Source organism: Desulfopila sp. IMCC35008 (genome assembly GCF_010646885.2).
In the GTDB taxonomy this organism is placed as follows: Bacteria; Desulfobacterota; Desulfobulbia; order Desulfobulbales; family Desulfocapsaceae; genus Desulfopila.
This window is the reverse complement of record NZ_CP050700.1, coordinates 6128089-6316145: the sequence shown is the minus strand read 5'-3', so window position 1 is coordinate 6316145 and position 188057 is coordinate 6128089. Positions and strand designations below refer to the sequence as shown.

General features: G+C 46.5%; 152 protein-coding genes, 1 tRNA gene and 4 pseudogenes. 82 read left to right on the top strand and 75 right to left on the bottom strand.

Going from position 1 to position 188057, the window contains the following annotated elements:
* Positions 1 to 577 precede the first annotated feature (577 nt).
* Positions 578 to 1312, bottom strand: a complete 735-nt coding sequence (locus GA520_RS26975; RefSeq protein ID WP_163336979.1) for a ComF family protein — start codon at positions 1310 to 1312, stop codon at positions 578 to 580.
* Between the two features lie 276 nt (positions 1313 to 1588).
* Between GA520_RS26975 and bamA the strand changes: the two genes are divergently transcribed.
* The 3 genes from bamA (at position 1589) to GA520_RS26960 (ending at position 9175) form a co-directional block, all read left to right on the top strand.
* Positions 1589 to 4270: an outer membrane protein assembly factor BamA gene (gene bamA, locus GA520_RS26970; protein ID WP_163336978.1), complete on the top strand. Its 2682-nt coding sequence runs from the start codon at positions 1589 to 1591 to the stop codon at positions 4268 to 4270.
* Positions 4271 to 4394: 124 nt separating this feature from the next.
* The gene (gene mfd / locus GA520_RS26965; protein WP_163336977.1) at positions 4395 to 7946 is read left to right on the top strand and encodes a transcription-repair coupling factor; all 3552 of its coding nucleotides are present in this window, start codon (positions 4395 to 4397) and stop codon (positions 7944 to 7946) included.
* A gap of 110 nt (positions 7947 to 8056) precedes the next feature.
* The gene (locus GA520_RS26960) at positions 8057 to 9175 is read left to right on the top strand and encodes a glycerophosphodiester phosphodiesterase family protein (RefSeq protein WP_163336976.1); all 1119 of its coding nucleotides are present in this window, start codon (positions 8057 to 8059) and stop codon (positions 9173 to 9175) included.
* A 14-nt stretch (positions 9176 to 9189) separates the two neighbouring features.
* On the opposite strand, the gene GA520_RS26955 is transcribed toward GA520_RS26960, so the two are convergent.
* Together GA520_RS26955 and GA520_RS26950 are read right to left on the bottom strand one after the other, a co-directional pair.
* Positions 9190 to 13401, bottom strand: a complete 4212-nt coding sequence (locus GA520_RS26955; protein WP_163336975.1) for an acyl-CoA dehydratase activase — start codon at positions 13399 to 13401, stop codon at positions 9190 to 9192.
* Between the two features lie 62 nt (positions 13402 to 13463).
* A complete protein-coding gene (locus GA520_RS26950) occupies positions 13464 to 13937 on the bottom strand; it encodes a hypothetical protein (RefSeq protein ID WP_163336974.1) in 474 nt (157 codons plus the stop codon).
* 242 nt (positions 13938 to 14179) lie between these two features.
* Between GA520_RS26950 and GA520_RS26945 the strand changes: the two genes are divergently transcribed.
* Positions 14180 to 15082 carry a DMT family transporter gene (locus GA520_RS26945; protein ID WP_163336973.1) on the top strand — a complete coding sequence of 301 codons (903 nt, stop codon included), beginning with the start codon at positions 14180 to 14182 and terminating at the stop codon, positions 15080 to 15082.
* Between the two features lie 26 nt (positions 15083 to 15108).
* On the opposite strand, the gene GA520_RS26940 is transcribed toward GA520_RS26945, so the two are convergent.
* The 5 genes from GA520_RS26940 to GA520_RS26920 form a co-directional block, all read right to left on the bottom strand.
* A complete protein-coding gene (locus GA520_RS26940) occupies positions 15109 to 15486 on the bottom strand; it encodes a hypothetical protein (RefSeq protein WP_304511278.1) in 378 nt (125 codons plus the stop codon).
* Between the two features lie 24 nt (positions 15487 to 15510).
* Positions 15511 to 16476 (bottom strand): Crp/Fnr family transcriptional regulator, encoded by a 966-nt coding sequence (locus GA520_RS26935; RefSeq protein ID WP_163336971.1) that lies wholly within the window; start codon positions 16474 to 16476, stop codon positions 15511 to 15513.
* Positions 16477 to 16570: 94 nt separating this feature from the next.
* Entirely contained in the window at positions 16571 to 17842 is a 1272-nt protein-coding gene (locus GA520_RS26930) for an MFS transporter (RefSeq protein WP_163337280.1), read from the bottom strand.
* Positions 17843 to 17988: 146 nt separating this feature from the next.
* Positions 17989 to 18363, bottom strand: coding sequence for a hypothetical protein (locus tag GA520_RS26925; protein ID WP_163336970.1), 375 nt, complete (start codon positions 18361 to 18363; stop codon positions 17989 to 17991).
* A 7-nt stretch (positions 18364 to 18370) separates the two neighbouring features.
* On the bottom strand, positions 18371 to 18718 hold the full coding sequence (locus GA520_RS26920; protein ID WP_163336969.1) for a hypothetical protein: 348 nt from the start codon (positions 18716 to 18718) through the stop codon (positions 18371 to 18373).
* Positions 18719 to 19070: 352 nt separating this feature from the next.
* On the opposite strand from GA520_RS26920, the gene GA520_RS26915 reads away from it, so the two are divergent.
* Entirely contained in the window at positions 19071 to 20102 is a 1032-nt protein-coding gene (locus GA520_RS26915) for a PilZ domain-containing protein (RefSeq protein ID WP_163336968.1), read from the top strand.
* A gap of 1 nt (position 20103) precedes the next feature.
* Here the strand turns inward: GA520_RS26915 and GA520_RS26910 are convergent, their stop codons facing one another.
* Positions 20104 to 20871 (bottom strand): NRDE family protein, encoded by a 768-nt coding sequence (locus GA520_RS26910; RefSeq protein ID WP_163336967.1) that lies wholly within the window; start codon positions 20869 to 20871, stop codon positions 20104 to 20106.
* 14 nt (positions 20872 to 20885) lie between these two features.
* Complete coding sequence (locus GA520_RS26905; RefSeq protein ID WP_163336966.1) at positions 20886 to 21104, bottom strand: hypothetical protein; 219 nt, start codon at positions 21102 to 21104, stop codon at positions 20886 to 20888.
* A 224-nt stretch (positions 21105 to 21328) separates the two neighbouring features.
* On the opposite strand from GA520_RS26905, the gene GA520_RS26900 reads away from it, so the two are divergent.
* A complete protein-coding gene (locus GA520_RS26900) occupies positions 21329 to 21841 on the top strand; it encodes a CoA pyrophosphatase (protein WP_163336965.1) in 513 nt (170 codons plus the stop codon).
* Here the strand turns inward: GA520_RS26900 and GA520_RS26895 are convergent.
* From GA520_RS26895 to GA520_RS26855, 9 genes are all read right to left on the bottom strand, one after another.
* The gene (locus tag GA520_RS26895) at positions 21838 to 22557 is read right to left on the bottom strand and encodes a FadR/GntR family transcriptional regulator (RefSeq protein WP_163336964.1); all 720 of its coding nucleotides are present in this window, start codon (positions 22555 to 22557) and stop codon (positions 21838 to 21840) included. The two genes, GA520_RS26900 and GA520_RS26895, sit on opposite strands and share 4 nt — an antisense overlap.
* A gap of 249 nt (positions 22558 to 22806) precedes the next feature.
* On the bottom strand, positions 22807 to 24099 hold the full coding sequence (locus tag GA520_RS26890) for an MFS transporter (RefSeq protein WP_240910090.1): 1293 nt from the start codon (positions 24097 to 24099) through the stop codon (positions 22807 to 22809).
* A gap of 190 nt (positions 24100 to 24289) precedes the next feature.
* Positions 24290 to 24739 (bottom strand): GNAT family N-acetyltransferase, encoded by a 450-nt coding sequence (locus GA520_RS26885; protein ID WP_163336963.1) that lies wholly within the window; start codon positions 24737 to 24739, stop codon positions 24290 to 24292.
* Between the two features lie 11 nt (positions 24740 to 24750).
* On the bottom strand, positions 24751 to 25527 hold the full coding sequence (locus tag GA520_RS26880; protein ID WP_163336962.1) for a methyltransferase domain-containing protein: 777 nt from the start codon (positions 25525 to 25527) through the stop codon (positions 24751 to 24753).
* A gap of 62 nt (positions 25528 to 25589) precedes the next feature.
* The gene (locus GA520_RS26875) at positions 25590 to 26561 is read right to left on the bottom strand and encodes a YheT family hydrolase (RefSeq protein ID WP_163336961.1); all 972 of its coding nucleotides are present in this window, start codon (positions 26559 to 26561) and stop codon (positions 25590 to 25592) included.
* 33 nt (positions 26562 to 26594) lie between these two features.
* Positions 26595 to 27476, bottom strand: a complete 882-nt coding sequence (locus GA520_RS26870; protein WP_163336960.1) for a DMT family transporter — start codon at positions 27474 to 27476, stop codon at positions 26595 to 26597.
* 36 nt (positions 27477 to 27512) lie between these two features.
* Positions 27513 to 28709, bottom strand: coding sequence for a M20 family metallopeptidase (locus tag GA520_RS26865; RefSeq protein WP_163336959.1), 1197 nt, complete (start codon positions 28707 to 28709; stop codon positions 27513 to 27515).
* 26 nt (positions 28710 to 28735) lie between these two features.
* The gene (locus GA520_RS26860; RefSeq protein WP_163336958.1) at positions 28736 to 29926 is read right to left on the bottom strand and encodes a VWA domain-containing protein; all 1191 of its coding nucleotides are present in this window, start codon (positions 29924 to 29926) and stop codon (positions 28736 to 28738) included.
* Positions 29927 to 29935: 9 nt separating this feature from the next.
* Entirely contained in the window at positions 29936 to 30781 is an 846-nt protein-coding gene (locus tag GA520_RS26855; protein WP_205749218.1) for a MoxR family ATPase, read from the bottom strand.
* Positions 30782 to 31059: 278 nt separating this feature from the next.
* On the opposite strand from GA520_RS26855, the gene GA520_RS26850 reads away from it, so the two are divergent.
* The 4 genes from GA520_RS26850 to GA520_RS26835 all read left to right on the top strand — a co-directional run bounded on the left by GA520_RS26850 (position 31060) and on the right by GA520_RS26835 (position 33235).
* The gene (locus GA520_RS26850) at positions 31060 to 31398 is read left to right on the top strand and encodes a PilZ domain-containing protein (protein WP_163336956.1); all 339 of its coding nucleotides are present in this window, start codon (positions 31060 to 31062) and stop codon (positions 31396 to 31398) included.
* 24 nt (positions 31399 to 31422) lie between these two features.
* Complete coding sequence (locus tag GA520_RS26845; RefSeq protein ID WP_163336955.1) at positions 31423 to 32628, top strand: EAL and HDOD domain-containing protein; 1206 nt, start codon at positions 31423 to 31425, stop codon at positions 32626 to 32628.
* Between the two features lie 115 nt (positions 32629 to 32743).
* The gene (locus GA520_RS26840; protein WP_163336954.1) at positions 32744 to 32914 is read left to right on the top strand and encodes a hypothetical protein; all 171 of its coding nucleotides are present in this window, start codon (positions 32744 to 32746) and stop codon (positions 32912 to 32914) included.
* 244 nt (positions 32915 to 33158) lie between these two features.
* Positions 33159 to 33235 (top strand) — tRNA-Pro (locus tag GA520_RS26835).
* A gap of 281 nt (positions 33236 to 33516) precedes the next feature.
* On the opposite strand, the gene GA520_RS26830 is transcribed toward GA520_RS26835, so the two are convergent.
* Together GA520_RS26830 and GA520_RS26825 are read right to left on the bottom strand one after the other, a co-directional pair.
* Positions 33517 to 34056, bottom strand: a complete 540-nt coding sequence (locus GA520_RS26830) for a hypothetical protein (protein ID WP_163336953.1) — start codon at positions 34054 to 34056, stop codon at positions 33517 to 33519.
* 40 nt (positions 34057 to 34096) lie between these two features.
* Positions 34097 to 34801: a tRNA (adenine(22)-N(1))-methyltransferase TrmK gene (locus tag GA520_RS26825; protein WP_163336952.1), complete on the bottom strand. Its 705-nt coding sequence runs from the start codon at positions 34799 to 34801 to the stop codon at positions 34097 to 34099.
* 668 nt (positions 34802 to 35469) lie between these two features.
* On the opposite strand from GA520_RS26825, the gene GA520_RS26820 reads away from it, so the two are divergent.
* From GA520_RS26820 to GA520_RS26800, 5 genes are all read left to right on the top strand, one after another.
* Positions 35470 to 37716, top strand: coding sequence for a hypothetical protein (locus GA520_RS26820; protein ID WP_163336951.1), 2247 nt, complete (start codon positions 35470 to 35472; stop codon positions 37714 to 37716).
* Positions 37717 to 37765: 49 nt separating this feature from the next.
* Entirely contained in the window at positions 37766 to 38257 is a 492-nt protein-coding gene (locus GA520_RS26815) for an MORN repeat-containing protein (RefSeq protein WP_163336950.1), read from the top strand.
* Positions 38258 to 38290: 33 nt separating this feature from the next.
* On the top strand, positions 38291 to 38863 hold the full coding sequence (locus tag GA520_RS26810; RefSeq protein WP_163336949.1) for an MORN repeat-containing protein: 573 nt from the start codon (positions 38291 to 38293) through the stop codon (positions 38861 to 38863).
* 40 nt (positions 38864 to 38903) lie between these two features.
* A complete protein-coding gene (locus GA520_RS26805) occupies positions 38904 to 39788 on the top strand; it encodes a transporter substrate-binding domain-containing protein (protein ID WP_163336948.1) in 885 nt (294 codons plus the stop codon).
* A gap of 113 nt (positions 39789 to 39901) precedes the next feature.
* Positions 39902 to 40369 (top strand): MORN repeat-containing protein, encoded by a 468-nt coding sequence (locus GA520_RS26800; protein ID WP_163336947.1) that lies wholly within the window; start codon positions 39902 to 39904, stop codon positions 40367 to 40369.
* A gap of 460 nt (positions 40370 to 40829) precedes the next feature.
* Here GA520_RS26800 and GA520_RS26795 read toward each other — a convergent pair whose 3' ends face one another.
* The 6 genes from GA520_RS26795 to GA520_RS26770 form a co-directional block, all read right to left on the bottom strand.
* Positions 40830 to 41945 carry an IS110 family transposase gene (locus tag GA520_RS26795; protein ID WP_163341231.1) on the bottom strand — a complete coding sequence of 372 codons (1116 nt, stop codon included), beginning with the start codon at positions 41943 to 41945 and terminating at the stop codon, positions 40830 to 40832.
* 426 nt (positions 41946 to 42371) lie between these two features.
* Entirely contained in the window at positions 42372 to 43082 is a 711-nt protein-coding gene (locus GA520_RS26790) for a 4Fe-4S binding protein (protein ID WP_205749432.1), read from the bottom strand.
* A gap of 253 nt (positions 43083 to 43335) precedes the next feature.
* Complete coding sequence (locus tag GA520_RS26785) at positions 43336 to 44193, bottom strand: SDR family oxidoreductase (RefSeq protein ID WP_163341161.1); 858 nt, start codon at positions 44191 to 44193, stop codon at positions 43336 to 43338.
* A gap of 306 nt (positions 44194 to 44499) precedes the next feature.
* Complete coding sequence (locus GA520_RS26780; protein ID WP_240910284.1) at positions 44500 to 45057, bottom strand: cyclopropane-fatty-acyl-phospholipid synthase family protein; 558 nt, start codon at positions 45055 to 45057, stop codon at positions 44500 to 44502.
* Positions 45058 to 45404: 347 nt separating this feature from the next.
* Positions 45405 to 46520: an IS110 family transposase gene (locus GA520_RS26775; protein ID WP_163341231.1), complete on the bottom strand. Its 1116-nt coding sequence runs from the start codon at positions 46518 to 46520 to the stop codon at positions 45405 to 45407.
* Between the two features lie 87 nt (positions 46521 to 46607).
* Positions 46608 to 46874, bottom strand: coding sequence for a hypothetical protein (locus GA520_RS26770; protein WP_163340973.1), 267 nt, complete (start codon positions 46872 to 46874; stop codon positions 46608 to 46610).
* A gap of 215 nt (positions 46875 to 47089) precedes the next feature.
* Between GA520_RS26770 and GA520_RS26765 the strand changes: the two genes are divergently transcribed.
* Positions 47090 to 48637, top strand: a complete 1548-nt coding sequence (locus GA520_RS26765; RefSeq protein WP_163340971.1) for a sigma-54-dependent Fis family transcriptional regulator — start codon at positions 47090 to 47092, stop codon at positions 48635 to 48637.
* Between the two features lie 269 nt (positions 48638 to 48906).
* Here GA520_RS26765 and GA520_RS26760 read toward each other — a convergent pair whose 3' ends face one another.
* Positions 48907 to 52086, bottom strand: a complete 3180-nt coding sequence (locus GA520_RS26760; protein WP_163340969.1) for a PAS domain S-box protein — start codon at positions 52084 to 52086, stop codon at positions 48907 to 48909.
* A 649-nt stretch (positions 52087 to 52735) separates the two neighbouring features.
* Between GA520_RS26760 and GA520_RS26755 the strand changes: the two genes are divergently transcribed.
* Positions 52736 to 55111 (top strand): ATP-binding protein, encoded by a 2376-nt coding sequence (locus tag GA520_RS26755; RefSeq protein ID WP_163340967.1) that lies wholly within the window; start codon positions 52736 to 52738, stop codon positions 55109 to 55111.
* A 384-nt stretch (positions 55112 to 55495) separates the two neighbouring features.
* Here the strand turns inward: GA520_RS26755 and GA520_RS26750 are convergent, their stop codons facing one another.
* Entirely contained in the window at positions 55496 to 55822 is a 327-nt protein-coding gene (locus GA520_RS26750) for a hypothetical protein (protein ID WP_304511277.1), read from the bottom strand.
* Here GA520_RS26750 and GA520_RS26745 point away from each other — a divergent pair.
* The 9 genes from GA520_RS26745 to GA520_RS26705 all read left to right on the top strand — a co-directional run bounded on the left by GA520_RS26745 (position 55812) and on the right by GA520_RS26705 (position 65993).
* On the top strand, positions 55812 to 56216 hold the full coding sequence (locus tag GA520_RS26745; RefSeq protein ID WP_240910277.1) for a site-specific integrase: 405 nt from the start codon (positions 55812 to 55814) through the stop codon (positions 56214 to 56216). The genes GA520_RS26750 and GA520_RS26745 overlap by 11 nt on opposite strands.
* Before the next feature lie 453 nt (positions 56217 to 56669).
* On the top strand, positions 56670 to 57437 hold the full coding sequence (locus GA520_RS26740) for a LytTR family DNA-binding domain-containing protein (RefSeq protein ID WP_163340965.1): 768 nt from the start codon (positions 56670 to 56672) through the stop codon (positions 57435 to 57437).
* Between the two features lie 11 nt (positions 57438 to 57448).
* On the top strand, positions 57449 to 59161 hold the full coding sequence (locus tag GA520_RS26735; protein WP_205749420.1) for a LytS/YhcK type 5TM receptor domain-containing protein: 1713 nt from the start codon (positions 57449 to 57451) through the stop codon (positions 59159 to 59161).
* A gap of 244 nt (positions 59162 to 59405) precedes the next feature.
* Positions 59406 to 60830, top strand: a complete 1425-nt coding sequence (locus GA520_RS26730) for a carbon starvation protein A (protein ID WP_163340963.1) — start codon at positions 59406 to 59408, stop codon at positions 60828 to 60830.
* Positions 60831 to 62673: 1843 nt separating this feature from the next.
* On the top strand, positions 62674 to 62820 hold the full coding sequence (locus tag GA520_RS26725; protein WP_163340961.1) for a DUF3096 domain-containing protein: 147 nt from the start codon (positions 62674 to 62676) through the stop codon (positions 62818 to 62820).
* A 101-nt stretch (positions 62821 to 62921) separates the two neighbouring features.
* Entirely contained in the window at positions 62922 to 63134 is a 213-nt protein-coding gene (locus GA520_RS26720; protein WP_163340959.1) for a hypothetical protein, read from the top strand.
* A gap of 222 nt (positions 63135 to 63356) precedes the next feature.
* A complete protein-coding gene (locus GA520_RS26715; protein WP_163340957.1) occupies positions 63357 to 63644 on the top strand; it encodes a hypothetical protein in 288 nt (95 codons plus the stop codon).
* Between the two features lie 292 nt (positions 63645 to 63936).
* Positions 63937 to 64647 (top strand): hypothetical protein, encoded by a 711-nt coding sequence (locus GA520_RS26710; RefSeq protein ID WP_163340955.1) that lies wholly within the window; start codon positions 63937 to 63939, stop codon positions 64645 to 64647.
* 32 nt (positions 64648 to 64679) lie between these two features.
* A complete protein-coding gene (locus tag GA520_RS26705; RefSeq protein ID WP_163340953.1) occupies positions 64680 to 65993 on the top strand; it encodes a hypothetical protein in 1314 nt (437 codons plus the stop codon).
* A 666-nt stretch (positions 65994 to 66659) separates the two neighbouring features.
* Here the strand turns inward: GA520_RS26705 and GA520_RS26700 are convergent.
* The 5 genes and pseudogenes from GA520_RS26700 to GA520_RS26685 all read right to left on the bottom strand — a co-directional run bounded on the left by GA520_RS26700 (position 66660) and on the right by GA520_RS26685 (position 74500).
* On the bottom strand, positions 66660 to 67775 hold the full coding sequence (locus GA520_RS26700; protein ID WP_163341231.1) for an IS110 family transposase: 1116 nt from the start codon (positions 67773 to 67775) through the stop codon (positions 66660 to 66662).
* Between the two features lie 3019 nt (positions 67776 to 70794).
* A pseudogene (locus GA520_RS27395) lies at positions 70795 to 71031 on the bottom strand (XRE family transcriptional regulator).
* Positions 71032 to 71119: 88 nt separating this feature from the next.
* Positions 71120 to 71475 (bottom strand): annotated as a pseudogene (locus GA520_RS26695) (type II toxin-antitoxin system RelE/ParE family toxin).
* 28 nt (positions 71476 to 71503) lie between these two features.
* Entirely contained in the window at positions 71504 to 71755 is a 252-nt protein-coding gene (tnpA, locus tag GA520_RS26690) for an IS200/IS605 family transposase (RefSeq protein WP_163341019.1), read from the bottom strand.
* A 189-nt stretch (positions 71756 to 71944) separates the two neighbouring features.
* Complete coding sequence (locus GA520_RS26685) at positions 71945 to 74500, bottom strand: PAS domain-containing sensor histidine kinase (RefSeq protein WP_163341017.1); 2556 nt, start codon at positions 74498 to 74500, stop codon at positions 71945 to 71947.
* 61 nt (positions 74501 to 74561) lie between these two features.
* On the opposite strand from GA520_RS26685, the gene GA520_RS26680 reads away from it, so the two are divergent.
* On the top strand, positions 74562 to 74720 hold the full coding sequence (locus GA520_RS26680; protein WP_163341016.1) for a hypothetical protein: 159 nt from the start codon (positions 74562 to 74564) through the stop codon (positions 74718 to 74720).
* Between the two features lie 324 nt (positions 74721 to 75044).
* Here GA520_RS26680 and GA520_RS27390 read toward each other — a convergent pair whose 3' ends face one another.
* From GA520_RS27390 to GA520_RS26660, 5 genes and pseudogenes are all read right to left on the bottom strand, one after another.
* Positions 75045 to 75188, bottom strand: a complete 144-nt coding sequence (locus GA520_RS27390) for a hypothetical protein (protein WP_370362820.1) — start codon at positions 75186 to 75188, stop codon at positions 75045 to 75047.
* A gap of 114 nt (positions 75189 to 75302) precedes the next feature.
* Positions 75303 to 75419, bottom strand: a pseudogene (locus tag GA520_RS27385) (IS6 family transposase); the annotation flags it as partial.
* Positions 75420 to 75550: 131 nt separating this feature from the next.
* Positions 75551 to 76189 (bottom strand): hypothetical protein, encoded by a 639-nt coding sequence (locus GA520_RS26670; RefSeq protein ID WP_163341014.1) that lies wholly within the window; start codon positions 76187 to 76189, stop codon positions 75551 to 75553.
* 97 nt (positions 76190 to 76286) lie between these two features.
* Positions 76287 to 76658 (bottom strand): hypothetical protein, encoded by a 372-nt coding sequence (locus GA520_RS26665; RefSeq protein WP_163341012.1) that lies wholly within the window; start codon positions 76656 to 76658, stop codon positions 76287 to 76289.
* Positions 76659 to 76910: 252 nt separating this feature from the next.
* Positions 76911 to 78902, bottom strand: coding sequence for a methyl-accepting chemotaxis protein (locus GA520_RS26660; RefSeq protein WP_163341011.1), 1992 nt, complete (start codon positions 78900 to 78902; stop codon positions 76911 to 76913).
* 737 nt (positions 78903 to 79639) lie between these two features.
* Between GA520_RS26660 and GA520_RS26655 the strand changes: the two genes are divergently transcribed.
* The 3 genes and pseudogenes from GA520_RS26655 (at position 79640) to GA520_RS26640 (ending at position 81182) form a co-directional block, all read left to right on the top strand.
* Positions 79640 to 80287, top strand: coding sequence for an IS3 family transposase (locus GA520_RS26655; protein WP_240910280.1), 648 nt, complete (start codon positions 79640 to 79642; stop codon positions 80285 to 80287).
* 54 nt (positions 80288 to 80341) lie between these two features.
* A pseudogene (locus tag GA520_RS26650) lies at positions 80342 to 80665 on the top strand (transposase); the annotation flags it as partial.
* A 232-nt stretch (positions 80666 to 80897) separates the two neighbouring features.
* On the top strand, positions 80898 to 81182 hold the full coding sequence (locus tag GA520_RS26640; protein WP_163341008.1) for a hypothetical protein: 285 nt from the start codon (positions 80898 to 80900) through the stop codon (positions 81180 to 81182).
* A 27-nt stretch (positions 81183 to 81209) separates the two neighbouring features.
* Here GA520_RS26640 and GA520_RS26635 read toward each other — a convergent pair whose 3' ends face one another.
* Positions 81210 to 82691, bottom strand: coding sequence for an IS5 family transposase (locus tag GA520_RS26635; RefSeq protein WP_370362733.1), 1482 nt, complete (start codon positions 82689 to 82691; stop codon positions 81210 to 81212).
* A gap of 1156 nt (positions 82692 to 83847) precedes the next feature.
* Here GA520_RS26635 and amt point away from each other — a divergent pair.
* The 17 genes from amt (at position 83848) to GA520_RS26565 (ending at position 100943) form a co-directional block, all read left to right on the top strand.
* On the top strand, positions 83848 to 86142 hold the full coding sequence (gene amt, locus GA520_RS26630; RefSeq protein ID WP_163336448.1) for an ammonium transporter: 2295 nt from the start codon (positions 83848 to 83850) through the stop codon (positions 86140 to 86142).
* A gap of 47 nt (positions 86143 to 86189) precedes the next feature.
* A complete protein-coding gene (locus tag GA520_RS26625) occupies positions 86190 to 87434 on the top strand; it encodes an EAL domain-containing protein (RefSeq protein ID WP_163336447.1) in 1245 nt (414 codons plus the stop codon).
* 118 nt (positions 87435 to 87552) lie between these two features.
* The gene (locus tag GA520_RS26620; protein ID WP_163336445.1) at positions 87553 to 88878 is read left to right on the top strand and encodes a sensor domain-containing diguanylate cyclase; all 1326 of its coding nucleotides are present in this window, start codon (positions 87553 to 87555) and stop codon (positions 88876 to 88878) included.
* A gap of 199 nt (positions 88879 to 89077) precedes the next feature.
* A complete protein-coding gene (locus GA520_RS26615) occupies positions 89078 to 90184 on the top strand; it encodes an ABC transporter substrate-binding protein (protein WP_163336443.1) in 1107 nt (368 codons plus the stop codon).
* A gap of 31 nt (positions 90185 to 90215) precedes the next feature.
* The gene (locus GA520_RS26610) at positions 90216 to 92138 is read left to right on the top strand and encodes an ATP-binding protein (protein WP_163336441.1); all 1923 of its coding nucleotides are present in this window, start codon (positions 90216 to 90218) and stop codon (positions 92136 to 92138) included.
* On the top strand, positions 92098 to 92496 hold the full coding sequence (locus tag GA520_RS26605; RefSeq protein WP_163336439.1) for a response regulator: 399 nt from the start codon (positions 92098 to 92100) through the stop codon (positions 92494 to 92496). Before GA520_RS26610 ends, GA520_RS26605 begins: the two co-directional genes overlap by 41 nt.
* Positions 92497 to 92565: 69 nt before the next feature.
* A complete protein-coding gene (locus tag GA520_RS26600) occupies positions 92566 to 92925 on the top strand; it encodes a hypothetical protein (RefSeq protein ID WP_163336437.1) in 360 nt (119 codons plus the stop codon).
* A complete protein-coding gene (locus tag GA520_RS27380; RefSeq protein ID WP_163336541.1) occupies positions 92897 to 93100 on the top strand; it encodes an IS3 family transposase in 204 nt (67 codons plus the stop codon). The genes GA520_RS26600 and GA520_RS27380 overlap by 29 nt, the downstream gene beginning before the upstream one ends.
* A gap of 13 nt (positions 93101 to 93113) precedes the next feature.
* Entirely contained in the window at positions 93114 to 93362 is a 249-nt protein-coding gene (locus GA520_RS27375; protein ID WP_370362732.1) for a hypothetical protein, read from the top strand.
* Positions 93275 to 93511, top strand: a complete 237-nt coding sequence (locus tag GA520_RS27370) for an integrase core domain-containing protein (RefSeq protein WP_163336435.1) — start codon at positions 93275 to 93277, stop codon at positions 93509 to 93511. Before GA520_RS27375 ends, GA520_RS27370 begins: the two co-directional genes overlap by 88 nt.
* 321 nt (positions 93512 to 93832) lie before the next feature.
* Positions 93833 to 94042 (top strand): transposase, encoded by a 210-nt coding sequence (locus tag GA520_RS26595; RefSeq protein ID WP_163336434.1) that lies wholly within the window; start codon positions 93833 to 93835, stop codon positions 94040 to 94042.
* A 234-nt stretch (positions 94043 to 94276) separates the two neighbouring features.
* Entirely contained in the window at positions 94277 to 95284 is a 1008-nt protein-coding gene (locus GA520_RS26590; protein ID WP_163336433.1) for a DUF3089 domain-containing protein, read from the top strand.
* Between the two features lie 869 nt (positions 95285 to 96153).
* Positions 96154 to 97215, top strand: a complete 1062-nt coding sequence (locus GA520_RS26585; RefSeq protein WP_163336432.1) for an extracellular solute-binding protein — start codon at positions 96154 to 96156, stop codon at positions 97213 to 97215.
* A 90-nt stretch (positions 97216 to 97305) separates the two neighbouring features.
* Positions 97306 to 98385, top strand: a complete 1080-nt coding sequence (locus GA520_RS26580; RefSeq protein ID WP_163336431.1) for an ABC transporter ATP-binding protein — start codon at positions 97306 to 97308, stop codon at positions 98383 to 98385.
* 1 nt (position 98386) lies between these two features.
* Positions 98387 to 99244 (top strand): ABC transporter permease, encoded by an 858-nt coding sequence (locus tag GA520_RS26575; RefSeq protein ID WP_163336429.1) that lies wholly within the window; start codon positions 98387 to 98389, stop codon positions 99242 to 99244.
* Positions 99241 to 100101, top strand: a complete 861-nt coding sequence (locus GA520_RS26570; RefSeq protein WP_163336428.1) for an ABC transporter permease — start codon at positions 99241 to 99243, stop codon at positions 100099 to 100101. Before GA520_RS26575 ends, GA520_RS26570 begins: the two co-directional genes overlap by 4 nt.
* Positions 100098 to 100943 (top strand): glycerophosphodiester phosphodiesterase family protein, encoded by an 846-nt coding sequence (locus tag GA520_RS26565; protein ID WP_255494309.1) that lies wholly within the window; start codon positions 100098 to 100100, stop codon positions 100941 to 100943. The genes GA520_RS26570 and GA520_RS26565 overlap by 4 nt, the downstream gene beginning before the upstream one ends.
* Positions 100944 to 101312: 369 nt before the next feature.
* Here GA520_RS26565 and GA520_RS26560 read toward each other — a convergent pair whose 3' ends face one another.
* The gene (locus GA520_RS26560; protein ID WP_163336425.1) at positions 101313 to 101618 is read right to left on the bottom strand and encodes a hypothetical protein; all 306 of its coding nucleotides are present in this window, start codon (positions 101616 to 101618) and stop codon (positions 101313 to 101315) included.
* 1195 nt (positions 101619 to 102813) lie between these two features.
* On the opposite strand from GA520_RS26560, the gene GA520_RS26555 reads away from it, so the two are divergent.
* On the top strand, positions 102814 to 110163 hold the full coding sequence (locus GA520_RS26555; RefSeq protein ID WP_163336423.1) for a type I polyketide synthase: 7350 nt from the start codon (positions 102814 to 102816) through the stop codon (positions 110161 to 110163).
* On the opposite strand, the gene GA520_RS26550 is transcribed toward GA520_RS26555, so the two are convergent.
* On the bottom strand, positions 110160 to 110381 hold the full coding sequence (locus GA520_RS26550) for a hypothetical protein (protein ID WP_163336422.1): 222 nt from the start codon (positions 110379 to 110381) through the stop codon (positions 110160 to 110162). The genes GA520_RS26555 and GA520_RS26550 overlap by 4 nt on opposite strands.
* A 302-nt stretch (positions 110382 to 110683) precedes the next feature.
* On the opposite strand from GA520_RS26550, the gene proV reads away from it, so the two are divergent.
* The 4 genes from proV to GA520_RS26530 all read left to right on the top strand — a co-directional run bounded on the left by proV (position 110684) and on the right by GA520_RS26530 (position 114657).
* Positions 110684 to 111919, top strand: a complete 1236-nt coding sequence (gene proV, locus GA520_RS26545) for a glycine betaine/L-proline ABC transporter ATP-binding protein ProV (RefSeq protein WP_163336420.1) — start codon at positions 110684 to 110686, stop codon at positions 111917 to 111919.
* Between the two features lie 17 nt (positions 111920 to 111936).
* Entirely contained in the window at positions 111937 to 112770 is an 834-nt protein-coding gene (locus tag GA520_RS26540; RefSeq protein WP_205749198.1) for a proline/glycine betaine ABC transporter permease, read from the top strand.
* Between the two features lie 12 nt (positions 112771 to 112782).
* Complete coding sequence (proX, locus tag GA520_RS26535; RefSeq protein WP_163336417.1) at positions 112783 to 113811, top strand: glycine betaine/L-proline ABC transporter substrate-binding protein ProX; 1029 nt, start codon at positions 112783 to 112785, stop codon at positions 113809 to 113811.
* Positions 113812 to 114183: 372 nt separating this feature from the next.
* Positions 114184 to 114657 (top strand): MarR family winged helix-turn-helix transcriptional regulator, encoded by a 474-nt coding sequence (locus GA520_RS26530; RefSeq protein WP_163336416.1) that lies wholly within the window; start codon positions 114184 to 114186, stop codon positions 114655 to 114657.
* Positions 114658 to 114905: 248 nt separating this feature from the next.
* Here GA520_RS26530 and GA520_RS26525 read toward each other — a convergent pair whose 3' ends face one another.
* Complete coding sequence (locus tag GA520_RS26525) at positions 114906 to 115568, bottom strand: peptidoglycan DD-metalloendopeptidase family protein (protein WP_163336414.1); 663 nt, start codon at positions 115566 to 115568, stop codon at positions 114906 to 114908.
* A 12-nt stretch (positions 115569 to 115580) separates the two neighbouring features.
* Positions 115581 to 118040: a radical SAM protein gene (locus GA520_RS26520; RefSeq protein ID WP_163336413.1), complete on the bottom strand. Its 2460-nt coding sequence runs from the start codon at positions 118038 to 118040 to the stop codon at positions 115581 to 115583.
* 132 nt (positions 118041 to 118172) lie between these two features.
* On the opposite strand from GA520_RS26520, the gene GA520_RS26515 reads away from it, so the two are divergent.
* The 8 genes from GA520_RS26515 (at position 118173) to ablB (ending at position 126853) form a co-directional block, all read left to right on the top strand.
* Positions 118173 to 118961 (top strand): IclR family transcriptional regulator, encoded by a 789-nt coding sequence (locus GA520_RS26515; RefSeq protein WP_163336412.1) that lies wholly within the window; start codon positions 118173 to 118175, stop codon positions 118959 to 118961.
* A gap of 178 nt (positions 118962 to 119139) precedes the next feature.
* Positions 119140 to 120006, top strand: a complete 867-nt coding sequence (locus GA520_RS26510; RefSeq protein WP_163336411.1) for an ABC transporter permease — start codon at positions 119140 to 119142, stop codon at positions 120004 to 120006.
* Between the two features lie 3 nt (positions 120007 to 120009).
* Positions 120010 to 120804, top strand: coding sequence for an ABC transporter permease (locus tag GA520_RS26505; RefSeq protein WP_205749197.1), 795 nt, complete (start codon positions 120010 to 120012; stop codon positions 120802 to 120804).
* Between the two features lie 32 nt (positions 120805 to 120836).
* Positions 120837 to 122000 carry an extracellular solute-binding protein gene (locus GA520_RS26500; RefSeq protein ID WP_163336410.1) on the top strand — a complete coding sequence of 388 codons (1164 nt, stop codon included), beginning with the start codon at positions 120837 to 120839 and terminating at the stop codon, positions 121998 to 122000.
* Between the two features lie 87 nt (positions 122001 to 122087).
* Positions 122088 to 123188, top strand: a complete 1101-nt coding sequence (locus GA520_RS26495) for an ABC transporter ATP-binding protein (protein ID WP_163336409.1) — start codon at positions 122088 to 122090, stop codon at positions 123186 to 123188.
* A gap of 129 nt (positions 123189 to 123317) precedes the next feature.
* Positions 123318 to 124355: a proline racemase family protein gene (locus tag GA520_RS26490; protein WP_163336408.1), complete on the top strand. Its 1038-nt coding sequence runs from the start codon at positions 123318 to 123320 to the stop codon at positions 124353 to 124355.
* Entirely contained in the window at positions 124352 to 125974 is a 1623-nt protein-coding gene (locus tag GA520_RS26485) for an amidohydrolase (RefSeq protein WP_163336406.1), read from the top strand. Before GA520_RS26490 ends, GA520_RS26485 begins: the two co-directional genes overlap by 4 nt.
* A gap of 48 nt (positions 125975 to 126022) precedes the next feature.
* Positions 126023 to 126853, top strand: coding sequence for a putative beta-lysine N-acetyltransferase (gene ablB, locus GA520_RS26480; protein ID WP_163336405.1), 831 nt, complete (start codon positions 126023 to 126025; stop codon positions 126851 to 126853).
* Between the two features lie 7 nt (positions 126854 to 126860).
* Here ablB and GA520_RS26475 read toward each other — a convergent pair whose 3' ends face one another.
* The 3 genes from GA520_RS26475 to GA520_RS26465 all read right to left on the bottom strand — a co-directional run bounded on the left by GA520_RS26475 (position 126861) and on the right by GA520_RS26465 (position 129587).
* A complete protein-coding gene (locus GA520_RS26475; protein ID WP_163336404.1) occupies positions 126861 to 128057 on the bottom strand; it encodes a hypothetical protein in 1197 nt (398 codons plus the stop codon).
* Positions 128058 to 128065: 8 nt separating this feature from the next.
* Positions 128066 to 129130, bottom strand: coding sequence for a GNAT family N-acetyltransferase (locus GA520_RS26470; RefSeq protein ID WP_163336403.1), 1065 nt, complete (start codon positions 129128 to 129130; stop codon positions 128066 to 128068).
* A gap of 97 nt (positions 129131 to 129227) precedes the next feature.
* Positions 129228 to 129587: a hypothetical protein gene (locus GA520_RS26465; RefSeq protein ID WP_163336402.1), complete on the bottom strand. Its 360-nt coding sequence runs from the start codon at positions 129585 to 129587 to the stop codon at positions 129228 to 129230.
* A gap of 277 nt (positions 129588 to 129864) precedes the next feature.
* Here GA520_RS26465 and GA520_RS26460 point away from each other — a divergent pair, with 277 nt between their 5' ends.
* Both GA520_RS26460 and GA520_RS26455 read left to right on the top strand, forming a co-directional pair.
* Positions 129865 to 130380 (top strand): GNAT family N-acetyltransferase, encoded by a 516-nt coding sequence (locus tag GA520_RS26460; protein ID WP_163336401.1) that lies wholly within the window; start codon positions 129865 to 129867, stop codon positions 130378 to 130380.
* Positions 130377 to 130835, top strand: coding sequence for a GNAT family N-acetyltransferase (locus GA520_RS26455; protein WP_163336400.1), 459 nt, complete (start codon positions 130377 to 130379; stop codon positions 130833 to 130835). The genes GA520_RS26460 and GA520_RS26455 overlap by 4 nt, the downstream gene beginning before the upstream one ends.
* Here GA520_RS26455 and GA520_RS26450 read toward each other — a convergent pair.
* The 3 genes from GA520_RS26450 to GA520_RS26440 all read right to left on the bottom strand — a co-directional run bounded on the left by GA520_RS26450 (position 130825) and on the right by GA520_RS26440 (position 136130).
* Positions 130825 to 133152, bottom strand: coding sequence for an ATP-binding protein (locus tag GA520_RS26450; RefSeq protein WP_163336399.1), 2328 nt, complete (start codon positions 133150 to 133152; stop codon positions 130825 to 130827). The genes GA520_RS26455 and GA520_RS26450 overlap by 11 nt on opposite strands.
* A 12-nt stretch (positions 133153 to 133164) precedes the next feature.
* Entirely contained in the window at positions 133165 to 135063 is a 1899-nt protein-coding gene (locus GA520_RS26445) for an ABC transporter substrate-binding protein (protein ID WP_163336398.1), read from the bottom strand.
* A 449-nt stretch (positions 135064 to 135512) separates the two neighbouring features.
* On the bottom strand, positions 135513 to 136130 hold the full coding sequence (locus GA520_RS26440) for a nitrite reductase (RefSeq protein WP_163336397.1): 618 nt from the start codon (positions 136128 to 136130) through the stop codon (positions 135513 to 135515).
* A 517-nt stretch (positions 136131 to 136647) separates the two neighbouring features.
* Between GA520_RS26440 and GA520_RS26435 the strand changes: the two genes are divergently transcribed.
* Genes GA520_RS26435 through GA520_RS26425 form a run of 3 tightly spaced genes read left to right on the top strand, consistent with a single transcriptional unit; the run spans position 136648 to position 139520 of the window.
* The gene (locus GA520_RS26435) at positions 136648 to 138231 is read left to right on the top strand and encodes a phospholipase D family protein (RefSeq protein ID WP_163336396.1); all 1584 of its coding nucleotides are present in this window, start codon (positions 136648 to 136650) and stop codon (positions 138229 to 138231) included.
* Between the two features lie 27 nt (positions 138232 to 138258).
* Positions 138259 to 139167, top strand: a complete 909-nt coding sequence (locus GA520_RS26430; protein ID WP_163336395.1) for an endonuclease/exonuclease/phosphatase family protein — start codon at positions 138259 to 138261, stop codon at positions 139165 to 139167.
* On the top strand, positions 139164 to 139520 hold the full coding sequence (locus tag GA520_RS26425; protein ID WP_163336394.1) for a DUF5329 domain-containing protein: 357 nt from the start codon (positions 139164 to 139166) through the stop codon (positions 139518 to 139520). Before GA520_RS26430 ends, GA520_RS26425 begins: the two co-directional genes overlap by 4 nt.
* Before the next feature lie 45 nt (positions 139521 to 139565).
* Here the strand turns inward: GA520_RS26425 and lipA are convergent, their stop codons facing one another.
* Genes lipA through GA520_RS26390 form a run of 7 tightly spaced genes read right to left on the bottom strand, consistent with a single transcriptional unit; the run spans position 139566 to position 146122 of the window.
* Positions 139566 to 140471 carry a lipoyl synthase gene (lipA, locus tag GA520_RS26420; protein WP_163336393.1) on the bottom strand — a complete coding sequence of 302 codons (906 nt, stop codon included), beginning with the start codon at positions 140469 to 140471 and terminating at the stop codon, positions 139566 to 139568.
* Complete coding sequence (lipB, locus tag GA520_RS26415) at positions 140471 to 141157, bottom strand: lipoyl(octanoyl) transferase LipB (protein WP_163336392.1); 687 nt, start codon at positions 141155 to 141157, stop codon at positions 140471 to 140473. Before lipB ends, lipA begins: the two co-directional genes overlap by 1 nt.
* Positions 141158 to 141159: 2 nt before the next feature.
* Positions 141160 to 142617 (bottom strand): aminomethyl-transferring glycine dehydrogenase subunit GcvPB, encoded by a 1458-nt coding sequence (gcvPB, locus tag GA520_RS26410; protein ID WP_163336391.1) that lies wholly within the window; start codon positions 142615 to 142617, stop codon positions 141160 to 141162.
* The gene (gene gcvPA, locus GA520_RS26405) at positions 142614 to 143948 is read right to left on the bottom strand and encodes an aminomethyl-transferring glycine dehydrogenase subunit GcvPA (protein ID WP_163336390.1); all 1335 of its coding nucleotides are present in this window, start codon (positions 143946 to 143948) and stop codon (positions 142614 to 142616) included. Before gcvPA ends, gcvPB begins: the two co-directional genes overlap by 4 nt.
* Positions 143949 to 143952: 4 nt before the next feature.
* Entirely contained in the window at positions 143953 to 144348 is a 396-nt protein-coding gene (gene gcvH / locus GA520_RS26400; RefSeq protein WP_163336389.1) for a glycine cleavage system protein GcvH, read from the bottom strand.
* A gap of 26 nt (positions 144349 to 144374) precedes the next feature.
* Positions 144375 to 145631: an aminomethyltransferase family protein gene (locus tag GA520_RS26395; protein ID WP_240910051.1), complete on the bottom strand. Its 1257-nt coding sequence runs from the start codon at positions 145629 to 145631 to the stop codon at positions 144375 to 144377.
* A gap of 44 nt (positions 145632 to 145675) precedes the next feature.
* Positions 145676 to 146122: an Lrp/AsnC family transcriptional regulator gene (locus tag GA520_RS26390; protein ID WP_163336387.1), complete on the bottom strand. Its 447-nt coding sequence runs from the start codon at positions 146120 to 146122 to the stop codon at positions 145676 to 145678.
* A gap of 389 nt (positions 146123 to 146511) precedes the next feature.
* Here GA520_RS26390 and GA520_RS26385 point away from each other — a divergent pair, with 389 nt between their 5' ends.
* Positions 146512 to 147702: an iron-containing alcohol dehydrogenase gene (locus GA520_RS26385; protein WP_163336386.1), complete on the top strand. Its 1191-nt coding sequence runs from the start codon at positions 146512 to 146514 to the stop codon at positions 147700 to 147702.
* Between the two features lie 127 nt (positions 147703 to 147829).
* On the opposite strand, the gene GA520_RS26380 is transcribed toward GA520_RS26385, so the two are convergent.
* From GA520_RS26380 to GA520_RS26365, 4 genes are all read right to left on the bottom strand, one after another.
* Entirely contained in the window at positions 147830 to 148450 is a 621-nt protein-coding gene (locus GA520_RS26380; protein WP_163336385.1) for a CDP-alcohol phosphatidyltransferase family protein, read from the bottom strand.
* 18 nt (positions 148451 to 148468) lie between these two features.
* Entirely contained in the window at positions 148469 to 150166 is a 1698-nt protein-coding gene (locus tag GA520_RS26375) for a TrkA family potassium uptake protein (RefSeq protein WP_163336384.1), read from the bottom strand.
* Positions 150167 to 150259: 93 nt separating this feature from the next.
* On the bottom strand, positions 150260 to 151186 hold the full coding sequence (locus tag GA520_RS26370) for a glycosyltransferase family 9 protein (protein WP_163336383.1): 927 nt from the start codon (positions 151184 to 151186) through the stop codon (positions 150260 to 150262).
* Positions 151187 to 151195: 9 nt separating this feature from the next.
* Positions 151196 to 151594 (bottom strand): DUF6165 family protein, encoded by a 399-nt coding sequence (locus GA520_RS26365; RefSeq protein WP_163336382.1) that lies wholly within the window; start codon positions 151592 to 151594, stop codon positions 151196 to 151198.
* A gap of 178 nt (positions 151595 to 151772) precedes the next feature.
* On the opposite strand from GA520_RS26365, the gene GA520_RS26360 reads away from it, so the two are divergent.
* The 4 genes from GA520_RS26360 (at position 151773) to GA520_RS26345 (ending at position 155058) form a co-directional block, all read left to right on the top strand.
* Entirely contained in the window at positions 151773 to 152804 is a 1032-nt protein-coding gene (locus GA520_RS26360) for a hypothetical protein (RefSeq protein WP_163336381.1), read from the top strand.
* A 290-nt stretch (positions 152805 to 153094) separates the two neighbouring features.
* Positions 153095 to 153673 (top strand): rhodanese-like domain-containing protein, encoded by a 579-nt coding sequence (locus GA520_RS26355; protein ID WP_163336380.1) that lies wholly within the window; start codon positions 153095 to 153097, stop codon positions 153671 to 153673.
* A gap of 3 nt (positions 153674 to 153676) precedes the next feature.
* A complete protein-coding gene (locus tag GA520_RS26350; RefSeq protein ID WP_163336379.1) occupies positions 153677 to 154429 on the top strand; it encodes a rhodanese-like domain-containing protein in 753 nt (250 codons plus the stop codon).
* A 152-nt stretch (positions 154430 to 154581) separates the two neighbouring features.
* A complete protein-coding gene (locus GA520_RS26345; RefSeq protein WP_163336378.1) occupies positions 154582 to 155058 on the top strand; it encodes a GtrA family protein in 477 nt (158 codons plus the stop codon).
* Between the two features lie 15 nt (positions 155059 to 155073).
* On the opposite strand, the gene GA520_RS26340 is transcribed toward GA520_RS26345, so the two are convergent.
* The 3 genes from GA520_RS26340 to GA520_RS26330 are packed head-to-tail and all read right to left on the bottom strand — an operon-like array spanning position 155074 to position 157703.
* Complete coding sequence (locus tag GA520_RS26340; protein WP_163336377.1) at positions 155074 to 155580, bottom strand: DUF2721 domain-containing protein; 507 nt, start codon at positions 155578 to 155580, stop codon at positions 155074 to 155076.
* A 21-nt stretch (positions 155581 to 155601) separates the two neighbouring features.
* The gene (locus tag GA520_RS26335) at positions 155602 to 156264 is read right to left on the bottom strand and encodes a response regulator (RefSeq protein ID WP_163336376.1); all 663 of its coding nucleotides are present in this window, start codon (positions 156262 to 156264) and stop codon (positions 155602 to 155604) included.
* Complete coding sequence (locus GA520_RS26330) at positions 156261 to 157703, bottom strand: ATP-binding protein (RefSeq protein WP_163336375.1); 1443 nt, start codon at positions 157701 to 157703, stop codon at positions 156261 to 156263. The genes GA520_RS26335 and GA520_RS26330 overlap by 4 nt, the downstream gene beginning before the upstream one ends.
* A 179-nt stretch (positions 157704 to 157882) precedes the next feature.
* On the opposite strand from GA520_RS26330, the gene GA520_RS26325 reads away from it, so the two are divergent.
* From GA520_RS26325 to GA520_RS26280, 10 genes are all read left to right on the top strand, one after another.
* On the top strand, positions 157883 to 159721 hold the full coding sequence (locus GA520_RS26325) for a bifunctional serine/threonine-protein kinase/universal stress protein (protein ID WP_163336374.1): 1839 nt from the start codon (positions 157883 to 157885) through the stop codon (positions 159719 to 159721).
* A gap of 151 nt (positions 159722 to 159872) precedes the next feature.
* Entirely contained in the window at positions 159873 to 161456 is a 1584-nt protein-coding gene (locus GA520_RS26320) for a PAS domain S-box protein (protein ID WP_163336373.1), read from the top strand.
* Between the two features lie 112 nt (positions 161457 to 161568).
* Positions 161569 to 162330: an ABC transporter ATP-binding protein gene (locus GA520_RS26315; RefSeq protein WP_163336372.1), complete on the top strand. Its 762-nt coding sequence runs from the start codon at positions 161569 to 161571 to the stop codon at positions 162328 to 162330.
* Positions 162331 to 162336: 6 nt separating this feature from the next.
* The gene (locus tag GA520_RS26310) at positions 162337 to 164259 is read left to right on the top strand and encodes an AMP-binding protein (RefSeq protein ID WP_163336371.1); all 1923 of its coding nucleotides are present in this window, start codon (positions 162337 to 162339) and stop codon (positions 164257 to 164259) included.
* Entirely contained in the window at positions 164259 to 165152 is an 894-nt protein-coding gene (locus GA520_RS26305) for a branched-chain amino acid ABC transporter permease (protein ID WP_163336370.1), read from the top strand. The genes GA520_RS26310 and GA520_RS26305 overlap by 1 nt, the downstream gene beginning before the upstream one ends.
* A 2-nt stretch (positions 165153 to 165154) precedes the next feature.
* Positions 165155 to 166249 (top strand): branched-chain amino acid ABC transporter permease, encoded by a 1095-nt coding sequence (locus GA520_RS26300; RefSeq protein WP_163336369.1) that lies wholly within the window; start codon positions 165155 to 165157, stop codon positions 166247 to 166249.
* A 207-nt stretch (positions 166250 to 166456) separates the two neighbouring features.
* The gene (locus GA520_RS26295; RefSeq protein WP_163336368.1) at positions 166457 to 167686 is read left to right on the top strand and encodes an ABC transporter substrate-binding protein; all 1230 of its coding nucleotides are present in this window, start codon (positions 166457 to 166459) and stop codon (positions 167684 to 167686) included.
* Between the two features lie 66 nt (positions 167687 to 167752).
* A complete protein-coding gene (locus GA520_RS26290; RefSeq protein WP_163336367.1) occupies positions 167753 to 168571 on the top strand; it encodes an ABC transporter ATP-binding protein in 819 nt (272 codons plus the stop codon).
* Between the two features lie 28 nt (positions 168572 to 168599).
* Positions 168600 to 168998, top strand: coding sequence for a universal stress protein (locus GA520_RS26285; RefSeq protein WP_163336366.1), 399 nt, complete (start codon positions 168600 to 168602; stop codon positions 168996 to 168998).
* A 119-nt stretch (positions 168999 to 169117) separates the two neighbouring features.
* Positions 169118 to 170632 (top strand): AMP-binding protein, encoded by a 1515-nt coding sequence (locus GA520_RS26280; protein ID WP_163336365.1) that lies wholly within the window; start codon positions 169118 to 169120, stop codon positions 170630 to 170632.
* Positions 170633 to 170919: 287 nt separating this feature from the next.
* On the opposite strand, the gene GA520_RS26275 is transcribed toward GA520_RS26280, so the two are convergent.
* Both GA520_RS26275 and GA520_RS26270 read right to left on the bottom strand, forming a co-directional pair.
* Entirely contained in the window at positions 170920 to 171711 is a 792-nt protein-coding gene (locus GA520_RS26275) for a protein-glutamate O-methyltransferase CheR (protein ID WP_163336364.1), read from the bottom strand.
* A 51-nt stretch (positions 171712 to 171762) separates the two neighbouring features.
* The gene (locus GA520_RS26270) at positions 171763 to 172185 is read right to left on the bottom strand and encodes a universal stress protein (RefSeq protein ID WP_163336363.1); all 423 of its coding nucleotides are present in this window, start codon (positions 172183 to 172185) and stop codon (positions 171763 to 171765) included.
* A gap of 680 nt (positions 172186 to 172865) precedes the next feature.
* On the opposite strand from GA520_RS26270, the gene GA520_RS26265 reads away from it, so the two are divergent.
* Complete coding sequence (locus GA520_RS26265; protein WP_163336362.1) at positions 172866 to 173804, top strand: Trm112 family protein; 939 nt, start codon at positions 172866 to 172868, stop codon at positions 173802 to 173804.
* Positions 173805 to 173825: 21 nt separating this feature from the next.
* On the top strand, positions 173826 to 175877 hold the full coding sequence (locus tag GA520_RS26260) for a molybdopterin-dependent oxidoreductase (protein ID WP_163336361.1): 2052 nt from the start codon (positions 173826 to 173828) through the stop codon (positions 175875 to 175877).
* Positions 175878 to 176019: 142 nt separating this feature from the next.
* Here GA520_RS26260 and GA520_RS26255 read toward each other — a convergent pair whose 3' ends face one another.
* The 9 genes from GA520_RS26255 to GA520_RS26215 all read right to left on the bottom strand — a co-directional run bounded on the left by GA520_RS26255 (position 176020) and on the right by GA520_RS26215 (position 187928).
* On the bottom strand, positions 176020 to 176700 hold the full coding sequence (locus tag GA520_RS26255; protein WP_163336360.1) for a DUF2064 domain-containing protein: 681 nt from the start codon (positions 176698 to 176700) through the stop codon (positions 176020 to 176022).
* A 17-nt stretch (positions 176701 to 176717) separates the two neighbouring features.
* Positions 176718 to 178829, bottom strand: a complete 2112-nt coding sequence (gene arsS, locus GA520_RS26250; protein WP_163336359.1) for an arsenosugar biosynthesis radical SAM (seleno)protein ArsS — start codon at positions 178827 to 178829, stop codon at positions 176718 to 176720.
* The gene (locus GA520_RS26245) at positions 178826 to 179518 is read right to left on the bottom strand and encodes a TIGR04283 family arsenosugar biosynthesis glycosyltransferase (protein WP_163336358.1); all 693 of its coding nucleotides are present in this window, start codon (positions 179516 to 179518) and stop codon (positions 178826 to 178828) included. The genes arsS and GA520_RS26245 overlap by 4 nt, the downstream gene beginning before the upstream one ends.
* Positions 179519 to 179729: 211 nt before the next feature.
* Positions 179730 to 181604 (bottom strand): chorismate-binding protein, encoded by a 1875-nt coding sequence (locus GA520_RS26240; protein ID WP_163336357.1) that lies wholly within the window; start codon positions 181602 to 181604, stop codon positions 179730 to 179732.
* 401 nt (positions 181605 to 182005) lie between these two features.
* Positions 182006 to 183172: an isovaleryl-CoA dehydrogenase gene (locus GA520_RS26235; RefSeq protein ID WP_163336356.1), complete on the bottom strand. Its 1167-nt coding sequence runs from the start codon at positions 183170 to 183172 to the stop codon at positions 182006 to 182008.
* A 40-nt stretch (positions 183173 to 183212) separates the two neighbouring features.
* On the bottom strand, positions 183213 to 185162 hold the full coding sequence (locus GA520_RS26230; protein ID WP_163336355.1) for an acetoacetate--CoA ligase: 1950 nt from the start codon (positions 185160 to 185162) through the stop codon (positions 183213 to 183215).
* Positions 185163 to 185241: 79 nt separating this feature from the next.
* The gene (locus GA520_RS26225; protein ID WP_163336354.1) at positions 185242 to 185832 is read right to left on the bottom strand and encodes a Zn-ribbon domain-containing OB-fold protein; all 591 of its coding nucleotides are present in this window, start codon (positions 185830 to 185832) and stop codon (positions 185242 to 185244) included.
* 20 nt (positions 185833 to 185852) lie between these two features.
* Positions 185853 to 187280 (bottom strand): thiolase domain-containing protein, encoded by a 1428-nt coding sequence (locus GA520_RS26220; protein ID WP_163336353.1) that lies wholly within the window; start codon positions 187278 to 187280, stop codon positions 185853 to 185855.
* 150 nt (positions 187281 to 187430) lie between these two features.
* Positions 187431 to 187928: a helix-turn-helix domain-containing protein gene (locus tag GA520_RS26215; RefSeq protein ID WP_163336352.1), complete on the bottom strand. Its 498-nt coding sequence runs from the start codon at positions 187926 to 187928 to the stop codon at positions 187431 to 187433.
* Between the last annotated feature and the right edge of the window lie 129 nt (positions 187929 to 188057).

The following is a 188057-nucleotide window of genomic DNA, read 5'->3' as shown; positions in this document are numbered from 1 at the left end:
AAACGGTCCTGCTTTCATCAGAATGAGCTGATTGCGGTTCATTTAAGACAGAATTACATCATCCGGACACAATTCCATCGTTGATGTTTCCCATTCTTAACGGGAACAACATCTCTATTGAATAAGTAATAATAACAAAAGTGAGATTAGGAACGCAGCCCCCCGGCTTGTCGTTCACGTGTTCTTGATTACTCCGTCAGCATGCATCCCGTCAACGACCGTGAGCCCAAATTTTCTTATTAAGGCAGAAGGTTACTTCACGAGTCCGCAAAGCCCCACTACACCTGCATCCGATGAACATGACGAGTCGCAGGCCAATAAAAACGTGGGTTCTGCTATAGCACAATTAATGGTCGTCAAATAAGGGCGTTAATAAAAATGTTTGGACTTTTTCCACAATTTAATTATTTTATTGAACACGACCAAACGATCTTATATTCAATTTTTCTAAATTTTACTCAATATATCTGCACATCATTACGAAGAACACCGTATTTCAAGCGCTTGCACGGCATTCGGTAAATTTAAATTTTTTATAATTTTTTCTTAAAATACTTATTGACATCCACCTATACTTTCACCTTTTAACCCGTACACCTGCCATGGTCACCACCTCCACCGAACAAACACCGGCCTTCAACAGTACAGTACTACATGCATTGGCCGTCGCACCTGTAGTAAGGACATCATCAACCAGGCAAATACACCGCCCCACAAGGAGTTCCGACCGCTCGACGGAAAATGCACCACGCAGATTCCTCCTCCTCTCTCCCCCATCCAGACCGGCCTGTGGTGCCGTCTCCCTGACACGTTGTAGCAGAAACGTGTTGAGGCGCTCATTTCTATTTCCAAATAGAAGACGGGCCAGGAGCACAGCCTGGTTGTACCCCCGGGATCGTAAACGGCCGATATAAAGCGGAACCGGTATTATCCAGTCAAATCTGGCAGGGTCAGCCCATTCTGACCGATTAACAATCGTTGCAAGTGACGGAAGTACACTGGTATCGGATTGATATTTTAAGCGGTGAAGAAGCCCACGTACCGGCTCTGCATAGTCGCATACAGATGTAGCTCCGTGATACGACGGGGGCCGTGTAAGACATGTACCGCAGAGATGGTTGGAATCCACATGTCCGACATAAGCGATACCACACCTCCTGCAACCATCTTTCCCCCTGTACTTCACCTGGTCAAGGCAGGTGTCACAAATGCCATGTAATCCATCTCTTGTATTTACCGTAACTCCGCATACTCTGCAGATATCCGGCAGCACTAAATCTACGAGTGCCCGCCACGGAACGATTCGCTTCATCACTTCTGTCCTCATCTTTACTGGCACACATCAAAATTACCTTTTCTCAAGAAGGGTTAACTCATATCTTTTTCACCTGTTACCCATTTGCGGTCTTTGCATTTTCAACTAAACATGGCATAATGGTCTGGGTTTTCCCGGCGGCCTGTAATCGCCGGTCATGAGTTCAATTTTCAATGCGAAATCAATCCATTAACACTAATTCACCGGGCTTGCAAGGATCATCCGGCAACCCGGCTTCGATCGTGCCACATCAATAACACAAAGGATTTCCTCATGATTTTTCACAGAAAAGTTCAGTCCCTGTTCCATCAACACAGGTTCTCTGCACCGCTCGTCTGCGCCCTCTTTCTGCTCCTCATGACGGGGCCGGTCACAGCAACAGCTGCAGAACAGAACACCGCTTTTCTTCCCCTGAAAATCAACAGCTTTAAAGATAATGAACGCATTACCTCCATGGCGGACGTGGCACTGCTCGATGCACTTTCACAGCACGACCTGTTGCCTGTGGCACGGAATCAGGCTGAAACGATTGCTGACTACACCGGAAGCTGGCCTCCCCCACCCAAGCTGCTCCAGGATGTTGCCAGGCTCACCGGTTTTGAAAACGTTGCAGCGGGCAGCCTCACTATGATTGGCTCACAACTTAGTGTAGACATGAAGGTTTTCGACCTGCTGGCACCTTCAAGTCCACAATATTTTTTCCGCAAAGCGGAATCCATTGAAGATCTTCCCACTGCCATAGAAGGTATACTCCTCGATATCCTGGCCTATACCGGCCGGGAGTTCCGTATCGCCTCCATCTCGCCCAAGGGGAACAAACGTATCGACTCCGGTGCCATCTTGAGAAAAATCTCCAGCAAGGCTGGAGGCTCATACAACCAGGCAACCCTTCGTGAAGACTTAAAAGCCATTTACTCAATGGGTTACTTTAATGATGTCCAGATCGACGTGACTGACGGACCCCAGGGAAAGGACATCATATTTACTGTAGTAGAAAAACCAGTCATTGCCTCCGTCACCTTCACCGGCGCCGATGAAGTAGGCGAAGAAGACGTAAGAGGTGCGGCGAATATCCGTGAACACTTCACTCTTAACCCGGCCAAGATAGATGCTGGCAAAGAGGCGATCCTTGAACTCTACAAGTCAAAGGGGTTTTACAATACCCAGGTTACAACAGATATCTCCTATCCTACTGACGAGGGTGCCGTCATTGAATATACTATTGATGAAGGTTCCAAGGTCTACATTAAAGAGATCAGTTTTGAGGGCAACACCACCTTTGACGACGATGAGCTTCGTGATGAAATCGAGTCCGGTGAAAAAGGTTTCTTCTCCTGGCTGACCGCCACTGGCTTACTGGAAATGGATAAAATCCGCCAGGATGCAGGCCGCATTGTGACCTTTTACCAGAACAATGGTTTTCTTGAGACCAAGATCGGTGAACCTCAGATACGACAGGAAGAGGATTGGCTGTATATCACCTTTTCTATTGAAGAGGGCCCCCGCTTCAAAGTTGGAACTGTCAAAATTGAAGGCGATGTCATAGCTGACCAGACAACCCTGCTCAACCTTCTCTCCATTCGCAAACAGGAATATCTTAACCGATCCGTATTGCGCGAAGACATGATGTCGATCACAGACTATTATGCGGAACAGGGATATGCCTTTGCCAACGTCCGACCCCTGATGGAGAAATCCAGCTCCGGTGGCCGGATCGATATCTCCTTTGACATTGACCAGGGCGAATTGGTCTACGTGAACCGCATCACTATCAAAGGAAACAACCGAACCCGGGACAACGTCATAAGAAGAGAGCTCAGGATTGCTGAAGGCGGCGTATTCAATTCAAAAGCATTGCGCGACTCCTCCAAGGCACTGCAACGGTTGCAGTATTTTGAAGAGGTTAATGTCACCCCGGAACCAACCATGGACCCATCGCGCATGAACATTGCCATCGATGTCAAGGAGAGATCCACCGGAACCTTCTCTGTCGGTGCCGGCTATTCCTCTGTTGACGATTTGATCATCATGGGTTCCATTTCTGAAAACAACTTCCTGGGCCGCGGTGACAAACTCTCTCTCAGTGCCAATCTTGGCGGTTCCAGCTCCCGCTATAATCTCGCCTACACCAACCCGCATGTCAATGACTCAGATCTCAGCTGGGGGCTTGACCTGTTCGATACCGAACGGGAATACGACGATTACACCAAGGACTCCATGGGTGGCGGTCTTCGCGTCGGTTACCCTCTCTGGGAGAAATGGAAAATTTACGGTAACTACAGTTACACCGATACTGACCTGACAGATGTAGACGACGATGCGTCTTACATCATCAGGAATTCTGTCGATCTTAATGTCACAAGTGCTATCAAGGCCACACTAGTACGCGACACTCGTGATAAACTTTTTGGCGCAACTGAAGGCTCCCGCCACCAGTTCTCCGTCAAATACGGCGGCGGACCTCTGGGTGGTGACGCTGAATTCACCAAGTATGAGGCATCAACCAGCTGGTATTTTCCACTGGTATGGAAAACGACTTTCCATTTCAAGGGTGCCCTCGGACAAGTTGATGAAAACGAGACCGATAAATTACCGGTATATGAACGTTTCTATCTAGGAGGCATGAGAACCATTCGCGGTTTCGAGTATGGTGATGTCAGCCCCATTGATGATGAAACCGGTGAAAGAATCGGTGGCGAAAAGATGTGGTACACCAATTTCGAGATAATCTTCCCGATCGCTGAAGGACAAGGTATACAGGGACTCGTTTTCTTTGATGCAGGCCAATCAATCATCGGCGACTGGAGCTTTGACGACTATGAGAAGGCCACCGGCCTTGGTATCCGCTGGTTTTCGCCCATGGGTCCGATCAGCATCGTCTGGGGGTACAACCTCGATCCACGTGATGATGAAGAATCATCTGTCTTCGATTTCAGCATTGGTGGTACATTCTAACGCCCCATTCTGGATTCATCGCTCTTGTAAAAGGAAGTCGTTTTGGGAAACCAAACTCGCCTGATACAACAAACATAACGCATGTATATTGCCGGTGTCACATTGTGTCGCCGGCACTTTTTTTATGATGGTCAAAGAATACCTGAAAACGCTAGAAGAGAGTAATGTACTCAGGGTGTCGGGACTGCGAGGATCAGCCCCCGCCTGGCTGAGCGGTCAGCTTTCAGCCTCACGCAGTTGCTGCTGCATCCTGCCTGATGAGCACCTCGTTCCCATCTTTGAGCAGGACCTGCGCCTTTTTACCGGGGAACAGGTTGTTGTTTACCCTGGTTACGAGATACCAGCCTACACTCCACTCTCTCCTGACCAGCAAACGACCGCAGCCCGACTCTCAACCCTCTATCATCTTCACGAACACCCCGGCAAGAAAACAGTCGTTACCTCTATCGAAGCACTGATGCGCAGGGTCATCCCAGCCAACATCCTTTCAAGTGCAGCAGAATTGATATTGGCAGGAGACAGCTGTGACCGCGACCTGCTCATCACCACTCTTACCAAACTCGGGTACGAGCAGGTATCCCTGGTCCAGTCGGTGGGCGATTACGCTGTTCGCGGTGGTATCCTGGATATTTACCCGCCTCCCTTTATCACCGAAAAAGACACCGTTCACGATGGTCCACTCCGGCTCGACTTCTTTGGGGATGTGGTCGAATCATTAAGGGTTTTCAACCCGATAACCCAGCGTTCAACAGACGAACTTACCGAAGCGGTACTTCTTCCTGTTCATGATGTTGTAATTGACCGCCACCTCGACCGACAGGCATCCATAGCCCGCCGCTTTAAAAAGCAGGGAATCTCTGACAATTGGTCCGAAGATGAAACGGCGAGAATGGTAGATCGCATCGCAACAGGCCGGAGATTTGCGGGGATGGAATTTTTCCTGCCCCTCTTTTATGGCGATAATAGTACACCCACGTCATCGGTCTTCGACTATCTCCCGGAAGATATGCTCTTTATCCTGATTGAACCAGAAGGGATCAATCAAAGCATGGACCTGGTTTTTGAAAGAACAGAGAACAATTACCGCGAGGCCTCCGGACTCAATCAACCAGCCCTGCCGCCCGATACCATCTTCCTCGACCAAGAGTGGCTGCTTAACTCCTTAAACCAACGCAAACAACTCCTTATCAGCGATTTTAATAGCGAGGGGAACGAGCACACTACCATCCGCACCACAAGCCACCAACTCCTGCGTCAGGAGATATCGCTGAAACGTAACAAAACCGGACTCATCATGCCGCTTAGCGAGAAGATCAGGCAATGGCAGGATGACGACGAGAAAGTTGTACTCTGCTGCCGATCAGAGCGCCACACCCGTAACCTCTCTGAACTTTTGAACCAACATCACCACGAGGTTGTGTTTACTGAACCACCCCTTGACCTTAGCAACATACTGGCGTTTGAATCAGCTGATAGGCTATGGATCTGCAACCACCCTTTATCAGAAGGGTTTTCACTTACAGACCAAAAATTTCACCTCCTCTCCGATAGTGAGTTGTTTGGTGAAATGCGCCTTGGCAGCCGAAAAAAGAATAAGCGTACGCAAGGGGAGCCAATCCGCTTCGCAGAATTACAGGAAGGTGACATTGTCGTTCACAGCGATCATGGACTTGGTATATACTGTGGCCTGAAAACCATTGACATCCAGAATGTCACCAATGACTTCATGCTCATTGAGTACCGGGACGGTGATCGACTCTACCTGCCTGTTGACCGCTTGAATCTTATCTCGAAATATGAAGGCCTCTCAGATCGACAACCGAAAATTGACAAGCTAGGTGGCCAAAATTGGAAAATAACCAAGGCCAAAGTCAAGGAAGAGGTATGGAAAGTCGCCCACGAACTGCTCGACATTTACGCCAGGAGGGAAATGCAGAAAGGTCGCAGGTTCTCCACCCCCGGGCGCCTCTTCTCTGAACTTGAGGAGTCTTTCCCGTTTGACGAGACCTCCGGCCAGAACCAGGCAATCAATGATGTCATCTCTGATCTCACCTCAGATCAGCCTATGGACCGATTGGTCTGCGGCGATGTTGGTTATGGCAAAACCGAGGTAGCCATTCGGGCAACCTTCAAGGTGGTTGAAGACAACATGCAGGTTGCCGTTCTTGTTCCCACCACTGTACTCGCTGAGCAGCACACAAAGACCTTTCGGGAGAGGCTTGCCGGTTTTCCGGTTACCATTGAATGTATCAACCGTTTCCGCACCACCAGCCAGCAAAGAACAATCCTTAAAGATGCAAAGGCCGGGAAAATCGATATCCTTATCGGTACCCATCGTTTGCTGTCGAAGGACGTGCAATTCAAGGATCTTGGCTTATTGATTGTGGACGAGGAACACCGCTTCGGGGTTTCCCATAAGGAAAAAATCAAAAAGATGAGGGCCGAGGTTGACATCCTCACTCTCACGGCCACGCCGATTCCCCGCACCCTGCAAATGTCTCTTCTGGGCATCCGGGATCTTTCTGTAATTTCAAGTCCACCTGAACACAGGCGCCCAGTCAAGACATTTGTCGCCCGTTATGACAACCTGGTCATCAAGGAAGCCGTGACCAGGGAACTACGCCGCAAGGGTCAGGTCTTTATTATTCACAACCGGGTCAAGTCGATTCATTCCGTTGCTACAGACATCCAGAAACTCGTCCCGGATGCTCGAATAGCCATAGCCCACGGCCAGATGGCCGGCAAAGAGCTTGAGGATATCATGGTCCGGTTCGTCAACCGCGAAGTCGACGTACTGGTCTGCACCACTATTGTTGAATCGGGTCTTGACATACCTACCGCCAACACCATTATCATTAACCGCGCAGACCTTCTGGGTCTGGCCGAAATTTATCAACTACGAGGTCGTGTCGGGCGTTCTTCCACTCAGTCGTTTGCCTACCTCCTGGTTCCCTCAATAGACAGCCTGAGCAAGGATTCACGAGACAGGCTCCGCGCACTTATGGACTGCAACGAACTTGGCGGTGGGTTCAAGCTGGCAATGAATGACCTGCAAATAAGAGGCGGTGGCAACCTGCTCGGCGTATCCCAATCTGGCCATATCGCGGCAATCGGATATGACCTCTATCTCGATTTACTCCAGAAAACGGTGGCCGACCTCAAGGCACGCGCTCGAAACGGTGAAGATCTCACCATGGAGGAAGATCTTGATCCCGAAATCAACCTGCAGGTTTCAGCTTATATACCCGAAAAATATATGCTCGATATCAGCCAGCGTTATGTAACCTACCGTCGCATAGCAGCTCTTACCAACTCCACAGAAGAAGCACATAACGATTTACGACTGGAACTCGAAGACAGATACGGACCGCTGCCGGAGGAAACAGAAAATCTGTTCCGGGTCGTAGCCCTCAAGCAGAAGCTGAAGGCACTGCGCATTCAGAAACTTGAGAAAGGCCGGGACACCCTTGTCTTCTCTTTTCTTGATGACACACCTGTCACCCCTGAAAAACTGCTGATCTATCTACAAAGCGGACCAAACAGGAAACGGAAGGCTCCGTCAAAACTCACCCCGGACGGGCGGCTGGTGGTCTCCACCGCCATGCCCACCGTGGAAATGACCTTTACTTGCGTGGAGGACTCTCTTTACCAGTTGGAAAACATGACCACCGAATAACCCGGCCCTCTCACGGTTGTCGCGACAGAGCCCGGGAAATTAAACCTCACTCGCTGCATAACGATCTGATTATCGTAACCACCTCATATCACAACATAACAGAGTTTCTGATGAATCACTATAGACAAAGCCCCCACTACGGCATCATCCTCGCCAGCCTGCTGTTATCCATGGCCCTGCTGCTCATGTTGCCGATTTCAACCTTTGCGACAGATGATGGTAACGATGTTGATCTGAAAAAAACCATCATAGCTGCCAGGGGTGGTGCCAGAGGTGCCCTCGCCAACTCGCTTCCCGCACTAGTTCTTGCTGCCGGAACCGAGGTTGAATATATCTCATTTGACATAGTAGCCACCAGGGACCACCAGCTGATCGTTCACCACACCCTTGACCTTGGACCAAGCACGGATGTGGCAGAGAAATTTCCGGAACATGCCCGCGATGACGGTCGATTCCTAAGCACAGACTTCACCCTGGATGAAATCCGGCTCCTCAGGAAAAAAGATACTAGTGACTTTTCTGCACCAACCAACATTTCGGCCGGTATCGCCACATTTGCGGAATATCTCGCTCTGGCCAAATATCTTGAAAAACATTTTTCGAAGCAAATCGGTCTTGCTCCAAACCTTATTCACCCGGGATATCACCGGAATGAAGGCATCGACATAAGCAGTCTCTGCCTTAATTTACTGAATAAGTTCGGATATAATAAGGTCAACACCGGCCTGTTGCTGCAAAGCATGGATGCCGACGAGCTCCAGCGAATAAGTAAGGAATTGCTGCCTCGTTTAAATTTTACGATACCACTTATTCAGCAAATCGGCAGTCAATCAGCCACCACAGAGACTGACAAAGAGCCTCTTCAGGACTACGACCAGGCCTGGATGTTCACCCGACTCGGGGCACGCATGATCAGCTCCTACGGATCCGGTATCATAATGGATTCATCCCTGCTTCACGACCCGACCGGTGCGCCACTAAACACTGAGTTCCTTGATGATATCCGAGCACTTGCCATCCCGGTTTACGGATATGTCCATGATATAACAGAACCCCTGCCCACCTTTGCAGAAGACCTGGCAGCACTCTATGATTTTTACCTGACTACGTTGAACCTTGATGGTGTCAGCACGAGTGCTTACAAGGAGTTCTCCCTCCATCAAAAGCAAAAGGAAGAGGCAAACCGCAGGCACAAGCTGCCGATTTTTCCGCTCAAGCCACTACCGTAATACAAGGGTGACAACTACCAGGTGTTTGATAACAGCCTGCTCTTGTCACCAGCTGTCAGCTCCTTTCTCCTCGGATACTTAAGGTAAGGCAGGATAGCGCTGTTTTTGTCTCCTCCAGTCCCGTCATAGGTGATAGACACCACCGGAACCCCGGTGGTTTTCTCGATTCGCTCACCCATCGCTTCAGTTATGAGCGATGGACAGCAGAGCGCAGGTGATGCCTGGACAAACAACGACACATCCGGATGATGTTTTTTGATGTAATGAATTTTCAGGATATTATCCATCGACTCCCCGGTATTTTCCGGGACTATACCGTAGTGAGCGAGAATTTCCGTCGGATCATCATCATATTCATACTCAGGTTCGCCCAACAGCCCCGCAAACATCTTCAAATACCCTTTCTCGAGTTGTGACATGGTTGCCAGCAATGCCTTGTTGGCCAGATAATCGTAGTATTTACCCTCATTAAACCACTTCCTGAAGTATGAAGGTGCTATCATCTTGGCATATTCACTGTAAGGAGTAGTAATAACCTCTCCACCACTTTCCTCTATATAGCGGACAAGATCCTGGTTCATCACCCGGTTATCCCGAACGTACATATCTCCAAATATTGCGACTTTGGGCCGCGGAACATACTCGGTATCGATCCACTCCAGCCTGGAGAGGATTTCTCGCAGCACCTTCTCACGATCACGCTTTCCGGCAAACGCGTCCGTCAGCATCCTGACACTTTTATCAAGCACCCTGTCGGTTTCCCCCCCATTTAATTCATACGGCCTGATCTTGCAGGCCACCCGGCGTAACATTCCGCCAAGCATAAAAGCGAAATAGGCATTGGTTGCTGCCCGAATTGATATCTCGGAAAAAGAGAGTTGACCAACATAAATTCCTGCATCTTTATAGCCACTTGAAGCGAGGATCTGCTTGATGTGATGTGGATACAATCTGATATTGCAAGCCAGGGACGATTTATTCAACCAGAGAACACACTCACCCGGATCCATATCATTCGAAGCCATCCAGCTTATATAATCCTGGGCAATGGCATTAAGCGGAATACACTCACCACTGTTATGCTTGAGACTTTCCCTGATGGTACCCTCCGTCTCTTTAAGCAGGTGAGCGTTGTAGCCTTCCCTGCGAAGTGCGCCAGCAAGCAGAGAACAGGTTATCCGATCGTAATTCGGAAAGGCAACATGAGGCCTGTTCATATTTTTGGCAATATCGGGATTGACCGGCGCATAGTCCACGGGCAAAAACGCCCTTTTCTTCTCATAGTGGTTACGAAACGATCGAATGGCCGCCTCGATCCTGGTCTCGTAACCGACACTTGAATCATGCTCATCGAGTTGCAGGACAAGATACGGTTTATGATGACGGTCCATGACCGCCTTGAAATATTCAAGGGCAAAAGCATCAGGGGAACACTTAAAGGAAGTAAGAAATACCGGATAAAGCCCTTGCCGCTTGGCTACAACTTCGGCCACCTCCAGGATCTTTACAGCGTGTTGCCAATGCAATTCATCAAGTAACGGTTGCACAGGAGCAATCTCCCCCTCCTCATAGCGAACCATATCCTGGTAATAACCGTCCACCCCCTGCCTGTTGAAGATATCCGGTATCGTTCCGTTCATTGCAGTGGACAGCACAGTATACGGCCTTCCTAAATACACCACGCTGATGTCTTTTGATTGTGTAGTCCGCTCCTCCATCACCTGCTGAAGTAATTCCCGGCTTTGTTTCCTAAAAAAGACGGCCTTATCGAATGCCTGGGAGACATCGAGAAAACTCCATTTATTCATGCCGATCTTGTTGAGCATCCTATACAACTGCATTTTAGTATGAAAGGAAGTGTATAGATAACGGATCACCGGACGCAACAATTGCTGCTCCGCCCCACCGCTCAAACCAGATGCAAGGGCCGGCAGGAATTGGGTATAATAACAGTACTGCCGTCGTACATTTTTGGCCTTCTCTTCAAGATAAGTAGGAAGGAAAACATAATCCGCCTTGCCCAGCAAATGAGTGACATGGCCGTGTAGGGCAGTGACCGGCGCACAAAATTCTGCCGCCGTCAGGTTCTTGCCATTTTTCATGGCATCACCATAGCTTTCACTGGTGTACGTTTGCAAACCAAGGGTATTGAAAAAATGCCGCCACATAGGCAGGTCTTCCATCAAATGCACCGCAGCCGGAATGCCAATCACAGGACCACTACCGGACGACTCAAGCGTAAAACGTTCTACTTTTTTCCGTTCTCTGAAAAGGTCAAAAGCCCCAGTCGTTACCTTAACGTAACTCTTGGTATCGTAATCTCGACCGCACAAAAAACCATAGGCGACTTTGTTGCCACCAACTTCCGCTACACTGATTTTGCAATGATTGGTACAGATATCACAAACTTCTCCTGTCAGGGGAATTTGCTCTTTGTACAATTGAAAACCAACAAAGGAGCTCTCCCCCTGCTCCTCTTTGACAATGAGGGCCGTCCCAAGGGCACCTGTGAGATGGCAGAACCTGGAAACCAGGATGGGACAATTAAGCCGCTGCTCAAATGCGGCCACAAGTGATCTGTTTTTGGCTGTCGCGCCCTGAAACAGTACCGTGGAGCCAATATGCTTTTCGGTCGCTACCTTCAACAGGTAATTTTCCCGTACCGCATGAAGGGCTGCAGCAAGTACTTCATCAACACTATAACCCTCACTGCGATAGTGGTTCATGTCCCGTTCCATAAAAACAGTACATCTGTCACTCACCATGGGAGCGCATACTCCCGCCGTCCTCTCGGCATAATCGGTAATTGAGCAACCAAGTTTTGTCGCCTGTTCCTCTATAAATGAGCCGGTGCCCGCGGCACAAACAGTATTCATGGTTGAAGAAGAAACCCTGCCATCAGAGAGTGTGGTGAATTTCGCATCCTGCCCGCCTATCTCTATAATAGTATCAACCTCAGGATTGAGCTGACAGGCCGCCCGGGCATGAGCAGTAATTTCATCGATCACCCCGTCTGCCCCGACTATCTTGCCAATAAATTTTCGCCCGGAACCAGTAGTACCGCACCTGACAACATGAAACTGTATATCTTCACGTTCCTGGATAGCATCTATCTGTTTGAAAATTGCCTGGACTGCCTTGAGCGGACTCCCGGCTGTCCTGGTGTAAAAACCGACTAGGACTTCAGAATCACGATCAATGAGCACGGCTTTAGTCGAAGTGGAACCGATATCTACACCCAGCCATACATCCAGGACGTCCCCCCTTTCGAGCGGTCTGTAGATATCAACTTCTACCGGGTTGGCACTGTTGTCTTGATACTGTTCATGGCATGTAAAATCAGGATACTCTGAATGGCGCAGGGTGAGCGGCGGATAATAGTAAGCGTTGGCACCTTTCTTTCTTACGGTCAGTATTTTTGAGATAGTCCCCCTTGAAGTCTCATCCTCTAGCCCTCCCCCTTCATCAAGGTCCATCAGACAAGCACCCAAAGCGCCATATACATGACCGAGCTCAGGAACCTCTATATCAAGTCCGGTGAGTGAGCTGATATGACCAACTACGCTCCTATTCTTTGCTACTCCGCCACAGAAAAGGAGCCTCCCTTTCACCTTCAGATCACCAGAGAAAAGGGTATCAACGATATTTCTGGCCAGACCGTAGCACAGCCCACCGCTTATTTCCTCGAGACTATACCCTTCCTGTTGAGCATGTATCAGATCCGTCTTGGCGAAAACGGCACATCTTGAGGCAATTTTTGGGAAATCAGAACCAGCTCTTGCAGCAACCCGGCTTAACTCCTCAATTCCACCAAGTTTCAGTCGCGCTGCCTGTTGGTCGAGAAAACTACCGGTTCCAGCGGCACAAGAGGTATTAGTTCTGCTGCCAAGGTATTGCCCGTCATCGGCAAAACGAGACAAACTGAATTTTTCCCCACCTACCACCAGCAGCGCTCTAGCATCTGCATGCAGATATCGTGCGGCCGTTATATAGCTTAACTCTGAATTGTATTTCTTTTGGTAATCAATCCGAGAAGGTGTTGAGTCGGTGGCTACAACCCTGTCAATTGCCTCAAGGTCAAGCCCCTGCATAAGAGTTGCGATACTCTTTTCGATTTCGCCATTATGAAACAGGTATTCACTCTGGAGTATACTCCTGTTTTCATCGACCACACACAGCCCCGCCGAAACAGAACCAACATCAATCCCCAACAGTCTATACGACATGATATAGTTTCCTCCACCCATTCATCCCCGTCGTACATGTTGAAAAAATCACCATGCAGGGGTCAGAGTTTATCGCGTATTTCTCTCCAGAACTGCTCCACACCACTCTTCCAACCTTTCAGGTAAGCCACAAAATACTCGCTTCCCCCTTCAGGAGAGATCGCCATCATCCTGTTTCGGCTTTGTCTTTCGGAAAAATAATGACCAAGCTGCTCATCGCTTGTGGCACTTTGGTAATCATCCCAGTCCAGGGCATATACCAGATCATCGTAGTGGGCACTTTGGGCCCAGGTAACGCCATCATGCTTACCAACCTCATAAAAATTACCCTCCGACTGCATCTTCTCATTACGCAGCCTCTCAACAATCTGGCTGAGATCCAGGTCCTCCCGAATCCGTTTCTGGAAGTCTTCCTTTTTCTGGATTGCCTCCGCCACAGCATCCTGAAACATCTTCGAGAGATTAAATGATTCCCGCCACTTCTCCATCTTTTCATGGAGCATGTCCGGTATACTTACAGTCACTTTTTTCGCCATGTTTTCCCCCTGATATGTATCTCTTACACATATCATTCTCATCGACACGTGTCAAGCTCATCAATACGTACTATCCATTCTGACACGTCCTTCTGTGTCTGAACGCACCAGTATTTCAGCAATACTGTAAACAGGTTACAGTTCTTGCCACACCATAACTATCGTGCTACAAGGAGCAGGCCAGCCTCATCCGTAAAAAGCGTACTGCCCTTTCCACCTTTCGGAGCAAAAGCCATACCGCGATGTCATTTCTAAAAAAAACTTCAGTCCCCATAGCAGCTCTCCTTCTGGCAATGCTGCTCTGGTCGAGCTCCTTTGTAGCTCTCAAAATCGCCTTTACCGGCTATGATCCCATGGTGGTTATATTCGGCAGAATGGTCGTGGCCAGCCTCTGTTTTCTTTGCGCGGGAAAGAGACTCGTCCGTTCAGTAATGTACCAAAAGGGGGACTACAAACTCATTCTGTTCATGGCTTTTTGTGAGCCCTGCCTCTATTTTGTCTTTGAGGCGAAGGCTATTGAGAATACGACAGCCTCCCAGGCAGGTATTATCACCGCCATCCTGCCTATCCTCGTCCTCATCTCGGCGAGTATTATTCTAAAAGAATCGATTAACCGAAAAACCTGGACAGGAGGAATCGTGGCCATGATCGGTGTCTGTTGGCTGACACTGGAATCCACACCATCTTCTCATGCGCCAAATCCCATTCTGGGCAACTTCTATGAATTTCTGGCCATGGTCTGCGCCGCGGGATACACTATTTCGCTCAAGCGCCTCACATCCAGGTATTCACCGTTCTTTCTCACAGCAACCCAGGCACTTATCGGAACACTGTTCTATCTTCCTCTCCTGCTTCTGCCATCCACAGACCTGCCGACCAGCTACCCAATCATACCCGGGTTGGCGATCATCTACCTGGGAGCAGTAATAACCCTCTGTGCTTACGGACTCTATAATTTCGGGGTACAACACATACCCGCTTCCAGAGCGGCCATGTTTGTGAACCTGATACCGGTTTTCAGTGTCCTGCTTGGATGGATTATATTGGGAGAACAGCTTTCGCAGCCACAGCTTATGGCAGCGGCATTGATTCTGGGAGCGGTCTACCTCAGCCAGATGAAGGACAGACCTAAAAAACCTCTTTAAATGAAAGAAAAAGCAGAAAGAATCTCTTACTCTTTTATAGGCGGTACAACTTCAAAAATCTCTTCGGCTCGTTCATCGGACAATCCCCTGAAAGAAAATACCGGATCCTTGATCTCCTCATGCCTGCCTTCCCTCGCCAATTTTTCCGCATCATCCATAATATCCCGTAATTCATTTACGGACTGCTTGGCCTTGTAGTTATCATCCCGTCGGAGCCTGGGGCGTTCAACCTTATCGGGATCAGCACCATCTTTTAGTTTGGCAACATACTCGATGACATTGATTTGATTCCGGGTCACCTTTTCCTTCCAGAAACCAAAGGCCGGAGAAACCAGGCATAAACAGAGAAGACCGGCAATGACATATTTGATGATGTTCTTCATATTGGACATTCCTGAGTTCATGTAATTCTCATTGTCTGTAATGGGTCAGGAGGCAATGATCGCCTGCAACACATTCTCGGGCAACACCCGATCAAGCTTCACATGCACACTGTAGTCTCCGTGCAGGTGAAAACCGAGCCGCACGATCCTGCCGACGAGGTAAACAGGAGGATTCAAGCCGTCGATCTCAAGTTCAAGGAGTCTTCCGAGTAGGGCTTGTGCCGTTGCCCGCTTGGAAAGACGGATATCAAAACTCATCCCATTACGGGAAAAATCCTGGAGGAACCCCTTAAACCCCTTGTTCGTTCGCTCTTTCTGATTGTTGATGATATGGGCTATCACACGTCCCTCGGCAGGATGACGGGAATACATCCTTTTGTCAAACCCCTGTTTTTTCAAGAGTGTTGACGTGCGTCCCTTTTTCAGGCAATAATCAATCAACTTCTCCTTTAACCCCGGACACTCTTTATCCCATCCCTCCATTGACAAATCAACAAGATAGCGCAACTTGACATCTGTCTGGCAACCTGCAGCAAAAGTCGCGAAGGTGATATCAAGCAGGGCGTCTTCACCCAGAATATCACCAACACTCAACTGACCAATGAAATGCCTCTCCTCACCTTTCTTATGATACAGGGTAATCCTGCCGCTATCGATGAAGAAGAGTCTCTTATTTGGTTTTCCCTGGGCAAAAAGTAACTTCCCCTCCGTGACGACTGCAGGTCTGGTTGCATAAAAAAGGCAATTCTGCTCTTCCTGGCTGAGGGAGCTATACAGGTCGTTCCATATCTCGATATGGCCCTGATCCATCTGTGCCCCTTTTTCATTATCGATAATTTCAGCGGAGGCAACTATCTCGGAGAGAGCCATTGGATGACGCTGGAGCAGATGTTCACGCATCTTTTCGGCTTTCAAAAATTCGCCTGAGACGGCCAGGCTTTTAATCTCCCGTGCCATCTCTTCCGCTGTGGGCTCCTTTTTCGGTACCGCACCACCAGTTGATTCAACCATTGCTTCCTCCCAGTACATCAATCAGTCCAGAGTACAACTATATCTCTCAACGATGTAATTTCACTTGTAGTATTACACATTCATAGAGCGGCTGTCAAAACCTATCAGATGCATCACTGCCATCCAAAGGCTCTTTCACCAGGCTCAACAGGAGCCCACCGATGACAAATAGAACCAGTATACTGAGAACCCCCCAGCGGGTATCGCCTGTCAGGTGCCCGGTAATACCCATCAATAAAGGCCCGACTATAGCAGCAAATTTGCCGAAAACATTATAGAAACCGAAATACTCAGCACTTGCCTCCGGCGGGATGAGACGCCCGAAATAACTTCGGCTGAGCGCCTGTAGCCCCCCCATGGATGAAGCAATAAGAAAAGCAACCAGCCAGAAAAGGAGTTGCTTTTGAAACGGATCGGTTATCCATGCCAACAGGAAAGCCAGCAATGTTGCACAGCAGAACAACCCGATACCGGTAAGCAACATGGTACGTGTAGAAAAAACAGAAGCCAGCTTTCCATAGAGAAGAGCAAAAGGAAAAGCGACAAGCTGGATAAATAGCAAAACCACAATAAGCATTTTCACCCCAAAGCCTAAATCGTGCCCGTATGCAGTAGACATGGAAATGATGGTACCGACACCATCGATATAAAAGAAATAGGCGCCAAGGAAAAGAAGAATCGTCTTCTTTTGAGCGATCTGCCGCATGGTGTCAAAAAGTGATGAAAAAGCATCACGGACAGGAGCAGACGATGGACTCATGCCACTGGTCTGGCGAACATGGAGAATCATTGGCAGCGAAAACATCAACCACCAGGCGGCAACAAGCAGGAAACCTGTCTTAACGGCTGAAACGGGCAGACCATCGGCCATACCGGCCGACAGGATAAGACTGATTACGGCCACAAAGGGGATGACAGACCCCACGTAACCCCAGCCGTAGCCCTGAGTTGAGATATGGTCGAAACGGGACGGTGAAGTCACATCGACCAGCATCGAATCATAAAATATATTGGAACCCGCCCAGCCTATTCTGGCAGGTATAAAAAGGGCCAGGCAGAGTACCCACTGGCCCTTTCCGATCATGCTAAGGGATAGTGTAAAGACCAGCCCGACAATAAGGAAGAAGACAAAAAGCATCTTTTTCCTGCCATAATCAGCAAAGGCCCCAAGCAGAGGGGCAAACAGCGCCAGAACAAGAGAGGCACAGGAGTTGGCATACCCCCAGTAGGCGGTGGAGGTGGCACGGTCGAGACCGGCCGCACTGTATTCCTTGAAAAATATCGGCACGATGGCGGTGACCATCACCAGAACAAAGGCAGAGTTTCCAACATCATACAGCACCCAGGCCTTCTCAGCCCGGCTCATCCCCATAGTGTACCCCTCCTTATCTCTGCAGACCTGATTATCCGTGCATTCTCTTAAGGCCACTTTGAAAAAATTACAGATTTCACGAAGTACCCTTAAGTTATCACAGGATATCTACGAGACTGACTGCTTCTCCCTCCAGGCTGCTACTTCCCTGCTTTTACCAGCCGGGGAGTCCAGAAAAGACGATTTTCATTCTCGTATTCAAGTAGAAACTGTTCACCGGACCACTCTTTCACCTGATCCATATAGCCGTGTCGCATTACCTTAAATGTTATGGTCGCATCTTCTGAGAAGGCATCTGGATCCATAAGGGTCAATCCCTGATAAGGCGTTACTCCGAGATAGACCCAGGGTGGGTCCTGCTCCATATCTTCTAAAGCTACCCGATACACGATATGTGACCCTTCCGGTTCTGTATGTATCTTCAGGTTCATGGCCTCCTTGGAGGCACAAGAGGTCACCAGCATGGCCATCATCAGAAGACAAGCTACTTTTGCAACTGTACGATATATTTTCATGGCAATCTTATTCCTTATCCAATTCGCTATGTACACTTACTGCATTTTTCCTCGCATCCTCTTCTGAGGAATGCCTCTTATTTACCCAGAAGGTTGTAATGGCCGAGTGGTAACCGTTTTTATGCAGCTGCACGGTCACCTGCTCAGATTCCTCTCCCCGCCATACAACCTGAGCCGGAGTTTTCCCCAGATTGGTGTTGTCTCTCAAGTTGACAATCTCGGCGCCAGTCGGACTGGAGTCGATATTAACAGCACCGTATTTGGTCGCTGAACAACCGGAGACCAGAAGGGCAATACCGGCAGCAAGGATGAGCAGGGAGCGCCGTCCCCCGGCCGCTCTATGGGATAGATTCATGGATAGCCTCTTATCAATATTTTACTCCATCATTTTTTCATAACAATACTCAGCACATTCAAATAATATATCAAAACAGAGTGAGGGATTTTAGCAAGAGTTTTCTTATCACTCTCTCTTTCACTCGAACCAATACGTGGAAAAGTAGAATACCAGAACCTCTCATCAAAAAAAACGCCATAACATATAAAAAGAGTGAAATGAGGTTGTACAATCGCAGAAAAAACTTATAGACTACCTCAATTGAATAGTCATTTTTAGCCAGCAACAATAATCTTTCTTTATCCCTGAAGTGTAAAGATGGACAGAGGGAAGGTTTTTTTACAGGACAAAATCTACTTCTTAGTCGTTTATGATAAACAACGTATTACTAGCTGACTCAAACAGGATCACCGTTGAAACTGTCCACGGACTGCTGACAGGGCAGACCAGCCTTCTTAAAATCCACAAGGCCTATGACCAGCATCAGGCCATGCAGCTGCTTAAATCCAAAGCAATCAAGCTGGTCATCACCTCCATACATGGACCGAAATTCGAGGGCTTCGATTTTATTACCCGACTCTGTTCCGACTTTCCGGAGGTGCGCACAATCGTACTGGTAAGCGAGACCGGCACCACTCTTCGCTCAAAGTTCAGGTATTTTTCTTCCACCACCGTCTTCTTTGATCAATACCGGGATATGAGCATGCTCTGCCAGCGGGTGCTCTCTGAATTGCATATCGATTACGGCGGCAGAATATACGATATCAACCTGCCTTCCTTTCTGCAGATGCTCGCATTTGACCAACGGAGCTGTACCTTGTTCATAAGTGCCAAAAACGGAGTTGGTATACTTCGAATGCAGGAAGGCGAGCTGGTCGCGGCCCGAACAAATAATCTTATCGCCACGGATGCCGCCCTTACCATATTACGCTGGCCTAATGTGACGGTGGAAATAGATTATGGTACCGCCCAGGTGGAACCCCAGATTACCTCATCGCTGATGAGCCTCATCATGGACAGCAGCCGGATCGACGACGAGGAAAACCATAACCGCACACTTAACAAGCGCAACCACAACCGACATAACCTGAAAGTCACCCTGGATTACGAAATCAGCAACAGCAACAGGCAGTGTTTCCTGCATGACATAAGCCTGGGAGGGGCGTATATAGAAACCGACCACCAGATCGAAGAGGGGCAGCAGATTACGATAACCCTCACCTCACCCACCCTCAAGAGCCGATGCACAATTGACGCACTGGTTGTCCGAAAAAGCACCAGAGGAATCGGTGTTCAGTTCCTGCTCGCCAATATTGGGCAGCGAAAACTAATCCAGAGCCTTATCAATTCCAGCATTATACGAAGAGAGGAATCGCAAACACCCTTTACCGACTACCACTGATTCAGCTCAGCATCATCTGTATGTCTTCTCTTTCCCCTGCCTGTATTCCCTCACCATGTTCCCAGGTCTGCTCAACAAATTGAACGGACTGGTCATAGCCAACCAGAATCACAGCGGATGACCGGGTGCCATAAGTCGGACTGTGAATACGTATCGGAGCCAGGGTTTTCTCCCACGCCAGACCAACTCCCGTATCTGGCAGCAACTCCTCGGGAGGCTGGAAATCATCACCAAGCAGTCGAAGAATACTCTCGGGATCGGCACCTTCCCGAAGGGCCTTCAGCAGCAACTCCTTGCCCCGAACAAGTTTAGGCCAGGGGGTATCCAGAAACCGATTGGAGAGTCCATATACACCCGGAATCAACTCTTTATCGTCTTGTCCGGCATTCGAAGAGTACCAGCAACTCTGGAGATCAATCAGCAACAGGTTAAACCCGTTATAGATATGACGGTTCGGCATTGATTCAGCGAGAAACTCTTTGGCACTTCGTCCGGAACGAAGATAATCAAGTACAATATCACCACGGGAAGGTGCATCAAATTTATTACGTGCCGGATCACGATAGTTGGTTATCCCCGCAATCCTGCCAGCCCCTGAAACTGCCAGCCAGGTCCCACCCGCCTGCAAATCGAGCCCGCAAAGGATCTTCTCCCCGGGAAAGTGAAAACCCAAAGGAGCCGTCGGTCTGTTGAGAAATTCATCCCGGTTGGCGGCAAGTATCAGCCGATAATCAGGATGAGATTTATAAGCAAAAAGAATCAGGCACATTTATATCACATCGCTCAATCTTCCTGCGGCCAGACTGCATCCGCTTCCTCATCTACAAGGTAGCAAAAGGACGGCCACTCAAACTCTTTATGGGAAATGGGACATTTCAGCCTAACACTTTTCTCCCCAACCCCAACAACTTCCCAGTCACCTCTTCGCATCTTGCCTTCAATACGAATTTTCTGTCCGACCTTGAACGGATACGGCTTGAATACCGCCACATCATATCCCATCTTGACCTCCCAATTTATATATCTGGATTTAAATTAAAAATTTATCCGACTGAGATTGACACCCCGTCATGCATGATTGTATCTATGCTTTATCATCATCACTCAATCTTACCCACCGTTCAGCAAAGGTCAATCAGGGCTCATTTCGGTTTCTTGCCTTTTTCCGTGCAACTGTTACTGTATATAAAGAGTAATTATATTTTTATAACGGAGCAAAGCACCCCATGACCTCAACTCCTTCCGCAGCAGTCGCCATAATAAGAACTCACGAACCCATGGACAGTTTCCTGCTGCTCCGACGCAACCAGAATCCAAATGATCCGTGGTCCGGTCACTTTTCCTTTCCCGGCGGACGAAAGGATGAAACAGACAAAGACCTTTTCGAGACGTGCCTGCGGGAGACCTATGAAGAAACCGGTATTGCGCTGCAGGCAGAATCCCTACAGGCCGACATGCCTTTATCCATTGCCGGCAGCCGTTTTAACTCGCCTATCCTGGTCAAGCCGTATCTCTTTCAGCTGGAAACCCAACCGCCCCTGAAACTTGACCACGGTGAAATACAGAGCTCCTGCTGGCTTGAGACGAGCCATTTCCTCAATACCGCTCTTCACGTCGAGGCGGAAGTACTACCCAATATGCACTTTCCCGCCTTCCCCTTATCAGACTATTATTTGTGGGGATTCACCTACAAATTATTGATCAACCTGCTTGAGCTGCAAATCGCCTGGAAGAATTAACCGCTTCCCTGTTCCGCTTTCTCCTTGAGAAAAACCCGGAGAAAGGTAATGTGCTGCTCCATATATCGCCGGGCGCTTTGAGCCTCCCTGCACTTAATAGCATCCAGAATCTTGAAATGCTGTCGGTCGATGATGGTCAGATTTTTGTTTTTCTCATACAACATTGGCTGCAATTTATTGATCGAGTGAAACATATAGTCGTAAAACCTGCGGGTCAGATCGACATGAACAGAATTATGAGTAGCGTAAGCTATACCCATATGAAATGTCATATCTGCTTCCCTTGCCTTCTGACTGCCAGGTTTCGCACGACTCATCGCTTCATAGGCGAGCTCAAGAAAGGCAATATCATGTTCATTAGCCCGCTCTGCAGCGAGCCCTACCCCCTGACATTCCAGGCCGATACGGACCTCCATGAGTTCATCGAGTGAAGACATGGTCAGGTTCATCACATGCACCGAGCCGTAATCAGGATTTCGTGCCGCTGGAAGCTTGACAAAAACGCCCTGGCCGGGTCGGTTTTCCACATATCCCAGCTCAAGCAGTCGACTTATTGCCTTCCGGACAGACGACCGGCTCACCTGCATCACCTCCGCCAGGACACGCTCGGATTGCAGTTTCTCACCAAGCTTAACCTCACCGAGGTAAATGGAATCCCGGAGTTGGTCAAAGACCAGGTCTGATATTCGCTGCTTTTTTATCGGTGCCAACACCATGAATCATCTACCTTGTATTTCCTATAGAGTCGTGGCCGGCCCCACATCAGAGTGCGAACCGGCAAAGCAGAGAAAGCATACCCCAAATACGTATAAAAACAAATCCTGATGCGCTGTTGCCCCTCTGTTCCGGCTGCTCAAGGAAAACAAATGTCGCCAAGAGATAGCATGAAGGGTTCTCTGGCTATAGAGCCATATTGTACAGCCGAGCGGAGCCTGACCGTTGCCAGGGTAATCAGAGACAGGAGATCATACGGTGATATTTTGACACCTTGTCTCACGCACACATAAAGAACCGATAAGACCGATAACTGCGAACCCGAGCATCAGCAGAAAACCATTGTGATAATCAGCACTGCTGTACACCCGTGCCCCGTTAACCAATGTACCGTCCCAGGTAAGATCTGCTATCCAGCCAAAAAGAGGCTGCATGATCGCCGTGCCGATAAAACAGCCGGTATTCACCACACTGACTCCCATACCTGAAAGATCCGGATCTACCACCTCCTTGGCACAGGCAAAAGTAAGAACAAAGCCGGAACCGCCAAAACCCATGAGCGCAAGCAAGAGGCCACCGCCGGCACCGGGCGACCAACCCACAAAGGTTATTACAAGCCAGACACAGACATAGATTGTGATCGCAGGAATCATCACCGCTTTCCTCCGACCGATACGATCGGAAAACCATCCGAAAAACAGAGACCCAAAGGCAAAGGAAAGTAACATGATAGTCATGTACCGGGCGGCAGCTGAAAGGCTGAGGCCATAAACATCACGGAGCCACGGCACCCCCCACAGCCCCATAAAGGCATAGAGGCCACCGATAGCACCAAACTGGACCCAAAATCCGGGCCACACCCGCCTGAGCGCTACCACATTGTAGAGATTCTGTAACCAGTTGACCTGAGCAGCATCCTGCTCTCTCTTTGGCAGAGGTCTGTTTGGGGATTCAAAGCCTAGATCTTCTGGCCTGTTACGCACAATGAAAAACCCTGCCACTGCAACCAGCAGGGAAAGACAACCGATGCCCAAAAAGATGGTACGCCAGTCCGCAAACGACAACATCCACGACAAGGGCCCTGCTGCAGTCACTGAACCAAGATTACCGAAGAGCAGGGTTATACCGCTCATCAACCCGAAGACCCGGGCGTGAAACCAGACCGCATTATTTTTCATGATGGCGACAAACACCACAGAAACACCAAGCCCAACTAGAAAACGACCCAGGCAGGCCATCTCAAATGACGAAGCCAGGCCAAACAGAATGGAACCTATGCCGGCAGTTATGTTACCACCGATCACCGATGTTCTGGTCCCCAGGGTGTCGGCCAACACACCTGAGGGCAACTGCATTGCCGCATAGACAAAAAAATAGATGGCAGATAGGGTGCCGAGACGAGTACCGGAGGTGCTGAAGTCCGCCATCAGGTATTCAGACACAACGCCCGGAGCCATCCGGTGAAAATAGACCAGGATATAGGTCAGAATTAAAACACAAAAAATCGTAAATCGTACTGACTGAAACCTCGCTCCCGTCTCCACCACATCACACCTCAAAAAAAAATTCCTGAAAAATCACACAAGGGCTCTTTCTACATTCGGCCATGGATTGGTGCAAGGATTTACTTATGGTAATTTTGATGGAGTAATCAGGAAGGGGCACAACTTTTTATGGAAAGAGACTAACTCGTTCTCACCCGAAAAACATACGATTCATGCTGTCACAACAGGTTCAGGGAACCTGTTTTATAAAAATCTTCTGACTCTTGCTCTCCTCGTATCCGAGTGAGCGGTAAAAACCATGAGCCTCCTTCCTGCGGGTATTGGCTCGCACCCGTATTTTTCCCACGCGCTCACCAAGCCAGCTTTCTGCATGGGTGACAAGAACCCTCCCCACCCCGGCACCCCTGAATTCCTCGGTTACCACCAGGCTCACAATCTCCCCATATGTACCGGCAGCAAGGCGAAGATCTAGCAAGGCGCAGACACAGCCAATGACATGGTCTTCTTTTACTGCAACGAAAACCTCACCGCCCCTCTGCCGTATCTCCCGTACTGTCGTCGAAAGTTCTCGTTCCTTCCGTTCATAGCCTAATTCTGTCATCAGGCTTCTCAGCTCAACAAGGTCCTGTTCCCGGCAGGCACCAATGCATATCGTCCCTGGCCCATCTTGTAACTTCACGATCTGTCACCTCATTTCCCTGCCAATATATTTATCCGCCGAAACGTCTCAAAACACCTGCCATCCACCCCTTTAGTCTCTTCAATCATCCTGTTTATGACAACCTCTCTGAAAGCGCCCTTCTCCCTTTCTCCTAAATAGAATAGAAACGGTACAAGACTTGGCTGGTCGAGCCAGCGAATCATTGCCTGCTCGTCGGGAAAGTAGCGATCGGCGTTTTCGCCCCAGACACGAACGTCCGTTAATGAAACGGACCGGGCCAGATCCTGGTAATCATCAACAGCCGGCATGTACCAGGGCCAGTCAAACCCGGTGAAAAAGGATTCGAAAGCAGGCATTTTCATGGCTTCGCGCACTACCTTAAAAAAACTCGAACAGTTACCGTCTCCGGCAAAGTTAAAACGAAGACGACCATGATCGTGAAGCGCACGACGACAGCTTCTGAGCAGGTGAATATGGTCCTTCACCCAATGCAGGGTGGCATTGGAATAAACGATATCAAACCGATCCTCAAAATCAAGTTGATTGATATCAAGGTGTTGAAAAAACAGATTTCCAGCGGCCTTCGGGAGTGCTGCGTCAATCATCCCCAGCGAGGCATCGATACCCAATACCTCACCGTCAGGAACAAGTTCCGCTATATGCTTTGTCAGGGTCCCGTCGCCGCAACCGAGATCAAGGACATATTCATCACCTCTGAGATCCAGCTCGGCGATAAGCGCTTGTCCCCATTCTTTCTGATGATCAGAGGCCTTCTCGTATTTTTTGCCGTCAAATTCGTGTGTCATATCTTCCTTGTCATTATGTATACAATCATAGGCGATAAACAGGACCGGATTTACCAACAGGTTTACTCTGACAGGAATCGGCCAGCCCTCTCCTCAGACCAGTAAGTATGACTGCCATCCTCGCCTATAAAACCAACATGCCCACCGTGGGCCGGGATCTCAAGAAATAGATGGGGATTATACTGTGCCTCAAGTTGGGGATAGCAGGAGGCTGGCAGAAACGGATCATCAGCCGCTTGTACCACTAAAGTCCGCACCCGGATAGCCCGCAGGAATTGTTTAGATGAACATCTGGAATAATAATCAGCCGCGTCCCTGAAACCATGTATCGGTGCAGTATAAGCGTCATCAAACGGCGCAAAGGATATCATGTTTGCAAGAGAAGTGGTATCAATGCTTCCTGGGTATTGCCTGGCCTTTACCCTTATTTTTTCTTTCAACCCTTTCATAAAATAGTACATATAGATCCTGTTCAGCGGTCGGGCTAGCTTGTGCGCAGAAGAGGCCAGATCACAGGGAACAGAGAAAACCACAGCCTTCCTGACCTGCCGGGGCACCTTGTCCGGCTGCTCGCCAAGGTATTTAAGAGTCTGATTCCCCCCCATACTGAACCCAACAAGAGCAGCCGTGGTGTAATCACCCTTATCGAGGACGTGACACAGCACCGTATGCAGGTCGTCGGTTACGCCGGAATGGTAGAAACGAAGCAACCGATTCGGCTCACCGGAACATCCCCGAAAATTGAGGCACACGGCATCCCAACCAAGGCGGGTCAGATGCGCGGCCATACCGAGCGGGTATTTTTTGCGGGAGTTACCTTCCAGTCCGTGACTAATGATGACCACTTTATCCGATCGCATATCCGGGCAATAATGGTGATCAATATCGACAAAATCCCCATCGGGCGTCTCGAGACGTTCCCGGACAGGATCGAGCCGGGGTACGGAACGGAACAGGGTTGGATAGATTGTCTGGACATGACCATTGGTGAAAGGGAACGGTGGTCGATATCGGGGTTCGGGAAGCATTACCATTTTTTGACCTGCACTGAGGCTAATAAGGATGTCTTATTTTTTCCTGGCCACCAGGACAGTGGTCATAATAATACCTGTAAAAATGAGGGCGGCCCCCTTGAAGTGGTAGGGATAAAGTTGCTCACCCAGGAAAATTACTGCCAATACCGTACTGAAAACAGGCATTAAGTGGATAAATGGGCCAGCCTTATTGGCCCCCACGGCCCTCACCGCTCTGTTCCAGAAAATAAAGGCCAATACCGAGGCAAAAATTGCCACATACAAAATAGTCATTAAAGCGGGAATTGTAGGAGAAAAGGTAGTCCCGCGAGACAGTTCAATAAGGTAAAAAGGGGTTATACAACAAAGACCGACAAGAACAATACCTGACTGAAATGCAAAAGGATGCAACTCTCTCGGGTAGTTTCTCAGGTTGGCTGAATAGAGCGCCCACAGTACCGCAGCCAGCAGCACCAAAAGATCTCCGGGATTAAAACGAACGGACAGCAAAGCCGCCACATCTCCCTGGGCAATAATAAGAACTACACCGGACAGGGAAACGACAACACCAAGACACTGCCTGGGGCTCATCACTTCCCGGTGCAGCACCCAGGAAAACACCGCGATCAGAACGGGAATACAGGAATTAACCAATACCGCGTTAATTGCCGTAGTCGACTGGACAGCGAGATAGATCAGTGTATTGAAGCCACCCACTCCAAGAACCCCCTGGATGAAGATAAACCGTAAATGGGTCCGGGCCAGCTGCCGCTGTCCCCAGAGATGGCGAACAGCAAAGAGGGACAGAATCAGGAAGGCAACAACCCAGCGCCAGAATGAAAGCGCCAAAGGTGGGATATCTGCATGCATTCCCCGGCTGATTACAAAATTCCCGGACCAGAACAGGGTGGTAAGTATGAGTAGAATATAAGACATTATCTTTAAGTCGAGGTCAACATGCTGCCGGATGACTCAGGCGGTCTGGCGGGATGCATACCCCAGAACAATCTCACAAAAAAGTCGCATGGCAAGAGGGATTGCATCGTCGTTAAAATCAAACCGCGGATGATGAAGTGGCGACACCGGCTCGCCTTTCGGTTGCAGCCCCAACCAGAAGAAGGCAGCAGGCACCTTTTCGGCATAAAAGGCAAAATCCTCAGCACCAAGAGACGGCGGGTACGACCGGTCCACATTCTGTTCGCCCAAAAGCCGTACAGCCGTCTCCTGCACATAGGCCGTTTCCACCGGATCGTTTACTAACAGAGGGTAGCCCCCGAAATATTCGATGGTGGCTGTTCCGCCATGGGCCTCGGCCGTTTTTACCACAAGTTCTGCCAGCCGCTGCTCCAACAACTCCCGGGATCGATTATTCAAGGCCCTCAGGGTTCCCTCGAGCACCACCTTTTCCGGGATCACATTTGGGGCGGTACTGCCAGAAAATTTAGGAATGGAAATCAAACAGTTATCCAGTGGATTGACATTTCTGGAAACAATTGACTGGGCCGCCACTACGATTTGGCTGCCGATAACAACCGGATCAATGCCACGATGCGGAGAAGCCGCATGACAACCTCGACCATTAACGGTGATGGTAAAATATTTCGATGCGGCCATCGAAGGTCCGCTGTTGATGCCGATCATTCCCAGATCGCGCGTCGTGTTCCCATGCAGTCCATAGATAGCTTCAACCCTGGGATTTTCCAGTACGCCAGCCTCAACCATGTGACGGCCACCGCCATGGTTCTCTTCAGCAGGTTGGAACAGAAACTTCACGGGACCCGCAAGATCCTCATGCATCTCGGCCAGGACTAAAGCCGTCCCAAGCAGGCAGGCAGTATGCCCGTCGTGGCCGCAGGCATGCATCAACCCATCCTTTTCCGAGGCATAGTCAAGATCATTTTCCTCCTGCATGCGCAGACAGTCCATATCGGCCCGTAAGGCAATGCACGGACCGCTTTTTTCCCTGCCGAGAGTTGCCACAACCCCGGTCCGGGCCACCTCCGTCTCCACCTCCAGCCCTCGGATCATTCTTAACCTACCGGCAATAAGCGACGCCGTGGTGTGTTCCTCAAAGGCAGGCTCCGGGTTCTTATGAATCCGCTGACGGACGTCTCGTATTTCAGGGGTTATTTTCTCAATCAACCAGGAGAGCTTTTCCATGTTTTTCATTGCCTTATTGTCCTCTTCAGCACGTCTTACCTCTGCATCAGGTGATGTACACCTTTCTCAAGTCCCTCAAGGGACAGCTCATACATGGGAAAAATGTCCTTGATCACCTTAATTGTCCTGGTATAGGGCCAGTTCCTCGCGGGTATTGGATTAAGCCAGATACATCTCTCAAAAGTTTCAGAAAGGAAACGAAGCCGTTCGACGCTGGGCTTTCCCGAACGTTCAAAGGCATAGATCGAACCGTCAGTAGACATCAACTCATAAGGAGCCATGGAAGCATCACCAACCAGGATCAAGCGCGTCTGCGGATCGAACCTGGAAAAGCTGTCAATGGCAACCGCCTTTTTCAACCGGGCGGGATCCTCCCATAACAGGTCATAAATGGTGTTATGGAAGAAGTAGGTCTTCACATCCTTGAACTGAGCCCGTGCATAGGTAAACAGGGTCTGCACAACCTCCACATAAGGATCCATGGACCACCCCCCATTATCAATGGCCAGGATAATCTTTAAACGATCGACGACACTGCGGTCGAAAACCAGCTCGATCTCACCACCGTTTTTCATGGTCCGGTAGATAGTAGCATCGATATTGAGACTGTCCCGTGCTCCCTGGGGAACCAGGTGACGAAGTTTTTTCAGGGCCTCACCAATAGAGTGTACGGTCAAAGGGCCATCGGCGGCATAGTCACGATACCGACGCTCGCCCGCCACCTTCATAGCGGATTTATTACGTGACACACCGTCCACCCGCATCCCGCCAGGATGATAACCGGAATGCCCTACCGGTGAGGTGCCACCCGTACCAATCCATTTCGAGCCGCCGTCATGACGCCCATCCTGGTCGCGCAGACGCTCTTTGAAATACTCCAGCAGCTCATCAGGGGTCATCTTGCCCAGTTTGTCTTCATCAACACCGAGCGCCTGAGCCAGCTCCTTGGGATTTTTCAACCATTCTGACAACAGCCCGGAAGCCAGCAGTGCATATTCCTCCTCTTCCGGGTCCACCAATTCCGCCCCCTGAAAGGTGTGGGCAAACACCTGGTCGTAGAGATCGAAGTGCCGCTCACTCTTTATCAGTATGGTTCGTGCGGCGGTATAGAAATCTTCCACCGAGTTAACCAGCCCGGAACCCAGGGCCTTATGAAAACGCAGAAATGCGGTTGGGCTTACCGGGATACCTACTTCCCGCAGGGTATAGAAGAATTGAATAAACACGGCAAACTGTCAGCGGAAAAACCGCCGTCTCATGTCGATATTGGCAGATTTCTGGTAATCACCGCTCTTCTTAAACAGGACCCCGAGATAAGGGATCTCTTTTTTCAGCTTTTCCCCCCGCCTGAAATCAGGATCCACCTGCAGGGCCCTCAACCAGTTTATCAATTCCCGCGTCGCCGGTTTCTTCTCTACATCATCAAGGGAGCGCAGGTCGTAAAAGGTGGAGATGGCGTTATCCGCAAGTTTTCCGTCAATATCAGGGAAATGACTGTTGATGATCTTACGCATCATCTTCGGTTCAGGAAAGGCAATGTGGTGAAAATTGCATCGCCCGAGAAACGGGTCAGACAGATCCTTTTTGGCATTGGAAGTAATAATCACCACGGGCCTGTTTTTGGCTTTCACCACCTCATCTGTTTCCATAATATCGAACTGCATCTGGTCGAGTACATCAAGCATATCGTCCTGGAACTCAGTTTCGGCCTTATCAATCTCATCGATAAGCAGCACACAGCGACTGTCAGCGGTAAATGCCTGACCGATCTTTCCCATCTTAATATATTCATTAATGTTGCTCACATTGCGTTCCGAATCTCCAAATCTGCTGTCATTGAGCCGGGTCAGGGTGTCGTATTGATAGAGCGCCTCAATGAGCTTCATGCTCGATTTCACGTTTAAGACAATCAGATCCATCTGCAGCGATGAGGCAATTGCATGGGCCAGCATGGTCTTGCCTGTTCCGGGTTCGCCTTTTAACAGAAGAGGCATCTCCAACGCCATGGAGATATTAACAATTTTAGCCAATTCATCATCGAGCACGTAGTTGTCACTTCCGCTGAAACGATTCAATTCCATTCTCATCCTCATTTCATGGTTTGAAGAAAATCTGTTTTTGTTTACACAGCCAGTATTTCTACCGATTGTCAACGGTTATCTCGCAAAGGTCGTTCTATTACAAATAGAACAATGGTGATACCGGAACATAATCAAATTTGCTTTTACATTTCTAATATCTTATTGTTAATGATTGTTATAATATAAACGTTGGCCCATGCCTGCCGAAGCACTGCGGCTCTCATCCGCTGACCGTACAACAAACAGCAGCCAAGGTATTTTACCTTTTCCCAGCACCCATGCCAAAACAGATATCAAAACGCGGTGCACTTCGATTTGACGGGCTCAAGAGACCTGTCCGGTATAAGACAGAATTCGAGGACGGACAGGCCTACATCGTCAACATTTCCACCAGCGGGTGCGCGCTCGAACAGGCAACAGTGGAATTTACAGAGAGGGAACGGATCCTGCTCACCATCACCTTTGACAGCCCGGATGACACAATTGAAATCCAGGCTAAGGTTGTTCGGGCAGGCCAGGAGACAACCGGCCTAAAATTCCAGCGGGTCAGTGAAGTTAACAAACAGCGCATTCTCCACTTTTTCGCCTCACTGGCACGTGAACAAAGAACGCGGTAATCCACCCCGAAATAACGATCAGTCATGGATGTCTTTATTGCCCGTCAACCCATATTCAACGAACATAGAAAGCTCCATGCCTACGAATTGCTGTACCGCGGCACCAAAACCCATACCCTCACTTCAATAACAGGCGAACAGGCCACAACAAGCCTGCTCTCTTCAACATTTCTGACAGAAGGGGTGGAGATTATTTCCGGCTCGCGCCCCTGTTTCATTAACTTTACCGAAGAACTGCTGCTTAAGAAGGTTCCGTTTTCTTTTCCGAAAACCCGGATAGTGGTCGAGATCTTAGAGGATGTACGCCCCACCGAGGAGATTATCCGTGCCTGCAAGACTCTCTCGAAAAAAGGATACACACTGGCACTCGATGATTTTGTCTACGACAGAAGTTTTGATCCACTGATCAAGTGGGTGGATATCATCAAGATCGATTTCCGCCTCTCACCTCTCGATGAGATAATAAAAACAGTTCACAAGCTCCAACGTTTCAATGTGAAGCTTTTGGCAGAAAAGATAGAAACCCAGGATGAATTCAACAAAGCTATGAAAATGGGGTTCACCTTCTTCCAGGGATTCTTTTTCTGCCGACCGGAATCCATAAAAATCAAGGAGCTCGCAGCGGCAAAACTGAGCCTTATCCACCTCCTTGCAGAAGTAACCAAGAAATCAACCACCATCGACCGGCTGCACGAGATCATCTCAAGAGATATTTCGATCAGCTATAAACTGCTCCGTTTTCTCAACTCTGCCTATTTTTATCTGGTTCAGAAAGTAACGACGGTTAAACATGCCATCGCCTATTTAGGGGAAAAAGAGCTGCGAAGTTTCATTATGCTGGTTCTTGTTTCCGAACTGGCAAGCGATAAGCCCGAGGAACTGGTGCGTCTTGCCCTGGTCCGGGCAAAATTCTGTGAACTGCTGGCCCTGGAAAGTCATTTTGCAGAAGATGCATCTGAGATATACCTGATAGGCCTCTTCTCTCTCATCGACGTGATGCTGGACTCGACCATGGAAGAGATAGTCAACAAATTACCCCTGACACCTTCTGCCCGGGAGGCACTTATCAATGACAGCGGAGAATACTCTCTCTTTATCGATAGCTCAAAAGCCTACGAACGGCTCCAACCTAAAAAACTCGCTTCAGCCTTGGCCCCATTACAGATCGAGCAAGAAAGAGTCGCCGAAATTTATCTCAAGGCTATAAAATACGCGAATGCCCTCACCTAGAATCAGACCTTCGTGAATACCAGAATATCTCCATTATGGTGGCCGGTTCTCGCCCTCTCCCTCTCCGGTCCTCCTCCCCAGCCTTCTGCTCAGGAACCGATCTTTTTCCAGGGAAGTGAGAAAAGCCCGCCATCTCAACCGGCAGCGGATAGAACACGCAAAACTGCTGAACCTGCCGGAACTGGATTTTCTTGAGATTCAGGTGCTGGTGGACCAGCAGGCGGAAACCGAATTTCCAGGAGAACCGGGAAACAACCATGGAAACGCATCACCGAAAATGACCTGAGCCAAACCATTGAAAATATCAACGAGATACAGCCCGAATCTGTCTTCCTGTCTCCGCACGACACCTGCGACCATTCGCTCTCACAATTCGGCAAGAACCTCAACAGCAACACCACCATTCTCAAGTCTGGCGCTACTTACCGTTTATAAAAAAATTACGACCAAGCCGATCTCGTACTTGATTTCTAATCTGACACATGATAATGTCACTCGTTCTTTTGATCCGCATAGCGGATCACACGCGTCGGGAAGTGGCTCAGTCTGGTAGAGCACAGCGTTCGGGACGCTGGGGTCGGAGGTTCAAATCCTCTCTTCCCGACCACGAAATACTAAAGACCTCAAGGAGTTATGCCCTTGAGGTTTTTTTTTGCGTATCACACTGGTATCACAATTTTTCCCATTGTGATACACACATTATGTAGCGCGTCGTGAGGTTTGCAACCATTTTCTATAAGGTTTGACCCCCTACATCTCGGAAATAGAGTATTTTTTTACTCTGACAGATCGGGACCTTAACAGGAAACATATAACGTTTAACGAGATTATGAATTTCTTGAGATTGAGTGTGGCAGGTTCAATGTCAAAGTTAAGTAGCGCGCTTCACTACGCCTCTTCATACAGATATTCAACCATCTCAGACAAGCTATATATTTCCTGCTTGCTCGAACCGGTAAAATCAAACAACCCATCAATAGATAGCTGTTTGTTACCGAGGATCAACGGCCAATCTGGAGCCGGACTTAGCCATTTGCCGACCTCATCTTTCATGTGCTTCCGATAAGAATAAAATTCTCTTACATATCTTTCGGCACCAATAATCTTAAAATTGGGAAGATAACCTGGATGAATACCTGTCTTGCCTTTAAAAGTGGAAGAAATATACTCTTTCAAATCGATTGGAAAAGACAGAGTCGTATCCAGATCAAATATTTGCCAACCTTCCATATTCACGGCTAAAACTACATGATAGTCCCAACAGATGAACTCCTGTGCTGGTGCAGTTTTTTGAAACCAGAAGGGACATTGCTTTATAACGTTTGAGATGAAAAGAACATATTTGGGAAACTCTACCAGATCTGCATGTTGACACAAATGCCATATATTTTCCTCGCAAAAGCATTTGGTATATTTCGTATTGGCCATCTTCATCAATAATTAATTCGCTATCGTTTCAGTCATTTCGCTAACCGATGTAAATGTTATGGTTATGAGTAACAGAGCGATAGGCATCAATAATGTGCTGAACATCATAGTCGCCTCCTCGTTGCATTCTCTGAAAATGATTGAGGGTTTGATTTAGATAGTCGGTAGCTACTTTTGATTGTTCATCGGTATTGGTTTGCCAAATCAACTCCCCAACCGGGCTGACTTTAGCAAGTTTATCGTCTGTTTTTGCAGGCGAAAAAACCAGTAGAATTTCATATAATCGTCGATTTTCTTCGATTAACACTTCATCTTTAAGACTGAAATCAAGTTCAATCAGTCGCTGCCGTAGTGTAAATTGCTGATAAACTGGGCATAACAGGAAATCAATGGGTGTTGTGGAGTGGTTCTGATGAATAGCAGTGACAAACTGAGTTATTAAATCACCCCCCACTCCCGCGATAATGACTATGCTTTTTCCTTCATATTGTTCCAGTGGTAATGCTTCCACATCAAGGCAATGAATTTGCCAGCTTGAAGATGAATTTAAGTAAAAGCGTTGCAGTTTTTTTTTCAGCTCGCTCATAAGCTGGGGAACAACATCAACAAAGTGAATGTGTGGTGCGACATGCCTTTTTAGTAAGGCTGCTCCTAATAAGCCATGGTCACAGCAACAATCCCAGATGTGGGTATAGTCTGATGTAACCATCGATTCAATTTGCTTCAATCTTTTGCCGAGTTTCAAGATTCTACCTTCTTACTGTGAGTTTAACGTTTGACAGGAGTGAGTGATGTGCTGACATGATTCTGAAGAGAAGACAGGAATAGTCCTAACTTGCAGGTTTGCTGAAATGGTTAACATTGCCAACAATAGTCACTGCCATTGCAATGACATGAGTCCTCGTAACCTATCCGCAAACTTCTCTAACACTTTGTCAATCGCTAGGTCTTAATAGCTCATGTATGGATCTGCATCTTATTAGAGAACAAATTCTGAAGCGGAAGTACGGCATATTTGGACTTAGGTTGATCAGGTAAATGGTCTGGATATAACAATGTAAATTGGATAGGATGTTATGAAACACCATCAAGAGATGGGATACTGATACATATACCGACTCCTGGAAAAGAAAATACCTGTCGCTAATGGGTGTGTATCGAGCAAGGTGTTGTCATGGCGGTAGTTGTGAGCTAGGGTTCAAAGTCATAAAAATGATTTACCAGAGCAATATCTTTTTTGGAAGGTACTTAATTAACAGATGAGAAGGAAAGATGCCCTTGGTTGAGACTACTGATCAGGTAATTTCAGCAACTTATTACTGATTGTCTCGCCTATGTGTTACAAAGGGCGAAGAAATCTGTGCTTAGTAGAAATAGAGGCAGTTGAACATTTCGTCTACCCGGAGATTATAAATGAACTTCCAAAACACTATCTCATCGTTAATATTTACAGCGTGTGTTCTCATTTTTTTCGTGTCAATTACAAGCGCTGTTGAGAAGAAAAAAGAAATAGTTAGTGTCGCTATTTTACCCCAAAAAGAATCAGATTCTGCAATTGTAAAGTTACGGCAAGTAATCGGAGGAGTAAATCATGTCAAAATAGTCATCTCCCCCAAATCTGAAAAACAAATGTTTGATTATTTATCAAATCTTAAAAGGAAAGGGGTTGAAATTGACCAACTGATTATAGGAGGTCATGGAGACGGTAAGAAAGGAGAAAATCCTGGTATAAACCTGGAGGCATTTCAGCTGTTTTCTGAAACTATAGATTTGAAAAAATTCGAGGACATGGTCTACAAATATGGAGAATCAGCAGAAAATAAAAAACGTGCAAATGAAGGAGAATACGAAATTAACAAAGCCATATCTACACAAAAAGATTACCAGGAGAAAGTTGACGGCCTGAAAGGATCTCGTGGAGTAATGGCTGAAAATGGGGTCATCCAGATCCTAAGTTGTAACACCATAGCAAGTGAAAAAGGTTCTAAATTTACAAAAGATTTGGGAGAATTGCTCTTTGGAGACAAAAAAGGAAATATAGTTGCTTCTAAAGATTTTGTGGATGTCTACCAGTATGGTTTATTAGATAAATTTATAAGCCATTTATATGATCCATTCGGGATTAGACTCGCATATGAGTTAGCAACTAACCCGGAGAAAATAACAAACCCAGGCGGTCAACCGAATCTTAACGAGTTCTATGCAGAAGGTGAGTGGGAAACGATATCAATCAATGGTGGATCTATATTGCATGATGGTACGTATCAGAGCGAAGAGGGTGGCGGTGTACTTGATGGTGGAGGAGGGGTAACAACTGACAACCTATCTTCCGATAGGTCTGAATCTGACGGAAGTGAAAAGACACTAAGGTGTCCGGAGAATAGTGTGAAGCTCAGTGACGACAACAATAATAATCAATGTGTTCCGTGCGATGAACTCTATGTAGAATTTAACGCAGCATTAGATGGTAACGATAAAGGATATGCCCAGACGCTACTTGGTCTTGCTCCAAATTGTGATTGGGCAATAAGCGGAAACCAGCGAATAAAAGACGCCGAAAGCTGCCCCGGAAATACAGTGAAGCTGAGTGATAACAACGGACAAAACCAATGCGTACCTTGCGACGAACTATATAGTGATTTCAATGGTGCAGCGTCAAGCGGCGATCGTGAGTATGCGCAAACACTAGTTGATCTCGGCGCTTCATGCGGCTGGAGTAACCAGGCACAGAATGAGCTCAACACACCACAATCCTGTCCAGAGGGCACGGTAAAACTCAGTGATCAAAACAATCAAGCAGAGTGCGTACCCTGCTCAACCTTGTATGGTGACTATACCGCAGCAATGGGACAGGGGGATACCAGTTATGCAGAGTCTTTGGTTAGCCTTGCAAGTGTCTGTAGCTGGTCAAAGTCTGTAGCGCAGCAAATACAAAATGAAACTCAACAGGCTGTACTCGATCAAAAATGTGAGCAGCAAGCACCCGGGAGTCATGCCGTTATCAATGGAGATCGGTATACCTGCCAGTGTGATTCCGGAATGCTGGCCTTAACTGGGCCTAATGGCTCATCCTGTCAGAGTTGTGAGCAGGTTCGCGGCTATATCAATTCTGCTTTGCAGAGAAATGATATGAATACTGTCAGGGGACTCATGGCCGGAGCCCAGAGCTGCGGCTGGTATGATCAAGCAGTTAAGGTGGCTGCAAATGTCGCACAAAATCAAGAACAACAGCAGGTCCAGAACAATGAACAGCAAAACATTCAGGATATGTGGGAATGGATGAACGCTTTCAATCAAAATCTGAACCAGCAAAATGCCTGGATGAATGAGTATGACGAAATACCGCCTGGATATTATGACAAGAAAAAACCTCAAAGGCCTAACGTACCTCCGAAGCAGCCTCCATCAAAACCGAAACCGACAAAGAAGAAACCAACTTCTTCCGGGCATACGCAGAGTGGCGGTAATTATTGTACCGGACATAACTTAGTGTGTAAGCAGTACGGTGGTAAGGACTATAGTTATCATAGAACCGCGGTAGACAAGAACACCGACTGGAAGTGTGATATTTGTGGTCGAGCATTTATGACACCGCAACGTAAGCTAGCCCCTGGATTGCGAGGGGCGCAGAGAGGTGATGTTAGTTGCCGACGGCAGTGAGTTCAACACTCGGAAGATATAATATACCTACGGTCATAAGGAGAGACTTATGAAATATTTGGTTATCTTAGCGCTAGCAGTGATCCTTTCGTCCGGAGAATGCCATTCAGCCGGATGCGTCTCCGGAAATTACGTCACTGGCCGCGGAACCTATCAATGGAATGACGGTGAGCAATATACTGGTGATTGGCAGAATGAGCAAAAACACGGCTATGGGACCTACGTTTATTCGAGTGGCGAGCAGTACTCGGGTGGTTGGAGATACAATAAAAAACATGGCCAGGGAACCTACGTGTGGCCAGGTGGATATCAATTTACTGGTGGTTGGCAAAATAATCTGGCACATGGTCAAGGAATATACACCTACCCCAATGGAGATAGATCTTCTCAGGTACTCAATATGGGACAGCTGGTTTCAGAAGAGAGACTATCCGCACAGAGTTCAACACCGGTTCAAGCTACAAGTAATACGCCATCTGTGCCGGCCGTAGCGGCACCATCAAGTCTCCCATCCGGGCGTCGCTGGAAGAAAGCAAATTAGAACTAGGTACACTAACTGTTTGAGGAGACAAAAATGAAATCTATCTTTCTTATCGTTATAGTTTGTTTTCTTGCAACACATGAATGCTATGCGGGATCAAGCAGGGGCAAGTGTGTTTCAGGTGATTGCCAAGGTGGGTATGGAACCGTTAACTTTGAAGATGGCAGTATATATGTTGGGCAATTCAATGACACTGCATTACATGGTCAGGGGGCGATCACTTACTCCGATGGGATGAAGTATGTTGGGCAATACAAGAACGGTATATGGCACGGTCAGGGAACTCTTACGAAGCCAAATGGAATGAAGTATGTTGGGCAATATAAGAATGGCAAATGGCACGGTCAAGCAACGCTTACGATGCCAAATGGGGATGAGTACGTCGGTGAGTATGTAGACGGAGTTTCCAATGGGACGGTAAAATTTCTGAGAAGAGTCGATGGAGCGATTTTTACCCAGGAGTATGACATGGGGGAACTTCTATCAAGTATAGAGGTAACCCAAGGGGAACAGGTCAAACAATCACAAGCTAGTCAGTCCAGTAAAAAAAATAATTTGCAATCACCAAGCTCCCCCTTAAAGCGTCGCTGGAAGAAGGCTGATTGATTGAAACAACTCGACTACTCAACTAACAGAGGATACAACTATGCATAGGGTGAGATCTGTTTTAATTCCGACTTCATTTATAATTATCACTGCTTTTGTACTATTGTTTTTTCAGGTTGCACACAGTTCTTCCGGACGTAAATGGAAAAAACCATCCTCGGATGCACCAATTTTTCAAGGTTCAGCACCTCAAGACATTCTCACGCGTGGTACGCTTCGCGTTGGTCTTACCCCCGGATATTTGCCATTTGAAGTACCTACACCTACTGGAGAACTCATTGGCTTTGATGTTGAGCTAGCAACCGAGATAACCAATGCAATGAATGTCAAGTTAGAGCTGGTTAGCCTTGAATGGGAGGATCTTATTCAGAGCCTTATTTCAAATAGAATCGATATTATCCTTACAGGAATGGAAATCACTGAAGAGAGAAAACAAACAATAAGTTTTGTGCCGTATTTCATTATGGGAGAGTCTGTCTTGATTCGCAGCAAAGATTCAGCAAAGATTAAGACGTATAATGATCTTAACAATGAACGATACTCGGTTGCTTTTGTCAAAGGCTACTACTATAGCGAGCAATTAGCGAAAACTAAATTGCCGAACGCAAAGTTAGTTCCATATAGTGACATACATGAATGCGCCAATGCCATGGGTAGTCAACTGGTTGATGCACTGATTGCTAACTATGCAAGCAACTCTATTGTGATGTTAAAACTTGCACCCGAACCACACACTATTTTACCGGATCTGCTTACTGAGAACACTCTAGGAATAGGGTATCGAAAAAACGATTCTGAGCTTGGCATTTGGCTCACAACGTATATCACTAAAATCAAGCAGGACGGAACATTCAATAAAATTGAATATAAATGGTTCAAGGATCCGACTTGGTTTCAAAGTTTTTTTTATACGCTGACCCAATAAGCACAACGTCTCATTTTGGAAAAGATTACATTCATTTTTTTGGGAATTGGAGCTGCACTATCCTATTCTCTTGTAGTACCACCATCACTCGAACACTACTCTTGGAGAAAACGATGAAATATCTTTTTTTTGCCATACTGGCTCTATTGCTGACAGCACTTTCATCTGGTGCAGGGGAATGCGTTTCCGGTGATTGCCAGAATGGTCGGGGGGCTATGACATTTCCTAATGGGGAGAAATATGTGGGGGAATGGAAAGAGAACGTAGTGGAAGGGCAAGGGACTTATACATGGCCTAATGGTCAGAAATATGAGGGAAAATTTGAAAACGGCGTAGTGAAAGGGCAAGGGACTCATACATGGCTTGATGGGCAGAGATATGTGGGGGAATGGAAAGAGGGCAAAAAAAATGGTCAGGGGACTAGGACATTTCCTGATGGGAAGAAATATGCTGAGGTGTGGGAGATGGGAAAACGGGTGTCGTACACAGAAATTACTCATCAGCAGAAATCTGAAGTCAAATCAAATCAATCTTCGGTAAGCCCGCCCTCGGGCCACAGGTGGAAGAAACCTGTTAAATAGGGTCTGCAGTAAACTACCACTATGATAGTGGTGGTGATTCAGTCCAAAGCTCTATAGCGGAAGCGGTATAGTTTTGTGCAATCGTGACATAAGGGGTTAATATTGCCGCATCCAAGATATGAAAATATTTTATCAACCTCATATTTAACTACTTCCTGATATGTCTGACAGTGTCAAGTAGGACAAACCACCCCATTTCCTGTTTTGCCGCAGGCTATTAACGTTTCATGACATTAACAGAGGCGGAGCCTTTTTAAACGACGGTTGAGCGCCTGATAATCGCGGGTTGGCTACCGCCAGACAAAGCTTCGTCGTGGAGCTGCCTCTCTCTGTATTCTGAAGTTTTCAAGGTGCATTCACCAGGAAGAACGAGGATTCTCCATACCGAGACTGCGCCTCTGCCAACATCATGAAAACGATATATTGATTGTTTTACATACCTCCTTCTTTGTTTGATTTTTTACGCAACAGCAGGGATGCGACGGGCAATATCCCACATAAAGCCTACAAGTTCCCGCGCAATAGCGACAACAACTACCTGGGTTACTTTTCCTCTTGCTCTTAGCCTTCTAAATCGGGTGCACAATCGTAGTTGAGCCTTCCAGGCTATCTGTAGAATATCTCTTGGAAGGCCTTCATGACGTTTGAGTAATAATTGTGTGACTCTAGCCTGATAACGGTATGCCCAAGCACTTTCGACGCATATTCTCCGGGCATGAGAATTACCTGTCTTGGTAATGCCGCCTCTTCTTATCCGATCACCACTGGAGTGTTCCGAAGGAACAAGGCCGAGGTACGCCATCAACTCCTTTGGGTTTTGGAAACGGTTAAAATCTCCTATTTCTGCCACAATATTTACTGCAGTAAGCAGAGATACTCCACGTAAAGCCTGAAGGGCTTTTACAGTAGGCCCCCATCTCCATTCATTAGCTGCTTTTAATATCTCTTCGTCAAGCCTGGTGATTCTCTCGGTACATTCCTTGACAGCATCGATGTACTCTTGAAAAGCAATCTGCTGGGCAGGATGTTTCATTTTAAGTTGTGCCAACCATATAAAGTGGGATTTGATCCATTTCGTTTTCCCAGGATAAATAAATTCATGGCGCAACAGAAAACTATGCAAGCGCTGTTTCGCTTTTCGCTCAGCATTTTTGGCATCATTTCGTGCCCTGGTTAAATCTCGTATTGCTTCATCTTCTGTATCAGGCACATAAATGGAAGTGAGTTCTCCTGCTCTGAGTAGGCGGGCAAGAGAGATCGCATCACGGTTATCATTTTTAATCCGAACCCCAACCTTCTTTGGAATCATGGACGGGGCTGCTACTATACATTTAAAACCATTGCCAGTGAGATGGCGATAGAGCCCAAAACCACAAGGTCCCGCTTCATAAACAAAATGCAGCTCTGCACCTGTAGAGACAAGCTTTCTAATTACCTTGTCAATCGCCTCTCTTGTATTACTGATTGTACCATAAAGCCTAACTTCTCCATCAGAACCATCATTTGCGAGAGCGATGGCTATTGTTCTTTGATGTACATCCATTCCAACAAATTTAGTCCGGTGATTATTCCTCATGGCTCCCCTCCTTGTTATAGGATTCTTGTAACGTGCTGTTACAATCTATCTTAACAGGAGTTGGGATGATTCGTGCCCTGTCAGACATTATGTCTGTGCAGGTCAAAAATTGATAATCAGAAAAGGGCTACCCACCAAAACTATCGTGAAACGGTGGATGCACAGGAATAGTCCTAAATTACAGATTTGCTTAAATGGTTGACCTTGCCAATGCGAGTCTCTGCCAATGTGATATTGTGCGTTCTAGTAACATCTCATGGAGAAGCTCTTACCTTAGACCATCCTTTTATTGTTAGGTTTTTGGAAAAGCGTATTTTTCTAAATTCAGAAAAACCTAAATTGGAGGTATTGAATGGATACTCCTACATTCGATGCGGCAGTGGTAGCATCGCTAATGCAGCCGAACGGCTTTTAGCATCGGCTGCATTAGCCTTGTTCTGTGATTTCAATACGGCGAATATGTTCCTTGCCGCCAATATCCATTTTGAAGGTGTCATCGAGTATTGTCTCCGGGCAAACGGTTGTACACGTCAAACAGTATATGCATTCGGTAGAGAGCACTCTCTCACCATTTTTGACGTACTCCATGATGTTGATATCCATCGGACACGCTGCGTTACAGGATCCGCACTGTGTACAGTCCTCTTTGATCCCTTCAATTTTGAGAAAGGCAAATTTTGATGTAAATTTCAGTATGACGGTTATTGGACAAAGATATTTACAAAAAGCTCGATTATCCTTGAGTGTAAGTGCAAGAATGAATGCGGAGACAAAATAAAATGTATTCCCGCCAACGAGCCATGCCAACTCTGATTTGCTCATGGGGGTGGGACGATATTCATAAAGGAACCAGAATACCAGTACTAAAAAAAGGCTGAACCCAAAATGGATATATCTCAAGAACTCCCAATTTTCGGCTAGCCTGCCTGCCTTGTTTCTTTTATACGGTAAAAAGTCAAGCGTCATTGCAGTCCAGCACGCCCAACCGCAAAAACCTCTCCCAAACAAAATCGGCCCAAATATTTTTGCTACCAAATAATGAATTACGGAGCCGGAAAAATATCCGGAAAGCAGGTAAAAAAAGAAGCCTTCAAGTTGCATGTTTTCTGTTTTGATAACCCCAAGAAAGCCCAACATATAGATCCCAATGAGCAATTGAGCAAAACGTCTACCTGTAGGTTTCTTTTTTCTTGGAAGCAATACATATAGGCCTATTCCAGCACAGACGGCAGTCCCAATGTAGCCAAAATTGAATAGAAAAAAAATATTCCCTGTGGTTTTCCATAAAACAATGGCAATGGCCCAAAATGAAAGAAAAACAATTAAGGGAGCCCTTAGCTTTTTTATTTTTCCTGTATACTGGTCCATGGCTGTATATTCTTTTGGTGTGTTATGAGTTGGTGTTATTTAAACTTCTGAAGTATTCTCTTAACGTGTGTTTACCATATTCAGGGGCAAGCATATCCATTGCCATGACTGTCATGAAAAATTCAACGGGACCATAAACCTTGCTTCCTGTAAGCGCCCTGACCATTTTGAGGACTATAACTCTTACCCAGTCTGGAATATGAGTTATTCTCGGTTTCGTGCCCAAAATATCAAAGGCAAGCAATGCAATATCATTTTGAGTGAGTGTCTCAGGGCCTCCTATTTCAACTTCTTTATCAGGCCAATCGATAGTATCGACGCAAACAGTCGCCAAGTCTTCACCATGGATAGGATTCGATCTCAGCTCTCCATTTCCAAAAAGATATACTCTCCCTCTTTTTGCCATGTTAAAAAATTCTGCTATATCAGAGAAAAAGCCATTTGGGCGAACAATACAATAATCGAGTTCTGACTTCTTCAACTGCTCAACAAACATCTCCTTTGCGTCGCATATTTTCAGATTCCTGAGCTTTTCAGAGTTTAGAGCTGAAACATAAATAAATTTTTTAACTCCACTTTTTTTGGCTTCTTTCAGCAAATTCATATTGGCTTGATAATCTACATCCATATAGGTTAGGCCATCTTTCTGCCTTGTAATGCCAACAGTTGAAATAACTACATCGATATCTTTGCAGCACTCGTTAATGGAATTTGGATCAGTCAATTCTACCTTAAGCACCTCGCTGGCTTCAATGTCATTTTGCTTCAGTTTTTCTGTATCTCGAGCAATCGCCCTAAAAAAGCAGGTTCTTTTTTGAAGTTCCTTTGCTATATAGCTTCCCAAATAACCCGTTGATCCAGCCAATAAAATTCTTTGCATATTGCCCCCAATTCCAGCCAAAGATACGCGCCCGACTGCAAGCACTTTGTTATTCGTTCTTGTCTTTTTGGCCAATGATGTACAAGGCCTTTGTTTTGTGACCAATTACCTTCGATGCCTTAATCGAAAAACCAGCATCTCTTATCATTGATGTAAGTTCTTCAGATGAAAAGGAATGATTGCCGCTTGTTTTTTAACCACATCATTTGGCATTTCGAGTTTTACACCAAATTTTGTTAATTCTTCAACTTTCATGGAACCTCCCTGCAGCTTAGGTCAGACCCCGTTTGTGAGAACAATATGCGACTACTTTGGCCTATTGTTTGTTGAATGACCTGCTATAACAGCAAACTCATCTTTACAAGAGCAAAATTCATCTCCGGCTACGTTACCCAACCTCATCTTGATATCCAATCCGTGAATTTCGAACTCAGCTTGCAGTGCATCAACACTGAAGTGCTGAAGCCAGTTATAGACGATTCTATCGCCTTTGTTTGCTTCAAAGATTGTGTATTTGTCCAGCACAACCTTCTCATTTTCATATTTAAAGGTGTTAACGAAAGCGTAATAATCATTTGGGCTCCAGAAGCCGAAAAGCTGATTCTTTTCATATGCTGCATCTTCAATTTTTTCCTCAAAACTATTCAGAGAATAGACATCCATCAAGATGGAACCCTCAGGCTTGAGTATTGATTTGAATTTGCTAAGCAAAACATTTCTTTGAGCTGGACCCAAAGCGCAGAAATCGCACATAATCATTATAATAAGGTCGAACTTCTCAGTAGTTTCGAAGTCCAGATAATCAGAAACTATGTAGTCGATATGTAATCCGTTTTTATTTGCTTCATCTCGTGCATGTTTGATCGAATTTGCTGAAAAGTCGATGCCGGTGACGAAAGCACCTTCCTGATATGTCTGACAGTGTCAAGTAGGACAAACCACCCCATTTCCTGTTTTGCCGCAGGCTATTAACGTTTCATGACATTAACAGAGGCGGAGCCTTTTTAAACGACGGTTGAGCGCCTGATAATCGCGGGTTGGCTACCGCCAGACAAAGCTTCGTCGTGGAGCTGCCTCTCTCTGTATTCTGAAGTTTTCAAGGTGCATTCACCAGGAAGAACGAGGATTCTCCATACCGAGACTGCGCCTCTGCCAACATCATGAAAACGATATATTGATTGTTTTACATACCTCCTTCTTTGTTTGATTTTTTACGCAACAGCAGGGATGCGACGGGCAATATCCCACATAAAGCCTACAAGTTCCCGCGCAATAGCGACAACAACTACCTGGGTTACTTTTCCTCTTGCTCTTAGCCTTCTAAATCGGGTGCACAATCGTAGTTGAGCCTTCCAGGCTATCTGTAGAATATCTCTTGGAAGGCCTTCATGACGTTTGAGTAATAATTGTGTGACTCTAGCCTGATAACGGTATGCCCAAGCACTTTCGACGCATATTCTCCGGGCATGAGAATTACCTGTCTTGGTAATGCCGCCTCTTCTTATCCGATCACCACTGGAGTGTTCCGAAGGAACAAGGCCGAGGTACGCCATCAACTCCTTTGGGTTTTGGAAACGGTTAAAATCTCCTATTTCTGCCACAATATTTACTGCAGTAAGCAGAGATACTCCACGTAAAGCCTGAAGGGCTTTTACAGTAGGCCCCCATCTCCATTCATTAGCTGCTTTTAATATCTCTTCGTCAAGCCTGGTGATTCTCTCGGTACATTCCTTGACAGCATCGATGTACTCTTGAAAAGCAATCTGCTGGGCAGGATGTTTCATTTTAAGTTGTGCCAACCATATAAAGTGGGATTTGATCCATTTCGTTTTCCCAGGATAAATAAATTCATGGCGCAACAGAAAACTATGCAAGCGCTGTTTCGCTTTTCGCTCAGCATTTTTGGCATCATTTCGTGCCCTGGTTAAATCTCGTATTGCTTCATCTTCTGTATCAGGCACATAAATGGAAGTGAGTTCTCCTGCTCTGAGTAGGCGGGCAAGAGAGATCGCATCACGGTTATCATTTTTAATCCGAACCCCAACCTTCTTTGGAATCATGGACGGGGCTGCTACTATACATTTAAAACCATTGCCAGTGAGATGGCGATAGAGCCCAAAACCACAAGGTCCCGCTTCATAAACAAAATGCAGCTCTGCACCTGTAGAGACAAGCTTTCTAATTACCTTGTCAATCGCCTCTCTTGTATTACTGATTGTACCATAAAGCCTAACTTCTCCATCAGAACCATCATTTGCGAGAGCGATGGCTATTGTTCTTTGATGTACATCCATTCCAACAAATTTAGTCCGGTGATTATTCCTCATGGCTCCCCTCCTTGTTATAGGATTCTTGTAACGTGCTGTTACAATCTATCTTAACAGGAGTTGGGATGATTCGTGCCCTGTCAGACATTATGTCTGTGCAAGTCTTGACGCATAAAGACCTGGTCCACAACCGAAGTCGATTACCTTTTTGCCCTTAACATCAAAGTTGTCTGCAATCCATTCGCATGACTTCTTAATAAAAATACTATTTCTACTCGATGCTTCAATGTCATCGTTCAAATGATACTGAAGCATTTGTGTTGCCGTGTGTTCATTTGTCCACAATTCCTCAGCAGTATAGAATTCAAATGGTTTTGGACGTGCATTTATTTCCTTTAATTTTTCAAACATCATTCTCTCCATTTTTGGTTATCAAATAAATATTCAAAACCCAAGCTAGTTGAAGAGGTACTATTCTAATTTTGTGCCAAATTAGAATAGTACAATATTTTAGGGACTTGAGAGATTCATTAGATTAGTTGTTACGATATACAACAATATGTTTTTGTGGTATACAGTAACAATTTACTTGATCTACCGAATGGGGGCCCCTTGCTAGGGGTTGTAGAATGGCTTTAGACGAAGAAAACATTTTCCGCGAAGGTACAATACAGATTTGTAGTCATCTCGAAGTCGAGAAAGTTATACAATCCTGTTTTTTGTATTTCCGCAGCTTTATTCCTGTCAGAAGGATGTATCTTCACTTAGAATATCCCGAGACACAGTCCATGAATTTCATAGCCAAGGCAGACGTTTACAAAGTGGTAAAGCTTGATCTCAATATGTCAGTTCCTCCAGAACACCATTCTCAGTTTATTGAGTATGAAAACCACGTTCGTTCTTTGGGAGATCAGATGTTTTCATTCGAGGAGCCCGATACGTTCGCCAAACACATCTTCGATTTTTTAAAAGAGCCATATTCGCCTGCAATGGGACTTGGTTTTGTTGTTGGAGAACAAATGCCGATTGGCGGGGTGACGGTTTTTGCTGAAGACGGTAAGTGTTTCACCAAAGAACAAACCGATCTGTTGAGAATTCTGAAAGAGCCATTCGTATTGACTCTGTTGAATGCACTCAAACACCGTCGTACGGTGATCAGAAGCCGTGCACTTGAAGATGATAATCGCTTCTTGCAAAGCGAGCTTCGGCGTATCTCGGGTGATCAACTGATTGGCGCCGACTTTGGCCTGCGCGATGTGATGCGGCAGGTAAACCAAGTAGCTCCTACCGAAAGCCCTGTATTGCTGACTGGTGAGACTGGCGCAGGTAAAGATATAATCGCCAATGCGATACATCTCGCTTCTCGTCGCAGCAAAGGACCTTTCATTCCTGTGAATTGTGGAGCGATTCCAGAATCACTTATTGACAGTGAGTTATTTGGCCATGAGAAGGGAGCATTCACCGGTGCTTTGTCACTAAAACGTGGCCGTTTCGAGCGCGCCCACACGGGGACTATCCTGCTTGATGAGATAGGAGAGATGCCAGTTGAAGCTCAAATTCGCCTGCTTCGCGTTTTGCAAAATCGCGAAATTGAAAGAATTGGCGGAAACAAGTTAATTAAATTAGATATCCGCATCATTGCAGCTACAAACAAGAACCTCGATCAAGAAGTGAGGGAGGGACGTTTTCGGGAGGATCTTTGGTTTCGCCTTAACGTTTTTCCCATTGCCGTTCCTCCATTGCGCGAACGGAAGAAAGATATTCCGGCCCTGGTAGACTACTTCATTGATCGCAAAGCTAAAGAACTTAAGATTGGCAAAATACCACGCTTGGCGGAAGGTGCCATTGAGGTGTTGCAAACCTATACTTGGCCTGGAAACGTTAGAGAGCTGGAGAACCTGTTGGAGCGTGCAATGATTTTACATCAAGGCGAACCGCTGAGCTTTGATGACATCAGAACCAGCACTTTAGGACCAACTTCGGAAAATTTAGCAGCAGGCAATGAGCAATCCTTAAAACTGGACCTCGTGGTAGCCGCACACATCAGAAGTGTGCTCAAAATGACAGGAGGAAAAATTCACGGCCCCGGAGGAGCTGGGGAAATCCTGGGGGTGAATCCCAATACTCTTCGCACCAAGATGAGCAAGCTTGGCATTCAATTCCCTAAAAAAAAGTAGCCATTGCTATTGACCTCATAGAGGGGTAGCAGGTGCTCTGTGACAGAAAGTCATTGTTAATTCTTATCTACCGTTAAATTACAAGTAATCAGATTTCACTTCTTCCTGTGATGGTAGAACTGCCTATTTCAAATGAATTGCACAGAAATGGAGCAACTGTAAACGAAAGATAACCAAAGACTTCAGTCAAGGTGTAAGACAATATTCAAACTTGATAATGAAAGATATCAGATTTAAGAGGTAACTACTTCCATCTTAAAATTAGCGTCTCATTTATCACTAAGAATTTGGCCAACAACCATTGAAAGTTGGGTTCTGTCTACAGGCTTCATAAGCAACTCTTTGGCTCCATACTTTAGTGCTTTGGTGCGATCCAATATGTCGCTGTACCCTGTGCAAATAACAACTGGTATATCGCTACGTATAACTAGGAGTTCTTTTGTCAATAATCCACCAGTCATTCCTGGCATTGTCTGGTCTGTTATAACAAGGTCAAAAGACATTGGGTTCTTTTGAAATTCTTTCAAGGCATCTTTTGCATTAAGCACAGTGGTAACTGAGTATCCCGACACCTCCAAGGTTCGCGCCATCAATTCGGCTATCATGGGCTCATCATCGACTATAAGAATATGACCGTTTCCATATTGAAATTCATCATGAGTTGAAACTGAATCCTCATTATCAGTACCATCAGCCAACGGCAGGTAGATACTAAAAGCAGTACCCTTACCCACCGTACTTTCAACATCTATCGCCCCTCTATGATCCTTGACAATTCCGTGAACCATAGCCAAGCCCATCCCTGTTCCTTCACCTGTACCTTTGGTGGTAAAAAAGGGCTCAAAAATACGATTAATTATTATTGAGGGTATTCCTTTACCGGTATCACGAATAATGATCCTTCCATACCGACCCTCACGAAGATCGATTATTTTGGAAGTCAATTTAGAGTCAACATTTATTGCCTCGACATTAATCGAAAGTGTACCGCCTTCGTCTCTCATTGCATAATAAGCATTTGTGCAAATATTCATGAGTATTTGATGTAAATGTGTCGAGTTTGCATATACAAACAAATCTTCTTCACAATAGTTTATAGATATCTTGATTGTAACAGGAAGAGTGTTCTTTAAGAGTTTTAGCATCTCATCTACTTCTGCCTGAATCCTGACAATTTGCTTTTCCTCTGTAGACTTCCTACTAAAAGACAGTATTTGCTGGACAAGTTGCTTTGCTCGATTTGCTGCCACAGTGACTTGGTGGAGGTTTTTTTTCACTTCCTTCGAACAGGAATCATCATCTAAGGTTAAATCCGTATAGCCAAGTATGACCGCCAAGAGATTGTTGAAATCATGCGCTATCCCTCCAGCCAAGGTGCCCATTGCTTCCATCTTTTGGCTTTGTAACGCTTGGTCGGCAAGAAGTTTCCTCTCTGTTATGTCTCTGAAAATTGTGGCGAAATGATTCTGTTTCGACTGAAAAGCCAGAACTTCAAAGTGTTTATCTAATTCATTTGAAAACTGCTCAAAACGAATAGGCTCCCCAGTAATAGCTACCTTCCCATATTTATCTAACCAGTACTGCTCTGTATTTGGCATAACCTCAAGTACTGTTTTCCCAATTAGTTCTTCTTCCGAAAGCCCTGTCATTTCAGTAAAAGCTGGATTAATGCTCAAAAACACATAATCAACTGGTTTACCATGCTCATCTAAAATAATTTTATGATTGGCAAACCCATCTAACATTTGATTAAAAAGATTTCGGTATTCCTTTTCGAGTTGACGCCGCTCTGTTACGTCTCTGGCTGTTCCGAAAATAGTTCCATCTTTGGCGTATGGATATGTATTCCAGGAGAGAACACGATATTCCCCATCTTTAGTGAGGTACCTGTTTTCAAAACCTATCGCTGTTTCACCCTTTGCAAGCTTTGAAGCAGCCAGACTAGTTGAGTCTCTGTCATCCGGGTGTATAAACTCCATGAAAGGCTTGGCCTTTAACTCCTCTTCATCCCATCCTAAAGTTTTTTCCCATGCAGGATTAATTTCGGTAAGATAGCCTTCGCTATTTGCGACACAGAGCAGGTCCATTGCATGGCGAAATACTCGGTCACGTGCCTCTATAGCCTTTTGGTGCTCAATTCTATCTCCAATGTCACGCTCCACACTCAGGTAGTACACCTCATCATCTATAAAAATTCTTTTTGCTGATACCTCAAGGGTAATTTCCCCTCCATCTTTCTTTTGATGCACCACTTCAAATCGAACAAGCTCGTCTCTGTTAAGTGCACTAACTATTTTTTCAATTTGTTCAGTTGAAACATGTTTATCGAGAACTATGATATTTTTTCCGTATAGCTCACCACGAGTGTAGCCATGCAGTTCTGCTCCGGCTGGATTAATGTCCATAATTATCAGAGAACCATCACTCTTGGGCTTAAGTAAAAGAATATTATCTGCAGCTTGGTCAAAAAGAGCCCGAAATTTTGCTTCACTGGAGCGAAGTTCCTTTGTCCTGCGCAACACCTCCTTCCTCAACCGATTTCTAAGATACCAGCCCAAGAAAATAATTAGGGATATTACTAGAATTAAAGAAAATAGTATAATCCAGAACTGCTTACTTAAATAGTATGGGGGCACAGTAAAAGATACCCATTTATTGTAGATGTTCTCTCTCTGTTCAGGAGATATGTTCTCTAACCCCTTCTGGATGATTTCAGTGAGATAGGGCCAATCATTTCGTGATGCTATCCGCAGATCAAATGAAAATTCTGTCTCACCGGCAACCCTGAGATTAGTGATTCCCATCTGTTTCAAGTTATACGACGCCGATCCAAGATCGATGATCAATGCATAGGATTCACCCAACGATACATGTTTTAGCCCATTCTTTTCACTTGAAACCATGTGGAAATTTATATCCGGATATTTCTCTTTGATCAGATTACTAACAATATATCCATCGACGAGGGCAACCTTTCTGCCCGTCAAATCTTCCCAAGTGATTGTCCCTAATACTGACTGCCTTGTAATGATGACTTTTTTGACTCGAACGTGTGGCTTATGAAAATGAAGGAACTCTTTTCTTTTATCGTTAATTCCGATTGAGCTGGTTAGATCGACCTCCCGATTTTTTAGCTTCTCGATCAAGTCGGAAAAATTCTTAACGGCTACCCTCTTAAAGCGAAAATCATACATCTCCTCAATGGCTCTTATATAGTCTTGACTCAAACCAATAAATTCCCCATCGTCATCTCTGAAATCTATAGGAGCGTATTCTGGTACAGGAGCAAGACGAATTTTATGATTGTTTTCCTTGAGCCAGGCTACTGCCTCAGCTGAGAGTTCACCTTCACCATATCCTGAGGCCGAAGAGCAGACGAAAAAAACAATGACAAATTGTATGCAAACCATTAATCGTCTTTTTGATATGACACTTTGTTGAGAAATCATTGCTTTCTACGCCATTCTTGTTTTGTGCTTAATATTTTTTATCAAAACTCTTTCTTACCGATACTCGTGCATTTACACACCACTCATACAGATATAAACCAATAAATGAGATCCGAGAAGCCCATATGAGATTTTGTGAAGATTATTCCTGGGAGGGTAGGGCTTAACTAGAAACACCAGGATCGCTTAAAAATGGAGCAACTGTAAAGTAGAGATAACAAAGAGAGGGTAATCACTGAAATTTATCATTTCGGTTAACATTGCCAATGCCACTCTCTGCTATCGTAATATCGTGCACCCCTGTAGGCATTCATGGAGAAGGTCATCTCCTAAATTCATTTTTTATTGTTAGGAATATGGGCAAGCCGAGGTTCCCAGATACAACCGAAAAATCATGTTTCCATATTTTCTAAATTGTTTGATGTTACAACCGGCAGGGTAACAAACAGTTGCTTCCAGATGAACTGGTATTACATCGGTCTTGGTAATTAGTTTCAGGCTGTAAGATTTGTTGTCTGTGTTATATCGAGAATACCTGTGGTACTATGGAATATTGATAATGTTAACCATTATGAGAGCATGTTTGATTGATCAAAAACCAAACAGTTCTGACTATGTGTGATGAGTTTCCTGGACTGTAGGAGCCAATATGTCTACAAAGCCAACCGATGAAGAATTGGAGCAGCGAGTTCGCGAGCTGGAGGCGAGCAAAACACTCCGAGAACAAAGCAGTCTTCACCGCCTTATAGAGAGCATACAGGCTGGGATAGTTGTTCACGGAAGCGATGGAGCTGTAACCAAAAGCAACACGACTGCACAAATCATGCTTGGCTTAACAGACGAGCAGATACTCGGAAAGCAGTTGACTGATCCCGCGTGGACATTTCTACGAAAGGACGGCAGTCATATGCCTGTTGATGAATATCCGGTATCACAGGTTCTTAAGACAAAAAGCCCAATTTACAATTTAATTATAGGAGTTAAACGTAACGACAAAGATGAACCTAGGTGGTTTTTTGACTCAGCTATCCCGGAGTTCGACGAAAACGGTCAAGTCAGTCAAGTAATTACTACCTTTATGGATATTAGCGTTCTGAAAAAAACTGAGAAAGTGCTGAAGGAGAGCGAAGAAAAATACCGAAACTTGTTCGAGAATATAATGCACGAGGTCCATCTCTGGAAACTTATTCGTGATGAGTATGGCTCAATCAAAACCTGGCAACTGATAGAAGCCAATCCCGCCGCCCTCAAAGCCTGGAATAGAAAACGATCTGAAGTACTTGGGAAAACCCCTGATGAGATTTTCTCATATGATACAACTGAAATCTTCATGCCAATAGTGGAAAAGATTTTTACGACAAATACTGCTCACACATGGGAAACATATTATCCAGCGACAGATCAGTACCTCTATATGACCAGTGTTCCTTTTGGCGAATACTTCATTAGCACAGGATTTGACATCACCGAGCGAAAAAATTCTGAAATGCTTCTTGAAAAGAAAAACACTGACTTAAAGCTGGCCCAACGCATTGCATCAATTGGCTTGTGGACCCTAGATCCAGAGGTCGGCGTGCCGGAATGGTCAGAGGAAATTTATCGAATATATGAAAGGGATCCAAATCTTGGTCCCTATACACTTGAAGAATATAAGAATATCTATCAAGGCAAATGGTGGAAAAAGTTTTCTTCTGCCATCCATGGTGCAATTACAGATGGTACCCCCTATGATATCGAGTTGAGTCTCGAATTTTCATCGGGGGAAAAAAAATGGATTCATACTATCTGCGAACCAGAATCCGAAATTGGACCTAAGGGCCATAAAGTTCGCGGAACCATACAGGATATTACAGAGAAAAAAGAAACAGAGGAAAAACTGCGACAGTCTCAAAAAATGGAATCCCTTGGTACACTTGCGGGAGGAATCGCTCATGAGTTTAACAATATGCTGGGCGTCATTATAGGAAACACGGAACTTGCATTAGATGATATCCCTGAATGGAACCCAGCAGCGCACTGTATTCAGGAAATCCGAACCGCATCTCTGCGCAGCAAAGACATTGTTCGAAAGCTCTTGAGCTTTGCTCGAAAAACCTTGGAAGCTAGAAAACCAATACAAATTCGTACAATTATCGATGAATCGCTGGGACTCCTAAGAAAAACAATACCCGCCAACATTGAAATCAAATCAAATCTTGCATGTACAACCGAAACGATATTGGGCGATCCAACGGAGATCAGTCAGGTGCTTATTAATCTTTGCACTAATTCCGCACATGCCATGGTTAACGGAAAAGGCGTCTTGAAAGTGACACTTGAAACCAAAACGCTCAACTCCCGATCTTCTGAGCGTTTTGAGAATATCAGCCCAGGAGATTATGTAAAGCTGACTGTTTCAGATAATGGAATCGGCATTTCAGCGGATATTATTGACCGCATATTTGAACCGTATTTTACCACCAAGGATGTTGATGAAGGACTTGGCATGGGGTTGGCGGTTGTCTATGGTATTATTAAAAAACATGAAGGTGAAATAAAGATCGAAAGCGAAGTCAGAAAAGGGACAACGGTTGAAGTGCTCTTTCCGCTGATTGATGAACAACCGATACTTAGTGGCATGGAAACTGAAACGTTAACGACAGGAACTGAACGAATTTTGCTAATAGATGATGAAGCGTCATTGGTGAAAATGATCACCAAAATGCTGACACGTTCCGGCTATGAAGTGGTTGGCAAAACAAGCAGTGCCGACGCCTTGAAGTTGTTTATAGAGAGTCCTGGACGATTCGATCTTGTGATCACCGACATGGCCATGCCGGAAATAACAGGAGAGGAATTGGCAAAACAAGTCATTCAAGTTCGTCCGGACATACCAATTATTCTCTGCACTGGCCACAGCGACCGTATGGATGAAAACAGAGCAACTGAATTGGGAATAAAGTCTTTTGCAATGAAACCGTTAGGGAAAGCAGATCTGATTAATACCGTTCGAAATGTTCTGGATGAAGCAAAATCTGGCAGTTAGGAATTATCTATTATCCTATTCATAATTTCCTCGAATTTATATCCATACCAATAAAATACATGAATCTATAACCTGCCATCAATGATGGCATATAATCTGAGATAAAAGATTTCACCTGCGAATATAAGACTGATGATAATAGCTTTATGTGAAGATGTTTCTTCCTGTGCAGGTAGGCCCCCAGCAGTCCATACGAATCACCTCATGGGGTATAATTGATCAAGGCACTAACGCCCTGAGCCCCAACGCAGGAGGTGTATTATGAAAGTCTCACAGGCAGTCGATTTCCATCTGCAGTATCACCGGGCCAACTCGAAAAAAAATACGGTCAAGACAAGTGAGTTTGTCCTCTCCAAATTTGCGACACGTTTCTGCGATCGAGAACTAGCCGGTATATCCCAGGAAGAGGTACTGGATTTCCTTTTGACCCTGACAAAGGACAACAAGCAGGCCACGAAGAGAAATCGCTACTCCGTCCTCTCGTCTTTTTACAACTTCAGTATCAACACAGGCCTGCCATCCCTCGCCAACCCCTGCAATACCACAGTCATCAAAAAGATCTTCAAGCGCCCACCACCCATTCAGTGGCAGATCGTTGACAAGGATACGGTTGACGAGATTATCTTTCGGACCACAAACAAGCGTAACCACCTCATGCTGGAACTTATGGCCAGGGGAGGCATTGAGGGTCGGGGAGGTCTTGAAACTCACACCAGACGATGTTCAGGAGTGCTCACTGGCAATTCAGAACCCCAAGAGTGGGAGAAAAACAGAGACGGTTTATGTTCCACGAAAAATCCTGGGAAGGTTAAGTAAGTATATCCATGCCACCGGCATCAACCAGAACGAACGGATCTTTCCCATTTCTTATGTCGAGGCCTGGTCAATGGTGAAGAAGGCAGGGCAGCTTGTTGGTGTAGAATTGAAACCTCACGATCTCAGGCGTCATGCTGCGACGTATGCTTCACGGTCAGGAACGCCTATAGAGATCGTCAGCAAGGTCATTCTGCGCCATGCTGACCTCACCACACCACGACCCAGAAGGTATCTCGGCAAAGTCAACGACACAGAGGCCATCAGGTGGATCGAAACACTGTATGGGTAGGTGATCGTATCAGGGCGGGGACGACTCCTCGCCCTTGAGAGCAACAGGAAAAACCTCAAGTTATGGCAAGTGACAAAATTCATTAGCTTCGATTTGGCAATATCAAGCGCATAGTTCAATTGCTGGAGGTACGGATTTAAAGCCCGGCTCATTTCTGACTTCCATAAGGCACCTTGTGGTGCTCTTTGGTACTGTTTACATACTATATTTAGAACCTTTAATAGTCTTCGTTCCCAAGCCACTATGGTTGAGAACTAGTTCAGGAGCCTTACATAGTAAACCAAAAGATAAGTTAGGCTTAATGGGAAAGAATAATTCTTATTGCTTCAAAGATAAAAAACAACTAAAGATTGGCTACATGGCGGAAAAAGATTAGTAGAGATTTTTTATAATAACTCACTGATCATCAAAGTTATTTAAAAGCAGAGCAACGAAAACGAAACGAAGTATTCAATGAAGATTTCAACGATCATCGTTGACGATGAGCAACCAGCCCTTGATGAACTGCGATTTTTATTATCGACGTATGAAGATATAAACATCATAGCAGAGGCGAATTCTGCCTCGAAAGCCTTAAAGTTAATAGCAGAGTTGCAACCGGATCTGGTTTTTCTTGATATTCAGATGCCTAATAGAAATGGATTTGAGGTGGTGGCAGAACTGGAGCAAGGAACACACTTACCCATGATTATTTTTGCAACAGCTTACGATCATTACGCTGTTGAAGCCTTTGAAAAGAATGCTATTGATTACATACTAAAACCTTTATCAAGTAAACGACTTGGTCTTACTATTGATAAAATAAAGAACTCGATCAGTAACAATTCCATTCAGGATAAACTCCACCTACTGCTCGCTCAGATGCAGGAGCCTGTGGCAAAGATTAATAAACTCTCTCTTGAGAAAGACGGTAAGATTCAACTCATTCCACTCGATGAGGTTGCTTACTGTCACTATGACGATGCGAAAATTTTCGTCAATTCGATGGATTCGTCAAATCCGCTTTATGGTGCGAATACCATGGATAAGTTGGAGGGACAACTCGCAGGAACCTCTTTTTTTAGAATCCATCGAGGAGTTATGGTGAACCTAGACTGGATTCAGGAATTCAGCCCCTGGTACAACGGTAAATATAATCTTATTCTACGGGATAGTGGCAAAACTGAGCTCACTGTGAGTCGTTTAAGGGTCAAAGAATTTAAACAGCGACTTGGTATTTAAGGGTAGAGATTATGATTCTTAGTAGTTCATTGATTGTCATGTTGCTCAAGCATGTCACAATTCTGATTGCCGGTGCATTTATAATCCTGGCTATTTCTCCAGTTCAGGAGTTTAGTTTTCGTCAGGATAAGTTGAAAAACCGTATTTTTCTTATCGCTTTTTTTGGCCTTTTTGGCGTTCTTGGTACCTATAGTGGCAATGAAATCTTCAATTCTATTGCCAATCTTCGTGCAATGGCGGTGGTGACTGCCGGGTTTTTTGGTGGGCCAATAGTTGGTTTAGGGGCGGGACTCATTGCGGGTGGCCATAGATTCTTGATTGACCCATGGGGATTCAGCGCGTTAGCCTGTTCGCTGGCAACCCTATTTGAAGGTTTAGCAGCAGGTTATGTCCACAATAAATATCCTAGAGTTCACCTTGATTGGCGGGTTGCGACCATTATCACAATCGTTGGAGAGATGATACATATGATGCTTGTGTTAATTCTCTCAAAACCCTTTCATGAGGCGCTTGCTCTGGTCAACATTATTGCAATGCCAATGATCATAGGTAACGCATTGGGAACTGCACTCTTTGTTCACCTGATTAAGATATTTAAAGATTTAAGGGAAAAAAGTCTCTCAACCCAGGCACAGAAAATATTTGATATTACAAAAGAAACCTTAGGGCATTTGCGTGAGGGGTTAAACCAGAAAACAGCGACTGCTACAGCTACAATTCTTAAGAACGAGCTTGGTGTTGCTGCTGTCTCAGTAACCGATAAAGAAACGGTATTGGCCCATGTTGGTTTAGGTGCCGATCATCATCTAGCTGGTGGACCGATAGCAACGTCTTCAACAAAAGCGGTTGTCTTTTCTGGTCAAGCCGCATTCTCAAAAAGTAAGGATCATATCGGCTGTAATCATCCGAACTGTCCATTTTATTCGGCAATAATTGTCCCGCTCAAGAAGGGCGATACTATCATCGGGACAATTAAGCTGTATGGCTCTAAAAACCTTGAACTGAACAGAATACAGTTTGCCATTGCAAAAGGACTTACAGATCTGTTTTCCATTCAATTGGAGCTTGAAGATATCCAGTTAAAAGACAGAATGCTTGCCCACGCAGAAATTAGACATTTGCAAGCACAGATAAACCCTCATTTTCTTTTTAACTCTTTAAATACAATTGCCTCATTTTGCAGGACTGCGCCCAGCAAAGCAAGGGAGCTGATTTTGGATCTTTCTTTTTATATGCGGAAAAATCTCGATTCCAGTAGAGGCTTTATTCTACTGGCAGAAGAGCTTGAACAGATACAGAGCTATCTCGCAATTGAGAAGGCTCGTTTTGGCAGCAGAATAAACATATCTATCGATATTGACCCAGCTTGTGAAAAGTGGCTTATTCCATCACTGATTATTCAACCTCTGATCGAAAATGCCATCAAACACGGTATTAAGGACAAAGAAGATGGTGGTAATATCAGTCTATCCGTGAGGCAGCAAGAAGCTTGTATAGCTGTTATGGTCAAAGATGATGGTCTTGGGATGAGTCCAGAGAAGCTTGATACGATTCTTGTTCCCTGCTCTGTTAAATCACACACAAATGGACTTGGAGGTGTTGGCTTGCAGAACTCCAACCAGAGACTGGAGCAGATCTATGGTCCCCAGTATAGGATGCAGATTAATAGTATCCCAGCTGAAGGAACCGAGATCTGTTTTAACATCCCTCATTCAAGCCATTAACCCTGTTTTAAGAAAGGTCATTAACAACGAAAATTCTGCAGCTGAGCGAAATTATCCTTGTTAACTGTTTTCTTAGTGCATTTCATTCCACCCTCAGTACCGTTCAACTTGTAAAATCGACATCTCGGTTTCCCCTGTTGCAAAGCTGTTTTTGAAACGGCATATTTTCGCCTAATCACATTCACATAGCCGTTTCAAAAGAGAGGGAGCGGTTAACTGAAAATTTAACTTTAGGAGAAGATCGATGCTATTTTTCTTTGCCTGTGTTGCAATGCTCATTGCCGGATATTTTGTCTACGGTTCTGTCGTGGAAAAAATATTTGGTATCAATGAAGCACGCACAACCCCATGTATGACCAAAGCCGACGGTGTTGACTATATTGCAATGCCAACCTGGAAGGTCTTTTTTATTCAGCTTCTTAATATTGCTGGTTTAGGGCCAATTATTGGGCCTATTCTCGGTGCACTCTATGGCCCCGCTGCTCTAATATGGGTTGTTGTTGGTTGCATTTTAGGTGGTGCTGTACACGATTATTTCAGTGGTATGCTTTCTATTCGCAGTGGTGGAAAATCTGTTCCTGAACTGGTCGGAGATATGATGGGTATGCCTGCGCGCCAGGTTATGCGTCTTTTCTCTATACTTCTTCTTATGCTCGTGGGTGTAGTATTTATTGTTGGTCCAGCAAAGCTCTTAGGCAAACTGACCGGGCTTGATGTTCAACTTCTGCTTGGCTGTATTTTCCTCTACTACTTTGTTGCAACCATCTTACCTATTGATAAATTGATTGGTCGTCTCTACCCATTTTTTGGCGCACTTCTTGTCTTTATGACTGTTGGTGTGCTTGGTGGTATGATCTTTCAAGGTTATGAGATTCTTCCAAACCTTGATTTTGCAACCAATACAGAACCAAATGGCAAGCCAATTTGGCCACTTCTTTTCATCACCATTTCCTGTGGTGCTATCAGTGGTTTTCATGCAACACAGTCTCCTCTTATGGCTCGTTGTATTAACAATGAAAAGAATGGGCGCCCAGTATTTTTTGGTTCCATGATTATGGAAGGTATTATCGCTCTTATCTGGGTTACTGTAGGTCTTTCCTTTCATGGCAATGTAGGAGAATACTCAGAGGTTCTCAGTAACGGTGGCTGGTCTGCATTTGTTAATTTAGTCTGTAATACTCTTCTTGGGCCTGTTGGTGGTATTATTGCTATCCTTGGTGTTATCATTTTACCTATCACCAGTGGTGACACTGCTTTCAGATCTACTCGACTTATTATTGCTGAGATCTTTAAGGTTGAGCAGAAAGAGGCGATGAAAAGACTTATTATTGCGGTACCACTTTTCATTTTCGCATACTGCATTACCATGGTCGACTTCATGACCATCTTCCGCTATTTCGGTTGGTCCAACCAGGTGCTTTCCATGCTTATGCTCTGGACTGGTGCTATTTACCTTGCCAAGAAAAACAAGTTCCACTGGATCTGTTCTCTGCCAGCAACATTTATGACTGCGGTTGATGTAACCTTCATCCTTCAATCGAATCTCGGATTTGGTATAACCGGCCCGGTTACTACAATTATTGGGGTCGGGGCAGCCATTGCAGCTTTAGGTGCTTTCGTTGTGCTAGTAAAGCCTATCGAAGGTACAGTTTGGCAAGCATGTAACTAACTCGATTACAAGGTGCTTTTGATTCAGTTTCAAGACTGAGTTGATAGAAGCTGTGTGAAGGGTGTTTGATGAGTGATTTTCAAACACCCTTTTTTCATATTTAAAAACTTTTCTGAATCGCTTGTTCAAGATCTTTATGAAGTTCTTTGACTGAGTCGTACATCACTTTTGTACCAGCAGAAAAATGTAGCAGGATGTCATTTAACTGATCTGGAATATAGTGGAAATTTTTTTTTCAGATTGAAGATTCTGTTGTGATCCAGAATGGATAGATCATCCGTTGACATGGTATCCAGAACCTTTTGCCCCATTGCTGTCAATCAGCATCCAATTTGGACTCTTGTCAGCGTTGAATATTGCCCCTCTGCAGGCATAGAGCTGTGAACGCTTTTGCTTTTATTAAATTCATTATATTGACAGGTTGAGAGCTTTTAAAGAGAAAGGTATTGATCCTTGATGGGGCAACGTTGGAAGCTGTTGGTGGGTCAAATTTGAATGCTGATTGACACCCACGTAGTACTCCGTCCAGTACTGTTCGTCCTTGATCACATTGTCGCCGGAAACGGCAAGGTCAAAATAAACTGTATCCAGATACGGCCAGCCTTCAGAAAAATCACTGATTGAATACTACTGTTTGGTTGTAGATACCCCGGCAGCGGCTCAAACAGGATAAATGCGCCTTGAGTAGGGAAAAAAAAGCCAATTCTTACTGGAAATGACGTGATATCCGCTTTGCAAAAGTGAGTCTGAGTCAATTATCGGAAAACCAAAATCCCATACGATCCCCATAGTCTCCAACCTTCCAGCTCGAATCCGCTCCGCACTTCAGTTCTTCAGAATTATCAATAATTGCAATATTCTTCGATGTAGATTGAGACTCAATGGGATGCAACTATTGATAACCCTATTCTATTTCTATTTTAAATTGCGGTTTTGCTTAAATGGATGTCGTTGGCAATGGACATCTTTTATTTATTTTTAACCCAAAAGCAATGAACCACAGGGCGCAGTCTAGAGTCAGGGCAGCTGTCCGACTACCACTCCATTAACGATGGCAAATAATCGTCCTGGGTGCTTGCTTCTTAGCAACGACAAAGATCTACATTTACGCTACATAACACAGACAATGTTAATTTTGTGATATGAGAACAATATGCAGCTGATCATCATTTTTAGAATGGTTACTCTATTCTAAAGACAATGCACTCGTATAATTTGATTATCTGAAACAGGCCTTTTTGCAAAAGAAACGATAATTTTTTAGTCCTGTATCTCGTCACTTCGTCCGCGGCTAATGTTGACAAGTTGATTTAACTAGTATCAGTGTTATTGTTATAAGGATGGTCAAATCTGTGAAAGACTTTTTCGATATCACTGATATTTTAATATATTTCTCCATTCACTTTCTGATTCATTTCTACTTATCAGTTTATTATGCCTTTCAGCTATCACTCCTAAGCAAATCGGCATAAAATAAAGCGAACTTTCTTTAGTCATATTTCCCTAAACTGCATCGTGCAGAGTAGTTCCATATCCTTTAAGGTACTGGCCCGACGAAAATTTAGGGAGGAAAAAAATTTTAGCTAGAGCTACTTCTGTCGCAACCTCGTCGCATGAACCACGCAAAAAATGTTCTACTACCAACCGCAAGTGTTGGTGTTTGCATAATTTCCATGACAGAGGAGCACCAAAACACCTTGCCACAGTTGTAGAGATTACTTTGTGTATATCAGAGTGGAACTAAAGAAAGTTTGAAACAACAAATTTACAATCAAGTTAGAAGATACTGTGGCGACATTTAAAGAAGATTAAACCTAATCAAATAATTAACCAGAGGATTGATATGAACATACATCTAAGTTTGACACCGGTACTATCAATAGCTGCCGGTATTCTCATATTGGTGGTACCACGTCTGTTAAACTACATCGTTGCCATATACCTGATTGCTGTCGGTCTGGTCGGATTATTTGGTACAGGTGGATTCTAGTACTTTACCTTAAACAAGAGGCTAGAGGCTAGAGGCTAGAGGCTAGAGGCTAGAGGCTAGAATATTATATAAATTCTTCAACTACATTTCGAGAGGTCATTATGTCCATTTTAAAGAAGATTTTAATTGCTGTGCTTTTTGGTTGTCTGTCCCTTACAGTTGTCTCATGTGACCAGAAAGGTCCGGCAGAAAAAGTCGGAGAAAAGATTGATAAAGGAATTGAGAACACAGGTGATGCCATAGAGGAAGCTGGTGAAGCGGTAGAGGAGGCAGCTGAGGAAGTCAGCAAAAAGATAAATGACGCAAAGCAATGATAAGCAGGAACAAAAACGAGGATAAATTTAAGTATAATTCGTTATTTCACAAAAGTTTCAGAGCATAGATAGCTCTAACCTGTATTAGTGACTTTTTACTGACAGAATCACTCGTGATATAAAAACGAGTTTCCACTATGTAATGGGCAATACTGTCCAAAAAACATTTCAGTTCAGAGTGCTAATTTGAATACCAAGAACTCTTAATCAATGGAGAGTATTATGAGCAATAGAAATGCATACATAAAAAAAATGCAGGCGAAACTTGATGAATGGAATGCAGATATCGCTAGACTCGAAGCCAAAGCAGATGGTGCTGAGGCTGATATGAAAATTAAGTACAATGAGAAGATTGATGTTTTGAAAGAGCAGCGAGAAGAGGCTAGCGCTAAACTAATGGAGGTTCAGAATGCAAGCGAAGAAGCCTGGGAAGATATTAAAAATGGTCTGGAGAATGCTTACGACTCGCTTGGCAATGCGGTGAAATCAGCTTTATCCAAATTCAAGTAAATACTCTTGTCACCACTCATCCTGTAGCAGGAATTTTGTAATAGCACTTCAGCCACCCATTAACTTCCATAATGTTTCTAGCTATCATTATGGCTCCAAGTGAGGCAGATAGGCAAAAAAGCAAAAGCCGAGAATCGTAAATACTCGGCAGACAGTCTAACGAGGAACGCTATATTCATGTGGAGTTCGACATCCTGCTCAGATGTTAAGAACAAGAATGATTGTGAATGCAATTCAGGATATAAACAGCATCTAGTTGATTTCATCTACGATATCATAATAGGAGATTGCAATGAACAAGGAGTTTAATGTAGAGATTTTATCTTTTTTAAGAATTTCTGAAATTGAAAATGCTTGGATAGCAGATGATTACAAAGCACTTTTATCGATGATGGATATACATGAAGATGAACTCGGCGGAATGAGTGAATCTGAGTTGAAAGAGATGTGTTTGATGTCACTTAATGATTTTGAACATCATGAGTCAGCTAAATTCCTTTTAACACATATTTTCAAAGATGAGATTACTGAAGGCAAGATAGATCAACTGAGCCATCAAATGATTGAGAATAAACTTTGGGAAGAACATGCCGATTCTGCATATCACTTCAGTCTTTTTAATGCTTATGGGCTGTTAAGAAAAGCGTATAATGGCATATTTAAAGAGCCAACAGGAGTGAAATTTACTGTAAAAATAACAGCAAATAAAATTGACTTATTTGAGATTTTTGATTCATCGCTCCATGCTGTAATAGTGAGGTTACTTGCCAATGGTTTGAATGAGGACGCAATTTTAAATCGTCTTTATGAAGAGCAACTTAAAGGAGATAGTTTCCCAGATGCAGAAAATATTCTTTGGATACTAAAGGAGCTCTCCATAACAGAAGAAGAGCGTCAGTATGAAATAACAAGTTCAGATCTTTGGTTTGGAGAATTAGAAGAACGGGTGAGATTTGGCGCAAAATCTCATGCCGATGTTGCGGAGGAAGGAAATGAAGATTGAAACTAATATTATTATGATAATACTGACGTGATATGAACTCCAACCAACTACTTAAGTTAGTTCGACTCCTCGCGCCACAGATTCAAGATTTTCTTGGAGGGAGAGATGTCGCTTATTTCAAGGACAGAATCAAAGACCCTTCAGACCTGAGTATACCGAGAAATGGTGGTGTGATAGATAAAGGAAGTGATGTCTTTTTATGTTTTAAGAACCGTGGTGACGATTTTGTTATTTTACAGTTTTCACGCCCGACTCTTCAGATCTCACCTATCGAGATACGCTTCTTAATGCAATTGTGTGAGGGGGTAACAGTACTGGTACGTGGATTCGATGACGCCAAACACGGTATCCACCATAGAACAGTTATTATGAATAGCGCCTTTGATATTGCTGTCTCAAGGTTTCTTCGAGGTGACACAAAACGTTTTGACTTTGATAATGTTCAGCATGTTATTGAAATTGCCAAAAAACTTACATACCAAAGGTACGAAGGTGCTCCATGTACCAGTGCTTTCATTTATGTTAACAAACCAACCGACGGATTTTTAGAGGAAATAGAAACTTTGGGTTTCCATTTTGCTAGCACGCCCAATATACAGGTTACCTCAACTTTCTATGGTGCGCCTATTTCCTATCGTTATGTTGACGGGATTCAATCAGCGTTTCTTTTACAACCTCCAGCTACGTGTGTTGGTATTGTACAATTAGGTTCAACAAAGCATATATCATCATATCAAGGTACCCATGATCAATTTGTTCCTGTGTTAGAGGGGACAAGTTTAGGTTCATTTGCAGTATTCATAACCCCCAACTCAGAGGTTGATGTATTGTTTGCGCCAGGCTGCATTCTGCGTTGGCAACGAGGACGTTGGACGCTTATTGAACTACCACGTATTGCATCTCTGATTGCCGAACATCTAAGTTCACCTGACTCAGCGGAACTACTTTGCAAAATTGTTGTAGGTATTTCTGCAACCAGGCATGGTGGCTTGATTATTCTCTCGGATCATACTTTGAAAGAGATAGGTGTCATAAGAGGTATTGATGACACTGACATCGGGAAATTACTTCGGAAGCGTCTGCTTAATCTGCCTGTTGCAGACGCTTATCGCAGTGGTGTTTTCACTGCTGCAGTTACGTCAGATGGTATGACTGTCATTGATTCATCTGGGGTAGTGAGAGATTCTGGCGCATTGATAGATCTAGGATTTGCCACAGCTGCAGGTGGCGGTGGGAGAACCGCTGCTGCGCAAAGCGCTTCACTCTATGGATTGGTTATCAAAATATCTGAGGATGGTCCCATAGAATTTTGGCGCAGAGGGGAAAAGCTAATGCAGGTCGGTTAATTTATTATGCCAGAACAAAATAAGTAAAGCCGCAGAAATCTCCGAACAATATGGAAGATGCGAGCCAGGTTTTTGTGGGGGCATTTGTTGTGGATAGTTTTGACAAAGAATGAACAAAAACCATTTATCGGGTAGCTAAGCTATTTTTCTTCCCAGTGCTCCACAGCATCTCGTATGCGGTTTCCTATGTGGCGTTTCAGTAATATTGTCGAGCCTACTCTTTATTGAAGGTCTTAATGTCTCGTTAATTCCGGGGCATTAGATGCCTGCTATAGTTTGTAGGGACTCACGTTATCGCAATGGTTGAGACTAATATTGGTAATAATTACCATTTAAGCAAATCTGAAAATTAATCTTATTCCTGATATGTCTGACAGTGTCAAGTAGGACAAACCACCCCATTTCCTGTTTTGCCGCAGGCTATTAACGTTTCATGACATTAACAGAGGCGGAGCCTTTTTAAACGACGGTTGAGCGCCTGATAATCGCGGGTTGGCTACCGCCAGACAAAGCTTCGTCGTGGAGCTGCCTCTCTCTGTATTCTGAAGTTTTCAAGGTGCATTCACCAGGAAGAACGAGGATTCTCCATACCGAGACTGCGCCTCTGCCAACATCATGAAAACGATATATTGATTGTTTTACATACCTCCTTCTTTGTTTGATTTTTTACGCAACAGCAGGGATGCGACGGGCAATATCCCACATAAAGCCTACAAGTTCCCGCGCAATAGCGACAACAACTACCTGGGTTACTTTTCCTCTTGCTCTTAGCCTTCTAAATCGGGTGCACAATCGTAGTTGAGCCTTCCAGGCTATCTGTAGAATATCTCTTGGAAGGCCTTCATGACGTTTGAGTAATAATTGTGTGACTCTAGCCTGATAACGGTATGCCCAAGCACTTTCGACGCATATTCTCCGGGCATGAGAATTACCTGTCTTGGTAATGCCGCCTCTTCTTATCCGATCACCACTGGAGTGTTCCGAAGGAACAAGGCCGAGGTACGCCATCAACTCCTTTGGGTTTTGGAAACGGTTAAAATCTCCTATTTCTGCCACAATATTTACTGCAGTAAGCAGAGATACTCCACGTAAAGCCTGAAGGGCTTTTACAGTAGGCCCCCATCTCCATTCATTAGCTGCTTTTAATATCTCTTCGTCAAGCCTGGTGATTCTCTCGGTACATTCCTTGACAGCATCGATGTACTCTTGAAAAGCAATCTGCTGGGCAGGATGTTTCATTTTAAGTTGTGCCAACCATATAAAGTGGGATTTGATCCATTTCGTTTTCCCAGGATAAATAAATTCATGGCGCAACAGAAAACTATGCAAGCGCTGTTTCGCTTTTCGCTCAGCATTTTTGGCATCATTTCGTGCCCTGGTTAAATCTCGTATTGCTTCATCTTCTGTATCAGGCACATAAATGGAAGTGAGTTCTCCTGCTCTGAGTAGGCGGGCAAGAGAGATCGCATCACGGTTATCATTTTTAATCCGAACCCCAACCTTCTTTGGAATCATGGACGGGGCTGCTACTATACATTTAAAACCATTGCCAGTGAGATGGCGATAGAGCCCAAAACCACAAGGTCCCGCTTCATAAACAAAATGCAGCTCTGCACCTGTAGAGACAAGCTTTCTAATTACCTTGTCAATCGCCTCTCTTGTATTACTGATTGTACCATAAAGCCTAACTTCTCCATCAGAACCATCATTTGCGAGAGCGATGGCTATTGTTCTTTGATGTACATCCATTCCAACAAATTTAGTCCGGTGATTATTCCTCATGGCTCCCCTCCTTGTTATAGGATTCTTGTAACGTGCTGTTACAATCTATCTTAACAGGAGTTGGGATGATTCGTGCCCTGTCAGACATTATGTCTGTATTCCTCCAGAATCCTCTTACAACCAGCAAGCTCTTTTTACCGGACAGGCGCACCGCCACCTTCACAGGAGTTATATTAACCTCATGCGTTTTATACAGAGATAGAGCTTATCAAAGGCGATCTTCCAATTGTTGTCACTCTTTTCGGGTAGGATATAGTGGAAAAATGTGGACTTTTATAAATTGCGGTATATGTCGCCAGGAAAAAGAGGAAACGCAATTTGTTTAAGCAATTAAGTATCATTTTTGATGAGTATTGAAGCTGCCTGGAAAAACCGATTTGCAAATATAAAAAATAATGAGTTGGTGGTTTTTTTACGATGGTAAAAGATGTTGATGATGCTTGATTTTTTTCACACTGGTTCTAAAAAAAAACGAGACAGGAAAAATTTAAGTCCCGTCTCGTTTTTGATCTTCCAATGTTATAATCACTAAATATTCCTTTCATTCAAAACGACTTTTAACTACTTTTTAAAGTATCCTCCTTCTACCTTAATTGTTTTCATGGTTAACAAACTTTAGCTGCAACATCTGTATTTCTGACTGCGAACTGCAACTTCCGAACTTCTTACTGCGAACTTCAACATCTATACTTCTTATCGCGGACTACAACATCTATACTTCTTATCGCGGACTACAACTTCTGTACATCTTACTGCGAACTACACTTTCTGTACTTCTTACTACGGACTTGAACAGCTGTACTTCTTACCGCGAACTGCAACTGCTGTACTTCTTACTGCAAACTGCAACTGCTGTACTTCTTACTGTGAACTTCAACTTCTATACTTCTTACTGCAAACTGCAACATCTATACTTCTTACCGCGGACTACAACTTCAGAACTTCTTGCTACGGACTTGAACAGCTGTACTTCTTACCGCGAACTGCAACTGCTGTACTTCTTACTGCGAACTTCAACATCTATACTTCTTATCGCGAACTACAACTGCTGTACATCTTACTGCGAACTACACTTTCTGTACTTCTTACTGTGAACTACAACTTCTATACTTCTTGCTGCGAACTTCAACATCTATACTTCTTATCGCGGACTACAACTTCTGTACATCTTACTGCGAACTGCAACTTCAGAACTTCTTACTGCGAACTACACTTACTGTACTTCTTACTACGGACTTGAACAGCTGTACTTCTTACCGCGAACTGCAACTGCTGTACTTCTTACTGTGAACTACAACTTCTATACTTCTTACTGCGAACTGCAACATCTATACTTCTTACCGCGGACTACAACTTCAGAACTTCTTGCTACGGACTTGAACAGCTGTACTTCTTACCGCGAACTGCAACTGCTGTACTTCTTACTGCGAACTTCAACATCTATACTTCTTATCGCGAACTACAACTGCTGTACATCTTACTGCGAACTACACTTTCTGTACTTCTTACTACGGACTTGAACAGCTGTACTTCTTACCGCGAACTGCAACTGCTGTACTTCTTACTGTGAACTACAACTTCTATACTTCTTATCGCGAACTACAACTTCTGTACATCTTACTGCGAACTGCAACTTCTATACTTCTTACCGCGGACTGCAACTGCTGTACTTCTTACTGCGAACTGCAACTTCTGTACTTCTTACTGTGAACTTCAACTTCTATACTTCTTACTGCAAACTGCAACTGCTGTACTTCTTACTGCGAACTACAACTTCAGAACTTCTTACCGCGGACTGCAACTGCTGTACTTCTTACTGCGAACTGCAACTGCTGTACTTCTTACTGTGAACTTCAACTTCTATACTTCTTACTGCAAACTGCAACTGCTGTACTTCTTACTGCGGACTGCAACTGCTGTACTTCTTACTGCGAACTACAACTTCAGAACTTCTTACCGCGGACTGCAACTGCTGTACTTCTTACTGCGGACTGCAACTGCTGTACTTCTTACTGTGAACTTCAACTTCTATACTTCTTACTGCAAACTGCAACTGCTGTACTTCTTACTGCGAACTGCAACTGCTGTACTTCTTACTGCAAACTGCAACTGCTGTACTTCTTACTGCGAACTGCAACTGCTGTACTTCTTACTGCGAACTGCAACTGCTGTACTTCTTACTGCGAACTGCAACTTCTGTACTTCTTACTGCGAACTGCAACTTCTGTACTTCTTACTGCGAACTGCAACTTCTGTACTTCTTACTGCGAACTGCAACTTCTGTACTTCTTACTGCGAACTACAACTTCTGTACTTCTTGCTGCCAACTTCAACATCTATACTTCTTACCGCGGACTACAACTTCAGAATGCTGATTATGATTTACATGAAGGCTGACACAATGTTTCTCCCTCATTATTTTCTAGTATTATACAGAAAAAAACAAAGTCAAGTTTTTTTGAAAAAACAAACAAGAGATATCTTCTTGTTATGATAACAAAAAGCTCTATCTTTTTGTTGGGGAGGGGCTGGTATTGGTGCCTGTCAGACATTAGTCTGTTAGTAGAAAGGGATACACGTTTTAGTTAACGAAAGAGGCTATAATTCGCAACATCAACAGTTTAAGCAAAACTGCAAATTATGACTATTCCTGTAAACCTGGTGCTGGATAGTTCTCAAACACGGCTACTACCTTGTCGGGCATCTTGGCCGGTACCTACGGCATTATCATGCAAATCATCGGATCCTAGCTGAGGGCTATTAAGGGCAACGGGGTTATCTGGTTATTTATGGCTCCATACCTGTAAAAAGTTTCATACCTTGCGAAAATTTCGACTTATATTCGATGGTGCCCACATTTTAGCCTGAATTGTATCTACTTTGTACTCGTTGAGTGGTTTTCAGTAATTTTGTATAACCATTTTGGTATGTTCGACAATCTTTCTATAACTATTTCACTCAGAATTCCTTTGTACATAAAGGTTCACACCATACCTCCCTCTACACCTTATTTCGCGATCTATTTAGCTTCCAAGGCCTTAAAGTTATCTACCTTAACATTCCCTTCCGGGAATTTGGCAACAATTTCCAACTCACCCCCCATAGCCTTGATGTACTTTCTCATCGTGGAAATATACATATCAGTCTGGCTCTCCATTTTTGAAACAGATGATTACTTTATTTTTAGAGCTTGGGCAATTTCCTGCTGAGTCACTTCACGGGCCTGGCGCAGCTCTGCAAGCGGCATTTCCGCCATTGCCTCTTTTACTCATTTTTCAATTCGCTTTTGGCTCTCAGGGGAAAATTTCGCCTTCAAGTTTTTGAATGATTTCGCCATGGTTTCACTACTCCCCATCTTTACTCAACTCTTCAGGATGCTGTTCATACAGTCTATCTGCTATCGGGATATTGGTTTTGTACCAATTATTATCCCCTTCCTTATTTCCGCCAATCAGCAATATCGCTGCTCGTCTAGGATCAAACGCATACAATGTACGATAAGGCTTTCCCGCATCTGTGTCCGTAGCTCTTTCATATTGCTAAAACGGGAACCTTTTATCGTATCAGAATGAGGCCGTGGTACATTAGGTCCCATAAGCTCCAACAAACCAACGGAAACAGCTATAGACTCTTGTTCACCTTCATCAAGGCTTTCCCACCACACTTCAAACTCATCTGTATATTCAACTTCCCATGTCATAATTATAGGTCTCATGCTATATAGCTGTTCACCCTTTCAACGTACCAACAAAATTCGATATCGAAACCTTTGGTGGAACACTTACAAGCAGATGAACATGATCAATTTGGATGCTTAGCTCGATAATCTCTGCTTCCTGTTGCTCTGCAAATGCCCTGATGCAACGTTCAGTTTCTATGGCCACTTCACCAATCAGAATCTCGAACCTGTATTTTGGCACAAAAACTATGTGATACTGACAGTGCCAAATTGTTTGTGATAGCTTCTTAAAGCGACTCATTGCCTACTCCTTCTTCACTGTTGTGTGGGGACAACAACGTTGAAGTTGTAGCAAAGAGTCGTTCACACGGCAAAGCCTATGAACTCTGCCCTTGGCCTAAGGCCAAGGGTTTCTATATGGGACTAAAACTTTGATCTCTGTTTCTCATTTATTGTTTGGAGGTGATATCATGATTCTGTATCAAATCCGCTATAAACTACTTTTATCCAGTGTTTCTCTTACCTTGGCACTCAATTGCTTGCGCGAAAATGGTTTTTGGATAAAACTCACACCTTCATCCAAAACGCCATGATGGGCTATAGCATTCGCAGTGTAGCCTGACATGAACATTCTCTTAATATATGGGTATTCTAACAGGATATTCTTGGCCAGATCGTGCCCATTCATCTCTGGCATTATCACATCGGTTAGAAGCAGCTGAATTTCACCCGTATGCTCTCGTGCAAGACTAATGGCTTCTGTGGGTGTATCGGCTGACAACACATGGTAGCCTAACCTTTCAAGCATGGTGGTGGTCATTTTTAGAATAGCCGGCTCGTCTTCCACTAGCAGTATCGTTTCATCACCATTTTCTGAAGCAATATCTCTTGTCTCGTTAGGAATTGACTCTGTTTCGGCCCGATATCGTGGAAGATAGATTTTGAAAGTCGTCCCCTGGCCAACTTCGCTGTAGACATTGACAAAACCATGATTTTGTTTGACTGCACCATAAACCATGGCCAACCCGAGCCCCGTCCCCTGGCCTGATTTTTTGGTTGTGAAAAAAGGTTCGAAAATATTGGACAAGGTCTTTTCATCCATGCCAAAACCATTGTCGCTGACTGCTAACAATACATATTCACCAGGGGTGAATCCAGGGTGCTTTGAGCAGTATTGTTCATCAAGAACCTGGGTATCCGTCTCAATGGTTATTTTTCCCACATCTTTTATTGCATCACGTGAATTGACACAAAGATTTGTAAGGATTTGATAAACCTGGCTGGGGTCCACCTTCACCGGCCATAGTGTTTTTCCTGGAATCCATTTTAGATCTATGTCTTCGCCAATAAGGCGTTTTAACATTCTGAATGAACCTTCTACGGCCTTATTAAAGTCTAATACCTTGGGTGAAATTGTTTGTTTACGAGCAAATGTCAGGAGTTGTCGAGTGAGTTCAGCAGAACGTTCGCCAGCGCTTTTGATTTCCTTACATCTTTCAAAAAATGGTGACTTTTTGTCCACATCCTCCATGACCATTTCTGTTTGGCCTAAAATGACGCTAAGCATGTTGTTGAAATCGTGAGCAATGCCGCCAGCGAGCGTACCAACGGCCTCCATCTTTTGCGATTGACGCAACTTTTCCTCAAGCTTTAATTTTTCTGTTATATCTTCGAAGCATTCAATATAACCGATACTATTGCCAGAACCATCGAGCAGATAATCGATACTTTTCGAAATCGTCAGCTTTTCACCTTTCTTATTGGATATAGTACATTCAAGCCCCTCCACCGGAATAGATTCACCTGATAATATTCTACAGTTACCTGCACAGCTGCTCGATGCTCCTTCGCCAGGTGCAAGAAAGTGATCAACTTTTTTCCCTATAACTTCTTCAGCTTTATAGCCGGTTAGTTGTTCTGTTCTTTTATTCCAAATTATGACACGTCTCTGTGTATCGAGAGCAAGAAGGGCACTCGGCATTAGGCGGTAAATTCGCTCAGCTTGTTCTTTCGAAGCCTGTAACTCAATGGTTCGCTTGGTTACTTCAACTTCCATCATTTTATTGGAATTTCTCAGTTCACGAAATTTGCCCTGCAAGGAATCGGCTACACGCCTGAAATTGTCAACAAGCGTTACAACTTCACCTAGCTTTGATTGAGGCCAACTTATCGACTTGTCGTTTTCAACTCGATTAACGAGGTCCGATGTAATATTGGTCAGCTCCAGAATGGAACTGCTGAATCTGCGGCTGATCGTGAACGAGACCACAAGTGCAAGCAAACAAAGCGAAATAAGTATTTGCAGCGACCTGGTTTGCTGTTGGAGTAATTTTGTTTGGAAAGAATTAAAGGGCACTTCCAGTATCCACTGCCAACCATATCTGTTGGGCTCAGTGGACTCTAATTTATACCAGGATTGTTGGACTCGTCTCCACAAAGTCACATAGGAGGGCATGGGAGGCAAGATATGTTTTACGTCATTGGGTAACCGCAAGACAACATCTTCCTTTTTGCTCTCATGATAGGGCTGATTAACAAAATCTGGATGTGTCGTATAAATGATAGCATTATTTTCATCCACCAGGGTGGCCCATATTATTGCGTCATTGTCATGGTCAAACTGGAGGTGGCTTTTTATATGATCTAAGGATAAATTGAGAATGCTGCCCCTGTTCCTGTCTATGATTAGCAGTTTGCCGTTTACTATCCCTGCCCATGTATCCCGCTGAGCCTGGGCAGCAATCTTTTTTGCGAGAGCAGCATTTTGACGGCCAGGTCCGTCGATAGAGACGGCCACGTCCGATTCGTCAAATTGCCAGATGCTATGTACTCCTATCTCTCCAAACAGTTTTTCTGGTAAACGTTCATTTTCAGGGTAATTGATTATAAGTTGTGGAATCTCCAGGTAGAGTTGTAGAATTTTCGCATAATACTCGTGACTCTCAATTAATCGGTTGATGATACTTCTTTCATTACGGTCCATAATTGTTCGACCATGTGCAACCATCACAATAATTGCCGGAAAGATAATAATGCTCATCATCATAGAAAAAACGGCTTTGCGAATGGTAATGTGTTGCTTTCTCTCTTTGATACCTAGAGTGCTTATGAGTGGAAAAAGCTGGAGAATTATCGTTGCAGCGAGCGAATTGGCAACACCAATGATCCAGAACATCAATGCCGCTGGCAAGGTCCCAACGAGTGGGAGTCCCATGACAAAGAAAAAGAAGGCCCAGAGCAGCGGGATACCCACGAGGGGCCAGTAGGCGGTATTGATAAGCACCAGGTTCCGGATTGGCGTATAGCGAAGTACCAGTCCTATAAAGAGTGGCTCAAAGGTAAGCCACACCATGGCATATGGGTGACCGAAAAGGACATAGGTCCAGCTTGCCGCGATCAACCCTGCAATAGTTCCCCAAACCGTTCCATAAAGCCAAAGAACGAGTAAAACAGAAACGCTTCCCAATAAATAATTGAACCCCATAAACAAGCGTGGAGCACACATGTTGAGTACAAGTCCGGAAGCAATAAGTAACATCAAAGTAATGTACTTGCCTTTTGTTACCTGGATTCTTTTCCGGTGAGTCAAGTTAACCTCTTACTGGAAGATTGTTGGTGAGGTCATGTAGCAAAAAAAAATTGAGTTGTCCCTTTCTAAACATCTTCAAGACTGGGAAACCTATGATGATAGCATGAGCTGTCTTCATCAATGTGAATCCTGAAGCAAGTACGATGAGACGCTTTAATATGCCATGATCGGTTTCAATGCGATTGGTAAAATATGTCCACCTTGTGGAGATATATTAGCTTGTCGAGGAGCCCCTCCGCAGTCAATTCACGTTTTGCTAAAGCCAGCGGTACAACGTTTCATGATCCACATCAACACCTCGTTCAGACATCATTTCTTCTAACTCACGAAAGCTGATTTTATATTTGTAGTATAAACATACAATTCCGAGAATTATCTTACCTTGAAACTGTTTTCATTTGATATTGCCCATGTAGCCGCCTTGTGTTTGATGATATGGATAATTTCATCAAACACTACCTTTGCGGACAATGTGCTGCTTTTGGTTCGAACAAACACCTTGGACTATTACTCCCCATAATCTGGATAGTGCTTTTCCAAACATGTTTCGCAAATCCCGTGGCTGAATTCAGCTTCTGAGTGTTCTGTGATATATTTCTCAAGTTGGTTCCAATATCCGTTGTCATCGCGAATACCTTTACAGTGCATGCAAATTGGAATTATTCCCTTTAAGGTCCTAATTTCATTTATAGCCTCTTTCAGGTCCCTTTGGGATTGTCTGATCTCGGTTATGTCTATTGCGTAATGAAGATATATGTTTTCCTCTACTGGCACCCACCATGTATCCAGAATTGTTCCATCAATTTCCACTTCTTTTCGTTCGAGTTTGCCAGACTCCATTGCTTCATCTGCCAGACAAAAATCACATTTAATTATATTGTCCCTTTTGCGTTCAGGATCAGTTTCTATGAGTTGTTTATGTTCCTCAGAAATAAAACTTCGGTGTGCAAAATCATCCCAACATTGACAATTAATTTGCGCGCCACCTTCTATAGCAAATTTATTGGCTGATAAAACGGTCCTGGTTTTTACATCAATCAGCATCGCCCAGTGCGGTAAACTGTCAAGAATAAGCTGATTTAATTTATTAATTTCATACATTGTGATTTCTTTCCTTATAATACCATTACCTGAAATATCAACCATGATTTTATGTGGACTTTCATGTTAGGCAATTCAGCTTGTTGTACCAAAAATGGTTGTTTTGTTATGGTGAGGGTATGCGCTTAGAATGCTCTTCCCCTCAGGAGTACATGGGAGAAGGTATGATCCTGCTTTCATATAGTTTTTTTGAAAGCCAATGTCTGTCAATTATGTGACAGTAGGCCTCGATAAAGTCATCTTCGACACTCATTCCATCAAGCTCAAGACGGTTTTCAACCAGTATGTAAAGAAATGATTGCAATGATAAAAGAGTAAAACCCAGGTCAAAGGGTTGTTCGGAATCTATAACGTTGAAAGGCGTCTTTATTCCGGTAGTATCCGAAGTATAACCGCTATATATCCTGGCCTTGGCCGATTTTGGCACATTGCTTAAGTCAACTATAACCCGGTCTTTATAGGTGATGGTTAAGGAATCTGCGTGAAAATTCAATAGAGAATCAAATGTTGTCATAATGGACCTCGGTTTTTGCTGGGCCAATGAAATGTCTACCCATTAGCTGATGAGACTTCTTGTGAAAAACTGACAATTTTATCAAAAAAATTGAGGTGTGCTCTCACGTTGATTTTGCATTATAAGAGGCCCGCCGATATCAAGTTGCCAGATAATATAATTCGGCAGACCTCTTTGTTTGGGATTGTCTCCTGTAACGATTTAAAATCAGTTCTTTTCACGCCAGCAAGCAGACTGCAGCGAGATGCAAAACTAAGCGATTTTGAACCTCTTGACCAGGTTGTCGAGTTGCTCTGCCAGCTGGGACAGTTCGGTCGCGCTGTCGTTCACATTATTGCTTGCAGAATTGATTTCATCTGATGTACTGCTAATCTCTGAGATATCTCTGGTAACATCCTCGATTGCAACAGAACTCTGGGCAACATTTTCGTTGACCTCTCCGATTCCTGCCGAAGCTTGAGCAACATTGTTCGAGATCTCAGCGGTTGCAGCCGATTGTTCTTCCACTGCAGTGGCGATCGTTGTGATGACTTCATTTATCTCATTAATGACCTCACCTATTTTCTCAATATCTGTAATTGTGCCATCAGTTGTTGTTTGCATTCCCTCAATCTGATTTTTAATGTCAACCGTAGCTTCTGCGGTCTGTTTGGCCAGATCTTTTATCTCGTTTGCGACAACAGCAAATCCTTTTCCGGCTTCTCCCGCTCGTGCTGCTTCGATGGTCGCGTTGAGGGCCAGCAGGTTCGTCTGTTCGGAAATGTCGGTGATGGTTTCTGTCACCTTGCCAATCTTGCTGGCCGCCTGGCCGAGATCATTAATTTTAATTGAGGTATTTTGCGATTGAACAACAGCTTCTTCAGAGATGCCCTTGGCCCTTGCGGCATTCTGAGCAATTTCGTTCACTGTGGCAGACATCTCTTCTGCAGCCGTGGCTACCATGCCGACATTACTCGAAGACTGTTCCATAGCCGCAGAAACAGAACTCATGTTGGTTGACATCTCTTCTGCTGCTGCAGCCACGCCAGTGGCCTTTAACGAGCCTTCCTTGGCATTGCCGGCGAGCTGGGTGGAAATTGCAGATAACTCAGTGGAGGATGAAGAGAGGGTGTTGACACCATTAATTATTTCCTTGATCATTGTACCAAGCTCAATAACAGTCTGGCTCAGTGCGCGCGACATGTTGCCGATTTCATCTTCCTGGTCTATATCAAGCTTCATGGTAAAGTCACCGCTGGCGAGTTTATCGACAAAATCAACAACCCTCTGAACCGGAGCGGTGATGGTCCTGGTGATAAATAGAGCTGCTATAATTGCGATAACAGTAGCAATTACAGCGGCCATCGTAATGAGGCGGATTGCATTCTGGCTCTTGGCCTGTAAGATAGGGCCGAGCTCATCCTGTTCTGCTTTAACTGAAAGCTTCACCTCCTCAACTGCAGCAGCAACTTGCGGTCCGATCTTATCCAGCGTGTTGGCAATGATATCATTGCGTTCCTGAATTATAGTATCGAGCTCCGTGAATGCAGCGATATAAATCGTTGCCTCCTCCTTTACCTTGTCGTTCAGGGCTCGCCGGGTTGGATTTTGAAGCATTTCATCGAGGATTCCAACACCTTTGAACACACCAGAGAATTCAGTTTTTACCCGATCAAAATCAGCAGGAGCATTAGTGCTAAGATATGTCTGCCCATAGAGCCTGCCCAGTAACATATGCCGAAGAACGATCCCCGCCTCATAAGCTGCAGCGGCATCACCATCTTCTTTGGAGGTTTTCATGATCTCCGTTAAACTCTTCTCCATGCTGGGTCCATACCCTCGAAGCCTTTCACCTACTATCATGTCGCGTTCAACGCGAATTTCCTTGACCCTTTCAAAAGCTTTCTCATACTCATGCATCTTATCTGTAACAATATCAATTTTCTCTGCTCTTTCCGGTTTATTAATCTCCTTATGAGCTTCTTCTATAAAACCATCCATTTTCTTTACATACTCTTCATACTGCTGAATGTCTTTTGCACTACCTGTGGCATTGAAGTCTTTCACATTCATCCGGACCATGAGCATATTGGCCTGCAGGCGGCCAGCAAGGTTCGTGTGCCGTGCCAGTCCTCTGTAGGTGACAAAACCTTCTTTCACACTGCTGAGCCCTTCCCAGGCAACTACAGAGATAATGACCAGAAGCAGAATGACTACACCAAATCCCGCTCCTATTTTCATGGCCAGCTTCATCTTTTTCAGCATAGTTTACTCTCCTTGTGTTGATGCATTTGTTTTGTTGGATATTGAGTTCAAACGAGTGGTATTTATTGTGCTGAGAAGCATATATCGTGCCAGGTTAACTAAAAATACTACTGTGTGGGGTCGTGAGGGGTTATTATGACCTAAATATAGTTAGATATGCGTTCTTCTGTGAAATCTCAGAACATAGTGATGTTTTGAGTCATTGGCCAAACCGGTTCAGGTGGTGGTAAAAAGGAAACCATCTGGAACGTGTCTTTGAGGTTACTGCCGGCAGGATGAAATAACTGGGCGCATAACGTTTTAAAATATAAACATAAATATCCAGTCTATCCCTGGTGGTAAAGTTGCCGCCAGGCTGTAGTTTTGATCAGAGAATTATCCTGATTATTTTTCTGTACATATTTCCATTCTCATGAGCATTGACCTATAATAGCTCCGGAGAGTTGATAAACTAAAAAGTGATCCTGCTATAAAAAGGTGGGCTTGCTTTTCCAGGCCACGGCAAGGAAACTTTGACTGAGCAGGAAAAGAAAATTAAAGATCTCGAAAAGAAGCTCAAAGATGCTGAGATGGAACGAGATATCTTAAAAAAAGCCGTTGTAGATTCAATTGGTCGATGCAACACCCTATGTTAAATCGTAATCATAGGAGGTTGCATATTATGGCAAGAACAGGAAGGCACCGAAATCATATACCTCTTCATTAAGAAGAACCGCTCATCATTTCCGGTGAAGAAGATGTGCCAGACATTACAAGTTTCTCAGAGCGGTTATTATCGTTGGGCGAAATGCCCACTTTCTCCAAGGAAAAGAGAGAATGTTCGGGTAAAGAAACGGATAAGAGAGATCTTCGATTCCCATACAGAAATGGTTGGCAGTCCCATTGTTACTGCCGATCTCCATGATGACCAGGAGTTCAGAAAAGTCAGCAGACCGCGCGTTGCTCGAATGATGAAAGAGATGGGTTTGAGATGCAAGACTGTCAGGAAGTTTGTTGTGACAACTGATTCAAAACATAAAAAACCAGTTGCGCCAAACCTTTTGAATAGAAATTTCACCGTTCATGCTCCAAATACTGCGTGGGTAAGTGACATCACGTACTTAAGAGTTGGGAGGAAATGGTACTACCTCACAGTTTTCATTGATCTGTTTTCAAGGATCATTGTCGGTTGGGATCGGAGTGATTCGCTTGAGCACCATTCAGCATGTCGGGCCTTGAATAAAGCGATCATGCGTAGACGTTCAGGAAAGGGACTGATGGTACATAGCGACAGAGGCGTGCAATATGCCAGTACAGGCTTCAGGGCCGTCCTTAATAAGCATGATTTTGTGCAGAGCATGAGTCGCAAGGGAAATTGTTGGGACACTCAGTTATACTGGTGTTGAATGTCAGGCTAGCCTGACCCGTGCTGGGATTGGCAGTTTTGCCTTTGCGTTGACCTGTCGGCTGGCGATAATCCAGAGCGTCTGCGAAGTGAAGCTGCACTCGCATCTTTGTGTGGTGTTAATCCACTGGAGGCATCTTCTGGGAAAACAGTTCTTTATCGCTTAAATAGAGGTGGAAACCGAGCTGCAAACAATGCCCTTTGGACTATTGCCATGGTTCGTATGCGGAGCGATCCGCGCACGCAGGTCTATGTTGACCGTAGAACTGCGGAAGGAAAATCTGTCAAAGAAATACACCGATGTTTGAAACGGTATATTGTCAGGGAATTGTACCCTCTGATTTTGGCTGATTTGAAGGACTCTACCTTACTTTCTTAACATAGGAGCGTCAACGCTGTAGCAGAATCATTTTTCCACTCACTGAAAACGCAATTGACACATCATGTTCGATTTCAGAATGCCCTGGAGGCTTAACACGCTCTATTCAACTATATTGAGGTCTACTTTAATCGTCGACGGAAACATTCCACTAACGGATATAAGGCGCCAGCTCTTTTCGAGGAAGAGTGGTGGCAACTGAAGAAAACGGCTTAACTGGAGCTCCACTTTATTGTTGCAAGATCATGTTGGGGTTGAAGCAAAAGTCGATGAGACCTTCGGGCCTACTGTGCAAGATTATTATTTGGCTGCAAAGGCAAAACAGATAACCGGCAGCTCTACAAATGCCCCGCAGAGGGTTGAAAAGCTACTGTCAATGCATTTTACCAAGCCGAAGGTGTCAATGTTTGATATTCGCTACCAGCTTCTATATACCACTGCAGGCACGTTGGCTGCAGGAGCTGATGTCTCTGCCCTGTATGTGGCTGTATTCATATCCAAACTTTACGATAAATAGAGCCTCCTCAGAAAAACACCGCCTATATTACGCGGCAGTGAGCCCGGCAGTGATCCGCATGGAGAAATTGCCGAAAGCAACAGCTAAAACTTTTGTACAGAGTCTGAAAAGTCGAGCCAACAACGATAGCGCAAGGTTTTTACTCAACTTCTTGAGCAGAACCATGAGATTCATCACCAAGAAGATACTGTTGATCCATGCTTCTGAGGTCTTTTGCAGCTTGGCTCGGATATAGTTGAGTCGATAGCCGTTTTTACCTTGCCCGAACTTACCTTCAATCGGGATTCGTTCCCGACTGTCCTGGATTCGCTGTTGCTTCATTTTGCAAATCTTTTCTGTATTCTCTGCCGATTGCTTTGGGGGACGGCCAAGTGCTTTACCACCAAAGCGAATTCCTTTTTCCTTGAGGTACTTTCGGTTATCTCGCGAGCCATATAACTGATCAGCCAGAACAACCTCTGGGTAATGACCAAACCGCTGTCGATAATCCTCCACCTGCTTTTTCAAATCCTTACTCTCATTGAACGCATCCCAACCGATATGGTCAACAAACGCCAGGCCGTCTTTCATACTGACACTGATCTTGGCGCCGAATTCAGTTTTCTTGCTTGCCTTGCCGCGCACTATCGGACGAACATGGGGTTGAGATATGGATACGATTCTGTCATCACACCTGTTTTGCCGGTTTCTGTACATTCCGTCCTGCTGCGAATACAAATGCTGAATGATCCAGTATTGCCGTTGCAGGCCATGAGGTAAGGGAAAAGGAGCGCTTCCCAAAGAGTCAAGCAGGGACGATATGTGCTTTAAGTTTCGCCTCAGGTACTGCAATTGCTCACGCAGCGCGCGACGGCGAACCTTCACGCTTGGCTTTTTGTTTTTGGCAATCTTCAGATACTGTTTTCTCGCTTTACGGCGATAGGTCCTCGGCTTCTTGGTGTAGTCACTGAGGGCATACAGTTCATCGATCAGCTTCTCGGAAATCTCGCGAGCCTCATTGAGTAAGCTCAGATCGGTCGGATAACGAATCGCCTGCTCCGCAACTGTGGCATCGAGAAGCAGTTTCCCTCGATTTTCATCTCTCGCTTTTCCTGTACGACGTGGCTTACCTATCTTTTCGAGGATAACTTGTTCAAATCCGGCAAACACTTCAGACCCCATCCGTTTGCGGATATCTACAAACAAGCTGGCCGCAAACGGTGGCTTATCCACATAACTGCTGAAGCCTACAAAGTACTGGAGGTACGGGTTTTCCTGGATCTGCATAACCGTCTCCTCGTCACTCAGAGTCAGCTTATGTTTGATGATCATTGCCCCTATCACCAGTCGCGCATCTTTACCAGGTCGCCCCTTTCCCGGATTCATAGTCTTGTAATAGCATGTAGCCAGGTCATCCCATGGGATAACTTCGCTCCATTTCACCCACCGGTTTTGCGGATTCAGCGAACCACCAAAGGGGAGGCTGAATCCATCCAAGCTGAGTTGTTTACTGCTCGTATATCGAATCATGTGCAAGCCTTTTGAGGTATATGTCGTTGAACTTCTACACATTATACCAGATACGAGAAAGGTATGCTTGCAATTACAGTCGGTTATCTATTTCCAAGGAGAATCTAAATAGATTGGAGCAAGTAACCACAGGGACTATTTGAAATTTATGTCAGAAATAAATGCCCGTCCTTTTCCTTCAGGTCAAAATGGGGGAAATTTGAGTATTCATCAAACTTTCTTACAAGGTAAGAATCTGATCTGTATACATGAATGCTTCAAACAATGAAGCAGAATCAAACAAAGGGTTCTTCACTCAAAAAGTACGGTTGCGGATGGGTCAGATTGTTGCAGCACGGGCTAGAACCTGAAGTTACTTATGATAGATAAATTGGATGGCAGATATGAAAAAATATCTCTTACGACATGGACTAAAAATGGAGCGCCTTCTGCAGCATGCCACCTCCTGACCTATACAGAAATGTAAATTTGCAGAATTGCTTAAATGGTTAACATTGTCAATACGAGCCCTTGCCACCGTGATATTGTGCACCCATAACCTCTCAGGTGTATCTTTAATTAGTCGATCTTACAAGATCGTGTTCGTCTGGCTACCAGTTTGCGACCATGCATCTTTTCTTCCCTGCCTATTATTGATGTAGGTTGATTATTTTATGCTAATGCAACGGAATCAATGATGGTGGCGGCAGAAATACCACCACCCAAACACCCCAGTCCAACTCTTTGTAATTGAAACATGTTTTTAAATCCATCACTGCATATTGTTCATCACTCGAAACATTACATTTTTAACAGGTAGCAAAAAAGCCACAATTCATTATGGCTGCATAAACACATGTAATTGTTTTTTTTCAAATACATGCCTCACATACATCAGATCACAATACTGGCAAACCATGAAATGGTGATCTAAAAAGCCACCTGGACTGTATACCTCACCCACTATTTCTTTCAATTTTGTTACATCACGACGAATATGGCTTCACATTTGTGACATTCATACAAAATGAACCCTGAAAAGTCAAAGAGATAGCATGGCACAATTCTCGCAAGATGCACCCTAGTCCTTTTCTATTTCATCAGAATGAAAAGAAATCTCATACCGCACATGATAGATGAAAACCACGTATCACTAATCTAATTATCAGGTATCATAATGGAAATCTCTGAATTGCAGGCAAATGTTAATTTCATATGGGTTATAATGTGTGCTGCCTTAGTGTTCTTTATGCAAGCGGGATTTATGTGCTTAGAGGCCGGTCTTGCCGCAGCAAAACACTCCATTAATGTGGCGATTAAAAACCTTGCTGATTTCGTCCTAGCCGTAGCACTTTATTGGATGTTTGGTTTTGGGTTGATGTTTGGGGAGAGCGCCGGCGGCTTCATCGGTTGGAGTGATTTTCTTATAAGTGTTGAAGACCCATGGAAATTAGCTTTTTTTGTTTTCCAGTCAGTGTTTGTAGGAACCGCAGCAACGATTGATTCGGGTGCTATTGCAGGAAGGGCCAAATTCAAGACGTATCTTATCATATCAGCTCTTATCTCTGGCTTTATTTATCCAGTCTTTGGTCACTGGGCATGGGGAGGTCTCTTTCATGACCAGACTGGTTGGCTCGAAGCAATGGGATTTAAGGATTTTGCGGGATCTACAGTGGTGCATTCCGTAGGCGGCTGGATGGCACTTGTTGGTGTAATCATTGTGGGTCCACGGATCGGCAAATTCACTAAAGACGGTAAACCTCGAAAACTACCTCCTCACAGTATGACCATGGCTGTATTAGGAGCTTTCATCCTCTGCTTCGGATGGTTTGGTTTTAATTGTGGTTCAACCCTCGAAGCCTCAAAGGATATAGCAGTTATTGCCATGAACACGACACTTGCCGCCTGTTTTGGTTGTATTGCGTCATCTACCATCAGTTGGCTCAACAGCCCCTTGAAGCGCCCCGAGGTAGAAATGGTTACGAATGGGCTGCTGGCTGGATTAGTTGGTATTACTGCCGGATGTGCATATGTCAACACGGTTGGAGCTATGCTGATCGGTCTCGGCGCAGGGTTCATTGTCTACCTAGCCATCGAATTCATGGAAAAAGTATTAAAGTTAGATGACGTTGTAGGCGCGGTTGCGGTTCATGGTGTGTGTGGTGCGTGGGGGACAATTGCCCTTGGCTTCTTTATTCTACCGGAATATTTGGATGGCATGACTCGCTTTCAACAGATCTATATTCAAGCCCTGGGAGTTGTTGTCTGCTTTATCTGGACATTTGGAGTCGGTTTCTTTTTGATGAAATTAATTGACTCTACTACCGGCGGAATGAGAGTCTCCAGAGAACATGAGCTAATGGGGCTCAATCTCGCAGAGCATGGTTTCAAAATGGCTCATCTGGATGCGATTGAGACAATGCAAGATATTGCACGTACCGGTGATCTGACAAAAAGAGTCGAAATCGAGATCGGTACAGACATGGAGGAAGTCGCTGAAACATTCAACGGAATGCTTGATGAAATTGAGGATATAGTTGCGGTAACTCAGAATATTGCAAAGGGTGATCTGAGCAAGACTGTCAAACCGAAAAGTGATAAAGATGTGCTGGGTCTTTCCGTCAACAGCATGGTCGGTAGCTTAAGGGATTTTGTCGGTCACGTCGAATCGGTTTCAGGCAATCTTAACAAATCGATGCAAGAGCTTAATGAGTCCAGCGAAGAGCTGAACAGTTCAAACGACGAACTGAATCAATCTTTCAGTAAGGTGATTGAAAGCGTATCTCAGACGATGGACGTGACCAGTCTTATGAATATTCATGCAGAATCAGGGGTGGAAACAGTGAACGTATCTACAAATGATCTAAATGAAATTAGTAACTCACTCAATCAGATGACCAAAGACATTAAGACCTTGGGGTCTAGTTCGAAGGAAATAAGTACATTTGTAGAAAGAATTCAGGAGATAGCATCACAGACTAACCTGTTGGCTTTAAACGCCACTATAGAAGCAGCGCGCGCTGGTCAACACGGTAAAGGGTTTGCTGTTGTCGCTGACGAAGTAAAAAGTCTTTCGAAATCTTCTTCGGCAGCCGCTCAAGAGATAGACCAGCTTGTTGAAAATATAGCGCAGAACATGGATATTGCGGTAAGGGGAGCTGAAGAAAGTGAAAAGTCATCCAAGCAGATAACGCAAAAAACAATTGATGAACTCAACCTATCTTTTGAGAATATTTCAAATACCGTTGCAGAAATGGTCACCATGATGGAAAGAATCCAGGAGGCTACTCAAAATCAAAAACATGCAAGCGAGACTGTAGCAAAATCAGTTGGTAGAATTGGTAAGGTAGGTAGTCATTTGCGCAAAAATGCACAGCAACTATTAGAAGTGACAAAATTTTTCAACACAGATAAGAACATGGAGACTAACTTGGACTCTCGCATATTTAGTCAACAAAATGGCCCTGCTTAGGAATGTGAATTATGCCAGGTTTGGTTTCTTTAAAACACTAATTATATATGGAACCTCAATTATCTAAGGACACTTCACATCAGTGCCTTGAGAAAATACTTAGTGATCGCGCGATAAAAACACTGTTTCAGCCAATAATTTCTGTAGAACAGAATGGTGTGTTTGCTGTTGAGGCTTTAAGTAGAGGTATGGCAAAGGACGGTTGTTCACTTATTCCGCCTAACCTTCTTTTTTCTTTGCCACAATCAGAAAATGAACTGCTTATGCTAGACAGGCTTTGTCGTGAAAGGGCAATCGAGACATTTGTGTCATTGACACACGTTCACCCCTCACTGCTTATTGCCATTAATATTGATGCCTCCATCATTAATTCGGCCACAGCCACGTCGAACCATTTATTTGAAATTTCAAAAAGAGAGGGAGTTAACTCCAATAATATTATTATAGAAATAATTGAGTCGAGAGCCACTGATACAGATGTGTTGATGGAATTCGTTAGTTACTACAGAGACAATGGTTTTTTGATAGCTTTAGATGATGTAGGAGCTGGTCATTCTAACCTGGATCGTATCCCTTTACTCAAACCTGATATCATAAAAATTGATCGTAGTTTGATATCAGATATAGATTCAGTTTTTCATAAAAGAGAGATAGTGAAGGCTCTGAAGCAAATGGCTTCAAAAGTGGGAACAATGATACTGGCTGAGGGTGTCGAAAAAAAAGATGAGGCGCTGGTCTGCATGGAAATCGGAATTGATTGTTTTCAAGGGTTTTATTTTGGCAGGCCAGTTGAATCCCAAGAATTCGATTTTAAAATGGTCCAGAATACTATTGGATCGCTTAAGACCTGCTTCAAAAAGCACAAAATGCAAAAGATTAGTGAAGCTACTAAGCGTGCACGGCAACATCGTTCAATCGCAGAGATGGTTACCAGCCAGATCACCAATCTTGAGTCTTCGAAATACGATGAAAAAATTCAATCAATTGTTAACACTGACCCAGCAATTGAATGTGTTTACGTTCTAAATCTTGACGGAATCCAAATTACTGACACTTTTTTGAACACCACCAACTCGATTCAACAAAAACGTTTCATTTATAAACCTGCCCCAAAAAATAGTGATCATTCATTAAAAGAATATTACCTGCCATTACGAGCTGGATTGCACACCTTCACGACGGAACCGTATATTTCTATGGCTACTGGCAAGAGGTGTACTACAATTGCTGCATTTTATCAAAACAGAGAAGGGGTGAAAAACATATTATGCATTGACCTTGATTGTGGTTGAGTAGATGGCGTTAATTTGATAACAAACTGAATTCTTATCAATTATTACAACAACAAATAAAAAAGAACCCGTGATCACGAGATTTATAGAACACATCACAACGAATGAAGATTGGCTCATGGAAAGAGTCTTGCATTATGCCATTAAACGGGATTATGCTCAATATACTTCGACTCTTAAAGAACCATGGCGACTTTCCATATCTGGACTATCGAGCTCATTAGTAGAGGCAATTAATACCAAAGGAGAAGATCTTGAGCTCAATCCTGATGAGGATTATGCTTCTGATCCAGCAGCACAGTTTGGAATAGCCGAGGCAAAACTACATAGAGAAAGAGGCATTAATATGCCAATGTTTCTTGGATTAATGAAGTATTATCATCAAGCATATATAGATTTGATAAGAGACTCCTCATTTAATGAATCAGATAAATTGAAGTATGAAAACCTGCTCAATAGGTTTTTTAATCGTGTAGAAATTGGATTCTGTTCAACATGGTCGACGTATACTGAAAACCAAATCATAGATGAGCTACAGGATCGTAGCCGGCAGATGACAAATGAGAAAAACAAATATCTGACCATCTTCGAAAGCCTCTCAATGCCTGTTTTTATCGTGAACCCATTTGGAAAAATTGAAAGTATGAACCATGCCGCATCACGGTTTTTAAATTTATTGGCAACTCCAGGCGAAAATTACTACGGAAACGATCGCATTGAACCGGATTTCATTGCTGAATTCCCATGGCTGGAAGATATTTATGAAGATTTTCTTCAAAGACCAGAAACGAAGGTCTTTTATGAAAAATCTATCAACGATCCAACTCAATATTATTATATATCCTGCTCGAGATCTCTTGACATATCTAATAAATTTCAAGGGTCTATCTTTGTTATCGAAGACATAACGAATCGTAAAGAAATGGAAAAGGAGCTTGAGAGGCTTGCTACAACAGATCCGCTAACGGGGGCGAGGAACAGACGATCTTTTATGCAAATTTTCGAGCAAGAAATAATTCGCTTTCATCGTTACCACACATCTTTTGCCCTCCTCATCCTTGACATTGATCATTTTAAAAATATTAACGATGTGTTTGGCCACGATGTAGGCGATAAAGTCCTCAAGAACCTCGTTGTCGAATCACAAAGTGTCCTAAGAGAATCAGATATATTTGCCCGGTGGGGAGGCGAGGAGTTCATTATCCTTTTGCCTGAATCTAGTGCACATGAAGCATCTACCGTTGCAGAAAGACTAAGGAGCAAGTTGTCCAAGGTGGAAATCAGCAATAAGAAAGGAGCACTTATAACATATACTGTTAGTATTGGTATGAGGGTTGTGGGGCAGAGTGAGACGGACATTAACATTACTAGTATTATAAAAGAAGCAGATGAGTCATTATATATGGCTAAACAAAAAGGAAGAAACAGAGTTGTTATGTGCTGATGTATCCTGAACCAGAAGATAATTAATCTTTCATAAAGGATCACTGGGTTTGCTTGCTGAGCAGGTAATGCTCAACTTACCGGCAGGAAGAGTCTGTCATTATCTATCAACATGTTTTCTCGGGAATACAATCTCCCGTTCCAATAAAAGCATTACAAAAACACCCCTATGGCTTTGATAAAATCACAAGAGGCATGACATGAAAGTTTTAGTTTTGCTAGTCATTGTTATTGCAACATTACAAGGCGGAAGCGTCAACTGGGGTTATGCCAAAGATTTACATGTAACATTTCTAAATCCGGGCAGCACTAAGGATGTAGGGGTCTGGCATCTCGTTTCTCATTTTATGCAGGCAGCTGCCGATGATCTCGATATAGCTTTAGAAATACTCTATGCAGACCGCAATCATATAAAGATGCTAAACCAGGCAAAACAAGTTGCGAACAGCACAAAAGCTCCTGACTACGTAATAATGGTCAACGAGAAGCTTATGGGAAAAGAAATGCTGCTTCTATTTAAAAATTCTAACTCCAAAATATTTTTTATACATAATGGGTTAACAGATAAACAGAGAAAAGAAGTTGGTAACGAACGCGTTACTATAAAAAACTGGATTGGTACAATTGCCACAGATGAATACCAGGCAGGATATAAGCTGATTAAAGAACTCTATCGCTCGATGAAGGCGTATCCTAAAATATTGGGAATCACTGGAACAAAAGCGACACCGGTTTCACTGATTCGTCTAAAGGGAGTAGAAGATTATATCGTAGAATCGGGGAGAGGAGAACAGGTGCAAGTTGCTTATGGTAAATGGAGCTATGAGGACGGGAAGCAAAAGGCTCTGGCATTATTAAAACGCTATGACGATATTAATATGATATGGGCTGCAAACGACTCGATGGCTATGGGGGCCTATGATGCAGCACAAGAGGTTGCTCCTCAGCGAAAAATCCTTGTAGGAGGTTTAGGCGGTTTTCCAGATACACTTGAAAGTATAAAAAAAGGCGGTATGAAGGCGACCGTGGGAGGAACTGTTATGACTGGAGCCTGGTCCTTAATCTTGATTAATGACCATCATTTTGGCCTTGATTTCAATGGTGATCTAGGTGCGAATATAAAAGTAGATCATAGTACCGTTATTAATACAGCAGCTAAGGCAGACCGTTTCACTGACGTTGTTCTCAACCACCCCGAGGAAATTGATTTCAGAAAGTTCTCAAAAAAGTTCAATTCGAGTCTTACCCAATATGACTTTTCTTATGAAAAAGTTTGCCAGGCAAGCAAACTTTTAGAAAAAGAATAACAGCTATTGAAAAGCAATGAGAACGTCAAATATGAACATTTTTTTTGGGAAAAGCAGTCGATCCTTAACTTGGAAAACGATTTTTTATATTCTACTGTTTAGCTCGTTTTTTACGTTTTTTGTAAGTGCATTGCAATTGTACCAAGCCTATCATGAAGATATTGAACTCATTGGCGCGCGCATGGATTTGATCCAACAGAGCTATCTGGATCCATTATCCACAAGTGTTTGGGAAGTCGATAAAGAACAAATAGAAACTCAGCTAAAAAGCATCTTCAATCTGATCGATATACAATTTGTCAACTTGCAGGAACGAACACAAGAACTCTCTTTTTCCATGGGGACTCCAAATAACGAAAATACCATCACCAGGAAGTTTCCCATAGAGTATTCCCTTGATGAATTAGAACCAATTTTTCTGGGCGATTTAATTGTTGTTGCAACCCTGGAAAATGTCTACCAGCGAACACTCAACAAATTGGTCCTTATTCTTATGACGCAGGCTGTTAAGACGTTCTGCGTCTCCTTTTGTATTCTCTATATTATCTATTTCTTGATTACGCGACACTTGATCACAATTGCACGATATTCCAAGTTATTAAACCTCAACAATTTAGATACACCTTTGATCCTTAACCGCACACCACAAGGAAATGGCCACCAAGATGAATTGGATCAGGTTGTCAGTGCTTTAAACGAGATGCGACTAGGATTGAAGAATGAGATTATCAAAAGGGAAAAAATTGGGGAGAAGTTGTTGGGACAAGAAGAGCAATTTCGAAAAGCTGTTACTTTGTCGCCGCTCCCCACAATGATTCACTCTGAAGATGGGGAAGTGAAATTTATAAACGAGGTCTGGAAAGAATTAACCGGATATACAGAACAGGATATACCAACAATTGCAGAGTGGACAGAAAAAGCCTATGGAGAGAGAAAAGAGATTATTAAGGAAGACATCTCCAAGCTGTACAATTTGGACCGAACAGTCGATGAAGGATTATACAAGGTTACGACAAAAGACGGCAGGATTTTAACGTGGGATTTTTGTTCAGCACCTCTTGGTGAAATGACTGATGGTAAAAGGTTAATTATCAGTAAGGCACGAGATGTCACCGAACAATTGGCAGGAGAAAAAGAAAGAAGAAATCTTGAAGATCATCTTCTTCAGGCACGAAAAATGGAAGCAATAGGTACGCTTGCCGGTGGTATCGCCCACGATTTCAACAATATCCTTGGAGCAATCCTTGGTTATGCCGAAATGATTCAGGAGGATTGCCCAGCAGGATCGACGATGAGAAACGATATCGACCGAGTCGTCGAGGCGAGCCACAGGGCCAAGGAACTTGTAAAGCAGATTCTCGCCTTTAGTCGCCAAACAGAGGTCAATAAACAAGCTCTACAGCCAGCTTTAATTATAAAAGAAGCAGTTAAAATGCTTCGTGCATCACTACCTACGACCATTAACATTCGGCAAGATATCGATCAGGATGTGGGCCTGGTTTTTGCTGATCCTACCCAGATCCATCAGATATTGACCAATCTATGTACGAATGCCTTTCACTCCATGGAAGAGATAGGAGGAACGCTCACTATTTCTCTGAAAAACAAAGAATTAGCCCAGGCAGACTTAATCGGCGAATCACATGCACCTGGACTTTTTGTAGAACTCTCCGTCGGTGATACTGGCCTTGGAATATCACCACAAATTATTGATAAAATTTTTGATCCCTTCTTCACTACAAAAGAAGTCGGTAAAGGGACAGGGATGGGTCTTTCAATTATTCATGGTATTGCAAAGAAATCCGGTGGGTTTGTTTGCTGTCAGAGTTCACCGGGTGACGGGACAATTTTTCATGTATATTTTCCTGTCCACGCAGTTACCGCGCCGCCAATAGCCGAAACAACATCTTTTGATGTCAATCCAAACTGGTGTCGAACGTATTCTCTTTGTTGACGATGAAGAGATACTCGTCGAAATGGGAAAAAAAATACTCGAAAGACTAGGGTATCAGGTAATTGCCAGAATGAATAGTATCGAGGCCCTCGCTGATTTCCAGCATCAGCCTGAAGCCTTCGACTTGGTCATCACCGACCAGACCATGCCGGATATGACGGGTATTGATCTGGCCCAGAGCATTCTAGAGATACGACCTGATATACCGATCATTCTTTGCACTGGATATAGTAGTATGATTTCGAAAAAGATGGTCAAATCGTTGGGAATTAAGGTTGTTGCCATGAAACCTTTAGTAAAAGGTGATCTCGCAATCATGATTAGGCAACTACTTGATAAGGAAAATAGAAATGTATGATTTTTTAATATTCCATCTATACTGCTATATCACAGAGATAATTGAAATTACGAGTTATTAGGATAGGTCGTGAATTACCGCTCGCTATTCGTATTTTCCCATGTTTATAACATATTAGTGAATTTAGAATCACATTATGTGAGCGATCATATGGTAGGAGAGAAAGAAATAAAAAATACGTTGCTGAAAACTCTTTTATCTATGGATAAGGCAGCTTTTTTTGAGCTACTCAACAAGGAGTATGCAGCAGGAGGAGAGCGCTGCGTGGCCGATGCTCTTCAACAATCTCTTGAAGAAATTGGAACTGCAGTTTTTCTAGATCATCATGGGCTGGGAATAAAGATTGTTTCCTCTCTGGTTCGTTCTGCCGGGTATCTTGTAATAGACTTGGGGGTGGGAGCTGATAAAGGAAATTCACTTTCTGTCTGAAAAACATCCACGGTTTGGTTATCGCAAAATATACGACAAGCTCAAAGAAAAAGGTTGGAGTGTAGGCAGAGAACGAATTCGTTTGATTCGGAAACATGAAGGGTTGCAGGTTATTAAAAAAGGTGAAGAAAAAGCGGTTACTTGGAAAAAGCACAGCTCAGCTGAGCTAGGCTGAATACCCTAATCACGTGTGGAGTTATGATATTGTCTCCGACCAAACTGCTTGCGGTAAACGAATACGATGTTTGACGGTAATTGACGCGTTTACCCGATATGGTCTTAATATCGACACCGGACGTTCCATTACATCTGGTCATATTCAACGTGTTCTCCAGGATCTATTTGCGAAATGGGGGCTCCAACATGTATTAAAAGTGATAACGGCCCAGAGTTTGTATCAAAGCAGATCCAGCACTGGCCCAAGCAGATTGGTGTAAAAATGCGCTACATTGACCCCGGAAGCCCTTGGCAGAATGGACACAATGAGAGTTTCAATGGAGTTTTCCGTGATGGTTGCCTTGATAGATGGCTTTTCTATTCAGTCCGGGAAGCGAGGCGTGTAATTGGTTCTTGGCTTGAGGAATAACTGCAGAGTGGTATAAAGATCTTCCTTCCTATCACTTTGCGACCAGGTCCGGTGGTAAACGTCTATTAAGACCGGAGCATTTTATTTTTGCCGATGATCTGAGCCACGCAATATGCCCTGCTGGCAAAAAACTTTATCGAAGCGGCAGCAAGGTCAGGGTGAAGGACTATCTTGCATACAAGTTCAAGGGTGCTAAGCGAAACTGCCTACCCTGTCATCTTCGCCGTGAATGTTTGCGAAAGCCCGAGAAAACAGAGATCTGTCAGGTTGCCTACTTTACCGGAAAAAAAACGTACGGGTAAAGAACGCTTCACAGAGAAAATGAAACGGAAGATTGACACGACCATAGGCCGAACGATCTATGGTATGCGGTTGGCTGCTGGTGAACCACCATTTGCCCATATTCGGTCGACTATGGGCCTTGATCGGTTCAGTCTGCGTGGAAAGAAGAAAGTCAGCACACAGTGGAACCTGTTCTGCGTTGTTCATAGCTTGAAAAAGGTCCATACATATGGAGCAGTGGCAAGTTGATAAGATAAAAGAGGAGCGAGGTGTCTCCCAGTATACTCATACAAAGCACTAGAGAGCAAAATGACGTAAGAATGAAATAGAAAGATATACAACGGTAGATTAGAGAGCGATTCTTATAACCCGATAAAAAATTGGGCTGAGGATCTTGTGTCCTTCTAAAATGCCTTTTTCTACTGACTCGTTATAAAAGAACACAATTATGCATAGATGTAATGTACGTAAAGGAGGCTTCAGATGAAAGAAAAAAGCATGCTAATATTCTGTCTAGTCGCACTTGCTCTGCACATTTCGGGATGTGGTTTTATTAGTGTATCTGACTTCAAAGTCCCCAATAGCCACTTTGATCCATTGAGGACACCGAACCCTCCGGTTTATGCGGACATGGCTAACTGGGCAGTACGACCGGATGTTGGCACGGGAAAAGAAGTCGATGTGTTTTTTGTCCACCCTACGTCATATTTTGGCGATACAAGCTGGAATCAGTCAATGCCCGATGAACTAAATGACCAAAAAGCTCTGGACGATATCAAAAAACAGGCCTCGGTCTTTGAAGGGCAGTGCAACATTTACGCACCGTTTTACAGACAAGCCACTCTTCACGTTCTCAAAGCCAACGAAAAAGATAAAAACAGTGCTCTTAGCGTTGCATACACTGACATTGAAGAGGCCTTTAAATATTATCTCAAGAACTTTAATGACGGCAGGCCTTTCGTCCTAGCTGGACATAGCCAGGGGTCCAACCTATTACTGTGGCTCCTTGAAAGGAATTTTGACGATCCGGAACTGAAGGAAAAGTTGGTGGTAGTGTACATGATCGGCTGGTCAGTAACGGAAGGTGATCTCAAGCAATACCCCCATCTCAAGGTGTGTAAATCTTTTGATGATACAGGTTGTATTGTTAGCTATAACACCCAGGAGAAAAATCCAGAAATGTCCATAGTCAGACAGGGTGCGATTGCTGTTAACCCGTTACTGTGGAATACCTCAGGAGAAGCTGCTTCAAAAGAACTAAACCTGGGTGCCGTTTTTGATATAGATGGGGTCAAAATTGAAATTCCCAATTACTCTGGTGCTCAGGTTATTGATGGCGCATTAATCGTCCCCAGACCTTCAAATGCTGAAGACCTCAAGACTCCCAAGGGATTTTACCACAGCTACGACTATTCTTTTTTCTATAGAAATCTAGAAAAGAATGTGTCTGACAGGGTTGCTGCTTATCTAAAAGAAAATTATAAAATGTGAATCTATCACAAATCCATTTAAACATATCATTTGGCGAAACAATACCACCAAGTAGTCAAGGGTGTAATCAGCATTCTTGCAGTAATGAATCTTCAATTGAATTCAGAAAATTTTTATAACCAGACACTCAACGCTGACAGCGGGAACAGCCCCGCTGCAGGTTAGTTCAACGTTCTGCTCATTTCAGAGTAGATCCATAAAAAAATAATGTTTCTGTTTCCTTTTCCAGTATCGGTAGCGATATTGTTTACTGGAAATAGAATAATAGATAATTCGTGATGATTCTCGTGCCCCACCTGTGTATCACACCAGTATCACACTCTATTATTTATCCACATTATTACAACATCTTAAAGAACTAATCAGAGGTTCAAATCCTCTCTTCCCGACCATGAATTGCCGAAGGGTCTCAGTGAATTATCTCACCGAGACCCTTTTCCGTTTTAGGGCAATATGAAATACCCATCTCAGGATTTCACATTTATTCAAACCATCTCCTACTTTTAATAACCACCTATAAAAGACACAATACAGCTGGGGAGATTGATCGGCATCGTCACGAAAGTAAAACCACTACGAGAGTGAGCGGCCCGGACGATCTGCCGATAACCCGTTGCTCTGATCTCTCTTTCGATGTCGTTAACATGTTCCCATATCGCCGTATTATGTTTTTATTAAAATATCCCTCCCGGGCCGAATTGACTTGAATTGTTCAAGACGGGTGGTACACTATTTTGTGTTATCTTGTTAAATCAGAGGGTTCAGCCACCCTACTGAGACGTAAAGGCCGACATATCAACGTTCAAATGTCAGGTAGCCAAGACAGCCTCTCAGGAAAACATAATCAACCTTACAAAGGAGACCCCATCATGAAAAAACTCATTGCTGCTGCAACGATTGCGTTCCTCGGCCTGACCACGGGTGCCCAATCTTCAGAACCACTCAAAATCCTTACCTGGAAAGGATATGCCCCCCAGCAGTTGGTGGACAAGTTTGAGGAAGAAACCGGTATAATGGTTGAGCTGACCTATACCAACAATGAAGAGATGATCGCAAAACTGCGGGCTACCCGAGGCGCGGGATTTGACCTGGCCCAACCCAGCCAAGACCGTATCTCTTCAGTCCAGGCTGAATACAAGATTTATCAACCTATGGATTATGCCAAAATCAACTCCGATCAGATCGTTGCCTCAATGCTCGAAGCCGTCAAGAAGAACACGAAAGTCGGTGAAGACTCCTATGGAGTACCCTTCTGTTACGGTACTTCCGGCCTGATTGTTAACACGAAATTAGCCCCTGAGGCCAAAGACTATACCGCACTGCTTGATAAAGCCTACGATGGCCGTATCAGTTATCGTTTAAAACGTCCGACGTTGATTGCTATGGCGTTTGCGAAAGGGGATGATCCATTTGCAAAATATGATGATCCGAAAGCGTACAAAGAACTTATGGATTCCATTGCTGCCCAGATGATTGAAGCCAAACCTTATGTTAAAAATTACTGGTCCAACGGTGACGCCCTTCTTGAGATGGTCCGTAGCGGTGAGGTTTCAGTAGCTATGGGCTGGGATAATGGTGGCTGGAAGCTTCATGCCGAAAACCAGGATATTGATTTTGTTGCACCCAAGAGTGGAGCGCTCGGGTGGATAGATACCTTCGCCATTCCGGCAAAGGCCAAGAATATCGATGGTGCTTATCAATGGATAAATTTCATGTTACGTCCGGAGAATGCAGCGGTATTTACCAATTCTGAAAAATATGCGACCGCCTCAAAAGGCGCCGCAGAGTTTCTTGATGCTGAGGTAAGAGACAATATCAGTCGATCTTTTACCGCTGCGGATATTGACAACATCAAGTGGTATCCACCTGTTTCTGCCAAGATCGAACAGATCGAAGGTAAAATACTCGATACCGTCAAAGCTGCAAAGTAAGCTCGTAATTTCCCGTCTGCACCTACATCACAACGCCACTTCTGTTTTAGAAGTGGCGTTGTCTGTTTTCTCTCAGCCTCAATGAATTTTATGAATAACCCAGTTCTAGAAATCAAGAATCTCCGCAAGACATTCAGTAACTTTGTTGCCGTGGATACCCTCAATTTTCAGGTGGAGGACGGCTGTTTCTTTTCCATTCTGGGCCCATCCGGATGTGGTAAAACAACCCTGCTTAGAATGATTGCCGGCTTTCTGGCCCCTTCAGCCGGGCAATTATTAATCCGGGGGGAGGACATGACCTCAGTGCCTCCAAATCGAAGACCGGTCAATCTGGTTTTTCAGAATCTCGCGCTCTTCCCGATGATGAACGTCCACGAGAACATCGCTTTCGGCTTGAAACGGCAGGGACTAAAATCCAGCGAAATAAAACAGAAGGTCGGAGCCCTGCTGGAGCGTGTCCACCTGTCCGGTTATGGAAAAAAAAGTATCTCGCAACTCTCAGGTGGCCAAAAGCAAAGAGTCGCCATTGCCCGTTCGCTCGTCCTTGAACCTTCTTTACTGTTACTCGATGAACCGCTTGGCGCTCTCGATCTCAAGCTGAGAGAGCAAATGAAGATTGAGTTGAAAAAGCTTCAGGCTGATGTTGGTACAACATTCATGTACATCACTCATGATCAATCTGAAGCTCTTGTTATGTCAGACAGGGTTGCGGTAATGAACGAAGGCAGGTTTGAGCAGATAGACACCCCGCGCCATCTTTACAGTAATCCGGCAACCAGTTTTGTCGCCGGCTTTGTCGGTGAAAGCAATATCATGCCAGTGACGGTAACGAAAAGGGATCCGTTGAAAGTCACCACCTCTTACGGACAGCAGATACATGCCACCATGGCCACCCAATCGGAAGAGAAGGAACTCGATCTTTATGTTAGACCGGAATCAATTATCCTTAATCCGCCCGAAACGCTGGGTGATATCAATCGGTTTGCCCTGACAGTACGCAATATTCTGTTCGACGGATCCAACACAAAACTGCTCGCAACTGTCGATCATACGGATTGTGAATTGACTATCGCCCTGCCGCAAAACCAGCAATTCGCCCATATCGACAAAGGGGATTCCATAACTGCGGGAGTCCCCTTCGATAGTTGCCGATGCTACCCGAGGAGATGATATGAAAAATCATTTCCGTATAAGTCTGTATATTTTTTTAACCCCAGTCCTTCTCTGGTTGGTTCTCCTCATTATTATCCCGCATATAGAGCTCCTGATAATGTCGCTGAAAGGAACGGATGACCTCGGAGATCCGATATGGACCCTTGCCAATTACAAGAATTTTTTCACCGAGAAAATTTATTGGTATACCTTCGTCAGGACAGCCCTATACGCTGTCACAACAACCATCCTCACCTTTCTTGTGACATTCCCGGTTGCGTTTTATATCACCAAGGTTGTTTCCACGCGGCTTACGGGGTTTCTTACGATACTCCTTCTTATGCCCTTCTGGGTAAGTGAACTGGTCAGGGTGTACGGCTGGATGATCCTGCTGCGGGAAAGCGGTGTTATCAATCACGTCCTCGTGACTATCGGCATAATAGATACACCGATTGAGATGCTCTATAACGACGTGAGCATGCTGATGGGCCTGGTCTATACCTCTATGCTGTTCATGGCCGTTCCGCTCATATCCTCTCTCGAAGGAATGGACGATTCAATGATCGAAGCAGCTCATGATCTCGGTGCTTCACCAGTGACAATTTTCTTTCGAATCATTATCCCGTATGCTGCCCCCGGAATCACTTCAGGATCCATAGTGGTATTCATGCTTGCTCTTGGAAATTACCTGACACCGACTCTGATGGGTGGCAAGAACTCGTTATGGTTCACCGAACAGATTTATAACGAATTCATTGCCAGTTTCAACTGGAACCAGGGAGCAGCCTTTGGATTTCTCCTGCTGCTGCTCAGCTCGATTATTATCTGGGCGGGACTGAAAGTAACCAGACAGGAACTGGGGAGGGCTCTTTCATGATCCGAACACTTCCACAAAACCGGAGATACACGCTAACATTCAGACTCTACATTATTCTTTTTTACGCCTTCCTTTTTGCCCCACTTGTCATCACCTGTGTTCTTGCTTTCAACGACTCCAATTTCCCGTCTTTACCTTGGAAAGGGGTCAGCTTTGACTGGTTCCTCGCCAATGGACCAGAGCGTATTGGACTGTTACATGACAGATCCAATCTCAGGTCCATTCTCGTTTCCGCCCAAACAGCATTCTGGGTATCCATACTCTCTGTTACAGTAGGGACAATGGGGGCGTTTCTTTTTGAACAGGAAAACTTTAAGGGGAAGCAGGGTCTATACTTTTTGGCCCTGACACCGCTTGTTATTCCCGGTGTCATCCTTGGTATCTCGATCCTCCTTGCTGCCAACAGCCTGGGTATATTTTTCGAAGACAATTTCGGTGTGGATATACCTCTTTTCAGACCGAGTTTCTGGCTTGTAGTCTTTGGTCAATTTTCCTTTATTTCTACTTTTGTGTTACTTGTAGTTTCAGCAAGGCTCAAAAAGTTCGATCCCTCACTGGAAGAGGCTGCCCTAAATCTTGGCGCCACTCGCTTCGATGTTATTCGCCACATCACCCTGCCATTTCTCCGTCCCGCACTTTTCGGCAGCGGTGCGGTGGCCTTTCTTATGAGTTTCGAAAACTTCAACACAACACTTTTTCTGGTTGGTTCAGAAACCACATTACCGATTAACCTTTATCTGCAAGTCAGGGATGGATCCACCCCGATCATCAACGCGGTATCTTTGCTGTTGATTGTTTCAACTTCTACACTTGCCGTAATAAACCTGCTCGCCTCCTCGCGAAGTAAAAGCGCATGAACTATTTTGAGTTTTCACACAAATGCCTGCCGAAAATCGGGGCACACAGGGGATACAGGTCAATCAGGCCAGAAAATACATTGAGTGCTTTTAAGGCAAGCCTTGGCCACTGCCATTTTATAGAACTTGATGTACAGATGAGTCGTGACGGTGTGGCGGTGATTCACCACGACGATGAACTCGGAAGAACCAACAATCCAGGCGAGTATAAAAACGGTCAGCCCGGTTCGTCAATGAGGGTTGACACCTGGGATCTCGACTCGTTACGCAAACTTGACTTCGGCAGCTGGTTCCTCAAAGCTGACCCCTTTAAAACTCTTGAAAAAGGGCTGGTCCTTCCGGATGAGTTGAAACCGATACTCCCGCAGCCTCTTATGACGCTAAAAGAACTGCTTTCCTGGCGTAATACGGTCGGAATCCCCCTGAATATTGAGATCAAGGATCAGCAGGGGCACCATCACGATAGCATAATCGTCGATAAGGTTCTGGAAGCCATAAGGGAGGCAGGATGCACCGACCAGATACTCATCTCCTCTTTTCGACATGATTACCTGAAACAAATCGTAAAGAAAATGCCGGAAATCCCAATCGGTGTCCTGCAGGAGGAGAACAATCCTGAAGACCTGTTGCAATACCTTGCCACACTTGGTGCTGCCGCCTATCATCCGGATATCGAGATCATCTCAGAAGAGCTTATTCACACGCTTCGACAAAGCGGTTTCGGTGTCAATATATTTACTGTTAATAATCCCAATGATCAAAAGAGATTGTTACGTGCCGGCGCCTCATCTGTAATTACGGATTTTCCGGTTCTTGCCATTGCCGAATCGACCGCCGTCTGAACTCTGGTTCTAGGCAAGAAAAATAACTTTTTTACTCAATTCAGCAGAGACTGCAACACCCGATACCACATCCAGCTCTACTCAATTAAAACCCATTATTAACCCAAACAATAACTCAAGTACAGACAGGGTAAGCCGGTCGATACTCACGGCTGCAAACTTTTCAACCGAGTTAGTCAAATCCTCCCTTCCCGAGAACGAAACAAAAAAAGGCTTCAAGGAGTTATCTCATTGAAGCCTATTTTTGTAGAGCATTCGCACTAAACGTATCGCAAGGTGTGAACCCCGCTTTTTTTTCGCTGTGCCTGAAAGGCAGAATACACCTCGTTAACCAGGAAGCTCCTGAATCTCAAATTATTTTCAGAGTTTTCAAAGCTCAATTCGCCTATCAAGATACTCCTTATCTTCATAGTTCGGGCAAGCACTGGACCATTCGCTCACCCGCACACAATCTATCCGTCTTTCTCTATTATCACGCCGCTCAGGACTAGATCGTCTGTCAACTCCACCATTTTTGAAATATTCAAGTGAGTAAACCTCGCGTCTGTCCTCTCCTGACCGTCGATCCACAAACTGATCTCTGCGGCGCAATTCCTTCATGCCTCTGCCAGACATTTCATTTCCTTTATGCATAACGGTTACCTCCCCCCTGGTCTCGCCTTGGACCAGGATCATGCCATACTATGCAACCTTATAGATATTATATGCCTTAATGTGTAAATTTTAAGAGTGCTTCTTAAAAAGATGAGGTGAATTTGAAATATGTTTCAGTTCAGAAAAGACAGCTGAGCGACTACACGAAAGAAGCCACCAAAACGGGAATACCCTGAAAAGCCAATGAAAAAGAAGATACTATTCTGAAGAACAAATTATATGAATTTTAAGAAAAAGCATCAGGACTCAACTGGGCAATAAGCCATGAGCACACACCATTTCTTTTATCTGATTACCCATGAACCTCATGATCTGGCGTAATTTGAGTGAATTAACAGCCCAACGAATATGGGTTTCAGGAATCGAGAACTCTACGGACAACCGCCGAGATATCCAAATTATTGCGCTATATCAAGCAAAAAGATGTCCAATGACAGCAGCATGCTGCCGTCGGAACCCGGGTACGTACCGCTGCTATGGGCCATACGAAACAAGCTACGACCTCAATTAGACATTGCTGTGCAGAACCGATATCAAATCACTCGATTTCTCCCACAACTCTGCCTCTTTTCAAGCGGAAGGGCTCAGTAACCCGTTTCACGGGTCCCTGCAGCCTCAATGGATTGTTTTTTTGGCAGCCCGTTGACATGAGATACCCTGCTCCTAAGAAGTTGCTGAAGATCTGGATAAAACTGAAACAGGCAAGATGAGTACCTTTTATAACCATGGCCTATTTGCCTTAGACCTGAAGATTGCACGATAATGGTCTGACTATTTCGTTACGTCTCGACTCGGAGTAGAAACCTTGATAGAAATTTGGACAATCTCATCCTCTTGCAAAACTGTTGTTTTTGCGAAAATATTTGTTACGATGGAGGAAGTATTTGTCAGGGACATACTGAATAGACTTCTCCCGGGTTGGCTGAAAGAAGATTACTTTTCACTTGGGACGAGCCCTGATTATTCGAGTATTGGGAGGATATTGTAAAAAGTATGGACTGGCCCGACATAACAGGTTTTAGCCATGCTGCAGACCCCTTATATACTCAATTCACTTTCACTCCTGAATTGCGACGGACAACGAATCCGTGATCGACTACTTTTTTTATACTGAATCCGACAGAAACTTCTATTCACATGTATATGTGTAAAAGACCCAAAGCCGCCTGCTTCATTGAAGCAGGCGGCTTTTTGCTTTTACCAGGAGCAAGTAGCCATGACCCAGTCTTCCTCTTATGCGGTTTCCCCCTGGTTGTCCTGTTACACTCCTCGACCAGATGCATCATTGCGCCTTTTCTGCTTTCCGCACGGAGGTGGTGGTCCCCACATATATCGTGAGTGGGCTGATAAAATCCCAGTAGATATAGAAATATACGCCCTTCATTTACCGGGTCGGGGCAGCAGGCGTGAAACACCTCTGATCACAGACATGGATGAGTTGTCTGCCGGTATCTTTGACGCTCTTTACCATTACACAGATAAGCCATACGCGTTATTCGGGCACAGCGTTGGAGCACTTATTGCTTTCGAGGTAACGCGATTGATGCGCAGCAACGGTTGCTCCCTGCCGACCCGTCTCTGTGTTTCGGCCCATAAAGCTCCCCACAATTCCGAAGAAAAGAACTTGATGTATAATCTCCCGGACGATGAGCTGGTTGAGGTCATAGGGAAACTGGGCCTGGTGCCGGACGAGGCATTGGAAAATGCCGAATTGCTCGAGCTCATCCTCCCACCAATAAAAGCTGACTTCCAGGTTTCTGAAACCTATCGATACCGTGAGGATCTGTCCTTACCGCTGCCGATTACAGCCATGGGTGGACGAGCTGACAGCCTTGTCAGTGAGGGGGACCTTGATGAATGGCATCATTATTCTTCAGTCGGTTGCCACACGGTGCTTTACGACGGTGGTCATTTTTATACTCAGAGTCATCAGGACGCACTCCTAGCCGACCTTACCAACCAGTTCCTGGAAGACCTCGGTAATTTGCCACGATCCGTCATGATAGGGGAAAAAAAGTCTTACCCTGAAAAATGCCTGCATGAGCTCTTTCGGTTGCAGGCATATCAAAATCCCGATGAACTCGCCGTCGCTGATATACACTGCCGGCTCACCTTCAGGGAACTGGACGAGGCAACCGATTTACTTGCCAGGCTCTTGCAAAACAAAGGTGTTCAAGTTGATTCTATTGTCGGTATTTATATGGAAAGTAGTGTTGAATTCGTTATCGCTTACCTGGGAATTCTTAAGGCTGCCGGAGCATATATGCCACTCGAAACAGCTTACCCAAAAGAACTGCTGCAGAGAGTAATGACAACAGCCGAACCGGTTGTCGTATTAACCAAAAAAGACTTTGCAGACAACTTACCGTCACAATGGGTCGAAGAGGGCAGAGTACTGCTGATGGATAAAGGGTGGGAAGACGATTTGCGTGAATGTCCCCTGCCTATCCTCGATGAAAACCGTAACAAACCAACCATTGACAGTCTCGCTTACTGTGTCATGACCTCCGGGACAACAGGTGCCCCAAAAGGTATTCTCTGCCCCCATCGCGGTACAGTGAATTCCTATTACTGGCGTTACAATCATGCCCCTTATCAGGAAAACGAACGTGAGGCATGCAACATTTTTCTTGTCTGGGAGGTTATCCGACCGATTCTCCAGGGTTTCCCTGCTTTTATCATCCCTGATGAAACCATTTACGATCCCAGGAAACTCGTCGCTTTCCTGGAAAAGTACAAAATCACCCGTGTGTTGTTTACCCCTTCGCTCCTCGAGCAGGTACTCAGCACTGATGGTCTGGAGCTGGAAAAACGTCTATCGAACCTCTCGATAGTCTGGTTAAATGGAGAGGTTGTCCCCACCGCCCTACAGAAACGTTTCTTCGAACGATTGCCGGAAGTTCAACTGCTCAACGACTACAGCATTTCAGAGTGCCACGATGTCTGTACCCACGATCTTGCGGATCTCGACCCAGCCATCTCTCCCAAATATGCCCCTCTTGGCCTTCCCATGTCAAACGTACAGATATACCTGCTCGACGAAAAATTGCGCCCGGTGCCGAGAGGTATGACCGCCGAAATTTATGTTGGAGGAGACTCACTTGCACGTGGCTACCTCAATCAACCGGAAAAAACAGCCGAACGCTTTATCCCCAATCCTTTACTGGAAGGTGGTGCAACACTTTTCCGGACCGGTGACCTCGGCATGATCCTGCCCAACGGTTATCTCGAAGTTAAGGGGAGAGTGGAATTCATGGTTAAACTTCGAGGATATTCCATCGTACTTGGTGCTGTTGAGACGGCAATCATTGAACATCCTGAAATCAATACCGCAGTAGTTTTGACGAGGGACAATTCGGAAACGGGACAACCGGAATCCCTGGTGGCATATATCGTCTCCAAATCCTCCGGCAAAGGGGATTCGCTCATAAAGGAACTGCGAACCCACCTCAAGGAGCGACTCCCCCACTATGCCATTCCATCTGCCTTTGTGCCCTTGCAGGAATTACCGCTTAATGACGTCACCGGAAAGCTTGACAGGAAAAGACTGCCTCCACCAAAAGAAGACAGGAACATAACTATTTCATCGTACCGGCCAGCTCCATTGTCATCAACTCTGGAACAGGCCATTGTCGATGTCTGGCAGGAACTGCTCGAAATCGACATAGGGCACCCGGACGATAATTTTTTTGATCTTGGCGGCCACTCCCTGCTGGCCATTAGAATGAGTGAAGCTCTTGCTCAACGTCTGGGTGTGGCAGTTTCGGTCATCGACACCTATGAGCACCCTACCGTCAGCAGCCTGGCTGAACATCTTACACAAAAGGCTGCGGATAGACCTCTCGATCCTGTGATATCTCATCACAACAATCTCTCCTTACTACAAGTACCTCAAACCAAAGATATTGCAATTGTCGGCATTGCGTGCAGATTTCCCGGGGCTGACAATGTCGCCGGATTCTGGAAAAATCTGCAACAGGGAGTCTGCTCCATAAGGGAACTCACTGATGAAGAGTTAGTCGCAAGAGGGATAGGGAACGAGGTTTTAATCGACAGGGATTACAGAAAGTTCGGGGCTCTTCTTGAAAATGTGGAATTATTTGAGCCAGGCTTTTGGGGGTTGAGTAAAAAGGAGGCCTCGCTGATGGATCCGCAGCAAAGGCTTTTTCTTGAGACATGCTACCATGCTATGGAAGATGCTGGCTATGCGCCTGACCGCAATGGAGCCCGGACCGGGGTATTCGGCGGATGCTACTCCCCCACTTACCTCCTGTATTACCTGCAGGGTGGTGGCATGACCGACCCGACCGACCCCGCCGAATTTCACCTTACTGAAACCGGAAACGATAAAGATTACATCGCAACCCGTGTTTCGTACTTGCTGAACCTCCGAGGACCAAGCATCACTGTCCAGTCGTCCTGTTCCACAGCAGCGTCTGTTGTCGCCACGGCCTGCCAGTCACTGATAGCAGGACAGTGCGATATGGCTGTCGCCGGAGCCTCAAGTATTACTTTCCCACAAGGAGGGTACCAGTATGTTGAAGGCCATATAAACTCTCGTGATGGGGCGGTCCGGACATTTGATGTCGGCAGCAGCGGCACGATCCTCGGAGACGGTGTTGGTGTCGTCATACTGAAACGCCTCTCAGATGCTCTCGAAGACGGTGATACAATCACCGCTGTGATAAAAGGATTCAGCGTCAACAACGACGGAAACGCCAAGGCCGGATACTCAGCACCCAGCGTACAAGGCCAAAAAGAGATGGTCGAACAGGCCCTGACAATGGCAGGAGTACCTGCAAACTCTATATCCTTACTGGAAGCTCACGGCACAGGAACCCTCATCGGAGACCCTATTGAGGTACGAGCATTGACCGAGGTCTTTCGCAGAACCACTGAAGAGAAAGGGTTTTGTGCCATCGGTTCGGTTAAGCCTAACATTGGTCATAGCAACATCGCCGCTGGCATGGCCGGACTTATCAAGGCTGCACTCTGTCTCAAAGAAAAAACACTCGTTCCTCTGATTAATTTATCTGAGCCGAACTCTGAACTCAATATTGAAAAGAGTCCGTTTTACATCAACACTGCACTTAAATCCTGGGATCTTCCTTCGCAAACAGCCAGGAGGGCCGGTGTCACCTGTCTTGGAATAGGCGGGACCAATTGTCACTTCATCCTCGAAGAAGCGCCAACTCAGGTGAAACAGGATCACGACCAACCCACCTGCCAGTTGTTGACGCTTTCAGCTCGTACCCAAAAATCACTGGACCTGCAACGGCAAAATCTTATCAATTACCTTAGAGATAATCAGGAAACAGAACTCGCAGACCTTTCGTACACCCTACACTTCGGCAGGGATTCCTTCGAGCATCGCCTTGCTTTCTCCTGCCGGGACAACAAGACGGCTATTAAGAAACTGCATTCTGCACAAAATCGCAGAGCAACACATAAGCGAATCCAACCCGTTTTCCTTTTTCCGGGACAAGGTTCGCAGCATTTAGGTATGGGGGCAGGCCTTTATCAGGAGGAGCCGGTATTTCACAGATTCTTCGATCAGTGCGCGGACCTCTTTCGCCCCCTGATCAACACAGACCTTCGTAAAGTGGTCTTTACAGACAACCGATCGCCGGATGCCGAACACTCTTTGAGCATCGCCTACCACCTTCAGCCAGCAATCTTTTCACTCCAGTATTCCCTGGCCAAAACCCTTATGACTTGGGGTATCATACCTGCTGCATTGATCGGTCACAGCATCGGCGAATATACGGCGGCATGTATCTCCGGCGCTGTCAATCTTGAGGATGCCATAAAACTGATCGTCGCCAGGAGTATGGCCACCGAAGAGGCAAAGGAAGGAGCCATGATCTCCGTTTCGATAACTGAGGATGAGGCTGTCGCATATCTTGCCGACACCTCAGACCTCTCCCTGGCAGTTGTCAATTCAGCAACTGACATGGTTTTTGCCGGGCCGGTTCAGGCCATAACTGAGGCGGAAGAGACACTCAGGAAAAGCAATACACCCTGTCGGCGGGTACATGTGACCCGGGCATTTCACTCACCGATGATGAATGAGGCTGCCGGACAATTGTCCGCAGCTGCGGCGGAAGTCGATTTCTCGAAACCAACCATCCCCCTGGCATCAAATGTTTCGGGCACCTGGATGACCATGGAGCAGTTGGAAGACCAAGATTACTGGGCAACTCATATGAAAAGCACGGTACGTTTTGCAGACAACCTCAACACCGTGCTTGATGACTCCCCGCCTCTCCTGCTGGAGGTCGGCTCGCATACTATCCTCCAGCGACTCGCCATGAAGATCGTCGGTCAGCGGCAACTGCCAGAATCACCCTTTGTTTTCTCCTGCCTGCAGCATCCTCGGGATACAACACCTGACAGCGAAAGCTTTGGGGACGCATTGGCGCGGATGTGGACACATGGCGTTGCTATTGACTGGCATGCATTCCATTCTGACAGGCAAGGACGACGAATCCCCTTGCCTGTGTATCCTTTTGACGGGCAAAGCTGCTGGAAAGACAACCGTACTCAAAGTAGTTGGAATACCACTCGCGAACCTCTCATTCAGTCACCTGCCGCATGTGGCCAATTTGGAAAAATTACCGATATTTCTAAACGCGGTTATATCCCTTCCTGGACACGCTCCCTTCCGCCACTAAACAATGAGCATTCCGGAAGCGCTCATCAGATTTCCTGGCTGCTCTTTATGGAAGACGACCAGGAAGAGGGCACCACGCTCAGTTCTCAATTAGTTGAAAGACTTGAAGCAGCCGGTGATACAGTCATACAGGTGAGGCAAAGTTATCACCCTTTCAACGTGGAAAACGGCAAGTATTTCCTCAACCCATCCAATCCTGATGAATACGGTCTGCTCTTTAATACACTGAGACAGGAAGGCAACTCTCCCCAGAGAGTCATCGACTTCTGGACACTCACCGGAAAAGAGCCTGACCGTGGCTCCACCCTTGCGGGTACCTATTATCATGCACTCTATCTGGCCAAGGCAGTATCCGACCCAAAACATTTAGAGACCGTTGATATCTGGCTGGTCACAGATAAAACAGTTCAGGTAAGTCAGGAAAACACGAATCCTCTCAAATCAACACTCTTTGGCCCAGCCATTGTCCTGCCACAGGAAAATCCTCACATTGCCTGCCGTCTGCTGGATGTAGAGATTAGCCAAAAGGATGAAGATGCCGGTTCCAATGGAATGGTTGACAACCTGTTACAGGAGTTCCGGGTAATCACACCAGATCCTGAACCAGTAATAGCTTATCGCGGTCCCCATCGTTGGGTCCAGCGATACGAACAGACTGTTCTGCCGCCGGTTTTCGGTAAGTCCGGCAGACGCATGCGGCGCGGAGGAATTTATATAATTACAGGTGGCATGGGGCGAATAGGTAGAACTCTTGCCGGTCACCTGGCATCTCTATCGGCTAAAATTATACTCACATGCCGGGGTGATTTCCCCAGTCCTTGCCGCTGGCAAGAATTACATGACAACCCGCAAACCGACCCTGAACTTCAAAAGGCAATATCCCGACTGCTGGAACTGGAGGCAGCCGGAGCTGAATTGGTTGTAATACGTACAGATATGAGCAAACCTGACGAGGTAAAACGGTTACTGCAAACAGCTGTAGAGCGATTCGGCGTCATTGATGGAGTTTTTCATGCTGCCGGAGTAGCCAACCTTCGATATCTACCAGAAATAAACTACGATATTTCAGAATCAGAATTCGCCCCTAAAATTCAAGGCCTTTACAATCTTCAACAGGCTGTTGAAGATTGTAAAAAAATAACGGGTAAATCTCCCTCTTTTGTTTTGCTGTTTTCCTCTCTGGCGTCGATTCTCGGTGGTTACAGCATGACCGCCTACACGGCCGCCAACCGCGTAATGGATAGTTTTGCGCAACAGTTTTCGGGCGGGCCTGATCCGGCGTGGATCAGTGTCAACTGGGACGATTGGGATTTTGCGTACACGAAAGAACAGGTCTCCGCTTATGAGCATACCGCGGCAAAGTTCGCCATGAGTCCTGCCGAGGGCATCGAAACTCTTGAGCGCATACTTTCCATGCCATCCATTACTCAAATGCTCGTTTCAACCAGGTCACTGGCACCTCGTATAGAGCAGTGGCTTCATCAACAGACTCTTGAGAGTGCACCTGAAAAAAGCAATCTCCAAACCGGCGAGCACGAGTATGCTACTGGTTTGGAGGTCTCTCTGCCAGCAGAGACCATGCAAAATTGTTCTTGCAACAATGCAAAAGAACAACCGGAGACTCCACCAGGCGCTACCGTTATGTCACACACCGAAGATATTGTACTACAGATCTATCGTAACCAGCTGGAGTATCCCGACATGGCTGCAGACGACAATTTTTTCCAGGTTGGGGGCGATAGCCTGCAGGCGAGCCAAATCCTGATGAAACTCCGGCGAAGCCTTGGTGAGAGAGGAGATTTCCTCAAGCTCTCCTCCATATTTGATTATCCTTCTGTTCGGGAATTAAACGACTGGCTCAGGGATATGCATATGGAAAGCTCTGCCTGCTAAGGAATGTGCTGTCGTGTCGAGCCATATTTATATATCTCATAGAAGTGACGGACAATAGGGCAGTAAAAGCCGCTACTGAAGCGTTGCTGTCTCTGTTGCCCCATCCGGATATCCGCCTCAACCGCAGTATATTCCGGAACCACAGGATCGTCAAAACAATCAGGGAATTGCGCGGCCCGGGTAACCAGATTCCTCTGTAACAAAGTATAACCTGCCATGCCGAATCATCCGAAAGGTTCAAAGATACAATGAACGGCCTCTGGAAATCATGGTACGAAGCAGCCCATAGCATCACCCGCTACTCACCTGACATTTCATAGCAATAATGCCATTTCGAGATATCTCATGAGATATCCTGCTTGAAAGGCCATGGCCGACGCTCAATATTTGTATTGCACAATACAGTTTTATAATATATTGTATTGCGCAATACATATTTGCGGAATACCACTTCACGAACACCTGTTTTAATTCCCCTATTATTCACTGAAAAATTACACCCTGAAGAGCAAGGCTCAACATGTCTAAAATTGTTATTAAAAACTTGTATAAGGTATTCGGTTCTTCACCCCGCAAGGCTTTGTCGCTCATTGCGGACGGAAAAACCAAGGAAGAAATCTATGAAACGACAGGGCTTACTGTCGGTGTACAGGATGCTGGCTTTGAAGTCGAGAAAGGAGAGATATTTGTTGTCATGGGCCTTTCCGGATCCGGCAAGTCCACGTTGGTGAGGATGCTGAACAGGCTTATTGAACCAACCAGCGGAGAAATCCTCATTGACGGAGAGAATATTCTGAAGATGGACAAAAAACAGCTCGTCAAGTTCCGCAGGAGCAAGACAAGCATGGTCTTTCAGTCATTTGCCTTGATGCCGCATCTCAATGTCCTCGATAACGTAGCCTTCGGTCTTGAACTTGATGGTGTCGAGAAGGAGACCAGGGAGGAAAGAGCTATTGATGCACTCAAACAGGTAGGCCTTGAAGGGTGGGAAAAAGCAATGCCTGATGAACTCAGTGGAGGTATGCAGCAACGAGTCGGCCTCGCACGCGGACTGGCTGTTGACCCGGATATCCTCTTGATGGACGAGGCCTTCTCGGCGCTTGACCCGCTGATTCGAACAGAAATGCAGGATGAGTTATTGAAACTACAGGATAGACATGAAAGGACAATCGTTTTTATCTCCCATGATCTTGATGAAGCACTGCGAATAGGTGACAGGATTGCCATCATGGAAGGTGGTAAGGTTGTACAGGTCGGTACTCCGGAAGAGATACTGCAGAACCCTGCCGATGATTATGTCCGCGCATTTTTCAGGGGGGTTGACCCAACAGGTGTTATTTCAGCAGGAGATATTGTCCGGGACAACCAGCCGACTGTTATCTGGCATACCCCCCAGGCAGGACCACGAGCTACGCTTGAACGCCTCAACAACCTGGACCGGGAATATGCATACATTCTTGATTCAGAACACCATTTTTATGGTGTCGTTTCGACAGATTCCCTTCGTACACTCCTTGACAAAAAGGATAGTGGAGAAAAGAAAATTGAGGACGCATTTATCCGGGAAGCACTGGCCGTTCGGGATACGGAGTCCTTGCAGGACATCCTGCCGCAGGTCGCATCCAAACCCTGGCCGGTTCCCGTTATTGATGAAGATAGCACTTTTAAAGGTGTTGTTTCCAAGAACCTTTTCCTTCGCACTCTTCACCGTGCTGAAAACGGTGGAGACAACTTCCCAGAAGCCTCAACTGAATAATTTATAGGATATTGTACATGTTTGAAGAGAAACTTATCCCACTGGATATATGGATATCACAATTTATTGACTGGCTTGTTGAAGGGTATAGATGGTTTTTCCAAGCCATTAAATGGCCCGTTGACGTAACCCTTATCGGTATGGAAAATGGTCTTCAGGCGACACCGCCTCTCATTATAATTGCCATTATGGTTCTCATTGCCTGGAAAGCTTCAGGGGTCCGGCTGGCCATACTCACGGCAGCGACCATGTTTTTCATAGGATTCCTCGGTCTCTGGGAAGACACAATGATAACTTTGGCCATGGTGTTCTCATCCGTGGTCTTCTGCACCATAGTCGGGCTTCCACTTGGCATCTGTGCTGGCCGAAATGATCGGTTTGAAGCCATATTACGGCCAATTCTTGACGGAATGCAGACAACCCCGGCATTCGTCTACCTGGTGCCGATCGTCATGCTCTTTTCCATCGGCAATGTTGCCGGTGTCCTTGCCACGATAGTTTTTGCCTTGCCACCAATTATCCGCCTTACAGCTTTGGGAATACGGCAGGTCCACCCCGAACTCGTAGAGGCGGCACAGGCCTTCGGGGCTACAGGGATGCAGGTATTGGTAAAAGTGCAGATTCCATTGGCACTGCCGACCATAATGGCCGGTCTAAACCAGACAATGATGATGGCCCTTTCCATGGTTGTCATTGCGGCCCTTATTGGTGCCGGCGGGCTTGGGGCCCCTGTTGTCCTCGGCCTTAATACACTCGATATCGGGCTGGCTACCATCGGCGGCCTGGCAATTGTATTGATAGCAATAGTGCTCGATAGAATCACCCAGTCACTTGGTTCACAAAAAAATTAGACAGGAGTAAACATGTTAAAAAAATTTCTTATGATTGCTGCAGTAACATCCATGACTATGGTCGGGACGGTCCAGGCCGATACCGACAAACCTGGAGAGGGAGTGAAGGTCCAGCCTGCACGTGCTACCTGGAATACAGGATTTTTTCAGGAAGCCCTTGTTCGTCGAGGTCTCGGAGAACTTGGCTATAACGTCAAGAAGCCCAAAGATCTCCAGAATCCCATCTTTTACAAGACCGTGTCGCTTGGAGATGTAGATTACTGGACAAACGGCTGGTTTCCGAACCATGACGGCCAGCTCCCGAAAGGTTTTTATGACAAGGCCGATACGGTTGGATATGTTGTAAAGGCAGGTGGCCTCCAGGGGTACCTCGTCTCCAAAAAACATGTCGATCAGTTCGGTATCTCGTCTCTCGACGACTTCAAGAGGGATGAGGTAAAAAAGGCATTCGATAAGAATGGTGATGGAAAAGCCGACTTAACGGCATGCCCTCCGGGCTGGGGTTGTGAGACAGTTATCGCCCATCATATGAACGTCTACGACCTGGACAATCACATCAACCCTGTCAAGGCCTCATATGAAGCTGGCATGGCCTCCGCTATCGCCGCGTACAAAGATGGAGAACCTATCTTCTTTTATACCTGGGCTCCCAACTGGACTATTTTCAAAATGAAGCCGGGTAAGGATGTTATGTGGATCAACGTACCGAAAACAATCCCCAAAGACTCCCAGATGAAAGGAAAAGACCGTATGGAGGTCAGTGGCATTGAAGGGGCTGTTTCCGATCCGGTAAAGCTCGGCTTTGTTGTCTCTGATGTCCGTATCGTCGCCAATAAGAAGTTTATGGCGGATAATCCTGCAGCGACACGTTTCTTCGAACTCTTCACCCTACCGCTTGTGGATATTAATGAACAGAACACTCGCATGAACGAAGGAGAGAAAAGCCAAAAAGATATTGAGCGACATGTCGACGAGTGGATAGTCAAAAACAAAGCAACCTGGGACGGATGGCTTGCCGAGGCACGAAAGGCAGCCCTGTAATCCAGATTCCCTTTTCATTCAGCGGACCGGATTCAAAGTTTTTGGCAGCAGATCATAGCAAGCTATATCTGCTGCCAAAAAACTGCCGAAGATGGTGCCGCATGGGCTGACCTTGAGTGAGCATTATGATTATTGGGTCCGAAAACTACAATAATGAAAGACAATCAATGCGTAAAATAAAACCAATTGGAAACAATGTTCACAAGAAACCAGGGCTAACGGGGTGAGCGCCGGGGAGAATGTCTACTCCCTTGGCGGCAGTAACATTGGACATATTCTTTGTAAATTTATTGCCTGTTTCTCTTCATACCATTATATAAACAGTATATGTTTACTCAGACAAAGAACCGGTAAATGAACAAAGGAACATTGATGAGCGAGCGCACTAACCGAGAGACAAATATTACAAAACAATTGCGAATTGTCTTTAAGGCCGTACAGTCGCACTCCAGACAGGTAGAAAGATCATGCGGTCTGAGCAGTGCACAGCTCTGGATGCTTCATGAAATATCCTCGGCTCACGGGATAAAGGTTTCCGAACTCGCCACTGTCCTCACTGTTCACCGCTCAACCTGTTCAAACATGCTGGACAAGCTTGAAGACAAGGAGCTGATCTATCGTGACAGAAGTAAATCTGATCAACGAGCGGTGCATCTTCATGTCACGAAAAAAGGCAAGACACTTCTCTCCAATGCCCCCTCTCCTCCCCAGGGTCAATTAAGCAGTGCTTTAACCAAGCTTTCAACTGAACAGTTGGTAAATCTTGAAGAAAGCCTTCAAGTATTTATCAACGCTCTTCACTTTGAGGACGACAAAGCCGGTTTAACCCCTATCCCGGAGAACTAGCAGCCTCGCCGGTTTTCTCCATGTCGCGCTGTCATGTCCTGTCAGAGGTCAGAGGCAACTTGAAACTATTCTCCACGATCATTTGGAAAACCTGTTCCCCATCAAGCCACCCCTCCCTTTCTCCGCAACTCTTCGTTATTTCATAAAAATAATGCTCGGAATATTATACACATGCCTGCGCTTATTTTCATGAAATGCCTCGATCTGAGAAAAAAAGTCTATTCTCGGACAACCTCCTAGCTGCTATTTCAAATAATGAATAATGGCAGAGGCGATGGGCAGAGATCGTTCATGTCAACAAGATCCCGTTCGCTGCAATATCCCTTGGAGGTGTATCCCTTTTCTACCCCTTTGTCAGTAATGACCTGCAGATGTGTATGGTAGAACCAGTTGCCGTTTTCATGAAAATCCCCAATCTCGGCGAATGGCAGACCTCCGGCAATAAAGGCACCCTGTTCCGGCAAACTATCCCTCCTCAAGTGGCCATAAAAGCTAAAGAAGGTCTTAAAGTGGGGGCTTTCATGCCTGAGCAAAACATATCCACCGTAATTACCTTCACCACTTTCATAACCGCTTTCGGCAACAGTGGCATCAAGCGGAGCATGTAAGGGTGTCCCAAGGTCGACAATGATATCAAGTCCGAGATGAATGAATCGCTTGTCGGCAACCATTTGCGGACAGTCGCCAAGCAATGTGTCGCGTTTTTCCAGATACGAGGCAACCCCCCAGTGATATTGGCCTCTCATCTTGTCATCAAGAATTCGTTGAAAACCTTCCTGGTCACGTACGTCTATACCAGCCAGAATGGGACTTTCGGGAGACATGTCGGCGATATACGGATCGCCTCTCAAACCCTGAAAAATTGGATAGTGTTTGATTTTGCTGCTGTAAAGAAAGAAAGGGTAGTACATGGATTCTCCAGCTCAGGATAACGGATGTTCGGTTGTCTTTAACAAACCTGTAATCGTTACAACAGGGTGACCGTCCTCAGCAATCGTAACACTTTCAGGTAAGGTGAAATCCGAAGATAATGATCGATAGTAAGACATATCATAGGGATCGAGTTTCACCTGTAGTTTGCTTCCTTCGCCGGTAATAGTTGAAGTAAGTCCGAAATCCACCTCTCCGAGCTCAGTTTTGATAATATACCGAGGGATCTCACGGCCACTTCCCTCCCGGCGAACCTTGGTGGCAATGTCGACCACATCATAGAGATAAATCGGGTTTTCAATGTTCCACTGCTGCTGCACCGGGGTGCCGGTCACAAAAAGGTGATGAAATTCAATTCCTGCTTCACGACACCGGTAAGCAAGTCGATGAATTTCTTCTGCCGAGTCATTGATTCGCCCCAGAAGGGGCGTGTTGCTGTAAACCGTTATTCCTTTATTCTTAAGTATACGGGTCAGTCTCGTATGCTCATCCGTAATGTCGTCTGCTTTAAGAAATTGGGCCTCAATTTCCAGGCGAAGGGGATTTACCATCGTCAGCTTATTTAAACCGGCAAGGAGATCTATCACCAGCGGAGTGTAATGATGTGGTGTTGTGTTGAATGCGAGGCTGCGCAGCCTGAGACTGTTCACGTGAGGAATATCATCGAGTTTTTTGACTAATGCCACGATCTTGTGCAGGTTGTTAACGATGTCCGTCTTTGAGAATACAACCACATCCGTGATTCGTTCGTCCTTGCTAATATAATCAAGTTCGGCATCTGAAATGTCGGTATCAATTTCCACACGCGTTTCGTGAACACGCGAAAGCAAGGGGCTGCCTGTCTCGACCAGCGAAGGAGAGATCCCCTCGTTTTCTGCAATGAATCCAGCCACGGCTTCTGTGCCGATCGCCTCAGGCTTTTCCCTTTCAGTCCGTGGCGGACGTGGTCCGTAAAAAAGCGACTCATCTCCGATCTTGGCCATGTACTGGATATCGATAGTGCCTTCTGCGTTGACCCTTATATTCTGTAATTCATTTGCAAGGGGCGCAAACTCCTTAAAGTATTCAGGAGTATAAGGACTTCTGATCCATATGAAATTTTCGTTTTCCCTCACCGGTTCCACTGCCCAGCCGCTTGAGTTCCAGTCCATTTTACCAATCGGGGTAGCCGTACAGATTCGCGGGACAATACGGTCTGAAAGGTGAGCACGCAGGTAGTTACCGGCCTCATGTCCTTTCGATATGGGAGACCAGTATACGCTGTTGCCATGTATGGGACTGCAGGGAATATAAATGTAATGAAGCTCGGCACCGGCTCCTCGAAGCAGGTTGAACAGTCGTACCAGTTCCGGCCCCTTGTCATTGCATCCGTCAAGGAAAGGCGTCTGGATATATACGCCGATACCATTTTTGACAAGGTCGGTAATTATCATCAGGCATTGAGGGGAAATTTCATCAGGATGAATGAAATGGGTTGCCAGCTCTATACGCTTACCCCTCTCCTGCAGTTCTAAATGCTTACGCTTAAGATACGTTAACAGCCTTCCATCCTCAGCAAGAAAGAGGTCAGGATAATAAGCAACGGAGCGCGTGGCCAGTCGCAGGGTCTGGACGTGCTCGACCGCCATCAGGTTATCAATGGTTGCGGCCATATTATTTTTACTCATGAACGGATCGCCGCCTGTTACCACAACCTCCTTGATGGATGGGGAGTTTCTGACGTGTTCGACAGCTGCTTTTACATCTTCCGGCGTCGGGTTGGCTTCATTGCGTGACTCTTTATGTTTGCGAAAACAGAACCGGCAATAGACAGGGCAACTCATGTTGAGCAGGAAAATGACCCGGTTCTGGTACATCTGTTCGAGAAGACCTTGATGAAACTGACCAATCCAGGTGTTTGTGTGGCCGACTTTTTCGAGCTCCTCTGTAAAAGGAAGATATTGATAAGCAACGTCGCGAGAGACCCTCATCTGGCGGATGGTATGCATGGAAAGCCGCACAGGATACGTATCTATCACTTCCTGCATAGCCCCTCGATCTTCCTCTGGAACATTCAGGTTCGCCGCCTTTTCCAGCGCATCGACTGTTTTAATAGAGATGAAACCATTGCCCGGAAGCACAATCTCAAGGATTGCTACAAGTAGTAAATGCGGCATCTCAACGCCGTTGATGGTGATCGTGTCAGATCCGTTTGCCACACCAAGTTTATCGAGCAATTCACGAAAAAAACCTTCCGGATTATCGTCATGTTGGCAAGCGGAAAGCAATCTGGAAAACTTATCGGAACCAGTGCCCTTCCTGATGATTTGAAAAAACGTTGGACCAGTAAGCTGCCTGGTAGCCATCTGGTCGAGAAAACTGATAACTGTGTCGGTCAGGCTTGAAAGGAGAACCTCGTTTTCCTCTCCTGAATATTTATAAATGATCCTAAGTTTTACATCATCTCTGGCCATCTATTCCTCTCCATTTTTCACAATTCTGTAAAAGTAAAATAAACCGTTTACATTCAATTATAAATCTGTAATGTTAACTATTATAGTAAACACATTCCTATTATAGTGCGATATTAATTACCAGGCAAAATAATGTCAAAAGGAAAAGATTACTTTTCAAAATCCCTGGAAAAAGGCCTGCGGGTGCTTTCCCTGTTTGACCATAAAACCAAGATATTGACCCAGAGTGAAATTGCCAGGAGGTTAAACCTGAATATGACCTCCACCTATCGCTATATCAATACCCTGGTCGAGATGGGATACCTGGTGAAAGATGAAAAGAGCAAGGCGATTTGCCCTTCTGCACAATGCCTGGTGTTCTGTAACAATCTGTTGAGGGCGACTGGACACCTGAAAATGATCAAGCAAGTCGTCGACCAGGTGCACCGCCAGCACAATATCAGTATAGAAGTAGCCTTTGCCGACGGTATCTCGCTGATCCGCGTCTATAACAGGGAAGCGGAAGAGACATTTACCTACAGCCTGCCCGATTCAACTGAAAATTCTTTTCATACCACGGCTCTTGGCAAAGCCTATCTCTCAACGTTCCCGGATGACCTGCTCAGGGAGCGGGTACATGCAATGGAACTTAAGGCTCGAACCAACAAGACCATTACTGACAGAGACACTTTGCTCCAAGAAATATCAACTGCAAAAACGAAACAGTTTGCCACAACAGATGAAGAGTATCTTCCTGGACTGCTGGCCATAGCAGCACCGATATATGATCCTGTAAGTGGGACTGGAGTGGGTGCTGTCTCCTTCGATTTCTCTACCATGGAACACACTGGTTCAGAGATAGAGGAAAAGTACTCTGGACTGGTGAAGGAGACTGCAAACAGATTGTCAGAGTTTTCCTCACCGGACATGATTGTCAAATAATCTAAAAAGGGATAAACACCCTGGTCAACCGATTTATTAATAAGGATATGCTTTCACATTATTTGCGAAATACCGAATGGAAATATCAACTGACAGGAACTGCAGACAATTCCGGTAAGTTGAGACCAGGATGGACAGGCGATACGTATTTTATGACAGAGATACAAAGGGGGAGACCATGAAGTCAGAAAACTGGAAACCCTTTGCCCTCCTGGCACCCTCTCTGAGTGCAGTATTTTTTCTCCTGGTCATCCCTGTTTGCTTCATCGTCGTGTACAGTTTCTGGCTCCGCGCTCCAAGCGGAGCGGATATTCCAGCTTTCCAGTTCGGGAATTATGCAAAATTTTTTGAGGACTTCTTTTATCCCGGTATCCTCCTGCGAACCATCAGGATTTCGCTGGAAACGGTCATTCTCTGTATCCTCATGGGCTATGTCCCGGCATATTTTTTCTATCGGAGTACCAGTCGTTATAAGCAGGTTTTCCTGTTGCTCATCATGCTCCCTTTCTGGGTGAGTTTTATTATCAGGACAATGAGCTGGATCAACATCATGGGTGATTCAGGCCTCATCAACCACTTCCTGCTGTTCACAGGAGTTATCGATGAGCCGATTTCCATGCTTTACAATGAATTCACGGTGCTTATGGGACTGCTTATGTACCTGCTGCCTTTCATGGTCCTGAACATCTATGTGAGTCTTGAAGGGATCGATAAGAGTCTGCTCGAAGCTGCCCGCAGTATGGGATGTACAGAGTGGCAGGCCTTCAGGGAAGTGACGCTGCCGTTGAGTCTGCCTGGCGTCAGTGCAGGGAGCTTACTGGTTTTTGTTTTAACTGCCGGCACCTATCTTCCGCCGATGATTCTCGGCGGCCCGGGAAACGACATGATTGCAAACCTTATCTTCAAGCGGGTCATAAATACGCTCGACTGGCCCTTTGGTTCCGCCATCAGTGTCATACTGTTGTCCCTCTTGTTTGTCATCGTGTGGACCTACAACCGTTACATGGGCATTAACCAGATCTTCAAGACCTTTGAGGGAAAGTAAGAAATGAAGCAGTCATCTTTGGGGTGGACATTCATTAAAATTCACACTCTGCTTGTCTATATTTTTCTTTTTGCGCCTATCGTGGTTGTTGTCGTACTGGCTTTTAACCCCAAGCAGTTCGGGATTTTTCCAATGGAAGGCGTGAGCTTCCGCTGGTTTATTAAACTGGCCCAGAACGAATCGATTCTTGAGGCATTCAAAAACTCCCTTATCCTTGGTTCACTGACGGCAGTAATATCAACAGCAATAGGCATCCTGGCAGCTCTCGCCTTTATTCGTTTTGATTTCCCCGGAAAAAACACCTTAAACACCCTGCTCCTGTCCCCCATAATGATTCCGGAAGTAGTACTCGGTGTTGCATTACTGCTGTTTTTGCGCTTTCTGCAAATGCCTAAAAGTTTTGGTCTGCTGCTGATCGGCCATGTCGTGCTGACACTTCCCTATGTACTGTTGATTGTACAAGCCCGCCTGGTCGGTATTAAAAAAGAGTACGAAGAGGCTGCAAAGTCACTCGGAGCCAATGCATTCCAGACGTTCAGAGAGGTGACGCTACCACTTTTGTTGCCGGCCATCCTGGCTGGCGCCCTATTTGCTTTCACCATTTCCTTTGATGACATTACGGCAACACTGTTTTGGGCCACTGCCCAAAACCAGACCGTTCCCGTCAAGATTTTCAGCATGCTGAGAAATTCGATAAGCCCTGAAATCAATGCACTCGGTACGGTAATGATCGTTCTCACTGTTACCACACCGCTGCTTGCCGGTTACCTGTCACGAAAATTGTCGAAGGTAAGGTGATAAACCACAACCCATCATGGAGGAGAGAACTGATGAGCATTGTAACGAAAGAGAAACTGGATCGAGTACATGAAGCTTACCTGGAAGGCAAGGTAAGTCGGCGCCATTTTATGAAGTATATCACCATGGCCGGAGCCACAATAGGATTGCTTGGCTCTCCGTTCGGTGGAGCGATCCGCGAAGCCTGGGCCGCTCAATCCATTCGGTTTGACGGCTGGGGCGGGAGTGTCTCAGAAGCTTTCCGTAAACATGCCTTTAAGCCCTTTACAGAGGCAACCGGGATAAAGGTTATTGACGGCGAGTTCGGTGATATGAACTCGTTTCTGACCCGCGTCAAGGCATCCTACCCACCTGGTGGTGAATTTAACATCGCCCACCTGAGTGCAGTGTTTGATTACGCGCGTTATACCGAACTTGGTTTCGCCTCCGTATTGGATGAATCGAAGATTCCAAACCTTAAAAACGTTATGGAGTCAATGTTAAAGCCCCTGCGTGCTATTACCAATGGAACCCTCTCGGCAGTACCCTACGATCTTGGCCAGACCGGAATCGCCTACAATACCAAGCATATAAGTAAGGAAAAAGCCGAGAAACTCGGAGCCTCATTGTTATGGGATCCGGAATTAAAGGGCAAGCTTGGCAGCTGGGAAGGCGATTTCAGGACCAATATGTGGTACGCAGCCTTGCACACCGGCCAGAGCCCCAATGATATCAAAGACCTCAAAGCCGTCTGGGAAGCTCTGCGGGAACAGCGAGGACTGATGAAAAAATACTGGGGCTCAGGTGCTGAACTAATGAGCCTGCTCGCGAATGAAGAGATCTATGCAACGGTTGCCTGGTCCGGACGGGTTGCGGCCCTGCAGCAGGAAGGGCATCCCATCGGCTACCTCTCCCCTAAAGGGACCTACTCATGGATGGAGTATCTTTTTGTCATGAAAGGGACGGATATGGATGTTGCCCAGCAGCTGTTGAACTTCATGCTTGATCCTGCAGCGGCCATCGCTGTGGCCGAGGGCCAGAATTATCCACCGAGCCTTGATCCCACCAAGGTGGAGTTGACTGATAAAATAGCCAAAATGCCTGCGTTCGATCCTACCGGAAAGCTGGACGGTTATCTTTTCGCCGATCCTGCCTACTGGAATGCAAATCAGGTTGAATGGACTGAAAAATGGGACAGGATTAAAGCCGGCAGCTAAAATTTAAAAGCGTTAAACGAAGCGGGAGCAGTCGGTTTGGTCCGATGTTCCCGCTATTTGTTCTTACGAATCAGGGAGATCGTCACATTGGAAGGCAGCGAGAAACAGCCCATGGTGCAGTTTAAAGGGATCTATAAACGATTCGGTAATGTGGTTGCTGTTGAAAAGATGAATCTTGATATTGAAGAGGGGCACCTTGTTACCCTCCTCGGACCTTCAGGCTGTGGCAAGACAACCCTCCTGCGTATGCTTGCAGGGCTGGAGGATCCGACCGAAGGTGATATTTTCATCAATGGGGTGCGGGTTAACGATATTCCCATCCACAAAAGAAATCTGGGAATGATTTTCCAGAACTATGCCCTCTTTCCCCATAAAACGATATTCGACAATGTAGCCTTCGGCTTGAAATACCGTAATGTCTCAAAGAAGGAGATGCGGGAGAAAGTTGCCAGTGCGCTGGAGATGGTGCGGCTTCCCGGCGTGGAAAACCGCATGCCAAGCCAGCTTTCCGGTGGCCAGCAGCAGCGGATTGCCATGGCTCGGGCCATTGTCATTGAGCCGAATGTCCTGCTTATGGATGAACCACTTTCAGCTCTGGATGAAAATTTACGTGAGGAGATGCGGCGGGAAATAGACAACCTTCAACAGGAGCTTGGTGTAACGACTATTTTTGTCACCCACGATCAGCGGGAGGCACTCAGCATGTCCCATAAAATCGTGGTGATGAAAGAGGGACGAAAGCAGCAGGAAGGCGGACCTCAGGAGGTATATAACGAACCGGTAAATCATTTTGTCGCTGACTTCCTTGGCCACTCCAATTTCATCGGCGGGCAGATAGTGGATGTGAAAGATGATACTGTGAAGGTCAAGATAGAAACCGGTGAGAACCTGCTGGCCCTGAACAAAGGACGGTTCAAGGAAGGAGACAAGGTAGAGCTGGTTGTAAGGGCTCAGCGCTTCGATGTGTATTTACCCGAAGAGTTTGAGCATGATATAACTGCCAATTTCTTTGAAGGACGCATCATAGACCGAAGCTATATGGGAGGTGAGGTAAGTTATTTCATTCAACTCGCCAATGGCCGTGAAATTCATGTTATTTCTATGATGAGAACCCGAATTTACAAGGTAGGGGATGATGTTTGTGTACAGGTCGCACCAAGCCATTGTCACCTTATCCCTCTTCAGTGATGTAGACTTATCGGAGTTCGTTTAACTAAGGATCTTGCATAGGTATCATCAGGAAACCTGAGAAAGCCATCCTGCCTTTTTCAGTTTTTTTTATCCGATTGACAGACCAGGTAATTAAGGAGGAAAGGTATGGTACGTGCAGACCGGATGCAGAAAGGTTTCATGAATTGCTACCCTGAGAGGATCGTGACGGTAGACTCCCATACCCAGGGTGAACCGACCAGGTTGATCATCAGCGGATTTGATGAACCGCAGGGTGCTACGATGCGGGAAAAAAGAACTGCATTTGCAAAACAATACGATCATGTGCGCAAGATACTGACCATGGAACCTCGTGGGCATCGGGACATGTTTGCGGCAGCCGTTACCGAACCGGTCAGCAAGCAAGCTGATTTCGGTTTGATTTATATGGATGCACAGCGCTATCCCTACCTGTGCGGACATGCGACGATAGGGGCGGTAACAACCCTTGCAGAAACAGGAGCTATCACACTTCAAGATGGTCAATCAGTTGTTACTGTAGATACGCCATCAGGTCCAATTGAGGCCCACGCGAATGTCGAACATGGGAAGGTCGTATCGGTTGGTATCGACATGGTCCCCTCCTTTGTTTTCGATACCAACTGCAAAATAGATGTACCTGGTTTTGGTGCGTTAAGTGGGGACCTTGTCTGTGTAGGGGGATTTTTTATTATGATTTCCGCAAAAACTGCTGGCCTGAAACTTCATCCGGCAGAAAGCAGGAAATTGACTCGCCTTGGCATGGCAATTATCGAGGCGGCAAATCAGCAGCTCAAAGTCCATCATCCGCAGCGGCCCGAGGTCGAAACAATCGATGTAGTGGAGTTCTATGATGAAGGCCCTGAAGCCGGGGAAGGTTCAAGTGTTGTGGTCTATGGAGCATCCCATATGGACCGTTCGCCATGCGGCACCGGCACCAGCGCGAAGATGACCCTGCTTCACCACAAGGGAAGACTTGCGTTCGGGGACCAATATAGAAATCGCAGTCCACTGGGAACATTTTTTACCGGCCAGATCAGGGGAGCAGCTCCTATCGGTACTTTTCCCGCCGTTACTGCAAACATCAGGGGAAGTGCCAGAATAACCGGATATCACCAATTTGTGGTTGATGACCGGGACCCTTTCCCCGAAGGTTTTTTATTATGAACACACCATATACCGCCCGGACCCCTGATATAATCCTTTATAACGGGAGCACAGGAAATAATCTTTCCGTGAAAAGTCTCGCTGTACTCAACGGGCGTATCGTTGCAACAGGCTCAAATGATCAGGTAAGGGAATTGGCAGGACGGGGAACCGTGAGTATAGACCTCGAGGGCAGGCTGGTACTTCCGGGGTTCATTGATACCCATATACATTTCCATGAGTGGGCTCTCAAGAGGCGTGAACTGCAGCTGAGCCAAATCACAAGCCTGGAAGAGTTGCTGGCCTGTGTGGCCAGGGAGGTGTCTGTTCGGGACCGGGGGCAATGGGTAACCGGGCAGGGATGGAACGAGACGGACTGGCAGGAACGAAGAATGCCGACCCGGGAGATTCTTGATAGTGTTGCTCCAGATAACCCGGTCGTGCTTTGGCGTTGCGACCTGCATCTCGCTGTAGCCAATTCCGCTGCCCTGAAGAAGGCTCATATTCAAGCTGGGACACCGGATCCGCCACAGGGGCGCATTGAACGGGATGAAAGTGGAGAACCAAACGGAATACTGAGAGAACTGGCTATCAACCTGATTCGGGATGTGATAGATCCTCCCAAAACTGATCAGGTAGCTATAGCTTACAAAGAGGCAACCGATGTGCTTTATCGCCTCGGCATTACCGGGATTCACGATATTCGCCTGATGGATGACAATGACGGCGGCAGTGCACTCCAGACATTTCAGGAGCTGGACAGCAGCAAGCAGCTTGGGCTTCGCAGTTGGGTAACACTTCCCGGTCATCGGCTGGATGACATCATCAATTTAGGAATCCGTACCGGCTTTGGGAATGACCGGCTTCGGATCGGTCATGTAAAGTTTTTTACAGACGGCGGTGTCGGTGCACGAACCGCCTGGATGGTTGACCCATATCTTGATGCGGATCGGGGTATGCCCTTGATAGATATGTCTGAACTTGCCGATGAAATCCAGAAAGCGGACGCCGCAGGCCTGTCGGTAATGGTGCATGCGATAGGGGATAGGGCTAATCGTGAAGTGATTACTATTTTTGAGAGGCTGTATGAGCAGAAACACAAATGCAATTCTGTCAATCTCTGTTACCCACACCGTATTGAACACTTACAGGTAATCCGCCCCGAGGATGTCAATCGTCTCGGCAAGATGCCCCTTGCTCTTGGTGTCACGCCGGCCAATATGCTCCTTGATATAAACCTTATTGACACGGCACTTGGTGACCAGGGAGCCTGGGCCTATTCTTTTCGACGGCTGATGGATACCGGTCTACCCGTCATGTTCAGCTCGGATTGTCCTGTTTGCGACCCAGACCCTTTGCTTGGTATTCATGCGGCTGTCACCAGACAACGGCAGGACGGTACTCCTTTAGCAGGTTGGTATCCCGAATCCCGGGTAATGGTATCGGAAGCAGTAAAGGCCTATACTTCAGTGCCGGCTATGGTACACGGTGCCAAAGACCTGGGCAGTATCGCTTTGAACAGCAGGGCAGATCTTGCTGTTTTCAGTCGTGATTTTCTCTCCACCCAACCAGATGACATACTCAAGTCCCAGGTTGACATGACACTCTTTGACGGCAAGATTGTATACCGGAATTTTTAACACTTTTTCATTCCTGACAAAGGATATATTCATTGGTATTCTGAGGCCATGGTTGATCTACTGGAAAACATATACGGTTCGACTGTTCAGCATGGTCCTCACAACAACCGGGTCTATGTCCTGCGTCTTGCTGCTGATCGGACAGGTGTCTTATTACCGCAACTGGAACAGCTGGCAAAAACGAACGGGTACGGGAAGATATTTGCGAAGATCCCTTCTACCAGCAGGCAACAATTCCTGTCTGCAGGATATATCAAAGAAGCGGATATACCCCTTTTTTACTCCGGAAAAACAGCTTGCTGCTTTGTATCAAAATTTTTTTTTGACAGACAAAGAACAGACGAGGACTTTACCAATCTGCTGAGAATCATAAAGCATGGGAAAACAGAAATTAAAGGGAATGCAGGGAGTATCCCTCAATTCCCAGTAGAGTTGTGCACGACTGCAGACGCTGAAGAACTGTCCATTTTTTACCGTAACCTTTTTGAGAGTTATCCTTTCCCTGTTTTTGACGCAGTATATTTACATCAAACTATGAGGCAAAATGTACAATACTACTGTATACGCGAGGAAAAAAAGATCGTTGCAGCAGCTGCTATAGAATCAAATGAGGCAGACAAATATGCCGAGATGACGGACTTTGCGACAATTCCGAGCTGGCGTGGAAAAGGATTGGCAGCCTGCTTGCTCAGGCATATGGACCAAGTGGCCTGCAGCTCAGGTATTCTGACCGCCTTTACCATTGCCCGGGCCACTTCTTATGGCATGAACAGGGTTTTCCAGAACTGTGGTTACACCTACTCCGGTCTTCTTATAAATAACACCCAGATAGGCGGGAGCATTCAAAGCATGACCGTATGGTACAGACATTATGTCTAGTGTCACATTAACGCTGATATTCTACTCCATTCTCTCTATTACGTTCCCACGGCAGAAGTAATCGCACTCTCTCCACTCCCTCTTTGGGCAGGAGTTGCACTGTGCGAATCCGGGCGCCATCGAGATGGTCTGAAATGATCTGAGCCCCCTCAATATCCAGCGGCCCGTGTTGCGCAGCCCGGATTTTCAAGTAGAAAGGCCCACTGTAATAAGGCATACTTACAGGTCGTGCCCTGAGATCAACCACTATAGACTGGCCTTCTATAAAGAGTTGGCCAAAATAGAAAACAGCAGCCTGCCGCCAACAGGCATCAAAATTTTCGGCCAGAATCAATTCTGGTCCGACTGTCCTCGCAAGCAACATTGCTGTCCAGCCATCTATGATATCGTTGTTGTGTTCCGGATCTGGGTGCAGCAGGTTTCCCCAATGCAGCGGCAGAATCGGACCGGAAAAATCCCAACTCGGTAAACTGGCAGGCACATTCCAGGGAACTGGTGCCTGTCCGCGCTCCAAAAGCCCAACCCCGCATTCCCAACTGATCTTTTCATGACGGGGAGATGCAAAACGTTTGGCTTTGGCAAAGCGGGTAATTACGTGGCGAATACCTTTATTATGCAGGATAGCCTGTATAGATTGCGGGCCATTGCCAAAACTATGGTTCAAAGCAGGAGGAAAAAAGAGACGGGGAAACTCCGAAAAGCCGTTGTGTTCCAGGATGCGCCCAAAAGCGTCAAGATGATCCTGGATTACCTGAGGCGAGCGCATAACACCATTTCTGTCATGGAATTCGGATCGCTCCATTCCCCCCTCATACCAGAATTCGTGGCACAGGCCGTGTAAACCCAATTCTAGGAGGTCTCGTTTGTCTTGCAGATATTCAGCCGTTTCGTCAAGCCATGGACCCTGATTTATATGGTTGTTCCATTCCCTGCCCAGCCAGGTGGCACCTGGGATGTCCCTTAATACCTTTTTCCTGTCCCACTCACACAGCACCATACCCAAACCTATGCGTACTCCCAAGCTGTCAGCAAATCGGGCAAGAGCCTGGTAATCCGCCAGGCAGTGGCGTCTGGAGAAGGCGTTTCGATACGGCTGCTGCATTGCTGAGCCGTCTTCTCCCTGCCACCAGCCTACATCCTCAATGATCGGAAACACCGGCATGGGCAAAAACACTTCGACATCCCTGAATCGAATATGATTCATCGGCTGCCTCACAGGCTGATCCATCGTCTGACAGCCGGACCATCCTGCCGGGACCTCATCAGATCCATGCTTTTCCAGCTCTCGTACTCGAGGGACTCGTTATCGGGATTCCACGTATATGGATTTCGGGAAAAAACATGCCAGCTCAGTGGTAACGGCTCTGCACCCCATTGTTTTTTGAAACGGTAGGTCGGTGCATTGGGACTAGAACGACCAAAATCAAACCATCGGCAGCGATTGACAACTGCATACTGAAGCATAGACCAGTAAAGGAGCATATTCGGGCAGAATGGGCGGTAAACCCGCAGGGATGAAGCCCAGGGATTGTAGAGCGTTTCATGGTGGCGAAGGACAAATGCTGATGCGGCAGGCTTGCCGCACAGGTATATGCAAATGATCGCAGTCTGAAGCGAGTTGTCATCCATAATGGCCCGGAACAGTTCTCTGTCATGAACCGGGGAACCCAGATCACGCATGTTTTCAGAGAACACTGCATAAAAATCTGAGAGGAGTTCGTTGCCTCCTGCTTTGGCAAGACATTCACATCGCTCGGCCTTACGGATTTGATTGCGTACTTTTGCTGAAAGTCCCGACCAGAGTGTATCCACTGTTGCGGTAAGGGGTCGGAGCAGGCTCGTCTTGAAATTATGAGGTGTATATCCCCATGTATCGTTACGCTCAAGACACTGAAAAAAAGGGGACAGGACTCCATCCTGACGCAACTCCACATGATTGGCTCCAAAACTATCAGCAAGCTTTAGGGCTGCCAGGACAAGTCTCCGGCAACTTTCCCAATCGTCCGCGATTATTCCGGCCATATCAGTATATGGCAGAGAGATCAAGCGTACGCCCTTGCCAGGCGGACTAAAAAGTATAAGAGGAAGGAGGCCACTGATGCGGTCAGTCTTTGTGCCTATCGCGGCCAGCTTCACGAGCGGAAGGGAGTAGGTTCTGGCAAGGCTTTCACCCCATTCTGCAAGATGGGAGAATTTTGCCCCACGATTTTCAGAAGTGTACTGATTCCATTGCCCCCTGTCAGGATTTGTTACAATATCGATCATGTATGCCAACATTCATCCATCTTACAGACGATTTCCCCAACATGACTTCATAGTTTTAACCCTGAAAATCAGTATTCTGTTCAAATTTAGTGATTTATCAAGGTACCCCTCACTGAGAGAGTAATACGAACCGTTCATCAACGAACCGGCACGAATTGGCCGACTCATGGTTTGTCGTAAAACCTCTCTGGTTAATGATGCATTCTACCTGAAGACCATTCACCTGTGGTATCAGCCAAAAGACCCCATAGCGAATTGCCTCTGCACCGGAGGAATCCAGAACTTCCATAGATTCCTCCGGTTCACCTAATATCCCAAGAGACTGTTCAATTGTCATTCCAGGCCAAACTTTCTGTAACAGTGTGGTTCTGTTATAGTCACCAATTTGTAAAGACTTGTCCTCAGTCCCTTCCGCACCGGCTGAACAGGCTGCAAAAAGGACAATCAATAGAGAGCAGAACATTTTCATAAACTTGCAGCCTCCTGCAACCGTACAATTAAGCGTTTTGTAAAATTCGATTTCAGTATACTTTTTCAGCAAAAGCTGGAATGGCATAGAGTCTTTTGCACCTCCTCTCCCTGCGCTATCAATCCTAAAAAAGGTCAAGACCAATATCTTTTGTGGTCCGAGGTGGAAATCACCATGTTAATTTATATATAATAAAGGTCTCAAGGCCATAATGTCAAAACAAGGATCTTTGAAATATTGATATGGAATACAAGATGCCAAAGAGGCAGAAGACAACATGACTCTCACAATCCAACAAGCAGACCTCTCTGATATCGATATTGTTCATGAATTTTTCAACAGTTTTTTCCGGCTGAAACTGGAAGGCCTCTCCTTTCGTCCCGACGGAATGACCGTAGACAAGACCCGCACCTATCTGCCAAATACCATAACGGATAGCAATAAACTCTGTCTCACAGCCCACTGGGATTTGGAAGTAGCCGGCGTTTTGTCCTTTACCAGGTACAAAAAATTCGAGTATCGTCATTGTGGTGATTTCGGCATGGCGATCATGCCTGAATTCTGGAGAAGGGGTATCGGCAGTCAGTTACTTCTCACGATGGAAAAATGGTGTCTGGCAAACGACATCACCAAGATTGAGCTGGCAGCCTGGAGCAACAATATTGCAGCCATAAATCTTTACGAATCATTTGGTTTTCAACATGAGGGGAAACGGGTGGGTTCAATCATCCGGGATGAAAAAACCATGGATCTGATACTGATGGGCAAACAAATCGGCGGAGATTTTTCATGATTTTGAAACAAACCACCACTAAACATCCTGATTTCAAATACCTCTGCCGGCAACTTGATGCAGATTTGAATTCCCGGTATGGCTCTGCCCAACAGCAGTACGATTCACTCAACAACGTTGCAGCGGGCAACACGGCAGTAATAGCCTATATAAAGAACCGGCCTGTCGGCTGTGGCTGTTTCCGTTCTATAGAGAGATCAAGAGCCGAACTAAAAAGAATGTTTGTCTCAGAAAACCTGCGTGGCAGAGGTATTGCCAAAGCACTTCTTGAGAAACTGGAAAACTGCTGCCGAAATTCTGGGCACCTGGAATTGATACTGGAAACCGGAAAGGGGCAACCCGAAGCCATTGGGGTTTACATGAATAACGGATATCGGCTTATTGAAAATTTCGGCCCGTACGAAGGTATGGAAAACAGCATCTGCATGAGCAAAAAATTCCAGGTTAGCCCCTGACGCTCATGATCCTGCTGATAGCTCTCGATAATTCTTCCATCCGGTACGGCTTGACGAGGGCATCACCAAAGCCATACTCCCGGAAGTTGGCCATGATCGGGTCATTGGAATAGCCGCTGGAAACAATAACTTTCGCCTCGGGATCAAGAGCAAGAAATTCTCTGACCGCTCTCTGACCACCCATTCCCCCGGGAATAGTTAAATCCATAATAGTAAGGTCAACCGGCTCCTGGTCCCTGATCTGTTTTTTGTAGAGCCATAAGGCCTCCTCTCCGTCCTTGGCCAAAATCACCCGATGCCCCATCTGCTTGAGTATGGCCTCCGCCACCAGGCGGACCTGTTCTTCATCGTCCATTACCATAACAACCAGGTTCCCAACAGCGACCTCTTTAACCTGGTTTTCAGTAGCGCTCATATCTTGCTGACGAGCCGAGGCGGGCAGGTAAATTGAAAGAACAGTCCCCTCCCCGGGAATCGATTCCACGGTAATATGCCCGTTATGCTTGGTAATTATAGAATGACATACCGCAAGCCCTAACCCGCTCCCTTCTTTTTTAGTGGAATAGTAAGGGTCAAATATCCTGTCAACAACATTTGGAGGTATACCTATCCCCTCATCGGCAATGCTGATCTTTACATATTTACGGCTGGGTTCCGCCCCATTCTCGCCTTCGGCAAGCTCAACATTCGCACATCCGATCCTTACTGCTCCGCCGTCCGGCATCGCATGACTGCTGTTGAGCGTGATGTTTTGAATGACCTGGCTTATCTGGCCTGCATCAATATTGACAAGCCATAGATCATCCGGGATATCAAACCGACAGGCAACCTTGACGCCATGCAGAACAAAGTTTGCTGAATCCCTGATAACGTTCTCAAGTGACGACACTTTTTTTACGGGTGCCCCACCTTTAGCAAATGTAAGTAATTCCTGGGTAAGTTCCTTAGCCCTGACCGAGGCCTTTTCCGCTTCGCCCAGAAGCCGTTTGGTATTATCTTTTAACTCGTTGTCGATGAGGGCCAGGTTGATATTTCCGAGTATCACTGTCAGGATATTGTTAAAGTCATGAGCGATACCACCGGCCAGCACTCCAATAGATTCCAATTTTTTTGTTTTGAGCAGTTCCTTCTCTGTATCAAGTTGTACCGTAATATCCCTGAAAACGAGGACCACCCCAATTATATCGTTCCTGGCATCGCGAATAGGAGCACCGCTGTTCGCTATATTTCGCTCCCGACCATCTTTGTCCACCAGGATTGCGTGATTGCCTATTTCGACTATCACACCGCTGTCTATCACTTTATCAACAAGATTGTCCCGCTCCTCCCGCGAATCTTTATCAATGAGGTGAAAAACATTCTTTAACGGTACTCCCTGTGCTTCCCCCCTGTTCCAACCAGTGAGCTCTTCTGCGACCCGGTTCAGCAGGATTATATTACCATGAATATCGGTGGTAATTACACCGTCGCCGATACTCTGCAAAGTTACGGCAAGCTGTTCCTTTTCCTTGGCAAGCTCTATTTCAGCCCGCTTTCGTTCAATGTTTTCCTTCTCCAACTCAGAAATAGTCAACTGAATGGAATCACGCATATGGCTGAAGCTGCGGGCAAGCATACCAACTTCATCCTTGTTGCCAAGCTCAATCTCCTTCTCCAGATCCCCGCCTGCCATCGCCGTGGCCACGTCGGTTAACCGACTGATCGGCCCGGTAAACCTGGCGATGAAAATCGACAACACCACTATGGCAAGAAGCGTTATCGTACCCATAATCAGAATCAGCAGATTGCGGAATTTCCTGGCATCACCATACTTGATTTCCAGCGGTACCAGATAGCCGATTACCCAGTTCCACTCAGGGAATTTTTTGAAATAGATCCAATCATTCTGGCCCAAAACTGAAGATTCCAATGCACCTTCAGTCGAAGACAGCATACTCTCGACGATTTCCGTATTCTCAAGGGTAATATCTCCGAAGGCAAGCACCGGATGCTGAACGATACGACCGGCTGTATCAATAATAAACGGGTAAATACGCAGGTCCTGGTCGGTGTAATAGGTCTGCCGCAGATCCCTGAGTGCAGTTTCCCTAAAATCATCACTGTATGCTTCCACAAGGCCCGTCTTTTTCAACCGCTCATGGCTTCGTTGCAACGATGTCAGAATAGTGTCAACCTTCTCCTCATACAATTCATTCTGGCTGGTATCGATAATCCCTGTTAACTGATTGTTGGCAATAAAAAGAATACTTACAGTGGTCACAACAAAGGCACTGATAACAAGAGACAATACTTTTAAAGTTATCGAATTTCGTCGCACGCCTTCAGCCTCTCACCGTGGAACATCCTCTACAAATTCTGCCTCTTCTATCCACGCCATGGGGAATTTTACTCCCAACTTTCGAGCCAATCTCATATTGAGGTACACTACCGATTGTTTGTTGCGGGCCACCGGGATATCAGCAGGCAAAGTTCCCTCCAGAATACTCAATGCTGTATTCCCCGCCCACCATCCCTGCTCCTCGGCGACTTTCACTCTGCCGAGCAGGGCTAACCTAATGTTAAAGCTGGCGATCGCTCCTGTTGGAATCCTGGTATGTTCCATAACAAACTCACGGGCCTTGTCATAGTCCCACCCCTTGATTCCAGCCGGACTGAGCCAGAGCAGCATATCAACAGTTTCCTGCAATCTCGTATAGACCTGCTCCCATTCGGCAAAGGAAGTAACCAGGGCACCATCTGAAAAATCAAGACCGACACTATCCCGTAAATAGTTTAAATCCTCTTGCTCCGACAGGACATCCCCGCCTATATACCCCAACCGGTCACCGGCAGCGTACTCCCGTAACATGGTGATGGTCGTCCTGACAGGGGTCACCTCCACTATTCCGGTCATATTCGCTGACGGCAGACCGTAGACCGAAGCGTCCAAGTTTACACCACAGAACACAAAAGGAATATCCGAGTTCCTGTAATACTCCGCTGCCAAATATTTCACTGCATTATCGTCACTGGTAATCACGAGATCCGGATGCCACTGCTCTATCACCGTCTTTGCCTGCAAGGCGGCTTTCTTTTTAAACTCCTCTGTGACATTGCGTTTTGTATCCATCCTGATAATTTTCAAATCCACATCACTTTTGGTGGTGTCGAGGCTGCCATCGGGCAAAAGGGTGATATTCAGCGCCTTAAAAATTCCTTTCTCAATTTTATCGCTCCACTCATATCCCGAATGATATGAGTTGACATATAATACCTTTTTTTGCTCAGCACTTATCAGGTGTCCGTTGGCGATAAGCTCAATGGGAAATTTCACCCCAAGTGTTTTGGCAATTTTCATATTGAGATAGGTTCTCGCCCTCCTATTTGCAACAACAGGAATATCAGCCGGCGATCTGCCTTCAAGTATCTCAAGAGCCGTACGTGCTGCATATTCTCCCTGCTCCTCACCGATTTTAGCCAGGGAAAGCAATGCGTAATGAACGAGATACTTCTGCATCGCACCGGTCGGAACCTGGGTATGCCGTCTCACAAACTCAACCATTTGTCGGTGATCGAAACCGGCTACCGACCGACATTCCTGGATCAGCACCAAATCCGTTTTGGTCTGCAGCTCAAGAAACCCTTTTTTCAACTCGTCAAAGGTCTTGGCAAAGCGGACCGTAAACGTATCTCCAAACCGGTTTGTTATATTTTCATATTCCTTACGTTCTGACTCGGTGTCCGATGCGAGGTAACCGATTCGTTTCCCCTTGGCAAAACCTCTCAGAACCTCAATGGTCGATTCATAGAGAGCCACCTCCACCATGCCTGTTATATTTTCAGCAGGAAACCCATAAACAGAGGCATCCCAATTCAGGCCGCAGAAAACAAAAGGGAGTTCCTTATTCTTGAAATAAGGGACTATGAGGTATTTGGATGCGTTGTCATCCGAGGCAATGACCACATCAGGATGCCAGGATTCAATGAGCTGCTTCGCCTTCAGAGCTGCCGCTATTTTGTACTCTTCCGACTGGTTACGCTTGGTATCGAGACGAAATATTCTCAACTCCACATCACTCCTGCCCATAAGAACAGATTTGATTCCGGCGGTGATATCAGCACTCCAGATATACTCCTCATGGTACGAGTCTATATAGAGAATCTTTTTCTGCCCGGTATCTGAAGATGCCGCTGATAACGGAATGAACCCGAATATGATACTAATGAAAAATACCACCATTTTTCTCATAGCGTACACCTATATCGCTGATATCATATGAACAATATCAAATACCAGATAAACCTCTGAGCATTATCGCATTAAATATTCCGGCAAATCAAGGAATTGCCGGAAAAAACTGCTTACATACCCTGTTTATAGATGAACACTGGCTCAAAAACCTTGTTTACCGCCAGAAAAGAAGTGTAAAAAGAGATTTCGGCAGGCTCCATAGATGAACAAACCTGCTGGGAACAAAACAAAATTCCCCATAAACATTATGCTGATTTGGTTATAACCCCGGAGGCTATCCGAGAATAGGAATTTTCGTTCAGATCAAGGCAAACGCGAAAAATCACCGCAGTGGGCCAGAGCATCTGGCGGTCGACATTGGCGATGGTGAGCTTTTCGTTCCTGTCCTATCCGGCAATTATCTCCCGGGCTTCAAGAGCTGGGTTCACCGCCAAGGGTAATAAATACTACACTTCAGGAAAGGGGAAATCCTCAAGATCGATCAATTTGGTAAAACGCTGCTTTTTCTCGGTCTTGGCGTCATGAAAGTCGACCAACAGAGACATCATCTCCAGCACCTCATCATCATTAAGTTTCTTACCGATTCTTCTGCCTATCCTTGGATATGGGCCACCTTTCCCGCCAACATAAAACTCAAGACCTTCACGGGTTGCAACAATACCCAGATCGGTGGTTTTGGCATTTGAGCAGCAGAGTATGCAACCTGAAACGGCAATCTTGAATTTGGCCTTCGTCTTCTCCCGATCCATAAATTTTGAAGTGATTTTCTCACTTAAAGCCCACGTATCAATTATACCGAGCTTGCAGTGCCCCGTTCCAATGCAAACACGAGGCAGCGGAAATTTCCCCGGCCCTTTGAGCTGTACGCCAAGATCAGTCAAACATCTTTGTACGGTATCGACCTGACCCTCAGGTATGCCCATTAGTCTGATATTCTGGGCATTAGTGAGGTAAACCTCAAGAGAAAATTCTTCAGCAAGACGGTTTATTTCTTTCATAACGTCAAGCGGCAGGCGTCCTGCCGACATCAATGCTGTAACACTTGGTATTGGCTCGTTCTTCATATCCTAGTAGTACCTAATTGTAATATGTTATCCGGTTACTATTTACCCTCGGCCCAAGGGAACGGCAAACAGCAACTGTTTTCTCGATTCTTCGTCTGCGGGATTACCTTTTTCTTCAGTCCTGCCATGACTTCCTTTAACACCTTGCCACTGGCTGCTTTAATCGACACACACAATATCAGCCAGACAATGCGGCATTGTATATATGCATTACTTGTTTCCGAGTTGCAACTGGACCATCTACTCGTCGCCCTTCAGGCTAGAGCCACGATCAGTTTGCCTCGTTTCATTGCTGAGCCTCTCGTTATCAAGACAGATAACTTCTTTCAGAACAACTCATGAACCAATTGAAATCTGCTGAAAGTGTACTATTGATTGCTTTATGAAACCTTCAACTTCAGTATAATAAAGTAAATACAGATAACACTGATAGCAACATGAGGCGGATTGATGAAGCGTGCTCTTTACACGTGTTGTGGATTAACACGCGCAATACCAACTACCGGCGCATATTAATATGATTTCTATGAACAAAACCCATCGATCAACGAATCTTTTCACCTTACTGCTTACAGCCGCTGCCTTTCTCACAAGCAGTTGTGCACCTTTACCTTCAAACGTTGACCGAGAGCTCAGTTTTGCCCTTGAAGACACCGAAGGAACGACATTTGGCCGGTTATATCAGAAGTTAAAGCCTGAGAATTCGCTGGAATCCGGTTTCTACCTGTTACTTCAAGGGCTTGATGCGTTTACAGCACGACTTGTACTGGCCCAGGGGGCTGAAAAGAGTATCGACGCCCAATATTATTTGATCCACGGGGATCTTACCGGCATATTATTCCTGGACCAGTTGATCAAGGCGGCAGACCGAGGGGTTCGTGTACGTCTTCTCATTGACGATATGGATTTAGGAGATTACGACGAGGGACTTTCTATTTTGGCTCAGCACGAGAATATTGAGCTGAGGATCTTCAACCCTTTCAGCCGTGCAACCACCCGCCTGACGCAATACATGAGCCGCTTCGGTTCTGTCACCCGAAGAATGCATAATAAATCGTTCACGGTCGACAATCAGCTTTCCGTTGTCGGCGGCCGTAATATTGGGGATGAATATTTCGAAGCCGATTCAGCTCTCGCCTTTGGCGACATTGACCTGCTTGTTATGGGACCGTTGGTCCGAGAGGTTTCCAACTCCTTTGATCTCTACTGGAACAACAGCAACGCCTATCCCATCGAATCGTTGCGGCCTGATCTTATTGACCTGACATCCCTTACAGCAGGGCGGCAACTGTTGGCTGATTATCTAGAACAGGATGCGACGAAAAAATATTTACAGGCCCTGTCATCCTCACAAATAGCAAAGGAAATCAGAAATGGCTCAGTCACTTATAGCTGGGCAACAGGTCAAGTACTTTCTGATCATCCCGATAAAATCAAGAGTTATGAAACAACAGAGCAATTCTCTCTGGCCAAACTCATCAATCCCTTTTTGAAAGAGGTAAAAAGTGAGTTGCTGATCTTTTCGCCGTACTTTGTTCCTGGTAAAAAAGGTACAAAATTCCTGACTGATTTAAGCAGGAGTGGAGTCAAGGTCCGGATAATCACCAATTCACTTGCCTCAACAGATGTTGGTCTGGTTCATGCAGGATATGCTAAATACAGGAGACAACTCCTGCGGGGAGGTGTTGAATTATTCGAGATAGATAGAGAGCTCTCAAAAGAAGAGCGCAAAAAACGAGGTCAACTGGCAGGCAGTTCCAAGTCGAGCCTGCACGCAAAATCGTTTGTGCTTGACCGGAAAAAGGTGTTTATAGGTTCCCTCAACCTGGACCCGCGGTCGGTGACCGAAAACACTGAAATCGGAATTCTCGTCAACTCCGTAGAGTTAGCTGATCTCGTGGCAGAAGTTTTTGAAAAAGTGGTCAACGTAGCGACATTTAAACTTGATCTGCAAAAAGATGACGAGGGGCCGGAGCTTATGCTCTGGCACGGCTATGAAAACGGACAAAAAAAAGTCTGGGCATCAGACCCTTATACCAGTTTTTGGCGCAGGTTCTCCATCCGCTTACTTGGGATTCTGCCCATTGAATCCCAACTATGATAGAACCATGCTACGGAGCGCCACGTAATGTCCTTCTGCCAAAAAATTCGTATTATTGGAATGGCTCTCATAGTGCTCTGTAACGCCATGGCTTGCAGCATTATCCCGAATTCCCGAAGTTTCGTAATTGGCAAAGATGACGTTACGCAGATTAGAAAGAACAAAGATTGCCGGCAAATGCCACCTGAGCCAGCTGAGCCCATCAATCACCAGCCAGGTATATCTCCTGATCGCATATCCATCCTAAGCTGGAATATATACAAGGGACAACGTGAAGGCTGGCAGGATGATCTTCTCCGCCTGGGAGAGACAAGCGATATTCTTTTCCTGCAGGAAGCCACCTTAAACGAAGAACTACATGCTTTTCTCGGAGAACACAATCATTACTGGAACTTCAACAGCGCCTTCAGCTTCATAGGGGTTGAATCAGGAGTTCTTGTTGCTGCCGGCATCCCGCCTCTTGAAAGCTGCGGCATGCGACAGAATGAACCTGTTATAGGCTTGCCCAAGACGACCCTGGTAAATATTTACCAGATGACAGACTCAGACGTGAAACTGCTTGTGGCGAATATTCACGGCATTAACTTCAGCCTAGGTATGGGGGCATATCGCAAGCAAATAGATGATCTTCAAGCGGTACTGCGAAATCACGTCGGGCCAATAATCCTGGCAGGTGACTTTAATAACTGGTCGGCCAAACGTAACAAAGTCATAACAAATCTGGTGAACCAGCTGAACCTGAACCAATTGGCACCCGAAGAAGAAAACAGGACCAGGGTTTTCGGCGACGCGGTCGACCATGTTATGTACCGACAATTGATCCCGGTCTCCCACGTCGCCCATAAAGTCTCCTCATCTGACCATAATCCCCTGACAGCCACCTTTCGTTATGAAAGAAGCGAGTCACCCAAAAATTCACTAACGGATGTTCAATGAGATATTTTTTTATACTGCCACAGCTGGTGTATCTTATTTTTACGACATCGTCCTGTTTGGCGACCGATATGGAGGAAATCGATTATCTCCTTAACTTCATCGGTGAAAGCGGCTGCACTTTCATCAGAAACGGCAAGGAATATCCCTCTGAGCAAGCCAGGGAACATCTCTCCTACAAGTACAACCATGTTAAATCGAGGATCAGGACAGCAGAACTGTTTATTGAAAAGATAGCCTCCCAAAGCAGTATCTCCAAAAAACCATATCAGGTTCGATGCAACTCTGATCTATTACAGTCTAGGGATTGGTTGATGGCTGCACTGAGAATTTACCGAACACGAGCAGTGAAATAATGTAAGCCCCTGCACCCACCAGAAAATTCGGAACCATAAGACACATCACAGAGCAGCCTGCAACCTCCGTCGGACTTTACGGTACAGCTTTTCCGCCTGGTAGGAGCTGCGTACAAAAGGACCGGAGGCAACACCGGCAAAACCGCGTGCCAGGGCCTGTTCCTGCAATTCCTCAAATTCTTCTGGTTCGACAAAGCGTACTACTGAAAGGTGTTCTTTAGACGGCTGGAGGTACTGCCCCATGGTCAGGATATCGCAGCCAGCTTTCAGCAGATCATCCCAGGCTGTATACAACTCATCCCGTGTTTCACCCAATCCCAGCATAATACCTGATTTGGTCACCTGCATCGGGTTCATCTCCTTGACCAGCCTGAAGAGATCAAGCGATCGTTGATAGATGGCTTCCGGTCGCACCTCCGGATACAGCCTGGCCACTGTTTCAATATTGTGGTTCAGCACATCCGGCGCCGCAGCTACCACCTTTTCCAACGCTGCACGGTCTCCCTGCAGGTCGGGAATCAACACCTCCACCAGGGTCTTCGCCCTTTTCGTTCTGACTTCCTTTATAGTATCAGCAAAAATAGAGGCGCCCCCATCTTCAAGGTCGTCCCGTGTCACTGAGGTCACTACAGCATAACGCAACTGCAGCAGCGCGACCGCTTCGGCAACCCGCTGCGGCTCTTCCAGATCCGGCAGACCAAGTGGTTGGTGATCAACGGCGCAGAACCGGCAATTCCGCGTGCACCTCTCGCCCAAGATCATAAAGGTTGCGGTCCCTTCCGAGAAACATTCAAACTGATTTGGGCACTGGGCCTCCTGACAGACCGTATGCAGCTTGTTGGTCTTCAGCAACTGCCGCATCTTCTCATACTCCGGACCGGTGGGAAGACTTCGCTTCAACCATTTCGGTTTACCAACCCGGATCGTATTATTATGATTACAGCCCGCCATCAGTTTTTCACTCCAGTTCGTTCAGCTTGCTCTTCAGTAATAGTCACAAATGATCTCTCAAAAACAGACTCCAGTATACCAGGCAGTTCTGTAAGCAGATCGGCAATCGCAACATCGTTGCCACTTTCCAGGTCAAGCGATGTCATCTGTACTCCGGTAAGTCCGCATGGATTAATCCAGCCAAACGGCTCCATATCCGGATTGACGTTTAAGGCCAGACCATGAAAACTGACGCCGCGCCGAATGGCAATCCCTACTGAGCCAAGCTTATTATCCGCCACCCAAACCCCGTTATTTCTCTCATCCCGAACAGCCGAAACACCTGCACAGGCAGCAAGCCGAACCATCACCTCTTCAAGCCTGTACACATAATCAGCAACACTGAGCCGAGACTGTTTCAGGTGCAAAATCGGATAGAGGACCAACTGTCCCGGGCCGTGGTAGGTAATCACCCCACCCCTTTCAATGGGAACAACCTCAATACCTCTTTCAGCCAGAAACGTTTCCGGCACCTTAAGAAACTCCCGCCCACCACGCCGTCCAAGGGTGTATACGCTCGGATGTTCGGTAACAAGAAAGATATCCCGGTCGACAGACCCGGCCTGCCGCATATCGACAAGCCGGGTCTGCATGGTATAAGCCTCCAGATAATCCTTCAGGCCAAGATTACAGAAGTAAGAGGACATGATCACCCGCAGAGGCAGGGTTTCCGCGCGGCCAAAGTCTCGTCAAGCCGCTTGAGCTTGGTCTTGACCGGTGCTTCATGGAGCAGCTCAGGATTCTCTTTTGCCTCATTTAAGATATGCAGGATTGCCTCGATAAACTGATCGATATCTTCCTTGCACTCCGTTTCTGTCGGCTCGATCATGATTGCTCCCGGAACAACCAGCGGGAAATAGACTGTTGGCGGATGATAACCGTAATCGATCAGCCTCTTGGCGATATCAAGAGTGGTGACTTTTAACTCGTGCTGTTTTGCATCAGAAAAGACGCACTCGTGCATGCACGGCTTGTCATAGGGCAGCAGCAGGTCGTTTTTCAACCGTTCCTTGATATAGTTGGCGTTTAACACCGCCAGCTGACTCGCCTTCTTGAGATTGGCAGCTCCCATGGAGAGGATATAACTATAGGCTCTCACCAACACTCCGTAGTTCCCATGAAAACCGTGAACCCGGCCGATGGAATCGGGATAGTCCCAGCTGAGGCGATACATGTCCCCATCCTTCACCGCCAGCGGAGCGGGCAGGAATTTCGCCAGTTTCTCGACAACACAAACCGGCCCTGCGCCCGGCCCTCCGCCGCCGTGCGGCGTTGAGAAGGTCTTATGAAGGTTAAGGTGCATGACATCTACCCCGCATTTGGAGATATCGACAACCCCCATAATCGCGTTCATGTTGGCGCCGTCGCCATACACCAGACCGCCTTTAGAGTGTACAATCTCTGCTACTTCGCGGATATTGCCCTCAAAAAGACCAAGCGTATTCGGGTTGGTGACCATGATACCGGCGGTTTCCTCATCCATCAGCGCCGCCACACTCTCCACATCGAGTACGCCATCAGCGTTGGAGGCGATAGGTACCGGCTTGTAACCACAAAGAGCGGCACTGGCGGGGTTGGTTCCATGCGCAGTATCCGGAATAAGAATCTTTGTACGGATAGAGCCCTGGGCCTTATGATATGCTGCGAAAATCAGCATACCGGCCAGTTCACCCTGAGCGCCTGCAGACGGCTGTAAGGATGTGGCCGCCATACCGGTAATGGATGAGAGATACTGTTGCAGCTCATACATGATACGGATCGGCCCCTGTACATGCTCATCGTCAAGCATCGGATGGGCTGAGGCAAGCTCCGGCATGGCCGCATGTTTCTCATTTATCTTCGGGTTGTACTTCATGGTACAGGAGCCCAAAGGATACATACCGCTGTCCACACCGAAGTTCCACTGGGAGAGACGGGTATAATGCCGAACCACATCCACCTCGTTCAAATCCGGAAAATCAGGACCGTCACCTGCGAGAGCTGGGTCAATCGACACTTCGGGTACATCGGAGGTCGGGATAGACATCCCTTTCCGTCCTTTTTTCCCTTTCTCCCAGAGAAGGGGCTCATTGAAAATGAGTCCTGTCGTACCTGCAATTACCGTCATGACTTCACCTCCTGCACAACCGCATCGATATCCTCTTTAGCAATCGTCTCCGTGGCACAGAAAAGATAGCAGTCTTTATATTGGGGATAGTATTTCCCGACCGGCAGCCCGGCAACATAACCTTCTGCAAACAATTTTTTGCGTACCGGTTCAAAATCTCCAGGGAACCGGACCAGAAACTCATTAAAGGTCGGGCTGTCGAAAACAATCTCGGCTCCCGCCTGTTTCAGCTGGCTCTTGAAATATTCAGCCTTGGCATAGTTCAGTTGAGCGAGCTCACGCAATCCGGTCCCACCAAGGGAAGCCATATACATACCGGCCATCATCGCGCAGACACCCTGATTCGAACAGATATTCGAGGTCGCTTTCTCTCTTCTGATATGTTGCTCGCGGGTTGCCAGTGTTAATACAAAACCGCGTTTGTCATCCCGATCCTTGGTGATTCCCACCAGGCGACCCGGCATATTACGGGTGAATTTATCGCGACAGGAAAACATACCCAGACCGGGACCGCCGAACGAGCGGGAAAGTCCCATACTCTGGCCGTCACCGCAGGCGATATCCGCTCCACACTCACCCGGATTCTTCACCAACCCGTAAGCAAGGGCTTCGGTAAACGAACAGATGAAGAGCGCACCCGCATCATGGATAGTTGCAGCGCTCTTTTCCAGGTCTTCAACAACCCCGAAAAAGTTGGGGGACTGCAGCGCAACAGCAGCGAGGTCCTCCGTATCGCTCAGCACTGAAAGATCAGTCCTGCCGTCTTCTCCAACAGGGATATCCACAATGGTAAAACCGGTCGCCATCAGATACGTGCGAACAACCTGGCGGTGATGCGGATGGATACCTTTCGAAACTGCCACTGTCTTCTTTTTCTTGTTTATGCGAAGACCCATCAGCAGCGCCTCTGCAAGTGAGGAGCCACCATCGTAGATAGAGGCGTTCGCCACATCCATGCCGAGCAGTCTGGCCGTCAGGGTCTGGTATTCATAAATCCCCTGCAGGGTTCCCTGGGCCATCTCGGGCTGGTAGGGTGTATAAGCAGTAAGGAACTCGGAGCGGCTGGCAAGTGCCCCTATCGTTTGCGGGATGTAATGATGGTAACTCCCGGCGCCAACCATCATTTTATGATGTTTGGTCAACTCCATTTGCGAGCCAATTTCTGCCATATGGGCATCGAGTTCCCATTCTGTCAGCGCTGGGGGTAACTCCATATCGCCATCCCGCCTACACGATTCCGGGATGGTGCAAAACAGGTCATCCAGACTGGACCTGCCGACAACCGCCAGCATTTCATCAATCTCTTCCTGTGTATGAGGCAAATAGCGCATAGTCTTATCCCTTGAGTTTCTCAAGATATTGATCTGCATCCATCAGAGCGTCTAGCTCACTGTCGTCATTCGGCCTTACTTCCACGATCCAGTTGGCATACGGATCCTCATTAATCAATTCAGGAGCATCCTCAAGCGCTTCGTTGACAGCAACAATCTCACCACTGATGGGGATGTACAGTTCAGATACAGCCTTGACCGACTCCAGGGAACCAAACTCATCACCCTTATCAAAGCTGTCACCCACTTCCGGGAATTCAACAAAAACGATGTCTCCCAACTGGTCCTGGGCATAGTCACTGACGCCGATCCGCACATTGCCGTCTACTTTCCCGGCCCATTCGTGATCCTCAGTATAGGATACATCGTTTGGTAAATTCAGTTCACTCAACTCTTTCATGGTCACTCCTCCTCGTCATTTGCCTGTTATACCATCTCTTTCATCGGGCGCCGTGCTGTCCTGCCAGGTCTCACATCGCCCCTGATCTCTACCTTTATTTTCTTCCTTTTGCCGTCCGTCAATATGACTTCAGTGCCAGGGGCCAGGTTTTCCCGGACCTTGACAAAACCGCAACTGACCCCCTTGGGGACAAAATCTTCCGGTTTGTCTGCCGAAGCAATGGAGATGACCTCTCCGTCCACCCTGCCGATTGCCATATCGGTGGCGCAGGTAAGGATGGTACCGATCTGCTCCCCGTCCAGGTTTGTTACAAAAGTCCCTTCACTTACCACAATCTTTCTTGGATCGAATCCGGCAAAAGCCAGCGTAAACTCATCGTCCCCAGCCTTCAACACGGCATCCGCCCCGAAAAAACTCTTGGTAAAACTTTTTTGCTCATCATCCCAGGCCAGGGCAAACTGCCATGGATTGTTCTTAAACAGCCAATTACCAACATCCTGGTGTGAGAGGGGCAGTACCGCCCCCGCTCTCAACGAATCACGTGCTGCCAGCCCGCAGGGTAACACACCAAAAGAGGCACCGGCGTCCAATACCTGCTGCCAGACATTTGCCAGTTGATCTCTGGCCATGAAGATCTCAAAGCCAAATTCGCCGGTATAACCGGTGCGGGAGAGAAGAACAGGTGTACCATCCTTCAATTTTACTGCCGATGAACCGATATCGTCAAAACCACCTTTAAAAGAGAAATAGGCCATGCCCTGAAAGACCTCGCCGCTGTTTTCCAGCAGTGTTGCCATAACTTTGCCGGCGACCGGACCCTGGATATCCATTTTGCCAGCGTTATCGGTAAGGTCACGAACCTCTGCTCCCTGCTTGTTATGAGCATTGAGGCGTTCAGCGATATCAGCTCCCATCCCGGCATTGACCACAACCATGAATTGGTCAGCGGACAGTTGGTAGACAATGGCATCATCAAGAACTGTTCCGTCCTCGTTTAAGAAAACACCATACACACAACGGCCATCGTGCAGGGGTGCTTTCTTCAAGCCGACACAACGATCCATATCTTTGCTGAAACAGTATTGCAAAAGGTCTCTGCTTCCTTTGCCACTAACCGTTACAACAGCCATATGGCTGGTATCGAACACCCCACCGGACTGAATCACAGCCAGGTGCTCCGCCTTGACTCCGCCCGTGTACCAAAGCGGCATCTCGTATTGACCGAACGGAGCCATATTGGCACCGTTTTGCACATGCCAGTCATACAACACCGTTTTCTTCATATCTCCCATTATTCATCCCTCGTCTGTTGACCGTCCCGACCGTATCAGATATTCGGCATCGGGAGTTTCAGGTTAAAACTCTTGTAGACGACAAAGCTTTCAACCGAACTGACTTTATCGATACGGGATACCTGCTCCGTATAGAAGCGCAGCATGTTGAAATTTTTATCCAGCATCACCGTGATCATAAGATCATATCGACCAGTAACCACACAGACCGATGTAACTCCCCGCAACTGGCTGAACTCCTCACCTTTTTTGACGAGATCCATATCCTTTACTTTCACGCCCACCATGACCACGCTCATGTCGGGGATCGATTCCGGATCTACAAGACCGGCAATTTCAAGTACACCTTCGTCCGTTAACTTTCGTACCCGTGCGCGGATAGTTCCCTCCGACACCCCAAGATCATCAGCGATCTTCTTAAAAGGAACCCTGCCGTCTTTTAAGTGCCTGATAATTGCCAGGTTGGTTTCATCAATAATCATTATTTTCTCCGATTTTCATTTTCTCTTTTTGAATCGTACGTCAAACTGACGATGTTGTCAACTTTGATTGTTCTTTTTTACGATATGCACACTTATGAAGGTGTCATATTGCCGATATCAGCACGCTGCTGAATATTTTCTTCAATATCTTCCCATAATTACGACCTTGCCCCGGAACACCCACTCATCTATTTATTTTTACGTACTTTGCAAATGACTCGGATGAATTCATCGAAACAATTTGAACGCACCAGGAAATAGACAGGCATTGTGATTAAGGGTGATTGTTGCCAATCTTAACCATTCCTCTTGACAGACAAACTTATCGCCACAACTGTATCGTCCAATATTGAGTCGTTCATCTTTCCATCCCATCAACTTACTATAACATGGAGAACGCAATGAAATTCAACTATTACATCCCCACGCAAATCCTTTTCGGCCCTGGTAAATTAGAAGAACTGGGGGATACTCCTCTGCCGGGAAAAAAAGCCCTGATTGTTATTTCCTCCGGACCGGCCATGAAAAAATTCGGCTACCTGGACAGAGTGATCGAACTGCTGAAGAAACAGGGTGCAGAATCGGTAGTTTTTGACAAAATCCTTCCCAACCCCATCAGGAAACACGTCATGGAAGGTGCAGAAATGGCCAGGAATGAAGGGTGTGATTTTGTCGTCGGTCTCGGCGGCGGCTCCAGTATCGACAGTGCTAAATCCATCGCGGTTATGGCCAGGAATGAAGGAGACTACTGGGATTACATTGGCGGTGGAACCGGCAAGGGACAACCCGTAACCAACGGTGTTCTTCCTATCGTGGCCATCACGACCACTGCCGGAACAGGCACGGAAGCCGACCCCTGGACCGTTGTTACCCATGAAGAGAGAAATGAAAAAATCGGCTTCGGAACCCCGGAAACCTTTCCGGTACTCTCCGTTGTCGACCCGGAGATGATGGTTTCCGTCCCCAGACACCTTACTGCCTATCAGGGATTTGATGCATTCTTTCATGCTGCGGAAGGCTATATCGCCAATATCGCCACCCCTGTCAGCGATATCTATGCCCTGAAATCAATAGAATTACTTAACAACTCCCTGCCGACAGCAGTAGAAAACGGTTCAGATATCGAAGCCCGCACCAATGTGGCTCTTGCCAACACGCTCTCCGGTTTTGTCGAGTCCACCTCTTCCTGCACCTCTGAACATTCACTGGAGCACGCCTTAAGTGCCTACCACCCGGAACTTCCCCATGGGGCCGGACTTATCATCCTCTCAGAAGCATACTTCACCTTCTTTGCCGACAAGGTTCCCGAGCGGTTGACCGCTATGGCTCAGGCCATGGGGAAATCCCTTGACGGGGTTGCCAAGGAAAAGCAGCCCGCTCTCTTTATAGAAGCATTACTTGAATTACAGGAAAAATGCGGTGTACGTGGCATGAAGATGTCCGACTACGGGATCACCAGGGAGGAAATCCCCAAACTGGCCCAGAACGCCTTTGACACCATGGGCTTCTTATTCACTCTTGACCCCTACAAAATGAGCATGGAGGATGCCGTCTCGATCCTGGAAAACGCCTATAAATAGTACCTCTATTCCCCGGCCCGGCATCTGGCGCAAGTCAGGCGCCGGGCTTCAGCCCGGAATAAATGACCGCATGTAAATAGATACAGCTCGCTTTCCTTCTTGCTTGTCGACAGAGACCTGAGTTCCTCTAGGAGTGTTCGTCCGCCCCGATAGTCCGATACCCTCCTATCACCCGGGTTACGGTTGTCATCAAGCAGATGCCTGTAAATATCCAGGCCAGGGCAGGAAAGTGTAAAGGGAAGAGACAAAATGCACTCATAAACAGGATCGTCTCCGTCCCTTCGGCGAGTCCCCCAAGGTAATAAAACCCTTTATGCGGATATTTCATATTCTTCAGGCCCCGTCGCTCAGCCATGATCGCAAAAGAGAGGAAACTGCAACCGGTCCCCATAAATGAGAAAAGCAGAGCCGCTGCCGCCAGACTATTCTGCTCCGGATCAGCCAGGGCAAAAGCAAAAACCACGGCGGAATAGAAGATAAAATCGAGAACGATATCAAGATACCCTCCCGCATCACTGGCCCTGCTTTGCCTCGCCAGAGCACCATCCAAACCATCCGAGCATCTATTCACAAGGATACAAATCAAGCCCACCGCATGCCAGCCGAAGGCGATGGCTGCAGCTCCCAGCATGCCGGTCACAAAACCGGCCACAGTCACCTGGTCTGGACGAATCCCCTTTCTAAGGAGATGTCCGGCACCGGATTCCAGGAAGGGACGAAGCCATTGAGATGTCCAGCGGTCAAGCATGATATTCCATCGTTCAAATCAACCGAACTTTTCAGCAAACCTTTTTTCAGCCTCGGTCGTACCAATGAGGATGAGCTCATCCTCAGCGTGCAGCGGCTCCATCGGATCAGGCCCTACGCGCAGCCCGGCACCTGTTGATTTAATAGCGACCACACTGCAACCCGTCTTGGGCCTGATCCGGCTATCGATAAGTGACTTATCAACAAGTGACGGAGGTATCGGTAAGCTGAAGATGTTCAGCCCCTCGGTAAACATCGACACTTCATCCGTCTTCAACACATTGACAATGGCGTTGGCTCCCATGGAAGCATAGGAAAGCACCAGGTCCGCACCGGCCATGTGTAATTTGGCGACGTTTCTCTCGTTTGTCGACCGGCAAATGAGCTGCACATCAGGGCGCAGCTGTCGACAGTAAAAACTTAAGTAGATGTTCATCGCATCGTTATGGGTTGTGATGATCACTGTCCGGGCCTCATCGATACCTGCTTTTTTCAGCACGTTGAGATCTGCGGCATCACCCAGAATAAACTGCCCGCCTTTCTGCGCCACTGCACTTCTCTTCTCTACTATTTTTACAGGGATACCATACCGTTCCAGTTCTTCAGCAGCCGCCACCCCTACCCGGCCGCCTCCCAGAATCAATACAGGTGAATCCTCGCTGTAACCGGTCTCGGGAATGCCGTACACCTCCTCGAATATTCGGAGCTGTTCACGAGTCCCTGCGAGCAACAACAAGGTGGAGGAGTGTATCATCGTCTCCGGCAGGGGGGGCTCGAAATGTCCCTTTTCCCACAAACCAATAATAGTCGTACCAGACCTCTGCCGTAAATCTGTCCCGGAGATGAGCTTACCGGCAAGAGTCGTTCGCTTGGCCGATATTTCCGCTATGTGCAAGGTGTCAAATCTGCTGATAGTGGTGGCGGCACTTCCCTGCCCCTGCACCCTTTCAGCCAGCGACTGACCAAGCATTTTCATAAACTGGAACACTTCCGTGTTTCCCGGATAATTCAGGATATCGAGTGAGTGTTCATTGTCCGCAGAAGATACGATCATCACCTCCTGAGCAATCTCCCGTATGGTAAAAGCGATATTTGTGTTCATCAGGTCACCATTAGTCGCCACCACCATTGCCGCATCCTGAACACGTAAACGCTCATAGGTTTCAGGATCGTCTGGTTCCCCTATCACCACGTTATACCCGGCGTCGTGCAGTTCGCCTCCCTGCGCCTGATCCCCTGCCACCACCACATAATCGTAATTCCTTCGCTCCAGCTTCTCAACCAGTTTGGTAGTGATCGGATCAAGGTTGGTTATAATAACATGCCCCGCGGTTCCTTCAGGCACACCCTTTGGTGCCCGGCTCCTTTCCTGAGCCTCAAGCCACGGGATCCAGAAAAACTGGATAAAGGTAAAAGGCAACATAATCAACAGGAACACCACTCCGGTCAACAAGACAAAAATGGTAAAGATAAGACCTAGATCGGTATGGAACGTTATATCACCAAAACCGAGGGTCGACATAACCGTCAAGGCCCAGTAAAAACCAGTGATCCAGCTGTACTGGCGCCCCTCATACTCCATAAGCATGTGAAAGAGAACAGAATATATGGCTATCAAACTCGCCAGAAACATAAAAAACTTGAGTAGCAGCCGGAAATTCCGCTTGGCACTTGTGCTCTGGGTAAAAAGAGTAAGCTGGGAGGATAAAAATTTCATACAGATCGTTGTTAGGAGTTGTCCTTTAACATTCCAGTCAAAGTTTTGTCTTGGCCACAGAGGAGTACTTATACACCTGTTTATCTCTTACAGTTAACTGACATCCTGCAACACCGTCTGCACTACTTTATCGACAGGAATCGAGCTGATGTCGTTATCTTCCAGCCATTTGAACCGGCTGTGTTGAATACCGGTATGCAGGGGATCTGAGTGTGAACCGAACAGAGCCAGTCCATCACATCGCAGATGCGCGCCAATATGTGTCGGACCGGTATCATTGCCGACAATATAACGTGCCTCCTTAAGGACACCGGCCAGCTCGAAATAATCAAGCCAACGACCGCCTGACAGCAACATATCACCTGTTATTTCACGACACAATTCAATTTCATCCGGCCCGGGAACCGTCACCACCCTCAACCCCTCATCACACAAACGGCTGGCAAGCTCCCTGTAATACGGCCATCTCTTATAGGGGTGTTTCTTTGAACACCCTGGAATAAGTACAATAAAATCCCCGGCAAGCCCATATTGCCGTAAAAAACCGGACATCTCCTCAGCCATCCAGGTTACATCGCTCACCAATGTATGTACAGCTTCCAACCCTGCCTTTTCAAAAGAAATCCTGAAATGATCTGCGGCACACCTGTCATCCGGGCGCCTGCAATAATGGGTACAACCTCTTACCCCACCCAACCAGGGTGTTCCCTTCAGGAGAAATCGTGCGTAAAAATCGGTTCGGCTGACCTGTTGCAGATCGTAGACCATATTGAATTCATGCCCGCGCAGGATCCTGCGCAAAGCCAGCATCCTGTCAATCCGGAACCGTGAATGACGAGGATCGATAACGACCTGGTCGATCCAGGGACAGCGCTCAAACAGCTTACGGTAAGGCGGGGTCGTCATCACCGTTATTTTGCTGTCAGGATGCGCCAGACGTATATCATGAACCGCCCCTTCGGCCTGGACGATATCTCCTAACGCCCCAAGCTTTATAATCAGGATATGATCATCCGTCATGCGACCTGCCTACTCATTATCATCATATGGTTCGTATGATTTTTCTTCCACAAGATCCGACCCAAGCAGCATGTTTATGCTGTATTTCAAAGCGGCCCGCCTATCATTTGTTTTGTAGACCGAGCGGGCAAGTCCTACAAACCTGGGACCGAAATCACGATCCTTTTCACATATTCGAATATCGTCTTCGATATCCCAGAGCGCTTCATTGACTTCCTTTAAACCCTTTTCAAGCTCAGCAAGTTCATCACTTTCGGTAACAGCACCGTAACGCAATTCGTCTAGACGCTCCAGCTCGTGAATCACATTGGCCCGTTTTACATTATCAGTTATCCGTTCACTCTTAATTCTCAGAATTGCTATCTTATCAAGCAATTCTCCCCAACTCACAGGCACCAGCAGAGCCATCTTTACCCCATATATAATATCAGTTACTGATCGGTTGCCACAATCTGACAGTTTTGCATGAACTGGGCATTATCGTCAAAGCAAACAGGAAAGTCAACTCCCAGCCTGGTTTGTCTTGTATACTGTCGCCCCTGCATTATTATCTTCTGAAGGGCATCCTCTAAGGGATTAGAAATTTATGACAGGACGTACCATGTACCTTGCTTCCATCCGACATGGAGAATCAACCTTTTACCAGATTCGGCGATCGTGCCGGCATCCTCACTCTGACAGCTATTATCCGCAGTTAGTGTTTGATCTCGGTCCACATCCTAAAAAGTATTTTGAACTTTTCAACCAGGAAATCCCCCTCTTTGACACCACTCTGCTGGAGGCAATTGAAGAACACTGCCCCGACAGTTCCGAAATCATCCTCGAAAAACTGCTATGGGATTTCCTGCCCGGTCAGACCCGCGATATACTTTCACGCTTTTCCAGAAAAACGTATAATCGCCCTCGCCCCCTTAACGAGTCAGAACGTGAGGAAATTGCCCGAACTGTCCATATTTTCGACCGACGACGCCTTTACTATCTCTATTATGGAGCTATCGACCAGACCCGGCTCTACCGCATGCACGAAAAACTGTGCAGACCATTGCTGCATAAATCGCGAGACGAGCGGGAGTTTTATTTTCGAAATCTTGAGCGGCAGATCTCTCCCGGCGAGTACCACAACTACCTGTATGCCGCCTTCAACCTGCAGCGCTACTTCGATGTCAGTTACGCAGCCTTTCTGCCCGAGGCGCTCTCATTTGACGAGATCAGCGAACTGATGGCAGAAGCGATATGCCAACTTAACGAGGATACGGCCTTCTGGCTTGGTGAGGAGCTCCACGACTTGTTGCATCAACACTTGCAGCGCTACCTCTTTATGTTCTTTGATTTCAGCCCGCAACAGCGCCTTATTGAAAATGAATTTGTACGTAATTTTATTAATAGTCACCGAAAATTTCGCTGGCCCGAAAGACAACCGGACGTCACCGATGAAAAAGTCATTTCCCTCTTTTCCCTGCCTTATGCACAATTAAAGAAAATGGAGAAACAGGAGTTGACCCGATTATACCGGCAGAAGGCGATGCAGCTTCACCCCGATCAGGGCGGAGATCAGGAGCTTTTCGTCCAGCTGACCGAAATCTACAGGCTGCTCATGGCTGGAAAAAAGCAGCAATAACCACACTGTGGCACCTCAACCAGTGCATTCATTCTACCCACTATTATTTCCGAATAATCTTTCCCAATTATTCCAACTATTAAAGTAAAAAACTATTTTATTTAATTCTATTTCAGTATTTAATGCATATAGTGAAATCGTTTATTTAGCGTGTCTCCAGCGATTTTACCGAATGTGATACGGATACGGACATTGGCCATCTCAAGCCAACGATTGCCACATTTCTCATCCTTTCATGCGGGACACCGACAAGACCCAAGGGAACCAATAACCTAACTGAGGAGGTAGCAATGAGTAGACAGCCTTTTGTCAAATTCATCCCACTGGCTGTAATGGTCGCATTTCTCTCGTACGGTTGTGCGAAAGAGACACCAAAACAGCCGACAGCAGCAAAACCAGTTGCAGCGCAGGAACTGAAAAAAGAGGCTACTGTCTATAAAGGCAAGATAGTCGGTAAGTCTAACAAGGCAAAGACCATCTCTATCTCTGTCGGTAAAGGCGATAAGGCCAAGACCAAAATGGTCAAATTTGACGACAACACCAAAGGTGTCGAATACGCCAAAAAAGAGGCCGCTGCCATTATCAACTGGGAGCAACGGGGCACCGACCAATACGCCACCGTCATAAAACCAAAACTTGCCAAGTTGCCCAAAGGGGTAACGGAAATAAAAACAGACGAACTTTTCAACCTGCTTGAGAGTGGCACCGCCCTCACCCTTATCGATGCACGACCGGATTCAAGGTACCATCAAGCCCACATCCCCGGAGCCTTAAACGTGCCGGTTCCGAAACTAAAAAAAATGAAAGCGGCGGTCTTACCGGAGGACAAGGATAAACTCCTGATCTTCTACTGCGGAGGCCCCACCTGAGGCATGTCCACCGCAAACGCCGGTCTGGCGAAAAAATTTGGATATAAGAATGTACGTGTATTCCTCGATGGAGAGCCTTCATGGACTGCAGCAGGGCACCCCGTGTATGCCTCCAACAAATTTGTTGAAACAGGAAATATCGTCCTGCTTGACCTCAGACAAGACGGAAGCCCTGTTGACGGCAGGATTCCACGAGCTGTAAACGTCCCTTACGAAAAACTGGAAACCCGTCTCAATGACATCCCGCGTAATGCTCCGGTGGTCCTGTATGGGGCCGATGACGAAGCAGTCATGGATGCCCTCGACGATCTTCGTGAAGACGGATACAAAAAAGTCTCTTTAGTCAAAGGAAACTATAAAGGCTGGGTACAGTCTGGAGGAAAGACAGAATCCGGGCCAATCTTCTCTGACGAAATCAGCTGGGTTCGCAAACTGGGCAAAGGTGAAGTCTCCGTTGCCGAGTTCAGGAAGGCAACCAACGGCGAACTACCCGACACCTTTGTTATCGACGCGCGTACACCTGAAGAGATTGCAGAGAACGGCATATTCAAAAACACGGTGAATATCCCTCTCGACATGGTGCCCAAGAGTCTTGACAGAATTCCAAAGGATAAGCGGGTTTTCATTCATTGCTCCACCGGGGCACGAGCCGACCTCGCGTACCAGGAGCTCATAAATCATGGTTATAACGTGAAATTCCTTCTGCTGGACATCACCGATCCAGCCTGCGACTGCGAAATTATCCGGCCTGAATAAAGCACAATGAAATCATCGTAATGCAAAAGCCTGAACGATTCCCGTTCAGGCTTTTTTTATGAATAATACTCCTGGCACTCAGCCACCGTTTCTGGTATCTCTCACACCAAATCTGAAACTCCCTTCAGGGTACCTTTTATTGTTGAGATATCATGGAACAACTTTTACATAACGAAAATTTCATCCAGTTTATCAAATACGCCCTGGCCGGTGGTCTTGCGACAGCCAGCCATATCCTCTTTTTTCACCTGACCGCCTGGAAAATTTTTCCCGCGCTCCAGCCAAAAGACCATCTGGTGCGGCTGTTCAAACTCGACATACGAGACATCAACGACTACCAGCGGGCACGCAACTCGATGCTGAGTAATTTTACAGCTTTTATATTTGCGAACATGGTAGCCTATATTACCAATATTCTCTGGGTTTTTGAATCAGGACGTCATCATATCATCATCGAGATCCTGCTCTTCTACGCTGTCTCAGGCATAAGCATGGCTATCGGTACCAGCCTTATGGGTATCCTGATCAAGCGATTCGGCATCCTCACCACTTACGCCTTCGGCACCAACATTGTCACAGCGGTGATGATCAATTATGCGGTTCGGAAATTCTTTATTTTCCAGGGCTAACAAACAGCGGCACCCTTATATTTTCCCGGTGTTGAGTCTTTTGATGCGGTCCTGCAGGATACCGACAACCAACCGTGTCTCATAGAACAGCAGGACCGATCCTACCACCAGACCACTGACAGCAAAGAATACCGAAGCAATTGCCGACAAGGAGAGCAGGCGGTCAAACGCGTGATATCCCATACTGACCAGCCCTGCTCCGAAAAGAGACACAAAAACCGCAAAGGCAAAAGCGCCAAGCGAGAAATAGAAAGAACGTGTGGCCCGCAACAGAAGCACCGCCCGGTTTTCGGTAATGAGCAGTTCGGTGTGTAAACGTTCATACTCGGTATTACTCTCCCTTATGGCCTCCTCTATCTGACGAGAGAGTTCACGGGCACGATCAATCGCCCGGGCAAACCGGTTCGAGGTACTCAGTACCATCAATGCTGAGGCATTCGTCAGTATTGCCGGGGCAACAATAAAGGTGAGTACAACAAAGGGATTCGATTCTATCTGTGCCGCTCCAGCTATCATGTCCATGCATCCGCTCTAATGTTATAACTATTCTTGATATTTATACCCGGCACTGTAAACGGAATGAATAAGCTCAAATTCACATATCCGGGAAATTTTCTTCCGTAATTTTTTCACATGGCTGTCAACCGTCCGATCACTGACCATACGCTGGTCCCGATAGATCTGTTCTATCAGCTGCGCCCGCGAAAAGACCCTGCCCGGATGGTTTGCCAGTATCGACAAAAGCTCAAATTCGACGACCGTGCAATCGATTTCCACACCATTTATTGCCGCCCGCAATTTGTCAGGATCGAGCCGTAACAGTTTTTCTTCCTGCCCCTGGGGACCCGTCCGCCTCAGAACAGCTTTTACCCTGGCCACGACCTCCCGCGGACTAAAGGGTTTACAAATATAATCATCGGCCCCGATATCAAGTCCGTTAAGTCGGTCCCGCTCTTCCACCCGTGCTGTAACCATAATGACCGGCACCTGGGAAAACGTCCTGATCCCGTGGCATATATCAACCCCATCCTTTCCAGGCAGCATCAGGTCCAGCAGCACCAGGTCCGGTGTCTGCAGCCGGACATATTCCTCCACACCTGTCCCTTCATACAGGCACGATGTCCTGAAGCCGGCCTGTTCAAGGTATGCGGACAACAGTTCCGACAGCTCCTGCGAATCTTCAACAATGAGGATATGTGTGCTCATACCTGTTCCGAAACGGGTAAGATAACTTTTATTTGCAGTCCACCAAGCGGTGATGGATGCGCCTCGATCTTACCTCCATGCGCCGTAACAATATTCCGGCAGATGGAAAGCCCGAGCCCGGCACCACCAAGGTCCCGGCTTCTGGAACCCTCCACCCTGTACAACCTGTTGAATAGTTTTTTCATACTCTCTGCGGGAACCGATGGGGAACTATCTTCAATATTGTATGTAACCTTCTCATGATCCGATTCGACTGTAACCCTGATCACACCACCCTGATCTGTATAGCGTATAGAGTTGGAAAGCAGGTTTGTAAAGAGTTGTTTTAATCGCTCGTTATCAGCAAACAGTGTGATATGCCCTTCCACCTTGATCGATATTTCAAGAGCGAGCTTTTTCGCCTCCCGTTCATTTCCCAGCGAGTCAAGGGCCTGTTCCAATGCCCAGCACGGCTCTACTTCGACACGATAATACGACATTGCCCCCTGGTCGGACAAAGAAAGCTGGTAGAGATCATCCACCAACCGTCCAAGATGGGTTACCTCCCTGTGCAGAGTTCCCAGCATTTCCTGATCCGGACAGAAAACTCCATCCTGCAACGCTTCGATCTTCCCCTGCAATATAGAAAGCGGCGTCCTCAACTCATGGGAGATGTCAGCAAACCAGCTGCTCCTCGATTTCCTGTTTTTCTCCAGTATCTCAGCAAGTTTGTTAAAATCATGAGAAAGCTGGCCAAGCTCATCACCTGATTCCACCCGGATTCTTGTTTCATACCGCCCCGACGCAAGAGCCCTGGTACCGGCAGCAAGCTGCCTGATGGGTCTGGTCATGCGATGAGAAAAAGGCAGAGATAAACCGGCTGCCAACAGAAAACCCGCCACCGCAACCAGTACCAGCACGCCCTTGTGCTTCCGGGCAAATAGCAGCTGGTGGCTTTCCGACAGATTCCTGACAAAGTGGACTCCCAGGGTACCCACCACCCTATTCTGGTAGTACATATCGATCCGCTCAGTATGTTCGGGCTCAGGATCATAGCCAACAACTATCTCTTTGTGTTCATCAAGCAGAAAGATCCTTAAAAAAAATGGCAATCGCTCGCCACTTGGCAATGGACCTGATGGCAAGGTAAATGAATCCTGATTAAAATCTTGTATTTTCTTCTGCAGGCGTTCTTTTCGTCTTCCCTCCGGATAACTGGCGATTATCACCCGAAAGATCCGTACCGGATCAACCTGCAACCCCTGCCACCCCTTCTCCCTGGCGTAATATTCCTCCAGACCATCGGCCATTCTCTCTAGCTGTTCATGCTCAACCATGCTGACGTAGTTGAGGAAACCGCGATCAAAACTCCATTGCATGACCAGCGCCATATAGACAACAACAGCCAGGATCGCCGCCAGGAAGGCACCAAAAAGTTTATAGTGAAGTGATATTTTCATGCTTCCTGCTTATAGGCTCCTGATAAAATATAATATTTTTCGATGCAACAATTTTTCAAGGCACCCTTTAAACGATTCATTTCTGAAAAGTATACATCAACGCCACTGGAATAGGGACGCGACATATTGTATCATACACAAAAGTGTGCAAATTCAACACCATGTATCAAGAATAATAAATGATGAGAAGCTGGGACATTCATCCAGGCTATGACAACATGAAACAGCTGCAACCGGGAGACATACTCGACAACTTCCAGATAGTTCAACATGTGCGATCTGGTGGTGTGGCAAACATTTATATTGCAAAAGATGTTGTGTATCAGGACGTTGTGGTGCTGAAAGTTCCGCGTGAAGATATCCTTTCCCAACCTTCGCTACTCTACCACCACCAGAACGAAACAAACATTTCCCACCACCTTGATCACCCTTTCATCGTCAGGTATCTCAATCGCCTCCAAACCCATTCCTACCTGATCCTTGAATATATCGAGGGAATAACCCTGCGGCAGAGAATAGACGAACAAGGGACTGTCTCACTTATAGAGACACTTCAGCTATGTCAACAAGTGGCGGACGCTCTGCACTACCTCCACAGCCACAGGATTATACATCTGGATTTGAAACCGGAGAACATCCTGATAACCAGAAACAACAATATTAGAATTATCGATTTTGGCATTGCCCGGCAAATCGGCACAGAGGATTTACTGAGCAAGGATTTCAAGGAACCCGAGGGGAGCGCATACTATATTTCGCCGGAACAACTGTGCGGCAATCGATCCTGCTACCAGAGCGATATATACAGTTTGGGCGTTGTTGTATACGAGATGCTGACCGGCAATCTCCCCTACCCAAAGTCAACAGATCTCAATGAACTGAAACAACGGCTTATAAAGCCACCTGTACCCCCGCGCCACCATAACCACGATATGCCCCCGACAGTCCAGGAGGTAATACTTAAAGCCCTCGCCGCAGATCCCGGTAAACGATACCAAACCGCCATTGAATTTGCCGTGGCTCTTGCCGGTTACCAATCCGTACCGCCCACGGCAGTGGGGAGGCAAACGTCCAGACCCGTTTCACTGCTTTCAATCAAGCAATCATCCCATCATCTTGACACTATAAATAATACCCCGTTTATGCTCCCCCCTCCTCAGCATAAAAAATGTATTCTCGGTTGTATTGCCAACAGCGACAATTTTCAACTGATAATTGAACACCTGAAACACGAAGCCCTTATTAACGGTGCAGAAATAACCCTCCTCCATGTACTTGAAGAAGACTCATCCGATCATGTCACCCGCGCCAGGAAACGGACACAGGATAATTTGAATAAACGACTCGAAGAAGCCATTGCAACGTTCAACAGGTACGAGCTCTATCCCGTCATAAGACTCAAAACCGGAGACCCCGCCGATGTGATCCTCGATACCGCTCGGGAAATCTCATGTGACCTCATCGTTCTTGGCCCACCCAGGAATCGGAAAATTTTTTCACTGCTGCTCCATGGATCTGTTCTTGAAAAAGTTGCCGGGGCGGGCGTAGCAAATGTGACTGTTGCCAGCACAAAACCAACATCAACACTCCCCCAAAAACCGGATGATACCCCCCTCACCCTTCAGTATGTGAACGAACTCGAAATCTTCCTTTGGGACTCCTGGGTTATTCACCTGAACTCACTTTCAGGTGTTTCTCAGGTATTAACAGGCATTATTGAAAAACCGCAACCACACCCGCTGCCCAGCTGCCCGTTCAGTCTCTTGTTGGATTGGGTACACCACCTGGATGCAGATAAAGAACTTCAACTGAGGCTTGAAAACTGCCACAACGAATTTCATCTGGCGCTTGACCTGATGGCCAGGAACACCCTGGAGGGTCACCATGATATTGTACGAAACATTTATAAATACCGGGCAATACCTCTTAGCATAGAATTCAAGCATCTGCTCATGCAGTTAATAGTAGCGTTGCGGTCAGCTGTTGCCGCGAGTCATATGCCATTTACTGAAGAATAGCTCCGTTACCCGTATGACATTGGCTCAAAAAGCCTTCCTGCCAGCAGGGCCGACATTTACTGTTTATGATGTCTGGCTCATTAGAGTATGATACAATTTGACTGCTCATTCTTACACAACTTCTATGCCTTAAAATGATGCAATACTGAAAATGGCCTTCAAACCCTCCTACAGCGACCTGACCCGCCAGATTGAAAATCTTAATCTTGAATTCAAGAGACTTAAAGCCGCGGAAGCGGTTTTCCATCGCCAGAATGATTCGTTGAAGGCTCTTCACGATACGTCACTCGGCTTACTTGACAGACTTGATAAAGAAGAACTGCTTGAGAATATCCTCGAGCGGGCAGCTTCACTGAACGATACGACTCATGGTTATATCTATCTGCTCACCCCCGGTGAAAAAACGATGACCATGAAAATGGGCATGGGCTTTTTCAAGAGCCAGCTCGGCCGTAAAGTTTCCATTGGTGAAGGGATGGGCGGCCGCGTCTGGCAGGCTGAGAAACCCCTGGTGGTAGACGATTACCAGACATGGGAGGGACGCCTGACAGACAAGATACTTGATCAGCTCCGTTCAATTATGGGCATTCCGCTTAAATCTGAATCCGAGGTTCATGGTGTCATCGGCCTTGCCCATGTTGAGGAGAAGAAAACTTTTGATCCCGAAGACATTGCCACCCTGGAACGATTTGCCGCCCTGGCACTAATAGCCCTTGAGAAAGCTCAACTCTATGCGGATGTCCGTCATGAGCTCGTTGAGAGAAAGAGGACAGAGGCTTTTTGGCGGGAAAGTGAAAACCGCTATCGCACATTCCTGGAATCCTCCCCCGACCCTATTGTCGTTTACGACATGCAGGGCGTTGCAACCTATGTAAACCCGGCCTTTGAACAAACCTTTAAATTATCAAGAGATGAGCTTCTGGGTAAACAGATAGACTTTGTTCCACCAGACAGTATACCTGAAACAAAAGCCGCAATTGAACGTATGTTGAGCGGCCAGAAAATACATCTTTTTGAGACAAAAAGACTCACCAAGGACGGAGAAATACTGGATGTCCAGCTCAGTTCGACACTCTACCAGGATGAGGAAGGCAAACCGCTGGGCAACATCGTCACTATGCGGGATATCAGTGGTCAGAAGCGAATCGAAGATGAACTTGAAAAATACCGCAACCAACTTGAGGAACTGGTGGCAGAACGAACTATCGAGTTGGAAAAGACCAATATCAAACTTGGCCAGGAAATAGAAGATCGTAAGCGGGCAGAAAAAGCCCTCAAGAAGAGGGAAAAGGAGCTCCAGTCCCAATCCAACCATCTTGAAGAAGTCAATACGGCTCTCAGGGTGCTGTTGAAGCAGCGCGAAGATGACAGGAAAGAACTGGGCAGAATTGTCCTCCAAAACGTACAGGAACTGGTAAACCCATACCTGCAACGATTCACCCAGGGCCGCATGGGGACGGAACAAAAGACACTGGCCAAAATCATTGAGACCAATATCAATAACATTGTCTCCCCTTTCATCGATAAACTTTCCTCAGGCCTGGCCCAACTCACCCCTGTTGAGATCCGGGTGGCAAGTCTTGTCAAGGAAGGCAAGACCAACAAGGAAATTGCTGATATTCTTTTGGTTTCTAAAAACACAATTCTCTTTCACCGCCATAACATCAGGCGCAAACTAGGAATAAAGAACAAAAAAATCAACCTCCGGTCGCATCTTATGGCCATGGATAAATAGTAGGTATATGCCACTATTTTACCACTATTTTATAAACTTGATATTGTGTCGTTTTTCAGTATTCTAACAGTAACTCCTGACAAAACTGTACCAAAGAGATTCGGAACACTCTATGACGCAACTCATCGTTTCAGCAGTCACCCTTTCCTTTGGCGGGCTCAACGCCCTGACCCGGGTCAATATCAATATTGAACCCGGTCTCATCACCTCTATCATCGGCCCGAATGGTGCGGGTAAAACCAGTATACTCAACTGTATATCCGGTTTTTACCACCCCACCGAAGGAAAGATACACTACGGCAACAAGGAACTAACCAACGCCTCTCCCCACCAGGTTTCAAATCTGGGTGTTGCCCGCGCCTTCCAGAACCTCGAGCTGTTTAGCGGTCTCTCAGTTCTCGATAACCTTTTACTGGCCCGCCACCAGAAACTGACATACTCATTTTTCCATGCACTTGTATTTTGGGGTAAAGCCTCAAGGGTTGAAGCTGAAAACCGGTCCTATGTGGAAAAGGTTATCGACTTTATGGAACTGGAACCTTACAGAAAACAGATGGTTGGCAACTTAAGTTACGGTGTTCAGAAACGGGTAGAGGTCGCCCGGGCACTCACTCTTGCCCCCAAACTACTGCTGCTCGATGAGCCCATGGCAGGCATGAATATAGAGGAAAAAGAGGATATCGTCCGCTTCATCCTTGACCTGAAGAAGGAATGGGACATTACCGTAGTACTGGTGGAACACGACCTTGGTGTGGTGATGGATATCTCGGACCAGATATACGTACTCGACTTCGGGCAACTTATCGGTTCCGGCACTCCCAGAGAGGTAGCATCGAACCCGAAAGTGATCGAAGCCTATATTGGAGAAGAATAGTTTTCCATGAAAGACAATAAGGACTTACTCCGGTTTAGCATACCGCAGCTCCTGCGCTGGCGAATGAAGGAAACGGGTGACAAGGTCGCCCTGCGGGAAAAGGATTTCGGCTGCTGGAACAGTTATACCTGGAAACACTATTACGAATATGTCCGCAAAACAGGACTGGGCTTACGGGAGATCGGCTTCGGCAAGGGCGATAAAATTGCCATCATCAGCGACAACATCCCCGAGGCTCTTTTCATTGCAATAGGCGCTCAGGCCGTAGGTGGTCTTTCGGCTGCAATTTACCAGACAAGCCTGCCCGAGGAAATAGAAGGCATCCTCAACTACCTCAAGGTCTCGGTTGTTTTCTGTAGTGATCAGGAACAGGTAGACAAGGTAGCCGAAGTAAGGGAAAAAATCCCGCTGGTCGAAAAAGTAATTTATGAAGACCCACGAGGCATGAGGAGTTACCAGAGTGACAGCTGGTTCATGTTTATTGACGAGCTCTACAAGCACGGAGAGAAAGTTTTCAAAGAAGAACCGGACATATTTGAAAAATTAGTCGACGAAGGCAAACCGGACGACGTCTGTCATTTTTGCCTCACCTCCGGAACCACGGGACTGCCCAAAGGGGCCATGCTGACCCATAAGAATTACATCAATATGGGCTTGCAGCTCACCGAGGTTGACCCGCTCGAAGATACCGATGAATACCTCAGCTTCCTGCCCTTTGCCTGGATCGGTGAACAGATGAACTCCTTCGGGGTGGCCATGGCCACAGGGATATCCCTCAATTTCCCGGAATCGGTGGAAACCAGCATGGAAGACTTAAAGGAAATCGGGCCTCACTTCATGTTCGGTGCTCCGAGAATATATGAAACCATACGTTCTCAGATATGGCTCAAGATTGATGAATCCTACTGGTTCAATCGCATGGTTTACAACTATTTCATGAAGGTGGGAGAAGAAGCGGCCGGGTACCGGATGACCGGCAGGAAGATGCCCGCAAAACTGAAAATTCTCGCCTGGCTGGGTAAACAGATGATTTTCAGGCCGCTTGTCAACCAGATAGGTTTTCTGCGATTGCGAAGGGCCTACACCGGCGGTGCCGCCCTGGGCCCCGAGCTTTTCACTTTTTACCAGGCCATTGGTGTCAACCTTAAACAGATTTATGGCCAGACCGAGATCGTCGGCATCGCCTATATGCACCGTGATGGCGATGTCCGCCCCGATACAGTCGGTAAACCACTGCCGGGCACAGAATGCAGGATATCGGATGAAGGAGAAATTCTATCTCGTTCCGATTCCGTCACCCCCGGCTATTACGATCTGCCTGAAAAAACAGAGGAGTTACTGGAGGGCGGCTGGCTCCACTCCGGAGATGCCGGCTATATTGATGAGAATGGCCACCTTGTGGTCATCGACCGTATCTCCGATGTCATGCACACCAGCGACGGTGAGATGTTCAGTCCCATGTTCCTTGAGAACCGTCTAAAGTTCAGTCCCTACATCAAGGAAGCGGTAATTTTCGGCGATAAGAGAGAATTTGTTACGGCACTCATCAATGTCGATCCCATTGTTGTCGGCAAGTGGGCCGAGGACAGGGGCATCTCCTTTAGCACCTACATGGATCTTGCCGGCCTGCCGGAGGTTGCTGAACTGATTCAGGGAGAAGTTGCCGCAATTAATCGCAACGCTGAAAAAGATCATTTTAAGATCCACCGATTTGCCAACCTGTACAAACTGCTCGACATGGATGACGGTGAACTCACCAAAACAGGGAAAATACGCCGAAAATTTGTCTCCGAAAAATACCACGACCTGTACGAGGCGCTTTACGAAAAAGAGAGAAAAGAAAAGAAGGTTGCCGCCCTCTATCAATACCAGGACGGTCAAACAACGACGGTTGACACAACCATTCATTTCTACACAATGGAAAATTGATGAGTTACTTCTTTCAACTGGTGGTCAGCGGAATTGTGGTGGGGTCTATTTATGCCCTCTCTGCTCTTGGTTTTGTTCTCATTTATAAATCCAGCAGGGTACTCAACATTGCCCACGGCCAGATCATCGCGGCAGGTGCTTTTATCACCTATGCGCTGACGGTCCAAGCCGGCATACCCATTTACATATCTTTTCCCATCAGCATGATAATAACCTTTTTCCTGGCAATGAGTGTGGAACGGGTGTTCCTGCGGCGGCTGATCGGTGAACCTATTATATCCGTCATCATGGTAACCATTGGCCTTATGTCCATCCTGGACGGGTTGATCTATCTTACCCCTTTTGGTACAGAGAATTTCTCCTTTCCCCAATTTCTGCCGACGACCCCTCTCACGGTGGGTGGGGTTTCCATCTCGTGGACCCAGCTTGTTGGCGTCATCATCACCTTTACGATGATTGCCGGTTTTTCCTGGTTTTTTAAGAAATCCACCATTGGTATCTCCATGCGTGCGGTATCCGACGACCAGCTGGCATCCATGTCCATTGGTATCTCGGTTCCCCGCGTCTTCGGTCTGGCCTGGGCCATGGCGGGCTTAAGCGCAGCTGCTGCTGGCGGGATTATCGGTAACATAACCGGCTTAAACTTCGATACCCTGCACGCCTTTGGCATCGTGGTTTTCCCTGTGGTCATCCTGGGTGGGCTTGACTCGATCCTGGGCGCAGTAGTGGCTGGCATCATCATGGGACTTATCCAACAATTCGCCAGTGGTTATCTGGACGGGAATTGGGGACTCAATGGTACAGCGGAGGTCATGCCATATGTAATCCTGCTGATCATTCTGCTGTTTAAACCCCATGGGTTATTTGGAATACACGAAATCGAACGGGTATAACTATGTCATCGAACCGTTGGCTGGCAACAGGAAACTATTTCACCTCATATAAAGAGGAGCAGCGGATATTTCTCACCCATCTGGATAGAAGCGCTATGATCATTTTCCTGGGCGCCCTGTTCTGCTGGCCGCTTCTTTTTAGCGTCGGCAACAAGTACATGTTGGTAATAGACAATATTCTGGTGGCCATGATCGCAGTTATGGGGCTCAACCTGGTAACCGGCTTTGCAGGACTCATCTCCATCGGCCATGCGGCTTTTGTCGGCATAGGAGCCTACACGGTTGCCTCCTTTGCCAGGGTGCTCGGTGACAGTCACATTCTGGTGACCCACTGCTGGCCTTTACTGATCGTATTGTCCGGTTGTATGGGCGCAGTGTTCGGGGCAATTGTCGGCCTGCCCGCCCTGCGCCTCAAACATCTCTACCTGGCTATCGCCACCCTTTCTTTTCAGATGATCTTTCAATGGGTCATCAATTTCATGAATTTTTTCGACCAGGGCCAGACCATTTCCGTTGGCAGGGTTTTCTGGTTCACCGGCAAAGTGGTCCGCAAGGAGCACTACTTGTTCTGGTATTATGTTATCCTCGTCACCCTTGTACTTTTGGGGTTCGCTGTCCGCAATCTGCTCCGAACCCGTTACGGACGTTGTCTTGTCGCCGTGCGCGACAACGACAGGGCCGCAGACGCCATGGGTATGCATCCTGGTTTCACCAAAGTTTATGCCTTTGGCCTGGCCGGTTTTTTCGCTGGTGTGGCCGGCGCCTTACACGCCTACCTCTATAGAGGTGTCGGCATAGACTCGTTTACGCTGCATCATTCAATTAATTACCTCGCCATGGCCATCGTAGGCGGGCTCGGAACACTGCAGGGTTCATTCTGGGGACCACTGGCGATCATGGTGCTGAACCTTCAGGTTGAAAGCCTCTCGGAGTGGGCAGGAAGCCACCTGACAGCAGCCACCAACCTTACAACAGCACTCAAGCCTCTGAGTTTTGGCCTTGTCATCGTGCTTTTCCTGATGTTTGAGCCGCGTGGCATTGCCAACTGGTGGCGTATAACACGCACATACGTAAAGCTCTGGCCATTCAGGTACTGACCTGCATCGTTATGAACCATGAACTATAGGAGGATCCTTCCCGGCACAGCGGGACTAACATAAGGCTCCCATGAAAAATCAACAATTCCTTCAAGGTAGCCGTAAAACGCAACTCACTTGTACCAGGGCACTACACCTGGTTCCGGAGGGCGGTACAGCAGCATAACAGGAGACGTACTCAGCGCAATTAAACGTCAAGGAGGAGACATGAAAAAGGTAATTTTGAACAGATGGTTCTTACTGTCGGCAGCGGCAGCTTGTTTGTTAACCAACCCGGTGCAGGTCCTGGCAGGACAGGTCCACAAACTCGGCCTTTCACTCGCTATAACCGGTCCGACCTCGGATGCTGGCAACCCATACTCCAAGGGCGTTGAGGACTATTTCAACTATGTCAACGACACGAAGATGCTGGGTGATGACACGATCGAGTGTACCATCCGTGACGACCAGTACAAAAACGATGTAACCAAAAGAAACTTTGAGGACTTCCTCGATCAGGGAATAGTTTTCTACCTCAACTACTCAACGGGCAGTACCCTCGCCCTGAAAAAGGATTTCGAGGAAGAGCAGATACCAGTCATTCCAGCATCCTTCCATGCCGGCAACCTCGATGGCTCCAACTACATTTTCCTGCCCATTGCCTCCTATTCGGCCCAGATGATAGGTCTGGCCGAATACGTGGTAAAAAACCATAAAGGCGACACTCCCAAAGTTGCCATGTTCATCCACCCATCCGCTTTTGGCCGGGGTCCCGTTGAGGATGTGCAAAAGGCGGTAGCAGCCGGCTTGAAGATGGACATCGTCGAAGTTGTCGAACATGGCAAAAACCTCGATAATACAGCCATGCTGAAGAGACTCAAGAGCAAAGGGGTGCAATACATCTTCAGCCATACTGTTCAGTCACCCGTTGCCACTATGCTAAAGGATGCCAGCAGCTTAGGACTTGTTGCGACGTCGTTCGGAGAAGAGGGCAAGTTCACCTTCCTCGGGGCCCATTACACAGGCGGTAACGATCTCGTTGCCCTGGCTGGCCCTTCTGCCGAAAACTATTTCTGGACCACCTCCTACATCGTCACCAGCGAACCGGGCAAGGGGACCGACGAACAGCTGGCCCTGGCCAAAAAATACAATCGCGACGACAAGGCCGCAAATTCACACAACTATGCAAACGGTATGATGGTCGCTCAAGTAGCCACCGAATGCATCAGGCGGGCAAAGGAGAAAGGCAAGGATATTACCAAGGAAACCCTGTATGAGGAACTGCAGGCCATGAATGGCGACAAATCTTTCTCACCGAGCACGACAGTGGGTCCGGTAACCTATTCCAAGACGGATCACGCCGGTGTCGATACGCTTCAACTCTACGTGGTGAAGGACAAGGCATTTAAATCGGCCGGTAAGCCTTTCATCCCAGAGTATACGAGCAAGATTAAATAGATTCGCTTCCATAGTGTCCCCTGCCAGGAAGGCAGGGGACATAAAGCACCGATCGTAAACCTCCCCATGAATAAAAAACTCTCAGAAAAACAGCTTGAAGTCAACAACATAGAGGTTGTCTATAACGATATCGTCCAGGTGCTTAGGGGTGTCAGCCTCAGTGTACCCGATGGCAGTATTGTGGCACTGCTCGGCACCAATGGTGCGGGTAAGACGACAACGCTGAGGGCCATAAGCGGCCTGTTGAAACCTGAAAACGGTTTTATCAGGGAAGGGTATATCAAGTTCAGGGGCGAGGATATCACCAACCAGCTCGGCACCCAGGTCGTCAAACTCGGGGCTGTCATGGTCCCAGAAGGCCGCCGGGTCTTTAAACACCTGACCGTGGACGAAAACATCAGAGTCGGCTCCATTACCCGTGGCGACGGCGCCCAGAAAATCAAGGAAGACCATGCCCTGATGTATAAACATTTCCCGCGATTATCAAAAATTACCCATCGCATGGCGGGCTATTGCTCCGGCGGTGAACAGCAGATGATCGCCATTGCCCGGGCACTCATGGCTTCCCCCAAGATGCTTATGCTGGATGAGCCGTCTCTCGGTCTCGCACCACTTCTGGTCATGGAGATTTTTGACAATATCCAGAAAATCAACAAGGAGATGAACACCACTATCCTGGTGGTTGAACAGAACGCAAAAATCGCGCTCGGCATATCGGATTACGCTTATATCATGGAATCCGGCAGGATTGTGTTGGAAGGAGCATCCGAAGAATTGCAGGAAAACCCCGATGTGAAGGAATTTTACATGGGCATCACCCGGGGAGGCGGTCGAAAGTCGTTTAAGGAAGTAAAGTCATATAAGAGACGGAAACGCTGGATGTAAAACTTGAAGATTGGCGAAAGGAGAACAGATGAAATTCTTAGTAGCCTATAATGGCTCTGACATATCAAAAGCAGCACTTTCGCTGGCAAGGACTTACGCCGATCTTTTTGGGGCGACAGTTCTGGTTGTCACCTCATTACCGGGGGGCTCTGGTGAAAAACCGGAAGAGATCGACAAAGCCAGCGAAGACCTGAAATACGCCGCAAAGTATTTCAAGGAAAAGAATATTCCCTGTGAGACCCACCAACTGGCTCGAGGCATGCAACCGGGAGAAGACCTGGTGTTGTATGCTGAGCAAAATCAGGTCGATCAGATTTTTGTAGGTATTGAAAAAAAATCAAGAACCCAGAAAATTATACTCGGATCAAATGCCCAATATATCATTCTGAAGGCGCCATGCCCCGTTGTCAGTGTCAACAGCGCCTAAACCGAATTTCATGATCAAGGTGTCGATTTGGAATCGTTGAAGCGTCAGGTCTGAGGCCTGACGCTTCAACGATTCCAACTGATCGATTTTCAGATATTTTCTATTGGAGGAAAGACTACATGGGACTTTACGACCTCTCCTTTTACGATGTCATACAACGAAACGCCACCGCCTTCGGCAGCAACCTCTGCTGGAAAGAAGTCGACGACGGCAGGCATCTCACCTTTTCGCAGTTTAAGGATCAGGTGGACATTCTTGCCACCGGCTTGGCCGAAATCGGCATCCGGAAAGGCGACAGGATAGGTGTAGTAGGTAAAAACAGTCTCGAGTTTTTCATGATATACGGCGCAGCCGCCTATCTTGGCGCCATCGTGTTACCGGTCAACTGGCGACTCTCAGCAGATGAGATGATTTTCAACCTGGGTGATTGCACACCCGCAGTCGTTTTCGCCGACGAAGAATTCCAGGAAACCCTTAATACCAAGAAACAAAAACTGACATCCGTTACAGCCTATTACAATCTCAAAGGAGACAACGGGGCCTGGCTTAAACATGGCTCACTTATGCAGTCGGCTCACCCTGTAGCTCCTGCCGACGTGGCGAGTTCCGACGGTTTTGTCATCATCCACACGGCCGCGGTCGCAGGCAGGCCGAGGGGTGCCCTGGTCAGTCACGGCAATATGCTCTACGCAAACCTGCATTTCCAATATAATATGGAGTTGACGCATGCCGATGTTCACCTGAACCTGCTGCCCCTGTTTCACGTGGGTGGCCTGTTCCTGGCATCCAGTAGCTTCCACGCCGGTGCTGCAAACATCAACATCAGCAAATTTGAGGGTGCGGCAGCGGCCGAACTTATCCAGGAGTACAAGGTCAGCCACTTCTTCGATTTCCCTCCCATCCTGGAAACGGTACTCACGGCCGCAGAAAATGGCGGTAACGACATAGGCTCCCTTCGGGCGGTGATCGGTCTGGGAACACCTGAGAGCATCGACCGGTTCCAGTCGGCCACTGGAGGTTTCTACTATGTGATGTACGGCCAGACAGAGACATCCTGTCTTGCCTCTATAGGCAAATACAGCGATCGTCCCGGCTCGGCCGGAAAGACCATTTCCCTTGGCAATGTGCGGCTGGTTGATGAACATGACAAGGTCGTTACAGCCGGTGAGGTGGGTGAAATTACGCTCAAGGGCCCCATGGTCTTCAAGGGCTATTGGGGGCTTGATGCAGACAACGAGTATACGTTCAGGGACGGTTGGCACCATACCGGTGATCTCGGCCGTTTTGATGCAGATGGCTTCCTGTTCTATGCCGGCCGCAAGGCGGAGAAGGAACTGATAAAACCTGGGGGCGAAAATGTGTATCCCGCTGAGGTGGAAAAGGTAATTCTGCAGCACCCCGCAGTGGAACAGACGGTGGTTATAGGTGTACCCGACCCGAAATGGAAGGAGGGCATAAAAGCCGTCTGTCAGTTGAGAAAAGGAAAAACCCTGGAACCGCAGGAACTGATCGACTTCGTGGGTGAGCGTATTGCCCGGTTCAAAAAACCACAATATGTCCAGTTCGTGGAAACAATTCCTTTAAAAGATGACGGGGCCATCAACCGGGAAGAGGTCAAGTCTCGTTACGGCTGATCAGGATATAGACGCCGAACCAGTGTCGTTGCTGAAGCAATCAGCCACTATTGCAGAATTTTGTTATAATGCGCGTTACTTCACAGGCCGCCTTAACCTTGAAAAGGTTGCTCCGGTATGATGTTACCGGTGCAGGCTATCTCTATCCCCTATATTTCTCGTATCTGCGGAGTTCAAAGTCGAGGCATCAAGGGTGCAGCTATAACAATCTACTGTAATCCCATGATATCAAGTACGATATACTATGGACCTTACTGGGAAAACAGATTTTCCATGAAATATCGGGGCTATTCCCTCATTTGATAGATCATATCGCAATTTTTTGTTGCAACCAGATTACAAGGTGTCTCGGGCAGGACTTCCCGGGAGCCCGTTATAAGATAACCTCCCGGAAGTAATGATTGCAGGATGAGACCGAGAGCAACCGACTGAGCCTGGGAATTATAATATGTCAGAAGATTGTTTCGCAGAAAAATAACATGAAAGCCCCTGTCAGGAGGGGCAGTGAAAAAGTCATGATGTCTCCACAAGATGTATTTTCTGTACAAAGGCAAGATACAATATTCACCTCGTCGGCCTGACGGAATAAAGCAGCTTGAAAGCAATTGTGAATCTAATTCACGCAAACTGCTTTTCTGATATATCCCCTTTCGAGCACGTTCCAGACATGACCCATTTGCATCGGTCGCAATGACAGCTAGTCGTGAACAATCGGACCATCTCATATGGTACAGGATACTGAGACTGTAGACCTCTTCTCCGCAGCTGCAGCCGGCAGACCAGATTTTTACTTTATCTGTTTGCGCCAGCAGAGCAGGAAATACAGTATCGGCCAGGCTGGTCCAGAGCTTTCTATCCCTGAAAAACCTGGAGATCGTTATGCGCAAAATAGATAGCAGCACCTCCTCTTCAGCCTGGTCTTTTGCAAGTGTATCCAAATATTGCTTAACCGAGTTACAACCCAAAGCCTCCATATGTTTGCGGACCCTCTTCATCGGGCCCTTGCGGACTTTTCTATAACCTTGCCAGGACCTTTCGTAACAAGCCAGCAAAACCCTGAAATCTGAGTCGGTAAGCATTCCCTATCCCGGACGGCAAAAGTGTCCTGCAATTTTCTTTCGTTGTGAACTTTAGCGCACCACCAGCACCGGGCACTTGGCTATATGGAGGACCTTGTGAGCTACGCTCCCGATCAATAGTCCTTCGATGTCAGATAAGCCTCGCGACCCCATCACAATCATCTCACACTTTTCACGCTCCGCCACTTCCGAAATCATTGTCCCTGCAGGCTCTTCCATAAAACGTTCGATAACCTCAACCCCACTGTCAGAGAGCTTTTGAAGAAAAGGTGCTACCACGGCATCGGTTTCATCCATTATCTCAGATATGATGTGATCCCTGTGTGGCTGGCCAAGGATTTTGGGAAATCTCCGGTGGCAATAAATAAGAACGACTGCGGCATCAAGCAATTGTGCAAATTCTATCGCTTTCTCCAGAACCTTATCGGAATATTCGGAGCCATCTATTGCTGCCGCTATTTTTTTCTGGTTCATGCTCCCCCCTTTCAGATTTTCACGATTCCTGTATGGCTGTTTTAACGCCGGTTGAACCTGTTCCAGACAGGTAACCAGAAATAATCGGCAGCACCCCTTACCAAGGGTGCCCGATCTTACGGCTACTCGATTCCTGTTATTTTATCATACGCTATTCCGGAACTGAATTATAATTGCCCGGCAAGGTTTTGTGCCACTCCCAGTGTTGCTTACTACTGCTATGGCGTCCACATGGAATATTTTCCCTTCACTCACAGTCAAGGTTTGATCAATCCTGCTATCAGTCAGGGAGCCTTTGCCAATGTCAGCAATTTTTTTACGTTCTGTATTCGGAATACAATATGCTGCGACCTTATCCCCCTCCTGGCAATAATCAGAAGTCAATGCCGTCCTTCACAAGCATCTGAATACTTAAAATAAGTATATGCCTAAACAGCCAAATGATCATACTATTGACACCTGTATACTTTTCGTGAGCCAACAACAGTCATTATTTCAAACGTATGACTGCAGGATGTAAGAGCCACAACAACACCCGCTCAAAATCCCAGGTTCGACAAACACCATTCCGGGTCCTCTTTTCACCTTTTCTTCATCATTCCTATGGGTTATTCTGAATCTATCACTCTTGCGCACGATTTTTCACCTATCCGAAATTTTCAGCCAAAACAAGGAGAGCCATGAAAACACAGATGCTGGAGTTACTTATATGCCCTATTTGCCTGCCAAAGGAATTTCCGTTAATAGCCGACATTGTAACTGAACAAAATGGTGATATTGAAACAGGCAGCCTCACCTGTCCATCCTGTATGGTATCATTTCCCATAACTGATGGGATTGCCAACCTGAACCCAATGCATGAACCCTCAACAATGGCCACCAATAAGTATGAAACCGAGGCAGTAGTCGCTTCATACCTCTGGAGTCATTTCAGCGAGCTCACAGGTGATGAACACAGTTCACAGGCCTACTCGACCTGGGCAGAGGTCATAGAGCCTCACAACGGTATTGCTCTCGATGCCGGAGGAGCAGTTGGTCGTTTTTCATTTGAAATGAGCAATCGCTCCGACTTTTCAATAGGCCTTGATACGTCGGTTGCGTTCATACGGGTGGCACGAGAATTGATGAAAAAGAGAACATTGACGGTCGGCCTCAAAGATGAAGGGTCTTCCACCAAGGAGTTCACTGTTACCCTTCCCGATCGTTTCATGAGTGAAAAGGTAGAGTTCATTGTTGCCAACGCCCTTTCGCTTCCGTTTCGTGAGAACAGTATCGGATCATTCTCCTCGCTCAACCTGGTTGACAAGGTGCCTTCACCAATAAAACATCTACAGGAGATGAGCAGGGTTACCCGTAACAAAGAGGCGCAGTTTGTCCTCTCCGACCCCTTTTCGTGGTCAGATGAGGCTGCTCCCATACGTGAATGGCTTGGAGGACAGCCAGATGGCCCCTATACCGGTCGTGGTATTGATACCATCAGCGGGTTGCTCAAGGATCCGAAAGGAACCCTGCAGCCAGCCTGGAAAGTAAGTGAACCCGAAAATGTCTGGTGGAAAATTCGCACCCATACCAACCACTATGAATTAATCCAGAGCTGCTTTGTGCACGCAAAACGCTAAGAATGTAAGAGGACAACAACAATGATACACGATACTGTGTGCCGTCTTTGCTCTTCATGCTGCCCGATACATGCTGAAATCGAAAACGACCGGTTGATTTCTGCATGGAGAAAATCTTTTCTTGAACCGGAGAAGCGACTGGTATGCCCTAAGCTGAACCATGCACCTGATATTGTCTACTCTGATAGGCGATTAACAACACCCCTGGTTAAAACGAATAACGGTGGTTTCCGTGAAGCGGACTGGAATGAAGCACTGGATAAAGTTGTAGAGCTCATGACCCGCCACAAGCAGGAGGCGGGACCACAATCAGTATCCTGGCTGCGTGGAATGGCTGCAGACTGGGGCGCGCCCTGGGATTATCCCAACAGATTAATGCACTGTTTCGGATCACCTAACACCATAGGTAATGGCTCGATCTGTTTTGTATCTCGTGACTTTGCCCACAGCTACACCTATGGGTCCATGGCTTTTCCCGAAGCAAAAAGTGCTCAATGCATCATCGTTTGGGGAAAACACGACGGCAACACGGCTCTGGGAGCTGCAGAGGGAATCGCACATGCTCAGGCGAATGGTGCCACCTTGATTGTTGTGGATCCAGTCAGGACCAGCATGGCTGCAAAAGCCGATATCTGGTTGCAGATCAAGCCCGGCCACGATGCTCTTTTAGCAATGGCAATGATACATGAAATTATTAACCATGATTGGTGTAATACCGAATTCATTACGAACTATACAATTGGTTTTGATGCACTGAAATCTATCGCGCGTAACTACACACCGGAAGCAGTAGCCGATGATATCTGGCTATCGGCCGAGCAGATCAGGGAAGTTGCCCGCCTTTACGGTACCACAAGACCCGCCTCGATTGTGGACGGCAACGGCCTCGACATGCAGAGGGACGTATTCGATTCTACGAGAGCAATTGCAATGTTGCGTGCCATTACCGGGAACCTCGATATCCAGGGTGGAGATGTCATTCCGCAACCTGTCCCCGTACGTAATATCCAGATGAAGGAAAAATTGGCTAACGGCCCTGAATCGATCACCAAGCATTATGCTCTTTTCAACACTTTCAGCGAAACCTGGGGGAATCAGGTTCAAGGATGTATTATCGACGGCATCCTGGATCAGGTCCCCTATCCTCTGAAAATGGTTGTGGTCCAATCAGGTAATCCACTTGTGACCATGGCCGACTCAAGTCGTACCAGAGAAGCATTTCAGCAGCTGGAATCACTGGTGGTGATCGATATGTTTATGACCGAGACAGCCAAACTTGCCGATGTCATATTACCTGCTTCCAGCTGCTTTGAAAAAACCCAGTTGAATCGATCTTCCATTCGTAACAACCCAATCATACTACAAAATGAAGTAATCAGACCACTCCATAACTCCTGGCCGGACTGGAAGATAGTTTTCGAATTGGGCCGAAGGCTTGGTTTTACGGATGAATTCCCCTGGCATACAGCGGAAGAGGCTATTAACTATCAACTTGAGCCGACCGGTATTACTGTCAACCAATTACGTGACAACCCCAATGGTCTGAGGGTTGCCGAACTTCGCTATAAAAAATATGAGCAGGATGGATTTTCCACCCCATCAGGACACGTTGAATTTGTTTCTAATCGGCTTGCTGCAAAAGGGTTCCCGGCCACGCCCCTCCAGCATGGCATGGTCAACCCGATAAGCTTCAGCGATAGGGCTGAGGAGTTTCCGATTATAGGAATAAGCGGCGCAAGGGATATACGTTTTACCAACTCCCAGTTTTTCACGATCCCAGGCCTGGTCCAAAACGGTACAGGTTGCTGTGTCGATATACACCCGGAAGACGCAAAGAAAATGGGTATAACAGAAGGAACACAGGTCGCGGTCGAAACACCGAAAGGAAAAATCAAAATGGAGGCGAGAATTGCTTCCATAGTCCGGCCAGGCTCAATTCGGATCGCCTGGGGGTGGGGTGACTATAAGCCGCAAAGTGGCCTCAACCTACTGACAGAGAATGACAATCGTAGTGCTGTGACAGGTACTTCCTCTTGTCGATCATTTATGTGTCGGGTAACCCCACTTTCCTGACATCTTGCATGTATATATCAAGCTCATCTAGTTGAGATAACATAAGTGCAGCACCATGAGCCCTTTTCCCTATGGTTCGAATGCTATGTAATTTCTCCAATATCGAAAAAAGTTCCGGACGAACCATCCACAGAGGGATCGTTCAGGCACCAAGCTCTAATTGCAGCCATTCGAGTAGCGACTTCTGAACCGGATGCAGTTTTTCAGGCCTGCTCCGGAGTTCCTGAACCAGCCTGATCAAGTCATCATACAGGTCTATGTCGGTGATACTATTGTCCAGGAGGCGGATCGTCGAGTCCGGATCATATTCCTGTATATGCCGCATCAACTCTGCCAGCGTGTCGGTCTCTGAATAATGAACCTTTTCCCAGACTTCCCGGTGAAGCCCCCTCCGTCCGGCTGCAAGCCAGAAACCACCATCCGTCGCCGGTCCGAAGACATAATCGACTTTCGCCAGTAACTCAGGCAATTGGAGATCGACCAGTGGTGGCATCTGGGGGATATCGGTTCCGACAAGGCACCAGAGATTGTGACGCTGCAGGAGAGACTCCGCAACATCGTTCATCCTTCGGCCCAGGGAGTTTTCACTCTGCTCGATAATCAGGCCATTTTCCCAAAACGGCAAACAGCGGGAGCCCGGACCTGTCAAAGCCCAGTATCCGGTACTTATCGACTGTGCCTGCTCAAGCCAGGAGGAGGCACAGTGCAGGCAGTGCTGATAAAAGTGGTCAGTCTTATCTCTACCCCAGGACTCAGCAAGCCTGGTCTTCCCGCCGGAACCGGGTGTTCGTGCAAAGACCGCGACTCCCAGATCTGTGTTCATTTCAATCCCTGTTGTTCTCAGCAGCATGCACCTGAAGCCGGGTCCGCTCCCGAGTCATCATCATGGCTGCTCTGAAACGGTACCACAGAGCCACAATCGGCAAAAGCACCGAAGTGAACGGATTCGTCGCCCCAGAACTCAAAAAACTCAGCGAATCTGGTGGATTTCAGCATGTGCCAGGTGTTGGTACACACTTTTACACTCTGGCCCTTCTCGAAATAATGATGATTGTCCAGGGTAAATCCTGATTCCTGCCGAGAGATACCGCCCAGATAACGAACGGCCTGCCCATAATCTTCACAGATCGGCTCAAGCATATCGAGCTTGAAAAGACGCCAGGTTGCAGACCAGAACCTGGCTGGCTCCAGCATGGCGGCAAGATCACCATTGTTAATCGCGAGGACCCTGTCATTCACCAGGCGCGGATCAAGAAACCCGATAGACTTGGCCAGGCTCAGAAAATCCATCCAGTACATTGCACCGGCCAGACACTCACCCCAGAGGATATCATTGTTGCGGATATCCCAAGAGAGGCGTCGGTCAGCATAGACATCAGAAAAATACATCTCCCCGCCAGGCTTGAGGACCCTGTACACTTCACGAAGCACACTCGGCTTATCCGGACTCAGGTTGATAACACAATTACTGACGACAATGTCCACCGAATTGTCTGCAATACCGGACAGGTTTTCGATATACCCTTCAACAATCTCTGTATTTGGCTGCTCATAGCCGTGCCTGAGAGCATGCCACTGCTGATGTTTCCTGGCAATGTTCAGCTGTTCCGGAGTCATATCCACACCAATCACCCTGCCCGTTTCCCCGACAAGTTGCGCCAGAACGTAAAGGTCCCGCCCAGTACCACAGCCAAGATCAAGAACGGTACACCCCTCTATTGCCTCCGGGGAGACCAGGCCGCAACCATAATAACGATCCAGCACCTCGGTATGCACATTGTTGAGTGCCTGGCGCAACCAGGGGGGCATATCCTCCAAAGTGCAGCAGGCATCGGTTTTCAGGTCATTGCTTCCCTGCAGAACTTTGCCGTAATAATTGCGGACGGCATCGAGATCCATACTCGCTTCTGAACGTTGGGCAACAGCCGAATCCTGCTCTTTCAGTCCAACCGACATCGTGGTTTGCGCCACTCCGGCCTGCTCCATAGTGGAAACTTGACCGCTGCAGGAACTACCGCTGTTGGCTGTGCAGCCAAAACAGTGGGCGGCGGTTCGAATTTCCCGCTTCAGCCATTGATCCATGGAAAAATTAAATATTGTCAGACCCTGTTTCTGCTCAAGACCCATCATCTGGTTGAAATCGCAATCAAAAATCCGTCCATCCCAGCCAACCGACACCTGATACCTGCACATCAGTCCCGGCAGTGTTGCCGGGTTGAAACTGTTGACCAGGTTATCCATATATTCTTCATAGCACCCTTCCTCTGAAAGCCTTTTGAGATAACGGCCTATAGGCATATTGTTCAAGGCGTACAGTCCACTGAATTCAATACCTTTTGGCGTCAGCTTGCGCCGAAAATCATGCTCAATGGCAGACTGGCTTCCAGCCATACCGTTATCTGTCGGGTTATACACCAGATGCAGCGGCAGAATACTACCGTATCCAAGCCGGTTAAGCAGGCGCAGACCGTCCAGCGACTTCATGTACGCTGTCGTGCCCCGCTGGGCTTCCACTCTCTCCGCGTCCAGGTCCGGCAGTGAGGCAACAATCTCTATCTTTCTATCAGCAAGCCAAGCAGCCAGATCTTCAAAGCCTGGTTCAAGCAGAATGGTAAGATTACACCGGTCAATAACCCTCTTTCCGAGCTTTCTCGCTTCCTCAGCAAAATACCGGAACTGCTGCTGACCTTCAGGCGCCCCCCCTGTAATATCCACGACTTCTACGGAAGGTGTCGACCCGATCACTTCAAGGCACTTATCGGCTACATCCTGTGACATGGTCTCCGTTCTTGCCGGCGAGGCATCAACATGGCAGTGCGTACAACTCTGGTTGCACCAGCTACCGAGATTTACCTGGAACAGGTTAAGCTTTTCAGGCTGAAGCGGCCAGGGAAAGAACCGTGATGCATGTTTTATGATTTCAAACTTTTCTTCTACTTTCATTCTGGTCATTTACTATATTCCTCTACCAGCTTGAATGGGGAAACCCCACATTGATATCGGGTTAACATCCAGAGGTTGCGCATGGCGCTCACCAGGTAACCCCGCTTTTGAAAACGTCTGGCGGAGGTAATCAGCGGATACGGCAGAATACACATCTTGAGAGTATCGTTCACCCTCCTCCACCACTCAACATCTTCCATCAGTGGAATATCTGAAAACTGCAGGCCCTGCTGCCAGTTACTTCTATAAATGAAGAACCCCTGATCACCATAAGGCAGGTTGAGCAACCTGCACCTGAGCTGCACATTGAACTCATAGAGCCTCGGCCAGAGACCGGGAGTCCCCTCCAGGGAGAAACGAAAAGCCCCGCCCCGCAATTCTTCCTGGGCTGCCAGGCTTTCAAGCAATCCACAGTAGCTTGCCACTGGCAGGGTGGAGTCAGCATGCAAAAAGAGCAAGACATCAGAGGTGGCCAAATCGGCCCCAGCGTTGAGCTGAGCTCCTCTGCCCCTGCCCTCGCAGCAAAGGAGTACCCCGTTTTTCTCAGCAATAATTGTAGAGTTGTCGACACTGCCACCATCGCTGACGATTATTTCCAGTGGTGGTGTGAGCGCCTGCAACTGGGGAAGCAGCCTGCTGAGATTGGTCTCTTCATTTAATGTGGGAATTATTACCGAGACGGTGAACTGTGATATCATGCTCTTGAAACCCTCAGATTAGGTGCTGCTCCATGAAACAAACAGAAACACCGGTTAATACTACCTTTTCAATATTTTGAGTTCAATAGAGATCATTTTATTCCCCAAAAGACAGGATCCTCTCCTGAAAGAGTAAGATGTAAGCTGAAGCAGGCAATGAAAGTAAGGTTCTCCTTAGGTTTTGGGTACCCCGAATGAACGTACCTTGCGATCAGCTCAGCAACCGACTCACAGTCTCCTGCAAAATAAAGAAACCGTTCTTGGTCAACAACGATTCCGGATGAAACTGGTAGCCGACAAAAAACTGCCCCCGAATTGCCACCAGCTCATTGGATTCGACAATGGTCGCGAACTCCACACCGGACATATACCCAGGGGTCTGGGGAGCGAATGTGTTGTAGAAACCGACTAGTTCATGGTGACCAAAGAGGTTGATTCGCAGTTGCGTTCCCTGCAGGGGGCGCTCCTTGCGCCGGACCTCGATACCCAGACTGCGGCAGAGAATCTGGTGTCCAAGGCAGATGAACAGCGACGGTTTCCTCCTTTTTACCAGCTCACCAGCAATCCCCAGGTTGATGGCGATCTTCTCGACCTCATCCTCATTAGGATTTCCAGGGCCGGGACCGAGCAGGGTGAGATCACTGTCATCACGATCCATGTCATATTCATCAAAGCGCACCACCGAAACACAGATGTCCATACAGCGGAACATATGGGCCAGCATATATACGAAATCGTCCTCGTTGTGGATTATGGTGATCCGTATCTTTTTCGTCCGGGTCCTAATCTCCCGCGTCTCCTGCCTGAAGAACCAGAAGTTCGAGAGGTTCTGGTTGCGCTGCACCATCGTCTCGATTATCTCGTCGTCGTTATAGAGCCGGGTAAGTTCAGGCGGTCGGGCCGGGGCAACACTGTCAGGAAGGATGGTGGAGAGCAGGGCAGCCCCCTTGGCCTTCGCCTCGGCAACCTCTTTTGCAGGTACAGAGTCCTTTACCAGAGTGGCCCCGACGCTGAACTGCAAGCGACCGTCTCGGTCGATCTCGGCGGTCCGTATGGTGATAGGGGAGTCGAGAAAATCCCGGCCGTCTTCCTCCCTGCCCACCAGCATCAAGGCGCTGCCGTAATACCTGCGTGAGGCTGTGGAATATTTTTGTATGATTTTGCAGGCATTTTCAACCGGACTGCCAACCACGGTGGCGGCAAACATCGAAATGCTGAAGAGTTCGAAGATATCCTTATCGCTCTCTCCGGACAACAGGTATTCGGAATGGATAAGCCGTGACATCTCCTTGACCAGCGGACCTATGATGGCCCCACCCCGATCACACATCCGGGCCATCATCTTCAGCTCTTCGTCCACCACCATGAAAAGCTCGTCGATTTCCTTCTCGTCCTGTAAAAACTTCAGCAGGTCCGCCTTAAAGGCTTTGCGGCTGGACCAGTCCCGATCCTTCCGCAAGGTACCGCTGATGGGGTTCATCTTGACCCGACCGCCGGTAACCGACAGATGACGCTCCGGGGTTGAACCGATAAAAAATCGATGGGTATCATAGAAAAGAAATTTCCAGTAGGTACCATAATCGTTTTCGATCAGTGACTTGAAAATCGCCAGTCCTTTGCGCACCGAAAAATCTTCAATTTTTCCCCGGCCGTTGCGCGGAACCACAAAATTTGCCCCTTCGCCGTTTCCGATTTCATTTTCCACGATCTCACGGATTATCCGTCCGTACTCATCTTCCGAAGTGTCGTAGCTGATATCCTCTGACAGCCGGATCTCCTCATCGGCAAGAGAGGCAAGGAACTTTCGGGCATCGAGATCCTCCTGTCGATCAATACGGATAGTCAGAATCTCTTCCCCGTCATCATGGGCCCTGTAGCCCCGTTCACGTATCTGGCAGAACGGAACCACACTTATCGTATCGTAGCTTCGGCCGCCGCTGGTCGACCCGATACGGCGGGGAATATCCTTTATGGTACGGCAACTCCCATATTCTCCGGAAAGAAAAAGGATTTCTTCACTGTCCTGCTTCTGGATCAGGCAAAATGGGGTGGTGCCGCCGGTAATGGTATCAATGAGCTGTTGCATGACTACTCTCCTGTTACAGTTTTAATGATGACCGCCCCGGATGCTGAAGGCCCTGTAGAACAGAAAAGCATAAAAAAAGGCCCTTGCAGACCGGGTTCGGTTTGCAAGGGCCTTATTTGTTTCTTATACAATAATCTACACCATGCCGTCACCGATCCCCTGTCGCCATATTGCGCCAGCTCCGCCAATTACGCCAATTGGTGGCTTCTGCATGGATTGCACTGCTGGGGGGCATAACTGTCACGGTGTCCTTTCTTATTGTGCGTGTTAATAAAACAACGATGTGCAAACAATGGTCAAAATCAGACCTCTTGTCAATAGAATTCCAGGTGGTGATAGTGGTGAAGGGGGGCCCGGCAATAATGGCAAAGCATCACCAACACTATGCTCCCCAATCAGAATTACATAGTATCGCGAAACAATTCCCGGCCTATCAGCATCCTGCGGATTTCAGAGGTGCCAGCACCTATCTCATAGAGTTTTGCATCCCGTAACAACCTGCCGGTGGGGTAATCGTTGATATAGCCGTTCCCCCCGAGGCATTGGATCGCCTCCAATGCCATGGCTGTTGCCCTCTCCGACACGAACAGTATGGCCGAAGCCGCATCCTTACGGATCCTTGATTTATTATCTGCAGCCCTCGCTACGGTATAGACGTAGGCTCTGCTGGCATTCCAGGCCGAATACATATCTGCCAGTTTACCCTGCATGAGCTCAAATTCACCGATGGGACGGTCAAACTGTTTTCGCTCATGGACATAGGGCAGCACCACATCCATACAGGCTGCCATAATGCCGAGAGGGCCGCCGGACAATACCAATCGCTCATAGTCGAGACCGCTCATTAATACCTCAACACCCCTGTCCACGTTTCCGAGGATATTTTTTTTGGGCACGACACAATTTTCAAAGACCAGCTCACAGGTCGCCGAACCCCGCATACCGAGTTTATCAAGCTTAGGTGAGGTGGAAAATCCGTCCATCGTCTTCTCCACCAGAAAAGCTGTTATCCCCTTATGCACCATCTTTGGCGTTGTCTTGGCATACACCACCAGGATGTCAGCATAAGGACCATTCGTTATCCACATTTTTGTGCCGTTCAGCACGTACGAGTCCCCCTCCTCCCTTGCCGACAGTCGCATACTAACCACATCGGAGCCGGACCCCGCCTCACTCATGGCAAGGGCTCCGACATACTCGCCAGAAACAAGTCCGGGGAGATATTTCTTTTTCTGCTCCTCGGTACCGTTGAGTTTTATCTGGTTGACGCAGAGATTCGAATGAGCACCGTAGGCCAACCCTACAGCTGCTGAGCCACGACTGAGTTCTTCCATGGTGATCACATGTTCGAGATACCCCATCTCCGCACCGCCGTATTCATCACTCACGGTAATTCCCAGCAATCCCATGTCACCCATCTTCCGCCAGAGCTCATGGGGAAACTGGTCCTTTTTGTCTATCTCATCCGCCAGCGGGGTAATCTCGGTACCAACAAACCCCTGTACAGATTCCCGCAGCAGATTCGCGGTTTCTCCCAGACCGAAATTCAATTGCGAGTATGTCTTCATAACGTCTCCCCGGTTAAGGAACTATCAATTACCAGCACCCCTAAGACTCCAGTTCCTTCAGGTGTAAAAAATTATCGAGTGCTTCAGGGTTCCTGAGCGCCATCTTGTTTTTCACCTCTTCACCATGAATTACCTTCTGCACCGCCAGTTCAACCTTTTTCATATTCAGTGTATAGGGGATATCCGGCACGCTTATTATTTTGGCAGGTACGTGTCTCGGCGAAGCCATTAAGCGGATTTTTTGTATAACTTCCCCTTTCAAGTCCTCACTCAACACTCCATCCTGTTTCATTTTCACAAAGAGGATCACCCTGACATCGTTTTGCCATTTCTGGCCGACGACGACGGAGTCTTCGATCTCCTCCATCCGGTCCAGGATGCTGTAAATTTCTGAGGTGCCGATCCTCACCCCGCCAGGATTGAGGGTTGCATCCGAACGGCCGTACATGATCACCCCGCCACGCTCGGTGAACTCGATAAAATCGCCATGAGTCCACACCCCCGGAAAACTATCAAAATAGGCAGAGTGATACGCTTGACCATTTTCATCGTTCCAGAAATAGATGGGCATCGAAGGAAACGGGGCCGTACAGACCAACTCTCCTTTTTGGCCGACGACAGGTTCACCAGCAGGGTTATACGCATACACCTTCATTCCCAGTGCCAAACACTGAATCTCCCCTTCATACACAGGCCCCATAGGGTTACCGAGAACAAAACAACCGTTCAGATCCGAACCTCCCGAAATGGAGGCCAGCTGCATGTCGGCCTTGATATGATCATAAATAAAGTGAAAATCTTCTTTTGAAAGTGGTGAGCCCGTGGACAAAAGAGCCTTCAATGGTTGAAAATCAAACTGATCCGACGGTTTGATCCCACTTTTTTTCAATGCCGCGATGTATCCGGCACTCGTGCCGAACAGTGATATCTTTTCATCCTGAGCCATCTGCCACAAGGCCTCCGGTCCCGGATGAAAGGGGTTGCCATCATAAAGAACCAGGGTTGCTCCCACGGCCAGGGAGGTAGTGAGCCAATTCCACATCATCCAGCCACAAGTGGTGAAATAGAAAATGGTGTCTTCCCTTTTCAGGTCTGAATGAAGCACCAACTCTTTCAGCTGATTCAGGAGGACCCCTCCTGCGCCTTGCACCATACATTTCGGCAGTCCCGTGGTACCCGATGAATACATGATATACAGCGGGTGATTAAAGGGGAGTTGGTTAAAGGCTATTTCTTCTGCATCATTATCTATAAAATCGGCAAAATGGACAGCATTGGGAATACCTGACAACGGTGGTTCTTCACGGGTGTAGGGAACAATAACGATTTTTTCAAGCGAAGGAATCTCACCCACAATTCCAGCTATTTTCTCCAGGCTGTCTAGTGGCTGCCCCTTAAAGAAATAACCATCGGCGGTGAACAGTATTCTAGGTCTGGTTTGACCGAAACGGTCCAGAACACCTTTCACCCCAAAATCAGGAGAACAGGACGACCATATAGCTCCCAGGCTTGCTGCTGCCAGCATAGCAATAATCGCCTCGGGCATATTCGGCATAAAAGCGACCACCCTGTCACCCGACACCACTCCTGCTTTTTCAAGGGCAAAAGCCGTTTTCGCCACCATACTATAGAGCGTGCGGTAGCTCATTGTTTGACGCACCCTGTCTTCGCCCCTGAAAATGAGTGCTGTTTGGCCATCCCGGTAGCGCAGGAGGTTTTCGGCAAAATTCAGCCGGCTTCCCTCGAACCACTGTGCTCCCGGCATCTTTACCGGATCATCAATGACAGTAGTCCATTTTCGTGATGCCCTGATATCAGCAAACTCCCACCAATCTGCCCAAAACGAACCGACATCCTCAATGGACCACTGATGCAGAGCATCGTACCCGGAAAAAGTCCTGGAATGCTTGTGGTTCACAAACTGCATGAACCTGTACATATTGGTCGCCTTAATCCGTTCATCCGAGGGTATCCATAATGGTTTCACCATGGTGCACCTCTAATCAAAAGTAGCAAAACCACGAGGGTTTTCCGTTGCTCACCCATGTGGCGTTTAAGACAACAGCCTGCTAAAAAGAAAACCCTTCCGGAAGCTCTTCCACAGAGGTTCCTTCTACCACCCATGAAAGATCCAAGATAGTAAAGGTTGGGCTGCTTGTCCTGAAAATAGGCACAACTCTCAGGCCAAACTCCGGCTCACCTCGGCTGAGATAGCTCATCAGTATTGTCGCCACGCCATCAAACTCTATGTTTATGAATTTAATCGGCTTTTCAAGAAGGTTGAAAGCACCTGATCGCTCACACACCATAAAGGTATGAATTTTAGCCGATTTCTTTGCGGTTTCCGTGAGATCTATCTCCGTATTCCTGCCGAGACAATCGGGGCAATGGATGCGAAACGGCATAAATATCGTCCCCTTCAGGTCGCAGCCATCACTGTCGCAGCGGGTCGCCAGCAGTTTACCCTGGCCGAGAGATTCAAAAAAGACAGCTTCGCCCCCGTAGGAGTGCATATAGGTCATATCCCTCGGATTCGTCACCCCCAGAAGTTTCCAGCCATTATCCGCATCACGGATCGGGGTATTGGGTGTCAGATGATGAAAATTCCCTTTGGGCTTATACTTATTATCTTTGACATAAACCTGTCCGAACATGCTCATAATTCATCTCCTCGAGGTGGCTATTTTATAAGGTGATCAGGATCCATTAGAACCGTGGACGTCACATGGGAGCCGACACCGGCATGACTGATAGCCATCCCCCTTTTGGCATTCTCCACCTGCAGGTTTGTCCAGTCAGCCGGTTTTTCCCGGTTGAACTTTTGCCAGATTCGCTCATCGCCATGCAGCTCTTCCCACCTGTTCCAGATATGCAGTGCAACCTCGAAAGCCTGCATAATGCCAGTTGCTCCCACGGAATGCATACAGCCGATCAGACCACCGGAAATATTTGACGGGAGTTTACCCGGCTTGCCGGTATGCGGGTTGGTGTGATAGCAGTCACCCGATTCGACATAGTCACGCCCATAACCGTATGGTCGGATGCCGATATCTTCATAGGTCTGCACATCACTGATAGTAAAGGCATCATGGAGCTCCACCAGGTCAAGGTCTGCCGTCGGGTCGGTGATACCCGTCATTCCATACGCGTAGTAGGCAGCCATCCGGGCGGCCAGAAAACCGGTAAAACCAGGATAACGGTCACCGCCTGGAAATCGTTCGCCAAGATCTGCATACTGGTCTGCACTTTCGTTAGGCAACAGCGGGATTTCCATATCCATCCTGTCGGCAGGACGAAGGGTATGCGAACCAGCCGATACCCAAATTTGTAGAGGTTTGTTCTCACTCTTATTAGTGAGCCGCGAGGCTGTATCTTCATCACAAAGGATAGCGCAGGCCGCACCAACACTCATCAGGCAACAATCAAGGGCCCGGAGTGGGTAGGCCACAACCGGGGAATTGAGAACATCATCCACGGTTATATCCATGGGAGACTGGGCGAAAGGATTAAATCGGGCATAGCCATGATGTTTAACAGATATTTCTGCCAGGGTCCTCCTGAATGACTCTTCCGATTTCCCGAAAATCTGCCAATACCTTTGCGCCATAACGGCGTAATATCCGGTATAGATATGTCCAAGCGGCGACTCCCAGTCTTTATCGGCAGCACAGGAAATCAGAAAATTCCCTTCATCGGTGGGGACTTCATCCATCCTCTCCCAACCCATTACCAGAACACAGTCCGAGTAACCTGAAGCAACAGCTTTCATCCCTTCCCACAGGGTCGAACCGCCGGTGGCGCCACCCGTTTTTACACCAACGTTTCCGAGTGGGTCAAGTCCCAGCCGGTCATGGATGACCGACTCACCGAGCAACTGGTCCCCGAAGTGATCCGCAAAATGCCCGTAATAACAACTGTGAATGTCTTGTTTTAATTCGGCAGGGGAAAGGTTGAGCAGTCCGGCCGCCATAGTAAAGGCCTCGATGCAGAGTTCTTCGGTACGTTTATCCGGAATGGCTCTGTCAAATTTGGACTGGCCCGCAGTGACCATGTATACCGGTCTTTGCAGTTTAGGTATTTTTAGCTGTTGCTTACTGAATTTGATCATTCCTCGGTCTCCTCATACGTTAAAGGTTTAGAGCATTCATTACGATTGCAGCCGTTCTCTTTCGTAAAAGCCGGGGTTCTTTCTGATCTCCTTTTAAAATGTTGTATTTTCTATTTGTTTAATGCATATCCTCTACAATTCTCCTTGTACCTATAGGGTTCCCACCCAAAGAACAAAGCTTGTCTCTGTACTGGTATTGGTGATTTTCTGCCTGCCCGGGTCAGACCAGAAATGAACAGAATCCCCCGTCTCCATCTGATAACTTTTATCGCTGACCACCAGTTCAACCTGCCCCTTCAATACCGAGAGCACTTCCTGGCCATTCTTGATATTCTTTCTGGCCGGAATAGTCTTGCCCGGCTCTATCACCAGGATAGATGAGTCAATCACCGTCCTGTCTTCCGGTGGAAAAAAACGTCTGGTCACAAACCCGGTGTGTGAAAGTTCAATATCGTCGAGGTCAGATTTTCGTATAAGGACACTCTTTTCTTTCTGGTTTACCTGGGTAAGCAGGTCTCCTGCATCGACATCCAGGGCCTTGCAGATACGAAGCAGGGTGTCGACAGAAGGTGAATTCACATCATTTTCAACCTGACTGAGAAACCCTTCAGAAATGGATGCCATTTCGGCAACCACTTTAAGTGTCAACTTTTTTTCCTTCCTATGTCGCCGAACCAATGTACCTATATTCATGAAACCCTTGCAGAGCTGGTTAATATTTTATATTAGTTAATATTAACCTATATAAAATATTTATGCCAAGCAAATAAGAAATAT

What these genes read in the sequence shown, in the direction of transcription:
- GA520_RS26975 (WP_163336979.1), bottom strand. Translation starts at nt 1,312, where the DNA reads ATGAAGCGAATCGTTCCGTGGCGGGCACTCGTAGATTTAGTGCTGCCG.
- bamA (WP_163336978.1), top strand. Translation starts at nt 1,589, where the DNA reads ATGATTTTTCACAGAAAAGTTCAGTCCCTGTTCCATCAACACAGGTTC.
- mfd (WP_163336977.1), top strand. Translation starts at nt 4,395, where the DNA reads ATGATGGTCAAAGAATACCTGAAAACGCTAGAAGAGAGTAATGTACTC.
- GA520_RS26960 (WP_163336976.1), top strand. Translation starts at nt 8,057, where the DNA reads ATGAATCACTATAGACAAAGCCCCCACTACGGCATCATCCTCGCCAGC.
- GA520_RS26955 (WP_163336975.1), bottom strand. Translation starts at nt 13,401, where the DNA reads ATGTCGTATAGACTGTTGGGGATTGATGTTGGTTCTGTTTCGGCGGGG.
- GA520_RS26950 (WP_163336974.1), bottom strand. Translation starts at nt 13,937, where the DNA reads ATGGCGAAAAAAGTGACTGTAAGTATACCGGACATGCTCCATGAAAAG.
- GA520_RS26945 (WP_163336973.1), top strand. Translation starts at nt 14,180, where the DNA reads ATGTCATTTCTAAAAAAAACTTCAGTCCCCATAGCAGCTCTCCTTCTG.
- GA520_RS26940 (WP_304511278.1), bottom strand. Translation starts at nt 15,486, where the DNA reads ATGAACTCAGGAATGTCCAATATGAAGAACATCATCAAATATGTCATT.
- GA520_RS26935 (WP_163336971.1), bottom strand. Translation starts at nt 16,476, where the DNA reads ATGGTTGAATCAACTGGTGGTGCGGTACCGAAAAAGGAGCCCACAGCG.
- GA520_RS26930 (WP_163337280.1), bottom strand. Translation starts at nt 17,842, where the DNA reads ATGAGCCGGGCTGAGAAGGCCTGGGTGCTGTATGATGTTGGAAACTCT.
- GA520_RS26925 (WP_163336970.1), bottom strand. Translation starts at nt 18,363, where the DNA reads ATGAAAATATATCGTACAGTTGCAAAAGTAGCTTGTCTTCTGATGATG.
- GA520_RS26920 (WP_163336969.1), bottom strand. Translation starts at nt 18,718, where the DNA reads ATGAATCTATCCCATAGAGCGGCCGGGGGACGGCGCTCCCTGCTCATC.
- GA520_RS26915 (WP_163336968.1), top strand. Translation starts at nt 19,071, where the DNA reads ATGATAAACAACGTATTACTAGCTGACTCAAACAGGATCACCGTTGAA.
- GA520_RS26910 (WP_163336967.1), bottom strand. Translation starts at nt 20,871, where the DNA reads ATGTGCCTGATTCTTTTTGCTTATAAATCTCATCCTGATTATCGGCTG.
- GA520_RS26905 (WP_163336966.1), bottom strand. Translation starts at nt 21,104, where the DNA reads ATGGGATATGATGTGGCGGTATTCAAGCCGTATCCGTTCAAGGTCGGA.
- GA520_RS26900 (WP_163336965.1), top strand. Translation starts at nt 21,329, where the DNA reads ATGACCTCAACTCCTTCCGCAGCAGTCGCCATAATAAGAACTCACGAA.
- GA520_RS26895 (WP_163336964.1), bottom strand. Translation starts at nt 22,557, where the DNA reads ATGGTGTTGGCACCGATAAAAAAGCAGCGAATATCAGACCTGGTCTTT.
- GA520_RS26880 (WP_163336962.1), bottom strand. Translation starts at nt 25,527, where the DNA reads ATGACACACGAATTTGACGGCAAAAAATACGAGAAGGCCTCTGATCAT.
- GA520_RS26875 (WP_163336961.1), bottom strand. Translation starts at nt 26,561, where the DNA reads ATGGTAATGCTTCCCGAACCCCGATATCGACCACCGTTCCCTTTCACC.
- GA520_RS26870 (WP_163336960.1), bottom strand. Translation starts at nt 27,476, where the DNA reads ATGTCTTATATTCTACTCATACTTACCACCCTGTTCTGGTCCGGGAAT.
- GA520_RS26865 (WP_163336959.1), bottom strand. Translation starts at nt 28,709, where the DNA reads ATGAAAAACATGGAAAAGCTCTCCTGGTTGATTGAGAAAATAACCCCT.
- GA520_RS26855 (WP_205749218.1), bottom strand. Translation starts at nt 30,781, where the DNA reads ATGGAATTGAATCGTTTCAGCGGAAGTGACAACTACGTGCTCGATGAT.
- GA520_RS26850 (WP_163336956.1), top strand. Translation starts at nt 31,060, where the DNA reads ATGCCAAAACAGATATCAAAACGCGGTGCACTTCGATTTGACGGGCTC.
- GA520_RS26845 (WP_163336955.1), top strand. Translation starts at nt 31,423, where the DNA reads ATGGATGTCTTTATTGCCCGTCAACCCATATTCAACGAACATAGAAAG.
- GA520_RS26830 (WP_163336953.1), bottom strand. Translation starts at nt 34,056, where the DNA reads ATGGCCAATACGAAATATACCAAATGCTTTTGCGAGGAAAATATATGG.
- GA520_RS26820 (WP_163336951.1), top strand. Translation starts at nt 35,470, where the DNA reads ATGAACTTCCAAAACACTATCTCATCGTTAATATTTACAGCGTGTGTT.
- GA520_RS26815 (WP_163336950.1), top strand. Translation starts at nt 37,766, where the DNA reads ATGAAATATTTGGTTATCTTAGCGCTAGCAGTGATCCTTTCGTCCGGA.
- GA520_RS26810 (WP_163336949.1), top strand. Translation starts at nt 38,291, where the DNA reads ATGAAATCTATCTTTCTTATCGTTATAGTTTGTTTTCTTGCAACACAT.
- GA520_RS26805 (WP_163336948.1), top strand. Translation starts at nt 38,904, where the DNA reads ATGCATAGGGTGAGATCTGTTTTAATTCCGACTTCATTTATAATTATC.
- GA520_RS26800 (WP_163336947.1), top strand. Translation starts at nt 39,902, where the DNA reads ATGAAATATCTTTTTTTTGCCATACTGGCTCTATTGCTGACAGCACTT.
- GA520_RS26795 (WP_163341231.1), bottom strand. Translation starts at nt 41,945, where the DNA reads ATGAGGAATAATCACCGGACTAAATTTGTTGGAATGGATGTACATCAA.
- GA520_RS26790 (WP_205749432.1), bottom strand. Translation starts at nt 43,082, where the DNA reads ATGTTGGGCTTTCTTGGGGTTATCAAAACAGAAAACATGCAACTTGAA.
- GA520_RS26785 (WP_163341161.1), bottom strand. Translation starts at nt 44,193, where the DNA reads ATGCAAAGAATTTTATTGGCTGGATCAACGGGTTATTTGGGAAGCTAT.
- GA520_RS26775 (WP_163341231.1), bottom strand. Translation starts at nt 46,520, where the DNA reads ATGAGGAATAATCACCGGACTAAATTTGTTGGAATGGATGTACATCAA.
- GA520_RS26770 (WP_163340973.1), bottom strand. Translation starts at nt 46,874, where the DNA reads ATGATGTTTGAAAAATTAAAGGAAATAAATGCACGTCCAAAACCATTT.
- GA520_RS26765 (WP_163340971.1), top strand. Translation starts at nt 47,090, where the DNA reads ATGGCTTTAGACGAAGAAAACATTTTCCGCGAAGGTACAATACAGATT.
- GA520_RS26760 (WP_163340969.1), bottom strand. Translation starts at nt 52,086, where the DNA reads ATGATTTCTCAACAAAGTGTCATATCAAAAAGACGATTAATGGTTTGC.
- GA520_RS26755 (WP_163340967.1), top strand. Translation starts at nt 52,736, where the DNA reads ATGTCTACAAAGCCAACCGATGAAGAATTGGAGCAGCGAGTTCGCGAG.
- GA520_RS26740 (WP_163340965.1), top strand. Translation starts at nt 56,670, where the DNA reads ATGAAGATTTCAACGATCATCGTTGACGATGAGCAACCAGCCCTTGAT.
- GA520_RS26735 (WP_205749420.1), top strand. Translation starts at nt 57,449, where the DNA reads ATGATTCTTAGTAGTTCATTGATTGTCATGTTGCTCAAGCATGTCACA.
- GA520_RS26730 (WP_163340963.1), top strand. Translation starts at nt 59,406, where the DNA reads ATGCTATTTTTCTTTGCCTGTGTTGCAATGCTCATTGCCGGATATTTT.
- GA520_RS26725 (WP_163340961.1), top strand. Translation starts at nt 62,674, where the DNA reads ATGAACATACATCTAAGTTTGACACCGGTACTATCAATAGCTGCCGGT.
- GA520_RS26720 (WP_163340959.1), top strand. Translation starts at nt 62,922, where the DNA reads ATGTCCATTTTAAAGAAGATTTTAATTGCTGTGCTTTTTGGTTGTCTG.
- GA520_RS26715 (WP_163340957.1), top strand. Translation starts at nt 63,357, where the DNA reads ATGAGCAATAGAAATGCATACATAAAAAAAATGCAGGCGAAACTTGAT.
- GA520_RS26710 (WP_163340955.1), top strand. Translation starts at nt 63,937, where the DNA reads ATGAACAAGGAGTTTAATGTAGAGATTTTATCTTTTTTAAGAATTTCT.
- GA520_RS26705 (WP_163340953.1), top strand. Translation starts at nt 64,680, where the DNA reads ATGAACTCCAACCAACTACTTAAGTTAGTTCGACTCCTCGCGCCACAG.
- GA520_RS26700 (WP_163341231.1), bottom strand. Translation starts at nt 67,775, where the DNA reads ATGAGGAATAATCACCGGACTAAATTTGTTGGAATGGATGTACATCAA.
- tnpA (WP_163341019.1), bottom strand. Translation starts at nt 71,755, where the DNA reads ATGAGTCGCTTTAAGAAGCTATCACAAACAATTTGGCACTGTCAGTAT.
- GA520_RS26685 (WP_163341017.1), bottom strand. Translation starts at nt 74,500, where the DNA reads ATGATGATGAGCATTATTATCTTTCCGGCAATTATTGTGATGGTTGCA.
- GA520_RS26680 (WP_163341016.1), top strand. Translation starts at nt 74,562, where the DNA reads ATGAGTGGAAAAAGCTGGAGAATTATCGTTGCAGCGAGCGAATTGGCA.
- GA520_RS26670 (WP_163341014.1), bottom strand. Translation starts at nt 76,189, where the DNA reads ATGGTTGATATTTCAGGTAATGGTATTATAAGGAAAGAAATCACAATG.
- GA520_RS26665 (WP_163341012.1), bottom strand. Translation starts at nt 76,658, where the DNA reads ATGACAACATTTGATTCTCTATTGAATTTTCACGCAGATTCCTTAACC.
- GA520_RS26660 (WP_163341011.1), bottom strand. Translation starts at nt 78,902, where the DNA reads ATGCTGAAAAAGATGAAGCTGGCCATGAAAATAGGAGCGGGATTTGGT.
- GA520_RS26655 (WP_240910280.1), top strand. Translation starts at nt 79,640, where the DNA reads ATGTGCCAGACATTACAAGTTTCTCAGAGCGGTTATTATCGTTGGGCG.
- GA520_RS26635 (WP_370362733.1), bottom strand. Translation starts at nt 82,691, where the DNA reads ATGATTCGATATACGAGCAGTAAACAACTCAGCTTGGATGGATTCAGC.
- amt (WP_163336448.1), top strand. Translation starts at nt 83,848, where the DNA reads ATGGAAATCTCTGAATTGCAGGCAAATGTTAATTTCATATGGGTTATA.
- GA520_RS26625 (WP_163336447.1), top strand. Translation starts at nt 86,190, where the DNA reads ATGGAACCTCAATTATCTAAGGACACTTCACATCAGTGCCTTGAGAAA.
- GA520_RS26620 (WP_163336445.1), top strand. Translation starts at nt 87,553, where the DNA reads ATGGAAAGAGTCTTGCATTATGCCATTAAACGGGATTATGCTCAATAT.
- GA520_RS26615 (WP_163336443.1), top strand. Translation starts at nt 89,078, where the DNA reads ATGAAAGTTTTAGTTTTGCTAGTCATTGTTATTGCAACATTACAAGGC.
- GA520_RS26610 (WP_163336441.1), top strand. Translation starts at nt 90,216, where the DNA reads ATGAACATTTTTTTTGGGAAAAGCAGTCGATCCTTAACTTGGAAAACG.
- GA520_RS26605 (WP_163336439.1), top strand. Translation starts at nt 92,098, where the DNA reads ATGTCAATCCAAACTGGTGTCGAACGTATTCTCTTTGTTGACGATGAA.
- GA520_RS27370 (WP_163336435.1), top strand. Translation starts at nt 93,275, where the DNA reads ATGGGGGCTCCAACATGTATTAAAAGTGATAACGGCCCAGAGTTTGTA.
- GA520_RS26595 (WP_163336434.1), top strand. Translation starts at nt 93,833, where the DNA reads ATGAAACGGAAGATTGACACGACCATAGGCCGAACGATCTATGGTATG.
- GA520_RS26590 (WP_163336433.1), top strand. Translation starts at nt 94,277, where the DNA reads ATGAAAGAAAAAAGCATGCTAATATTCTGTCTAGTCGCACTTGCTCTG.
- GA520_RS26585 (WP_163336432.1), top strand. Translation starts at nt 96,154, where the DNA reads ATGAAAAAACTCATTGCTGCTGCAACGATTGCGTTCCTCGGCCTGACC.
- GA520_RS26580 (WP_163336431.1), top strand. Translation starts at nt 97,306, where the DNA reads ATGAATAACCCAGTTCTAGAAATCAAGAATCTCCGCAAGACATTCAGT.
- GA520_RS26575 (WP_163336429.1), top strand. Translation starts at nt 98,387, where the DNA reads ATGAAAAATCATTTCCGTATAAGTCTGTATATTTTTTTAACCCCAGTC.
- GA520_RS26570 (WP_163336428.1), top strand. Translation starts at nt 99,241, where the DNA reads ATGATCCGAACACTTCCACAAAACCGGAGATACACGCTAACATTCAGA.
- GA520_RS26565 (WP_255494309.1), top strand. Translation starts at nt 100,098, where the DNA reads ATGAACTATTTTGAGTTTTCACACAAATGCCTGCCGAAAATCGGGGCA.
- GA520_RS26560 (WP_163336425.1), bottom strand. Translation starts at nt 101,618, where the DNA reads ATGATCCTGGTCCAAGGCGAGACCAGGGGGGAGGTAACCGTTATGCAT.
- GA520_RS26555 (WP_163336423.1), top strand. Translation starts at nt 102,814, where the DNA reads ATGACCCAGTCTTCCTCTTATGCGGTTTCCCCCTGGTTGTCCTGTTAC.
- GA520_RS26550 (WP_163336422.1), bottom strand. Translation starts at nt 110,381, where the DNA reads ATGGCAGGTTATACTTTGTTACAGAGGAATCTGGTTACCCGGGCCGCG.
- proV (WP_163336420.1), top strand. Translation starts at nt 110,684, where the DNA reads ATGTCTAAAATTGTTATTAAAAACTTGTATAAGGTATTCGGTTCTTCA.
- GA520_RS26540 (WP_205749198.1), top strand. Translation starts at nt 111,937, where the DNA reads ATGTTTGAAGAGAAACTTATCCCACTGGATATATGGATATCACAATTT.
- proX (WP_163336417.1), top strand. Translation starts at nt 112,783, where the DNA reads ATGTTAAAAAAATTTCTTATGATTGCTGCAGTAACATCCATGACTATG.
- GA520_RS26530 (WP_163336416.1), top strand. Translation starts at nt 114,184, where the DNA reads ATGAGCGAGCGCACTAACCGAGAGACAAATATTACAAAACAATTGCGA.
- GA520_RS26525 (WP_163336414.1), bottom strand. Translation starts at nt 115,568, where the DNA reads ATGTACTACCCTTTCTTTCTTTACAGCAGCAAAATCAAACACTATCCA.
- GA520_RS26520 (WP_163336413.1), bottom strand. Translation starts at nt 118,040, where the DNA reads ATGGCCAGAGATGATGTAAAACTTAGGATCATTTATAAATATTCAGGA.
- GA520_RS26515 (WP_163336412.1), top strand. Translation starts at nt 118,173, where the DNA reads ATGTCAAAAGGAAAAGATTACTTTTCAAAATCCCTGGAAAAAGGCCTG.
- GA520_RS26510 (WP_163336411.1), top strand. Translation starts at nt 119,140, where the DNA reads ATGAAGTCAGAAAACTGGAAACCCTTTGCCCTCCTGGCACCCTCTCTG.
- GA520_RS26505 (WP_205749197.1), top strand. Translation starts at nt 120,010, where the DNA reads ATGAAGCAGTCATCTTTGGGGTGGACATTCATTAAAATTCACACTCTG.
- GA520_RS26500 (WP_163336410.1), top strand. Translation starts at nt 120,837, where the DNA reads ATGAGCATTGTAACGAAAGAGAAACTGGATCGAGTACATGAAGCTTAC.
- GA520_RS26490 (WP_163336408.1), top strand. Translation starts at nt 123,318, where the DNA reads ATGGTACGTGCAGACCGGATGCAGAAAGGTTTCATGAATTGCTACCCT.
- GA520_RS26485 (WP_163336406.1), top strand. Translation starts at nt 124,352, where the DNA reads ATGAACACACCATATACCGCCCGGACCCCTGATATAATCCTTTATAAC.
- ablB (WP_163336405.1), top strand. Translation starts at nt 126,023, where the DNA reads ATGGTTGATCTACTGGAAAACATATACGGTTCGACTGTTCAGCATGGT.
- GA520_RS26475 (WP_163336404.1), bottom strand. Translation starts at nt 128,057, where the DNA reads ATGAATCATATTCGATTCAGGGATGTCGAAGTGTTTTTGCCCATGCCG.
- GA520_RS26470 (WP_163336403.1), bottom strand. Translation starts at nt 129,130, where the DNA reads ATGTTGGCATACATGATCGATATTGTAACAAATCCTGACAGGGGGCAA.
- GA520_RS26465 (WP_163336402.1), bottom strand. Translation starts at nt 129,587, where the DNA reads ATGAAAATGTTCTGCTCTCTATTGATTGTCCTTTTTGCAGCCTGTTCA.
- GA520_RS26460 (WP_163336401.1), top strand. Translation starts at nt 129,865, where the DNA reads ATGACTCTCACAATCCAACAAGCAGACCTCTCTGATATCGATATTGTT.
- GA520_RS26455 (WP_163336400.1), top strand. Translation starts at nt 130,377, where the DNA reads ATGATTTTGAAACAAACCACCACTAAACATCCTGATTTCAAATACCTC.
- GA520_RS26445 (WP_163336398.1), bottom strand. Translation starts at nt 135,063, where the DNA reads ATGAGAAAAATGGTGGTATTTTTCATTAGTATCATATTCGGGTTCATT.
- GA520_RS26440 (WP_163336397.1), bottom strand. Translation starts at nt 136,130, where the DNA reads ATGAAGAACGAGCCAATACCAAGTGTTACAGCATTGATGTCGGCAGGA.
- GA520_RS26435 (WP_163336396.1), top strand. Translation starts at nt 136,648, where the DNA reads ATGATTTCTATGAACAAAACCCATCGATCAACGAATCTTTTCACCTTA.
- GA520_RS26430 (WP_163336395.1), top strand. Translation starts at nt 138,259, where the DNA reads ATGTCCTTCTGCCAAAAAATTCGTATTATTGGAATGGCTCTCATAGTG.
- GA520_RS26425 (WP_163336394.1), top strand. Translation starts at nt 139,164, where the DNA reads ATGAGATATTTTTTTATACTGCCACAGCTGGTGTATCTTATTTTTACG.
- lipA (WP_163336393.1), bottom strand. Translation starts at nt 140,471, where the DNA reads ATGGCGGGCTGTAATCATAATAATACGATCCGGGTTGGTAAACCGAAA.
- lipB (WP_163336392.1), bottom strand. Translation starts at nt 141,157, where the DNA reads ATGTCCTCTTACTTCTGTAATCTTGGCCTGAAGGATTATCTGGAGGCT.
- gcvPB (WP_163336391.1), bottom strand. Translation starts at nt 142,617, where the DNA reads ATGACGGTAATTGCAGGTACGACAGGACTCATTTTCAATGAGCCCCTT.
- gcvPA (WP_163336390.1), bottom strand. Translation starts at nt 143,948, where the DNA reads ATGCGCTATTTGCCTCATACACAGGAAGAGATTGATGAAATGCTGGCG.
- gcvH (WP_163336389.1), bottom strand. Translation starts at nt 144,348, where the DNA reads ATGAAAGAGTTGAGTGAACTGAATTTACCAAACGATGTATCCTATACT.
- GA520_RS26395 (WP_240910051.1), bottom strand. Translation starts at nt 145,631, where the DNA reads ATGAAGAAAACGGTGTTGTATGACTGGCATGTGCAAAACGGTGCCAAT.
- GA520_RS26390 (WP_163336387.1), bottom strand. Translation starts at nt 146,122, where the DNA reads ATGATTATTGATGAAACCAACCTGGCAATTATCAGGCACTTAAAAGAC.
- GA520_RS26385 (WP_163336386.1), top strand. Translation starts at nt 146,512, where the DNA reads ATGGAGAACGCAATGAAATTCAACTATTACATCCCCACGCAAATCCTT.
- GA520_RS26380 (WP_163336385.1), bottom strand. Translation starts at nt 148,450, where the DNA reads ATGCTTGACCGCTGGACATCTCAATGGCTTCGTCCCTTCCTGGAATCC.
- GA520_RS26375 (WP_163336384.1), bottom strand. Translation starts at nt 150,166, where the DNA reads ATGAAATTTTTATCCTCCCAGCTTACTCTTTTTACCCAGAGCACAAGT.
- GA520_RS26370 (WP_163336383.1), bottom strand. Translation starts at nt 151,186, where the DNA reads ATGACGGATGATCATATCCTGATTATAAAGCTTGGGGCGTTAGGAGAT.
- GA520_RS26365 (WP_163336382.1), bottom strand. Translation starts at nt 151,594, where the DNA reads ATGGCTCTGCTGGTGCCTGTGAGTTGGGGAGAATTGCTTGATAAGATA.
- GA520_RS26360 (WP_163336381.1), top strand. Translation starts at nt 151,773, where the DNA reads ATGACAGGACGTACCATGTACCTTGCTTCCATCCGACATGGAGAATCA.
- GA520_RS26355 (WP_163336380.1), top strand. Translation starts at nt 153,095, where the DNA reads ATGAGTAGACAGCCTTTTGTCAAATTCATCCCACTGGCTGTAATGGTC.
- GA520_RS26350 (WP_163336379.1), top strand. Translation starts at nt 153,677, where the DNA reads ATGTCCACCGCAAACGCCGGTCTGGCGAAAAAATTTGGATATAAGAAT.
- GA520_RS26345 (WP_163336378.1), top strand. Translation starts at nt 154,582, where the DNA reads ATGGAACAACTTTTACATAACGAAAATTTCATCCAGTTTATCAAATAC.
- GA520_RS26340 (WP_163336377.1), bottom strand. Translation starts at nt 155,580, where the DNA reads ATGGACATGATAGCTGGAGCGGCACAGATAGAATCGAATCCCTTTGTT.
- GA520_RS26335 (WP_163336376.1), bottom strand. Translation starts at nt 156,264, where the DNA reads ATGAGCACACATATCCTCATTGTTGAAGATTCGCAGGAGCTGTCGGAA.
- GA520_RS26330 (WP_163336375.1), bottom strand. Translation starts at nt 157,703, where the DNA reads ATGAAAATATCACTTCACTATAAACTTTTTGGTGCCTTCCTGGCGGCG.
- GA520_RS26325 (WP_163336374.1), top strand. Translation starts at nt 157,883, where the DNA reads ATGATGAGAAGCTGGGACATTCATCCAGGCTATGACAACATGAAACAG.
- GA520_RS26320 (WP_163336373.1), top strand. Translation starts at nt 159,873, where the DNA reads ATGGCCTTCAAACCCTCCTACAGCGACCTGACCCGCCAGATTGAAAAT.
- GA520_RS26315 (WP_163336372.1), top strand. Translation starts at nt 161,569, where the DNA reads ATGACGCAACTCATCGTTTCAGCAGTCACCCTTTCCTTTGGCGGGCTC.
- GA520_RS26310 (WP_163336371.1), top strand. Translation starts at nt 162,337, where the DNA reads ATGAAAGACAATAAGGACTTACTCCGGTTTAGCATACCGCAGCTCCTG.
- GA520_RS26305 (WP_163336370.1), top strand. Translation starts at nt 164,259, where the DNA reads ATGAGTTACTTCTTTCAACTGGTGGTCAGCGGAATTGTGGTGGGGTCT.
- GA520_RS26300 (WP_163336369.1), top strand. Translation starts at nt 165,155, where the DNA reads ATGTCATCGAACCGTTGGCTGGCAACAGGAAACTATTTCACCTCATAT.
- GA520_RS26295 (WP_163336368.1), top strand. Translation starts at nt 166,457, where the DNA reads ATGAAAAAGGTAATTTTGAACAGATGGTTCTTACTGTCGGCAGCGGCA.
- GA520_RS26290 (WP_163336367.1), top strand. Translation starts at nt 167,753, where the DNA reads ATGAATAAAAAACTCTCAGAAAAACAGCTTGAAGTCAACAACATAGAG.
- GA520_RS26285 (WP_163336366.1), top strand. Translation starts at nt 168,600, where the DNA reads ATGAAATTCTTAGTAGCCTATAATGGCTCTGACATATCAAAAGCAGCA.
- GA520_RS26280 (WP_163336365.1), top strand. Translation starts at nt 169,118, where the DNA reads ATGGGACTTTACGACCTCTCCTTTTACGATGTCATACAACGAAACGCC.
- GA520_RS26275 (WP_163336364.1), bottom strand. Translation starts at nt 171,711, where the DNA reads ATGCTTACCGACTCAGATTTCAGGGTTTTGCTGGCTTGTTACGAAAGG.
- GA520_RS26270 (WP_163336363.1), bottom strand. Translation starts at nt 172,185, where the DNA reads ATGAACCAGAAAAAAATAGCGGCAGCAATAGATGGCTCCGAATATTCC.
- GA520_RS26265 (WP_163336362.1), top strand. Translation starts at nt 172,866, where the DNA reads ATGAAAACACAGATGCTGGAGTTACTTATATGCCCTATTTGCCTGCCA.
- GA520_RS26260 (WP_163336361.1), top strand. Translation starts at nt 173,826, where the DNA reads ATGATACACGATACTGTGTGCCGTCTTTGCTCTTCATGCTGCCCGATA.
- GA520_RS26255 (WP_163336360.1), bottom strand. Translation starts at nt 176,700, where the DNA reads ATGAACACAGATCTGGGAGTCGCGGTCTTTGCACGAACACCCGGTTCC.
- arsS (WP_163336359.1), bottom strand. Translation starts at nt 178,829, where the DNA reads ATGACCAGAATGAAAGTAGAAGAAAAGTTTGAAATCATAAAACATGCA.
- GA520_RS26245 (WP_163336358.1), bottom strand. Translation starts at nt 179,518, where the DNA reads ATGATATCACAGTTCACCGTCTCGGTAATAATTCCCACATTAAATGAA.
- GA520_RS26240 (WP_163336357.1), bottom strand. Translation starts at nt 181,604, where the DNA reads ATGCAACAGCTCATTGATACCATTACCGGCGGCACCACCCCATTTTGC.
- GA520_RS26235 (WP_163336356.1), bottom strand. Translation starts at nt 183,172, where the DNA reads ATGAAGACATACTCGCAATTGAATTTCGGTCTGGGAGAAACCGCGAAT.
- GA520_RS26230 (WP_163336355.1), bottom strand. Translation starts at nt 185,162, where the DNA reads ATGGTGAAACCATTATGGATACCCTCGGATGAACGGATTAAGGCGACC.
- GA520_RS26225 (WP_163336354.1), bottom strand. Translation starts at nt 185,832, where the DNA reads ATGAGCATGTTCGGACAGGTTTATGTCAAAGATAATAAGTATAAGCCC.
- GA520_RS26220 (WP_163336353.1), bottom strand. Translation starts at nt 187,280, where the DNA reads ATGATCAAATTCAGTAAGCAACAGCTAAAAATACCTAAACTGCAAAGA.